This is a genomic window from Flavobacterium sp. WC2509 (genome assembly GCF_052683105.1).
This window is the reverse complement of record NZ_JBQZFG010000001.1, coordinates 3,460,287-3,690,972: the sequence shown is the minus strand read 5'-3', so window position 1 is coordinate 3,690,972 and position 230,686 is coordinate 3,460,287. Positions and strand designations below refer to the sequence as shown.

General features: G+C 32.3%; 210 protein-coding genes and 1 tRNA gene (2 of these 211 only partly in view). 134 read left to right on the top strand and 77 right to left on the bottom strand.

What is annotated here, in order from left to right:
- Both ACUN3A_RS15500 and rocD read right to left on the bottom strand, forming a co-directional pair.
- Positions 1–144 carry the 5' portion of a family 43 glycosylhydrolase gene (locus ACUN3A_RS15500; RefSeq protein ID WP_445552189.1) on the bottom strand. 852 nt of this gene lie to the left of the window's left edge, so only the first 144 of its 996 coding nucleotides appear in the window; the start codon lies at positions 142–144; its stop codon lies beyond the left edge, outside the window.
- A gap of 337 nt (positions 145–481) precedes the next feature.
- Positions 482–1,732 carry an ornithine--oxo-acid transaminase gene (gene rocD / locus ACUN3A_RS15495; RefSeq protein ID WP_445552188.1) on the bottom strand — a complete coding sequence of 417 codons (1,251 nt, stop codon included), beginning with the start codon at positions 1,730–1,732 and terminating at the stop codon, positions 482–484.
- A gap of 235 nt (positions 1,733–1,967) precedes the next feature.
- On the opposite strand from rocD, the gene ACUN3A_RS15490 reads away from it, so the two are divergent.
- The 4 genes from ACUN3A_RS15490 to ACUN3A_RS15475 all read left to right on the top strand — a co-directional run bounded on the left by ACUN3A_RS15490 (position 1,968) and on the right by ACUN3A_RS15475 (position 5,753).
- Positions 1,968–2,420 (top strand): Lrp/AsnC family transcriptional regulator, encoded by a 453-nt coding sequence (locus ACUN3A_RS15490; protein ID WP_445552187.1) that lies wholly within the window; start codon positions 1,968–1,970, stop codon positions 2,418–2,420.
- Between the two features lie 172 nt (positions 2,421–2,592).
- On the top strand, positions 2,593–3,366 hold the full coding sequence (locus ACUN3A_RS15485; RefSeq protein WP_445552186.1) for a dienelactone hydrolase family protein: 774 nt from the start codon (positions 2,593–2,595) through the stop codon (positions 3,364–3,366).
- 28 nt (positions 3,367–3,394) lie between these two features.
- Positions 3,395–4,411, top strand: coding sequence for a M28 family metallopeptidase (locus ACUN3A_RS15480; RefSeq protein WP_445552185.1), 1,017 nt, complete (start codon positions 3,395–3,397; stop codon positions 4,409–4,411).
- 247 nt (positions 4,412–4,658) lie between these two features.
- Positions 4,659–5,753, top strand: a complete 1,095-nt coding sequence (locus tag ACUN3A_RS15475; protein ID WP_445552184.1) for a PAS domain-containing sensor histidine kinase — start codon at positions 4,659–4,661, stop codon at positions 5,751–5,753.
- A 211-nt stretch (positions 5,754–5,964) separates the two neighbouring features.
- Here ACUN3A_RS15475 and ACUN3A_RS15470 read toward each other — a convergent pair whose 3' ends face one another.
- The 6 genes from ACUN3A_RS15470 to ACUN3A_RS15445 form a co-directional block, all read right to left on the bottom strand.
- Positions 5,965–6,294: a YegP family protein gene (locus tag ACUN3A_RS15470; RefSeq protein WP_445552183.1), complete on the bottom strand. Its 330-nt coding sequence runs from the start codon at positions 6,292–6,294 to the stop codon at positions 5,965–5,967.
- 136 nt (positions 6,295–6,430) lie between these two features.
- A complete protein-coding gene (locus ACUN3A_RS15465) occupies positions 6,431–7,792 on the bottom strand; it encodes a glycoside hydrolase family 27 protein (RefSeq protein WP_445552182.1) in 1,362 nt (453 codons plus the stop codon).
- Positions 7,793–7,931: 139 nt separating this feature from the next.
- A tRNA-His gene (locus tag ACUN3A_RS15460) sits at positions 7,932–8,005 on the bottom strand.
- Positions 8,006–8,078: 73 nt separating this feature from the next.
- Positions 8,079–8,795: a bacillithiol biosynthesis deacetylase BshB1 gene (gene bshB1 / locus ACUN3A_RS15455; RefSeq protein ID WP_445552181.1), complete on the bottom strand. Its 717-nt coding sequence runs from the start codon at positions 8,793–8,795 to the stop codon at positions 8,079–8,081.
- 144 nt (positions 8,796–8,939) lie between these two features.
- The gene (locus tag ACUN3A_RS15450; RefSeq protein ID WP_445552180.1) at positions 8,940–10,001 is read right to left on the bottom strand and encodes an isochorismate synthase; all 1,062 of its coding nucleotides are present in this window, start codon (positions 9,999–10,001) and stop codon (positions 8,940–8,942) included.
- Positions 10,002–10,424 (bottom strand): PaaI family thioesterase, encoded by a 423-nt coding sequence (locus ACUN3A_RS15445; RefSeq protein ID WP_445552179.1) that lies wholly within the window; start codon positions 10,422–10,424, stop codon positions 10,002–10,004.
- 219 nt (positions 10,425–10,643) lie between these two features.
- Here ACUN3A_RS15445 and ACUN3A_RS15440 point away from each other — a divergent pair, with 219 nt between their 5' ends.
- Together ACUN3A_RS15440 and purL are read left to right on the top strand one after the other, a co-directional pair.
- Positions 10,644–12,152: a hypothetical protein gene (locus ACUN3A_RS15440; RefSeq protein ID WP_445552178.1), complete on the top strand. Its 1,509-nt coding sequence runs from the start codon at positions 10,644–10,646 to the stop codon at positions 12,150–12,152.
- 209 nt (positions 12,153–12,361) lie between these two features.
- A complete protein-coding gene (gene purL / locus ACUN3A_RS15435; protein ID WP_445552177.1) occupies positions 12,362–16,018 on the top strand; it encodes a phosphoribosylformylglycinamidine synthase in 3,657 nt (1,218 codons plus the stop codon).
- 46 nt (positions 16,019–16,064) lie between these two features.
- Here the strand turns inward: purL and ACUN3A_RS15430 are convergent, their stop codons facing one another.
- Together ACUN3A_RS15430 and ACUN3A_RS15425 are read right to left on the bottom strand one after the other, a co-directional pair.
- Positions 16,065–16,688 carry a response regulator gene (locus tag ACUN3A_RS15430; protein ID WP_445552176.1) on the bottom strand — a complete coding sequence of 208 codons (624 nt, stop codon included), beginning with the start codon at positions 16,686–16,688 and terminating at the stop codon, positions 16,065–16,067.
- Positions 16,685–18,553, bottom strand: a complete 1,869-nt coding sequence (locus ACUN3A_RS15425) for a sensor histidine kinase (RefSeq protein ID WP_445552175.1) — start codon at positions 18,551–18,553, stop codon at positions 16,685–16,687. Before ACUN3A_RS15425 ends, ACUN3A_RS15430 begins: the two co-directional genes overlap by 4 nt.
- A 398-nt stretch (positions 18,554–18,951) precedes the next feature.
- Between ACUN3A_RS15425 and ACUN3A_RS15420 the strand changes: the two genes are divergently transcribed.
- The 7 genes from ACUN3A_RS15420 (at position 18,952) to ACUN3A_RS15390 (ending at position 28,288) form a co-directional block, all read left to right on the top strand.
- Positions 18,952–19,383, top strand: a complete 432-nt coding sequence (locus ACUN3A_RS15420; protein ID WP_445552174.1) for a hypothetical protein — start codon at positions 18,952–18,954, stop codon at positions 19,381–19,383.
- Between the two features lie 228 nt (positions 19,384–19,611).
- On the top strand, positions 19,612–21,390 hold the full coding sequence (locus ACUN3A_RS15415) for an AMP-dependent synthetase/ligase (protein WP_445552173.1): 1,779 nt from the start codon (positions 19,612–19,614) through the stop codon (positions 21,388–21,390).
- Between the two features lie 325 nt (positions 21,391–21,715).
- A complete protein-coding gene (locus ACUN3A_RS15410) occupies positions 21,716–22,195 on the top strand; it encodes a MarR family winged helix-turn-helix transcriptional regulator (protein ID WP_445552172.1) in 480 nt (159 codons plus the stop codon).
- Between the two features lie 106 nt (positions 22,196–22,301).
- A complete protein-coding gene (locus ACUN3A_RS15405; protein ID WP_445552171.1) occupies positions 22,302–24,692 on the top strand; it encodes a 3-hydroxyacyl-CoA dehydrogenase/enoyl-CoA hydratase family protein in 2,391 nt (796 codons plus the stop codon).
- A gap of 38 nt (positions 24,693–24,730) precedes the next feature.
- A complete protein-coding gene (locus tag ACUN3A_RS15400) occupies positions 24,731–25,111 on the top strand; it encodes a four helix bundle protein (RefSeq protein WP_445552170.1) in 381 nt (126 codons plus the stop codon).
- 32 nt (positions 25,112–25,143) lie between these two features.
- Positions 25,144–26,325: an acetyl-CoA C-acyltransferase gene (locus tag ACUN3A_RS15395; RefSeq protein WP_445552169.1), complete on the top strand. Its 1,182-nt coding sequence runs from the start codon at positions 25,144–25,146 to the stop codon at positions 26,323–26,325.
- 157 nt (positions 26,326–26,482) lie between these two features.
- Positions 26,483–28,288, top strand: coding sequence for an acyl-CoA dehydrogenase family protein (locus ACUN3A_RS15390; RefSeq protein WP_445552168.1), 1,806 nt, complete (start codon positions 26,483–26,485; stop codon positions 28,286–28,288).
- 165 nt (positions 28,289–28,453) lie between these two features.
- Here ACUN3A_RS15390 and ACUN3A_RS15385 read toward each other — a convergent pair whose 3' ends face one another.
- Positions 28,454–29,023 carry a dihydrofolate reductase family protein gene (locus tag ACUN3A_RS15385; RefSeq protein ID WP_445552167.1) on the bottom strand — a complete coding sequence of 190 codons (570 nt, stop codon included), beginning with the start codon at positions 29,021–29,023 and terminating at the stop codon, positions 28,454–28,456.
- A gap of 833 nt (positions 29,024–29,856) precedes the next feature.
- Between ACUN3A_RS15385 and ACUN3A_RS15380 the strand changes: the two genes are divergently transcribed.
- The 5 genes from ACUN3A_RS15380 to ACUN3A_RS15360 all read left to right on the top strand — a co-directional run bounded on the left by ACUN3A_RS15380 (position 29,857) and on the right by ACUN3A_RS15360 (position 32,796).
- Complete coding sequence (locus ACUN3A_RS15380; RefSeq protein ID WP_445552166.1) at positions 29,857–30,420, top strand: hypothetical protein; 564 nt, start codon at positions 29,857–29,859, stop codon at positions 30,418–30,420.
- A 162-nt stretch (positions 30,421–30,582) separates the two neighbouring features.
- Positions 30,583–31,107 (top strand): hypothetical protein, encoded by a 525-nt coding sequence (locus ACUN3A_RS15375; RefSeq protein ID WP_445552165.1) that lies wholly within the window; start codon positions 30,583–30,585, stop codon positions 31,105–31,107.
- Positions 31,108–31,291: 184 nt separating this feature from the next.
- Positions 31,292–31,498: a hypothetical protein gene (locus ACUN3A_RS15370; RefSeq protein ID WP_445552164.1), complete on the top strand. Its 207-nt coding sequence runs from the start codon at positions 31,292–31,294 to the stop codon at positions 31,496–31,498.
- A gap of 332 nt (positions 31,499–31,830) precedes the next feature.
- On the top strand, positions 31,831–32,430 hold the full coding sequence (locus ACUN3A_RS15365) for a Crp/Fnr family transcriptional regulator (RefSeq protein WP_445552163.1): 600 nt from the start codon (positions 31,831–31,833) through the stop codon (positions 32,428–32,430).
- Between the two features lie 90 nt (positions 32,431–32,520).
- The gene (locus tag ACUN3A_RS15360) at positions 32,521–32,796 is read left to right on the top strand and encodes a hypothetical protein (protein WP_445552162.1); all 276 of its coding nucleotides are present in this window, start codon (positions 32,521–32,523) and stop codon (positions 32,794–32,796) included.
- Between the two features lie 209 nt (positions 32,797–33,005).
- Here ACUN3A_RS15360 and ACUN3A_RS15355 read toward each other — a convergent pair whose 3' ends face one another.
- The 12 genes from ACUN3A_RS15355 to ACUN3A_RS15300 form a co-directional block, all read right to left on the bottom strand.
- Positions 33,006–34,085, bottom strand: a complete 1,080-nt coding sequence (locus ACUN3A_RS15355) for an AI-2E family transporter (protein ID WP_445552161.1) — start codon at positions 34,083–34,085, stop codon at positions 33,006–33,008.
- 40 nt (positions 34,086–34,125) lie between these two features.
- Complete coding sequence (locus tag ACUN3A_RS15350) at positions 34,126–34,830, bottom strand: ion channel (protein ID WP_445552160.1); 705 nt, start codon at positions 34,828–34,830, stop codon at positions 34,126–34,128.
- A gap of 173 nt (positions 34,831–35,003) precedes the next feature.
- Positions 35,004–35,735, bottom strand: coding sequence for a hypothetical protein (locus tag ACUN3A_RS15345; protein WP_445552159.1), 732 nt, complete (start codon positions 35,733–35,735; stop codon positions 35,004–35,006).
- Positions 35,732–36,571 (bottom strand): hypothetical protein, encoded by an 840-nt coding sequence (locus ACUN3A_RS15340; protein WP_445552158.1) that lies wholly within the window; start codon positions 36,569–36,571, stop codon positions 35,732–35,734. The genes ACUN3A_RS15345 and ACUN3A_RS15340 overlap by 4 nt, the downstream gene beginning before the upstream one ends.
- Positions 36,572–36,575: 4 nt before the next feature.
- The gene (locus ACUN3A_RS15335; RefSeq protein ID WP_445552157.1) at positions 36,576–37,640 is read right to left on the bottom strand and encodes an HlyD family secretion protein; all 1,065 of its coding nucleotides are present in this window, start codon (positions 37,638–37,640) and stop codon (positions 36,576–36,578) included.
- 5 nt (positions 37,641–37,645) lie between these two features.
- Entirely contained in the window at positions 37,646–38,929 is a 1,284-nt protein-coding gene (locus tag ACUN3A_RS15330; protein WP_445552156.1) for a TolC family protein, read from the bottom strand.
- Positions 38,930–39,081: 152 nt separating this feature from the next.
- Positions 39,082–39,954 (bottom strand): transporter, encoded by an 873-nt coding sequence (locus tag ACUN3A_RS15325; protein ID WP_445552155.1) that lies wholly within the window; start codon positions 39,952–39,954, stop codon positions 39,082–39,084.
- Between the two features lie 188 nt (positions 39,955–40,142).
- On the bottom strand, positions 40,143–40,904 hold the full coding sequence (locus tag ACUN3A_RS15320; protein ID WP_445552154.1) for a hypothetical protein: 762 nt from the start codon (positions 40,902–40,904) through the stop codon (positions 40,143–40,145).
- Between the two features lie 219 nt (positions 40,905–41,123).
- A complete protein-coding gene (locus ACUN3A_RS15315; protein ID WP_445552153.1) occupies positions 41,124–41,606 on the bottom strand; it encodes a hypothetical protein in 483 nt (160 codons plus the stop codon).
- Between the two features lie 117 nt (positions 41,607–41,723).
- Entirely contained in the window at positions 41,724–42,968 is a 1,245-nt protein-coding gene (locus ACUN3A_RS15310; protein WP_445552152.1) for a BamA/TamA family outer membrane protein, read from the bottom strand.
- A gap of 143 nt (positions 42,969–43,111) precedes the next feature.
- Positions 43,112–43,618 (bottom strand): DUF4251 domain-containing protein, encoded by a 507-nt coding sequence (locus ACUN3A_RS15305; protein WP_445552151.1) that lies wholly within the window; start codon positions 43,616–43,618, stop codon positions 43,112–43,114.
- A gap of 110 nt (positions 43,619–43,728) precedes the next feature.
- On the bottom strand, positions 43,729–44,160 hold the full coding sequence (locus ACUN3A_RS15300; protein WP_445552150.1) for an META domain-containing protein: 432 nt from the start codon (positions 44,158–44,160) through the stop codon (positions 43,729–43,731).
- A gap of 126 nt (positions 44,161–44,286) precedes the next feature.
- Between ACUN3A_RS15300 and ACUN3A_RS15295 the strand changes: the two genes are divergently transcribed.
- The 4 genes from ACUN3A_RS15295 (at position 44,287) to ACUN3A_RS15280 (ending at position 47,385) form a co-directional block, all read left to right on the top strand.
- On the top strand, positions 44,287–44,811 hold the full coding sequence (locus tag ACUN3A_RS15295; RefSeq protein ID WP_445552149.1) for a hypothetical protein: 525 nt from the start codon (positions 44,287–44,289) through the stop codon (positions 44,809–44,811).
- Positions 44,812–44,880: 69 nt separating this feature from the next.
- A complete protein-coding gene (locus ACUN3A_RS15290) occupies positions 44,881–45,408 on the top strand; it encodes a superoxide dismutase family protein (RefSeq protein ID WP_445552148.1) in 528 nt (175 codons plus the stop codon).
- A 9-nt stretch (positions 45,409–45,417) separates the two neighbouring features.
- Positions 45,418–45,987: a YdeI/OmpD-associated family protein gene (locus ACUN3A_RS15285; protein WP_445552147.1), complete on the top strand. Its 570-nt coding sequence runs from the start codon at positions 45,418–45,420 to the stop codon at positions 45,985–45,987.
- A 195-nt stretch (positions 45,988–46,182) separates the two neighbouring features.
- Positions 46,183–47,385 (top strand): LETM1-related biofilm-associated protein, encoded by a 1,203-nt coding sequence (locus ACUN3A_RS15280; protein ID WP_445552146.1) that lies wholly within the window; start codon positions 46,183–46,185, stop codon positions 47,383–47,385.
- A 78-nt stretch (positions 47,386–47,463) separates the two neighbouring features.
- Here ACUN3A_RS15280 and can read toward each other — a convergent pair whose 3' ends face one another.
- From can to ACUN3A_RS15260, 4 genes are all read right to left on the bottom strand, one after another.
- A complete protein-coding gene (gene can / locus ACUN3A_RS15275) occupies positions 47,464–48,105 on the bottom strand; it encodes a carbonate dehydratase (protein ID WP_445552145.1) in 642 nt (213 codons plus the stop codon).
- Positions 48,106–48,177: 72 nt separating this feature from the next.
- Entirely contained in the window at positions 48,178–49,839 is a 1,662-nt protein-coding gene (locus tag ACUN3A_RS15270; protein ID WP_445552144.1) for a SulP family inorganic anion transporter, read from the bottom strand.
- A 323-nt stretch (positions 49,840–50,162) separates the two neighbouring features.
- Positions 50,163–50,522, bottom strand: a complete 360-nt coding sequence (locus tag ACUN3A_RS15265) for a hypothetical protein (protein ID WP_445552143.1) — start codon at positions 50,520–50,522, stop codon at positions 50,163–50,165.
- Between the two features lie 56 nt (positions 50,523–50,578).
- A complete protein-coding gene (locus ACUN3A_RS15260; RefSeq protein ID WP_445552142.1) occupies positions 50,579–51,058 on the bottom strand; it encodes a Dps family protein in 480 nt (159 codons plus the stop codon).
- 141 nt (positions 51,059–51,199) lie between these two features.
- On the opposite strand from ACUN3A_RS15260, the gene ACUN3A_RS15255 reads away from it, so the two are divergent.
- A complete protein-coding gene (locus ACUN3A_RS15255) occupies positions 51,200–52,141 on the top strand; it encodes a LysR substrate-binding domain-containing protein (RefSeq protein WP_445552141.1) in 942 nt (313 codons plus the stop codon).
- Positions 52,142–52,176: 35 nt separating this feature from the next.
- Here ACUN3A_RS15255 and ACUN3A_RS15250 read toward each other — a convergent pair whose 3' ends face one another.
- The 3 genes from ACUN3A_RS15250 to mnmD form a co-directional block, all read right to left on the bottom strand.
- A complete protein-coding gene (locus ACUN3A_RS15250) occupies positions 52,177–52,377 on the bottom strand; it encodes a hypothetical protein (RefSeq protein WP_445552140.1) in 201 nt (66 codons plus the stop codon).
- A gap of 371 nt (positions 52,378–52,748) precedes the next feature.
- Positions 52,749–52,946, bottom strand: coding sequence for a hypothetical protein (locus ACUN3A_RS15245; RefSeq protein ID WP_445552139.1), 198 nt, complete (start codon positions 52,944–52,946; stop codon positions 52,749–52,751).
- A gap of 151 nt (positions 52,947–53,097) precedes the next feature.
- Positions 53,098–53,757: a tRNA (5-methylaminomethyl-2-thiouridine)(34)-methyltransferase MnmD gene (gene mnmD / locus ACUN3A_RS15240; protein ID WP_445552138.1), complete on the bottom strand. Its 660-nt coding sequence runs from the start codon at positions 53,755–53,757 to the stop codon at positions 53,098–53,100.
- A gap of 314 nt (positions 53,758–54,071) precedes the next feature.
- On the opposite strand from mnmD, the gene ACUN3A_RS15235 reads away from it, so the two are divergent.
- The gene (locus tag ACUN3A_RS15235; protein ID WP_445552137.1) at positions 54,072–55,139 is read left to right on the top strand and encodes a branched-chain amino acid aminotransferase; all 1,068 of its coding nucleotides are present in this window, start codon (positions 54,072–54,074) and stop codon (positions 55,137–55,139) included.
- Positions 55,140–55,207: 68 nt separating this feature from the next.
- Here the strand turns inward: ACUN3A_RS15235 and ACUN3A_RS15230 are convergent, their stop codons facing one another.
- Positions 55,208–55,591, bottom strand: a complete 384-nt coding sequence (locus ACUN3A_RS15230) for a hypothetical protein (protein WP_445552136.1) — start codon at positions 55,589–55,591, stop codon at positions 55,208–55,210.
- A gap of 83 nt (positions 55,592–55,674) precedes the next feature.
- On the opposite strand from ACUN3A_RS15230, the gene ACUN3A_RS15225 reads away from it, so the two are divergent.
- Positions 55,675–55,863, top strand: coding sequence for a hypothetical protein (locus tag ACUN3A_RS15225; RefSeq protein ID WP_445552135.1), 189 nt, complete (start codon positions 55,675–55,677; stop codon positions 55,861–55,863).
- A gap of 125 nt (positions 55,864–55,988) precedes the next feature.
- Here ACUN3A_RS15225 and ACUN3A_RS15220 read toward each other — a convergent pair whose 3' ends face one another.
- Positions 55,989–57,995, bottom strand: coding sequence for a dipeptidyl-peptidase 3 family protein (locus tag ACUN3A_RS15220; RefSeq protein WP_445552842.1), 2,007 nt, complete (start codon positions 57,993–57,995; stop codon positions 55,989–55,991).
- 505 nt (positions 57,996–58,500) lie between these two features.
- Between ACUN3A_RS15220 and ACUN3A_RS15215 the strand changes: the two genes are divergently transcribed.
- The 7 genes from ACUN3A_RS15215 (at position 58,501) to ACUN3A_RS15185 (ending at position 66,141) form a co-directional block, all read left to right on the top strand.
- Positions 58,501–59,613, top strand: coding sequence for an SRPBCC family protein (locus ACUN3A_RS15215; protein WP_445552134.1), 1,113 nt, complete (start codon positions 58,501–58,503; stop codon positions 59,611–59,613).
- A 63-nt stretch (positions 59,614–59,676) separates the two neighbouring features.
- Positions 59,677–60,219 carry an RNA polymerase sigma factor gene (locus tag ACUN3A_RS15210; protein WP_445552133.1) on the top strand — a complete coding sequence of 181 codons (543 nt, stop codon included), beginning with the start codon at positions 59,677–59,679 and terminating at the stop codon, positions 60,217–60,219.
- A gap of 106 nt (positions 60,220–60,325) precedes the next feature.
- Complete coding sequence (locus ACUN3A_RS15205) at positions 60,326–60,754, top strand: hypothetical protein (RefSeq protein ID WP_445552132.1); 429 nt, start codon at positions 60,326–60,328, stop codon at positions 60,752–60,754.
- 44 nt (positions 60,755–60,798) lie between these two features.
- Entirely contained in the window at positions 60,799–61,257 is a 459-nt protein-coding gene (locus ACUN3A_RS15200) for a sensor of ECF-type sigma factor (RefSeq protein WP_445552131.1), read from the top strand.
- A 245-nt stretch (positions 61,258–61,502) separates the two neighbouring features.
- Entirely contained in the window at positions 61,503–62,723 is a 1,221-nt protein-coding gene (locus tag ACUN3A_RS15195; RefSeq protein ID WP_445552130.1) for a hypothetical protein, read from the top strand.
- Between the two features lie 127 nt (positions 62,724–62,850).
- Entirely contained in the window at positions 62,851–64,821 is a 1,971-nt protein-coding gene (locus ACUN3A_RS15190) for a KUP/HAK/KT family potassium transporter (protein WP_445552129.1), read from the top strand.
- Between the two features lie 105 nt (positions 64,822–64,926).
- Positions 64,927–66,141, top strand: a complete 1,215-nt coding sequence (locus ACUN3A_RS15185; protein ID WP_445552128.1) for an RsmB/NOP family class I SAM-dependent RNA methyltransferase — start codon at positions 64,927–64,929, stop codon at positions 66,139–66,141.
- Between the two features lie 129 nt (positions 66,142–66,270).
- Here ACUN3A_RS15185 and rho read toward each other — a convergent pair whose 3' ends face one another.
- A complete protein-coding gene (rho, locus tag ACUN3A_RS15180; RefSeq protein ID WP_445552127.1) occupies positions 66,271–68,109 on the bottom strand; it encodes a transcription termination factor Rho in 1,839 nt (612 codons plus the stop codon).
- A gap of 182 nt (positions 68,110–68,291) precedes the next feature.
- Between rho and ACUN3A_RS15175 the strand changes: the two genes are divergently transcribed.
- From ACUN3A_RS15175 to ACUN3A_RS15165, 3 genes are all read left to right on the top strand, one after another.
- Entirely contained in the window at positions 68,292–68,705 is a 414-nt protein-coding gene (locus ACUN3A_RS15175) for a DUF4293 domain-containing protein (RefSeq protein ID WP_445552126.1), read from the top strand.
- Positions 68,706–68,854: 149 nt separating this feature from the next.
- The gene (locus ACUN3A_RS15170) at positions 68,855–69,517 is read left to right on the top strand and encodes a response regulator (RefSeq protein WP_445552125.1); all 663 of its coding nucleotides are present in this window, start codon (positions 68,855–68,857) and stop codon (positions 69,515–69,517) included.
- Positions 69,518–69,569: 52 nt separating this feature from the next.
- Complete coding sequence (locus ACUN3A_RS15165; protein ID WP_445552124.1) at positions 69,570–71,273, top strand: ATP-binding protein; 1,704 nt, start codon at positions 69,570–69,572, stop codon at positions 71,271–71,273.
- Here ACUN3A_RS15165 and ACUN3A_RS15160 read toward each other — a convergent pair.
- A complete protein-coding gene (locus ACUN3A_RS15160; protein WP_445552123.1) occupies positions 71,270–71,767 on the bottom strand; it encodes a metallophosphoesterase family protein in 498 nt (165 codons plus the stop codon). The genes ACUN3A_RS15165 and ACUN3A_RS15160 overlap by 4 nt on opposite strands.
- 352 nt (positions 71,768–72,119) lie before the next feature.
- Here ACUN3A_RS15160 and ACUN3A_RS15155 point away from each other — a divergent pair, with 352 nt between their 5' ends.
- From ACUN3A_RS15155 to ACUN3A_RS15115, 9 genes are all read left to right on the top strand, one after another.
- Entirely contained in the window at positions 72,120–74,336 is a 2,217-nt protein-coding gene (locus ACUN3A_RS15155; protein WP_445552122.1) for a beta-L-arabinofuranosidase domain-containing protein, read from the top strand.
- Positions 74,337–74,507: 171 nt separating this feature from the next.
- Positions 74,508–75,242 (top strand): tRNA pseudouridine(38-40) synthase TruA, encoded by a 735-nt coding sequence (truA, locus tag ACUN3A_RS15150; protein ID WP_445552121.1) that lies wholly within the window; start codon positions 74,508–74,510, stop codon positions 75,240–75,242.
- Positions 75,243–75,255: 13 nt separating this feature from the next.
- Positions 75,256–77,025: an ABC transporter ATP-binding protein gene (locus ACUN3A_RS15145; RefSeq protein WP_445552120.1), complete on the top strand. Its 1,770-nt coding sequence runs from the start codon at positions 75,256–75,258 to the stop codon at positions 77,023–77,025.
- A gap of 206 nt (positions 77,026–77,231) precedes the next feature.
- Positions 77,232–78,620, top strand: a complete 1,389-nt coding sequence (gene lpdA, locus ACUN3A_RS15140; protein WP_445552119.1) for a dihydrolipoyl dehydrogenase — start codon at positions 77,232–77,234, stop codon at positions 78,618–78,620.
- A 158-nt stretch (positions 78,621–78,778) separates the two neighbouring features.
- Positions 78,779–79,693, top strand: coding sequence for a cysteine synthase A (cysK, locus tag ACUN3A_RS15135; protein ID WP_445552118.1), 915 nt, complete (start codon positions 78,779–78,781; stop codon positions 79,691–79,693).
- Positions 79,694–80,009: 316 nt separating this feature from the next.
- Entirely contained in the window at positions 80,010–80,684 is a 675-nt protein-coding gene (locus ACUN3A_RS15130; protein ID WP_445552117.1) for an SGNH/GDSL hydrolase family protein, read from the top strand.
- A gap of 141 nt (positions 80,685–80,825) precedes the next feature.
- Positions 80,826–81,617: a serine O-acetyltransferase EpsC gene (epsC, locus tag ACUN3A_RS15125; RefSeq protein ID WP_445552116.1), complete on the top strand. Its 792-nt coding sequence runs from the start codon at positions 80,826–80,828 to the stop codon at positions 81,615–81,617.
- Between the two features lie 2 nt (positions 81,618–81,619).
- A complete protein-coding gene (gene cysM / locus ACUN3A_RS15120; protein ID WP_445552115.1) occupies positions 81,620–82,507 on the top strand; it encodes a cysteine synthase CysM in 888 nt (295 codons plus the stop codon).
- 91 nt (positions 82,508–82,598) lie between these two features.
- Positions 82,599–83,585, top strand: coding sequence for an aldo/keto reductase (locus ACUN3A_RS15115; RefSeq protein ID WP_445552114.1), 987 nt, complete (start codon positions 82,599–82,601; stop codon positions 83,583–83,585).
- 54 nt (positions 83,586–83,639) lie between these two features.
- Here ACUN3A_RS15115 and ACUN3A_RS15110 read toward each other — a convergent pair whose 3' ends face one another.
- Positions 83,640–84,509, bottom strand: coding sequence for a sensor histidine kinase (locus ACUN3A_RS15110; protein ID WP_445552113.1), 870 nt, complete (start codon positions 84,507–84,509; stop codon positions 83,640–83,642).
- Positions 84,510–84,943: 434 nt separating this feature from the next.
- Between ACUN3A_RS15110 and ACUN3A_RS15105 the strand changes: the two genes are divergently transcribed.
- Positions 84,944–85,402, top strand: a complete 459-nt coding sequence (locus tag ACUN3A_RS15105) for a hypothetical protein (RefSeq protein ID WP_445552112.1) — start codon at positions 84,944–84,946, stop codon at positions 85,400–85,402.
- 75 nt (positions 85,403–85,477) lie between these two features.
- Here the strand turns inward: ACUN3A_RS15105 and ACUN3A_RS15100 are convergent, their stop codons facing one another.
- On the bottom strand, positions 85,478–85,888 hold the full coding sequence (locus tag ACUN3A_RS15100) for an OsmC family peroxiredoxin (RefSeq protein ID WP_445552111.1): 411 nt from the start codon (positions 85,886–85,888) through the stop codon (positions 85,478–85,480).
- 401 nt (positions 85,889–86,289) lie between these two features.
- Here ACUN3A_RS15100 and ACUN3A_RS15095 point away from each other — a divergent pair, with 401 nt between their 5' ends.
- The 5 genes from ACUN3A_RS15095 to ACUN3A_RS15075 all read left to right on the top strand — a co-directional run bounded on the left by ACUN3A_RS15095 (position 86,290) and on the right by ACUN3A_RS15075 (position 91,390).
- Positions 86,290–86,754 carry a hypothetical protein gene (locus ACUN3A_RS15095; protein ID WP_445552110.1) on the top strand — a complete coding sequence of 155 codons (465 nt, stop codon included), beginning with the start codon at positions 86,290–86,292 and terminating at the stop codon, positions 86,752–86,754.
- Between the two features lie 111 nt (positions 86,755–86,865).
- Entirely contained in the window at positions 86,866–88,383 is a 1,518-nt protein-coding gene (locus ACUN3A_RS15090; protein ID WP_445552109.1) for a T9SS type A sorting domain-containing protein, read from the top strand.
- A gap of 244 nt (positions 88,384–88,627) precedes the next feature.
- On the top strand, positions 88,628–90,040 hold the full coding sequence (gene rlmD, locus ACUN3A_RS15085; RefSeq protein ID WP_445552108.1) for a 23S rRNA (uracil(1939)-C(5))-methyltransferase RlmD: 1,413 nt from the start codon (positions 88,628–88,630) through the stop codon (positions 90,038–90,040).
- A gap of 11 nt (positions 90,041–90,051) precedes the next feature.
- On the top strand, positions 90,052–90,591 hold the full coding sequence (locus tag ACUN3A_RS15080; protein WP_445552107.1) for a DUF6452 family protein: 540 nt from the start codon (positions 90,052–90,054) through the stop codon (positions 90,589–90,591).
- Positions 90,563–91,390: a DUF6048 family protein gene (locus ACUN3A_RS15075; protein ID WP_445552106.1), complete on the top strand. Its 828-nt coding sequence runs from the start codon at positions 90,563–90,565 to the stop codon at positions 91,388–91,390. The genes ACUN3A_RS15080 and ACUN3A_RS15075 overlap by 29 nt, the downstream gene beginning before the upstream one ends.
- Before the next feature lie 88 nt (positions 91,391–91,478).
- Here the strand turns inward: ACUN3A_RS15075 and ACUN3A_RS15070 are convergent, their stop codons facing one another.
- Positions 91,479–91,715: a hypothetical protein gene (locus ACUN3A_RS15070; protein ID WP_445552105.1), complete on the bottom strand. Its 237-nt coding sequence runs from the start codon at positions 91,713–91,715 to the stop codon at positions 91,479–91,481.
- A gap of 117 nt (positions 91,716–91,832) precedes the next feature.
- The gene (locus ACUN3A_RS15065; RefSeq protein WP_445552104.1) at positions 91,833–92,993 is read right to left on the bottom strand and encodes a THUMP domain-containing class I SAM-dependent RNA methyltransferase; all 1,161 of its coding nucleotides are present in this window, start codon (positions 92,991–92,993) and stop codon (positions 91,833–91,835) included.
- 192 nt (positions 92,994–93,185) lie between these two features.
- Between ACUN3A_RS15065 and ACUN3A_RS15060 the strand changes: the two genes are divergently transcribed.
- The 24 genes from ACUN3A_RS15060 (at position 93,186) to ACUN3A_RS14945 (ending at position 114,793) form a co-directional block, all read left to right on the top strand.
- Positions 93,186–93,950, top strand: coding sequence for a class I SAM-dependent methyltransferase (locus ACUN3A_RS15060; protein WP_445552103.1), 765 nt, complete (start codon positions 93,186–93,188; stop codon positions 93,948–93,950).
- A 58-nt stretch (positions 93,951–94,008) separates the two neighbouring features.
- A complete protein-coding gene (locus tag ACUN3A_RS15055; protein ID WP_445552102.1) occupies positions 94,009–94,677 on the top strand; it encodes a ZIP family metal transporter in 669 nt (222 codons plus the stop codon).
- A gap of 245 nt (positions 94,678–94,922) precedes the next feature.
- On the top strand, positions 94,923–95,387 hold the full coding sequence (locus ACUN3A_RS15050) for an OsmC family protein (protein ID WP_445552101.1): 465 nt from the start codon (positions 94,923–94,925) through the stop codon (positions 95,385–95,387).
- A gap of 161 nt (positions 95,388–95,548) precedes the next feature.
- Complete coding sequence (murQ, locus tag ACUN3A_RS15045) at positions 95,549–96,361, top strand: N-acetylmuramic acid 6-phosphate etherase (protein ID WP_445552100.1); 813 nt, start codon at positions 95,549–95,551, stop codon at positions 96,359–96,361.
- A gap of 16 nt (positions 96,362–96,377) precedes the next feature.
- On the top strand, positions 96,378–96,839 hold the full coding sequence (locus ACUN3A_RS15040) for a hypothetical protein (protein WP_445552099.1): 462 nt from the start codon (positions 96,378–96,380) through the stop codon (positions 96,837–96,839).
- A 6-nt stretch (positions 96,840–96,845) separates the two neighbouring features.
- Positions 96,846–97,064, top strand: coding sequence for a DUF6095 family protein (locus ACUN3A_RS15035; protein ID WP_445552098.1), 219 nt, complete (start codon positions 96,846–96,848; stop codon positions 97,062–97,064).
- Positions 97,065–97,090: 26 nt separating this feature from the next.
- Entirely contained in the window at positions 97,091–97,321 is a 231-nt protein-coding gene (locus ACUN3A_RS15030; RefSeq protein ID WP_445552097.1) for a hypothetical protein, read from the top strand.
- On the top strand, positions 97,306–97,620 hold the full coding sequence (locus ACUN3A_RS15025; RefSeq protein WP_445552096.1) for a type II toxin-antitoxin system RelE/ParE family toxin: 315 nt from the start codon (positions 97,306–97,308) through the stop codon (positions 97,618–97,620). Before ACUN3A_RS15030 ends, ACUN3A_RS15025 begins: the two co-directional genes overlap by 16 nt.
- Positions 97,608–98,180, top strand: a complete 573-nt coding sequence (locus ACUN3A_RS15020; protein WP_445552095.1) for a pentapeptide repeat-containing protein — start codon at positions 97,608–97,610, stop codon at positions 98,178–98,180. Before ACUN3A_RS15025 ends, ACUN3A_RS15020 begins: the two co-directional genes overlap by 13 nt.
- Positions 98,181–98,182: 2 nt before the next feature.
- Positions 98,183–98,758 carry a DUF1572 family protein gene (locus ACUN3A_RS15015; protein ID WP_445552094.1) on the top strand — a complete coding sequence of 192 codons (576 nt, stop codon included), beginning with the start codon at positions 98,183–98,185 and terminating at the stop codon, positions 98,756–98,758.
- Positions 98,759–98,986: 228 nt separating this feature from the next.
- Positions 98,987–99,361 (top strand): DNA topoisomerase IV, encoded by a 375-nt coding sequence (locus ACUN3A_RS15010; protein WP_445552093.1) that lies wholly within the window; start codon positions 98,987–98,989, stop codon positions 99,359–99,361.
- 57 nt (positions 99,362–99,418) lie between these two features.
- Positions 99,419–100,189: a TerC family protein gene (locus ACUN3A_RS15005; RefSeq protein WP_445552092.1), complete on the top strand. Its 771-nt coding sequence runs from the start codon at positions 99,419–99,421 to the stop codon at positions 100,187–100,189.
- 1 nt (position 100,190) lies between these two features.
- Complete coding sequence (nrtS, locus tag ACUN3A_RS15000) at positions 100,191–100,421, top strand: nitrate/nitrite transporter NrtS (protein WP_445552091.1); 231 nt, start codon at positions 100,191–100,193, stop codon at positions 100,419–100,421.
- Positions 100,422–100,472: 51 nt separating this feature from the next.
- Positions 100,473–102,392, top strand: a complete 1,920-nt coding sequence (locus ACUN3A_RS14995) for a DUF294 nucleotidyltransferase-like domain-containing protein (protein WP_445552090.1) — start codon at positions 100,473–100,475, stop codon at positions 102,390–102,392.
- Complete coding sequence (locus ACUN3A_RS14990; RefSeq protein WP_445552089.1) at positions 102,392–103,063, top strand: 3'-5' exonuclease; 672 nt, start codon at positions 102,392–102,394, stop codon at positions 103,061–103,063. The genes ACUN3A_RS14995 and ACUN3A_RS14990 overlap by 1 nt, the downstream gene beginning before the upstream one ends.
- Before the next feature lie 519 nt (positions 103,064–103,582).
- Positions 103,583–105,022, top strand: coding sequence for an MFS transporter (locus tag ACUN3A_RS14985; RefSeq protein WP_445552088.1), 1,440 nt, complete (start codon positions 103,583–103,585; stop codon positions 105,020–105,022).
- 41 nt (positions 105,023–105,063) lie between these two features.
- Positions 105,064–106,380: an MFS transporter gene (locus ACUN3A_RS14980; protein WP_445552087.1), complete on the top strand. Its 1,317-nt coding sequence runs from the start codon at positions 105,064–105,066 to the stop codon at positions 106,378–106,380.
- An 88-nt stretch (positions 106,381–106,468) separates the two neighbouring features.
- Complete coding sequence (gene kduI, locus ACUN3A_RS14975) at positions 106,469–107,305, top strand: 5-dehydro-4-deoxy-D-glucuronate isomerase (RefSeq protein WP_445552086.1); 837 nt, start codon at positions 106,469–106,471, stop codon at positions 107,303–107,305.
- 23 nt (positions 107,306–107,328) lie between these two features.
- A complete protein-coding gene (locus tag ACUN3A_RS14970; protein ID WP_445552085.1) occupies positions 107,329–108,123 on the top strand; it encodes a gluconate 5-dehydrogenase in 795 nt (264 codons plus the stop codon).
- A 21-nt stretch (positions 108,124–108,144) separates the two neighbouring features.
- Positions 108,145–109,545, top strand: a complete 1,401-nt coding sequence (uxaC, locus tag ACUN3A_RS14965) for a glucuronate isomerase (RefSeq protein WP_445552084.1) — start codon at positions 108,145–108,147, stop codon at positions 109,543–109,545.
- A gap of 232 nt (positions 109,546–109,777) precedes the next feature.
- Positions 109,778–110,800, top strand: a complete 1,023-nt coding sequence (locus tag ACUN3A_RS14960; RefSeq protein WP_445552083.1) for a PfkB family carbohydrate kinase — start codon at positions 109,778–109,780, stop codon at positions 110,798–110,800.
- Positions 110,801–110,816: 16 nt separating this feature from the next.
- Entirely contained in the window at positions 110,817–111,488 is a 672-nt protein-coding gene (locus ACUN3A_RS14955; protein ID WP_445552082.1) for a bifunctional 4-hydroxy-2-oxoglutarate aldolase/2-dehydro-3-deoxy-phosphogluconate aldolase, read from the top strand.
- Positions 111,489–111,711: 223 nt separating this feature from the next.
- Positions 111,712–113,154 (top strand): tagaturonate reductase, encoded by a 1,443-nt coding sequence (locus ACUN3A_RS14950; RefSeq protein WP_445552081.1) that lies wholly within the window; start codon positions 111,712–111,714, stop codon positions 113,152–113,154.
- A gap of 25 nt (positions 113,155–113,179) precedes the next feature.
- Complete coding sequence (locus ACUN3A_RS14945) at positions 113,180–114,793, top strand: UxaA family hydrolase (protein WP_445552080.1); 1,614 nt, start codon at positions 113,180–113,182, stop codon at positions 114,791–114,793.
- 93 nt (positions 114,794–114,886) lie between these two features.
- Here ACUN3A_RS14945 and ACUN3A_RS14940 read toward each other — a convergent pair whose 3' ends face one another.
- Complete coding sequence (locus tag ACUN3A_RS14940; RefSeq protein ID WP_445552079.1) at positions 114,887–115,918, bottom strand: LacI family DNA-binding transcriptional regulator; 1,032 nt, start codon at positions 115,916–115,918, stop codon at positions 114,887–114,889.
- Positions 115,919–116,216: 298 nt separating this feature from the next.
- Between ACUN3A_RS14940 and ACUN3A_RS14935 the strand changes: the two genes are divergently transcribed.
- The 12 genes from ACUN3A_RS14935 to fbp all read left to right on the top strand — a co-directional run bounded on the left by ACUN3A_RS14935 (position 116,217) and on the right by fbp (position 134,951).
- Entirely contained in the window at positions 116,217–117,665 is a 1,449-nt protein-coding gene (locus tag ACUN3A_RS14935; protein WP_445552078.1) for a glycoside hydrolase family 28 protein, read from the top strand.
- Positions 117,666–117,721: 56 nt separating this feature from the next.
- Positions 117,722–120,931: a SusC/RagA family TonB-linked outer membrane protein gene (locus ACUN3A_RS14930; RefSeq protein WP_445552077.1), complete on the top strand. Its 3,210-nt coding sequence runs from the start codon at positions 117,722–117,724 to the stop codon at positions 120,929–120,931.
- Positions 120,932–120,948: 17 nt separating this feature from the next.
- On the top strand, positions 120,949–122,733 hold the full coding sequence (locus ACUN3A_RS14925; RefSeq protein ID WP_445552076.1) for a RagB/SusD family nutrient uptake outer membrane protein: 1,785 nt from the start codon (positions 120,949–120,951) through the stop codon (positions 122,731–122,733).
- Positions 122,734–122,777: 44 nt separating this feature from the next.
- On the top strand, positions 122,778–124,355 hold the full coding sequence (locus ACUN3A_RS14920) for a DUF5123 domain-containing protein (protein ID WP_445552075.1): 1,578 nt from the start codon (positions 122,778–122,780) through the stop codon (positions 124,353–124,355).
- Between the two features lie 146 nt (positions 124,356–124,501).
- The gene (locus ACUN3A_RS14915) at positions 124,502–125,431 is read left to right on the top strand and encodes an alpha/beta hydrolase fold domain-containing protein (RefSeq protein WP_445552074.1); all 930 of its coding nucleotides are present in this window, start codon (positions 124,502–124,504) and stop codon (positions 125,429–125,431) included.
- Positions 125,432–125,455: 24 nt separating this feature from the next.
- A complete protein-coding gene (locus ACUN3A_RS14910) occupies positions 125,456–126,676 on the top strand; it encodes a glycoside hydrolase family 88/105 protein (protein WP_445552073.1) in 1,221 nt (406 codons plus the stop codon).
- A 27-nt stretch (positions 126,677–126,703) separates the two neighbouring features.
- A complete protein-coding gene (locus tag ACUN3A_RS14905; RefSeq protein WP_445552072.1) occupies positions 126,704–127,939 on the top strand; it encodes a glycoside hydrolase family 88/105 protein in 1,236 nt (411 codons plus the stop codon).
- Between the two features lie 21 nt (positions 127,940–127,960).
- Positions 127,961–129,592 carry a glycoside hydrolase family 43 protein gene (locus ACUN3A_RS14900; RefSeq protein WP_445552071.1) on the top strand — a complete coding sequence of 544 codons (1,632 nt, stop codon included), beginning with the start codon at positions 127,961–127,963 and terminating at the stop codon, positions 129,590–129,592.
- Between the two features lie 13 nt (positions 129,593–129,605).
- Positions 129,606–131,639 (top strand): pectate lyase, encoded by a 2,034-nt coding sequence (gene pelA / locus ACUN3A_RS14895; protein ID WP_445552070.1) that lies wholly within the window; start codon positions 129,606–129,608, stop codon positions 131,637–131,639.
- Positions 131,640–131,685: 46 nt separating this feature from the next.
- On the top strand, positions 131,686–133,035 hold the full coding sequence (locus ACUN3A_RS14890; protein ID WP_445552069.1) for a glycoside hydrolase family 28 protein: 1,350 nt from the start codon (positions 131,686–131,688) through the stop codon (positions 133,033–133,035).
- A 29-nt stretch (positions 133,036–133,064) separates the two neighbouring features.
- Positions 133,065–133,898: a rhamnogalacturonan acetylesterase gene (locus ACUN3A_RS14885; RefSeq protein ID WP_445552068.1), complete on the top strand. Its 834-nt coding sequence runs from the start codon at positions 133,065–133,067 to the stop codon at positions 133,896–133,898.
- Between the two features lie 33 nt (positions 133,899–133,931).
- The gene (gene fbp / locus ACUN3A_RS14880; protein WP_445552067.1) at positions 133,932–134,951 is read left to right on the top strand and encodes a class 1 fructose-bisphosphatase; all 1,020 of its coding nucleotides are present in this window, start codon (positions 133,932–133,934) and stop codon (positions 134,949–134,951) included.
- A 60-nt stretch (positions 134,952–135,011) separates the two neighbouring features.
- On the opposite strand, the gene ACUN3A_RS14875 is transcribed toward fbp, so the two are convergent.
- The 5 genes from ACUN3A_RS14875 to ychF all read right to left on the bottom strand — a co-directional run bounded on the left by ACUN3A_RS14875 (position 135,012) and on the right by ychF (position 143,029).
- On the bottom strand, positions 135,012–137,714 hold the full coding sequence (locus ACUN3A_RS14875) for a DNA gyrase/topoisomerase IV subunit A (RefSeq protein WP_445552066.1): 2,703 nt from the start codon (positions 137,712–137,714) through the stop codon (positions 135,012–135,014).
- Complete coding sequence (locus ACUN3A_RS14870; RefSeq protein ID WP_445552065.1) at positions 137,715–138,815, bottom strand: PDDEXK nuclease domain-containing protein; 1,101 nt, start codon at positions 138,813–138,815, stop codon at positions 137,715–137,717.
- 8 nt (positions 138,816–138,823) lie between these two features.
- Entirely contained in the window at positions 138,824–140,695 is a 1,872-nt protein-coding gene (locus ACUN3A_RS14865) for a DNA topoisomerase IV subunit B (protein WP_445552064.1), read from the bottom strand.
- 455 nt (positions 140,696–141,150) lie between these two features.
- Positions 141,151–141,672 carry an NADPH-dependent FMN reductase gene (locus ACUN3A_RS14860; protein ID WP_445552063.1) on the bottom strand — a complete coding sequence of 174 codons (522 nt, stop codon included), beginning with the start codon at positions 141,670–141,672 and terminating at the stop codon, positions 141,151–141,153.
- Positions 141,673–141,934: 262 nt separating this feature from the next.
- Positions 141,935–143,029 (bottom strand): redox-regulated ATPase YchF, encoded by a 1,095-nt coding sequence (gene ychF / locus ACUN3A_RS14855; RefSeq protein ID WP_445552062.1) that lies wholly within the window; start codon positions 143,027–143,029, stop codon positions 141,935–141,937.
- Between the two features lie 303 nt (positions 143,030–143,332).
- Between ychF and ACUN3A_RS14850 the strand changes: the two genes are divergently transcribed.
- Together ACUN3A_RS14850 and ACUN3A_RS14845 are read left to right on the top strand one after the other, a co-directional pair.
- Positions 143,333–146,035, top strand: coding sequence for a TonB-dependent receptor (locus ACUN3A_RS14850; RefSeq protein ID WP_445552061.1), 2,703 nt, complete (start codon positions 143,333–143,335; stop codon positions 146,033–146,035).
- A gap of 80 nt (positions 146,036–146,115) precedes the next feature.
- Positions 146,116–146,862 carry a class I SAM-dependent DNA methyltransferase gene (locus ACUN3A_RS14845; protein WP_445552060.1) on the top strand — a complete coding sequence of 249 codons (747 nt, stop codon included), beginning with the start codon at positions 146,116–146,118 and terminating at the stop codon, positions 146,860–146,862.
- Positions 146,863–146,874: 12 nt separating this feature from the next.
- Here the strand turns inward: ACUN3A_RS14845 and ACUN3A_RS14840 are convergent, their stop codons facing one another.
- Positions 146,875–148,038, bottom strand: coding sequence for a hypothetical protein (locus tag ACUN3A_RS14840; RefSeq protein WP_445552059.1), 1,164 nt, complete (start codon positions 148,036–148,038; stop codon positions 146,875–146,877).
- Positions 148,039–148,207: 169 nt separating this feature from the next.
- Entirely contained in the window at positions 148,208–148,558 is a 351-nt protein-coding gene (locus ACUN3A_RS14835) for a 4Fe-4S dicluster domain-containing protein (protein WP_417976312.1), read from the bottom strand.
- Positions 148,559–148,692: 134 nt separating this feature from the next.
- On the opposite strand from ACUN3A_RS14835, the gene ACUN3A_RS14830 reads away from it, so the two are divergent.
- The 6 genes from ACUN3A_RS14830 to ACUN3A_RS14805 all read left to right on the top strand — a co-directional run bounded on the left by ACUN3A_RS14830 (position 148,693) and on the right by ACUN3A_RS14805 (position 153,700).
- Positions 148,693–149,751, top strand: coding sequence for an acyl-CoA reductase (locus ACUN3A_RS14830; RefSeq protein WP_445552058.1), 1,059 nt, complete (start codon positions 148,693–148,695; stop codon positions 149,749–149,751).
- Positions 149,752–149,943: 192 nt separating this feature from the next.
- Positions 149,944–151,014 carry a 3-phosphoserine/phosphohydroxythreonine transaminase gene (gene serC / locus ACUN3A_RS14825; protein ID WP_445552057.1) on the top strand — a complete coding sequence of 357 codons (1,071 nt, stop codon included), beginning with the start codon at positions 149,944–149,946 and terminating at the stop codon, positions 151,012–151,014.
- 87 nt (positions 151,015–151,101) lie between these two features.
- Positions 151,102–152,052, top strand: coding sequence for a D-2-hydroxyacid dehydrogenase (locus tag ACUN3A_RS14820; RefSeq protein WP_445552056.1), 951 nt, complete (start codon positions 151,102–151,104; stop codon positions 152,050–152,052).
- Positions 152,053–152,154: 102 nt separating this feature from the next.
- Positions 152,155–152,709, top strand: coding sequence for a DUF937 domain-containing protein (locus tag ACUN3A_RS14815; RefSeq protein ID WP_445552055.1), 555 nt, complete (start codon positions 152,155–152,157; stop codon positions 152,707–152,709).
- A 125-nt stretch (positions 152,710–152,834) separates the two neighbouring features.
- Positions 152,835–153,269, top strand: coding sequence for a DUF6146 family protein (locus tag ACUN3A_RS14810; RefSeq protein ID WP_445552054.1), 435 nt, complete (start codon positions 152,835–152,837; stop codon positions 153,267–153,269).
- A 128-nt stretch (positions 153,270–153,397) separates the two neighbouring features.
- Positions 153,398–153,700 carry a DUF6787 family protein gene (locus ACUN3A_RS14805; protein WP_445552053.1) on the top strand — a complete coding sequence of 101 codons (303 nt, stop codon included), beginning with the start codon at positions 153,398–153,400 and terminating at the stop codon, positions 153,698–153,700.
- Between the two features lie 11 nt (positions 153,701–153,711).
- Here the strand turns inward: ACUN3A_RS14805 and ACUN3A_RS14800 are convergent, their stop codons facing one another.
- Entirely contained in the window at positions 153,712–154,023 is a 312-nt protein-coding gene (locus tag ACUN3A_RS14800; protein ID WP_445552052.1) for a hypothetical protein, read from the bottom strand.
- A gap of 135 nt (positions 154,024–154,158) precedes the next feature.
- Here ACUN3A_RS14800 and ACUN3A_RS14795 point away from each other — a divergent pair, with 135 nt between their 5' ends.
- The 3 genes from ACUN3A_RS14795 to ACUN3A_RS14785 all read left to right on the top strand — a co-directional run bounded on the left by ACUN3A_RS14795 (position 154,159) and on the right by ACUN3A_RS14785 (position 157,126).
- Complete coding sequence (locus tag ACUN3A_RS14795) at positions 154,159–154,839, top strand: ABC transporter ATP-binding protein (protein ID WP_445552051.1); 681 nt, start codon at positions 154,159–154,161, stop codon at positions 154,837–154,839.
- Positions 154,840–154,844: 5 nt separating this feature from the next.
- Complete coding sequence (locus tag ACUN3A_RS14790; RefSeq protein ID WP_445552050.1) at positions 154,845–155,609, top strand: TIGR02757 family protein; 765 nt, start codon at positions 154,845–154,847, stop codon at positions 155,607–155,609.
- A gap of 167 nt (positions 155,610–155,776) precedes the next feature.
- A complete protein-coding gene (locus tag ACUN3A_RS14785; protein ID WP_445552049.1) occupies positions 155,777–157,126 on the top strand; it encodes a DEAD/DEAH box helicase in 1,350 nt (449 codons plus the stop codon).
- A gap of 93 nt (positions 157,127–157,219) precedes the next feature.
- Here the strand turns inward: ACUN3A_RS14785 and ACUN3A_RS14780 are convergent, their stop codons facing one another.
- The gene (locus ACUN3A_RS14780; RefSeq protein ID WP_445552048.1) at positions 157,220–158,347 is read right to left on the bottom strand and encodes a lactonase family protein; all 1,128 of its coding nucleotides are present in this window, start codon (positions 158,345–158,347) and stop codon (positions 157,220–157,222) included.
- 269 nt (positions 158,348–158,616) lie between these two features.
- Between ACUN3A_RS14780 and ACUN3A_RS14775 the strand changes: the two genes are divergently transcribed.
- From ACUN3A_RS14775 to ACUN3A_RS14760, 4 genes are all read left to right on the top strand, one after another.
- On the top strand, positions 158,617–160,545 hold the full coding sequence (locus ACUN3A_RS14775) for a BatA domain-containing protein (RefSeq protein ID WP_445552047.1): 1,929 nt from the start codon (positions 158,617–158,619) through the stop codon (positions 160,543–160,545).
- 134 nt (positions 160,546–160,679) lie between these two features.
- Positions 160,680–161,933, top strand: a complete 1,254-nt coding sequence (locus ACUN3A_RS14770) for a dihydroorotase (RefSeq protein WP_445552046.1) — start codon at positions 160,680–160,682, stop codon at positions 161,931–161,933.
- An 8-nt stretch (positions 161,934–161,941) separates the two neighbouring features.
- A complete protein-coding gene (locus ACUN3A_RS14765; protein ID WP_445552045.1) occupies positions 161,942–162,268 on the top strand; it encodes a hypothetical protein in 327 nt (108 codons plus the stop codon).
- A gap of 71 nt (positions 162,269–162,339) precedes the next feature.
- On the top strand, positions 162,340–162,987 hold the full coding sequence (locus ACUN3A_RS14760; protein ID WP_445552044.1) for an alpha/beta hydrolase: 648 nt from the start codon (positions 162,340–162,342) through the stop codon (positions 162,985–162,987).
- A 114-nt stretch (positions 162,988–163,101) separates the two neighbouring features.
- Here the strand turns inward: ACUN3A_RS14760 and ACUN3A_RS14755 are convergent, their stop codons facing one another.
- Both ACUN3A_RS14755 and ACUN3A_RS14750 read right to left on the bottom strand, forming a co-directional pair.
- A complete protein-coding gene (locus tag ACUN3A_RS14755) occupies positions 163,102–163,602 on the bottom strand; it encodes a hypothetical protein (protein WP_445552043.1) in 501 nt (166 codons plus the stop codon).
- Between the two features lie 7 nt (positions 163,603–163,609).
- Entirely contained in the window at positions 163,610–164,374 is a 765-nt protein-coding gene (locus ACUN3A_RS14750; RefSeq protein WP_445552042.1) for an MBL fold metallo-hydrolase, read from the bottom strand.
- 97 nt (positions 164,375–164,471) lie between these two features.
- On the opposite strand from ACUN3A_RS14750, the gene ACUN3A_RS14745 reads away from it, so the two are divergent.
- Entirely contained in the window at positions 164,472–165,935 is a 1,464-nt protein-coding gene (locus ACUN3A_RS14745) for a TonB-dependent receptor (protein WP_445552041.1), read from the top strand.
- A gap of 93 nt (positions 165,936–166,028) precedes the next feature.
- On the opposite strand, the gene bcp is transcribed toward ACUN3A_RS14745, so the two are convergent.
- Positions 166,029–166,481 carry a thioredoxin-dependent thiol peroxidase gene (gene bcp, locus ACUN3A_RS14740; RefSeq protein ID WP_445552040.1) on the bottom strand — a complete coding sequence of 151 codons (453 nt, stop codon included), beginning with the start codon at positions 166,479–166,481 and terminating at the stop codon, positions 166,029–166,031.
- A 158-nt stretch (positions 166,482–166,639) separates the two neighbouring features.
- On the opposite strand from bcp, the gene ACUN3A_RS14735 reads away from it, so the two are divergent.
- Positions 166,640–167,290, top strand: coding sequence for an endonuclease III domain-containing protein (locus ACUN3A_RS14735; RefSeq protein ID WP_445552039.1), 651 nt, complete (start codon positions 166,640–166,642; stop codon positions 167,288–167,290).
- Positions 167,291–167,394: 104 nt separating this feature from the next.
- Here ACUN3A_RS14735 and ACUN3A_RS14730 read toward each other — a convergent pair whose 3' ends face one another.
- Both ACUN3A_RS14730 and ACUN3A_RS14725 read right to left on the bottom strand, forming a co-directional pair.
- Positions 167,395–167,538, bottom strand: coding sequence for a hypothetical protein (locus ACUN3A_RS14730; protein WP_445552038.1), 144 nt, complete (start codon positions 167,536–167,538; stop codon positions 167,395–167,397).
- A gap of 51 nt (positions 167,539–167,589) precedes the next feature.
- Positions 167,590–168,174 carry an RNA polymerase sigma factor gene (locus ACUN3A_RS14725; protein ID WP_445552037.1) on the bottom strand — a complete coding sequence of 195 codons (585 nt, stop codon included), beginning with the start codon at positions 168,172–168,174 and terminating at the stop codon, positions 167,590–167,592.
- A 316-nt stretch (positions 168,175–168,490) separates the two neighbouring features.
- Here ACUN3A_RS14725 and uvrA point away from each other — a divergent pair, with 316 nt between their 5' ends.
- On the top strand, positions 168,491–171,286 hold the full coding sequence (gene uvrA / locus ACUN3A_RS14720; protein WP_445552036.1) for an excinuclease ABC subunit UvrA: 2,796 nt from the start codon (positions 168,491–168,493) through the stop codon (positions 171,284–171,286).
- 133 nt (positions 171,287–171,419) lie between these two features.
- Here uvrA and ACUN3A_RS14715 read toward each other — a convergent pair whose 3' ends face one another.
- The 6 genes from ACUN3A_RS14715 to ACUN3A_RS14690 all read right to left on the bottom strand — a co-directional run bounded on the left by ACUN3A_RS14715 (position 171,420) and on the right by ACUN3A_RS14690 (position 179,589).
- Complete coding sequence (locus ACUN3A_RS14715; protein WP_445552035.1) at positions 171,420–171,716, bottom strand: hypothetical protein; 297 nt, start codon at positions 171,714–171,716, stop codon at positions 171,420–171,422.
- Between the two features lie 253 nt (positions 171,717–171,969).
- Complete coding sequence (locus tag ACUN3A_RS14710; RefSeq protein WP_445552034.1) at positions 171,970–173,652, bottom strand: mechanosensitive ion channel family protein; 1,683 nt, start codon at positions 173,650–173,652, stop codon at positions 171,970–171,972.
- Between the two features lie 130 nt (positions 173,653–173,782).
- Positions 173,783–175,285 (bottom strand): oligosaccharide flippase family protein, encoded by a 1,503-nt coding sequence (locus ACUN3A_RS14705; RefSeq protein WP_445552033.1) that lies wholly within the window; start codon positions 175,283–175,285, stop codon positions 173,783–173,785.
- Positions 175,286–175,322: 37 nt separating this feature from the next.
- Complete coding sequence (locus ACUN3A_RS14700; RefSeq protein WP_445552032.1) at positions 175,323–176,618, bottom strand: glycosyltransferase family 4 protein; 1,296 nt, start codon at positions 176,616–176,618, stop codon at positions 175,323–175,325.
- 45 nt (positions 176,619–176,663) lie between these two features.
- Positions 176,664–179,081: a YfhO family protein gene (locus tag ACUN3A_RS14695; RefSeq protein WP_445552031.1), complete on the bottom strand. Its 2,418-nt coding sequence runs from the start codon at positions 179,079–179,081 to the stop codon at positions 176,664–176,666.
- Positions 179,082–179,304: 223 nt separating this feature from the next.
- On the bottom strand, positions 179,305–179,589 hold the full coding sequence (locus ACUN3A_RS14690; RefSeq protein WP_445552030.1) for a DUF4834 family protein: 285 nt from the start codon (positions 179,587–179,589) through the stop codon (positions 179,305–179,307).
- 387 nt (positions 179,590–179,976) lie between these two features.
- Here ACUN3A_RS14690 and ACUN3A_RS14685 point away from each other — a divergent pair, with 387 nt between their 5' ends.
- Both ACUN3A_RS14685 and ACUN3A_RS14680 read left to right on the top strand, forming a co-directional pair.
- Entirely contained in the window at positions 179,977–181,878 is a 1,902-nt protein-coding gene (locus ACUN3A_RS14685) for a DEAD/DEAH box helicase (protein WP_445552029.1), read from the top strand.
- Between the two features lie 192 nt (positions 181,879–182,070).
- Entirely contained in the window at positions 182,071–182,838 is a 768-nt protein-coding gene (locus ACUN3A_RS14680; RefSeq protein WP_445552028.1) for a carboxypeptidase-like regulatory domain-containing protein, read from the top strand.
- 320 nt (positions 182,839–183,158) lie between these two features.
- Here the strand turns inward: ACUN3A_RS14680 and ACUN3A_RS14675 are convergent, their stop codons facing one another.
- Positions 183,159–183,824 carry a TrmH family RNA methyltransferase gene (locus ACUN3A_RS14675; protein WP_445552027.1) on the bottom strand — a complete coding sequence of 222 codons (666 nt, stop codon included), beginning with the start codon at positions 183,822–183,824 and terminating at the stop codon, positions 183,159–183,161.
- A 63-nt stretch (positions 183,825–183,887) separates the two neighbouring features.
- Between ACUN3A_RS14675 and ACUN3A_RS14670 the strand changes: the two genes are divergently transcribed.
- Positions 183,888–184,580, top strand: a complete 693-nt coding sequence (locus tag ACUN3A_RS14670; protein WP_445552026.1) for an SIR2 family NAD-dependent protein deacylase — start codon at positions 183,888–183,890, stop codon at positions 184,578–184,580.
- On the opposite strand, the gene ACUN3A_RS14665 is transcribed toward ACUN3A_RS14670, so the two are convergent.
- Positions 184,570–185,532: an ion channel gene (locus ACUN3A_RS14665; protein ID WP_445552025.1), complete on the bottom strand. Its 963-nt coding sequence runs from the start codon at positions 185,530–185,532 to the stop codon at positions 184,570–184,572. The two genes, ACUN3A_RS14670 and ACUN3A_RS14665, sit on opposite strands and share 11 nt — an antisense overlap.
- 178 nt (positions 185,533–185,710) lie before the next feature.
- Between ACUN3A_RS14665 and ACUN3A_RS14660 the strand changes: the two genes are divergently transcribed.
- The 5 genes from ACUN3A_RS14660 to ACUN3A_RS14640 all read left to right on the top strand — a co-directional run bounded on the left by ACUN3A_RS14660 (position 185,711) and on the right by ACUN3A_RS14640 (position 191,343).
- Complete coding sequence (locus ACUN3A_RS14660) at positions 185,711–187,627, top strand: SPFH domain-containing protein (protein ID WP_445552024.1); 1,917 nt, start codon at positions 185,711–185,713, stop codon at positions 187,625–187,627.
- 116 nt (positions 187,628–187,743) lie between these two features.
- Positions 187,744–188,493, top strand: coding sequence for a hypothetical protein (locus tag ACUN3A_RS14655; RefSeq protein WP_445552023.1), 750 nt, complete (start codon positions 187,744–187,746; stop codon positions 188,491–188,493).
- Between the two features lie 161 nt (positions 188,494–188,654).
- The gene (gene pepT / locus ACUN3A_RS14650; RefSeq protein ID WP_445552022.1) at positions 188,655–189,926 is read left to right on the top strand and encodes a peptidase T; all 1,272 of its coding nucleotides are present in this window, start codon (positions 188,655–188,657) and stop codon (positions 189,924–189,926) included.
- 21 nt (positions 189,927–189,947) lie between these two features.
- Positions 189,948–190,511, top strand: a complete 564-nt coding sequence (locus tag ACUN3A_RS14645) for a YdeI/OmpD-associated family protein (protein WP_445552021.1) — start codon at positions 189,948–189,950, stop codon at positions 190,509–190,511.
- A 208-nt stretch (positions 190,512–190,719) separates the two neighbouring features.
- Positions 190,720–191,343: a hypothetical protein gene (locus tag ACUN3A_RS14640; protein ID WP_445552020.1), complete on the top strand. Its 624-nt coding sequence runs from the start codon at positions 190,720–190,722 to the stop codon at positions 191,341–191,343.
- A 69-nt stretch (positions 191,344–191,412) separates the two neighbouring features.
- Here the strand turns inward: ACUN3A_RS14640 and yajC are convergent, their stop codons facing one another.
- From yajC to ACUN3A_RS14625, 3 genes are all read right to left on the bottom strand, one after another.
- Positions 191,413–191,688: a preprotein translocase subunit YajC gene (gene yajC / locus ACUN3A_RS14635; protein WP_445552019.1), complete on the bottom strand. Its 276-nt coding sequence runs from the start codon at positions 191,686–191,688 to the stop codon at positions 191,413–191,415.
- 72 nt (positions 191,689–191,760) lie between these two features.
- Positions 191,761–192,672, bottom strand: coding sequence for a transcription antitermination factor NusB (gene nusB, locus ACUN3A_RS14630; protein WP_445552841.1), 912 nt, complete (start codon positions 192,670–192,672; stop codon positions 191,761–191,763).
- Positions 192,673–192,947: 275 nt separating this feature from the next.
- Positions 192,948–194,051, bottom strand: coding sequence for a Glu/Leu/Phe/Val family dehydrogenase (locus ACUN3A_RS14625; protein ID WP_445552018.1), 1,104 nt, complete (start codon positions 194,049–194,051; stop codon positions 192,948–192,950).
- A 203-nt stretch (positions 194,052–194,254) separates the two neighbouring features.
- On the opposite strand from ACUN3A_RS14625, the gene ACUN3A_RS14620 reads away from it, so the two are divergent.
- The gene (locus tag ACUN3A_RS14620; RefSeq protein ID WP_445552017.1) at positions 194,255–196,015 is read left to right on the top strand and encodes an ABC transporter ATP-binding protein; all 1,761 of its coding nucleotides are present in this window, start codon (positions 194,255–194,257) and stop codon (positions 196,013–196,015) included.
- Positions 196,016–196,081: 66 nt separating this feature from the next.
- Positions 196,082–196,462 (top strand): PUR family DNA/RNA-binding protein, encoded by a 381-nt coding sequence (locus ACUN3A_RS14615; protein ID WP_445552016.1) that lies wholly within the window; start codon positions 196,082–196,084, stop codon positions 196,460–196,462.
- Between the two features lie 166 nt (positions 196,463–196,628).
- Here the strand turns inward: ACUN3A_RS14615 and ACUN3A_RS14610 are convergent, their stop codons facing one another.
- The 3 genes from ACUN3A_RS14610 to ACUN3A_RS14600 all read right to left on the bottom strand — a co-directional run bounded on the left by ACUN3A_RS14610 (position 196,629) and on the right by ACUN3A_RS14600 (position 199,418).
- Positions 196,629–197,747 carry a GTP cyclohydrolase gene (locus ACUN3A_RS14610; protein WP_445552015.1) on the bottom strand — a complete coding sequence of 373 codons (1,119 nt, stop codon included), beginning with the start codon at positions 197,745–197,747 and terminating at the stop codon, positions 196,629–196,631.
- 21 nt (positions 197,748–197,768) lie between these two features.
- Positions 197,769–198,719 (bottom strand): transporter, encoded by a 951-nt coding sequence (locus ACUN3A_RS14605; RefSeq protein WP_445552014.1) that lies wholly within the window; start codon positions 198,717–198,719, stop codon positions 197,769–197,771.
- A 117-nt stretch (positions 198,720–198,836) separates the two neighbouring features.
- Complete coding sequence (locus ACUN3A_RS14600) at positions 198,837–199,418, bottom strand: non-canonical purine NTP diphosphatase (RefSeq protein ID WP_445552013.1); 582 nt, start codon at positions 199,416–199,418, stop codon at positions 198,837–198,839.
- A 128-nt stretch (positions 199,419–199,546) separates the two neighbouring features.
- Between ACUN3A_RS14600 and ACUN3A_RS14595 the strand changes: the two genes are divergently transcribed.
- The 3 genes from ACUN3A_RS14595 (at position 199,547) to ACUN3A_RS14585 (ending at position 201,872) form a co-directional block, all read left to right on the top strand.
- Positions 199,547–199,993: a YhcH/YjgK/YiaL family protein gene (locus ACUN3A_RS14595; RefSeq protein ID WP_445552012.1), complete on the top strand. Its 447-nt coding sequence runs from the start codon at positions 199,547–199,549 to the stop codon at positions 199,991–199,993.
- A 405-nt stretch (positions 199,994–200,398) separates the two neighbouring features.
- Positions 200,399–200,842: a type ISP restriction/modification enzyme gene (locus ACUN3A_RS14590; protein WP_445552011.1), complete on the top strand. Its 444-nt coding sequence runs from the start codon at positions 200,399–200,401 to the stop codon at positions 200,840–200,842.
- 76 nt (positions 200,843–200,918) lie between these two features.
- Positions 200,919–201,872 (top strand): CorA family divalent cation transporter, encoded by a 954-nt coding sequence (locus ACUN3A_RS14585; RefSeq protein ID WP_445552010.1) that lies wholly within the window; start codon positions 200,919–200,921, stop codon positions 201,870–201,872.
- Between the two features lie 208 nt (positions 201,873–202,080).
- Here the strand turns inward: ACUN3A_RS14585 and ACUN3A_RS14580 are convergent, their stop codons facing one another.
- A complete protein-coding gene (locus ACUN3A_RS14580; RefSeq protein WP_445552009.1) occupies positions 202,081–203,589 on the bottom strand; it encodes an FMN-binding glutamate synthase family protein in 1,509 nt (502 codons plus the stop codon).
- A 44-nt stretch (positions 203,590–203,633) separates the two neighbouring features.
- Positions 203,634–204,437, bottom strand: a complete 804-nt coding sequence (locus tag ACUN3A_RS14575) for an NYN domain-containing protein (RefSeq protein ID WP_445552008.1) — start codon at positions 204,435–204,437, stop codon at positions 203,634–203,636.
- Between the two features lie 45 nt (positions 204,438–204,482).
- Between ACUN3A_RS14575 and ACUN3A_RS14570 the strand changes: the two genes are divergently transcribed.
- The 6 genes from ACUN3A_RS14570 to ACUN3A_RS14545 all read left to right on the top strand — a co-directional run bounded on the left by ACUN3A_RS14570 (position 204,483) and on the right by ACUN3A_RS14545 (position 208,362).
- A complete protein-coding gene (locus tag ACUN3A_RS14570; protein WP_445552007.1) occupies positions 204,483–204,671 on the top strand; it encodes a hypothetical protein in 189 nt (62 codons plus the stop codon).
- Between the two features lie 60 nt (positions 204,672–204,731).
- Positions 204,732–205,994 carry an aminotransferase class I/II-fold pyridoxal phosphate-dependent enzyme gene (locus tag ACUN3A_RS14565; protein WP_445552006.1) on the top strand — a complete coding sequence of 421 codons (1,263 nt, stop codon included), beginning with the start codon at positions 204,732–204,734 and terminating at the stop codon, positions 205,992–205,994.
- Between the two features lie 274 nt (positions 205,995–206,268).
- Complete coding sequence (locus ACUN3A_RS14560) at positions 206,269–206,817, top strand: RBBP9/YdeN family alpha/beta hydrolase (protein ID WP_445552005.1); 549 nt, start codon at positions 206,269–206,271, stop codon at positions 206,815–206,817.
- A gap of 2 nt (positions 206,818–206,819) precedes the next feature.
- A complete protein-coding gene (locus ACUN3A_RS14555) occupies positions 206,820–207,641 on the top strand; it encodes a sulfurtransferase (RefSeq protein WP_445552004.1) in 822 nt (273 codons plus the stop codon).
- Between the two features lie 93 nt (positions 207,642–207,734).
- Entirely contained in the window at positions 207,735–208,073 is a 339-nt protein-coding gene (locus tag ACUN3A_RS14550; RefSeq protein WP_445552003.1) for a type II toxin-antitoxin system RelE/ParE family toxin, read from the top strand.
- Complete coding sequence (locus ACUN3A_RS14545) at positions 208,057–208,362, top strand: helix-turn-helix domain-containing protein (RefSeq protein WP_445552002.1); 306 nt, start codon at positions 208,057–208,059, stop codon at positions 208,360–208,362. The genes ACUN3A_RS14550 and ACUN3A_RS14545 overlap by 17 nt, the downstream gene beginning before the upstream one ends.
- A gap of 24 nt (positions 208,363–208,386) precedes the next feature.
- Here the strand turns inward: ACUN3A_RS14545 and ACUN3A_RS14540 are convergent, their stop codons facing one another.
- The 7 genes from ACUN3A_RS14540 to ACUN3A_RS14510 all read right to left on the bottom strand — a co-directional run bounded on the left by ACUN3A_RS14540 (position 208,387) and on the right by ACUN3A_RS14510 (position 215,568).
- On the bottom strand, positions 208,387–208,722 hold the full coding sequence (locus tag ACUN3A_RS14540; RefSeq protein ID WP_445552001.1) for a tRNA-binding protein: 336 nt from the start codon (positions 208,720–208,722) through the stop codon (positions 208,387–208,389).
- A 138-nt stretch (positions 208,723–208,860) separates the two neighbouring features.
- Entirely contained in the window at positions 208,861–209,793 is a 933-nt protein-coding gene (locus tag ACUN3A_RS14535) for a peptidylprolyl isomerase (protein ID WP_445552000.1), read from the bottom strand.
- A 60-nt stretch (positions 209,794–209,853) separates the two neighbouring features.
- Complete coding sequence (locus ACUN3A_RS14530) at positions 209,854–210,990, bottom strand: MFS transporter (RefSeq protein WP_445551999.1); 1,137 nt, start codon at positions 210,988–210,990, stop codon at positions 209,854–209,856.
- A gap of 110 nt (positions 210,991–211,100) precedes the next feature.
- Entirely contained in the window at positions 211,101–211,460 is a 360-nt protein-coding gene (locus tag ACUN3A_RS14525; protein WP_445551998.1) for a cupin domain-containing protein, read from the bottom strand.
- A 67-nt stretch (positions 211,461–211,527) separates the two neighbouring features.
- Positions 211,528–211,971, bottom strand: a complete 444-nt coding sequence (locus ACUN3A_RS14520; RefSeq protein ID WP_445551997.1) for a hypothetical protein — start codon at positions 211,969–211,971, stop codon at positions 211,528–211,530.
- 181 nt (positions 211,972–212,152) lie between these two features.
- On the bottom strand, positions 212,153–213,223 hold the full coding sequence (locus ACUN3A_RS14515) for a type I restriction endonuclease (RefSeq protein ID WP_445551996.1): 1,071 nt from the start codon (positions 213,221–213,223) through the stop codon (positions 212,153–212,155).
- A 314-nt stretch (positions 213,224–213,537) separates the two neighbouring features.
- Entirely contained in the window at positions 213,538–215,568 is a 2,031-nt protein-coding gene (locus ACUN3A_RS14510) for a M3 family metallopeptidase (protein WP_445551995.1), read from the bottom strand.
- 279 nt (positions 215,569–215,847) lie between these two features.
- Between ACUN3A_RS14510 and ACUN3A_RS14505 the strand changes: the two genes are divergently transcribed.
- The 6 genes from ACUN3A_RS14505 (at position 215,848) to ACUN3A_RS14480 (ending at position 221,316) form a co-directional block, all read left to right on the top strand.
- On the top strand, positions 215,848–216,291 hold the full coding sequence (locus ACUN3A_RS14505) for a DUF1569 domain-containing protein (protein ID WP_445551994.1): 444 nt from the start codon (positions 215,848–215,850) through the stop codon (positions 216,289–216,291).
- A 30-nt stretch (positions 216,292–216,321) separates the two neighbouring features.
- Positions 216,322–216,969, top strand: coding sequence for a DNA/RNA non-specific endonuclease (locus ACUN3A_RS14500; protein WP_445551993.1), 648 nt, complete (start codon positions 216,322–216,324; stop codon positions 216,967–216,969).
- A gap of 142 nt (positions 216,970–217,111) precedes the next feature.
- On the top strand, positions 217,112–217,789 hold the full coding sequence (gene trmD, locus ACUN3A_RS14495) for a tRNA (guanosine(37)-N1)-methyltransferase TrmD (protein WP_445551992.1): 678 nt from the start codon (positions 217,112–217,114) through the stop codon (positions 217,787–217,789).
- A 70-nt stretch (positions 217,790–217,859) separates the two neighbouring features.
- A complete protein-coding gene (locus ACUN3A_RS14490; protein WP_445551991.1) occupies positions 217,860–218,231 on the top strand; it encodes a hypothetical protein in 372 nt (123 codons plus the stop codon).
- Between the two features lie 211 nt (positions 218,232–218,442).
- Entirely contained in the window at positions 218,443–218,793 is a 351-nt protein-coding gene (gene rplS / locus ACUN3A_RS14485; RefSeq protein WP_445551990.1) for a 50S ribosomal protein L19, read from the top strand.
- Between the two features lie 285 nt (positions 218,794–219,078).
- Positions 219,079–221,316 carry an NADP-dependent isocitrate dehydrogenase gene (locus ACUN3A_RS14480; protein ID WP_445551989.1) on the top strand — a complete coding sequence of 746 codons (2,238 nt, stop codon included), beginning with the start codon at positions 219,079–219,081 and terminating at the stop codon, positions 221,314–221,316.
- A gap of 144 nt (positions 221,317–221,460) precedes the next feature.
- On the opposite strand, the gene ACUN3A_RS14475 is transcribed toward ACUN3A_RS14480, so the two are convergent.
- The gene (locus ACUN3A_RS14475; protein WP_445551988.1) at positions 221,461–223,929 is read right to left on the bottom strand and encodes a glycoside hydrolase family 95 protein; all 2,469 of its coding nucleotides are present in this window, start codon (positions 223,927–223,929) and stop codon (positions 221,461–221,463) included.
- Positions 223,930–224,174: 245 nt separating this feature from the next.
- Between ACUN3A_RS14475 and ACUN3A_RS14470 the strand changes: the two genes are divergently transcribed.
- From ACUN3A_RS14470 to ACUN3A_RS14450, 5 genes are all read left to right on the top strand, one after another.
- Complete coding sequence (locus tag ACUN3A_RS14470; protein WP_445551987.1) at positions 224,175–224,765, top strand: TetR/AcrR family transcriptional regulator; 591 nt, start codon at positions 224,175–224,177, stop codon at positions 224,763–224,765.
- A gap of 248 nt (positions 224,766–225,013) precedes the next feature.
- Positions 225,014–226,288 carry an MFS transporter gene (locus tag ACUN3A_RS14465; protein WP_445551986.1) on the top strand — a complete coding sequence of 425 codons (1,275 nt, stop codon included), beginning with the start codon at positions 225,014–225,016 and terminating at the stop codon, positions 226,286–226,288.
- A 62-nt stretch (positions 226,289–226,350) separates the two neighbouring features.
- The gene (locus ACUN3A_RS14460; protein ID WP_445551985.1) at positions 226,351–227,460 is read left to right on the top strand and encodes a helix-turn-helix domain-containing protein; all 1,110 of its coding nucleotides are present in this window, start codon (positions 226,351–226,353) and stop codon (positions 227,458–227,460) included.
- A gap of 199 nt (positions 227,461–227,659) precedes the next feature.
- Entirely contained in the window at positions 227,660–230,062 is a 2,403-nt protein-coding gene (locus ACUN3A_RS14455; RefSeq protein WP_445551984.1) for a TonB-dependent receptor, read from the top strand.
- A gap of 4 nt (positions 230,063–230,066) precedes the next feature.
- Positions 230,067–230,686, top strand: partial view of a DUF4249 family protein gene (locus tag ACUN3A_RS14450; RefSeq protein ID WP_445551983.1) — the 5' portion only. Its footprint extends 214 nt past the window's final position; 620 of the gene's 834 nt are visible here — the first part of the coding sequence; it begins with the start codon at positions 230,067–230,069; its stop codon lies beyond the right edge, outside the window.

The window sequence follows — 230,686 nt, the reverse complement described above, 5'->3', positions numbered from 1 at the left end:
TAGAACTTCTGGATCTGCATAGTAACCAGCTAATATTGGGTTTTTATCCTTTTTTGGTGTATCCTTTTTTGATTTACATGAAAATAAAAAAACTAAGATTAGTAAAAAGGATAATGGAATGTAAAATGACTTTATTGGTTTCATAATTAAAATTTACTTGGTTTAGATAAAGTGCCTTATTACTTTGAATACAAAAAGGCAACTATATTAAATGTAAAAAATACACTTTTCAAATATAGTACTTTTATTTTATAAAATGGATTGTTAAATCATTTTTGCAGAAGTCGCAATTATCGCATAAAAAAAACAGCCTTAAAGTTAAATAAACTTTAAGGCTGTTTGTATTAAATTCGATTGTGAATTATTAATTCATCTCCCAACAAATCTGCCAAAGGCAAGTGCTCAACATTTTTTCTAGTTAGTAAGATCAAAAGAAAACTAAATAAACTCAGAATCTCAGTGACTTAGTAACTTAGCAAATTTATTTAAAATCATTTAAAGCTTTTTCAATAATAACAAGGCATTCTTGAATTTGAGTTTCGGTAATTACTAATGGCGGTGCAAAACGTATTTTGTTACCATGAGTTGGTTTTGCTAATAATCCGTAATGGCTGAAACGAAGACAAATATCCCAAGCCAAATCTGATTCTTCACCACAATTAATTACGATAGCATTAAGCAATCCTTTTCCTCGAACCAACTCTATTAATGGATTACGCCCGGCAATTTCATTCAGTCCTTTTCTTAAAAGCAATCCCAGTTTTTCTGCATTCTCAGATAAATTCTCCTCACGCACCACTTCAAGAGCCGCAACAGCAACAGCAGCTGCAATTGGATTCCCTCCAAAAGTAGAACCGTGTTGCCCAGGTTTGATGACATTCATAATTTCATTATTAGCCAAAACAGCCGATACTGGATAAACTCCACCCGAAATGGCTTTACCTAAAATCAAAATATCTGGTTGTACATTTTCATGATGCACCGCCAATAATTTACCCGTTCTGGCAATTCCTGTCTGAACCTCATCGGCAATAAACAAAACATTATGTGCTTCGCAAAGTGCTTTGGCTTTCGCCAAATATCCTTCGGTTGGAACATAAACTCCAGCCTCTCCTTGAATAGGTTCTACCAAAAATCCAGCAATATTATTTGATGATTTCAAGACATTTTCTAAAGCATCAATATCATCATAAGGTATTTTTATAAAACCTTCGGTAAAAGGTCCAAAACTTTTTCGTGCACTTTCATCATTTGAAAAAGAAATAATAGTAGTGGTTCTTCCATGAAAATTATTTTCACAAACAATAACCTGAGCTTGATTTTCAGGAATTCCTTTCACTTCATACGACCATTTTCTACATAATTTCAAAGCAGTTTCTACAGCTTCTGCCCCAGTATTCATTGGTAATACTTTATCAAAACCAAAATAATTGGTTATATATTCTTCATAAACTCCCAATTGATCATTATAAAAAGCACGCGAAGTCAATGTTAGTTTCTGTGCTTGTTCGATCATTGCTCCAACAATTTTTGGATGACAATGACCTTGATTTACGGCAGAATAAGCCGATAAAAAATCAAAATATCTTTTACCTTCAACATCCCATACAAAGACACCTTCTCCTTTTTCTAAAACAACGGGTAATGGATGATAATTATGAGCGCCGTATTTATTCTCTTTTTCAATTAAAATTTCAGATTTTAAAGAAAGGTTCTGTGCTGTACGTTCCATTATTTATAAATTTATTAAAATACTAATACAAAAGTACAAAATGTTTTTTATCAATCAAATAAAAAGCTAAATTTGACTTTTAAAATCATTTTTTTAAAAAATATAGATTTATTTATAACAAAAATAAGTCATGTTGTTATTTTAATAGTTCTTGAGATACTCAACAAGAAAAACAAATAAAAAACAGTTACTTTTATCCCAAAAAAAAGTGATTTTAACTTTAAAAAAGGAGAATATGGACATATTAGATGAATTTGACATCAATATCATAAAAGAATTGGAAAAAGACGGAAGAATGGCATTTTCTGCAATAGCCAATAATCTCAAGATTTCAAATACTATGGTGCACCAACGCATCAATAGATTGATAGAACAAGGAATCATATCAGGAATTAAACCCGTTTTAAACGAAAAAAAAATAGGATATGACTGGGCAACATTTACTGGAATTACCTTAAAAAAAGACCAGGATTCTGCCAAAGTTATCGAAGCACTTAAGGCAATCCCCGAAATAACTGAATGTTATTACATCACAGGTTCTTTTACCCTTTATATAAAAATGATTGCGAAAGACCATGAACACATGAGACGTTTGCTTTATGAAAAAATCGATTCTATTCCTGGAATTTCTAAGACCGAATCTTTAATAGAACTAGGCTGTGCTTTCAAAAGAAATATCAATTTATAAATATTTAATGAATAAATAAAAAGAAGTAAAAATATAAACCAAAGCTTACAGTCTTATGTTTTAAAAAATCATTTGATATAGCTGCTTCAAAAATACCAAAACCTCAAAATATTTTTTTTTGAGGTTTTTTTTATATCAATTAATTATTCAGATATTTGTAAAAAACAGAGCCATGAAAAACTTAAAATTTCTAATTTGGGGTGCATTATTTATTGCAATTCAATCATTTGCACAATTAAAACCTGTACAATACAAAGACGGAAATCAGATACTTAATGGTTTTGAAATCAGCCCTGTAAAAAAGAACAGTCAAAAACCTGGTATTTTAATTTTACCCGCTTGGAGAGGAATTGATAAACTATCCAAAGACACTGCCGAGAGTCTGTCAAAATTAGGTTACTATGCCTTTATCGCTGATATTTATGGTGAAGGAAATTACCCAAAAGATAATGGCGAAGCTGGAAAAATTGCAGGATTTTACAAAAAAAACTTTGAAGCCTATCAAAAACGAATTTCCTTGGCTTTAGAACAACTAATTGCCGCTGGAGCCCATCCTGATAATATTGTCGTTATTGGCTATTGTTTTGGAGGAACTGGTGCTCTTGAAGCTGCTCGTGGTCACTTGAATGTAAAAGGAGTAGTTTCTTTTCATGGCGGTTTAGGAAAAGATGTTTTGAGACCAACAGAACCCATTACAGCAAAAATATTAGTTTGTCATGGTGCTGACGATCCTTATGAACCAATTGAAGAAATCACAAGCTTTCAAAAAGAAATGCGGGATACAAAAGCCGATTGGCAAATGATATATTATGCTAATGCGGTTCATTCTTTTACCAATCCTGAGTCAGGCACAGACAATTCAAAAGGAGCTGCTTATAATGAATTAGCAGCCAAACGGTCTTTTGAACATTTAAAAATATTTTTAAACGAAGTATTAAAAAAATAAAACATTAATTAAACGCCACCATCTCTAAATGAAAAAAGCCTTAATCCTTCTTATAGGTATCACGACTCTTACAGGTTTTGCACAAAAAAAAGCTGTTAACAACGATGACCCTACAAAGTTCATGAATAGTATAACAGCCGAAAAATTAAAAACCAGACTCACAATCATTGCTTCAGACGAAATGGAAGGCCGCGATACTGGATCTAAAGGACAAAAAAAAGCTGGCGAATACCTTATTAATCAATACAAAAAAAGTAAAATATCCTATCCAAAAGGAGCAACTGATTATTACCAACCTATTCCTGCGGCTTATTTAAATGCCAAGCGCAATCAAAACCTACCCGATTCAGAGAATATTTGGGCGTATATCGAAGGTTCTGAAAAACCAGATGAAGTCCTTGTTATTTCGGCACATTACGACCATGTGGGTATAAAAAATGGAGAAGTTTATAATGGTGCTGATGATGATGGATCTGGAACAGTAGCGGTTCTACAAATTGCAGAAGCTTTCCAAAAAGCCAAAAAAGAAGGTCACGGACCAAAACGCTCCATACTTTTTCTTCATGTAACAGGAGAAGAACACGGTTTACACGGATCACGTTTTTACTCTGAACATCCATTATTTCCTATCGCTAATACAATAGCAGATATCAATATCGACATGATAGGTCGTCGTGATTTTGATCATCCTGACACTAATAATTATGTATATGTAATTGGTGCCGATAGATTATCTAGTGACTTACATAATATTACCGTTGCACAAAACAATAAATATACCAAACTAGACTTGGATTTCAAATTTAACGACCCAAAAGATCCTAATCATTTCTACGAGCGCTCTGATCATTACAATTTCGCCAAATATGGAATACCTGCTGTATTTTTGTTTAATGGAGTACATGCCGATTACCACAGAAAAACAGATGAAGTTGATAAAATAGAATTTGATGCCTTGGCCAAAAGAGCACAATTAGCATTTGTAATCGCTTGGGATTTGGCTAATAGACCCGAAAGAATTGTAGTCGATAAATTAACAAAATAACACTTAGTAAAAAGGAGCTTTGAAGAAATTCAAAGCTCCTTTTTTAACATCTATTCCCAAAAAACATTCATCAAATCAAAACTATGTAAATTTATTTGGAGTTCTGCTAAACGATATGTACATTAGTCTCAATCGTACTTTATATTGATTTAGCAACCCAATAATAAAACACAAGATTCTTCAATAATTCTTTTTCATATATTGGCACAAGCAAGAACTGAAAAATAAATAATTGCAATACATGACAATGACAAAAAATCATAATTCAATTCCAAATTCAGACAACAAATACATCTTTGAACATTTTTTCGAATTATCTGGTGATTTGTTATGTATTGCAGGATTCGATGGCTTTTTTAGAAAAATTAATCCAGCTGTTTCTAAATTATTAGGTTATACAAATGAAGAATTACTTTCGAAACCTATTAGTGAATTCCAGTTTATTGATGACCGGGAATACACCTCAAAATCAAGAGAAAAAGTACTCGAAAACCACCCGCTTTTCAATTTCGAAAATCGATACGTAACCAAAAGTGGTGAAATTGTATGGTTATCATGGACATCAATGCCTATACCTGACGAAAAATTAGTTTATGCAGTTGCTAAAAACGTCACACATCGCAAAAAACAGGAAGACGAGCGAAATCTTTTGCTCACAAAATTCACAAAAATTAACAACCACTTCAAGAAATTAAGCTATACCACCTCTCACGATTTAAGATCACCTGTAAATAATTTACTTGCTATTTTTACGCTTATAGATGATTCTAAAATTGAAGATCCTGAAACACTAAAGCTTATAGAAATGTTGAAATTGATAACCGAAAGTTTAAAACAATCGCTAAACGATTATGTAGATGTTTTAATTCAGGAAGATCACACAATAGCCCAGATTGAAGAAATAGATTTTACAGAATCTCTCAATACAGTTATTTTTTCGGTAAATTCATTGATTCAAACCTCCAATGCCGTCATCAATATTGACTTTTCTCAGCTAAAAAAAATTAATTTCAATAGAACTTATTTAGAAAGTATATTTTTAAATTTAATAACCAATTCGATTAAATACTCAAGGCCTGGCTGTTCACCGATTATTTCAATCTATTCCAGAAAAACTGATGGCATAAATCAATTGATTTTTTCTGATAACGGACTTGGTTTTGACATGAATATTGCAAAAGATAAAATTTTTGATTTGCACCAAAAATTCAACAATCACATTGACAGTAAAGGAATCGGTCTTTATTTAGTAAACAATCACATTACCAGCTTAGGAGGAAAAATTGATGTGGAGAGTAAAATTAACGAAGGAACAACATTTACTATTTCATTTAAAAAATAATATCATTTAGATATATACAGAAGTCTATTTCTTTTGTCAAATCAAGCGCAGTCGAGATTCAATAGTGGTTCTCGACTGCGCTTGATTTGACAATAAAACCATTTTTCATATCTAAATGATACAATTACCCCCATCACAATAAATAAAAACAAAAATTTACTACACAAAAAAAGCCTCAATCTCTTGAGGCTTTTATCATTTTATTATCGTTTTACAAATCTTCTTTCACATCAGCATCAGGTGCATTTTTCTTAACAGATTCAATTCCATTATCTCTTGCTGTTACTGATTCATATATTTCACTATTCCCAATAATTTGACCATTAGCCGCTTTTAAATTAAAATAGGGTTTTCCGTTTTTTGCTTCTAATTTTTCATATCGAGCATCATCTTGTGAATTTTTCCTAACCGATTCGATTCCGTTTTCACAAGCTGCTTTAGTAGTATAGCCCTCACTTGCCAAAATAACCTGACCATTTCCTGCCTTTAATACAAATTGAAATTCATCACTTTTTCTTTTACTAATCAAAAATGTCCCCATAGATTTTTAAGTATTGTTAATTTATAAATAGTTAAAATAGTCAAGAATTACATATCTCTAATAAAAATACAAAAAAATTAGTTCTGAATTCAAAAAAACAAACAGCCTAACCTTAAAATGATAAAAAAAGGATTTCTTATTTTTTACTTTTCAATTTATACAAAACCGAAGCATGTGCCTTTAACGATACCGACACTTCATTTGAAGTTGGAGCAATTTTCATCCCAGTCCACATATCTGTTATTTCTGCAGCCTTAATTCCTAAGTCTGCAAAAGATACTGACACTTTTTCAGCATCTATGTTAGATATATTAAACAATGCCAAGTAAATGCTACCGTCTTTTTTATTTCTCGAAGTAATCGCTACTTTTCCATCTTTTTGAAAAATCTGTTTTACATCAGTACTTTCACGGTGCATTTTCAAGACTTCTTTATTAGTCAATAATGATAATACAAAAGCATCATTACTTGGTAAATCTCCTCCAAAAAACAGTGGTGATTTAAAGATATTAAAAAAGGTCATCAAAGTATATTGTTCGTCTTTCGTTAAACGAGACATACGATCTTTTCCACGTTCTCCTCTTAACGAAATTCTCCCTAATGGAATCATATCGCAATCTGGCCATGTACCTGGAGCAATGTAAGGATACCATTTTTGAGCAACTTCCATCAAGTGTGTAATATGTGGCCAAGTATCCCAAACATCATCAACCATACGCCACATATTGGCATGTGTAGTTACGTGAGCAGCAGCCGAAATTGGAGTTTCACCAGGAGAAGTACTCAAAACAATTTTGCGCCCGCATTTATCAATTGCATTTCTAATCAAGTTGATTTCTGCTTCATGATAAGGTCTTGACAAATCATCAATTTTTATAAAATCTATCCCCCATTGAGCATACAATTCGAATAATGAATTATAATATTCTTGTGCGCCCGGTTTATCTGCTAAAATAGTGTAATTATCTTTTAACCATTCGCATTGCAAATCGGTAGTAAAAATTTGATCGGCTGTAACACCGTTAGCTCCTTTAATCGGTAATTTTTCTTGCACCGCTTTCTTAGGAACACCGCGCATGATGTGTATTCCAAATTTCAATCCTTTTTTATGAATATAATCTGCTAAAGGTTTAAATCCTTGTCCGTCTTTTGCAGAAGGGAATCTATTTAAGGCTGGCAAATATCTTCCATATTGATCCATTACATAACGTGGATCTTTCTGATTGTATCCTCCTGCTTTATCATTTTCTACAAACCATCTAATATCTACAACAATATATTCCCAACCAGAAGCTTTTAAGTTCTTAGCCATATAGTCAGCATTGGCTTTAACTTCATGTTCTTCAACAGTAGAACCGTAACAATCCCAACTGTTCCATCCCATTGGTGGCGTTTGAGCCCATTGCTTAAATTCTGATTTATTGAAAGTAGTTGTCTGAGCGACCGAACCAAGCGATATCAGAACTACTCCAATAGTTAGAGAAAAAAGGTTTTTCATTTTCATTGCTTTGGATTTAATTAGTGTGTATTTTACATTTAATTTCAAATATAGTCAATACTTCTTAAATACCAATTTTTGAAACGAAAGTTTATTCCACAAAAAAAGCCTCGAATTTCTTCGAAGCTTTTGCAATCTGGGTGGCTGACCGGGTTCGAACCGGCGACCCTCGGCACCACAAACCAATACTCTAACCAGCTGAGCTACAACCACCATTTTTGACGAGTGCAAAGATACGACTAAAAATCACTTTTGCAAATTAAAAATTAAAAAAAATTAAACAATTTTACTTCAAATCCCCTAAACTATTGACAACCAAATATCTTTCAACTGTAAAACCTTCGGCATGTTCTACACCAGTTAGCCTTCCTAAGTCTCTCGAACGGTAATTCAGGCTTTCTAAGAAGTTTTTACTTGATATTGGCGACTCTGGTTCTTTCGAATTTGGGTCATAAAATTGAGAACCATAGGCTAAAATCGCTTTTATCTTAGTCTCTGTAAATCCTGTTATATCCACAACAAAATCTGGTTCTATGTTTTTCCACTGCATATAATGATACACTAATTTAGGTCTCCATGCCTTTTGAATTTCACCTTCAAGGGTCGTTTCAATTCGCATCAAGCCAGATAAAAAACAAGCATCCGAAACTAATTTACTTCCTTTTGCATGATCAATATGTCTATCGTCTATCGCATTACACAAAACAATTTCGGGTTGGTATTTCCTAATCATTTTTATAATCTCCAATTGATGCTTTTCGTCATTTACAAAAAAACCATCTCGCATATTTAAATTTTCCCGAACAGAAACTCCCAAAATTTCGGCAGCAGCAGCAGCTTCTTGATCTCGAATCTCCGCAGAACCACGGGTTCCTAACTCTCCTCTTGTTAAATCAATAATCCCAACTGTTTTCCCCAGAGAAATCTCTTTCAAAATAGTTCCCGAACACCCTAACTCTACGTCATCTGGATGTGCTCCAAATGCTAATATATCTAATTTCATCTATGTGATAATTTTTATTTTTAATAATTTCAATGGCAAATTCAATAGCAATTTCAATGGTAATAGATAAATCTAAAATTAATCAAATCCTATATTTCTATTTTTTTTATTGCCATTGAAATTGCTATTGATATTGAATCTTTTCTATTCAAAAGCCCTCTTCATCGTCATCGACTTATTGACACTTTCTATCCATTCATTTTCTGGAATACTATCTTTGGTAATCCCACATCCCATATACAAATGTGCTTGCGAATCTCGAATCTGCATGCATCGCAAATTAACAAATAGACTTGAACTAACCGAATCGGTGGCAAAACTTGTATTCAATTCACCCAAAAATCCAGTATAAAAAGTTCTATCGTAATTTTCATTTTCTACAATAAAAGCTTTCGAAACTTCTTTTGGCAATCCACAAACTGCTGGAGTTGGATGTAATAAATCAACGACTTGTTTTAAACTGAAACCCGAATTTAAAACACCCCAAATATCCGTTTTTAAGTGCCAAACACTTCCCGCTTTAAGACTATAAGGTTCGGTAACTGAAACTTCCAAAGTAACTTCTCGCAATTGATCTACAATATAATCCGTCACAAATTGTTGCTCTTCCTTTTCTTTCTTTTCCCAAACAATTTCCTCCGAGCCATAATCTTTTTGCGTCCCCGCCAAAGCCATTGTTTCAAAAACATTGACATTGGCTTTTACCAATTGCTCAGGTGTAGCTCCTAACCAAATTCCAACTTTGGGATGATAATAACAATACACGAAAGTGTTGGGATACAATTGCACCAATTTTTCAAAAGTGGCAACCAAATCAAAATTTTCCAGTTCAATTATTTCTTTGCGGGAAAGAACGACTTTCTTGAATTCTTGATTTTCTATAGCTTGAATCCCTTTTTTAACTAATTTTTCAAAATTAATTCTATCCGACTCATTGTGAAGTTTCTCTTTTTTTTCAAAGACATCAGCTTCTCCTTTTTCTCTAATTATGCCTATTATTTCCGATTCCTTTTCGGGAATTAAATGAATCCTTTTTCCATCAAAAGAAGCAAATACAAATCCTTTTTCGGTAAAATCAACCACATTAAACAACGTATCATTTTGTTGAAACATTCCAATTATAGCATCCGAATGAGGTTTACAGTACAAAACAAAAGGCATTTCTTTCTGATATTGCTCACGCACTTTTTCAAAAAAATCACTCATTTATTTACTCTCTTTAGTCAAAACCATATTCGTTAATTTGCACAGCGAAACTAAATTTCCAGCTTCATCCGTTATTTTAATTTCCCAAAGATGAATACTTCGTCCCTTATGAATAATTCGGGCAGTTCCAAAAACAACACCTTCACGGATACTTTTTAAATGATTGGCCGAAATTTCAATACCTCTCACCTCTTGGTTTTTATTATCAATATAAAAATGAGAAGCAGCACTCCCTACACTTTCTGCCAAAGCAACCGAAGCACCGCCGTGTAATAATCCCATTGGTTGATGAACTGAAGAGTCAACAGGCATTTTGGCTGTCAAAAACCCTTCGCCTGCATCTATAAACTCAATTTTCAGGGTTTCCATCAGAGTATTTTTAGAAAACGCATTGCAATATTCGAGTATTTGGTCTTTATCCATTTTATAAATTAATTTTAAAGAATGTAAAAATACGCTAATTTGATAATTCAAAAAAAGAAATAAATCGAATTCAAAATAATATAAGTACTCCTAAAGTAAAGTTGGTAAAGATTAAAATGATTCTCAACGAATAAAACATTTTGACCATTTTAATCTGTAACTATTTTTTTAACCTAAAAATCTAATTTATTCCTATTTTTACAAAAAAAATAAAACCAAATGCCTCGTATCACCTTACTTTTTCTTACTGGAATACTACTTACAATTTGTTCATGTCGAAGCGATTTTGAGACGGTAGCCAGTACAGGTGAGTTAAGTTTTTCAAAAGATACCGTATATTTAGACACGGTTTTCACTAATCTAACTTCCAGCACTTTTAATCTAAAAGTCTATAATCATTCTAAAAACGATATTAATATTCCGCTTATTAAATTCAATAAAGGACTTAACTCAAAATACAGAATGTCTATTGATGGAGTTCAGGGAAATCAAGGGAAAATATTCGAAAACGTTACCTTATTAGCCAAAGATAGTTTGTATATTTTTATTGAAACAACCGTTGAAAGTGGTACTACACCATCTGAATTTCTATACACCGATCAAATAGAATTTGACAGCGGAGCCAACCTTCAAAAAGTGGAACTGGTAACTTTAGTTAAAGATGCTATTCTATTATATCCCAACCGAAATACCGATGGGACCACAGAAACATTACAGATTGGTGATGAAAAAGTAAATGGTTTTTATTTAGACAAAAACGACCCTATTCATGGTAACGAATTGCATTTTACGAACAAAAAATCGTATGTTATTTATGGCTACGCAGCCGTTCCCGAAGGAGAAACAGTAATTTTCGATCCGGGTTCCCGAGTTTATTTTCATGCCAATTCTGGCCTTATTGTATCCAAAAATGCTTCCATACAAGTTAACGGAACCACATCAACAACCGAAAAACTAGAAAATGAAGTTGTTTTTAGCAGCGATCGTTTGCAACCCGATTTCGCTTTTATTCCTGGACAATGGGGAACGATTTGGTTACAAAATGGAAGTACTAACAATAAAATTCAAAACCTTACTATAAAAAACGCTACAGTTGGACTATTAGTCGACGGCAATAATGGAACAACTGTCTCCCTAAAGAATACTCAAATTTACAATTGTACTCATTATGGAATCCAAGCCAAAAATGCGATGATTAACGGAGAAAATATAGTTATCAATTACACAGGACAAGCGAGTTTGGCTTGTACTTATGGCGGAAATTACAAATTTACCCACAGTACTTTTAATAATAATTGGTCGAGTCCAGAACAATTAGCAGTTTATATTAGCAATTATATTAGTGGAGCTACACCAGAAACAAAAAATTTAACGGAAGCTACATTCAACAATTGCATCGTTTATGGCTCATTTTCAAACGAAATGATTTTGGATAAAAAACCAGAAGCAATTTTTAACTACCAATTCAACAATTGCCTGCTGAAATCTAACAAAACTAACGATCCTCTTTACCTATTTGAAACAGATCCGACACACTATAATTCAATTATTCTGAATAAAGACCCAAAATTCTTTAATCCAAATATCAATAATTTTAATATTGATAATACTTCTTCCGCTTTCGCAAAAGGGAATTCGGCTTATTTGATCCCATTAGATATTTTAGGAAATACGAGAACATTACCCCCAGATTTAGGAGCTTACCAAAACAAAGCGTTTCCGAAATAAATTGACATTAAAATTAAATTAACCGCAAATTACTTCACCTATTCGCTATCGCTCGGGTCGCAGATTTTCATCAATTACGCTTAATATAATTTGCGAATTTGCGGTGTTTGTTTAATTATTTGATTTTACCAAATAGTTTGCTTTTCACATTTGCTCTTACTATATATTTAAACTAAATTTGCACCGTTAAATACAACAAACTACAAACGATGATTCATTTCTTTGAAAACCAAAGCAAAACTGTTTTTGCCGTACAAACGCAAAACGAAATTTCGGCTCAAGACATTTCAAAACTCAACTGGCTTTTTGCCGATGCAAATAAAATAGAAAAATCCGCATTGACGGATTTTTTTGTTGGTCCTCGCGCAGCTATGATTACGCCTTGGAGTACAAATGCCGTTGAGATTACTCAAAATATGGGGATTTCTGGCATTATTAGAATCGAAGAATTTCAAAAGGTAACAGAAGATTTCTCTGATTTTGACCCTATGCTTTCTCAAAAATATACGGAGTTAAATCAAGATATTTATACGATTGACATTCAGCCAGAAGCTATTTTAGAAATTGATGATATTGCTGCTTACAACAAATCGGAAGGTTTGGCTTTAAGTACGGAAGAAGAAGATTATTTGAATAATTTAGCTATTAAATTAGGACGAAAACTAACGGACTCTGAGATTTTTGCTTTCTCACAAGCCAATTCTGAGCACTGTCGTCACAAAATTTTCAACGGAACTTTTGTAATTGATGGTGTAGAAAAAGAGACTTCTTTATTCAAATTAATCAAAAAAACATCTCAGGAAAATCCTAACGATATTGTTTCGGCTTACAAAGACAACGTTGCTTTTGTAAAAGGACCTAGAGTAGAACAATTTGCTCCAAAATCAGCAGACAAACCTGATTTTTACGAAGTAAAAGAATTTGATTCTGTAATTTCATTAAAAGCAGAAACACACAATTTCCCAACAACTGTAGAACCTTTCAACGGAGCTGCAACAGGTGCTGGAGGAGAAATTCGTGACCGTTTAGCAGGTGGACAAGGGTCATTACCATTAGCAGGAACAGCTGTTTACATGACTTCATATTCTCGTTTAGAGGAAAACAGACCTTGGGAAGATGCTGTAGCCGAAAGAAAATGGTTGTACCAAACACCAATGGATATTTTGATAAAAGCATCCAACGGAGCTTCAGATTTTGGAAATAAATTTGGACAACCGCTTATTACTGGTTCTGTTCTAACTTTCGAACACCAAGAAAACAACCGTAAAATTGGTTACGATAAAGTAATCATGCAAGCAGGTGGAATTGGTTTTGGAAAATTAGATCAAGCAATAAAAAAGAAACCACAAGAAGGCGACAAAATCGTTATCCTTGGTGGAGAAAATTATAGAATTGGAATGGGTGGTGCTGCAGTTTCTTCTGCAGATACTGGTGCTTTCGGTTCAGGAATCGAGTTGAATGCTATTCAACGTTCGAATCCAGAAATGCAAAAACGTGCTGCCAATGCCATTCGTGGTTTGGTAGAAAGCGATAATAATCCAATTGTTTCTATTCACGATCACGGTGCTGGTGGACACTTAAACTGTCTTTCGGAATTAGTGGAAGAAACTGGAGGTTTAATTGATTTGGATAAATTACCTGTGGGTGATCCAACGCTTTCAGCAAAAGAAATTATCGGTAACGAATCTCAGGAAAGAATGGGATTAGTTATTGGTCAAAAAGACATCGATACTTTACAACGCATTGCAGACAGAGAACGTTCTCCAATGTACCAAGTTGGTGATGTAACTGGTGACCACCGTTTTACATTCGAATCAAAATCAACTGGTGCTAAGCCAATGGATTATGCTTTGGAAGATTTCTTCGGAAGTTCACCAAAAACAATAATGAACGATACAACTATTGATTACAACTATGGCGCTTTAAACTATGATGCAAAAAATATTGCTACTTATTTAGAAGCTGTATTGCAATTAGAGGCTGTGGCTTGTAAAGACTGGTTAACAAATAAAGTTGACCGTTGTGTAGGTGGAAAAGTTGCTAAACAACAGTGTGCTGGACCATTGCAATTGCCACTGAACAACGTTGGTGTAATGGCTTTAGATTATAATGGTAGAGAAGGAATTGCAACCTCTATTGGTCACTCTCCTATTGCCTCTTTGATTGACCCGGTTGCAGGAACAAGAACTGCTATTGCCGAATCATTATCAAATATTGTTTGGGCTCCAATTAAAGACGGAATGAAAGGAATTTCATTATCTGCTAACTGGATGTGGGCTTGTAAAAACGCAGGTGAAGACGCTCGTTTATACGCTGCTGTTGAAGCTTGTTCTGATTTTGCAATCGAATTGGGAATCAACATTCCAACTGGAAAAGATTCACTTTCGATGAAACAAAAATATCCAAATGACGAAGTAATCGCACCGGGAACGGTAATTATTTCAGCTGGTGGAAATTGTACTGATATTAGAAAAGTAGTAGAACCTGTTTTACAAAAAGATGGTGGTTCTATTTATTATATCAATTTGTCCCAAGACGAATTCAAATTAGGAGGTTCTTCTTTTGCACAAATTCTAAATGCTATTGGAAACGAAACAGCAACCATTAAAGATGCTGTTTTCTTTAAAAATGCTTTTAATACCATTCAGGAATTAATTGGTGAAAACCAAATTCTAGCGGGTCACGATATCGGAAGCGGTGGTTTAATCACTACTTTACTTGAAATGTGTTTTGCTGATGTGAATTTGGGAGCTAAAATTGATTTCTCTGTTTTTGAAGAAAAAGACATTATCAAATATCTTTTTGCTGAAAACATAGCGGTAGTTTTCCAAGCTAATTCTGATGAAGCGGTTGAAGCTAAATTGAACGCTAACAATGTATCTTTCTTCAAATTAGGAAACGCAACAACTGAAGCTACTTTAGACTTTGGTCCTTGCAAATTAGACATTGCCAAATACAGAGACATTTGGTTTAAAACGTCTTTCTTATTAGACCAAAAACAATCTAAAAACGGAACAGCTCAAGCTCGTTTTGACAATTATAAAAATCAAGTTTTAAACTATACTTTCCCAACTCATTTTACAGGGAAAAAACCTGAAATTGACAATTCAAAACCAAGACCAAAAGCAGCAATTATCCGTGAAAAAGGAAGTAATTCTGAGCGTGAAATGGCGAATGCAATGTACTTAGCAGGTTTTGATGTAAAAGACGTTCACATGACCGATTTAATTTCTGGTCGTGAAACTTTAGAAGATATTCAGTTCATTGGAGCTGTTGGAGGTTTCTCTAACTCTGATGTTTTAGGTTCTGCAAAAGGTTGGGCTGGAGCATTCAAATACAACGAAAAAGCAAACACAGCTTTGAAAAATTTCTTCAAAAGAGAAGATACTTTATCTGTTGGAATTTGTAATGGTTGCCAATTGTTTATGGAATTGGAAGTAATCAATCCTGAGCATAAAGTTCACGGAAAAATGCTTCATAACGAAAGCCACAAACACGAAAGTATTTTTACATCGGTAACCATTCAAGAAAACAAATCGGTGATGTTGTCGACTTTGGCGGGAAGTACTCTTGGAGTTTGGGTTTCTCACGGTGAAGGAAAATTTAATTTACCAGAAGCTGAAGCAAACTACAACATCGTTGGAAAATACGGTTATGATAGTTATCCTGCAAATCCTAATGGTTCTGACTATAATACCGCTATGATGTGCGATACAACTGGTCGTCACTTGGTAATGATGCCTCACATTGAGCGTTCTACTTTCCAATGGAACTGGGCTAATTATCCAAAAGATAGAAATGACGAGGTTACGCCTTGGCATGAAGCTTTTGTAAATGCCAGAAAATGGATTGACAAAACTAAATAAGCTAAAAAATGCTTCCAGAAATGGAAGCATTTTTTTTATAATATTGTCAAAAAATATAACCTAATTCTTTTGCTCTATTGAGAAGAGGAATAATAGAGTTGACTTCTAATTTTCGCATACAATTTCTTCGATGAGTTTCTATAGTATATTCACTCAAAAAAAGTTCACCAGCAATTTCTTTTGATGTTTTCCCTTCAGCAATAAGGGAAATGATTTCAATTTCTCTTGTAGTCAAGTGAGATTTGTCGTTTTTTATAATCCCTATATCTGCATCTAACGATGGAAAGAAAAAACCATCTTCTTTTATCGTCTTAATTCCTTCTATCAATTCAGTAACTTCGAAATTTTTAGACAGATACCCTTTTACACCAATGCATTTTAATTTTTTTATTAATTCAATATTTTCATACTGACTGAGCATCAAAATTGAAATAGTAGGATACAAGTCGATAATTTTTTTTGCAGCTTCTATTCCATTCAATTCAGGCATATTTATATCGATTATAGCTAAATCTACCTTATTATTTTGCAAAAACTGAAGTAGTTCTACCCCATCATAAACTTCACTAATTATTTCACCTAAATTATTAGAGGAGATAATATAATTAATACCCGAAATGATCAACTTATGATCATCTGCAATAACAATATTATAATTCAATGTCGTCATACTAATGGAATTTCTATAATTATTGAAGTCCCTTTTTTATTACTTTCCAAAGTAATTATCCCTCTTAAAAATGCAACTCTAGACTTCATGTTTTCCAAGCCAAAGCTCTTAAACTCATTTCCAGTATCAAAACCTATGCCGTTATCTTCAATCATCAACAAAAGCAAGTCGTTTTCAGAAATTAATTGTATTGAAATCTTTGAAGCCAACGAATGTTTTAATGCATTTGTACAGGCTTCTTTAATGATTCTAGTCAACTGAGATTGAATTTCAGGCAGAAAAACATCAGATTCTTTCAGATTTGTAAACAACTCGAATTCGACATTTTTTACATTTTTTCTATAGAAAGAAACCTGATCTTCAATTGTAGCAATAAAATTAGTATTAAATTCCATTGGGTTCATAAAGTAACTTAAGTCCCTCACTTTTTCATATAATGTTTTTACATTTTCAAGTATAGATTCTTGTTGTTCTGAAGACAGATTACTTTCCAACAAATGACTCTCCAACTGTAATCGAAGCCCTGTTATATCGCTACCAATCTCATCATGAATGTTTCGTGCCAATCTTTCCTGCTCATTCGATTCAATCGTAAGCATCTTTTTAGACAAATCATCGTTTTTTCTAATTTCAGTAATTATTTTTAAAGCCGCTTTTTCTTTATCTAATTTAAATTTGTAAACAAAGAAAATAGTAAGCAATACAACTTCTATAACCGAGCCGTTAATCAAATTTCCCGGTCTGAATATTGGCAAATTAGCAATGTTTAAAGTATTCAATAAATACCCTAAAAAACCATAAAACAGAAATACAAACGACAATCCAAACAACATGAAAAAACCAATTTTAAATCGAATTCCAATAACAATTATAACCAGTATAAAACCGATTATAACATAAATCATAACATTGATTAAACCGTTAACAAAGTGGCTAAAATAGTTGCTTTGATGGAATAAAATACTACTCACAAAAATTAAGACTGCACTCAATAATAAGATGTAATTCAAATAGTTTAAAATCGAATTTAATTTTGGAAAATGTTTGGGTAACTCAACAAAAATTTGAAAAACCCTGACATAAAAAAATATCGATAATGCGATATAAAAATCTTTGTTAATGTAGCTCCAAAAATGGAAAAAAGCATTTGGAATTTCTAAAGAATCAAAATGAAAGTCTGAAAATTGAAATAAAACAATAAAGAAAATATAAAAAATATTGTACCAATAAATTTTCTTTTTCAATATTACAAATAGGCAAAGATTGATAAATATTGTCAACAATAAGATTCCAAAATACTTACCCATCAAATAACTAAACTCTAATTCGTCAGTCAAATATTCCTCTACAGTTTTAATGGTGGTAGGGAAATAAATGTTTTTATTGACTGTTGGGGTAACTTTGACAAACAAAATTTTACTTTGATTATTATCTAAATAAAATGGAAACGAAATACTTCTTACTGGAAAAGAACGCTCATCAAGGCGCTCATGCATAGACGATTGATCTATAAATACGAGTTTATTATTTTTGAATTCATAGAGTGAAAAAGACAAACCATTATTAAAAAAACTCCAAAGCATTTTTTGGTTTTTACCTGAGCCGTTTTTAACATCAAGGGCTAACCAATAACTACAAGTTGAAATTCCAGAACTAAACGCTTTATCAGGCGTAGGATGCTGAAATTTTCCCGCCTTAAAATTTTGAATTACTTCTTGAGTCGAAAAAGAATTACAATCTTCTAAATACTCATAATAAAAAGATAAATGATGAAAATCATTGTTGTATACATACGTTTTCAATGGAGCGGCCTGAACAGTTCCAATAATAAAAAGGATGAAATACAAAAGAAATTTTCTAGCCATAAACAAATTTAACATTTTTTTTAATAAAAAAAATACCCCTAAATGAGTATTGTAGTTATAATATTTACAGGCATATTTTATCAAAAAGTCTAAATAAATTTCAAGGTTTAAGAACAATTTAAACAACACTACAAATGCACTAGTAAGGCGATTTCCTCCTATAAACCTGACTCTAAACGAAATGCAATTGATAAAATTTTTATTCTCCAAAAGGAAACAATGAACGCAATTTATATGTTTATAATTACCGCTATTTATAGTTTTTTATCTAAAACCCAGTTTGTATCTTAGCCTGAAATTCAACAATAATAAGTAACCAATTTAATACCATTGAAGCTTAGATAGTTTAAAAAGTAATGCCCTCTACTCTTTGCTATTGCTACAATTAACCTACATCCATGAAAAATTTTACATTATTGCTTACTGCTCTTGTACTGAGTGCCTCCCATTCTTTTGCCCAAATTAAAGTGACTAAAATTAAGAGTGATAATAAAAATCACTATATCGCTAACGTTATTGGCTACCCAATTTCAGGTTTATACACCTATGTAAATCAAACTTCACCTACCACATTTCTAAACTCCGATGGAACTGGAATTATGCAAAATGAAGACCTCATCAAAGAAAATATTATCTGGGGAATCGAATGTACTCAATTGGGAGTTCCAATTTTCAAAGAAGGATTCAATAGTGCAAAATACTCTTTTTGGTATAAAATAAATAGTAAATCTGAGAATGAAGACGAATGGAAATTACAGCCATTTTCTATTCATTTTGACAAAAAGAAAATGTTCATTTCTGGAGAGCGTGTAAAAGAATATATCGAATAATTATTTTTAAAATCAAGTAATGCAAATAGCTCAGCTTCTTTTACTTTAACAAATTATAAACAGTCTTAAAAATAATTTTATCAATACAATTCATTCAAATTTAACCAATTAAGAAAACGATTTCGTTGATTACCAATATTGTAATTATATAAACAATAATTAATCTTTGGAAAATAAAAATAATTATTAAATTTTATTTAATTTGCAGTATAATTTAACAATCTCATAATGACAACTATCAATCGCCTCTTTGATTTTCCATACTATCAGCTAGAAAAATACAACAAACCAGATGCTTTAGTAACAAAGCAAAATGGCGTTTGGGTAAAAACATCAACTCAAGAATATATTGACAAAGCCAATGCTATTTCTAGGGCATTGCTACGAATGGGTATTCAAAAAAATGATAAGGTCGCCATCATTTCTAGCAATAATAGAACGGAGTGGCATATCATGGATGTTGGTATTTTGCAAACTGGTGCACAAAACGTACCAATTTATCCAACCATCACCGAAGAAGATTATGAGTATATCCTAAATCATTCAGAAGCGATGTATGTGTTCGTTTCAGATGCTGAATTATTTAAAAAAATCAATGCTATAAAAGCCAACGTTTCATCTTTGAAAGAAGTTTTTTCTTTTGATGAAATTGAAGGTTGCAAAAACTGGAATAAACTATTAAAACTAGGTGAAGATACTAGCAATCAAAATGAAGTTGAAGAGCGAAAAAAGAATGTAGATCCAGAAGATTTAGCTACAATTATTTATACCTCAGGAACAACAGGAAGACCAAAGGGAGTTATGTTATCTCATAAAAATATTGTTTCTAATGTTTTGAATAGTGCCGACAGAATTCCGTTTGAAGAAGGTGTAAGTCGTGCGTTGAGCTTCTTACCTATTTGCCACATTTATGAGCGAATGGTAACTTATATTTATCAATTTTATGGTTGTTCCATTTATTTTGGAGAATCTATTGAAAAAATTTCTGACAACATCAAAGAAATTAGTCCATCAGTAATGACTGGTGTTCCAAGACTTATCGAAAAAGTTTACGAAAAAATTATTGCCAAAGGTTCTGATCTTACAGGAATTAAAAAGAAACTTTTCTTCTGGGCTGTTGAAATAGGTTTAAAATACGAACCTTATGGCGTTAATGGTTTTTGGTATGAATTGCAATTAAAAATAGCTCGGAAATTAATTTTCAGTAAATGGAAAGCTGGTTTGGGCGGAAAATTAGATTTAATTGTAAACGGAAGTGCCGCACTTCAACCAAGATTAGCCAGAATTTTTGCAGCAGCAGAAATATACATTATGGAAGGCTACGGATTATCTGAAACTTCTCCTGTAATCTCCGTAAATGATTTTAGAAACAAAGGATTTAAAATAGGAACTGCTGGAAAAATCATCAATAATGTAGAAGTGAAAATTGCCGAAGATGGTGAAATTCTTTGCAAAGGCCCAAATGTGATGATGGGGTATTACAAAGATCCTGAAAAAACTGCTGAGGCCATAATTGATGGTTATTTTCATACGGGAGATATTGGTAATATTGATAAAGATGGTTTTTTATCAATTACCGACAGAAAGAAAGAAATGTTCAAAACGTCTGGCGGAAAATATATTGCACCTCAGCTTATCGAAAACACTATGAAACAATCTCGTTTTATCGAGCAGATTATGGTGATTGGTGATGGAGAAAAAATGCCAGCTGCATTCATTCAGCCAAGTTTTGAATTCGTCAAAGAATGGGCTAAAATACATAAAATAGAATTAGGAAAAACCAATGAAGAAATTATTGATAATCCAAAGGTAGTTGCTCGTATTAAGGAAGAGGTTGATCAATTGAACACCAAATTTGGACATTGGGAACAAATCAAACGTTTTGAATTAACTCCAGATGTTTGGTCAATAAATGGCGGGCAGCTTACTCCTACCCTAAAACTAAAACGTAAAATCATCAAAGAAATCTATAAAGATCTTTATGATAAAATTTATGGTCAGCCGTAATAATCCTATTTAGCTTTTAAATTCAAAGAGATTGTCCTCAAAAGGACAGTCTCTTTTTTATTTATTATAAAGAATAACTTCAAGTTAATATAAAAATCTAAGCACTTTTTTGACTTCAAAAATGTTTTTTATCTCTTTCGATAAAAATCTTCAAAAAACTTCCTTTTCGTTCGAAGTAGCATATACCGCGCATGCATAATATTTTCATAAACCCTTTATTTAAAAGGAGTTTTTTAATTATATTTATAAAAAAATTAAAAAAAAATACATTTATTATGCATGCATAGTATTTTTTTTATTACATTTGAAATCGATATAGTAGCTTATGAAAAACAAAACACTAGATTATATCCTAAGAGCAACCTGGCAAGCCGTTTCCAGAATGTATAATGAGGAAGCAAATAAATATGATGCAACAATGGCAACTGGATTTGCATTATTAAGCATGGACAGAGAAGAAGGAACACCGTCGACAGCATTAGGACCTAGAATGGGAATGGAAGCTACAAGTTTGACCAGAACCTTGAAATCAATGGAAGAAAAAGGTTTAATTACCAGAAAGAAAAATCCAGATGACGGAAGAGGCGTTTTGATTTATCTAACCGATTTTGGAAGAGAAAAAAGAGAGCTTTCTAAGAATACCGTTTTGAAATTTAATGAATCTGTAAGGCAACATATCTCGGAAGAAAAAATCAACAACTTCATTGAAGTCGCTGAAATTATCAACGAACTAATTCAAAATAAGCACATATTTAAATCTGAAGACGGAGACGAAAACGCCACAATTCAAAATTCTAAAAATTAACGAGTGAGGCGTTTTTAAATCCAAACAAAACTGTAATTCTTTTAGCATCAAAATAAAAAAATTACACTAAAAATCATGACTAATAAAAAGCAATAAACATCAAAATATGAAACGCACCATTAAAAAAGTTGCAGTAATTGGATCTGGAATTATGGGTTCAGGTATTGCCTGTCATTTTGCCAATATTGGAGTTGAAGTCTTATTGTTAGATATCATTCCAAGAGAATTGACTGATGCAGAAGCCAAAAAAGGGCTTACTCTTGAAAGCAAAGCTGTTCGCAACCGAGTGGTAAACGAACATTTAACCAACTCATTAAAATCGAAACCCTCTCCTATTTACAGCCAAAAATTTGCTAGCCAAATCACAACTGGAAATACGACTGATGATATGGCAAAAATTGCCAATGTTGACTGGATTATTGAAGTTGTTGTAGAGCGTTTGGATATCAAAAAATTAGTTTTTGAGCAAATCGAGAAATTCCGTACTCCGGGAACTTTGGTTACATCAAACACTTCTGGTATTCCAATTCATTTTATGAGCGAAGGAAGAAGTGAAGACTTTCAAAAACATTTCTGCGGAACTCACTTTTTTAACCCTGCGCGTTACTTAAAATTATTTGAAATTATTCCTGGTCCTAAAACTTCAACTGAAGTATTGGATTTCTTAAACGAATACGGATCTAAATTCTTAGGAAAAACTTCGGTTGTTGCTAAAGATACTCCGGCGTTTATTGGAAATAGAATTGGTATTTACGGGATTCAGAGCTTATTCCACTTGGTAAAAGAAATGGGATTAACAATTGAAGAAGTGGATAAATTGACTGGCCCGGTAATTGGTCGTCCAAAATCGGCTACTTTCCGTACGGTTGACGTTGTTGGTTTGGATACATTGGTACACGTTGCCAACGGTATCTACGAAAACTGCCCTAACGACGAACAACATGAATTGTTTAAACTTCCTGATTTCGTCAACAAAATGATGGAAAATAAATGGTTAGGAAGCAAAACTGGTCAGGGTTTTTACAAAAAAGTAGACAAAGACATTTTGTCTTTAGACTTAGATACATTAGAATACCGTGCCGCTAAAAAAGCAAATTTTGCTACGCTTGAACTAACAAAAACTATTGATAAACCAATCAATCGCTTTAAAGTTTTAGTAAAAGGAAAAGACAAAGCGGGAGAATTCTACCGTAAGAGTTTCGCCGGAATGTTTGCCTACGTGTCAAATAGAATTCCTGAAATCTCAGACGAATTATACAAAATTGATGATGCGATGAAAGCCGGTTTTGGATGGGAAAACGGTCCATTCGAAATTTGGGACGCGATTGGTGTTGCCAACGGAATCGAAATCATGAAAGCAGAAGGTTTAGAGCCAGCTACATGGGTTACTGAAATGTTGGCTTCCGGAAGTGAGAGTTTCTACTCTGTAAAAGAAGGAGCGACATATTTCTACAACATTCCAACAAAATCTCAAGTTAAAGTTCCGGGACAAGATGCATTTATTATTCTGAACAACATTCGCGAAAGCAAAAAAGTTTGGAGCAATAGCGGTGCAATCATTCAGGATTTAGGAGATGGAATCTTGAACTTAGAATTCCAATCTAAAATGAATACTATTGGTGGCGATGTACTTCAGGCTATCAATAAAGCAATCGACTTATCTGAAAAAGAATATCAAGGTTTAGTTATTGGTAACCAGGCAGCAAATTTCTCTGTTGGAGCTAATATCGGAATGATTTTCATGATGGCAGTTGAGCAGGAATATGACGAATTGAACATGGCGATCAAATTGTTCCAAGACACTATGATGCGCGTTCGTTACTCTTCAATTCCAGTTGTAGTAGCGCCTCACGGAATGACTTTTGGTGGTGGATGCGAAATGAGCTTACACGCTGATAAAGTGGTTGCTGCTGCAGAAACGTACATGGGATTAGTTGAATTTGGTGTGGGTGTACTTCCTGGTGGTGGTGGATCTAAAGAAATGGCTTTAAGAGCGTCTGATTTATTCCGTAAAAACGATGTGGAATTGAACGTTCTTCAGGAGTATTTCTTAACGATCGCTATGGCAAAAGTATCAACTTCAGGTTACGAAGCTTTTGATACAGGTCTTCTTCAACATGGAAAAGATGTTATCGTAGTAAACAAAGATCGTCAGATCGCTGAAGCTAAGAAACATGCTTTGTTAATGGCTGAAGCAGGTTATACACAACCGATCAGAAGAACTGATGTTAAGGTTTTAGGTAAACAAGCACTTGGAATGTTCTTAGTTGGAACGGATCAAATGGAAGCTGGAAAATACATTTCGGAACACGATAAAAAAATCGCTAATAAACTGGCTTATGTTATGGCTGGTGGAGATTTATCTGAAGCGACTTTAGTATCTGAACAATATTTATTAGATATCGAACGTGAAGCTTTCCTGAGTTTATGTACTGAGAGAAAGACTTTAGAGAGAATTCAATATATGTTAACTAAAGGAAAACCTTTGAGAAATTAGATTGAAGTATCAAGAATTAAGTATTAAGACTCAGAAATATGCATCAATTTGAAAAATTAAAGATTTGGCAAAAAGCAATGGACATTGCTGTTCATGTTTATGAAATTTCTTCATTATTACCCAATGATGAAAAATTCAATTTAAATCATCAAATAAAAAAATGTGCCGTTTCTATACCTTCAAATATTGCTGAAGGTTCTGGAAGAAATTCAGACAAAGAATTCATGCATTTTCTAGGAATTGCAAATGGTTCTACTTTTGAATTAATAACTCAATTAATACTTGCTAAAAGACTTAAACTTGTTAATGAAGATATAATTCAACCAACTATTAATCAATTAGTGGAGGTTTCAAATATGAATTTTTCATTTCAAAGATCACTAAAAGATAAAATCAACGCAAACATTGGAAAATCTTAATACTTAATTCTCCAATCTTAATACAATCATTTATGAAAACAGCATATATCGTAAAAGCTTACCGTACTGCGGTAGGAAAAGCACCAAAAGGGGTTTTTAGATTTAAAAGACCTGACGAATTAGCAGCAGAAACCATTCAGTTTATGATGGATGAACTGCCTGATTTCGACAAAAAACGTATCGATGACGTGATGGTAGGAAATGCCATGCCGGAAGCAGAACAAGGACTTAACGTTGGACGTTTGATCTCATTAATGGGATTAAAAGTTGAAGATGTTCCTGGTGTTACGGTTAACCGTTATTGTGCATCCGGATTAGAAACTATCGGAATGGCAACTGCTAAAATCCAATCAGGAATGGCAGATTGTATCATCGCTGGTGGAGCAGAAAGTATGAGTTTTATTCCGATGGGAGGTTACAAACCAACTCCGGATTATAAAGTTGCCGTTGCAGGTCACGAAGATTATTACTGGGGAATGGGTTTAACTGCTGAAGCGGTTGCCAATCAATACAAAATCTCAAGAGAAGATCAGGATGAGTTTGCTTACAATTCTCATATGAAAGCTTTGAAAGCGCAAGCTGAAGGTAAATTCGACAAACAAATCGTTCCGATTACTGTTGAACAGACTTTCATCAATGAAAACGGAAAAAAAGAAACTAAATCATACGTTGTAAAACAAGACGAAGGTCCAAGAGCCGGAACATCAGTTGCTGCTTTAGCTGGATTGAGACCTGTTTTTGCTGCTGACGGAAGCGTTACAGCAGGTAACTCATCACAAATGAGTGATGGTGCTGCTTTTGTTTTAATCATGAGTGAGGACATGGTTAAAGAATTAAACCTTGAGCCAATTGCCAGATTAGTAAATTTTGCTTCATCTGGCGTTGAGCCAAGAATTATGGGTATCGGTCCTGTAAAAGCAATTCCGAAAGCATTGAAACAAGCTGGTTTAGAATTAAAAGATATTGACTTAGTTGAATTAAACGAGGCTTTTGCTTCTCAGTCTCTGGCTGTAATTCGAGAGTTAGGTTTAAATCCGGATATCGTAAACGTAAACGGTGGAGCAATTGCCTTGGGTCATCCACTTGGTTGCACAGGTGCTAAACTTTCTGTTCAATTATTCGACGAAATGAAACGCAGAGGAAACAAGTATGGAATTGTTTCTATGTGTGTGGGGACTGGACAAGGTTCTGCGGGGATTTACGAGGTACTATAGATAAAGTTATTCGTTCAGTTTGTCATTGCGAGGAACGAAGCAACCTCACTAACAATTACGCAAAGTTTTATTTTGCAAATGTGGTTGCTTCGTTCCTCGCAATGACAAGATTGAGGAATAAAATCATAAATAAAAATACATACAAAAAACAAAAGCAATGGCAGATACAATCGAAAAAAACGTAACCCGTGGTGGTCAATTCATCGTAAAAGAAACAAAATGTGAAGATATTTTCACACCAGAGGATTTCAACGAAGAGCAGTTAATGATGCGTGACTCTGTTAGAGAGTTCGTTGATAAAGAATTGTGGGCACACAAAGATCGTTTTGAGAAAAAAGATTACGGGTATACACAAGAATGTATGAAAAAAGCGGGAGATCTTGGTTTCTTAAGCGTAGCAGTACCCGAAGCTTATGGCGGAATGGGAATGGGATTTGTTAATACCGTTTTGGTATGTGATTATATTTCGGGAGCAACGGGTTCGTTCTCGACTGCTTTTGGAGCTCATACTGGAATTGGTACAATGCCAATAACATTATACGGAACAGAAGAACAAAAACAAAAATATGTGCCAAAACTAGCTTCTGGTGAATGGTTTGGCGCTTATTGCTTAACTGAACCTGGTGCTGGATCGGATGCAAATTCTGGAAAAACGAAAGCTGTTTTATCTGAAGATGGTACACATTATAAAATCACTGGACAAAAAATGTGGATTTCGAATGCAGGATTTTGTTCTTTATTTATCGTATTTGCAAGAATTGAAGATGATAAAAACATTACTGGATTTATTCTTGAAAATACAGCCGATAACGGAATTTCATTTGGAGAAGAAGAACACAAATTAGGAATTCGTGCCTCCTCTACTCGTCAGGTTTTCTTTAATGATACTAAAGTTCCTGTTGAAAATATGTTGTCTGAAAGAGGAAACGGTTTCAAAATTGCTATGAATGCTTTAAACGTAGGTCGTATCAAATTGGCAGCTGCTTGTTTGGACGCACAACGTAGAGTAATCACAGGAGCAGTTCACTATGCTAATGAAAGAATTCAATTTAATACTGCTATTTCTCAGTTTGGTGCTATCCGTTCTAAATTGGCCGAAATGGCGACTTCTTGCTACGCAGGAGAAAGTGCTTCTTACCGTGCTGCAAAAGACATTGAAGATAGAATTACCGCTCGTGAAGCTGAAGGTGTTTCGCATCAAGAATCAGAATTAAAAGGAGTTGAAGAATATGCTATCGAGTGTTCTATCTTGAAAGTAGCGGTTTCTGAAGATGTTCAAAACTGTGCAGATGAAGGAATCCAAATCTTTGGTGGAATGGGATTCTCAGAGGACACGCCTATGGAAAGTGCTTGGAGAGATGCCCGTATTGCCCGCATCTACGAAGGAACAAATGAAATCAACAGAATGCTTTCGGTTGGAATGCTAATCAAAAAAGCAATGAAAGGGCACGTAGATTTACTAGGACCTGCTTCTAAAGTACAAGAAGAATTAATGGGAATTCCATCTTTTGACACTCCTGATTATTCTGAATTGTTTACTGAAGAAAAAGAAATGATTGGTAAATTGAAAAAAGCATTCCTAATGGTTGCCGGTGGAGCTGTTCAAAAATATGGACCTGATTTAGATTCTCACCAACAGTTATTAATGGCCGCCTCTGATATCTTAATTGAAATCTATATGGCAGAAAGTACCATCTTGAGAACTGAAAAATTAGCCAAAACAAATGGTGTCGACAAAATCAAGGAACAAATAGCAATGGCTCAATTGTACTTATACCAAGCGGTTGATATCATTACTCAAAAAGGAAAAGAAAGTATTATTTCATTCGCCGAAGGTGATGAACAACGCATGATGTTAATGGGTTTACGCCGTTTTACAAAATACACCAATATGCCAAATGTTGTTGGTTTGAGGGAAACAATCACCTCAAAATTGGTTGCAGAAAATGCTTACTGTTTCTAAATATTGATAATCTTTTTTAGTTTTTATTTGTTTAAAAAGCCACTATTGTCCCTGAATGACAAAGTGGCTTTTTTAATTTAGAATCTTACATAAAAAACTAGATTCCTTTTTAATTAATACTATCACGTTCAATATTTTAATCACAAAGTATTATATATTAGAATTTTATTTATCATTAGTTATTATTTCGATTGTAGGTTGATAGTAAAGTAATACCGCACCACCAGTAAAAGTTTTGGTTTTGATTAGTTTAAAAACAGTCCTTTCGTTTAAATTTTCAAATAATGGCAAACCGATGCCTGCGATAACAGGGTGAACACAAAGTTGTAATTCGTCAATCAAATTAAGTTTTATTAACTGTATAATCAAACTTCGACAACCAACTAAAATAGTGCTACCTGATTGTTGTTTGAGTTCTAAAACCTCTTCTTTTAAATCACGTTTTGCAATTCTGGCGCTTTCCCATTCAACAGTATTCAGTGTGTGGGAAAAAACAATTTTTGGAATTTTGTCTATTACCATAGCAAAGTCATCCATTGATTTTTCACCAGAAGGATTTTTTACTAGACTCTGCCAAAATTCCATAAGCTGATAGGTTATTCGCCCATATAAAATGGCGTCTCCGCTACTTAATAGGTCTGTGTAATGCTGATGTATTTCTTCATCAGGAGTTATTGCTGTATGATCGCAAAAACCATCCAGTGTCATGTTGATTGCTGCAATAATCTTTCTCATATCTTGTCGTTAATTGTTATTTACTTTAAAATACCTTTCAATTACTACTAATAGTTCTAGTTTGAATGTCGTTTAATTTATTACTTGCCATACTTTTACATTATCAACTCCCCTACTAGAATTAACACCTAAATCTATTTCTATAAAAACTGAATTTCTTGTATTATTGTAAATGTTTCTTTCAGCAATCCCAAAAAAGCTGTATTGTAATTAGCTAGTGTTTTTAAATTTTTCAGTTGAATACTGTCATTTGGCTCGTTAACTTTTTCTTCAAGTTTTGAAATTCTCCTATTCAATCCACAAGAGGAAATCAAAACTCTTACTACACATAAAAAAATAGCCTCATTAATATAAATTTTATTTTCTAGTCATTTTTCATTTGCTACCCAACGTTCGGATACTAAAGCAGATTTAAGACTAAATTAAACCCATTATTCGGATTTGCCAAATCATCGGTACAAAACCAACTTTTCATTAAGTCGATTACCCAAAACTATTGTAGAAGCTGTTAGGTATTGCTGTTCTATATCAGCGGTAAAATGTAACTATTCAACCAATAAGACAGATAGGTCTGTCTAACCATTTTGAAACCGTACATGAAAAAGCTCTCAAGGAGCAATTGGTAGAGAAAGAAGATCTAATCAAAAAATAAGGAAGTACTATTAGAGTCTTTTTTAGAGAAATCATTTACAAGTAATAAAAAGCCCACAAATAACATACGTCACGTTTAATTTGACAAATAAACATTATGTTTGTCATACCTATCTAGCAGAAATCGGGTAAAGATGAGTCATTTTATCAGACCTATATACTAGTTGTACCCAATTTAACAAATGAAAGAACGAAAGAAGATTAAATACGGAATATTATCAATTTTACTGTTATTGACTTTATGTTTAAACATTCACTTTGGTGATTTCTGCGAAGGAATGGCCAAAGGTTTATTATTTGCCTTTTTAAGTATAATTTTTATCCTCGGTTTTATAATAATTGAAATTCGAGATTTGTTTAAATTGGTTGACAAAGGAGAAAAATTTGATTTTATTCCTTTATATCTCTTTATTTTATTTGTTGTCTTTAATAGTTTTTTATTTGTTGCTAATGAAAATAAATTCTGGAGGGAAATTAAATATGAAGGAATTATTGAAGACGAATACGAGAGAGCTTGGATAGTATTGTATGAAAACAATTCCTTTGAAATAACAAGATCGTATATTGAAAATCGTTGCACTTTTATTGGGAAATATCATATTGAAAAGAATATAATAAATCTTGATGATGAAAACATAGAAAGTAAAACAGACAAAAAAATCACTAAAAGATATTTGATAATTTCGGATAGTATTTTGCAACCCTTAGACAAAAAGTATAGAAAAATTAAACTGAATCGTAAATAAAAACTGGGTACAACACACGCAACAAGCAATTTGGGCATTTGGCTTAATGGAAAAATTGGTTTGTATTTGTAAGATTTGGCAAATCCGAAGAATAGGCTTAATTTAATCCCAAACTGCTTGTAGCGCGAGAACGTTGACAGTAATAAACCACAAAAATGAGAAATGAAGAAATTTAAAATTATCTCTATAATACTTATACTTTTTAGTATTTACAGTTTTAATAAAAGTACACCGAAATCATTTTTGGTAAATTCTCAAGTTGAAGATTCACTCCCTAATGACTTTTATTTTATAATTAATAGCGGAGGAAATGATAGCTACAATTCGAAAAATAGCACTTTCAGTAGAAAATATTTAGAAGATGATAAAACAGTAAAAATTGAATTAACGAAAGAAGAAAAAGAGAAAATTTACTCTTTTATGGAAGAAGTTCAATTTTTAAAAATGCCGAATAAATTTGAACCTAAAGAAAGTGTTATATTAATAACTGATCCAGGTCATATTAAAAGTATTCTAATTTATTCTAATGGAAAGCAAAAAGTTGTAAGTTATGATACGGGATACACAAGTGAAAAAAATAAAAAAAGAGCAGAAAATTTTTTCCGCCTTTATGATATGATTTGGAATATTTTGCGAAATAAAAATGAAGTAATTAATTTCCCTGAATCCGACTTCCACTATAAATAAATTTACTACTACCAACAGCTACAACAACGGATTTGGGCAATAAGCTTAATGGAAAGTTGGTTTTGTATTTGGGATGATTTGGCAAATCCGAGGAATGGTCTTAATTTAATCCCAAACCCGCTGGAGTACCAAGACGTTATGTGTAATTGCTAAAAAAAATCTGAAACATAAACGAAATAAAAAAATGAAACCTATAACAAAAACAATGATAAAAACCTTTTTATTCACAGGGTTAATTTATGCAGGATTAATGGCTGGTTATGATTATTCAGAAGGAAATGGATTTCAATTATGGAAATTTATTTTTCATGCTTCATTTTTCGGTTTATTTATGGCTCTAATGGCTAGATACAGTTATAAAAAAAATGAAAGTTCTAAAAATAATAAATAGAAATTAGAAAATTGAAAAACTGAAACGTGGCAAGTTTTACTTTTGTAGTTTGAAAATTGATTTTAGAAACTGGAAAACCTAACTTTTGAAAAGCAGAAATTAACAGAAAATATTTAACCTAAATGTTGTGAAAAACTAAACTAGCCCACTTTGCGTGTCGCAACTTCACATAACAGCTACAATGGATTTGGGCAATAGGCTTAATGGAAAGTTAGTTTTGTATTTGGGATGATTTGTAAAATCCTGAGAATGAGTTTAACTTAGTCCCAAACCCTCTTCTACTACCAAAATGCAGTAGTCAATATAAAGCGCTACTCATACAAATATAACAGATGACAGAAATTAAAATATACCATAGAACTCTATTTTTGGAAGAACTTCAAAAGAGAGTTGCTATACCTGAAGGGGAATTTGAACAATTTCTTGCATTGTGGGAATTCAAGAAATTTAACCGAAATGAATTTATTTTGAAAGCTGGCGAAATTCCAAAGTTCTCCATTTTTGTTTTGAAAGGCTGTTTGCGACAATATATTGTAAATGGAAAGGGCGAAGAATCAATTGTATATTTTGCCGAAGAAAGACATTTTGTAGGCGATTTATCGGCCATAAGAAACAAAATCATTTCCAATTATAATTTTCAAGCAATAGAGGAATGTGAATTGCTTACTATTACTGCTGATAATTGGGAAAAGGCATTTATTCAATTTCCCTGGTGGACAGAAGGTCATTTAAAAGGCTATCAAAAATGGACAGCTCTATTGCAGCAACAGCTTGCTGATATGCAAACCAAAAATGGTGAAGAAAGATACTTAAATCTGCTAAAAGCAAAACCCAAATTATTTCAAAGAGTACCTCAACACTATATCGCATCTTATTTAGGTTTAAGTGCCGAAACATTAAGCCGTATTCGTAAAAAAATATTCAATACTTAAATTTCTTGACAAAAGTCAACGTTTTGTAATTACCACCAACCGTAGTTTTGTTCCATAAATTTTTTATTAATCATTTAAAAAACAAAAAAAATGGCAACAACAATTATCAATTCACACAAAGTAGAAAACTTTACTAAATGGAAACAAGGTTTTGAAGCAGGAGCAACTATGCGTGAACAGGCTGGAATCAAGATTAAAGGTGTTTATCAATCGGTAGATGACGAAAATTCAATAACCGTTATTTCCGAAGTTCCGAATGCGGATGTAGCAAAGGCGATATTTTTGGCTCCGGCAATGAGAGAGGCAATGGAAAAAAACGGTGTTATTTCTACTCCAGAAATTAGAATTTTAAATCAAACTTTTTAATCTATTAAAAAGTAGAAAATTTAAACACAAAAATTGTTGTGACGTGTCGTCTGAGTTCAGTAAACTTCGTTTGAAGCAAGCTACCAAAGTAGTCCGTATAGCCCACAGCATAAAAAAAATTAGCCTACTCACCAGCATAGATGAGTAGGCTACTTTTCTTTATGGTGGCACGCCCAGAAGAGCTTTTGCACACTAATGAAGTAAATTATTTATAAATCGCTTTGAACAATTACAGTTTCCGGTTTGTCATCCATCCAAGCGGCAAATAATTTGTAACCGATAGAAAAGATGATTGGTCCCACAAATAAACCTACGAAACCAGACATCATGAATCCACCGATTACGCCAAGGAAAATAACTAGCATAGGTACTAGAGCTCCTTTTCCTAATAACAATGGTTTTAAGACGTTGTCTGATAGCCCGCTTAGGATAAAAAATACAGACCATAAAGCCGCTGCAGTGGTGTTATCCAATGAAAACAGATAAGCAATTACCCCAAGATTGATAATAATCGGTCCAACTTGGATAATGGACAACATCAAACACAATAGCGTTAATACTCCCGCGAATGGAACACCACAACCAAAGAGTCCCACGGCTTGGATCAGGGTTTGGATAATAGCCACACCCAATATTCCTTTGACCACCTGATATACGGTCGATACTGAAATATTTAGGAACTCGTCACCAGAATCACCTGCAATTCTTTTGATGAAATTGGTAGCCAGATTTTGAGCACTTGTTGAAACCATCAATACTCCTGCTATAATTACCGACAGAATTACCTGCAATAAAGCAACTGTAGAACTTAGGACGCTTCCTAATAACTTTTTGGATAATTCAACGATTTGTTCTTTGTATTCGAGTACTCCTGCTTTTAAATCTGTAGATAACGAATATAGAAAATCATAGGCTTTCTCCCCTATCAAAGGCCAATCTTTGATGTTTTGACCTGGTGTCGCCACTTTCAAAGTGCCGCTCTCTACTCCTGCTTTTAGTTCGACAATGCTTGCTGTAACCGAATTTACAAATAATACGGTTGGTGCAATAATGATTATCAGCAATAATGCAACAATTATGAATGAAGCAAGACTTTTGCGTCCTTTCAATTTCTTTTGAAGGAAATCGAATCCTGGATAAAATACTATCGCCAAAATAATCGCCCAAAGAATTGGCATCATAAATGGCAATAAAAGTTTAATGCAAAATCCTAAAATTAGGAAAATGAGTCCGAGCTGTAAAATGACTTCAAAAATCTGTTTGCTTTTGTATGGGTTTGAATTTTCCATAATAGTTGATTTAAAGATTAGTTAAAAATTGTGAATATGATTATTGCTTTTGTTTCTTTTTGGCATTGTTTTCATTCGCGTCTGAGACGAGACGACCAATTAAAATTACTGGATACAGTACTCCAATTATGGCTTCGATTTGCACCATTGCTCTTGCAAAAGGATGCAAAGGAAAAATATCTCCATAACCAGTAGTTGTAATTGTTATATAGCTAAAATACAAAAAGTTAGCCTGTAAAGTATTACATTCAAAGGGAGGCAACGTAATTTGGAATGCACCAGGAATGTGTTCATAGATAAACTGATAAATCACAGACCATAAATTGGCCAAAATCATATAGACCACTATCGAACCTATCACTCTATATCCCGTGATTGGTCCTGGTTCTAAAACTTTTTTCAAAACCAAAAAAATCAACAATCCAAAAGTAGCGATGGTAAAAATAATATCCGCCAATAAAACAAATGGAGTCTGCCTGAAAACCGAAATCCATCCGAACAGGACAAAAAAGAACGGAATGATCGTGAACATGATTGTTTGTTTTTTGGATTTAGACAACGAAAAAATCCCTGCAATCAGAAATAGCATCCAAAATACATTAATAATAACCATAAAGGAAGAATAGCTTCCAAATATTGGAATCAAAACAAAATGCATGATAAAAAGCAAGACGAACATACCGCTAAGTCCGCTTTCTTTATCCCACAAATGGTTTAAGAAAAGAAATTGTTTATTTTTTGCCATAATGTTTTTTTTTGAGATGCTAAGTGGCTAAGAATCTGAGATTCTGAGTTTTAAAAAAAACTACTTAAAAACATCTTTTATAATTTTTACTTACGATATAATCCTTTTATCCTTTTTTTTTAATTACCTCACCAATCTTAGAAACTTAACAACTCAGATTCTTAACAACTATATCAAAACGGAATTGGCTCTACATCAACTCTTCCAATTGGCCGTCGTCCTAATCGAAACAATAGGAGAACCAGAATCGGGAAGAAACACAACGCCGCCATTACCAGATAAATATCTTTATAAGCCAGCATCATCGCTGACTGTGATGTTTGGTTAGAAAGGCTTTTTTCGGCCTTTTTTTGCGCTTCCCAGGCCGATAATCCTTGAAGCATATAGTAATTTTTGTTTTTGTTTAATTGTGCTTTGGCCATCGGGTTTAGTTCCGTTAATTGCTGGCTAAGCCCTGTTTTATGCTGTACATTCAGATTAGATATAAACGTTCCTAAAAAAGCACCTCCCAATAATGATGCAAAAACAGCTCGTGAAATCACTCCGCTCATCATTCGGGAATCGCCTAATGGTTTAGGCACATTTTCGGAAATATAAAGTGATGCCGCAGGATACAAAAAGCCAATAGCCAACCCTTTGAAAATAAATGGTCCAAAAAAATCAGCCGAATCAATTTCCGGATAAAATCTAAAATAAAGAATGGCGTGATACATTCCGTAGCAAGCAAAACCTACAACCCAAATAGTAGCCAGATAAATTCTCTTAAACAAAAGATAAGTTGATAATGGAATGGCTATGAAAAGACCTATCAGAATAGCCAAATGTGTTCTTGCTACATAAATACTGTCAAAACCTAAAATATTGGTCATAAAACCTGTTACTATCCCTCCTGTTCCATTCATCATTCCTGTATAAAAAAAAGAAGAGAGCCTAACACTACATTCTTGTATTTGTAAACATCAGTATTGATTATCGGAGCTTGTGTAAATCGAACATGAATCAGATATATTCCAACAATAATCATTAAAAAAGCAAATGCCATAGCCACTTTTGGATCACTCAGCCAGTTTCGCGTTTGTCCTTCGGCACAAAGAAAAAGCACAACAGTAAAAAATAACAGTATAATAAGCCAGCCTCTCCAATCAAATTGAAAAGGAGTTTTCATTGGAGCAAAATCTTTTTTATAAAATATCCACGCCAAAAGTATCGCTATCAAAAAATTAATATTCAAAAAATAAACTCCAAAAGTCCAATTATGAATACTAGTCATTTGTGTACCAAAATATTGATATAACTGCTTACTTCCCTGCATAATAAACTGAACAATTCCATATAGAATAGGCATATTAAAAACAGGATTGTATTTTAAAATAATTGGAATCAGCGAAGCAAAAATTCCAATGATCGATAAAATAGCCAACAAAGATCGCCAAACAGTAAACCATTCGATAGTCGTCGCATACAAAGAAGCTGTATTACAAATGAGGGACAAGAAACTGACTGACAAAATCATTGTTTTTAATGGAATCTGTTTTCCAATTTTCAATCCTAATGGCAAAAATCCGAGCATCGCAAAAAAAGGAATATAGGTAGAATATGTAAAAGTGGTAGTTGAAGCCCCGAAATGCCCTAATATTTGTGAATTATCATAAGAGGTTACATTCAACGCATTAAAAAAAGGAATTGTAAGGATATACAATCCTACAAGAGTAAACACACTTCCTTTTTTGATAGAAATCATAGTATTATTTTTTTACCTCTACAGATACATTCATACCAGGCTTAACAGCTGCTAAGTCTTTTTCGGAAGCTTCAAAATCAATTTTCACGGGAATTCGCTGCGTAATTTTGACAAAATTTCCTGTGGAATTATCCGGTTCAACCATAGAGAACTTAGCTCCTGTTGCTGGAGAAAAACCAACTACTTTTCCCTTAAATTCTTTATCACCAAGCGCATCAATTGTTATAGTTACTTCCTGCCCTTGCTTAATTTTTTCGATTTGGGTTTCTTTAAAATTCGCAGTAACCCAAACCTTTTGATTTAAAACTAGTGTTGCTACCACTTGATTAGCATTGATCAATTCGCCCACAGAAATGGTTCTCTCACCTACATACCCATCGGCTAATGCCATAATCCGAGTATAAGAAAGCTGTAATTTTGCATTATCTAAATCTGCTCTTTTTCGGGCAACTGAGGCTCTGGCAGCTTCCAGATTTGTAACACTTTGTTCTGCTACTGATCCACTAGCCAACAACTCCTTTTCAGCAGCTTTGAGATACGATTTAGTCGATTGCAGTTTTGAGATTACCTGCTCATATTGATTTAGCGTTACAGCAGAATCCGCATACATATTTTTGAATCGGTGATAATCTTTTTCGGCTTTATCAAGATTAGCCCTATCTCCTTCTAACTTATCTTTGACAGCTCCTTCATTCGAAGTTGCCGTAACAATAGATTGTTCCAATGAATGTAGGTTTCCTTCGGCTACAGCCAAGTCGGCTTCGGCTTGTTTTACTTTTATTCTAAATTCTTCATCATCGAGAATTACCAAAGTATCTCCTTTATGAACAAACTGATTGGCTTCGAAACGGATTTCTACAATATGTCCCGTCGCTCTAGCAGTTACACTATTGATATAAGATTCAACTTGGGCATTATTAGTCGTTTCATATCGATGAAAATCAAAGAATAAACTCAATATCCAAATACTTCCTATTATTATAAAAACAAAAGATAAGACAGTTAATATTGTATTTCTCCTTTTCTCGCTATTAGCAACGGTTTCGGTGTTTTTGTTTTCTTCGCTCATAAAAATTAAATTTTCCCCATTGCGTATTGCAAGAAATAATATTGAATAATAGAATCTATGTTGGCATTGTTTAATGATATTTTGGCCTCATTCAATTGTAATTCAGCATCGACAATATCACTGATTAAGGCAAAATCATTATCATAACGGCTTTTGACAATCTTATAATTGCTCAATGCCAAATCAACATCTTTTTTGAAAGTTGAAATATTCTTCACACTTTCAGTAAAGCGAACAAAGGCGGACTTCACATCTTGATTAATTACATCTTTGGTTGCATCAAGGGCAATATTACTTTTGTCAATTTGTAGTTGATCACTATTAATACGATGTTTTAAATTATAAAAACTTGAAATATCCCAATTAAGTGAAACCCCAGCTGCCCAATAATTTAAAATATTCGGATAATTTGGCCATTGAGCCGGATATTGGGTATTCAATAATAAATTAGCATTAATATTTGGTTTAAAACCACTCTTGGTAATATCCAAAGAGGATTCAGCTATCTTAACATTGATTTCCGAACGTTTAATTTCGTATCTATTTTGATAGGCTTCAGACAAGCTTTCTTGCAAACTCGAATCTATTTTTGGAATTAAAATACCATCCAGTACAGGTTTCAATATAGTATTGGTAGGCAGTCCTGTCAGTATATCCAAATAATTGCTAATCAACTCAATTGAATTGGTGCTACGAAAAACAGCCACTTCAAAATTAGATTGCTGTAATTCTGTTCTTAACAAATCACTTTTTAAGTTTTGCCCGTTGGCAACCCTTGATTTCAATTGCTTGATTCGCAACTCAGTGTTAATTATATTTTGCTTGGTTACCTCTATTTGCTTGTATAATTTTTCGAGAGTAAAAAATTGTGAAGTAATCGTTTGCTTGATTTCTGTTTCGGTCATTTTTACAACCGATTCCTGCATACTAACTATTAATTTTTGTTTGTCAATTTGATTATTGATTACGCCTCCATAATACAAAGGCATCGTAGCCAAAACACCCGCATTAGCCTGATGATCAAAATAATCTACCTCAACATTCCTTTCATAAAAACCCTCATAAATTTTGGGATTTCCAATATAATTATAGCCCATATTCAAACCTACCATTGGTGCTTTGGAAATTTTTGTCTGACTTAAATTTTCATTAGCAATAGAAACATCTGAATTGGCTAATTTAATCTGATTGTTATTTTTAATTCCTAACTGAATTGCTTCATCCAATTTAATAATTCTGACCGTTTCATCATTTTGAGAATATCCAGTTCCCCCGATAAAACAGCTCATTATTAAAATGAAAAAATCACTTTTTATTTTTTTTAAAATCAAATAATTCATTCAGCCTTTTATTTTAAAAATTTAATTGGAGAAAATATAATTATCAAAATCATTTTGATATTCTTTGGTATAAACGATGAAATAAATTTCAATTATAACCTTTAAAAGAAAACATATTGGTACGAAAAAGTGATCGAATCGTAGTTCAAGCCAATGTCTTTAAAAACCCCTGTATTAAGCTGTAATTTAACAGATTGACTTCTTGATAATGGCATTGATACTGTTGCTCCTATTCTGGAACTATTAATAACACTACCCGCAGGTAACTCATCTACTTCTGTTTTCCCACCACTAAACCAATTTGCATTAACCCCTACCCACATTTGGTTTTTAAAGTAATAACAAGCATGCCCTTGAAAAGAAAGGACAGGGTCTTGTTTCAAAACATTATCCCCAAGATACTGGTCATTTTTAGTATAAAACCAAACTCCAGAATACAATTCAGCATAAACATGCTCAAACCGTTTAGATATTCCAGCCTCTGGCTTAAATCCCCAACGATTAGTACCAATATTAATCCTTTTATCAGGATAATAGACACCTGTAGGAACAGAAGTTACCAAACTTACCCCAAATATTGTTTTTTGTTGATACTTGCTAAAATCCTTTCTGTCTAATGCTGGAGAACCTAATAAATTAATTCCTAATCTAATACGCATATCACCAAAACCAGTTCTGTTTCCAGTGATTTTTTCTCCATTTACAGTAGCATGACCATCCATAAGAACATAAGGAATAGCGACTTGAACTCTTGCTAATTTATCCCCTAAACCAAATGTATGCAGATAACCCAAGCCGAAATTATTACTGTTAATAATAAAATCTTCAATTGGTAAAGTTGCTTCCGAGACCACATCCCCTTTCATAAAACCATAACTCCCTACTATAACATTTCCTCCTTTTGGCATATTTGCATACGCTCTGGGTTCTAAATCTTGTGCTTTTGATAAATTGCAAATAAAAAAAAGACTCATGAATAAAAAAGCTCTTTTTTCAATACAAGTAAAATCAATTAAAACCATATTTTGAATAGTGTAAGAAATTAAAAAATCAATTAAAATTATTGCATCACCTTTCAAGCAACACTAAACCCAAATGAAGTTTACAATTAAAATTAAAAAACCTCAAAAAATTGAGGCTTAATTTATAGTTATTTCCTGTTTTAGAATCTGTATCCAATACTAATGTTGTATCTAAAACCTACAGCGGTAACGGATTGTACTCCTTTTTTCTCTATGCCTTCATCTCCTGTAATTCCTTCAATTCCAGGAAACTTGTCTTTTATTGCTTGAATTACTTTTTGATAGACTTCATTATCTTCTAATCCTGGTACGTTTCCATCCAATTTCGTATTGAATTTATATCGAGTAATAGAAGGTCCAAACAGTACACAATCAATAACAAATCTGTCCCATAATACAAATTGATACCCCAATTCACCACCAAAATTGGTTAAATTAAATTTTGAAGAAAGGTTGATATTACTTTGAACATTTGTATTTGGATCAGTATGAATTATTTCTCTATCAGTACTAAATTGAAAAAAACTAACAAATGGCGCTAAATAAACACCTCTTGGTCCCTTAAATTTATTGATACTTCCCAAATAAAACCTATAATCAGCTCCTACTGAAAATCCAGTTCTACTATGATTTTTAGAAAAAGCGTCATTTGAGCTCAAATCTACGGTTATCAAAGGAAACTCTTGGTAACCAACAAAAACATTCAAACTTTGATCTTCTTTTATTATTCTTTCGTACGAGAACTGATAAGAGTTATCATAAAGCAGTGTATTTGTAACATTGAACTTTACAGAGTTCTTAAAATCTCCAGTTGTCCCTTGAGAAAATAATGCATTTGGAAAAATTAACAGCATTGACATTAAAATGAAAGCAGTTCTAAGGGGCGTAGTTAAAATTTTCATTATTTAATTTTTAGTTAGTAAATCTCTGAAAAGCTTATTCAAATTTAACTTTTTTTTCTATAATAATAAAAGAAAATTTAACACTTATTATTATAAATAAACTTATAATTAAAATCAGTAGAAAGATTATTCAGACTAAAAAGAAATTAATTCTTGTAGTCACAAAAAAAGAGCGTAATCTTGAAGACTACGCTCTTTTTAAATCCTTGAGAGAACTTCTTATTTAACTTTTGTCAAATCTAGCTCTCCAACAAAAGGTATTGCATTTTGCAGGCTACTTCTAATCTCAGTCTGCAAATAAATTTCAAGTTGAATAAATTTAGTTGCATTTACAGCCCCAATCACTTTTTTAGCTTTATCATAATACGTAACATACAATTTATCGTAGGCAACATTATTTTTCAAAACTCCTTTTGTGATTACATCAGCTTTATCATCACTTAGAGTTGTATAATCAATTGCATACTGATTTATTAATTGAATTTTTTCTTGTCCCAATTTTTTTCTTTCTACTTCATAAGCCTCATAGACTTTTGCAAAATCTGTAGCTTGAGTTCCTGTTAATGCCATATATTGGCCTACTAAGTCTGATTTAGATTTCCCATAAACAGACTGTACAATATCTACATCATCTTTTAGAGTAGATTGAGCAAAAATTGTTGTCGAAAAAACCACTGCTAATAATAAAAATACTTTTTTCATGTTTGTCTTTGTTTTATTTAGTTAAAGTGTATCAAATATAAGAATTCATTGCCAAAAAAACATCAAAATAGTCTTTTTTTGATTTCAATTTAAATAATTTTTATCAATCACAAAAAATTAAAAAGTTTCACCAGCATTTAAATAAAATCCTTTGAAGCGATTTCCAACTGCATAATCAAAAACTAAATTGGTGCGGGTTGCTTTATCAATCAAAAGCCTTAATCCAACCCCAAATGCAGGCTGAACATATTCAAGAAGATTAATCTTTTCATAATTATTACTGGCAGTTGTAAAATTAGCAAAAGTAGTTCCAGTAAGAACCTGATTACAGGTAATTGGAAATCGCAACTCAGCTTGAAAATACATCAAATTGTTGCCACGAAACAATCCTTGTGTATAGCCTTCGCCGCTTCGACTGCGCTGATCCCATCCTATTGCCGGCAAATTTAAGTAAGGTACCACTCCCTTTGTCACAAACTGTCCAAAAGTCCAAAAACCTAGAATAAAATGTTCTTTTTTGGGATCCAAAGGCAAAAAATACCTGAATTCTGTATACAATACATTACTTCCTTTTTGTTCATTAAAAAAAGCACAATTGAATCTATAATTTACATTTGCAAACCAACCTTTTCTGGTATTAATTTGATTATCTCTAGAATCGAAAATAGCATTAAGACTTAACCCATTTACAAAATATTCTTTATCATTAAAGCCATTATCAATACTATAATTATAATGATGAGTAAATATTCCGTTATCAACATCCAGATTTTTATCAACGATAGAAGAATACCAATCAATATGTATGCCTCCACCTATGTAGAAATTATCACGCACTTCCCAAGAAGCTGTTTGATGCATTTTAAAATAATTATAATCCATTGGCTCTTCTATGGATTCAACACTAAAGTCCGGATCCGTTCTGTGGCTTGGAATAATATTAGTTCCTAAACCATAATTAGGCTGAGTAAAAACATACATCCGAGAATCTCCACTTAAGTAAATTTTATTATTTTTTAAAAGAATAGTATTTTTGAGATTAACCATCAACTGCTTTTTAGTTGTAAAAACAACTCCAATATTTGCTGACGAATATTTATCCAACAAATCTTTCCCTTTAAAAGTATATTGAGCAGTTGCTCCATAACTAAATCCTGTAGCTGGTTGAATACCAATTATGGGGATGATAAGAAAAAAATTATTCTTAGTTGGTTTTACAACAATGAGAGAATCTTTCTTTTTAAATATCTCGAAAATGGTTTTAGGTGGGCACGATGAATCGCTATCTGAATTAATTTGGGCAGTAACAAAACTTTGATTACAAAAGAAACAAATTACAAAAAGAGCTAAAAATTTAAACATATTAATTTTTCATTTTAGAAAATTTGTAAACTATTTGATTCATTTAAAGGTATACAAAAACTATTGGTCTGAATAATTCTAAAGAAGTATCAAAAATACAACTTATATCCTATATTTTTCTTTTTCAATAAATGTTTCGCTCTTTATTTTACTGAAATTTTATGAATTTCTCCATTATAGCTTATCGAGCTGCGATGAGTGGAATTAATATTTAAATAGGCAGTCCCTTCAAAATATATATCTAGGACGATATTATAAGAATCTGCCGCATCCTTAACATTAGCCTTAATGGTGTAACTCTTCTTCCCTTTTTTAATAGAAAAATCATTAACAACACCTTTAAAATCTAAGCCTCCCCCACTTCCGTAGCCAATACCACTATATCCACGCCCAAAAAAAGGCATTTCACTATGAATACTATCCTTTTTTAAACGCAAAAAATTATCATTTGTTGTCATATCTATACTTCTAACCCCTTGAGGATTGGCTCTGTTGGCAACAAATTCAAATACTTTAGATTCAATTAGAGAATCGATTTCTTTCTGCTTCGCTAATTCTTTTTCTTCTTTTAACTGCTTTTTAGTTTTTTCTTGAGCAAAACCAATCAAGACAAAAAACGAAAGAAAAAAAGTTGTTATTATTGTTTTCATAACGGTAAAATTTATTTGTTGCAAATCATATTTAGAATATCATCTTTATTATACAGTAATTATTAAGAATAAATTGATAGTAATTATAATTTTAAATGTATAAAATAGAATTATTTATGATGAGTAAATCGCATCATCACAACATTCCCTATCAAAAAATTTAAAGTTTTACCTTCATCGGTAATAGTATACGATTCTATTTTTTTCAAAGTTTCTATATAAAAGGCATCACCAGTTCCTTGACAGGCCATCATAGTCATTCCAATTTTGGCATCTTTAAAATTGATTTTTTGTCCATCTAAAATCAACGCTCCAAAATATTGATTACAACTGTTATTACCCGAAAATTTATTGTTTACAAGATCAAATACAATTGTTGGTTTTTTATTAGGATACAAACCATCAAAAGCAATTCTTGGTCCTGTTATATAATTTAACTCCCAAGCACCCTCAAGTGTAGTAGTTTTTACAGTTGCCTTTTTGGTAGTGCAAGAGGTAAAATTTATGCAAAAAATCACCACTAATAAAATTACTTTCTTCATAAATCTTAATTTAAAATTTGAGATTCTCTCTTGTAAATATAAAAAAAATAAAGCAAAAATAAAGATGTTCACCTTTCGAACTTGCTTTTTAAAAAAGGTATAATTATTTTCGTAAAAAGAAAAATCATGACATTATTAGGTATAGGATCTAGGATTGAACATCCCGAATACGGAAAAGGAGTAATAACCAATGTATCCTCCAAAGAATATTGGGTTACATTCATAGAAAATGGTCTTGAAACCATTGCATTAAACGAAGAATTTAAAGTTATTGAAGCTACTGTTGATGAAGTTGATACTGTAAGTTTTTCGGAGGTTGAAGAGTCATTAAGGAATCTTCTTAAGAAATGGTCTGATGTTTCTGAAATTGTGCCCATTGCCGACAAATGGAAGGGCGGTAAACTTATTTTGGAACCAGGACAAGCTGGATTGGCTTCAAAAGAAATTCCTATTGATGCCTTTTTTCATAAAATAATTATGGTTCGAGATCGTTTACGTGTAATGGAGCAAAAAATAAATAGCAGTAAAATTGAAGAAATAGAAAAAATTGAATTGCAACAATACATTACTCGAATTTATGGAAGTTTAACTTCATTCAACATATTATTTAAATCACCTACAAACCATTTTGTTGGGGAAAAATCAAAATAGATTTAAACATCAATTAATTTTAATACGCTTTTTTATACGTAATTTTATACTCTAATTAAATTTCACATTATGAAAAAAATAATCTTATCCATCGTACTAATTATTTCTGTAATCATTGGATGTAAAACAAAAAACAACTCAGCCGATACCAAAAGTTTAAATTTAACCTTTGAAGCTAAAAGCAATAGTAAAGTAACCGGTACTGCCACATTTGTAGAAAAAAAGGGCAAAGTAACATTCGTAGCCAAAATTTCCGGACTTCAGCCTGGAGTTCATGCTATTCATATTCATGAAAAATCAGATTGTTCTGCCGCTGATGGAAGTTCTGCTGGTGGGCACTGGAATCCTACTTTCAAAAAACATGGAAAATGGGGTGACGCTGAACATCACAAAGGTGATATTGGTAATTTTACAGCTGATGAAAAAGGAAATGGCACTATCACTTTGACCACAGACGAATGGTGTATTGGTTGTGGAGATGCTTCAAAGGATATATTAGGAAAAGGAATTATTGTTCACCAAGGTGCTGATGATTTTGTAACTCAACCAACAGGAAATGCTGGTGGTAGAGTAGCTTGTACTGCAATAATCAAGTAAAAAATAATCTTGAAAGAAAAAGAAATTCATTATTTTAAAAACACAACAGCTTGGCGGGAATGGTTACATCATAATCATGACTCGTCAGCTGGTGTGTATTTAACTTTCTATAAGGTGAATAGCCCTTTCGAAAGTATGCGTTGGGAAGAGGCTGTTCAAGTTGCTATTTGCTATGGGTGGATTGATTCTACAGTTAAAAATATTGATGAACACAGTCGCAAACAACTATTTACTCCGAGAAAAATCAAAAGTGTTTGGAGCAAACTCAATAAAACATATATTGAAAAACTCATTGCCGATAATTTGATGCATGAAAGTGGATTAACCAAAATTGAAATTGCCAAGCAAAATGGTTCTTGGAATTCTTTAGATGCAGTCGAAGATTTAATAATTCCTGAAGATTTGGCATTAGCATTTGAACAAAATAAAATCGCATACGAAAACTACCAAAATTTTAGCCCATCGTATCGAAAAAGTTATCTTTATTGGCTTAATCAAGCCAAAAGAGCCGAAACAAGAAATAGCCGAATTACCTCAATAATTGCCCTTTGCAATCAAAATAAAAAATCAAGAGATTAATTTAATTCAAAAATATTGCCCAAAAAAGTCTGTATTAAAACATCCCAATATCTTTAAATCTAAAAATTAAATTCACATTGTAAACTAATACAATTGAATAATTTCATAAAAACACAAGAGAAAGTATTTTTATAACTCTTAGAATTAGGCATACATCCAGAAAAAGACATAGTTTTGTATATTCAAAATAAAGCAATGATTAACCCTTCGGCATCAGGTTGGATAGATAAATTTTTCACAAAATTAAAGTTGTCAGAACTTAGCGTATCTGAGACTGAAGCCAACTTTTATCATAAATTAAGAGAAACTGGTTTTATCTACGGTCACATCATTTCATTTGATACTACTTTTAAAATAGAAACTAAAGGTTGGTTTAAAGAAGAAATTTCTAAAGTAGCATTACTGAATGCTTTATATAGTATTTTTTTGTTGAACAATAAACAAAAAGAGCCTGCTGTTTTTATTGAGCAAGCCAATCTTTTTTACAAACAAATGCATCCTGAAGGATTCAATTTATTCAAAATAATTGTTCCGAAAAATTCACCAGCATTAACTTTAGAAAAAATAATTGACGAACGCGTACAAACCAATGACAATATAATCAACAAAAATTTTTCACATTTAGTGACCAATGCTTTGCTGTTTATAGATGTTTTAGCTTTTCGCCAATATTTGATTGAAGGTCAGATTCCTGAAAAATACTTGAAAAAAATTGAAGAAACTATTGTCAACATTGTCATTTTAGCTTTTAAAATAAAAACTAACAAATCACAATACGATGATTTACTTATTAAATTATTTGAAGCTTCAATCAGGTATAGTAAATTTTCAAAAAAGGAAAATATCACATTAGATACTTTAGAATTAGATTACTTCACTGCCGAACTAGAAAAAAAATATTTAATTGACATTGCAGGAATGGCATTATGGAGCGATGGTGTTATCGAAAATAATGAAGCTTACTTTTTACATACCCTAGCAAGAACAATTGGTATTGATGATGAATTTAGTTCTCTGAGCATTATCAAAACAGATGGATTCATAAATAAGTATAAAAAAGAAATCCCCTATTTTAATTATTCTAATCCTGTAAAACATTTTTACGACCAAACCACAAAGAGTGTTATAACGCTGATATCACGCAATAAAACCAGACTAGTCAAAGAAATAATTGAAAGCAAAGAATTGATGTTGCTTTTGGCACATTCGACTCATAGAGACTTGAATGAAAAAGAAAAGAAAAAAGTAAAAAAACAGCTTTTAGAAATTTGCAAAACAATACCTTCCTTAACTATATTTTTACTTCCTGGAGGTAGTTTATTATTGCCGATCTTGATTAAGTTTATTCCAAAACTTTTACCAACGGCTTTCAACGAAAATTTAGAAGTTGATGATTAAATAAAAAATGCTGTCTAAATTAGACAGCATTTTTAGCATTTTTTAAAACAGTTTCATTCGAACAAACTATTTCACTTATTATTTATTTATGTTAAGTTGATAAACTTCATCCAAATCATCATTTGAACTAAAATTAACTCCTAAATCGGTTACAAAACCTGAATTCAAACCGTAAACCCATCCGTGAACAGTCACTTCTTGCCCGTTTTTCCAAGCTGCTTGCAAAATAGATGTTTTAGCCAAATCAAATACTTGTTCTTTAACATTGATTTCTACAAAAGCATTAAAACGCTCTGTTTCATCAGTTATAGAATCTAAATATTTATCATGTAAACGGTACACATCTTTTATATGGCGAATCCAATTATCAATAATTCCAATTGAAGCATTACCCATAGCTGCTTTAACGCCTCCACAACCATAATGACCACAAACTATAACATGTTTTACTTTTAATACGTTTACAGAATAATCCAAAACACTTAACATATTCATGTCTGTATGAATTACCATGTTAGCAATGTTTCTATGAACAAAAACTTCCCCTGGTTTTGCTCCTATTATCTCGTTTGCAGGTACACGACTATCAGAACATCCGATCCATAATAATGGTGGTTGCTGGCCTTTCGCTAAATCTTTAAAAAATTCCGGGTCTAAATTCAATTGCTCTTCAACCCATTTTTTATTATTATCTAATATTTTTTTATAAAAATCACTCATTTTATTTTATTTTAAGTCAGTTAAAAATTAATTAAACCAATACATAATATGTTTTGATTTATGTTTCTAAAATTACAAATTATCTTTAAAATCTTCGCTAATCACTTTCTTATCTACCATTTCTCTTTTTGCAAAATCATAATGGCGCTCAATAGTAACATGGTTTCTAGATTCATCAGTATTCTCTAAAGCATATTCTTTTTTAAATCCTTTTAGTTTCACTTGAATATTGTCATCTATAGCCCTTGTTGTTTTAAATTCATGGATTAAATCCAAAATATCATGAGCAATGTAAACCGTATCCTGAGCATCTATAACAACCTTACTGTTTTCTGGAATTTTAGACAAAGTCATTTTGATAGCAGCCTTATTCAGGAAGGAAACCTCTTGAGCTAAATCGATATGAATAATATCACCATCTACGTATTCTTTCTTTCTAAAACTATACGCTCTTTTAAGATTTCCTCTCAATATAAATACAATACAAATCACAATTCCTAGAACAACTCCTTTTAACAAATCTGTAAATACAACTCCTAAAAAGGTAGCGATAAAAGGCAAAAACTGGTATTTTCCATAACTCCAAAAATGTTTAAACGTTGCAGGTTTTGCTAATTTATATCCAACTAAAATCAAAACCGCAGCAAGTGTAGCTAAAGGAATTTTATTCAAAATAAAAGGAATTGACAAAGCACATACCAATAATAAAACACCATGAATTATAGCAGACAATTTTGATTTGGCACCAGCTTCATTATTCGCAGATGTACGAACCACAACTGATGTTAATGGTAATCCACCAATCAATGAGCATATAATATTCCCAATTCCTTGCGCTCTTAATTCTACATTCGTATTAGTAAATCGCTTATGTACATCCATTCTATCAGCAGCTTCAATACACAATAAAGTCTCTATAGAAGCAACAATTGCAATAGTAACACCAACCACCCAAACTTGTGGATTCATAAATCCTGCAATATTTGGTGTTACAATAATCGATTTAAAATCATCAAATGAATTTGGCACTGGCAACGAAACTAAATGTTCTTTCTCAATAGCCAATGTACTTCCTGAGGTAATAAAAAATTCATTTAATAAAATTCCAACAATTACAGCAACCAATGCACCTGGGACTAATTTTAATTTCTTTAAAGCTGGAATTTTATCCCAAGAAATCAGAATAGCCATTGAAACTAATGTTATCACTATAGCTCCTAATTGCAAGTGATTAAAAACATCAAAGAGAGCAGAAAAAGTATTATCTCCATTTGCTTCCGAAAAAGATTGATCTCCTTCAAAATCAGCATCGTAACCAAAAGCATGTGGCAATTGTTTCATAATAATTATGACTCCAATACCTGCTAACATCCCTTCAATCACATTAGTTGGAAAATAATTAGATATACTCCCGGCTCTTAATAAACCCAGAGCCAATTGAATAATTCCTGCAATAAAAACAGCAGTCAAAAAGGTATCAAACCCACCCAAACTGGTAATTGCAGTAAGTATTATAGCTGTCAAACCTGCAGCCGGTCCTGAAACACTTATTTGAGATTGGCTTAAAAATCCAACAACTATTCCACCAATTATTCCTGTTATAATTCCAGAAAACAAAGGAGCACCAGAAGCCATTGCAATTCCCAAACAAAGTGGCAAGGCAACTAAAAAAACGACTAAACCAGATGCGAAATCTGATTTAAAATGAGTAAAAAGATTTGTATTCTTTGACATAATACTAAGTTATTATTTTGATTGATATTTAGATCCACTACAACATATTATTGCAATGGAAGACACATGCCTATTAAAAACATTGGTATCTAAGGCGGTTTCATCATTTCATTTGCATTTACAATAGTAACACTAGGCAATTAATCAGATTTGCAAATCTATAACGACATACACTAATAACATTCGTACATAATATTAATCTCCATTATATAAATAAAAAAAACGGACAATACTATTACAATGCTAATGTACTACTTATTTACAAATTTATATTTGCATAATACAATAGAAATCAACTATGAATGATGATAAAAAGAGGGGAATTATAATTTGTTTGGAGGAGGAATGAATATAGAAGCACTAATTATTTCATGTTTCGATAAATTTTCAAAAATGATAAGACTAGAAACTTTTTTTAAACCTAAAAAAGAAATTTCCAAAAAAGAATTAAAAGTATAATACTTTATATCATGTTTTAATTCTTCAAATGAAGAGTTGTTAGTATTTCCGCAAAGGCTAGTATTATCACTGTCTTTTTCTAAGCATGCCACTATTGTTGGCGCCGCTAGAAATAAAACAAAAAACAATAATACAATGCTTGCAAAAATTTTCATGAGGACAAAAATAGCAGATAGAACTTGAACAAAAAAATTAGTTTTAAAAAAATAATCAATTTTTAACATAAAAACAGCCTAAATAAATTAAAAAATATAAATAGGCTGTTTATTATTGTAAATATTTACAAAGTCTCTTCCAGCCAAGCCTTCATCATCCAAATGGTTTTTTCTTGCTCTACAATAAAATCACTCATCATCGAATTTGTCCCTTCATCATTAATTTCCGAAACTTTACTTAGAATTTCTCTTTCTATTTTCAATAATTGAGATAGTGAAGTTACAATTAGCTGAATACTAGTTTCGTCATTAGAAATATTTTTCCCAATTGGCAATTGATTGAACTTGATATAATCCTCAAAAGTATGTAATGGTCTGCCGCCAAGGGTCAGAACTCTTTCGGCAATCAAATCAATTTTTAATTGAGAATCATTATATAACTCTTCAAATTTTAAATGTAAATCAAAGAAACGTCTTCCCCTGATATTCCAATGTAAACCTCTCAAACTTTGATAATAAATTTGATAATTAGACAATAATACATTCAATTCTACTATAATAACTTCTGACTCTTCTACTGGCAATCCTAAAACATTTGTTTTCATATATTTATTTATTTTTAGCTCTCGATAAATTTGGTGAACATTATTTTTATTTTATTTATTATCAAATCTATGCAATAAACTCAAAAAACAACTATAAATTAAATTGATTGTTTTTATATTTGCATAAAAAAACACTATACAATGACCATCACACAACTCAAATATGTATTAGCAGTAGCTGAGCACAAAAATTTCACTTTAGCCGCCGAAAAATGTTTTGTAACACAGCCTACTCTGAGTATGCAAATTCAAAAAATTGAAGATGAGCTTAATATTCAAATTTTTGACAGAACCAAAAAACCAATACAACTTACTGATATTGGTCAAAAAATTGTAAATCAAGCTAAAAATATTGTCAATGAAGCCGATAGGATTCAAGATATTGTTGAACAACAAAAAGGTTTTATAGGAGGCGAATTCAGACTTGGAATCATCCCAACTATCATGCCTACTTTACTACCGATGTTCTTAAATAATTTCATTAAGAAATATCCAAAAGTAAAATTAATCATTGAGGAATTAAACACTGATGAAATTATAGTAAAATTAAAAAATGGAAATCTAGATGCAGCTATTGCCGCAACACCACTAGAAGATGAAAAAATAAAAGAAATTGTGCTTTATTTTGAACCATTTGTAGCCTATATTCCTGAAAACAATGCTATTTTTCAAAAACAAGAAATTGAAATAGATGATTTGAATATCAATGATATTTTGCTTCTTCAAGATGGTCATTGTTTTAGAGACGGGATTTTAAATTTATGCAAAAACAGAAATGAAATAGGTCTTAAAACTTTCCAAATAGAAAGTGGCAGTTTTGAAACATTAATAAAACTAGCTGATGAGGGATTGGGAACTACACTACTTCCTTATTTACATACATTGGATTTAAAAGATTCAGATAAATTAAAACTGAGACATTTTAAAGAACCTAAACCCGCTCGTGAGGTTAGTTTAATTTATCCGAAAAGTGAATTAAAAATTCAAATTATTGATGCCTTAAGAAGCACTATTTCTGGAGTTGTGAAAGGTGCTATCGTTTTCCAAAATGTACAAATTGTGAGTCCGCTCTTAAAGAAATAATACAAATAAAAAAGGAACCAAAATGGTTCCTTTTTTTACCTCTGACCTAAGTGTATTAAACAACTTTTTAATTCTGGTTTTTCGTCTGTAAAAAACATCAACCAGTCATACAATTGTTCAATTTCATCAGGCATTAAGTCGTTTATTGCTTTTTTTAATTCCTTTTCAAAAAGTATAGGATCAAAGCTCACTCTTACGAGAATCGATTTTGTATAATCATAAATAACTCGTGACATAACAAAAAAGAATTAAAAATTTGAATTAGTAAACAGTTGCAAAAGTATTAAAATAATTCATTTACTCGCGCAGTAATAATCCATAAAAAACAAAATAAGTCGACAAATTACTCGTTTTATGATTTTATTGTAAGATATTTATTTCTTAAAGTTAAAACATTATAAATTACAAATCCATAGGTTTTATTTAGAAATCTATAAATCTGCAAAAGTTTAACTTTGAAAATTATCATAGATTCAGATTTTTTAAATTTATGGGTAAAAAGGGCGATGCGCTAAAAAACACATAATTTTAAATACCGTTTATAACCAATAAGAAATAAAATGAATTCATAAAAAAAGAGGAACCAAATTAATGATTCCTCTTTATATTATCCATTTACAATAATCAAACATTGTTTCAATTCAGGCTTCTCAATTGTGAAGTTTAAAAGCCATTCTCTTAATTGATCCAATTCGAAAGGTAACAACGTTTTTATTGCTTTTTCTAATTCCTTACAAAAAAGTGCTGGGTCAAAACTCACTCTTTCCAACACAGACTTTGTGTAATCAAACATTATTTTAGACATAATAAATTATGATTTTCGGGGTTATATCTTGATTTTAACTGGAAGTAAATGTACATTTTTTTTCAAATACAAATCTTTTTTTTAACACAGATTTTTTAAAATTATAACGTTTTCGTAAACAGTCTCAATCCCCAAAAGGATTCATTAAAAATTATTTTCTAGCTCTAAACATTTCTCTTTTCCCAGGAGGTCCAGCCAATTTCTCAACAGTAAATCCTACTTCCAACATATTTCGTTTAATAACTCCTCTTGCGGCATAAGTAACTAATACAGAGTTATTTTTAAGAGATTTAAACATTCTTTCAAACACCGAAACCGTCCATAATTCAGGCTGAACTCTATATCCGAAAGCATCAAAATAAATTAAATCAAACTTTTCAATATCATCAATTTGTTCAAAAAATTGTTTTCTTTTTGTTAGCGAAAAATTTTCAGTTAACTTATTTTTTTCTTCCCAATTACAGTCGTGCATTTTATCAAAAATCACTTTCGAATCCAAAGCATTTAATTCTTCTGGGTAATTCATAGATTGCAATTCTTCTGCTGAAATTGGAAATGCTTCCACTCCAACATAATCAATCGCCTGCCCTAATTCTTTTGCTTCCAAATATGTTATAAAAGCATTTAAACCAGTACCAAAACCAATTTCCAGGATAGAAACTTTTTGATTAGGAAATAAAGCCAATCCGTTTTTAATAAACACATGTTTAGCTTCTTGTATCGCTCCATGTTTAGAATGGTAACATTCATCCCATTCTTTAATATGAATTGTTGTGGAACCATCGGATGTGCGTATAATTTCTCTTTCCAAAATATTTTTTTTGTAGTAATAGTGTATCTCAATGCATTATAATGCTTCCAAAATTAAATAAAAGAATTTCTTATCACTATTTAAAAACCATATTTTTTATAAAATCCATAGTATTTGATGCCATTTCCTAAATAAAATTACACAATAAATAAATGACATATAAACACCATAATTAATGCTTTTTTGACAACTTTTTATTTGATTTTTATTTAAATTTGCAATCATAATATTTAGGTAACAGAAAATTGCATTTACTGGAGCTTTTTATTAATTCAACAATTTCATATTTCAAAAAACAACATAAGTATTAATTTATGAGTACCACTCAAACCAACAAAATAGAAACAATAAAAGCTACTACTACAAAAATAAATGATGTTGATTTTGATCATTTAAGCTTTGGAGCTGTATTTACAGATCATTTATTAGAATGTGATTTTATCAATGGAGAATGGCAACAGCCAGTCATTAAGCCTTATGCTCCTCTTTTGCTTGATCCATCTGCAAAAGTGTTTCATTATGGTCAGGCTATTTTTGAAGGAATGAAAGCTTACAAAGATGACAATCATGATATCTGGCTTTTTAGACCAGATGAAAACTACAAACGCTTTAATTCTTCTGCGGTAAGAATGGCTATGCCAGAAGTACCTGAATTTGTTTTCATCGAAGGATTGAAACAATTATTAAAATTAGACGAAGCTTGGGTAAAAAATGGAAACGGAAGTACTATGTACATAAGACCTTTCATGATTGCTACTGGAGCTGGAGTTGTTGCTAATCCATCTGACGAATATAAATTCATGATATTATTATCTCCTGCCAAAGCATATTATTCTGGAGAAGTAAAAGTATTAATCGCAGAACATTTTAGTAGAGCTGCAAATGGTGGTATTGGTGCTGCAAAAGCTGCTGGTAACTATGCTGCGCAATTCTATCCTACTAATTTAGCTAACAAAGAAGGATTCCAACAAGTAATTTGGACTGACGATGCAACACATACCAAACTTGAAGAAGCAGGTACAATGAATGTATTCTTTAGAATAAATGACACTTTATTGACTGCACCTGTGAGCGAAAGAATTCTAGATGGTATTACTAGAAAAAGTCTTATCGAAATGGCTGAAAAAGAAGGAATCAAAGTAGAGGTTCGTCCTGTATTGGTTTCTGAATTGGTAGAAGCTTCTAAAAATGGAACTTTAAAAGAAATTTTTGGAGCTGGTACTGCTGCAGTAGTAAATCCTATTGCTGGATATTCATACAAAGAGGTTTATTATGAATTACCTAAAACCGAAAATTCTTTTGCTTCCTTATTAAAAGAAAAACTAACAAATCTTCAAAACAAGCTAACCGAAGATACATTTGGTTGGACTGTTAAAGTATAATCATAATTTACATTTACAAAAAATCCCAATTGCCTAAAACAATTGGGATTTTTTTTACAATTACAATTCTATAAAAGTATTTTAGAAAAATCTGGTTTAAAATAATTTGGTCCTTTCATCACTTTTCCATCTTCTCTATAAATTGGATTTCCATCGTCATCTAATTTACTCATATTAGAACGTTGAATTTCATCAAAAACTTCTTCAATTTTATGCTGTAATCCATGTTCTATAATTGTACCACATAAAATATACATCATATCTCCCAAAGCATCGGCAATTTCTACCAAGTCATTATTTTTGACTGCCTCAAGATATTCTTCATTTTCCTCTTTCATTAAATTATAACGAAGTTCTTTTTTACTATCTCCCAAATCTGCGATTGGAGTTTCGCTATGTCCTATTCTAAATGCTGTATGAAATTCCTTCACAGCGTTGATTTGTTTTTGCATCCTTTATAATTATTGATTTGAAACGGAAAATTAACAACTATTTCTAAACTATTACCTAAATTTGCCAAAAAAAATATTCAAACATGTTCAGCCAAGGTCAATTAGTATTTGCACTCTGTTTTTTTATAGCTTTTGTTATCGCAATGATCTTTGCTTATCGAAAAGATGCTAACCTACACCAAATTTTCTACAAAGGAAACTATAAAATTTTAATTGCTTTTTTGGTATTTATCGGACTTCTATTCGTTATCAAAATATATTTTAAGCATTAATTCGAAAAAGATTCTAAGACTCTGAGTAACTAAGTTTCTAAGATTTTTTAAATTGAATTTTCATGCTTTCACAAAAAAAACGCCCAACATTACTGTGTGGGCGTTTTCATATTCTTTAAAATTAGTTAATTTTCTAAAGGCAGAAAACTATAGTTTTTAGAATATTGCAACATTTGCTCAGCAAAAGTTTTTGGTTGTTTCACTTCTATTCCGATTATTTCACCTTTGGCGTTCAATTTAGGAACCAAAACTGGATTTACAAAACCGCTATATGGAGCGTCTGGAAACTGTTTGTTACGTTCTAAAATTTCGGCATGCAGTTTTTGATCCACTTTTACACCATAGTTTTCTACCAATGCTTTACCAGCTTCAAAATCACCTTCTGATTTAATTCGCTGCACTTCTTTCAATAATTGTCCAAATAAATCATGTAGTTTCTCATAATCGGTAATATTAAAATATGTTTTCCCATTACGAGTAATCTTTTCGATAACATTATCTTTTTTACCTTTTTCATAAACCCAAGCACTCACCCACTGACGGTTTCTCATGTGAGCTTCCTCTATATTTGTACCTAATTGTAAACGCACTAATTGCGTCATTAATCCATTTCGGATATAACTATCATAACATTGCATTCCTAATTCTTTCCAATTATCTACCAATCCAATTTCCTGAATTTTTGGGTTGTATAAATAATACAATCCTACTAAATCAGCTCTACCTTCTTCTAGTGTTGAAGCATAATTTTTTAAAGTTTCTTTTGGAGTTCCAACGCCTGGATTTATTTGTCCTGATGCATGTCCTACAACTTCATGCAAAGAAGTATGTAATTTACTCCCTAGTTCACCATATTTCTCAGCCAATCTAATTTCTTCTGGATCATTTGCAAATTCTTGCAATCTACCTTTTCCGCTAGCTTTTGAGTAAGAATCAATAATATTCCCTAGTGAAACCGATTTAGAACCATGCTCAGCACGAATCCAGTCTGCATTTGGTAAATTTACCCCAATTGGCGTACTTGGTGACGAATCCCCAGATTCTCCAGCAACAACAACAGTTTTATAAGAAACACCAACTACGTTTTTCTTTTTATGTTCTGGTGCCAATGGAGAATTATCTTCAAACCATTGTGCATTTTTAGAAACCACTTCCATTTTTTTAGACATATCAAAATCCTTAATCTGAACTACACCTTCATAAGAACCTCTGTATCCTAATGGATCATTATACACCTCAATAAAACTGTTGATATAATCAATATTTCCTTCTGTAGCTTGCAACCAAGCAATATTATAATCATCCCAAGTTTTAAGATCTCCTGTTTTATAATATTGAATCAAAAGTCCAATTGCATCACCTTGCTTTTTATTTTCAGCAACTTTTTGAGCTTTTTCCAACCAGAAAATAATTTTATCAATTGCAGCTCCGTACATACCACCGCTTTTCCAAACTTTCTCTTCTAATTGTCCATTAGCATTGCGAACCAATTTTGAATTCAAACCAAAAGAATATGGCTTCTTAGGATCAGGACTCTTTTTATTGGCATAAAAAGCTTCAACCTCTTTTTGAGTGATTCCTTTATCATAAAAATTAATAGCAGAACCTTCAAGCAAACCTTTTGCAGTATCAAGATTTACTTTTTTTGAATCTACATCATTAAATAAAATAGCAACGATCTCAGTAGATAAATTAGTTTTAGTAGTTTTTAGCAAAGTATTAAAATAAGCTATCGAAAAATCTGGCTTAATTTTATCCGAAGAATAATGATGATGAATACCATTTGAGAACCAAACTCTTTTTAAATAAATTTCAAAATTCTTCCAATCGGCATTATTTTTATCCCCTTTATAATTTTGATAAATATTCTCTAATGCTTTTCGGATTTTTAAATTGTATCTATAATTTTGATCCCACATTATATCACGTCCTGAAGTCCCCGCCTGCGTTAGATAATAAACCAACTCTTGCTCTTTTAAGCTAAGATTTTCCCAACCTGTAATTTGGTATCTCAAAACTTTTATATCCGAAAACTGTTCAACAAAAAAGGAAAAAGACACATTCTCATTCTTTTTTGCTATAACTTTTTTATCATTTTGCGCATTACAAACTGCTGAAATTGCAAAAGTCATAAAAAGACCTACTATTTTAACTAATTTCATTTTTTATAATTTTAGATGTTAAACAAATAAATACGCAACAAATATATTCATTCTTTAAACAAATAATAAAAATTCATCAAATAATAATTACCAATTTAAACATTCCTCATCTCTGAAAAATTAATTTTCTAAATAAATCACAATATATATGTCCAATTTTAGTTTTAAAATAAGGTTAGATTATTGTGGTAAATACAGGTAAAAACTGAAAAAACTTTCTTTAGACTCAATAACAACAATATCTTTTTCTTTTTTTATCTTTAAAAAAACAAAGATTTGATAATCGACAAGTTCATGTTTTCAAAAAATGCTATTCGTTCTTATTGCTAACATAAACAACAAACTTTTGCGTTAAATTAATAACAAAACTACTATTTATACATGCGAACAGAATTCTGAGATTTTATGAATTGATGTTGTAGTAATACTTAATTAAATTTTTAACTTTACAACAGAAAAAATCATCGACCCAATTATGAGAATCATTAAATATCTTCTTCTTTTATTACTATTAAGCTTTGTAGCACTTACGATATATATTGCAACACAAAAGGGAAATTTCACAGTAGAAAGCAGTAAAGTAATCAATTCTCCAAAGGCTACGGTTTTTAACTATGTTAATGATTTAAAAAACTGGCCAAAATTCAGTTCATGGAGTTCCTCAGATGCATCAATGAAATCATCATTTTCGCCATCAACTATAGGAAATGGAAGCTCATTTACTTGGGAAGGAAGTAATGATGTTGGTACTATTCAAACTTCATATACTAAAGGAAACGATAGTATTGTTCAGAAAATGAGATTTAACGAAACTTCTTCTGATGTTTATTGGAGTTTTAAAGATACTATAGGTGGAACAAAAGTAACATGGAAATCTGTTGGGAAAATGGATTTTATGTTGAAAGTAAGTTCTTTTTTTAATGTCGGTGCAAAAAACACTTTGACTAAGGTCTATGATAAATCTTTAATAAATCTTGGCAAAACACTTGATTTTGAAAACAATTCTTATGCTGTAAAAATAAATGGAATTGTACAAAAACTAGAAACGTATTACTTAAGACAATCATTCACCAGTAAAATATCAGATATTACAAGAAATGCAAATGCAGTTTTTCCAAAAATTATTGCTTTTTGCAAACAAAATAACATAGTTGAAAATGGGAGACCATTTATAATTTACCATACTTATGATTCTATCAAAGATTTGACAAAAGTTTCATTTTGTATTCCTATAAAAGAGCAAATTTTCACTAGTGAAGGAAGTGATATATTAGCTGGGAAATTAGTTGCTTTTAATGCATTAAAAACAAGTTTAACTGGTAATTACACTTATAAAAACAAAGCTTTAGCTGAAACTGCCGCATATAAAACCGCTAAGAATATTCAAACTGGCTCTACTTTTTCTTATCTAGAAATTTTTACAAAAGGAAAAAACGAAAACCTAAGCCCTTCAAAATGGCTAACAGAAATATACTTTCCGATTACACCTAAAGTGGTTCCTGTCCCTAAAGTATACAAGAAAATTGTAAAAGATAGTCTTGCGCCCCATCCTGCCCCTGTTAAACATGAAAATGAATTTGATTTTTAAATAAATTAAATTCAGATTAAACCTTTTATAATTATCACCGTCAAAGTTTAAAAGTAAAGCAAATTGCAGGACGAAAAGGAATTTATTTTTAGTCTATTGAATCCTCAAACGCAAAATCAAGCGTTTCAGCGACTCATGCAAGATTATCAAAAACCATTATATGTTCATGTTCGAAACATCGTTTTGAATCATGACGATGCTAATGATGTTTTACAGAACACTTTTGTAAAAGTATTTCAAAATTTAAAAAACTTTAAAGGGGAAAGCAAATTATTTACTTGGATGTATCGCATTGCAACCAATGAAGCATTGACTTTTTTAAATCAAAAAGCAAAAAAAAGTGGCATTTCATCGGCTGAATTACAAAGCAAAGCAATTGACAATTTGAAAGCCGATATTTATTTTGATGGAGACGAAATTCAAATCAAATTACAAAAAGCTATTGCTCAATTACCCGAAAAACAACAGTTAGTATTTAAAATGAAATATTTTGAAGATTTAAAATACGAAGAAATATCAGAGATAGTTGGCACATCTGTAGGAGCTTTGAAAGCATCCTATCATCATGCCGTAAAAAAAATAGAAGCTTTTGTAACAACCAATTAAACCTTTTAAACACAATTAAGTCCAATACATATTATGAAATAACAATAACAAATATTTGATAACAAAACGATTATCATTTATCTATTTCATTAAAAAAAATTACATCATGACACCATTTAAATTAGACAACACGCCAAAAATAGAATTAGGCTTTAAAACTCCTGATAACTACTTTGAAAATTTCGAAGCAACTTTTATAGAAAAATTATCAAAAGAACCAATTGCTAAAGAAACTAAAGTTGTATCTATTTTTAGAAAAAGAAAAACAGTCCTTTTAGCTATTGCTGCAGTCTTAACACTTGCGCTAATGATTCCGATTGCATACCAATCCTACTCAAAAAGTAAAGAACTCGACTCGGCTACTCTTGAAAATTATTTAACAGAAGAAACTCATCTGAATCAAGATGAAATAATAAATGAAATTGATCCTGAAAGTAATATCATTATTCTAGACACAAAAGAAGTTGAAACTCAAACATTAGAAGACATGTTAGCTTCAAACCCAAATATCGAAAATCTTGTAATTGAAAATTAAACTCAAAATACCACAAAAACAATACACTCAAAAACATAAAAAATATGAACTTTAAAAAACTATTCCCCATACTTTTTCTTTTTTTATCTTTTAATTTTTATGCTCAAAACGATAGCTCTAAAGATAAAAAAGAACAAATTAGAGCTATGAAAGTTGCCTTTTTTACAACTGAACTTGATCTTACTTCTAGCGAAGCAGAAAAATTTTGGCCTTTATACAACACTTATGATGATAAGCAATTTGAATTAAGGCATCAAAAAATGAAAGGCTATTTTAAAAGAATGCAAGGTGATAATCTTGACAAATTATCTGAGAAAGAAGCTAGTGCTCTTTTGGGACAAATTCAAGATAATGAAGAAGATTTATTCAATTTAAGAAAAAGATTCATAGCTAACATCAAAGAAGTTCTTCCTTCGATTAAAATATTAAAATTAAAAAAAGCAGAAGAAGATTTCAACAGAAAACTATTGCAACAATATAAAGATAAAGGTTCCAATAAATAATTGGTTATTAATTCAAAAAATCCCGTTTTATAAAAATTTTTATAAAACGGGATTTTTTTTATTTCAATATTTCGCTTATGCAAAATCCAACCTATTAAAAAACAGGAAAATAAAAATATTTTATTCATCAAAAACTGATATTTAAAATCAAATATATAATTTTATTTAAAAACCATTACCAATAATACATATTTCTGGCACAGTTGTTGTATAGATGACAATACAACAATTTAATTTAAAAAGCCATGAAAACCAAATTACAATTAGCCGCAATTACCGCTATTTTTTTTGCCTTTCAAACGAACGCACAAAATAGAACTACAATAAGCGCTACGAACTCAGATATAAGCGATAATCTTGATTTGACTGCAGTATCATCTATTTTTGGTGAATCTCAAAACTTAAATGATTTTGAAAGACGCTTAAATGATCCTAAGCTTCAAATTTCAAATTTAGACTTAAATAATGATAATCAAGTAGACTATTTAAGAGTAATAGAATCTGTAGAAAGTAATACACACGTAGTTGTAATTCAATCGATACTTGGTCGTGATTTATACCAAGATGTAGCAACAATAGAAATTGAAAAAGACAGAAGCAATAAAATATCCATTCAAATTGTTGGGAACGCATTTATTTATGGGCAAAATTATATTTACGAACCACAATATTGCTTAACTCCACAAATTTATGCTTCTTTTTGGACTAGTTATTACCGTCCCTATTATTCAACTTGGTCATGGAATATTTATCCAAATTTCTATGTTGCATGGAACCCATATCCAGTTTACAGATACAGACAAAATGTTTATGGATGTGTAAATTACCGTAATACTTACAATTATGTAAATTATAGAAGATGCTACCGTGCTCCTGCAATTTACACATCATATAGTTGCAATAGCTACGAAAGAAGACACCCTGAATATGCTTTCTCAAAAAGAAATAGTAGCTATTCAAACAGATATGAATTGGATCAAAGAAGATACAACAATACAAATGGTAATAGAAATGAAGTTACTTATTCAAGAAACAGCACTAATTATAACAATTCTCAAAGAGAGTATTCTCAAAACAGAACAAATTCTTCTAGAGTAGCAAACAAGCCAACGATTGAATATCAAAAGGATTATACTCAAAACAGAACTAGTTCTCCACGAGTAGTAACCGTACAAAAAAATGAACCTCAAAGAGATTACAACCAAAATAGAGGGAATTCTTCTAGAGAAAATTATACTCAAAAAGATTATTCACAAAATACGACTAGCCCTTCAAGAGAAAACAATGTTCAAAGAGCACAACCTCAAAGAGACTATTCTCAAAATAGAAACGAAATTTCAAGAGAAAATAATTCTCAAAGAACACAATCTCAAAGAAATAATTCCTCTAGAGAGAATAACACTCAGAGAGCTGAATCACACTCAAATAATGAATATGCAGTAAGAAGCAACAACCGAAGAATTTAAAATAAATATAAAAACTATAAAAGAGGCTTAATATTAACATATTAGGCCTCTTTTATTATTTTAATAAATAAGTCCCTTTTTTTTATTGAAAAATAGTAAATTTGACCAGTTTTTATAAAAATATTAGATGAGCGCAACGCACAAAGACCTCCATAGTAAATTAACTTTAGGTGGTTTATTAATTTCTTTAGGAATTATTTATGGAGATATTGGTACTTCTCCATTATATGTAATGAAAGCCATACTTGGCGAATATGTAATTAATGCTGATGTCGTTTTGGGAGGTGTATCCTGTGTATTTTGGACACTAACACTACAAACAACAATCAAGTACGTACTCATAACACTAAGTGCAGATAATCATGGAGAAGGTGGGATTTTTGCCTTATATGCCCTGGTTAAAAAAACTAAAATTAAATGGCTCATTGTCCCCGCTATTATAGGTGGTAGTGCCTTACTTGCAGACGGAATCATTACCCCTCCCATCTCGGTATCTTCGGCTGTCGAAGGTATGAGAAGTTATTTCCCGCAGATTAATACTGTACCTATCGTTATTGGAATTCTAGTTGTATTATTTACCATTCAACAATTTGGAACCAAGTTAGTTGGAAAGTTTTTCGCTCCAATGATGCTAATCTGGTTTCTAATGCTTGCAATATTGGGTATCAGTCAAATCTCATTACATCCAGAGGTTTTCAAAGCAATAAATCCATATTATGCTTACCATTTATTATCCATTCACCCAGAAGGTTTCTTTGTATTAGGATTTGTTTTCTTATGTACCACAGGAGCTGAGGCACTATATTCTGATATGGGGCATTGTGGAAGAAAAAACATTAGAATAAGTTGGATTTTTGTAAAATCAGCATTGGTTTTAAATTATTTTGGACAGGCTGCTTATTTAATACACCACGAAGGAACAACTTTACAAGCACTTGGTGGTGATTTTGCCAATCCTTTTTATTTAATAATGCCATTGTGGTTTAAGCCTTTTGGAATCGTTATAGCAACTGTTGCTGCTGTAATTGCGTCACAAGCCCTTATCTCAGGCTCGTTTACTTTAATAAATGAAGCAATGCGATTGAGTTTTTGGCCAAAAGTTAAAATCAAATATCCTACAGAATTAAAAGGTCAGTTATATATTCCTTCAATAAACTGGTTGCTTCTTATTGGATGTATCGGAATTGTATTACATTTTGAAGAATCCAGCAACATGGAACATGCTTATGGTTTAGCCATTATTTTATGCATGATAATGACTACCATATTATTGAACTTCTATTTAATAATGAAACGAGTAAAATGGTACTTTTTTGTTCCATTAATCACTATTTACCTTAGCATTGAATTAAGTTTCCTTGCTGCAAATATCACAAAATTTGCAGAGGGTGGTTACGTAACTCTCTTTATAGCAATGATGCTAATTGGTGTAATGACCATTTGGTATAGAGCCAAACAAATTAACAAAAGCTATACAAAATTTGTAAAATTTGATGATTATAAAAAAGTACTAAGCGAACTAAGTGCAGATTTATCAATCCCAAAATACGCAACTCACTTGGTTTACATGACTAATGCCAATCGCAGTGATGAAATAGAAGAAAAAGTAATGTATTCTATCTTGCAAAAAAGACCTAAAAGAGCGGATATATATTGGTTTGTTCACGTAAATATTTTATCAGAGCCTTATAAAACAGAATACAAAGTAAGAGAAATTCTTAAAGATGATTTATATAGAGTAGATTTCAATCTAGGATTTAGAGAACCTACCAAAATAAACTTAATGTTTAGAGAAGTAATCAAAGACATGGTTAAGAATGGTGAAGTAGATATTACCAGTAGATATGAATCTCTAAACAAAAACAACATTATTGGAGATTTCAAATTCGTATTATCTGAGAAATTCCTATCCAATGACAGTGATTTATTGTGGCATGAAAAACTGATAATGAACTCTTATTTCTTTATCAAGAAACTAAGTTTGTCGGAAGAAAGTGCTTTTGGTCTGGACAGTAGTTCTGTAAAAATAGAAAAATTCCCAATGGTACTTCATCCGCCAGAGAAAATTGAACTAACGAGAGTTTTCGTTAAAAACTAAATAAATACTAAAAACACTGTTTCTAAACAGTGTTTTTTTTTTGATTACAATATAAAACATAGTTTTTGACCAATAAATAGTACCTTTGCATTTCAATTATTCAAAATGAGATTACACAGAAATTTAGTTTATACAACTATCGACGCCCTGAATGCTATATTTAACGAAGGAGAATATGCTGATAAAGTAGTAGCAAGATCCCTAAAAAAAGACAAACGCTGGGGAAGTTCCGATAGAAAATTTGTTGCAGAAACCATCTACGAAATCGTACGTTGGAAAAGATTATACGGAGAAATTGCAGAGGTAAAAGAACCTTATGATAGAGATAATCTTTGGAGAATGTTCTCTGTTTGGGCAGTGTTAAGAGGTTATCCAATTCCAGATTGGAGACAATTAGAAGGAACTCCTGAAAGAAAAATAAAAGGACGTTTTGACGAACTTTCAAAAACAAGAGCACTAAAAGAGTCTATTCCGGACTGGATGGATGAATTAGGTGTAAAAGAATTAGGAGAAAAAGTTTGGGCTACCGAAATTTCGGCTCAAAACCAACCTGCTAAAGTAATTTTAAGAGTTAACACCCTTAAAACTACCAAAGAAAATCTTAGAGCTATTTTGATGGATTTAAACATCGAAACGGAATTTCTAAAAGATCAACCAGACGCTTTAGTTTTAAAAGAAAGAGCCAATGTTTTCTTAACTGATGCTTTCAAACAAGGTTTCTTTGAAGTTCAAGATGCTAATTCGCAATTAGTAGCACATTTTCTGGATGTAAAACCTGGTATGCGTGTTGTTGATACTTGTGCTGGTGCTGGAGGAAAAACTTTGCATATCGCTTCTTTGATGGAAAACAAAGGACAATTAATTGCAATGGATTTATACGAAAGTAAGCTAAAACAATTAAAGCTTAGAGCAAAAAGAGATGGTGCTTTCAATATTGAATATCGTATCATTGACTCTACAAAAGTGATCAAAAAACTTCACGAAAGAGCTGATAGAGTTTTAATTGATGCCCCATGCAGCGGATTAGGAGTTCTTAAAAGAAATCCCGATTCAAAATGGAAGTTAAAACCAGAATTCATCGATAACATTCGAAAAGTTCAATCGGAAGTTTTAGAAAGCTACTCTAAAATTGTAAAGCCAGGCGGTAAATTAGTTTATGCAACCTGCTCTATTTTACCTTCTGAAAATCAAGAACAAATCGCTCGTTTCCTGACAACAGATATTGGAAAACAATTTAACTTCATAACTGACAGAAAAATATTAGCCTCAGAATCAGGTTTTGATGGTTTTTACATGGCTTTGTTGGAACGTAAAGAGTAAAATTTCAATATCAATTACAAAATTCAATTACAAAAAAACTCCAATTTTCAATATAAAAATTGGAGTTTTTTTATTCTATTAAACCAAATTAAAAAAATTGATTTTTGAAATTGTTATTGCTATTTCTTCTTAATCATTCATAGAGATTAAGAACTCATCGTTAGTCCTAGTTTGTTTGAATCGATCATTGATCAAAGTCATCGCTTCAACTGGATTCATATCCGAAAGCATTTTTCTCATAATCCACATTCTTTGCAATGTTTTAGGATCCAATAATAAATCATCACGTCTAGTACTTGAAGAAGTTAAATCAATAGCTGGAAATATACGTTTATTAGCAATTTTACGATCCAATTGCAATTCCATGTTTCCAGTTCCTTTAAACTCCTCAAAGATCACCTCATCCATTTTTGAACCAGTTTCAGTCAAAGCAGTGGCTATGATACTCAAAGATCCACCATTTTCTACATTCCGGGCTGCTCCAAAGAAACGCTTCGGTTTTTGTAAAGCATTGGCATCAACACCTCCACTTAAAACCTTACCAGAAGCTGGTTGTACTGTATTGTATGCTCTAGCTAAACGCGTAATAGAATCTAAAAGAATTACAACATCATGACCACATTCTACCAAACGTTTTGCTTTTTCCAAAACAATATTAGCAATCTTAACATGTTCTTGTGGCTCTCTATCAAATGTAGAAGCTATAACTTCACCACGCACACTACGTTGCATATCTGTAACCTCCTCCGGACGTTCATCTATCAATAAAACAATCAAATATACTTCAGGATGATTGGCTGCAATTGCATTAGCAATATCCTTTAATAACATCGTTTTACCCGTTTTTGGCTGTGCCACAATCATACCACGCTGTCCTTTTCCAATTGGAGAAAACAAATCGATAATTCGTGTAGAAATAGTACTTTGTTTTTCCGCTAATTTAAATTTTTCAGAAGGAAAAACAGGAGTTAAATGCTCAAAAGAAACTCTATCACGAACTACTTGTGGGTCATGTCCATTAATTTTTAAAACGCGAACAAGAGGAAAAAATTTCTCTCCTTCTTTTGGCGGTCGTACTACACCTTTTACAGTATCTCCAGTTTTTAAACCAAATAATCGAACTTGTGAAGTAGATAAATAAATATCATCTGGTGAAGCCAGATAATTATAATCTGAAGAACGTAAAAAACCATATCCATCAGGCATCATCTCAAGAACGCCTTCACTTTCTATAATTCCGTCGAATTCAAAATCAGCATCTTTAAAATTGCTTTTTTTGTTCTTAAAATTAGGATTTTGGTTTTGGTTTTGACTTGGATTAGAATTTCCGTTAGGATTTGGATTCTGATTAGAATTTCCGTTTTGATTGGAATTTCCGTTTGGATTTGGGTTAATCTTATTATTTGGATTTTGCCCTTTTTTATTTAGTTGATTCGGATTTATTTTTTTCTCCGGAATCGTATTTTCTGTTTTTTCAACTACTACTTCTGGATTAGAATCCGGAATTGTTTCTTCAATAGTTGTAGCTTCTTTCAAAGCTTCTTTTTCTCTTTGCAAAGCCATCTTTTTCTCATAAGCTGACTTACTGAACTTTACAACTTTAACCTCCTCTTTAGTAACAACTTTATCTTCCTTAATAGGAGTAACTACAGTTTCAGCAACTTTGCTTTTTTTCTCTGGCGCAGGTATTGCTTCTGTATTTTCCTTTATTTCTTCATTTTCAAATAAAACAGGAGCTACATTTTTTTGGATTGCCACTTTTTTTTCTGAAACAATTCGAACTCTTTTCGGTTTCTCTTCTTCTGATTTTCCCTCTTGAGTAGATTCAACAGCAACAGCTTGATGTTCCAAAATAAGACTAATTAAAGTATCTTTTTTTACACCGTTAAATTTAATTGTTTTAGCCTTTTTAGCTATATCTTGAAGCTCAGCAAGCTTCAATTCTTTTAATACAGAAATATCAAACATGAATGTTCTATTTGTTTAATTAATTTGGAAAATAATGCAAAAGATTTTTTAGGTAGTATCTTATTTTAATAACCCGCAGTATGAAGTGCTTACGGTATTGTCTTGCAATAATACAAATAAAATTTATCATACAATAGTATTTATTAAAAAGAAAATATATTTTTGTAAAACAATACAAAGACATGATACAACGAATTCAAACCATTTATTTAATTCTTACCTTTTTATTATTAGGTATTTTACCATTTATATTTCCTCTTTGGACATTGAGTGATGGCAAGGATTATTTTTTTATGCAAAATCAAATTTACGCTATACTACTTGGTCTAAGTACAGCAATAACAGTTTATAGCATCATATCATTTAAAAAAAGACAAACTCAATTTGTAGCCAACAGATTGAATATCGTATTAAATTTGATTTTATTAGGATTGTTTGTATATCATTCACTAAATTTATCTGGAGAAGCAGTTACTGTTTCTGAGAAAGGTATTGGGATGTTTCTACCTATCTTGGCAATCATTTTATTAGTTTTAGCTAATAAAGCCATCAAGAAGGATGAAGATCTTGTAAAATCTGTGGATCGGTTGAGATAAACCTATAAAATTTAATTTATTAATGTGCGAAGAAATCCCGAATGTAACAATTCGGGTTTTTTTTATTTAACATTTTTCTAATATAATTATATTAAAAAAAGCTTCAATAATAATCTTTATTTATAAATTTGGATACAGTTATTAAAACTATGGCAAAGAATGTTAAAATTCATCTTGCAGATGATCACCAAATAATTATTCACGGAATTCAAACTTTACTCGATACAGTTCCAAATTTTCAAGTTGTTGGCTTTTCACTCAATGGGACTACTGTTTACCAAGATGTTGTCAACAATAAGGCTGATGTTCTTGTTCTAGACATTAGCATGCCTGAAAAAGACGGAATTGAAGTTGTTAAGGAGTTTGCCGTTAAAGGTTTTCCATGCAGAGTAATAATCCTTTCAAGCTATGATGATTTAAAGTTAATTAAAGAAATCATGGATATGGGAGTAACTGGCTATTTGACTAAACAATGTGCTGGTGATAGTATTATTGAAGCAGTGCAGGCTGTTGCTAATGGTGAAGAATATTTTTGTGAAACCATTAGAGAAAAAATATTTAGTCATGCTACCAAAAACAATCCAAAACTAAATACGTACAAGCCAAATGTAAATCCATTATTAACGGAACGAGAAATAGAAATCATCATTTTGATTGCCCTGGAATATAGTGGTAAAGAAATAAGCGAACAACTATTTATTAGCACTAATACAGTTGAAACGCATCGAAAAAACATCATGAAGAAACTAAAAGCAAAAAACACTATTGGTATCGTTAAGTATGCCATGAACAATCATTTGGTCATATATTAATTCAACATTTTAAAAATTGTAATTTCTTTTATTTATCGCTTCAATAAAAAATATGTTTCAAATTAGGTTTCGACTATTAATTTCTTTTTTACTTCTAATACTTTTTAGTCAAACTTCACTTGCTCAAAACAAAGTACTTTCCAATATAGAAATAACTACTTTGTTAAATGATGCAAGAACCAACAGAATTGATGGTGATTATTACGAATCATTATTAAAATCGAGAGTTGCTTTAGAACAGGCTATCAAAAACAAAAACAATGATTTAATTGCCAATTCTTATTTAATAATAGCCTCTAATTTTGATGAACTGACTGAGCCTTTAAAGGCTTTAGAATATTACAATTTGGGATTATACTATGTAAAAAAGACCAACAATTACAGTCTGAAAAATCAATTATACAACAATTTGGGAAACATTTATTGTTTTGACAAAAAACAATATGATAAAGGAATTTATTATTATAAAAAGTCACTACAACAAAGTCAAAAAGTTTTAAATAAAAAACAAGTATTTTTCACAAAACTAAATATTACCTGGGCCTATTTTGACATTGGAAATTTTCAAGAAGGACTCCCCTATTTAGAATATATTAATAAATACCAATCCATTTTTGGCAGCGAATCAACTATCGTTGCTTTAAACATGTTAAACGGTATGTATTATAATTTTGTAAATGAAAATGAAAAAGCAGATGCTTATTTCCAGAAAGCAATAGACTTCGGAAATACCGGAAATGAGAAGTCTGATTTGTCCTTTACTTATTTAGAATATTCGAAATTTTTAAACAAAATTCACGAACCTCAGAAAGCGTATGAAAATCTTTGTTTATTTAATAAAATAAGTGAGGATCTAAACATTAAAGAAAAATTAAGCAAAGCCAATATTGTAGGTATTAATCTTGAAATTGATCGCTACAAAAGAGAAATTGACAAAATAGAAACAGTTTACAAAAACAAACAATGCATCTTAATTGAACAGCAGTCTCAGAATAAAAAAATTGTAATTATTGTTCTTTTTATTTTAATCTGCAGTATTATTCTTTTTTATTATTTTTTTCAGAACATACATTTGAAACAAAAAAACAAACTCAAAGATATTCAAAGTAAAGTTCAGGAAAACATTATCAATGCCTCTATTGATGGTCAAGAATTAGAACGAAAAAAAATCTCTACCTTTTTACATGATAATATAAGCTCCTTACTTTCCTCAGCCGGTCTGCATCTGAATGTTTTTACCGCGCAATATAAAATACATCCTGAAGAAATCAACAAAACGAAAGGAATCCTAGAAGAAGCTCACAAACAAATCCGAAATTTATCGCATGAGTTAATGCCTTCTTTATTAGTTAGATTTGGGCTTTTATACGCATTGGAAGACTTATGTGAAAAAACATCAAATTCAAGAATTAAGATTGTTTTTAATTCGTTGATTAAAATAAAAAAGAGGTATAATGAAGAATTTGAGATGAAACTGTATTTTATCATTGCCGAATTAATCAATAATATCATAAAACACAGTAGTGCCAACAATGCAATTATCAATATTGAAGAAGTCACATGTTATTTAATTATTCAAGTAACAGATGATGGAACTGGTTTTAAAAACAATCAATTTGAATTTATTGAAGGTTTTGGAATTAACCAAATTCGAGCACGAATAAACAATATGAAAGGCGAATTTACTATTAATTCAAAGCCAAAAAAAGGAACTTCAATTTATCTAAAAGTTCCCATTGTCAATTATAGAGCTTAAACTTTCTTATCAATCTCTATAATTTCTAAATCTTTAATAGCATCACCATCAATAACAAAACGAAGCATCGTTCTGACTTGATGAAAACCACTTTTCCCAGCTGCCCCAGGATTCATGTGCAACAAATTATTTTTTTTATCAAAAATCACTTTTAATATATGTGAGTGCCCGCAAATAAACAATTTTGGTGGATTTGTCGCCATTTCATTCTTCAAAGCTGGATTGTATTTTCCAGGATAACCACCAATATGCGTTATCCAAACATCAACACTTTCACATAAAAAACGATTATGCAATGGAAACTCCAAACGTGCTTTGGCATCATCAATATTACCATACACACAACGCAGAGGTTTTAATGCTTTTATAGTATCTGTCACCAACAAATCGCCAATATCACCAGCATGCCATACCTCGTCGGCTAAGGCAACATATTTTAAAATAGTATCATCAATATGACTATGGGTATCGGAAAGAAGGAGAATTTTTTTCATTATTTTTATGGTGAGGAGTAACGAAGAATATCGCAAAGCAATTATACCTCCTATTTTTTACTAAGTCACAAAGTTATAATTTAAGATTGAAGATTATCGTTTTTAGATTTGGTAAATTTTTAAAAAACACATCAAATAACGGTCGGAAAACTACATCAACATTTATAAATTTATTTTTATCCGTAGTTTCGAATTCTTTATATGTATATTTGTTTTATAAATGTATTATTAACACTTAATATTTTAAAGCATTTTTTTTATGAAAACGAATTTTAAAAAAATAGTCGCAAAAAATAAAAAATCATATTGCTTATTTATAGCACTATTAATTACGTTCTCTTCAATAGCTCAAATGCAAGAATTTAAATTGCAAGAGGTAAGATTAACTAATGGTCCTTTCAAAAAGGCTCAAGAAGCTGATCTTAAATACATATTAGATCTTAATCCAGACAGACTATTAGCTCCTTATCTAATAGCTGCAGGTCTCCCAACTAAAGCCGACCGATATGGCAACTGGGAAAACATCGGTCTTGATGGACATATAGGCGGTCATTATTTATCGGCTTTATCAATGATGTATGCCTCTACAGGAAATAAGGAAATCAAAACCCGATTAGATTATATGATTTCTGAATTGGCCCGTTGTCAAGATAAAGATGGAAATGGTTATGTAGGCGGAATTCCTCAAGGAAAAGTTTTTTGGGATCGAATCCATAAGGGAGATATAGACGGTAGTGGTTTTGGATTAAATAATACTTGGGTACCTATCTATAACATTCATAAACTTTTTGCGGGCTTAATAGATACTTATAATTATACCGGTAATGAAAAAGCAAAGGAGATTGTAATAAAACTGGGCGATTGGTTTATTGAATTGATTCGACCACTTTCAAATGAGCAAATTCAAAAAATTTTAAAAACCGAACATGGTGGCATAAATGAATCCTTTGCCGATTTATACATTATTACAAAAGACAAGAAATATCTTGAAACTGCTGAAAAAATTTCGCAAAAAGCCTTTCTTAATCCATTGATTAAAAAAGAAGACAAACTAACTGGTTTACATGCCAATACCCAAATACCAAAAGTTATTGGTTTTGAGAAAATTTCAAAACTATCAGGTAATAAAGAATGGTCTGATGCAGCACAGTTTTTTTGGAAAAATGTTACCGAAAAAAGAAGTGTAGCTTTTGGAGGAAATAGTGTTGCCGAACATTTCAATCCTACAGATAATTTTAGTGGTATGCTAAAATCAAACGAAGGTCCAGAAACTTGCAACTCCTACAATATGGAACGTTTAAGTAAAGCTTTATTTTTAGACAAAAATGATGTGAGTTATCTTGATTTTTATGAGCGCACACTTTACAATCATATTCTTTCAAGCCAAGATCCTGATAAAGGAGGTTTTGTATACTTCACTCCTATTCGACCTAATCATTATCGTGTATATTCGCAGCCGGAGACCAGTATGTGGTGCTGTGTGGGTACAGGAATCGAAAATCATTCTAAATATGGTGAATTAATTTATAGTCATTCGGATGCTGATATTTTTGTAAATCTTTTTATTCCTTCCACTTTAAACTGGAAAGAAAAAGGAATAGAATTGGAACAGAAAACAAAATTTCCTTATGAAAATAATTCAGAGTTGATTTTGAAACTTAAAAATTCTAAAACATTTGTTTTAAATATTCGTTACCCAAAATGGGCCGAAAACTTTGAAGTTTTTATCAACGGAAAAGTTCAAAAAATTGAAAACAAACCATCTCAATATGTTAGTCTCACACAAAAATGGAAATCAGGAGATAAAATAACCGTTAAATTCCAGACTTCAACACATTTAGAAAATTTGCCCGACGGTTCTAATTGGGTAGCCTTTGTAAATGGTCCTATTGTTTTAGCAGCCAAAACTTCTACGGAAAATTTAGATGGGTTATTTGCTGATGCTAGCCGAATGGGACATGTTGCTAAAGGAAAATATATTCCTTTGGATAAAGCGTACGCATTGGTAGGTGAAAAGGAAAGTTATGTTTCAAAACTTAAAAATTTAGGCAATATGCGTTTTAAGTTAGATTCATTAGAACTACAACCATTTTTTGAAATACACGAAGCTCGCTATCAAATGTATTTTCAAACCTATACAAAAGAAAATTACAAAGAGAAACAAGCATTATTGAAACAACAAGAAATAGATGCTCTGGCTATTGAAGCAAAAACTGTCGATAAAATAAATTGTGGAGAACAACAACCTGAAGTAGATCATCTTTATAAAGGAGAAAAAAGTGATTCGGGTTATGACGATGCTAAATTTTGGAGAGATACCCGTTCTTATATTTCTTACCAAATGTCAAATAAAAAACTAGAAGGTAAAACTCTTGAAATTAGTTTTTTAGGCGAATTTAAAGTTAATAATCTAGAAGTTTTCATTAATGATAAACCCGTTGAAATTATTTCAAAAAACGACAAATCAATTCAGTTCAGAGTAGATACTTTTGAATTGATTAATTTAAAAATCAAGTCGAAAGATGGCAGCCGAACTTCTAAACTTAATCAAATAAGAATTTTAAAGTAGAAAATCGCAAAATCAAAAAACTCAAGCAAACAAATACAGTTCATTTTACAAATAAGGGAAAAATCAATTCAAAACTTTGTAAATTTGCCGATATTAATTCTTTCAATGAACGCTTTCTCAGTCTCAATATCTGAAATCTGAATGACGAACACTGAAAATTGAACATCACTCTTGAGGTATTTTATAAAACTAGCCTACAACGGCACTCCCTATCATGGTTGGCAAATCCAACCCAATGCAGCCTCTGTTCAAGAAACTATGAACAAAGCCTTTTCGGTTATTCTCAATACAGAGATTAGCCTAATGGGAGCTGGAAGAACTGATACTGGAGTTCACGCCAAAGAAATGTATGCTCATTTTGATTTTGAAAATCCGATTGATACCAAAAACATAATTCACAAACTCAACTCTTTTTTACCAAAAGATATTGTCATCTACGATGTTTTTCAAGTTGCTGATGACGCTCACACTCGTTTTGATGCCACCAAAAGAACATATGAATATCATATCAATACTTTTAAAGATGCATTTCTTCAAGAACAAAGCTGGTACTTTCATCAAAAATTAGATTTAGAGTTAATGAATGAAGCGGCAAGCTTATTATTAAAACACACCGATTTTCAATGTTTTTCTAAAGTCAATACAGATGTAAATACCTTTGATTGTAGTATATTTGAAGCTAGTTGGGAACAAAAAAATGAAAAATTAATTTTCACTATTTCAGCCAATCGTTTTCTGAGAAATATGGTTCGATCAATCGTAGGTACTTTAATAAATATTGGCTTACACAAAATCACTTTAGACGATTTTGAAATGATTATAAAAAGTAAAAGAAGAGACAAAGCAGGTTTTTCGGTTCCGGCACATGGATTATATTTAACTAAAATAGAATACGATTTTTTATAGCATTAAATAAAAAATGAAAGCAAAAGCATTTGATACTCGATTATTTAAAAGAATATTAAAATATACCAAACCCTATCAATGGCGTTTTAATGGTGTAATTATTTTTGCTATTTCACTCTCGGTTTTTGCAGCACTACGCCCTTATTTACTAAAACAAACTGTTGACAGCTACATTCAGCCTAAAGACCAAACAGGTTTATTGATTTACATCACCTTAATGGGAGTTGTCCTTTTGCTTGAGGTTTTAGCACAATTTTTCTTTGTGTATTGGGCCAATTGGCTCGGTCAAGATATTGTAAAAGACATTCGGGTAAAATTATTCAAGCACATTTTGAGTTTTAGAATGAAATATTTTGATCTTGTTCCAGTAGGTCAATTGGTAACTCGTTCTGTATCCGATATTGAAGCTATTGCTCGAATTTTCAGTCAGGGATTATTCATGATTATTAGTGATCTGATGAAAATGCTGGTAGTCCTTCTTTTTATGTTTTACATGAACTGGAAACTAACTTGGATCGTAATTGTTGCAATGCCTATTTTGGTTTTTATCACTCGTATTTTTCAAAAAAAGATGCAAGTTGCCTTTGAAGAAGTACGAACTCAAATTGCCAATATGAACTCGTTTGTACAAGAAAGAGTTACAGGTATGAAGATTGTTCAACTGTTTCATCGCGAAGATATCGAAGCCGAAAAATTCAGAATAATCAATGACAAACACAACAGAGCTTGGATAAAAACGATTTTGTACAACTCAATCTTCTTCCCTATTGCCGATATTATTTCATCATTAACACTTGGTTTTATTGTCCTGTACGGAGGTTTTCATATTTTGGATGGAGATTCATCGACTACATTTGGAGATTTATTTTCGTACACGATGTTCATCGGAATGTTGTTTAATCCTCTTCGTCAAATTGCAGATAAATTCAATGAGATGCAACTGGGAATGATTGCTGCGAATCGTGTTTTTGACATTTTGGATACCCAAGACCAAATACAGGATACAGGAACTATTGAAGCACCAATATTTGACGGAGACATTCGATTTGAAAATATTCATTTTGGTTATATTCCAAACGAAGAAGTGATAAAAGGAATTAATCTTGAAGTAAAAGCGAGTCAAACTATTGCGATTGTTGGTTCTACAGGAGCAGGAAAATCTACCATCATTAATTTACTGAATCGTTTTTATGAGATTAATAGCGGTTCAATTTTTATCGATAATCATAATATTGAGAATTATACTTTGAGTTCGTTACGAAAGCAAATTGCAGTGGTATTACAAGACGTTTTTCTTTTTGCTGATACCATTTATAATAACATAACACTTAACAATCCTGAAATTACGAGGGAGCAGGTTTTGGATGCTGCTAAAAAAATTGGTGTGCACGACTTCATAATGAGTTTGCCTGATAATTATGATTTTGATGTAAAAGAGCGAGGTGTAATGTTATCTTCCGGACAACGCCAACTGATTGCGTTTCTAAGAGCTTATGTGAGTAACCCGAGTATCCTTATTTTGGATGAAGCTACATCTTCAATTGACACCTATTCGGAAGAATTAATTCAACGCGCAACTGAAACCATCACTAAAGGCAGAACATCGATTGTTATAGCCCACCGTTTGGCTACGATCGTCAATGCCGATAAAATTGTGGTTATGGACAAAGGTCTTATTGTAGAACAAGGAACACATCAAGAATTAATAAACCAAGAGAAAGGATATTATAAAAACTTGTATGATTCACAATTTAGTACTTCCAATTCGAACACTTTTTTATAACAAAATGCCAAAAAACTTGTTCCTGCTAAATTTTTTCATAATTAAATAAATCCTTAAATTCGCAATCTCAATTTATTACATTAATCATAAAAATAACGATGAGTTTTCAAAAATTCATTTTTACAATAATTTAAATAAAACACAGAAAATGACACGAGGCCTTGCCGACTGCATTTTGTACAAATAACAAATAAAACAAGCACAAAATGAAATACGATATTATAGTTTTAGGAAGTGGACCTGGAGGATATGTTACAGCAATTAGAGCCTCTCAATTAGGATTTAAAGTAGCTGTAGTTGAAAAAGAAAACCTTGGTGGTATATGCTTAAATTGGGGATGTATTCCAACTAAAGCGTTACTAAAATCGGCTCAGGTTTTTGATTATTTAAAACATGCTTCAGATTACGGATTAACTGTAAATGAATTTGATAAAGATTTTTCGGCTGTTGTACAACGTAGCCGTAGTGTTGCTGAAGGAATGAGCAAAGGTGTTCAATTCTTGATGAAAAAAAATAAAATTGACGTAATTGATGGTTTTGGAAAGCTAAAAGCTGGTAAAAAATTAGACGTTACCGATAAAGACGGAAAAGTTACTGAATATAGTGCTGATCATATTATTATTGCTACTGGAGCTCGTTCTCGTGAGTTACCAAACTTACCACAAGACGGTGTAAAAGTGATTGGATACCGTCAGGCAATGACATTACCAACACAACCAAAATCTATGATTGTTGTAGGTTCTGGAGCAATTGGAGTTGAATTTGCACATTTTTACAACTCAATGGGAACTGATGTGACTATTGTTGAATTTATGCCAAATGTAGTTCCTGTAGAAGATGAAGATATCTCAAAACAATTTGAGCGTTCTTTGAAAAAAGCGGGTATCAAAATTATGACTAACTCTTCTGTAGAGCGCATTGACACTACTGGAAATGGAGTAAAAGCATTTGTTAAAACTGCAAAAGGAGAAGAAGTTCTTGAAGCTGACATCTTATTGTCTGCAGTTGGAATCAAAACTAACATTGAAAACATCGGATTAGAAGAAGTTGGAATCGCTGTTGATAGAGATAAAATCTTAGTTAACGCTTACAATGCAACTAACATCCCAGGATATTACGCAATTGGAGATGTTACTCCAGGACAAGCATTAGCTCACGTAGCTTCTGCTGAAGGAATTAACTGTGTTGAGAAAATTGCAGGATTACATGTTGAACCAATCGATTACGGAAACGTTCCTGGATGTACGTATGCAACTCCAGAAATCGCTTCTGTAGGATTAACTGAAAAACAAGCTAAAGAAAAAGGATACGAATTAAAAATTGGTAAATTCCCATTCTCTGCTTCAGGAAAAGCTAAAGCTGCTGGAACTCCTGACGGTTTTGTAAAAGTAATTTTTGATGCAAAATATGGCGAATGGTTAGGATGTCACATGATTGGTGCTGGTGTTACGGATATGATTGCAGAAGCAGTTGTAGCTCGTAAACTAGAAACTACTGGACATGAAATCTTAAAATCGATTCACCCTCACCCAACAATGAGTGAAGCAGTTATGGAAGCGGTTGCTGATGCTTATGGCGAAGTGATTCACTTGTAATACACTTAAAAACACATACACAAAACCCCGATTTGAAATATTTCAAATCGGGGTTTTTATTTAAAAACTATCTCTATAATTCTTATAGAATTAATCTGCATATATTTTGAAAATAGCATTTTCTATCTTATATTTACTCAAATAAATCTATAACTATCATGATACACAATAATATATTAGAGACCATTGGCAATACGCCACACGTAAAAATCAATAAGCTATTTGGTGCAGATGCCAATGTTTGGGTAAAACTGGAAAAAACAAATCCTGGCGCCAGTATTAAAGACAGAATTGCTTTGTCTATGATTGAAGATGCTGAACAAAAAGGATTAATCCAAAAAGGAAGCACCATAATCGAGGCAACTTCAGGAAATACAGGTATTGGACTAGCGATGGTAGCAGCTGTAAAAGGATATAAATTAATCTTGGTGATGCCAGACTCTATGTCTGTAGAAAGACGCCGTTTAATGAGTATTTATGGAGCCGAATTTGTTCTTACTCCTCGTGAAAAAGGAATGAAAGGTTCTCTAGAAAAAGCACAGGAATTAATCGCCGAAATCCCAAACTCTTGGTCTCCTCTACAGTTTGATAATCAAGCAAATATTGACATTCACAAAACCACTACAGCTCAGGAAATCTTAAATGCCTTTCCAAATGGCCTAGATTACTTAATTACTGGTGTTGGAACTGGAGGACACATCACAGGTTGTGCCGAAATATTAAAACAACATTTTCCTAATATCAAAGTTTTTGCAGTAGAACCCGAAGTTTCAGCGGTTATTAGTGGTGGCGCACCTTCTCCCCACCCTATTCAAGGAATTGGAGCCGGTTTTATTCCAAACAATTTACATACCGAAATCCTTGACGGAACGATTCAGGTAACCAAAGATGAAGCTTATGAATATGCTCAAAGAGCAGCTAAAGAAGAAGGTATTCTTCTTGGAGTTTCATCAGGAGCTTCATTAGCTGCTGTTGCCAAAAAATTAAAAGAGATTCCAGCTGGTTCCAAAGTACTTACTTTTTGCTACGACACTGGAGAACGCTATTTAAGCATCGAAGGCTTATTCGAATAAAAATAAATCCTCTTAATAACCCAACCGATTTGTGAAAGCAAGTCGGTTTTTTTATTTGGGTGTGTCCTTGTTGCAAAAATTTTCAGTAAAACCGAAACATCAGAATAGCAACAAGGTCAGGCTATCCACTGTATTCCCGATTAACAAAAACTACGGCTAAAAAGCCTTGTTTTTCTAAATCGGGAGATGCCGTTCCTATCCTTCACACAAAAAATATTTCGGAAAAAAAACAGATTGAAAATTTAAAAACAGATTGAAAATTTAAAAACAAATCTAAATCTAAAGACAAAACAACAAATTAGTTTTATTTTTGAATATGGCTTTCAACAAATCAAAAATAAAATCTCTTTTGACGCACCTTATGGATGAAAAAATCAAAAACCCTGATTGGGCATACTTAAACAGATTCAAAGATAAAAACAGCCAAATTACAACTCTTCCTTTCGAAGAAAAAAGAATAGTCTTTTTTGGCGATTCTATAATAGCAGGTTGGGAAACAAATGACCTCGAATTCTTTGCTAATAAAAAACATATCAATAGAGGTATAAATGGTCAAACTACCTCACAAATGCTGATACGTTTTAGACCTGATGTAATTGAACTAAAACCAGAAACAGTCATTATTTTGGCAGGAACCAATGATATAGCAGGAAATACAGGTCCTACAACACTCGAAAACATTCTTGGGAATTTAAAATCAATGTGTGAATTAGCCAAAGCAAATAACATTAAACCAATATTGTGTTCCATCCTACCCGCCTTTGATTATCCTTGGCGAAAAGGAATAAAACCCGCAGAAAAAATTGAAACCTTAAATACCCTGATACTACAATTTTGCGAAGCAAATGATATTCTGTATATTGATTATTATTCCGCAATGGTAGATAACAAAAAAGGATTACAATCAATTTATTCTAAGGATGGAGTTCATCCAAACAAAGTGGGCTATTTCATTATGAAATCAATAATAAAATCCGCTATTTTGATGTGATATAATCCATAAAAAGAAGCGATTACGTTATATCTCTTAAAACCTTTTTGCTCCAGTTAATTCTTTATACAATCATTGTTATTTTTTCTAAAAAACGCCTTACTTTTACCTCTTCATAAATAACAATACAATTTCATAATCATGACCAAAGATCTGATTGTTCAAAATATTAGTGATTTAAAAAGTGATTTCACTATAAATTACAGCATAAAGACTAAAACTGAAGCCTTTACCGAAAAATTATTTTATACTTTATTTGATTCTAATGCTCCATTAAATGAAAGCATTGATGAATTAGAAAAACAATTTAAAGAAATTGCTTTAATTGCCTGCAAAAAACCACAACAATCCTGCGAACATGCTTGGGATAAATTTTTAGAAAAACTACCTTCAGTACTTGAAAATTTAAATAAAGATGCTTCTTACATCTTAGAAAATGACCCCGCTTCAAATGGAATTGAAGAAATTTATTTAGCATATCCAGGATTTTATGCGATTGCCATTTACAGATTGAGCCATGAGTTGTATTTACTTGATTTATTACTTTTTTCTAGATTAATGAGTGAATACGCCCATCGAATTACCGGAACCGACATTCATGCTGGAGCCAACATTGATTCGCCATTCTTCATTGATCATGCAACTGGAATTGTAATTGGAGAAACAACCGTCATCGAAAAGAATGTAAAAATATATCAAGGGGTAACTTTGGGAGCATTAAGCGTGAGTAAAGACATGAAAAATGCAAAAAGACATCCAACAGTAGAAAAAAATGTATGCATTTATGCCAATGCAACCATTTTGGGAGGCAATACAGTTATAGGCAAAAATAGTATCGTTGGTGGAAATTCATGGGTTACCAAATCGATTCCTCATGATTCAATTGTTTTGAATACCACCACAACCGAAGTTAAAATAAAAGAAAAGAAATAACAATGAAGACCTATAAATTAGTTGAATTAATTGGGAACACTCCGTTAGTCGAAACCACCAGTTTAATTACAAACAAAAACGTAAAACTTTTATTAAAACTTGAAGGAGACAATCCTGGAGGAAGCGTAAAAGACCGAGCCGCTTACAACATGATTGCATCGGCCATTGAAAGAGGAGATATCAAAAAAGGAGATAAATTAATTGAGGCAACTAGTGGTAATACTGGAATTGCTTTGGCTATGATTGCTCAATTATTCAATATAGAAATCGAATTGGTATTACCTGAAGATTCCACTATCGAGCGTACACAAACCATGCTAGCTTATGGCGCTACAGTTATTCAAACTCCTGCAAGTGAAGGAATCATCGGCTCTAGAGATTATGCCGATAAAAAAGTAGCCGAAGGCGGTTATGTAATGCTCAATCAGTTTGCAAATGATGACAATTGGAAAGCACACTACAAAACCACAGGACCCGAAATTTGGAATGATACTGACGGAACGGTAACTCATTTTGTATCTGCGATGGGAACTACAGGAACCATTATAGGAACTTCAATTTATTTGAAAGAAAAAAATCCAAATATCCAAATTATTGGAGCACAACCTAGTGAAGGCTCTCAAATTCCTGGTATTAGAAAGTGGCCTCAAGAATATTTACCTAAAATTTATGATGCTTCAAAAGTAGATGTAACCGTAGATATTAGCGAACAAGAAGCACGCGAAATGACCAAAAGATTAGCAAAAGAAGAAGGTGTTTTTGCAGGAATGAGTAGTGGAGGTTCTGTTGCTGTGGCCGTAAAAATTGCCAATCAATTAGAATCAGGTCTGGTGGTAGCAATTATCTGTGACCGTGGAGATCGTTATTTATCTTCAGATTTATTTGATTAGAAAGTGGCTAAGTTTAAATCTTAGCAACACAGTATTTCAAAATCTTAGCATCTTAGAAACTTAGTATCTCAGAAACTTAAAAAATAAAAAAATGAATTATCGTAAACTAGGAAAGACCAATTTTAATATTTCGGAAATAGCACTTGGTACGTGGCAAGTAGGTGGAAAATGGGGTTCGCCATTTAATGACAAAACTGCTGACGAGTTAATCAATACTGCTATTGATAATGGAGTGAATTTTATTGATACTGCCGATGTTTATGAAAATGGTTTAAGCGAAACTGCTGTCGGAAGAGTGGTTCGTTCCCGTTCTGAACGTATTTATATTGCAACAAAATGCGGCAGACATATCAATCCACATGTAAATGAAGGCTACCAGCCAAAGGTTTTACAACAATATATAGAAGACAGTTTGAAAAGAATGAAATTGGAAACAATAGATCTTATTCAGCTGCATTGTCCTCCCAACCAAGTATTTTATCGTCCCGAAATTTTCGAAATGTTTGATCGTTTAAAAGATCAAGGAAAGATTCAAAATTTAGGTGTAAGTGTAGAAAAAGTTGAAGAAGCCCTAAAAGCTATTGAATATTCTAATGTTACCACGATTCAAATCATATTTAATCTTTTTCGTCAGCGACCAAGCGAATTATTCTTCCAAGAAGCTCAAAAGAAAGACATCGGAATTATTGCCAGAGTGCCATTAGCCAGCGGATTATTAACTGGTAAATTTGATGCTAAAACTACTTTTGACGCACAAGATCACCGAAACTTCAATCGAGATGGAGCTGCTTTTGATAAAGGCGAAACATTTTCTGGTATTGATTATGAATTGGGTCTAAAAGCTGTTGATGCTTTGAAAGCTCTTTTCCCAGAAACTACTAATTTAGCTCCAATTGCCTTACAATGGATTTTGAGTTTTAATGAAGTAAGCTGTATCATTCCTGGGGCTTCAAAAGAAAGCCACGTTTTGTCTAATCTATCCTTATATGATTTACCAAAACTGACTCCAGAGAAAATCAATGCAATGAATGCTATTTATGAGCAATACATCAAGCCACAAGTACATCAACTTTGGTAAATCTAGCTCAGTTTATTTCCTTTTACCGACTCTTAAAGAAACACTATTTTTAAACTAAAAGCTTATTAAAAATAGTGCGCCTTTATTTATACCCTCACTTTGAGCAATTAATTTTCCATGATGTTTTTCAATAGTCTTTTTACATAAATACAAACCAATACCTGTCGATGGCTCATTTAGAGTTCCTGGTTTACCCTTTTTTGAAAATTTTTCAAACAACATCTCACTATGTTTTTGTTCAAATCCAATACCATTATCCGATACCATAATATTTAATTTTGCATTTTCTAAATAAATTCTAACATGAATTTGACTGCCCGAAAATGAAAATTTAATAGCATTATCGATTAAATTCACTAAAACTCGAACTAATAAATCCCCACTTATTGTTAGTAAAACTTCTTTCACCTCAATAGATGAAATAAGCTCAATATTTTTCAAATTTAATTTTTGAGAAACTTGTTTTTCTACAACCGAAAACAAAGACTCTATTTTTATTATTTTGAGTTCCAAATTACTATTTGCAATTTCATCTTGCTCTTTTAACAGATTTATAATGCTTTCTATAAACAGATTTTGCTGACACATTAAATCATTAATTAACTCTGCATAATCTTTTACAGGATCAAAAATATTTTCGTCAAGAATAAGTTTTGATAGAGTTTCGGCAGTCCCACCAAAAGTTCTAAGATCGTGAGAAAGCATGTATATTAAGTCTTGTTTCTCGTTGATAAAAATTTCATTTTCTTCTATTGATTCTTGAATATTACGCATTAACAAACCTGCTTCATCATAAAAATCTGTAGGTAAATCAGATATAATTCGATTATTTCTATATCCACTTAAAGCTTTTGATGCAACTTCAATAGGCTTTATTAGTTTTTTTAAAATTAACAATGTACTTGCAGTAGCTGCTAAAGTCATTAATAATGCAAACAATAAAATTGAAACTGTAGAAACCGAATCACTACTATACAGCACAAATAATAACAACCCAATTAGTGGAATATGAATACCAATGAAAGCAACAAATAGAAATTTGTAAGTATAACTTTTTTTCAGAAAACTGATTTGGGACAATTTTTGATACAACTTCATAAGGTCTATTTTTTTTCAATGTATCACTTGATACAAATAACGAGATTAAGTTATTGATTAAAAATTATTTTAGAAAGAAAATACATGTAAAAATTCTTTAATCATGCAAAATAATTTAGAACAAAATTCTATAAATATCTTTAAAATATTAAATAGTATATTCACATTAATTTATTTAAATATTTATATCTTTTGTTTATCCAAATGAATCATTTAAAAAATTTAAAACTTAAATATCACTCTAATAAAAGCTTTTTAAATTGAATTCAAATTTATTTTTCAAAAAAATGTTGCAAAAATCTAATTTTAAAGAATGGTTTAATCGATATAAATATTCGGAGTTGGCAGCTACGAGTGCGGCATTGATTCCTTCACAATTCAGTCGTATTTTTAATGGATTAGCAACTGCTTATCTTATTACGTTTGCCGAATATTTTGCTTTTTACGGTGTGATGATTTATATTTCTTACAAAAAGCAAAAACTTCAACATAAAAAAAATACTTCAAAGGAAATATTATACTTAATTCGGAATTTATTTCTCGAGTTTGGTTATCCTGCCGTTTTGGATTTCTTTTTTATTCGGCCATCGAGTATGTATTGGATGCCAATAATAACTGGGAATTATTTCGTTGGAATTATTTTAGGTAAAATTACTGCCGATTGCTTTTTTTACTTTTTTTCAATTATAAACTATGAATTGATAAAGAAGAAAACTTAGTTTCTTAAAAGATTTAACCGCAAAGTGCGCAAGGATTACGCAATGAACGCAAAGCTTTGCGGTTAAACAAAGTTTTTAAACCAAAATTGCTGTTGTAGTTATTTCTGTATTGAATAATTTTGAAATCGGGCAATTTTTTTCGGCTTTGGTAACTAATTCCTGAAACGTCTCGTTTGAGATACCTTCAATTTTTGCATTGACAGTTAAATGAGAACTATTAATTGCTCCATCTACTAAACTGATATCACATTTAGTTTCTATACTTTCGATAACTGCACTTGTTTCACCAATAAAAGCAGTAAGCTGCATGGTAAAACATCCTGCATGCGCTGCCGCAACAAGTTCTTCGGGATTGGTTCCTATTCCTTCATCAAATCGGGATTTGAATGAATATTGAGTATTATCAAGGGTCTTACTTTGGGTTGTTAATTTTCCAGCTCCTTCTTTTAAGGAACCATTCCAGACTGCGGTTGCATTTCTTTTCATAATTATTGTTTTTTATTAGTTCTCTCAAATTTAAGTTTTTAGTAAAGTAACTGTTTTCGGAATTGATTTATTTAACTAAAATTTAATATTCTTACTTATAACTGAAAATCAAATTATTACATTTTAAAACAACTAAAAAATATTCTCTTTTTTAATAAATCTTTTACTCCTCTCTACTTCCCTGCCCCCGATTGTAGTGAAAAACCCGGAGTTCTAGAAGCTAAAATGACACTTGCCCGTAAAGAGCAACCAACGGAAGCTCCTTTACGGGCTTAGTGGAATTGCTTCTAGAACGAGGATTTGTAGCGGAAAGCGGGATTAGGCTCTAATAATAAGAATCATTTTTGATACTTTACAGCTAAAAATTTCGTTATTTTATAGAACCATCTAATTTATTGAATATGAAAAAATATATTATAATAAGCTGTATACTAATCTTTTTTGGCTGTAAAACTAAAAATGTGAATGGAAAATTGATTGGTAAAAGTGTTACTACTACTGAATTGAATGCTGAACAAGAAGTACAAAAAAACAAGGCTTATGAACTTGGAAAAAGACTTTTGATGACCTGCAATACATCTAAATTTAAAGCTTTCAATAAAAGTGAAGCCACAGACAAAGTTATTGCCAACTCTACTGAAAAAAAAGTCAAAGAAATTGGAGCAAAATACAGCCTAAAATACGGTGCTTTTAAGGATCTTGAATTTACAGAAATGATTCCTAATAAGACTGATAAAACTAATATTTACAGATTCAAAGCTCTATTTAATTATGCTAAAGCCAACAAGGAACTTCGGGTGACGATGAACTCCGAAAATAAAATTTCGGCCATTACGACCAAAGATTGGAAGGATAATTTTCAGTAACTTATAGCAAAAAAAGATATCTATCAAAAAAATTATTAAATAGTAACGAGTATTTTTGTTAAATAAAATCTGATAATAATTAAATTATTATATTTGAAAAAAATATAATAAATGAAAAAAACACTACTATTCGGACTACTAATCTTTTTATTTACTTACACAAAAGTAATTTCACAAACAAATGTCAGCGGACCATACTTTACAAATACAACTTGGAGTTTATCTGGCAGTCCATACAATTTAACTGGTGACGTTCAAATTCCAAATGGCGTATCATTAACAATCGAACCTGGTGTACAAATTAATTTCAACTCAGATTATGAAATTTTAATAAAAGGTATATTGGTTGCTAATGGAACGAAGGATCTTCCTATAATATTTAATGGTAATATTGCAGGTAAAGCAATGCTTATTTTTAAAAGCACTAATTTAAGCAATAGCCAATTATTTCATGTGAAGTTTTTTGGTCCGAAAAATGCATTGCAACTAGCAAACGAATCTGAATTCAGTCAAGATTTAATTAAAAACACAGGTATCTTGCAGCTTTCAGATATTGTATTGACAAATACCTATGTTCAAACTAAAGGTTATTCTAGTACGGCTAGTTTAGTCATTGATAATGCAACAATTTCGGGAACAATAATCAAGGGTTTATATCCAAGAACTGAAACAATTGAGATAAAAAATAGCACTATTAAAAACAGTACAATAATTTCGGATTCATATAATTATGGAATAAAAGTAAACAAATGCGTAGTAGACAAAACATCATTAAGTATAGGTTGTTGTGGTGCAAATATCGCGATTACAAATTCAGAATTAACTGATTCACAAATAATTGAAGGAAGTGAAAACCCAAAAGACGGACCGGTTATAATAAAAACCAGCAAAATAAACAATAGTCCACTAAATCTACCTGCAGCAAGGGTAGAAATTACACAAAGTGAATTTAATTACAACACTTCAAATGGTTTAATATTCGGTAATGGAAAATTTGAATGTTCACAAATAACAGGTAATAATAGTGGTACCGCAATTAAAATAACCGGGTATAATGGATATAATATTGGAGGTAGTGTCGCATTTACAAATTCAACCATTAAGAATAATTCTGTAGGCTTAGAAATAGCTAATGCTAACATAATAACCATAGACAACTCCAATTTCTATAACAATACAACTTATAATATTCAAAATAATTCAAGCAAAAATATAACCGCAAATAATAATTGGTGGGGAACTACTAACGTAACCACTATTAGCAATTCTATTTATGATTATTATAAAAATATAAATTTAGGGCAAGTGAATTACACTAATTATCTTCTTTCAATTAAGGACATTTCAAATTGTTTTTCTTCACTTAATACAAACAACTTAGAAACTAACACTTTTTTTGATCGAGTTACTATTTTTCCTAATCCAAACCTAGGAACGGTAAATATTGCTTTGGGCGACTTAAAAGATATAACCATTAAAGTATTTAGTGTAAGTGGGCAAATAATATACCATAAAGAAAACATCAATACTTTAACTCATCAATTCAAACTAAATGAACAAGCAGGATTATATATAGTTGAATTAAGCTCACAAGGCCAAAGACAATATTATAAACTTATGAAAATGTAATCGAAATAATGAAACAATCAAAAACAACCTCGTTTAATTTCTTTTAAACGAGGTTTTGTTTTTAATATCATTTTTAATATTACTGAAACAGCAAATAACATTTGACAATTGCTGTCTTATAAAAACACATCCATTCAGTAAAATTATTTATTCCCTCAAATTCATTCAAAAGAAAAAATACTCCCTTTTCAAAAAAAAATAGAATTTAAATCTAAAAATAAATTCAAAGGCTTATTTTTGCGCCATGGCAAAGAAAAATACAGACAAAGTTGTCTTTCATCAAATAAAAGTCCTTGATGCAGGTGCAAAAGGCGTTTCGGTAGCAAAAGCTCCCGATGGTAAAGTAGTTTTTATCCCAAATGTAGTTCCTGGAGATGTTGTTGACGTACAAACTTTTAAGAAGCGTAAGGCTTATTACGAAGGAAAAGCCGTTCATTTTCATGAATTTTCAGAGCATCGTGTAGATCCAATTTGCGAACATTTTGGTGTTTGTGGTGGATGTAAATGGCAAAATATGAACTACGGCCAACAGTTGTTTTTTAAACAAAATGAGGTAAAAAACCATTTACAACGCATTGGTAAAATCGAACTTCCTGAATTTGAGCCGATTTTAGGTTCAGAAAAAAAGTTTTTCTATAGAAATAAAATGGAGTTTTCGTTTTCGAACAGCCGTTGGTTAACTGAGGCTGAAATTGGAAGTGAAGAAGACTTAGGTAACAGAAATGCACTTGGTTTCCATATTCCAAAAATGTGGGACAAAATTCTAGACATTAATAAATGTCACCTACAAGAAGATCCTTCGAATGCCATCCGAAATGAAGTTCGCGCTTTTGCAAACGAACATGGCTTGACTTTCTTTAATCCAAGAGCTCATGAAGGTTTATTGAGAACATTGATGCTGAGAACGGCTTCGACTGGAGAAATCATGGTTTTGATTCAGTTTTTTGAAAACGATAAAAAGAATCGTGAATTGATTTTGGATCACTTATACGAGAAATTTCCTCAAATTACTTCATTACAATATGTGGTTAATAATAAAGCGAACGACACTTTGTATGACACCGATATCAAATTATATAAAGGACGAGATTATATCCTTGAAGAAATGGAAGGTTTGAAATTTAGTATCAATGCTAAATCTTTTTACCAAACCAACTCGGATCAGGCTTATGAATTATACAAAATAACCAGAGATTTTGCAGGTTTAACTGGAAACGAAGTGGTTTATGATTTATACACAGGAACTGGAACCATTGCCCAATTTGTCTCTAAAAAAGCAAAAAAAGTTATTGGTGTAGAAAGCGTTCCAGATGCTATTAAAGATGCAAAAGCCAATGCGGAACGCAATAATATTGATAATTGTGAATTCTATGTTGGAGATATGAAAGTAGTTTTTAACGACGCTTTTATTGCACAACACGGGCAACCAGATGTCATTATCACCGATCCACCTCGTGACGGAATGCACAAAGATGTAGTAGAACAAATCATGAAAATTGGACCTCAAAAAGTAGTTTATGTGAGTTGTAATTCGGCTACACAAGCTAGGGATTTGGCTTTAATGGACGAAAAATACAAAGTGACTCGAGTGCGTCCAGTGGATATGTTTCCGCAAACGCATCACGTTGAAAATGTTGTACTTTTGGAAAGACGATAAGCCTCTATTACATGAAAAAAATAATTGCTTTTTTAATGATTCTTGGTTTTGCTTCCTCTAGTTGCGAACCAGATGATATTTGCGATCCCAATACTCCCACCACACCAAGGATGCTAATTCAGTTTTTCGATTACAGTAATGCATCGGTAAAGAAAAGTGTTACTAATCTAAAAGTAATTGGAGAAGGCATGACCGAAGGGGTTGTTTTGAGTCCAACTGCTATAGGTGATGAACGATATGTAACAAGTGCAGATAGTATATTACTTCCATTGAATACTGCCGCAGATCTTGTGAAATATAAATTCATAAACAATTACGGCAATAGAAATCCATTAATCGTAAACGAAGATAATTTAGAGTTTAAATATAGTCGTGAAAATTTTTACGTTTCAAGAGCTTGTGGCTTTAAAACCCTTTTTGATTTGGACAATACCAATCCTTTTACATTAACTGATGCGACACCCGCAGATCAAATGTGGATTAAATATGTGATAGTAGAAAAAGATAACATAACAAACGAAAATGAAACAATCATTAAAATATTCTTTTAGTTTTTTCTTTTTATTGTCGTTGTTTTTTGTTCAGGCACAAGAAAAAAATACTACTACAACTATCCCTCCGGAAATAATAGTTAAGGGTTCTAATGGAAGTACAACAACAGAAAAAAATCCAGAAAAAAAACTAGAGACTACAACAGATACTATAAAACCAAAAACAGACCGTTATGGTTTGATTATCGGTACTGATGTATTTAAAATTGTACGCTCTTTTTATGATTCCAACTATAAAGGATTAGCGTTTGTTGCTGACTATCGATTAACGAAAAAATATTATGCCTATGGCGAAATAGGAAGTGAAGATGTTACTGTTGAAGATCCTTTATTGAATACTACTACCAAAGGAGCATATCTAAAAGTGGGATTTGATTATAACGCTTACACCAATTGGCTAGATATGGAAAACCTAATAACAGTAGGAGTTCGATATGGTTTTAGCACTTTTAATGAGAGTCTAAACAATTATTCCATCTATAATCCGCATCCTTATTTTGATCAATCAACAAGCATCGAATCAGACAAGTCTTATAATGGTTTGACAGCAAATTGGCTTGAAGTAGCTGCTGGAATCAATGTAAAAGTCCTTAACAATATCTATGTTGGTTTTACTTTGCAATTGAAGGCATTAGTTACTAGTTCTGAACCAAACAATTTTGAAAGCCTTTATATTCCTGGATTTAACAGAACGTATGATGGTAATTTTGGAGCAGGATTTAATTATACCGTTTCGTATTTTATTCCACTTTACAAAAAGAAAGTGGTACCTGTAAAGTCCTCAACTAAGAAGAAATAGCTACGCTATAAAAAATAAAAACCATAAAAAAGAGTACAATTGATCTATAAAATTCAATTGTACTCTTTTTTTAAAATCTAAATAATATTTATCCTATTTCTTTAAGCCCCTTTACAAATAACCAAGACATGAATAACTTTTCTCCGTCTTTAGTTTTGGCAGCTTGGAATTTTGGAGCTAAAAGTGTTCCTGCTATAAATGCTGTCATAGAAATCCATATACCAGACAAATTAGTATATTGTTCAACCAAATATCTAAATGAAATAAACAATATAGCAAAACAGCCTAGATTATATAGAAACGCTCTTACTTGTAATTTTGTCATTTTTTTTGAGGTGCTAAGGTTCTGAGACTCTAAGATTTTGATGTTTTTTATCTTAGTAACTAGTTTTATCAAACCTTAAATTATTTGTTATTAAATCAGTTTCTGTTTTTTTTTAACTTATTCAGCAACCTGAAATTTAGTTCTCTTACTACCCTCATACATTTCGTATTTCACTAAACGAGCTTCAATGCTAGCATTGAACAGTTTAATTTTTCTAGAAGGTTTTAATCCAACAAATTTTAAGGCTTCCAAATTTCCTGTAATAAACCAAGCATTAGTCCCAGGATAATTTTTCTTCAACGTATCTCCAATATTTTTATAGAATTCTTCCATGTGAATATCCAAACGCTCATCATAAGGCGGATTGAAAACCACGTGCAATTTCCCTTCTGAAGTTTTTTCTGTATCAAAAAAGTTTTGTTCTTCTATTTTTACATATTCATCCAAATTGGCATTCTTCACATTATCCTTTGCTTTTTGAACTGCAGATGGTGCTTTATCATATCCTTTTATCGTGTAATGAAACTCACGAACTTTCTTCATCAAAGAATCCATAATTGAATCAAACAAATCATTATCCCAATCATTCCATTTTTCGAAAGCAAACTCTTTACGATTAATGTTTGCAGGGATATTACAAGCAATCATAGCTGCTTCTGCCAAAAAAGTCCCCGAACCGCACATAGGATCCAAGAAATCACTTTGGCCATCCCAACCTGAAAGCAGCAAAATTCCTGCTGCCAAAACCTCGTTTATAGGAGCAATATTAGTAGCAGTTCTATAACCACGTTGATGTAAAGAATTCCCAGAAGTATCTAACGATACCGAAACTTGGTCTTTATCAATATGAATGTTAATTCTTAAATCTGGAAAAGCTTTATCAATACTTGGACGTTGCCCCGTTCTTTCTCTAAACTGATCAACGATTGCATCTTTACACTTTTGAGACACAAACTCAGAGTGATTAAAATATTCCGAATGCATCGTTGTATCAATTACAAAAGTTTGATTAGCATTGATATATTTAGACCAATTCGTCCCACGAATCCCTTTATATAAAGATTGTTCGTCTTTTGCTTTAAAAAAATAAATTGGTTTTAAAATCTTCAAAGCAGTACGCAAAGACAAATTTGCTTTATACATAAAACCTTTATCCCCTTTAAAACTCACCATTCTCACCCCCTGCTCCACATCTTGAGCCCCCAGCATTGTCAACTCTTTTGCTAGTATTTCTTCAAAACCAAAAAAGGTTTTGGCAATCATCTTAAAATTCTCCATCTTTTTTTATAAGGTACTAAGTTTTAAAGATTCTGAGTTACTAATATTTGATAATTACATCAAATATTACTTAAGTCCCCTAGAACCTAAGTAACTCAGAACCATAGCAACTTTTATTATCGCTATAAACTACATAATTTTCTGCAAAAATACACTAAATTTGCGGGACTTAAATTAATTGAAAAAGAATAAATGTCCGATTCTACAAATAACAAAACACAAATCCACAACTGCGACCCAGAGAATTGGTTTGCTTCTTGGTTCGATAGTCCGTATTATCATATCCTTTACAAAGAAAGAAACTATAGAGAGGCCCAATTGTTTATGGATAATCTAACCCATTATCTCAATCTTCCAGAAAAAGCAAAAGTGTTGGATTTAGCTTGTGGCAAAGGTCGACATGCTATTTATTTGAACCAATTAGGTTTTGATGTTATTGGTGCCGATTTATCCGAAAATAGTATTGCTGAAGCTAATAAAAACCAAAATAAAAACTTGCATTTTCAGGTTCATGATATGCGTGAAAAGTTTGAAGATAAATTTGATGCCATTTTCAATTTGTTTACCAGTTTTGGTTATTTTGAAAATGATGAAGACAATTTTGTCACCTTAAAAGCCATGAAAGAAAGTTTAACAGAACATGGTTTTGCCGTAATTGATTTCATGAATGTTAATCAAGTAATTGCAAATTTAGTTCCTGAAGAAGTTAAAACAGTAGATGGTATTGATTTTAATATTAAACGTCATTTAACTGATGGACATATTTACAAGGTAATAGATTTTCATGATCAAGGACAACATTATCATTTTACAGAAAAAGTAAAAGCCTTAACACTAAACGATTTTGAAGTAATGATGGAAGAGGCTGGAATTTATCTCTTGGATATTTTTGGTGATTATAAATTAAAGAAATTCCATAAAACCGAAAGCGAACGATTAATTATGATTTTCAAATAGTTAAATTGTTTAACCGATTAAACGAATAAACAATTCAACAAATAAACGGCTAAAAAAAATGAATTACCTTTTACCCTTATTTTCCGTATTGATAGGTTATATTTTGGCTTTGTTCTTGAAACCAAAAAGCAAAACTAATCTTAAATTATTGTTAGCTTTTAGTGGTTCCTTTTTACTTTCGTTAACTGTGATGCATTTACTCCCAGAAGTTTATGAAAGTCACGACCACAACATTGGACTTTTCATTATGATTGGAATTTTATTTCAAATTATATTGGAATTTTTCTCAAAAGGAGCCGAACACGGACACGTTCACGGACATGATAAAATGTATCACATACCTTGGTTATTATTCATCAGTCTTTGTATTCATGCTTTTTTAGAAGGTTTTCCAGTAGGGCACCATCATGATTTAGCATTGGGGATTGCAATTCATCATTTTCCGATTGCTATAATTCTGACTATGTTTTTCATCAATTCTAAATTGAATAAAATAGCCATTTTTGTCTTTATGACCACCTTTGCTCTAATGACTCCAATGGGAACTTTAGTCTCTGATTTTTTTCCGCTGTTGAATAATTATTATCCTCAAATTACTGCTGTGGTTATTGGTATTTTATTTCACATTTCATCCACAATTATTTTTGAAAGTAGCGAAGGACACAAATTCAATATCGTTAAAGTTTCAATGATTGTAATAGGGATTGTGCTGGCTTATTTTTTATAAATTATTTCTTTAAAAAAATATTTTTCCGAACTATAAATTATCCGTTTGGATTTACTTCATTAGTTTATAAAGCTTATTTGGGCGTGACCCTTCGTAAAAACTACGGGTCGGGCTTTCCGTTCCCGCTTTTTTCTTTTTCAATTGCCTCGGGTTTAAACCCGAGGCAATTGAAAAAGAAAAAGAGCTCCACTTTAATCCCTCACGCAGCATAGTGCATAAAACAACTTTACATAAACATAAAAAACATGGGATTTAAGCATTTATTCAAAGTAAAATTAAATTGGGATTCAGTTAGTAAAGAAGCGATTTCAACCTCAAAACAATACCTCAAAACTCATCAAATTACCATTGAAGGAAAAGAAATTTTAAATATTTCGGCTGCTAAAGCATTCAAAGGTGATCCTAGTTTATATAATCCAGAAGATTTATTATTAAGCAGTGTCGTTTCTTGTCACATGATGTCGTATTTGTATGTTTGTTCTCAAAACGAAATTGATGTACTCTCTTATCAAGATGATGCAGAGGCAACACTAGAAGTTTTGGAAAATGGTTCGGGACGTTTTATTGAAGTGCGTTTATACCCAAAAGTTGTGATTCGGCAACAAGAAAAAATAGCCCAAGCCTTAACCTTGCATACTAAAGCAAACGAACTTTGTTTTATAGCTAATTCGTGTAATTTCAAAATTCTTCATTATCCGAGTTGCACATAATCAAAAACAAATAATAGATAAACAAATTAATAAAGTTTGACAGGGAATAAAAATTCAGTTTCCTAAAATTCATTTATAACTCGGTTGCTACTATTAATTTTTTTAAGTTTGTAAACACAAATAAACCGTAATTCTTTTGCGTGTTTGAACTTCAAATAACAATGACTTTTACCAAAACCACCGAGCAATCCTCCAAATACGAACATCTCGAAAAAATGTCGGTTCGAGAATTAATAACCAACATTAATCAGGAAGATCAAACTGTACCTCTTGCAGTAGAAAAAGCTTTGCCTCAGATAGAAACAGTAGTAACCGAAATTGTTTCCAAAATGAAATTGGGCGGACGATTATTCTACATTGGCGCAGGAACTTCTGGCCGTTTAGGAATATTAGACGCTTCTGAATGTCCTCCTACATTTGGTGTACCTTTTGATTTAGTTGTTGGTATCATTGCTGGTGGAGACACTGCTATTCGCAAAGCTGTAGAAAATGCCGAAGACAATGCAACTCAAGCTTGGCTAGATTTACAGGCATTTAATGTAAACGAAAACGACGTTGTGATAGGTATCGCCGCATCGGGAACCACACCTTATGTTATTGGCGGTTTAAAAGCCTGCAACGATAACAACATTAGCACTGGAAGTATTTCCTGTAACGCTGGAAGTCCGCTTTCGCAAACAGCAAAATTCCCTATCGAAGTCATTGTAGGACCAGAATTTGTAACTGGAAGCTCTCGAATGAAAGCCGGAACCGCCCAAAAATTAGTTCTGAACATGATTACCACTGCTACTATGATTCAGCTTGGAAAAGTAAAAGGAAACAAAATGGTGGATATGCAGTTAAGTAACAGCAAACTGGTTGATCGTGGCGTAAAAATGATCATGGGAGAAATTCCTGTAACTTATGAAGAAGGAGCTGAATTGCTTGCAAAATATGGCAGTGTTAGGAAAGCTGTTGACAATTGGAAAAAATAACTCATTTCAAAAAATAATGAAAAAAATAATTACTCTATTTACCATTTTTCTTTCAGCAATAGCTTTTTCACAAGAAATAACAATTGAAAAAAATCATTTTCTTCTAGAAGGGAAACAAATTTCCCCAAAGGAAGTCAAAACTTTATTAGCATCTAATACCGAAGCTTTGAACCTTTACAAATCGTCAAGAACCAAAGGGGCTATAGGAGGCTTTTTACTTGGATTTGGTAGTGGCTTAATCATTGCTGACCTAGTTTCTGGAGCATTGACAGATGTAAAATATCCAACTGGTGCTACTTATCTTGGAATAGCCTCATTAATTACTTCAATTCCTGTTTTATCAGGTAGAACAAAAAAATTAAATGACGCTCTTGCACTTTATAATGAAAGTTTAAAAAAGTCAGCTACTAACGATTCAAATTTTGAATTAAATATAATTGCCAATCAAAGCGGTTACGGCCTACAATTTCAATTTTAAAAAAAAATGGCAAACAAAGAATTATTAGCAAAGGGAATTAAATATTTAACTGGAGCCTTACCTCTAATGTTTATTGGCCCAACCGTGATTTATAATGCGTTTATGAACCAACACACCGATTGGCATTATTTGGTTTTAGCCATAGGAATTATTGCTTGTTTAGCTTCTATGTATTTAATGTTTGTGGGATTAAAAACAATAATGAAAGGCATATTTAACGACTAATTTGTATCTTTACAAAAATTGCAATTATGGACATTAAAGCGGAAATAAATTGGATTCATCAAGAAATCGACAAAGTAAAAGACCCTTCTTTTATTGAAAAGATGAAACATCTATTGCAGTCTATCAATTCAACATCAGAAACTACAATTGCTGAATACAATATCGATATTGAAAATGCATTAGAAAGTATTAAAAAAGGAAATTTTCATACAGAAGAAGAAGCAAAATCGATATCAAAAAAATGGGGAAGAAAATAATCTGGTCCAATGATGCTTTATTACAACTGGAAGATATTCACTTTTTTATTTTTTTCGAAAGTAAATCACTTCATATTGCCGATAAAGTAATTCACACCATTTTTGAAAGCACTGAAATCCTAAAAACCAGTCCAGAAATTTATAAGCTTGACGTTCAAAAATTCAATAATGACGGTAGCTTTAGAGTTTATAATATATACAACTATAGTATTTCTTATCGAATTACAGTTAGTTCTATTCAAATACTCCGTGTGAGACATAATGCACGTAAATCCAAAAAACTCCCATGGAAGACCTGATACACATTCAAAAAACATTTGAAAAAGTAACCTATATCGGTAAGAAGATTAACAATCGTGAATTTGAAGATTGCGTTTTTAAGAACTGCGATTTTTCGAATAGTGATTTTTCGAATAATAGTTTTATGGATTGTGAATTCATAGAATGTAATTTATCGATGACACAACTAGGCGGAACTAGCCTGAAGACTGTTCTCTTCAAAAACTGCAAACTAATGGGAATTCAATTTCAATCGTGTCAGGATTTTTTGTTCAATGTGCAATTTCAAGACTGCATTTTGGACTATAGTTCTTTTGCGAATAAAAAAATGCCAAAGACCAAATTCAATTCGTGTTCGATGAAAGAAGTTACTTTTATAGGAACTAATTTGACCCAATCAGTATTTGGGAACTGTAATCTGGATAATGCCATTTTTAACGATACACTTTTGGCAGGCGTTGATTTTACAACAGCTTACAATTACAAAATAGATCCCGAATTCAACCCAATGAAAAAAGCAAAATTTTCCAGTCAGGGAATCTCAGGGCTTTTGGATAAATACGACATAAAAATTGAGTAATCATGAACGCAACAACATCCTACCTTGAAAGCGTAAAAAAGCAATTTCTCTACTATAAAATGTTGGGAGAAAAAGCAATGGAGCAACTGGAACCAGAACAGCTTTTTGTATCTATCAACGAAGACACCAACAGCATTGCCGTGATCGTAAAACACCTTTCAGGGAATATGCTGTCGCGCTGGACAGATTTCCTTACTACAGATGGAGAGAAAGAAACGAGAAATCGGGATGGTGAATTTGAAAATAACTTGGCAACAAAAGACCAAGTATTGGCTACTTGGAATGAAGGGTGGAATTGTTTTTTGGAAGCTTTAGAGAGTTTACAACCAGAACAACTTTCTGAGATTATTTATATCAGGAATGAAGGTCATACGGTTATCGAAGCCATTAACAGACAACTGGCGCATTATCCATATCATGTTGGGCAAATTGTTTTTTATGCCAAACAATTAAAAAAGAACGATTGGAATAGTTTATCAATTCCTAAAAATAAATCGACTAACTATAATGCTGATAAATTTGCACAGGAGAAATCAATTAAAAATTTCACAGAAGAAGAATTTAGAAGATTGAAATAAAGGCAAAATTCAATGGTAATTACAATGACAATAAGTAATATCAATCTTAATGAATACTACTTGCCCCAGATGGAAGTGAAAACCCCACAGGGCTAAACCTTATTTTTTCTTGCCACAAAAGAGCGACCAAAGGAAGCTCCTTTTGTGGCATTAGAAAAAAAAGGGATAGACCGAGGAGTTGCAACGAAAAGCTGGATTAGGCACTAATAAAAATATAAAACCAAAAAAATGAAAAAAATAATCGTACTCCTCCCACTACTATCGCTATTATCTTGCTATGATGTCGAACGCAATTGTAAAGATTTCAAAACTGGAAAATTTAAATTTGAATATGAAATTGATGGCGTAAAAAAAACAACTGTATTTGAGCGCAATGACAGTATTGAAATTGAGACTTTTGAAGGCAAAACTGATACTTCAACGGTTCGTTGGGTAAATGACTGCGAATACGTTTTGCAGAAAAAACACCCGAAAAATAAGGCGGAAGAGAAGGCAATCGACATGAAAATCTTGACAACTTCAAAAAATTCCTATACCTTTGAATTTGGGATGGTAGGCAACGATTCGAAGCAAAAAGGAACGGTAACGAAAATTTCAGATTAAACAATAAAGATTTCAGATTACATAAACTCATAATTTTAAACCCCATAATAATATAAAATGGAAGTATTTTTGAACCCAGATGCGTGGATTGCCTTATTAACATTGACTTTTTTAGAAATTGTTTTAGGGATTGACAACATCATTTTTATCTCTATCGCAACTGGAAAATTAGCTATTGAAGACCGCAAAAAGGCCACCAAATTAGGTATGTTTTTAGCGATGTTCATGCGAATAGCGTTATTGTTTGGGATTAATTTTTTGACTCAAATGAAGAAACCTTGGTTCACCATTGATTGGAGTTGGTTGCAAGCTGGAGTTACAGGACAAAGTATAATTTTATTATTAGGTGGATTGTTCTTGATTTACAAAAGCACCAATGAAATTCGGGAGAAAGTAGACGAAAAAGGCCATGAGGAAAAGGAATTGGGTAAAGCAGCAGCAAAATCTTTCCAGAGTGTTATTCTTCAAATTATAATGATTGACTTGGTTTTCTCTTTTGATAGTATTTTGACCGCAGTAGGAATGACTAACGGGGTTGAAGGTGCTTTGGTTATCATGATTACAGCTGTGATAATTTCGGTTTTAATTATGATGCAGTTTGCTGTTCCTGTTGGGAATTTTGTAAATAAACACCCTTCTATTCAAATATTAGGATTATCCTTTTTGATTTTAATTGGATTCATGTTATTGACAGAAAGTGCACATTTGGCAAACGCTCTTATTTTTGGAAGTCATGTAACTCCTGTTCCAAAAGGATATTTATATTTTGCAATTTCGTTCTCTTTATTTGTAGAAATAATAAACATGAGAGTGACTAAAAAGAAATAATATGCTTTCAAAAAACATAAAAAACGCATTGATTATTGCTGTTGTAGTGGGAACTATTTTGAATACAATTAACAGTTATGACGTGATATGGGAAAGCAATTTTACGTTTAGAAATGTTTTAAGAATCGTATTGACGTACATAACTCCGTTTTGTGTTTCTTTATATTCTTCTACATTAGCATCAAAAGCATTTGAAAAAACAATTACTAAAGACACAGTTACCGAAAAGTAGCTGTGTTTTTTTTATAATATATTTTAGTTCTAAAAACATTATCCTCACCAGATGAAAAATACTATCTCACATAGAGTTGCTGATTTCCTGAAGAACTTCCCTCCTTTTACTTTTTTAAATCAAAATGACATTGAAGTACTTTCGGAACAAATTTCTATAATTTACAAAGAAAAAGACAGTGTTATTTTTGCCGAAAATGAAGAAACTCATGACTCCTTTTACGTAGTACATAAAGGTGCCGTTGTACTTAGAAAAGGCCTAAAAAACGACACTATTGATATGTGCGATGAAGGTGATATCTTCGGATTAAGACCTCTTCTAGCTAATGAAAATTACAAAATGGAAGCTCGAGCTTATGAAGAAACCATTCTTTATGCGATACCTATAGCTATTTTCAAGCCATACGCTTTAGTAAATAAAAATGTTGGGGGGTTTTTAATTCAAAGTTTTGCTTCCAATACGAATAACCCCTATTCTGAAAGCTATAGAGGAAAATTGTATGGCGAAACCTTAGCTGGTGATCTTTTGGAAAATGATACTCAAATATTGGATATTCATCCTGTAAAATATTCTAAAAAAATCATTACCTGTTCATCAACAACCACTGCCAAAGAGATTGCTCAAATGATGACAAAAAAAAATGTAGGCGCCATACTTGTCGTTGAAGATAAACTTCCTATTGGCATTATTACCGATAAAGATCTACGGGATAAAATTGTTACCGGCGAATATCCCATTACTTCTGCGGCATCCGCAATCATGACTAGTCCAGTTATTACTTATCCTAAAAAATTAACTACTACACAAGCGCAAATGGCGATGATGAAAAGTAACATCAGCCATATATGCCTTACTAAAGACGGTACACCAAATACCAAAGCCGTTGGTATTCTTTCTAAACATGACGTGATGGTATCGCTAGGTAACAATCCAGCGGTATTGATAAAAGCAGTTAAAAGAGCCAAAAAGTACAAGGATATAAAACCAATACGAGCTAGCATCATGCAGTTACTGCAAGGCTATTTGGACCAAAACATACCAATAACACTAACATCAAAAATTATTACCGAGTTAAATGATGTCTGCATTCAGCAGGTTATTTCTATAGCGCTGAAAAAAATGAGTACTCCACCGCCAGTAAAATTTGGCTGGCTAGCCATGGGAAGTCAAGGCAGAAGCGAACAGTTATTGCAGACCGATCAAGACAATGCTTTGGTCTATGAAGATGTTGCCGAAGAATTAAAAGAAAAGACTAAAAAATACTTCTTAGAATTGGCTACTCATGTCAACAAAGGATTATTTGAAATTGGATACGAATATTGCCCTGCCGAAATGATGGCATCAAACCCAAAATGGTGTTTGAGTCTGGACGAATGGAAAAAATTAGTACACCATTGGATCACAAATACAGGAAAAGATGAAGTACTATTGTCTTTTATATTTTTTGATCATAGCCTCTCTTATGGCGATAGCGAACTTGTCAACAAACTTTCAGATTTTATTTTAGAAGACATAAAAGCAAATCCCGTATTTTACCTTCATTTAGTGAGCGGTGCTTTGCAAAGCCCTTCCCCTACTGGATTTTTTAGACAATTTTTATTAGAACAAGATGGCGCAAATAAAGATTTTTTCGATATAAAAAGAAGAGCTTTAATGCCATTGAGTGATGCTGCTAGGGTTTTAATTTTATCCCATGCGGTAAAATCAATCAGCAACACTCCTGAACGTTTTGAGAAATTAGCCGAACTGGAACCTCAAAATAAAGAATTGTATTTATCCTGTGCCTATTCCTATAAAGCGCTTTTAAAATTCAGAACCAAACAAGGACTTCTGCATAATGATTCCGGACAATATATCGCCTTAGAGCATCTTACCAAATTAGAAAAAATCAAATTAAAAAGTACTTTTAAAACCATTAAAGAACTACAAGAAATTATCTCTATTCGATTTAATCCATCAAATATATTGTAATGACGAACTTTTTTGAAAAATGGAAAACCGAACTATTTGATTTTTTAAAAATATCTAAAAAACCAATTGACGAAGCACTCCTTTACAGTGTTGAAAGCACACGTTTTGTAGTTTTAGACACCGAAACCACTGGTTTTGATTATGACAATGATCGAATGCTTTGCATAGGCGCGATTACTTTGCAAAATGGTATCATTTCCATCTCTGAAAGTTTTGAAATGTACATACATCAGGAACACTACGATAAAAAAAGTGTTCAAATACATGGAATCTTAAGAGACTTGGTTATGAGCAAACCCAGCGAATTAGAAGTTTTGCAACAGTTTTTAATTTTTCTTGGTGATTCAATCATAATTGCCCATCATACCATATTTGATATAACCATGATTAATCGTGCGTTGGAGCGAAATGGACTTCCGTTATTAACTAACAAAACATTGGATACGGCATTTCTTTATAAAAAAACATTGATTAGATCTAATTTATTGGAATATAAAGATCATTACGCACTAGATGATCTTGCTGATAAATTTGATATTTCCAAAAAAGACCGGCATACCGCAATGGGGGATGCTTATATTACTGCTATTGCCTTTTTGAAAATTGTAAAAAAATTAAAAGAGAAAAAAACAAAAGGCGAGTTTCTTTTAAAAGATTTATATCATTTTTAAACTCAATTCTATATTTTTTTTTAGAAGCATTATAATCAACTTACACATCTGTCTTCCCAATATCTTTGACTTTTTTTTAAAGAAAAAAAGCAAACGATGCCGTTACAATCATGTTGAATTAACATTTAATATTTTTTAATTTTTTCATCATTATAAGCAACTTAGCCGTTAATTATGTGATTTTAATTTCAACAAAATGGCCTCATCAAATTTTAATTTTGCTGTAAAAATCGCTTCCATGACTAATCTGTTCAACGAGTTAATTTCAAAAATAGGAAATCATAAAAAAAAAACAAAATTTTACTTTTTTGTGTAATTGATTATATTTACAAACTAAATAACCACATACAATCAAGCAAATTATATCTTTGCGACAAAAAAAGGCATTCTTTATTATTATATTAAAAAAAAACGAGTTAATAAATTGTATATACAAAAATTAAAGTTATTTTTGTGTAATCGATTGCATTAATAATTACAATTAAATTAAACCTATAAAATTTTAAACAGAAACAATAAATGGACAATAAAAGCATAGGAAAATACAGATGGTCAATTTGCGGATTACTTTTTTTTGCAACAACAATTAACTACTTAGACAGACAGGTACTTTCGTTAACATGGAATGATTTTATTGCTCCAGAATTTCACTGGACTAATAATGATTACGGAAATATTACCGCTTTATTTTCAATTTTTTATGCAGTTTCTTTATTGTTTGCAGGTAAATTTGTAGACTGGATGGATACCAAAAAGGGCTTTCTATGGGCAATTGGAATATGGTCTATAGGAGCATGTTTACATGCTTTTGCAGGAATCGCAACATCAGGAGTAATTACAGGCAATTGGTTTGTTGGTTTTGAAGGAGCTAAAGAAGCAATTCACACTGTAAATGATACTGCCTTGGTAATTAACGTAAGTGTTACTTTGTTTATCTTTGCTCGTTTCGTACTAGCTGTGGGTGAGGCTGGAAACTTTCCTGCTGCTATTAAAACTACAGCTGAATATTTCCCTAAAAAGGACAGAGCGTTTGCAACAAGTATTTTTAATGCAGGAGCTACAGTTGGAGCATTAGCTGCACCAATAACTATTCCATTTATTGCAAAAGCATTTGGATGGGAAATGGCTTTTATTATCATTGGTGCCCTTGGTTTTGTTTGGATGGGATTCTGGACATTTATGTATGACAAACCTGAAAGACATCCAAAAGTAAATGCTGCTGAATTAGAATATATACGCCAAGATGATGTTGCTGATAGTAAATTAGCAGGTTATGTTGCAGAAACTACTACTAAGGTATCACTGATTGATTGTTTTAAATACAAACAAACATGGGCTTTTGCTTTTGGAAAATTTATGACAGATGGTGTGTGGTGGTTCTTCTTGTTCTGGACACCTGCCTATCTAAGTTCAGTTTACGAAATGGACTCTACAGAAGCTGCCTTCCCTTTATTTGTATTATATGCAATTACTTTACTTTCAATAATTGGAGGTTGGTTACCAACTTACTTTGTGGATAAAAAAGGAATGAATCCTTATGAAGGTCGAATGAAATCAATGTTGATTTTTGCATTTTTCCCTTTATTAGCATTAGTTGCACAACCGTTAGGACACATTTCTTATTGGTTACCAGTTATAATAATTGGTATTGCAGGAGCTGCACACCAAGCTTGGTCAGCAAATATTTTCACTACAGTTGGTGATATGTTTCCTAAAAAAGCAATCGCTACTATTACAGGTATTGGTGGATTAGCTGGAGGTATTGGATCTACAATAATCAATAAAGGTTCCGGAATGTTATTTGACTATAGCAAAGAAAGCGAAATGGTTTTTATGGGCTTTAAAGGAATTGAAGCCGGCTATTTTATCATTTTTTCTATCTGTGCTGTTTGTTATTTAATAGGATGGGTTGTAATGAAATCATTAGTACCTAAATATAGCCCTATTACAGATCTATAAAAAAACCTACATAATTACTAACCTAACCAAATTTGTAATTTATGAACCAAACCAATGCTGCGATAGGAAAATATCGTTGGACAATATGCAGTTTAGTTTTTTTTGCTACGACAGTAAATTATTTAGACAGAAATGTAATAAGTTACTTAAGACCATTTTTAGCGGAAGCTTTTCATTGGTCACCTGAACAAGAAGTAATAGATTATTCGAATATTGAATTAGCTTTTAAAATTGCTTATGCATTAGGAATGCTAATGGCAGGAGGATTCATAGATAAATTAGGTACTAAATTAGGTTATGCAATTGCGACAGGTTTATGGAGTTTAGCAGCCATAGGACATGCTTTTGCAACTGGTACTGGAGGTTTTTTAATTGCGCGTGTATTTTTGGGAATTACTGAAGCTGGAAATTTCCCAGCAGCAATCAAAGCTACAGCCGAATGGTTTCCACAAAAAGAACGAGCATTGGCGACTGGAATTTTTAACTCTGGAAGTAATATTGGAGCAATAATCGTTCCTTTATCTGTACCTTTTATTGCTGAAAACTATGGTTGGCAATGGGCATTTATAGCAACTGGAATTATTGGTTTTATATGGCTATTTTTGTGGTTTATATATTATGAAGTACCCCAAAAACAAAAACGTTTATCGCAGGCTGAACTCGATTATATTAATTCTGATAAAATTGAAGTAGCAAAAAATGAGAATACTGAAAAAGTATCTTGGTTCAAATTACTTTCTTTTCGTCAAACTTGGGCATTTGCTATTGGTAAATTTTTAACCGATCCTGTCTGGTGGTTTTATTTATTCTGGTTGCCAGATTTCTTAATGAAACAATACAAACTTACTGCAACTGGAATTATTTGGCCATGCGCATTGGTTTATGTTATTGGAAGTATAGGAAGTATTGGTGGAGGATGGTTACCATTAAAATTAATTAATAAAAATTGGCCAGCTTACAAAGCTCGTAAAACAAGTATGTTAATTTATGCATTTGCCGTTTTACCAGTTTTATTTTCTCAACACTTAGGAGCAATCAACATGTGGTGGGCAATTTTAGTTATTGGTTTAGCAGTTTCTGCACATCAAGCTTGGAGTGCAAACATCTTTACAACAGTATCTGATATGTTTCCAAAAAATACGACAGCATCAGTGACAGGAATTGGCGGAATGTTCGGTGCATTTGGCGGAATTTTGTTAACTTTGCTCGTCCAAAAAAATATGTTTGTTTACTATACTAAAATTGGAAAAATAGAAACTGGTTATTTTATTATGTTTTGTATTTGCGGAGCTGCTTATTTATCAGCTTGGCTCATCATGCATATTTTGGTCCCGAAAATGAAAAAAGTAGAATTATAATTTATAAACAAATAAAATTTGATTTGAATTATGTTTTCTAAATTTAAAAATATAATTTTGTGCAATCGATTACATTAAACTTTATACCATGACTAAATACAGTTCTAGATACGCATCTAGCCCAGAAGCAGTAAAACAATATGACACTAAACAATTAAGAGATGAATTCTTAATTGATGATTTAATGAAAGAAGATGAGATCAATTTAACGTATTCTCATTATGACCGTTATATTGCGGGTTCGGCTGTTCCTGTTAAAGATTTAACATTAGAAACAATAGATCCATTAAAAGCTGGTTATTTCCTAGAACGTAGAGAAATGGGAATTATAAATGTTGGAGGAAACGGTTCTGTAGTTGTTGAAGGAACAACTTATGAATTAGGTTTTAAAGATGCTCTATATATTGGAAGTGGAAATAAAGAAGTAATTTTCAAAAGTGCAGATAGCAAAAATCCTGCAAAATTTTACATCAATTCTGCTCCAGCTCATACAACATATCCAACTAAAAAAGTAAGTTTAGCTGAAGCTAAAAAACTGGAATTAGGGACAATGGAAACAGCAAATCACCGTACCGTAAATCAAATGATTATTGGTGGTGTTGTTACTACTTGCCAATTGCAAATGGGTATGACTGAATTAAGACCAGGAAGTGTTTGGAACACTATGCCTGCACACGTTCATGATCGTAGAATGGAAGTTTATTTCTATTTAGATATTCCAGAAAATCAAGCAGTTTGTCACTTTATGGGACAACCACAAGAAACAAGACATATTTGGATGAACAATCATCAAGCTGTTATCTCTCCACCGTGGTCAATACACTCTGGCTCTGGAACAAGTAACTATACCTTTATTTGGGGAATGGCGGGTGAAAACTTAGACTATGGAGATATGGATGTTTGTAAAATAACAGATTTAAGATAATTAATAACTATTAAATAAAAAATATGTCAATCAACCTTTTTGATTTAACTGGAAAAACAGCATTAGTAACTGGTGCAGTTCATGGACTTGGAATGGCAATGGCAAAAGGACTTGGTCATGCTGGTGCAAAAATTGTAATAAACGATCGTTCTTCAAGAGAAACAGTAGATAATGCCGTTGCTGAATACAAATCAGTAGGAATTGATGCTTACGGATATATATTTGATGTAACCGATGAAGCTGCTGTAATTGAAAACATTAAAAAAATAGAAGCAGAAGTTGGTCCAATCGATATTTTAATTAATAACGCTGGTATCATCAAAAGAACTCCTATCGTTGAAATGGAAGTGAAAGATTTCGCAGAAGTTATCAATGTAGATTTAATTAGTCCTTTTATCATGTCAAAAGCTGTTGCTAAAGGAATGATTGCTCGTGGAACTGGAGGAAAAATTATCAACATTTGTTCAATGATGAGCGAATTAGGTAGAGATACTGTAAGTGCTTATGCTTCTGCAAAAGGTGGTTTGAAAATGTTAACTAAAAGCATGGCAACAGAATGGGCTAAATTTAACATTCAAACAAATGGAATTGGACCTGGATACTTTGCTACAACTCAAACAGCTCCTATTAGAGTAGATGGACATCCATTTAATGATTTTATCATTAGCAGAACTCCAGCAAATCGTTGGGGAGATCCAGAAGATTTACAAGGTGCTGCTGTATTCTTGTCTTCAAAAGCAAGTGATTTTGTAAATGGACACATCCTTTACGTAGATGGTGGTATTCTTGCAACTATTGGAAAACCATCAAACGAATAATAATATTTTAAGAAGTTTATAATGAGCACAAGTTTCATACACGATAATTTTTTATTAGAGAATAAATTTGCAGAAGAACTGTATCACGGTTATTCTAAAAACCAACCTATTATTGATTATCACAATCACTTAAATCCTCAATTCATTGCCGAAGATAAAATTTTTGACAATATTACTAATGTTTGGATAAACGGAGATCACTACAAATGGCGTGCAATGCGTACTTTGGGAATCAACGAAAAATTTATTACAGGTGACGGTTCTGATAAAGATAAATTTTTAAATTGGGCTAAAACTGTTCCATATACAATGCGTAATCCTTTGTACCACTGGACGCATTTAGAATTAGCTCGTTATTTTGATATTACTGAGTTATTAAACGAAAAATCAGCGGAAAGAATTTACGAACAAGCTTCTGCAAAAATAAATTCTCCAGAATACAGTACACGAAACTTGCTTACAAAAGTAAATGCAGAATTCGTTTGTACTACTGAAGATCCAATTGACACATTAGAATGGCACCAAAAATTAGCGGTGAGCGATTGTAAAACTAAAGTAAGTACTGCATTCAGACCTGATAAAGCGATTTTAATTTCGAATGATGGTTACAACGAATATATTGACACTTTAGGTCAAGTAACGGGTATTACAATCAACACTTATACTGATTTATGTGATGCTTTAAGAAATAGAATTGAGTATTTCACTAAAAACGGTTCAAAACTTTCTGATCACGGTCTAGATCAAATTTATTTTGAAGCTTATACAGAAAGTGAAGTAAATGCTATTTTCAAAAAGAAAAGAGAAAAAGCTACATTGACTAATGAAGAAGCTTTGAAATTCCAAAGTGCTATCTTAGTTTACTTATGTGAAACCTACCATGAATTTGGATGGGTACAACAATTTCACTTAGGAGCATTAAGAAATAATAATGCTCGTATGCATAGTATTTTAGGCCCTGACACTGGATGGGATTCTATTGGAGATTATCCACAAGCTCAAAAACTATCTGGTTTCTTGAACTCTTTAGATAGTAAAGACAAATTAACCAAAACGATTATTTATAACTTAAATCCTGCTGATAACGAAGTAATGGCCACCATGATTGGTAACTTTAACGACGGAAGTGTTAGAGGAAAAGTTCAATTTGGTTCAGGTTGGTGGTTTTTAGATCAGAAAGATGGAATGACTAAACAATTAAATGCTCTTTCAAATATGAGTTTAATTAGCTGTTTCATCGGAATGTTAACTGATTCAAGAAGCTTCTTATCTTTCCCAAGACATGAATATTTCAGACGTATTCTTTGTAATCTTTTAGGAGATGAAATCAAAAGAGGTGAACTTCCTAATGACATGGAATGGATTGGAAAAATGGTTTCGGATATTAGTTATAATAATGCTAAAGAATATTTTAAATTTTAATTTTCTTTGAACCATTAAGACATTAAGGTTCATTAAGCTAAAATTTAAAAAAGATAGCGAGAAGATTAAGCAGATTTATTTTTAAGAAAATAAAAAATCATTATAATCTTTTAATCTTTGGCTAAATAAAAAATAAACCATTAAGATATTAGGTTTCATTAAGCTCAAAACTTTATTCCCTTAATCTCTTAATGGTGAAAAGAAAAATTTTTACTGGTAAAAAAATAAAAAAATGAATAAAGTAGTTTCATTCGGAGAAATAATGTTACGCCTTTCAACAGAAGGAAATTTACGTTTTGGTCAAGCCACAGCATTTGGGGCAACTTACGGAGGTGGCGAATTTAATGTTGCCGTTTCTTTAGCAAATTATGGTGTAAACGCTGAGTTTGTAACACGATTACCAGAAAATGAGATTGGAACATGCGCATTAAGAGAAATGCGAAAAATGAACGTTGATTGCAACAACATCGTTTATGGTGGAGACCGTTTAGGTATTTATTTTCTTGAAACAGGAGCTGGAACACGAGGAAGTAACGTAGTATACGACCGAGCAAATAGTTCTATGGCAACAATAGAAAAAGGTACTATTGATTGGGAAAAAGTCCTAGAAGGTGCTAACTGGTTCCATTGGAGTGGTATTACTACCGCTATATCTGAGAGTTCAGCCCAAGCTTGTTTAGAAGCTGTTAAAATAGCTCATAAATTAGGGTTAACTATATCATGTGACTTAAATTACAGATCTAAATTATGGCAATATGGAAAAACCCCAAGTGAGGTTATGCCTGAATTATTGCAATACTGCAACGTAATTTTAGGAGATATTGATACTGCTTATTTCATGTTAGGAAAAGCTAAAGTAAATCCAAACTACCAAGACGAGAAATCACTTCCAGTTTTATATACAGCCTTATTTGATTTGCTTCCAAATTTAAAAACAGTTGCCACTACATTACGTTATTCCGTAAGTGCTTCGCATCAAAGAATTGGTGGGATATTATTTGACGGAAAAGCAATATATCAAGGAGCTGTAAAAGAAGTTACACCTGTAATTGATCGAGTTGGAAGTGGTGATGCCTTTATGGGAGGATTAATTTACGGTTTGTTAGAATATCCGACTAATAGTCAAAAAGCATTAAACTTTGCAGTTGCCGCTTGTTGTTTAAAACATACCATCGCAGGAGATTACAATTTGGCAACATTAAAAGAAGTACAAAACATGGCAGATGGTGATTCTTCGGGATTAGTATCTAGATAAAAAATATAAAATAATTATGGCAAAATATACAAGAATTGAAGTTGCAGCAGTAATGAAAGAAACAGGATTAGTTCCTTTATTTTATCATACTGATGTTTCATTAGCAAAAAAAGTACTTAAAGCATGTTATGATGGTGGAGCCCGATTAATGGAATTTACCAGTAGAGGAGATTTTGCTTTTGAAATTTTTGGTGAACTTAATAAATATGCAATAGCTGAATTACCTGGAATGATTCTAGGAGTAGGATCTATTACTGATGCAGCAGCAGCTTCTCTTTATATGCAATTAGGAGCAAATTTTATTGTTACTCCTGTTTTTAGAGAAGACATCGCTATTGCTTGTAATCGCAGAAAAGTATTATGGTCACCTGGTTGTGCATCACTTACAGAAATTGCAAGAGCAGAAGAATTAGGTTGTGAAATTGTAAAACTTTTCCCTGGTGAAATCTATGGACCTCAATTCATAAAAGGTGTAAAAGGACCTTGCCCTTGGACAAGTATCATGCCTACAGGAGGAGTTACAACTGCCAAAGATAATCTAACAAGTTGGTTTGATGCTGGTGCAGTATGTGTCGGTATGGGTTCACAACTAATTACAAACGAAATATTGAAAAACCAAGATTTAGATCTATTGGAAACTCAAGTTAGAAACACATTAGCTACAATTAAAGAAATTAGACAAAAATAAAATATTTTAGTTTAATTGATTAAAGATAGAATCTGAAGATTTCAGAAATTTTGAAATCCAAAAAAGCTAAATAAGCGATTGAATACTGGAAGGAAAGATTTGATCCCCAATCCTCATTAAAGGATTAAAACTGATATTCCAGGACATTAGTCGCTTATTATTGTAAAAAACAATTAACGGTTTAAAATAAAAAAAGGCCGGAAAATAAATAGTAAAGGAAAAAATGAAAAATTTAAATAGAAAAAATTTAGGATTAGAGAAATTACAACCTATTAAAGTAATTCAATTTGGAGAAGGGAATTTCCTAAGAGCTTTCGTTGATTACGCTTTTCACAAACTAAATAAAGAATTAGATTTCAAAGCCGGAATTGCAATTGTTCAACCATTGAAAGACGGTATGGTAAACATGATTAATGATCAGGATGGTCTTTACACTTTGTTTATGAATGGGATCAAAAAAGGTGAAAAAATACAAGATATTGAACTAATTTCTAATATTGTAAAAGGTATAAATCCATATACTCAATTTGCAGATTATTTAGCTTTAGCCAAAGAAGAAGAACTTCAATTTATTGTTTCAAATACTACAGAAGCTGGAATTGAATTCATTGAAACTGATACTCCGGATATGCAGCCACCAGCTTCATTTCCTGCAAAGTTGACTGTTTTGTTATACGAAAGATTCAAACATTTCAATGGAGATGCTGCTAAAGGTTTAACAATCATTCCTTGCGAATTAATTGATTATAACTCTGAAACTCTGAAAAAAATTATTTTACAATATGTTGATTTATGGAAATTAGAAGATGCATTTAAAACTTGGGTTTCAGATGCATGTTCATACCATAGTACTTTGGTTGACAGAATTGTTCCTGGATATCCAAGAGCTGAAATCGAAGACTACAATAACAAATTAGACTATCAAGATAATCTAATTGTTGCTGCTGAGCCATTCTTTCTTTGGGCTATCGAAGGTGGTGATGCTTTAAAAGAAAAGTTACCATTCCACAAAACGGATTTGAATGTAAAAATTGTTGACGATATCCGTCCTTTTAAAATGATAAAAGTTCGTATTCTAAACGGTGCACATACAGCAATGGTTCCTTTTTCACTTTTGCACGGTAACAAATTAGTAATGGAAACTGTTAACGGAGATTTTACTGGACCATTCGTAAACAACGTTATTGGAGAAATTAGCGAAACCCTTGCAATGGACAAAAACGAAATCACTGCCTATGCCGAAGAAGTAATGGATCGTTTTAAAAATCCATTTATCAAGCATGCATTGGCTGATATTGCTTTAAATTCTATCTCAAAATTCAAAGTAAGAGTTTTACCAAGTTTATTAGGATATTATAATGCAAACAAAAAATTACCTACTAATTTGACTTTTTCATTAGCTTGTTTAATCCAATTTTACAAAGGAACATGGAATAACGAAGCATTACCTGTAAAAGATACACCTGAGTTAGTTGAAGCATTTCAAAATGCTTGGCAACTAGGATCTTTAGATTTAGTTGTTGCTAAAGTTTTAACTAACACAGAATTCTGGGGTGAAGATTTAACAAAAATTAACGGTTTATCTGAGGCATTAGTAGTAGCTTTAACTGAAATTGAAGCTAATGGAGTTGAAAAAGGTTATGCAAATTTCAGTTCAAAATACTAATTAGAATTTTCTAAAATTAATTATCATGCAAAAAAAATTAATAAAAGTAAACCCAGCAGATAACGTAATTGTCGCTTTAACCGATTTGGTACAAAACGAACAAATTGCGTTTGAAGGAACTACAGTCATACCAACAACTGATGTTAAAGCAAAACATAAAATCACAGAGAAAGATTTTGCAGTTGGTGATGAGATTATAATGTATGGCGTTTTGGTAGGAAAAGCTGTAGAACCTATAAAAAAAGGAGAAGTAATTACCACAGAAAATGTAAAACATCAAAGTGAAAAAGTTTTTGGTAAAACGGGAAATTTAGGCTGGACTCCACCAAATGTAGATCGTTGGAAAGACAAAACTTTCAACGGATATCACCGTACTGATGGACAAGTTGGAACCAAAAATGTTTGGTTATTTATTCCATTGGTTTTTTGTGAAAACAAAAATATAGAAAAACTGAAAGATATTTTTGAAAATGAATTACTGCCAAAAAAAGAAGTTTCTTATAAAAATTTATTACGATCTTTAATTGAAGAAAAAAGCATAGAAGAAGTTTCTGAGAAACAATCAAATGAAAATCTTTTAGATAATATTGAAGTAAAATTCATCAACCATCAAGGTGGTTGTGGTGGTATTCGACAAGATTCGGAATTGTTGGCAAAACTGCTTGCAGGATATGTGAACAATCCAAATGTTGCTGGTGCAACTATTTTAAGTTTGGGCTGCCAAAATTTGCAAGTAAATATTTTTAAAGATGCATTGAAAACAATTAGTCCGAATAATGATAAAGAAATTTTGATCTATGAGCAGCAACAAATTGGAACTACCGATCAAATGTTCCAAATGGTGATTAAAGATTCTTATGAAGCTATTAAAAGAGCCAACAAAATTGAACGTAAACCTGCTCCTCTTTCAAAACTAAGTATTGGTCTCGAATGTGGTGGGTCTGACGGGTTTTCAGGAATTTCTGCTAATCCAGCATTAGGAGTTGTTTCAGATATTTTTGCAGCTTTGGGAGCGAAATCCATTTTGGCAGAGTTCCCGGAATTATGCGGCGTTGAGCAAGAATTGATGAACCGATGTGTGGATGAAGAAAAAGCAGATAAGTTTTTAACTTTGATGAAAGCTTTTGAAAAATCAGTTGTAGATGCAGGTTCAGGGTTTGATATGAACCCTTCTCCAGGAAATATTAAAGACGGATTAATTACTGACGCCATGAAATCTGCTGGGGCTTCTAAAAAAGGTGGAACTGCACCTATCGTAGACGTTTTGGATTACGGAGAATACATTTCAAAACCAGGTCTAAATCTCCTAAATACACCAGGAAATGACGCCGAATGTACCACAGGATTAGTTGGATCAGGAGCAACAGTTGTTTTATTTACCACAGGTTTAGGGAATCCGATGGGGAATCCAGTTGCACCTGTTGTGAAAATTGCTTCAAACACGGCATTAACTAATAGAATGTCTGATATTATCGATTTCAATGCTGGAACTGTGATTACTGGTGAAAAAAACATAACCGAAGTTGGAGCAGAACTCGTAGATTACATTATAGAATTGGCAAGCGGAAACGTAGAAACAAAAGCAGATCAATTGAAACAAGATGTATTTATTCCTTGGAAAAGAGGAGTTTCATTATAATAGCATAACAAAATTTTTAGATTATTTGTTTAAAAAAAAGCTGTTAGAAAATAAATTCTAACAGCTTTTTGCTTTTTAAAAATTTTCCAAAAATTAGGAATTTATTATTCTTGTAGAAGATTTTCGGATATGTAATGTAGGGTTAAGAACTACTTTCTTTTCAATTTTAACATTAGTAGTATTATTGATTTGTTCCAAAAAGACTTTAGCAGCCATTTTTCCCATCTCTAAAGGTGACTGGTCAACTGATGAAATTGATAATTCCATAAATCGGGTAAAAGGCTCATTTCCAAAACCAAAAACACAAAACTCATCAGGAATTGATATACCTCTTTCTTTAAGCTCTTGAATAGCCCCTAAAGCCGCAAAATCACTCGAAGAAAAGATACCGTCAGGAGGAGGATTCAACCCTAATAATTTTTCGACAGCAAGTCTTCCTGCTTCTACATTACTCTTGGTTTGAAAAACGTAGTCTTCATTACATACTAATCCAAAGTCTTGTAAAGCTTGATGGTATCCTTTGTTTCTATTAAAAAATATTTCTAGTGATTGATCTCCTGTTAAATGAGCAATCCTTTTACAACCTTGCTCTATAAGATTCTTTGTAGCTAAATAACCTCCTTCAAAATCATCAATAGTTACAGAACTCACACCATCCATATTTTTCTTTCTATCAAAAAAGATTAAAGGCACATTCTTATCAACAACATTCTTTATCACATGATCATTTTCTTTTGAAACATTTGATATAGACATTAAAATTCCATCAACTTGAGCATCTAATAATGTAGTTATGTTTTCAATTTGTCTCTTTTCCTCTTCATGAGTTTGACAAATAATAACATGATACCCTTCTGGGTTCAATTCTTCTTCAATTCCACGAATTACTGAAGCAAAAAAGTTACTATCAATACGTGGCACAATAACACCAACATTATTACTTTTTCCAGAGCGAAGAGATTGCGCTAATCTATTTTGTTTGTAATTCATTTTGGTAGCCGTTTCCAATACCAATTTCCGAGTAACCTCGCTGATTTTAGGATTATTATTTAAAGCTCTGGAAACAGTCGCTGCTGTAATATCGAGTGCTTTGGCAATATCGTAGATAGTCGTTTTTTGATCCATTCTGGAATTTAAAATATTCAATTATATCGGTAAAAATAAATAAAAAAAAAACAATAAAACTGTTTAAATGTTATCGATTGCACAAAAATTAATTTATTAGATATTTTTCGCTTCAAAACACAACATAAATATCAAAAATCGCTCAAAAAAACTCATATACTAACAATATCGTAAAAATATCAACTTTTAATTTTATTTCTATTTTTTTAACTGCACTTTTTTTTGTTTATATTAATTTTATATGTACGTTTGTGCAATCGATTACATGGTTTTAATTATACATTCAAAATAAAACTCAATGAAATTATTTAAAACATATACAATTTTCAAAACCTTCTCTAGTAAAACAGTATTTTTTCTTATTTTTACTTTATTTGTCGGGTTTTCAGTTTTTTCACAAAAAGACAATCAATCGAAAGAACAATGGAAAAAAATGGAATCAATTGTAAATTCAATAAAATACCCAAGTTTTCCAAATAAAACATACAATATACTTCAATATGGAGCACAATCTAATACAACATTTGACAATACTGAAGCAATAACAAAAGCCATTCAAGAATGCAGTAAAAACGGAGGTGGTATAGTATTAATTCCAAAAGGAAAATATTTATCACATGCAATTCATTTAGAAAACAATGTGAACTTTCATTTAGACAAAGATGCTGAAATTCTTTTCAGCACAAATCCAAAAGATTATTATCCATTGGTACATACTTCTTTCGAGGGAACAGAATTAATGAATTATTCACCTTTAGTCTATGCGTATCAAAAAACAAATGTAGCAATTACAGGGGAAGGAACATTAAACGGTCAAGCTAGCAGTGAAAACTGGTGGCCTTGGTGTAGCAGCGAACAGTACGGTTGGAAAAAAGGAACTCCTTCTCAGGCTGACCCTCTCAATCGATTAAGTTTAGTAGAAATGGCAGAAAATAACGTGCCTGTTTCCAAAAGAATATTTGGAGAAGGACATTATCTAAGACCAAATTTTATAGAATTTTTTGAATGTAAAAACATTCTTATTCAAAATATCAATATCATTAATACGCCATTTTGGGTTATTCATCCAATGAAATCAGAGAACTTAATCGTAGATGGTGTTAATATTAATAGTCATGGACCAAACAATGATGGATGTGATCCTGAATATTCTAAAAATGTAATCATTAAAAATTGTACTTTTAATACTGGAGACGATTGTATTGCAATAAAATCAGGTCGTGATGCTGATGGAAGAAGAGTCGCTATGAAAAGTGAAAATATTATTGTTCAAAACTGTACCATGTTTGATGGACATGGTGGAGTCACTATCGGAAGTGAAATATCTGGAGGAGTAAGCAATGTATATGTCGAAAATTGCAAAATGAACAGTCCAAATCTTGATATTGCTATTCGATTAAAAACCAATTCTAAAAGAGGTGGATTAATAGAAAACTTTTATGTTCGAAATATAGAAATAGGTCAGGTTAAAGAAGCCGTATTAAAAGTGGATATGTTTTATAATGTCCATGGTAATCAAAACGGAACATTTATACCTCGTATAGAAAACATCTATTTAGAAAATGTACAAGTAGAAAATGGTGGAAAGTATAGCATATTAGCAAAAGGTTATAAAGAATCACCTATCAAAAATATAACATTTGAAAATGTAACAATTAAAAAAGTAAAAGAACCTTATTCAATCGAAAACGTAAACAATTTAAATTTTATAAACACTTATATCAATGGAACAATAATGAAAAACTAAAATTACAGATCAACAAAAACAAAAAAACCAATAATTAATTCATAAAAAACAAATTTATGCACAATAACCATTTATTTAAAAAAAGAGCAAAAAACTATTTTGCCTTTATTCTTTTTCTGGTATTTTTCATGAGCAATAAAACATTTGCGCAAGTAACCATAGAAGGAACTGTTAAAGATGCTGCGGGCTTAACTTTACCCGGGGTAAACATTATAGAAAAAGGAACAAAAAATAGTACATCTTCAGATTTTGATGGTAAATACAAATTAAAACTTACAAATTCTAAAGCTACGTTAGCTTTTTCTTTCATTGGTTTTAAAACCAAAGAAGTTGAAACAGCTGGAAGAACTAAACTTGATGTTTCTTTAGCTGACGAATCAAACGCATTAAACGAAGTTGTAGTTATTGGGTATGGAACAGCCAAAAAATCTGATTTAACAGGTGCTGTTGCAACGCTTTCTGGTGCTGAACTTAGACGAAATCCAGTAGCTAACGTTGCAGAAGCTTTGACTGGACGTATTGCTGGAGTTTCAGTAACTTCTTCAGAAGGTTCTCCAGATTCAGAAATTCAGATCAGAGTTCGTGGAGGAGGTTCTTTAACACAAGATGCTTCACCATTACTAATTGTTGATGGATTTCCAGTAAACAGTTTAAATGACATTTCTCCTTCTGATATTGAATCTCAAACCGTTTTGAAAGATGCATCGGCTACTGCAATTTATGGTTCAAGAGGAGCAAATGGAGTTATCCTTTTTACAACCAAAAAAGGTAAAAACGGTAAAATTACTGCCAATTTCAATATGTACTATGGTATGAAAAAAATGGCAAATGATATTGATGTTCTTGAATCTGGCGATTTTACAAAGTGGCAATATGAATATGCTTTACTTAAAAATGCTGGTGACCCTAGCTCCTATCAAAAATATTTCGGAGCATGGCAAGATCACGATTTATACGATGGTGTAAAAGGAGATGATTGGCAAAAACAAATTTACGGTCGTACAGGAGAAGTTAAAAGTCGTGATTTAGGTATCCGTGGAGGTTCTGACAAAATTAATTACAACTTTAACTATGCTCATTATGATGAAAAAGCTATCATGATTGGCTCTGATTATAATAGAAACAACTTATCGTTAGCATTAAACAGTAAGGCTAGTGATAAAATCGATCTTTCATTTACTATGCGTTATTCCAATACTGAAATAAATGGTGGTGGAGCTAATGAACAAAAAGAGGCTTCATCAAACGATTCACGTTTACGTCATGCTGTTGGATATTCTCCTATACCATTACCAGGATTAACAACAGATAACACTGATGAAGCGGTTTCAAGTTATCTTGTAAATCCTTTTGTAGCAACTGCAGATAATGATCGTCAACAACTACGAAAAAATTTCAATATGCTTGGTAGTTTTTCTTGGAAATTAATCGATAATCTAACATTTAAATCAGAATTCGGATTAGATAACCGTAATAATCAAGATTATCGATTTTATGGCCGTTCTACCTATTATGTAGCTAACATTCCTTCTGCAACAAACCAAGGTATGCCAGCACTTGTAATCACTGATCAAAAAAATACAACCTTTAGAAATGCGAACACACTGAATTATGATTTCAAAAAAATATTAGGTTCTGATCATCACTTAAATCTACTTGCTGGAGAAGAGATGATAAACACAACTTCAAATACTATGACATCTACTATTCATGCCTTCCCTAAAGATTTTGATTTCGATAAAGCACAGAAACTTACTTCACAAGGTATAGCTCAATCAGTTGATAATTTTTATAGTCCAGATGATAAATTACTTTCATTTTTTGGACGTGCACAATATGACTATAAAAGTAGATATTTATTAAGCGCTACCTTTCGTGCAGATGGATCTAGTAAATTTTCAGATGGAAATAAATGGGGCTATTTTCCAGCAGCAGCAGCAGCATGGAAAATTTCTGAAGAAAGTTTCCTTAAAGATGTAAATTGGATAAGCTCACTTAAAATAAGAGCTAGTTATGGAGAGGCGGGGAATAATAATATTCCGACTGGACAAACAGCTACAGTTTTTCAATCAGGAACTTCTACTTGGATAAATGCAAGTTCTAACCAATTGGCACCACCAAAAACTATGGCAAATTCAGACTTAAAATGGGAAACTACTGTAACACAAAACTTAGGTTTAGATTTTGATTTTTTCAAAAGTCGTATCAACGGATCTTTAGAAATGTATAAAAATAAAACACAAGATTTATTAATATTATTTCCAGTAGGTGGAGCAGGATATAATAATCAATATCGTAATATGGGAGAAACCCAAAATACGGGTTACGAAGCTACTTTAAACATAGCAGCTATACAACAAGAAAAATATGGTTTGAATTTTTCTTTTAACATTGGTATCAATGAAAATCGCATCAACTCTCTTGGAGTTATGAGTGATTTTTACCAATCTAGTGATTGGAATTCACAAATTAAAAATGAATATTCTGTAAAAGTAGGTTCATCAATTGGTACAATGTATGGCTATAAAAATGATGGTCGCTATGAAGTATCTGATTTTGATTATGTTGGAGGTAAATATATCCTAAAAACAGGAGTTGCTAACTCTGAGTCAATTGTAGGTGCAGCACAACCAGGGTACATGAAATTAAAAGACCTTGATGGAGATGGAGTCATAACGACCGCAGACCAAACTGTTATAGGAAACGCTAATCCAAAGAATACTGGAGGTTTTATAATTAATGCTAATGCTTATGGATTTGACCTTTCGGCTGCATTCAACTGGAGCTATGGTAATGATATTTATAATGCCAATAAAATTGAATTTACTACCTCAAATCTAAATGGACAATATAGAAATTTACAAACAGAAATGGCAGATGGACAAAGATGGACGAATCTAGATACTGCTACAGGTACCTTAGTTACAGACCCTACAGCATTAGCGGCATTAAATGCTAACACTACAATGTGGTCACCATATATGAAACAGTTTGTTTTTAATGACTGGGCTGTAGAAGATGGTTCTTTTTTAAGACTTAACACTCTTACACTTGGCTATACTGCTCCAGAATTCTTTAATTCTAAATTAGGAATTACTAAATTGAGATTTTACGGTACAGTTTCTAACGTTTTTGTATGGACAAATTATTCAGGACCAGATCCAGAAGTTTCTACAAGAAGAGCCACACCTCTAACACCAGGTGTTGATTCTTCAGCATATCCACGTAGCAGACAATTTATTTTTGGTCTAAACCTTAATTTCTAATTAAAAACTATCAAAAGATGAAACATACAATAATAATAGCAGGAATAGTTTTAGCTAGTCTCTTTACATCTTGTCAAGAGGATTACTTAGATGCACCAGCACAATCCACTCTAGACGAGTCAGTAATTTTTTCTTCTCCAGCACTAGCTAAAGCAGCTATAGATGGAATCAAAGTCCCTTTTGGAGAAACCAATTCTTACAGAGGTAGATTCCTTCCATATTATGGTTTAAATACAGATATCGAATGGAATAACACTTCAACAACTGTAGGTGATGGGGCTGATTTACAAAACTATAGTACCCTTTCAACAAATACAATAATGAATACAACTGACAATGCTTGGTCACAAATGTATTCTGGAATTGAACGTGCCAATCTTTGCATACGCGGACTTCGTCAATACGGTAATCCTGAACCTGGTACTGAATTAGGATATCTATTAGGAGAAGCTTTAACACTACGTGCCATTTATTATGCTGATTTAGTGAAAGCTTGGGGGGATGTACCTTTCCGATTTGAACCTGTAAGCAATCCGACTATATATATAGCAAAATCAAGTCGTGACCAAGTTTACAAACAACTTCTTAAAGATTTAGGAGAAGCAGCAACATTAGTACCATGGCCTAATGAGACAACAGCTACAAAAAGTGTTGAAAGAATTAACAAAGCTTTTGTTAAAAGTTTTCGCGCTCGTTTAGCGATGGCTGCCAGTGGTTTTCAGCAGTACCCTGATGGAATCCACAGAAGTACTGACCCTGAACTTTCTGTTCCTACAATGTACAAACTAGCTTTAGATGAATCTCGTGCTGTAATTGCAAGTGGAAAAGCTCATTTAGAATCATCATTTGAAACATTCTGGAGAAATTACAATAAAGAAGTTATTACAGCTGGTGGAGAATCACTTTGGGAAATTCCTTTTGGCGATGGTAGAGGTAGAATGCTATTTTCGTTTGCAGTACGTCACACTAGTGTTGACCAATTTCAAGCTAATGGAGCTAATAAAGGTGGAATTGCAGGTCCTCTTCCTTTTGTGTTTTACGATTACGACCAAAAAGATACTCGTAGAGATGTAACTTGCGTTCCATACAAATATGGTACAGCTGTAGATAATGTTGCAAAACAGGAACTAGGATCATTAAATACATGGTATTTTGGAAAATACCGTTATGAATGGATGACTCGTCGTGTTACTTCAACAAATGACGACGGTGTTAATAAAATTTATATGCGTTATGCTGAAGTTCTTTTAATTGCTGCTGAAGCAGCTAATGAATTGGAAGGAGTTGCAGCAGCTAAACCCTATTTAAAAGAAATACGCAAAAGAGCATTTGCTTCAGCGGATCAAGCTCTAAAAGTTGATGCTTATGTTGATGCAATTACCAGTAAGGAAGATATGTTTAACAAAATTGTAGACGAAAATCAGTTCGAATTCACAGGAGAAATGGAACGTAAACAAGCCCTTATTCGTTGGAATTTACTTAAAACAAATTTAGATCTTGCTAAGTCTAAAATGAAGGATTTACAACAACATACTGGTAAATACGCTGATGTACCAAGTACTTTATATTTCAAATATAAACTTGACGATCCTACAACACTTATCATTTACGGATTAAACCGCGGAGAAACCGTAAGTCCTGGAGTAGATTATACTGCAATGACATGGGCTGCCCTTGATGACACCAAAATTAATTCTCTTTACAAAACTGGTGCAAATCCAGATAACAAACAATTTTGGCCAATATGGCAAGTATTCATTGATTCAAGTAATGGTCTATTGTTTAATGATTACGGTTATTAAAAATCTTACAAAAAAATAATAATAAATTATAAATTTTTATGTCTATGAATATAAAATATATATTAAAAGGATTAATAGCCTCATTAATACTAATTCTAGCTATTACTAGCTGTGAAAGTTACAATGAGCCACTATTAGATAGTCTTGGTAATACAAGAGAATTTTCTCCATTAGGTCTTAAAGCAGCTGTAAGAGCTCAGACAAATGTTGAATTAAATTGGACAGTAGATACTGGTGTTGATCATTATGTAATAGAATTCAGTGCTGACGATCCAAATTTTACAACTATTTACAAAACGGTTGAAGTTACTGCTTCGCAATTACCTGTATTAGTTAAGTTAGAAGGTGAAACAAATTATTCTATCAGAGTAAAAGCTGTAACACCTGGATTAGAAGATTCTAAATATGCTGTTACAACTGCTAGCACATTATCAGAACAACTTTTCCTTCCAATTGTTAACGGAGATATACAAGCTAAACAGGCGACTCTTAGATGGGTACCAAATAGTAATGTAACTAATATATTTATTTCTCCAGGAAGTATTTCTCATTTAATTACACCAGCAGAAAAAGCTAATGGTATTGCTACAATAACAGGGTTAAGTAGTGAAACAAATTATACAGCCACTTTATATAACAGCTCTAAAGTAAGAGGTAAACAAACTTTTACAACAGAGGTAGATCCTTCAACTGGTATTGTGATTACCCCAGCAGATGATTTAATTGCTACAATTAATAATGCTGCATCAGGAGCAAAACTGTATTTAGAATCTGGTGATTACACAGCACAAAGTGGATTAATAACTTTGGCTAAGACAATAACCATAAGAGCTCTTAAAAGTTATGATAAACCGAAAGTGAAACTTAATTTTTTACTTAATTCTGGTGTTGTTAATTTCACTTTAATAGATTTAGATTTAACAGGATCAGGTTTTACAAATCCAAGTGTAATAACAATTTCTTCAGCTGCAACTTTTAATGATCTTTTAATAAGTGGTTGTTATATTCATGACTATAGTCGATCATTATTCGCCAATACTGCTACTACTGCTACTTCTACAATAAATTCATTAACAATAGACAATAGCATTATTAGAAATGTAAATACTAATGGTGGCGCAGAATTTATAGATGTCAGATTTTCTTACATTAAAAGTATTGTTCTTCAAAATAGCACATTTGATACTTGTTCTGACTCTCGCGAATTTATTCGTTTAGATGCTGTTGCTGCTTTTACTGGAACTTCGAATGTATCGATTAATAGCTGTACATTATATAAAGTATGCACAACGGTTGCGGCAAAAAGAATATTATATCTCCGTTTTGCATCAAATACATCTACTGTAAAAAATACATTGATTGCTGAGACACCAACTGCACTATATTCGAACCAAAATGGTACATCTACCCCAACTACACCTCCTACGTTTATAGCAAATAATTATTTTAATGCAAATGCGTTATTTACACCTGCAGTACCTGTAGTTAATACAACAACACTTGATAAATCATCATTTACTACATTAGATCCAAAATTTGTAGATGCTGCAACTGGGAATTTGAAAGTTCAAAATCAAACTATAATTGACAATAAAACTGGAGACCCACGTTGGTTAAAATAAAATTATTTAAGAGGTTTGCAATTATTGCAAACCTCTTAATATATAATTTAAAATTAAAAAATACTTATTTATAAGTTAGTAAAATAGGAGTTTGAGACAAAAATCAAACTCCTATTTTAAATTAAAAAAGTCTTGCAATAGTAAAAATGAAAAAATTACTAACACTATTATTTTTAACTTCAATTGTACTTCAAGCACAAACTAACTATAGTATAGACACTACTTATACTCCAAAAAGTGTTTATAAAAAAGAACTAAAAAATCATCCATTTATTAGTTTGGTCCAGCCAAAACATTACACTAATGTATTGGAGAAAAAAGAGATAACTTATACAAAAATAAAAGATAGAGAATTGCATTTAGACGCCTACTGCACTAAGGCAAATCGCAAGAATCCAGCAATTGTAATCATACACGGTGGAGGATGGAAATCTGGAAATAAATCTCAAATGGAAACCTTTGCACAAGAAATGGCATCAAAAGGTTTTTCAAGTTTTACAATCGAATATCGATTATCGCTAGAAGCGAAATATCCCGCCGCTATTCTTGATGTTAAAAAAGCCATTCAGTTTATCAAAACAAATGCTAAAAAATTTAATGTAGATACTACTAAAATTGCTATATTGGGTTACTCTTCGGGCGGACAAATGGCAGCTTTAATAGGATCAACAAATAATAATAGCCTTTTTGAAAACAAAAACACAAAAGCAACTGCCAATGTACAAGCAATTGTAGATATAGATGGCATTTTGGCTTTCAAACACCCTGAGTCTAAAGAAGGAACCGTTGCTGCATTATGGCTTGGAGGCACTTATGATGAAAAACCAGAGATATGGGAACAAGCATCGGCATTATCACACACCGATAATAACACTCCTCCTACTCTATTTATAAACAGTAGTATCGATAGATTTCATGCAGGAAGAGATGATATGATTGCCATTTTAAACAAAAACGGAATATATAGTGAAGTCAAAACCATACCAAATTCGCCACATTCCTTTTGGTTTTTGAATCCTTGGTTTGACGAAACTGTAACATATACTGCTCAATTTTTAAATAAAATCTTTAAGTAATAAAAACAACAAATTGTAATCTAAATGAGACCTAGTATTAAAAGCTTAATTATTTGTTTAATTCTGTTGATTTTCAACAGTTCTAAAATTATTGCACAAACCGAAGCAAAAACAGAAACAAAAGCAACAATCGCAATTCCGACAACTTTAAAATGGTCGGAACGAATGGCATTGTCAATAATGAAAACATATCCTGAAGCTTGGCAGATAGATAATCACCCTGTTCCTAAATGGGATTATAAAATTGGACTGATTTTAACTGGGTATGAAAAGTTATACAATCAAACTAAAAATCAGCAATATTTCGATTATATCAAAGCATATGCTGATAAATTGATTGATAAAAATGGAGCTTTTCAAAATTATGACCCAAAAGATCACAATATTGATTTTATCAATGCTGGAAAAATATTATTTAATCTTTATGACACCACTAAAGAACAAAAATATCTTACTGCATTACAAACATTAAGAAGACAGTTTGAAGATCATCCAAGAACACCTTCTGGAGGTTTTTGGCATAAAAAAATATACCCTAACCAAATGTGGCTAGATGGATTATACATGGGAGAACCTTTTTACGCTCGTTACACTACTACATTTGAAGGAGGAGAAAAATTAAAAGATGTTGCACTTCAATTCGAATTGCTACACGATCATACTTTTGATAAAAAAACTGGATTGTATTTTCATGCTTGGGATGAAAGCAAAAAAATGCCTTGGGCAAATTCAAAAACAGGAACTGCACCCAATATTTGGTTAAGAGCTGTTGGTTGGTATGGAATGGCATTAGTCGATGCATTGGATTATTTTCCAAAAGATCATCCAAAACAAAAAGAACTCGTGCAATATCTAAACGAATTGGCGACAGCGGTAAGCAAATACCAAGACAAATCAGGTTTATGGTATCAAGTTCCAAATTTGGCAACAAAAAAAGGGAACTATTTAGAAGCTTCGGGTTCATCGATGTTAGTTTATTTCCTTGCAAAAGGAGCGCATAAAAAATATTTACCTTCAAAATTTGAGACAGTTGCCAATAATGGTTTTAAAGGTTTAATTACCAAATTAATAAAAGTAGATCAAGATGGAACGATCCACATAACCCAAGTTTGCGCGAGTGCAGGATTAGGTGGAAATCCTTATAGAGACGGCTCTTTTGACTATTACTTTAATGAAAAAACAACAACAGACAATTCTCATGGATTAGGTGCTTTCCTTTTAGCAGTAATCGAATTAGATAAATAAAAACATTAAATATTAAAATAAATAATCATGGTAAACGGAAAAACAAACGCTTTGAAAGCAGTTACGCTTTTTATTTCATTTGCATTTCTTAGCTGTAAAACTACAGCTCAAGAACCTGCAAAAAAAACCGATACACAAAGTCAAATAACTATTTCTAAAGACTTAAAATGGTCTGATAAAATGGCTTTGACACTAATGAAACGTCATCCTGAAAGTTATATGATTGACGATTCGAAAGCACCAAAATGGGATTATGTTCATGGATTGGTTTTATATGCTTTCCAAGAATTAAATAAAATAAATCCTAATCCAAAATACGCTTCTTATATAAAAAGCTATGTAGATAATTTTATTCAAGAAGATGGTACTATCAAAACATATGAAATCGACAAATACAACATTGATATGGTTGTTGCTGGACGATTACTTTTTAATGTTTATGCTTCTACAAAAGAAGAAAAATATTTAAAAGCAATGCAATTGTTACGCAAACAACTTGATCAACAACCAAGAACTCAAGGCGGTGGATTTTGGCATAAAAAAATCTATCCAAACCAAATGTGGTTAGATGGTTTATACATGGGAGAACCATTTTACGCTCAATATACGGCAACTTTTGAAAATGGAAAAAACCTAGACGACGTAGCCAAACAATTCGAACAAATTCAAATGCATGCAACAGATCCAAAAACTGGATTATTATATCACGCTTGGGATGAGAGTAAACAAATGCCTTGGGCTAATAAAGAAACTGGAAACTCCCCAAATTATTGGTCAAGAGCTTTAGGATGGTACGTAATGGCATTAGTTGATGTTTTAGATTACTTCCCAAAAGACCATCCAAAACAAAAAGAATTAGTAAAGTATTTAAATAGCGTTTCTGTAAGTTTAGCAAAATACCAAGACAAAAAAACAGGTCTTTGGTATCAAGTGACAGACAAAGGGAATGCAAAAGGAAACTATTTAGAAGCTTCAGGCTCTTCAATGTTCGCTTATGCATTTGCAAAAGGAGCAAACAAAGGATACTTACCTGCTGAATATAAAAAACTAGCTAATAAAGCATTTGATGGTTTAACCAAACAATTAATAAAAGTAGATGCTGATGGAACAATTACTTTGACTCAAGCTTGTCAAGTGGCTGGTCTTGGAGGTACTCCATATAGAGATGGTTCGTATGAATATTATGTGAATGAAAAGAAAAAAGACAACGATCCTAAAGCTACTGGTCCATTTATTTTAGCCGCTTTAGAATTGAATAGATAAAAATCATATTCCACGATTAAAATGAAGTTTACAAAAATCACAGCTGTTTTTTTATATTGTATTGCTATTCAAACAGCAATAGGACAAGAAAAAAATGAAAAGCAATATTCTCAAGTTTGGGTATCTGATAACGGTGACGGTACATATAAAAATCCTATTTTGTACGCCGATTATTCTGACCCGGATGCTATACGCGTTGGAGATGATTATTATATGACTGCTTCCTCTTTTAATTGTATTCCTGGCTTACCTATACTCCATTCTAAAGATTTGGTAAACTGGAAATTAATTGGATATGCACTTTCAAAACAAAAGCCTTTAGAAGTTTTTGACAAAGTTCAACACGGAAATGGTGTTTGGGCTCCATGTATTCGCTATCATAATAACGAATTTTATATTTATTACCCAGACCCTGATTATGGAATTTATCAAATAAAAGCCAAAAAACCAGAAGGACCATGGAGTGAACCTGTCATGGTAAAAGAAGGTAAAGGACTTATTGATCCAACTCCATTATGGGATGAAGATGGAAAAACGTATTTAACATATGCCTTTGCAGGAAGTCGTGCTGGTATCAAAAGTCAATTGGTAATTTGCACAATGAATTCAGAAGGAACAATTGCCAATTCAGATGAAGTTATGATTATTGACGGTCATGCTGAAGAATCGACAATTGAAGGACCAAAGTTCTACAAACGCAATGGCTATTATTACATTTTTGCTCCTGCAGGCGGAGTAGCAACTGGTTGGCAAACGGTTATGAGATCTAAAAACGTATTTGGCCCTTATGAAAAAAAGAAAGTTATGGATCAGGGAAAATCTACTATAAATGGACCTCATCAAGGAGCTTGGATTCAAACTCAAACTGGTGAAGATTGGTTTATTCATTTTCAAGATCAATTTGCTTATGGTAGAGTCGTTCATTTACAACCAATGAAATGGGTAAACGATTGGCCAGTTATTGGGATTGATAACGATAAAGACGGTATCGGAGAACCTGTTACTATTTATAAAAAACCAAACGTAGGCAAAAAAACATTTCCAATTGAAACACCGCCCGATAGTGATGAATTCAATTCAACTAAACTTGGATTACAATGGCAATGGCATGCTAATCCTCAAATAACTTGGGGGTTTCCAACGAGCATGGGATATTATAGTTTGAATTGTATTCCAGCACCAACAGAAGCAACAACGCTTTATCAAATACCTAATTTACTATTACAAAAAATGCCATCGAATGAATTTACTGCTACTGCAAAAGTAAAATTCAATTCACGATTTGATGGCGAAAGTATGGGATTGGTCGTTATGGGATTGGATTATAGCTATGTCTGTTTCAAACAAGAAGCAGGTAAATTATACCTCTCTCAAAAAACAGCTAAAAATATTGATAAAAAAGGAACAGAGAAAGAAAGCAAACCAATTCTGATTAGTAACCAAAGCCTTTATTTACAAGTCAAAGTGAAATCAGGTGGAATTTGCACTTTTTATTATAGCGAAAATGGAAAAGACTTCACTCCTATTGGCGAAGCTTTTACAGCTAGAGAAGGCCGATGGATTGGAGCCAAAATTGGTTTTGTTGCACTAAGACAAGGCATTATAAATGATGCTGGAAATGTTGAAATCGATTGGTTTAGAATAACAAAATAATATATTATTTAAAATGAAAAGTATAAAAACAAGCATTATAATAGCATTACTGATAGTATTCAATACCAATGCACAAGTGCAAAAAGAGCAAAAATGGGTTTCTATTATTCGTAATAATGAAAGTAGCTGGTTTGCCACCAATGAAGCCAAAGCAATTGCTGAAAATGTATTATTGTACCAACGCAATATTGGAGGTTGGCCAAAAAACATTCAAATGCAAAATCCACTGACTGCTGATCAAAAAAAACAATTGATTGCACAAAAATCAGATACTAAAGAAATAACTACCGACAATGGAGCTACCACACAAGAAATGTTATTTCTTTCAAAAATATATGCTCAAATACCAGATGAAAGATATAAAAATGCATTTCTTTCTGGTTTGAATTATTTACTCGAAGCCCAATATGAAAACGGAGGCTGGCCTCAATTTTATCCACTAAAAAAAGGATATTACACACACATAACCTACAATGATGACTCGATGGCTAATATTCTAAACATCTTGAAACAAATTATAGACAAAACAGGTTATTACAGCATCACTCCTGATGACGCTACAATCAAAAAAACACAAATCGCTTTTAATAAAGGAATCGATTGTATCTTAAAAACGCAATACAAACAAAATGGAGTTCTCACTGCTTGGTGTGCACAGCATGATGAAATTACGTTGCTTCCTGCAAATGCAAGAGCTTTTGAATTAGCCTCTTTAAGTGGTCAAGAATCAGCAAAAATTGTATTGCTTTTAATGTCACTAAAAAATCCATCCACAGAAGTAATAACTGCAGTAAATAGCGCTGTAGTTTGGTTTGAAAAAACAAAAATTACAGGTATCAAAATAGAATCTGTAATTGGAGAAGATGGTAAACCAAACAGAGTGGTTGTAAAAGATTCGAATGCCGAACCTTTGTGGGCTCGTTTTATGGAACTAAATGATAACACTCCTTTTTTCTGTGATAGAGATGGAATAAAAAAAGCAACATTAGCCGAGATTGGTTATGAAAGAAGAAATGGCTATGCTTGGTACACCAATGGACCAAAAGAAGTTTTAAAAAAATACGAAGACTGGAAAAAAAAAATTGAATCTGAAACAGTAGCCTCTCCCAAAAAAAATCAAGTCACTTTAAAAGATGAATTCAATATTGTGGTAGATCAAAAGGGAAATGGCGATTTTAAAACAATTCAAGAAGCCATAAATGCTGCAAAAGCTTACACAAGTAAAAGAATTAATATCTTTATAAAAGACGGAACATATTATGAAAAGGTAAAAATTCATGCTTGGAATCCAAATATTTCTCTCATTGGCGAAAGCCGAGAAAAAACAATCATAACGTATGATGATAATTTTAATAAAATAGCTCTTGGTCGAAACAGCACTTTTTATACCTACACCGTTTTGGTAGAAGGGGATGATTTTTTCTGTAAAAACCTAACCATTAAAAACACTTCAGGACCAATTGGGCAGGCAGTTGCATTGAATGTAAATGCTAATAGAGCACTATTTACTAATTGTGCTTTTTTAGGACATCAGGATACACTTTATACTTCGGGAGAAGCCAGTAAAAATTATTTTAAAGATTGTTATATCGAAGGTACTACTGATTTTATATTTGGAGATGCTACAGTCCTGTTCGAAAACTGTGTTATTAATAGCAAAAGTGACTCGTATATTACAGCAGCTTCAACACCAAAAGACAATACTTATGGTTATGTTTTTAAAAACTGTAAACTCACAGCAGATGCAAATGCAACCAAAGTATATCTTGGACGTCCTTGGAGACCTTATGCTAAAACCGTTTTTATAAATTGTGAAATGGGTAAACAAATTTTGGCAGAAGGCTGGTCCGTTTGGTCAAAATCAGACACTGAAATGAGCTCATTTTATGCTGAATACAAATGTACTGGTGAAGGTTTTCAACCGAAAACAAGAGTTAACTGGTCACATCAATTAACAGATGCTGAAGCCAAAAACTATACTATCGAAAATATACTAGATTCGAACGTTACCTCTTCAACAAAACAATGGTATTTGAAATCAATGTAATTATTTTAAAGATTACCTAACAACCGAATTTTCCAAACATGACATTATGAACTATAAACTTCTAATTCTATTTCTTTTTTCGGCACATTGTTTTGCTCAAAAAAATGATTTCCCATCAGATAAAGTGGATGAAATTATCAAGCGTATTCAGCTACCGACTATTCCTTCCTATAAAATTGAAGTCACAAAATTAGGAGCAAAAGGGGATTCTGTTAGCAATTCAAAACCTGCCTTTGATAAAGCCATGGCACTCTGTAAAAAAAATAATGGAGGTACAATTGTCGTTCCCAAAGGAGTTTACACCATAAACGGTCCTATTCATTTTGTTAGTAATGTGAAATTGCATTTAGAAGATGGTGCAAAAATTAGATTTGGTTCTAATCCAAAAGATTATCCTCTAACACTAACCAGCTGGGAAGGAACAATGCTTTACAATTATAGCCCACTTATTTATGGAAACAATGTAGAAAACATCGCTATTACTGGAAACGGAATAATCGATGGAGAAGCCAAAAATACTTGGATAAAATGGAAGCCTCTTGAAGAAAAAGACAAACTATTAAGTAGAGAGATGAATCACAAAAATACACCTATCAAAGAACGTGTTTTTGGAGAAGGCCATTATTTAAGACCACAATTGATTCAATTTATCAACTCAAAAAACATTCTGATAGAAAATGTCAAAATAGAAGATTCTCCTTTTTGGTGTATTCATTTATTGAAAAGTAAAAGCATAACACTCCGCGGATTAAAATACGATGCACAAAACAATAATAATGATGGGGTAGATCCTGAATATTCCAGTGATATTTTAATTGAAAACGTTCTTTTTAATAATGCAGACGACAACGTTGCCATAAAAGCAGGAAGAGATGATGAAGGTCGAAGCAATTCAAATACTCCTTCTGAAAATATTGTTATTAGAAATTGTGAATTCAAAGGCTTACACGCAATTGTTATTGGAAGTGAAATGTCAGCAGGAGTTCGAAATGTATATATTGAAAATAGTAAATTTAGAGGCTATTTGAAAAGAGGTGTATTCATCAAAACAAATTCCGACCGAGGTGGTTCTGTCAAAGATATTTATTTCAACAACCTAGCATTTGGAAAAGTAGAAGACTGTCTCTATATCACCGCTAATTATCATGGAGAAGGCAGTGGACTATATCCTTCTAAAGTTTCAGATATTTCTTTTTCAAACATTAGTTGTGTTGAAGCCACAAATACTGGTATTGTCATAGAAGGATTTCCTGATAAAAAAGTATCAAATATAAAACTAGACAACATCAACATACAAACCGCAAAAAATGGAATGACAGTTACCAACTCAGAAAATGTAAACATAAATGAAGTCGTAATTGGTCAAAAAGCAACAACACCAACTGCAATTAAATAGACAAAATACAATAAAAAATAATGCTAATTATGAAATCGCAATTAACAACAAGTTTGAGTATGCAAACACCAATAAATAAAAACGCGATACCATATATGACTACTAACAAATTAAAGTCTTTATATATGAAATGGACTATTGTACTTTTTATGCTACTATCTCTAAATTGTTTAGCACAAAAACCAACAATTTACGGCATCGGCGATTCTACAATGGCCAATAAAGTAAAACCAGAAGAAAACCCTGAACGTGGTTGGGGACAACTGTTTCCTATGTTTCTTACTGATAATATTAAATTCGATAATAGAGCTGTAAATGGAAGAAGCACAAGAAGCTTTATAAACGAAAAATTTTGGGAATCTGTTTACAAATCCTTAAAAAAAGGGGATTATGTTTTTATACAATTTGGACATAATGACCAAAAAGAGAAAGATTCTACCCGTTACACCAATCCGCATACAGCTTATCGCCATAATCTAATTCGATTTATAAACGAAACTAGGGAAAAAGGAGCGACACCAATACTTTTTTCTTCAATATGCCGAAGAAATTTTAACGAAAATGGCGTTCTAATTCCTACTCATGGAGACTATACTCTAGAAACTCGTTTGGTAGCTCAAGAATATAATGTTCCTTTTATTGATATGGAATATTACACCGAATTATTGGAGCAAAAATATGGACCAGAAAAATCAAAAAAAATCCATTTACATTTTGCAGCTGGTGAAATCCCTTATTATAAAAACGAAAAACATGAAGATGACACCCATCTTTCTGTAGAAGGAGCTACAGCCATTGCAAAAATTGCAGCAGAAGAATTAAAAAAAACAAAGCTAGATTTAGTTCAATATATAAAAAAATAGCCTAAATTTAAAAAACTCAAAAAGTTATACAACATGGCAGAGAAAAACAAAACATTAGGCGAATTCATTATTGAGAATCAAAAAGATTTCCCCTATTCATCAGGTGAATTATCTAGTCTTTTTAATTCTATAAAATTAGCAGCAAAAGTAATTAGCTATAAAGTAAACAAAGCAGGATTAGTAGATATCATTGGTGGAGTTGGTGAGAAAAACATACAGGGAGAGGACCAACAAAAACTAGATATATATGCCAATGAAGTTTTTATTCAAACACTAACAAATAGACAAATTGTGTGCGGCATAGCCTCTGAAGAAAATGATGATTTCATTACTATTCAAGGAAGTGACAAAGGTAATAATAGTAAATACGTTATTTTGATGGATCCCTTGGATGGTTCTTCCAACATAGATGTAAATGTATCAGTTGGAACTATTTTTTCGGTTTACAGAAGAATAACTCCAGTGGGAACTCCAGTACAATTAGAAGATTTTTTACAACCAGGAACAGCTCAAGTAGCGGCTGGTTATGTGATTTACGGAACCTCAACCATGCTTGTCTATACAACTGGACAAGGTGTAAATGGATTCACATTAAATCCTGCCATAGGAACTTTCTATTTGTCACACCCAAAAATGAAATTTCCTGAAAATGGTGCAATCTACTCTGTAAACGAAGGAAACTATATCCATTTCCCACAAGGAGTAAAAGATTATATCAAATATTGCCAATTAGAAGAAGAAGATCGTCCTTACAGTTCCAGGTATATTGGAAGTTTAGCTTCCGATATTCATAGAAACATGATTAAAGGTGGAGTCTATTTATATCCTTCAAGTTCTAAAGCCATCAAAGGAAAATTAAGACTTCTATATGAATGCAATCCAATGGCTTTTATCGCCGAACAAGCAGGCGGAAAAGCATCAGATGGTGTAAACCGTGTCATGGAAATCGAGCCAACTTCCTTACACGAACGAACTGCTTTCTTTTGCGGAAGCTATAACATGGTAGAAAAAATTGAAGATTGTATTCACAAGGCTTCGTTGAGTAAATACTAAAATTCATTTAGAAGATAAAAAAAACAGTTTAGAAATTTTCTAAACTGTTTTTTTTTGTTGCTAAAACAAAGTAACCTGTCCATCGTCATCCAACTGAACATCTATATCACCATCGGTTTGTTCGTCCTTCTCAATTGGTTCAGGAATAATTTCTACTGGCTCTTCATAAGGCAATGATTCCAACAAATTAACCTGTTTCAACTTATCAGTAGTTAATTGATTTCCGAGTGCTTTAAATCCTTTTACAGCGATAAAAGACTCAATATCTACTGTCATATTCTCTTTCTGTACCCCTTTAATTTTTGTAAAAATCAATTCGGCTACTGGACGATAGTCTGTCGCTACGATTTCCAATCTCGAATTCGGATGCTCGGTGATAAAACAATCTTCTTTATTTTCAGTTTCCACCAAGAAGCGTTTGATATAATAACGTTCTTTTTCACCATCATAATAAATGGCCGAAATAGGTTTTTTAGGAATCCATTTCTCCAAAACAATCATATCTTCATCAAAATGAGTAGTCAACTCAGGTGTAATAACCTTAAGTTTCCCTGATTGCTGGATAATTAGAATTTTATCACTAGGTCTAAATTCACCCAGCAATTCCCCTCTTGCATCAACATTCAATCGTTGAACGGTATCATCAAACCAAACCTTTCTTGGTAATAGTGTCGAAATACCTTTTTCCTTTAATTCAATTTTTTTGATAGGATATTTAGAAACTAAATTACCCTTAGAAGCACGTCCTTTAATCGCTAAAGAAGCAAAATCAATATCGAATTTCAGCTTTTTGATACTTCCCACCTGACGCAATAAAATAGTAATAACTTCAGCCTCACCATTTGGATTACAAGAAAAATACAAGGTTTGTGAACCCGCAGTTTCATTGGTTAAATCATACGGTTTATCGCGGGTAACACCCGTAACATTGAAACGTTTAATATACGATGGTCCCGATTTACCATCACGATAAATCATGTTGTAAATCGTACGTTTATCACTTTTATCAAAAATAGCAATATGAATAATGTCTTTACCAACAAAAGTTTTAGCATCGACTTTGGTAATCATCATTTTTCCGTCACGTAAAAAAATAATTACGTCATCAATATCCGAACAATCAGTAACATATTCATCTTTTTTCAAACTGGTTCCCACGAAACCCTCTACTCTATTTACATATAATTTAGTATTTCGAAGTACGACTTTGGTCGCTTCGATATCATCAAAAATACGCAACTCAGTTTGACGCTCTCTGCCTTTTCCATATTTCTCTTTTAACTTCGTAAAATAAGCTATCGCAAAATCTGTCAGATTAGCTAAATGATGTTCCACTTCCTTCATTTCGTCTTCTAACTTAGCTATAAAATCATCAGCTTTATCAGAATCGAAACGAGTAATACGAATCATTGGAATTTGTGTCAATCGATGTAAATCATCATCATGAATATCTCTAACGAATGATTTCTTGAAAGGCTCAAAACGGTCATACAAATAGACATAAAGTGATTCTCTATCTCCATATAATTTGAAATCAATGTACATTTCTTCACGAATGAAGATTTTCTCTAAAGTAGAAAAATGCCATTTATTTTTTAATTCTTCTAATTGAATTTCCAACTCTTGTCGAAGTAAATCAACCGTTCTTTGTGTTGAAATTTTCAACATATGAGAAACACCAATAAACAATGGTTTATTATCTTCAATCACACAACCTAAAGGTGCTACAGAAGTTTCACAAGCGGTAAAAGCAAATAAAGCATCTATGGTTTTATCTGGAGAAACTCCTGGAAAAAGGTGAATTAATATTTCAACCTCAGCAGCGGTATTATCTTCAATTTTCTTGATTTTGATTTTACCTTTATCATTGGCTTTCAAAATACTATCAATCAAAGTCGTAGTATTTGTTGAAAACGGAATTTGCGTAATCACCAATGTATTTTTATCGAGTTGACCAATTTTGGCACGAACACGAACACGTCCGCCACGCATTCCATCATTATAATTAGACACATCGGCAATACCCTGCGTCATAAAATCCGGATAAAGCGTAAACGGTTTTCCTTTTAAAATTTTAATCGAAGCATCAATTAATTCATTAAAGTTGTGTGGCAGTACTTTAGTCGAAAGACCAACGGCAATACCCTCTGCTCCTTGTGCCAAAAGCAATGGAAACTTTACAGGAAGATTATTCGGTTCAGCACGACGACCATCGTACGAAACTCCCCAATCGGTAATTTTTGGAGAGTATAAAACCTCTAAAGCAAATTTTGATAAACGTGCCTCAATATAACGAGAAGCAGCAGCGCCATCTCCTGTTAAGATATTACCCCAGTTTCCCTGACAATCAATTAATAATTCTTTCTGACCAATTTGCACCATTGCATCACCAATACTCTGATCTCCGTGAGGATGATACTGCATGGTGTGACCAACAACATTAGCAACTTTATTGTAACGACCATCATCCAACTCTTTCAAAGAGTGCATAATTCTTCGTTGCACCGGTTTAAAACCATCCTCGATAGCAGGAACAGCACGCTCTAAAATTACATAGGAAGCATAATCCAAAAACCAATCTTTGTACATTCCTGTAACTTTGGTAATGGTATCATTTTCATCCTCATTATTTTCGTAAAAATGGTGTCCGCCTGAAACAACTAAGTCATCAAAACCTTCATCAATAGATTCGTCTGAATCATTAATGTCGTTTTGCGAATCGTCTTCGTTTGGAATGATGTTATCGTCTTCTTCGTCTTTCATTTATTTTGATTCCGAAATTAATTGTATTAAATCTTCTCTGCTTGGTAAAATTGTTTTGTATTTACTGGCAAAAATTTGCTCGTTATTTTCTGGTAAAGTGTATTCTACAACCAAATCACTTTTGTTTTGGCAAAGAACAATTCCTATAGTTTTGTTTTCATCTTCTAGACGCATTTCTCTGTCGTAATAATTGACATACATTTGCATTTGTCCTAAATCTTGATGTTTTAATTCTCCTATTTTTAAATCAATCAGAACAAAACACTTCAATACTCGATTATAAAAAACCAAATCAATCCTGAAATGTTTATCATCAAAAGTAATTCTGTTTTGTCTGGCTACAAAAGTAAAACCGTGACCTAACTCTAATAAAAAATGCTCTAATTTATTGATAATCTCTTCTTCCAGTTCCGATTCAGAATATTGATGCAATTCTGGTAATCCTAGAAACTCCAATATATAAGGATCTTTGATAATGTCTTTTGGTTTCTCTATAATCTGACCTTTTTCCGAGAGTTTTAAAATGCCTTCTTTATCTCGGCTCAAAGCTAATCGTGTATAAAGTGCTGAATCGTATTGTCGTTTTAATTCGCGAACACTCCAATTGTATTTTTCGGATTCAATTTCATAGAAACGTCTTTCTTTTTCATCCTCAATCCGCATTAAGAACGTATAATGTGACCAAGTTAGTTTGAAAATCCGCGACACTGTCTCGGATTTCTCAGAAAACGCAGACGGTGACTGCGTATTCTTATGGATCAATTCCGCAGACACTGTCTGCGTTTTTTGAATATTCAAATTCGTCATCAGTGTCGACGAAATTGAATATGTTAAATAAAATTTTCTTATCTGCTCTAAATTCCTCAAAGAATATCCTTTCCCAAACTCATTGGTCAACTGTTCAGAAAGTCCTTTTAACAATTGCTTTCCATATTCTGCTCTGTCCTTTCCGTTTTGTTCTTCTTCCACAATCATCCGTCCTATCTCAAAATAGGTATAAACCATTGTTGAATTTACAGTACGTAAAACGTGTTGTCGAGCATTTTGCAACATTTCGACAACTTGAGAAAATAAAGCTTTATTTTGAAGGTTTCCTGACACTATCTATATTATTTCACCTCTTCCAAAACATCCAACTCCACCTTCAAATTCTTGATAATAAACTCTTGTCGGTCTGGAGTATTTTTCCCCATATAAAATGACAACAACTGTTCTATCGACGTATTCTTGTCCATCATAATTGGATCTAAACGAATCGTATCTCCAATAAAATTCTTAAACTCATCTGGAGAAATCTCTCCTAAACCTTTAAATCGGGTGATTTCTGGTTTTGGTTTTAGTTTTTCGATAGCATCTTTTCGTTCTTCTTCCGAATAACAATAAATGGTTTCTTTTTTATTTCGAACCCTGAAAAGCGGTGTCTGCAAAATGTATAAATGTCCTTCCTTTATTAATTCTGGAAAAAATTGCAGAAAGAATGTAATCAACAGCAAACGGATGTGCATTCCATCGACATCGGCATCGGTTGCGATTACAATATTGTTGTAACGCAATTTTTCTAATCCGTCTTCAATATCGAGAGCGGCCTGCAATAAATTGAATTCTTCATTTTCATATACAATTTTTTTGCTCATTCCGTACGAATTCAAAGGCTTACCTCGCAAACTAAAAACAGCCTGAGTATTCACATCACGAGATTTGGTAATCGATCCAGAAGCCGAATCTCCCTCAGTAATAAAAAGTGTGCTTTCTAAACTTCTTGGATTTTTGGTGTCAGGAAGATGCGCACGGCAATCCCTTAATTTTTTATTGTGAAGATTCGCTTTCTTGGCACGATCCGTAGCTAGTTTTCTAATTCCTGATAATTCTTTTCTTTCGCGTTCAGCCTGAAGAATTTTACGTAATAAAGCTTCCGCCGTTGCGGGGTTTTTATGTAAATAATTATCTAATTTATTTTTGATAAAATCATTAACGAAAGTACGGACTGAAACCGGCGGTGTGCCGTCATCCGAACCCATATCCATCGAACCTAATTTGGTTTTTGTCTGCGATTCAAAAACAGGTTCCATTACTTTTATGCTAATGGCACTCACTATCGATTTACGCACATCTGACGCTTCAAAACTTTTGTTGTAAAACTCACGAATAGTTTTTACGATTGCCTCTCTATAAGCCGCTAAATGCGTTCCTCCCTGTGTAGTATTCTGACCATTTACAAACGAGTGGTATTCCTCGCTGTATTGTGTTTTACTGTGTGTTAAAGCAATCTCAATATCATGTTCCTTCAAATGGATAATTGGATATTCTAAATCTTCTTCGCTGATTGTTTCTTCCAATAAATCTCTAAGACCATTCTCCGAAATATATTTTTCTCCATTGAATATAATCGTCAAACCATTGTTCAAATAACAATAGTTTTTGACCATTTTGATAACATATTCTAAACGGAATTTGTAGTTTTTAAAAATGGTTTCATCAGGCGTAAAAGTAACTTTCGTACCTTTTCGTTTTGTTGTGTCAATTACATCTTCTTCAAGAACCAAATTTCCACCTGAGAATTCTGCTGCTTTTTGCTTTTCTTCACGAACAGATTCTACACGAAAAGCACTTGAAAGTGCATTAACCGCTTTTGTTCCGACACCATTCAAACCAACAGATTTCTGAAAAGCTTTGGAATCGTACTTTCCTCCAGTATTCATTTTCGAAACTACATCAACCACTTTCCCTAATGGAATCCCACGTCCATAATCTCGAACCGAAACCGTTTTATCTTTGATTGTTACCTCAATAGTTTTTCCAGAGCCCATCACGAACTCATCGATACAGTTATCGAGAACTTCTTTTAACAAAATATAAATACCATCATCTGGCGAAGAACCATCTCCTAGTTTCCCAATATACATTCCGGGACGCATACGAATGTGTTCTTTCCAGTCGAGAGAACGGATATTATCTTCGGTGTATTGATTTTGATCTGACATTTTGGGATTTTAGCGAATTTAACTGCGTTTTTTTCGGTCTTTGCTTTCCATAAAAACCTCGAATGTGCTAATGTAGTGTAATTCGATAAAATTTAAAAGAAGTACCCCGCAAAGTTATCAAGAATGATATTGACAGAAAATTGCAGATTTTAGATTTTAGATTTCAGCCCGAACACTATTAATTAATTTTTGGAGCAGAAAGATTAGGCATTTTAGCATGCATTGGTCCCGCTCCGCTTCAAACGAAGTTCACTGAACTCCTATGAAAATAAATGTATAATGAAGTAATCTTGTGAGCCGAACTCCGGCTCACAAGGATTTTCACTTCACACGAGCGAAAGCGAACTGGCGAAGCAATCGGGGCTAAAGAGAGAGATTTCGCTTTTTTGCAATTATGTTAGAAAAAAACATCAGATTTTAAAATTTAAAATTGACATTGATATTGACATTGCCATTTAAAAACTCTTCACAATTCCTTTCAACTGATTATCCAATTCCGCATTGGAAATCTCACCTTTTTCAACATCAAAATTATCATTGAAACTTGGTAAAGAAAATATCGCTTTTATGTCTGCAGTAAAACGAGGAAAATTATTTTTAGCAATTTCAAGAACACTTGCTCCGCCTCTTGCACCGGGCGAAGTAGCCATTAACAACATTTGTTTTTCCTGAAATATTTTTCCGTTTATTCTCGAACACCAATCCACAGTGTTTTTAAAAGCGGCACTGTAATTACCATTATTTTCAGCTAGTGAAACCACCAAAAGATCAGCAGTTGTAATTTTTTCCAAAAAGGCTTTCGCCAAAGGATGCTGACCAATAACAGCTTCCTTATCTACACTGAATAATGGCATTTCGTAATCATTTAAATCCAACACCTCAACTTGGGCATTTTCAAACAGACCTGCTGCATAAATGGCTAATTTTTTATTGATGGATTTTTTGCTTGGACTTCCTGCAAAGGCTATAATTTTCATAGTATTTAAATTTTCTTAAAAGTAATAAAAATTAAAATATGACAATTCAACTTTTACCCCAGATTATAGTGGAAATCATTTTCCTAAAACGCTAATTTTTTCTTGACCAAAAAGAGCGACCAAAGGAAGCTCCTTTATGGTTTTAGAAAAAACTGAGTTTTAGGAAAATATTGAAACGAAAAGCTGGATTAGGTCCATAAAAAAAACCTGCAAAATAACTCTTGCAGGCTTCTATCTATTTTCTTTATTCTATTTTCTAAAACTACACGTTAAAACGGAAATGCATAACGTCTCCATCTTTTACAATATATTCTTTTCCTTCAACTTTGAATTTACCAGCTTCTTTTGCTTTTGCTTCTGAACCGTATTGAACGTAATCTTCGTATGAAATCACTTCGGCACGAATGAATCCTTTTTCGAAATCGGTATGGATAACTCCAGCCGCTTGTGGTGCAGTTGATCCAATATTGATTGTCCAAGCACGAACTTCTTTAACTCCTGCAGTGAAATACGTTTGTTGCTTCAATAATTTGTAAGCAGCACGAATTAAAACTGATGCTCCAGGCTCAGTCAACCCCATATCTTCTAGAAAAACCTGACGCTCTTCGTAGCTTTCTAATTCGGTAATATCAGCCTCTGCTCCTACTGAAAGAATAATTACTTCAGCTTCTTCATCTTTAACTAACTCACGAACCTGATCAACATATTTATTTCCGTTTACTGCCGAATTTTCGTCAACATTACAAACATACAATACTGGTTTTGCAGTAATCAATTGAAATGATTCCATTAGAACTTCTTCATCATTTCCTTGAGGAATGATTGTTCTTGCTGATTTAGCCTGTAATAAATTTTCTCTGATTCGGTCTAAAAGTCCTTTTTCAGTTTGCGCTTCTTTATTTCCAGTTTTGGCTGCACGATTTACTTTTTCTAAACGTTTCTCAACTGTTTCTAAGTCTTTTAATTGCAACTCAATATCGATAGTTTCTTTATCACGAATTGGGTTTACATTTCCATCTACGTGAACGATATTGTCATTGTCAAAACAACGCAATACGTGAATAATAGCATTACACTCTCTGATATTTCCAAGAAATTGATTTCCTAAACCTTCTCCTTTACTTGCTCCTTTTACTAAACCTGCAATATCTACAATATCTACAGTTGCCATTTGCACACGCTCTGGTTTAACTAATTCTTCCAACTTATTAATTCTTGGATCTGGAACGTTTACAACTCCAATATTAGGTTCGATAGTACAAAACGGAAAATTGGCACTTTGCGCTTTTGCATTCGATAAACAATTGAATAATGTTGATTTTCCAACATTCGGTAATCCTACAATTCCTGCTTTCATGTGTAGTTAATTTGTTTTTTTATGAAACATGATATCGCCGTTCTTCATACTATTTTCATTTGAATCTTGGCGATTTCATACTATGTATTTCTACAAATAACAATATGCTGCTACTTGTATTTTAGCAATTCCTTTTTTAAAGTTTGCAAATATAAGATTTAAAAATGCTTGTTAAACAATTTTTTAAGATTAATACTTTTTGACCGTTTTGATTAATTTTTTTAAACATTTTTAAGTTATTTTGTTAAAATATAACTATATTTAAACCTAAATTTAACTAACAACCAACTTATCCTACCAATTATGAAAAAAATCATGCAAATATTCTTTTTGCTGAACATTACATTTGTATTAGCACAAAAAGAAGTATCAGGAGTCGTAAAAGACAAAACAGGCAATCCTATTCCAGGAGTTAACATCGTTGAAAAAGGAACATCAAATAGTGTTGCTACAGATTTTAGCGGTAATTACAAATTAAGTGTAAAGGAAGGAGCTACTTTGATTTTTAGCTACATTGGCTACAAAAGTGTTACAATACTAGCCGATAAAAACATAATTGATGTAGATCTATTTGAAGAGGGTGGAGAAACATTAAAAGAAGTACAGATTGTGGGTTCTAGAAATACAAAAAGAACTGTGGTTAATTCGGCAGTTCCTATTGATATTATTAGTGTAAAAGATGTGACCACACAAAGCGGAAAAATTGAAATCAATGAACTCTTGCAATATGTTGCTCCATCTTTTAATGCTAACAAACAATCGGGTTCTGATGGTGCCGATCACGTAGATCCTGCTTCATTAAGAGGTATGGGACCAGATCAAACCCTTGTTTTGATTAATGGAAAAAGAAGACATCAATCCTCTTTAATTAATCTTTTTGGAACCCGAGGCCGAGGAAATACAGGAACTGATTTAAATGCAATTCCGGCTTCTTCCATCAAAAGAATTGAAATTTTGAGAGATGGTGCCGCCGCACAATACGGTTCTGATGCTATTGCCGGAGTAATCAATATCGTTACTAATGATAATATTGATGAATTTACAGGCGCTGTAACTTATGGTGCTTATAACACTGATGCAAGAGGTGATTTTTCTCTAGGAACTGCAAATACAAAAGACTATAGATTAGATAAAAATGGAAACGGAAATTCTTTCGGAAAAAACCAATCATTCGATGGTGGATCTGTAAAAATAGGTGCTAATTATGGTACTTCAATTGGAACTAAAGGAGGTTTTGTGAATGTTACTGGAGAATTTTTGAATAAAGAGAAAACTTTACGACCTGGTTTTGATTTTAGAAAAGGTTTTGGTGAAGCTGAAATTCTAGGTGTCAATTTATTTGTAAATCTTGCTGTTCCAATCTCGGATAAAACAGAATTTTATGCTTTCGGAGGAAGTAATTTCAGAGATACTGATGCTTATGCTTTTACCCGAAATGATGGAGAAAGAGTTGTAGAATCAATATATCCTGGAGGATATACTCCAAGAATTACGTCACAAATAAATGACAATTCGATTGCAGCTGGAATTAAAACTGAAACCACTGGTGGCTGGAAATGGGATCTTAGTAATACTTTAGGAGAAAATAAATTTAATTATGACATAAAAGGAACTATCAACGCTTCACTTGAAGAGAATTCACCAAAAGAATTTAATGCCGGTGGACACAGTTTACTTCAAAATACGACAAATTTAGACGTTTCAAAAAATTACAGTGATGTTCTTAGCGGGTTAAACATAGCGTTTGGAACTGAATTTAGAGTTGAGCAATTCAAAATTTTTGCAGGAGAAGAAGGTTCTTATGCTACTTATGACACTAACGGAAAACCAATTATAGACCCTACAACTCAAAGTGCCCCAATTGACCCAATTTCTGGAGAACCTAGACCTGGAGGCTCGCAAGGTTTCCCAGGATACAGCCCTTTAAATGAAGTAAATAAAAGCCGTACCAATTTCTCTTTATATTCAGACGCTGAGTTAGATGTTACCGAAGCCTGGATGGTTAGTGGAGCTGTTCGTTATGAAAATTATAGTGATTTTGGAAGCACTTTAAATGGCAAATTAGCATCAAGACTGAAAATCAATGATCATATCAATTTAAGAGGTTCGGTAAGTACAGGTTTCCGTGCGCCCTCATTAGCTCAGATATATTACAATTTGCGTTTTACAAACTTTAGCTCAGCTGGAGCAACCGAAGTTTTGCTTTCATCAAATGACAGTCCTGTAACAAAAGCTTTTGGGATTGATAATTTAAATGAAGAAAAAGCAATAAATGCATCTTTAGGTTTTACAGCTAATTTTGGTGATTTTACTGCCACAGTTGATGGATATCTGATTAATGTAAAAGATAGGATTGTATTAACTGGTTATTTTGATGCAACACAATATAATCTTGGCGTTGATAAAGCTCAATTTTTCGTGAATGGTGTAGACACAAAAACATTAGGGCTTGACGTCGTTTTATCTTGGAAAAAAACTATTAATGAAAATAGATTTAGCGCCACTCTTGTTGGAAACATCAACGACATGAAAATTGACAAAGTAAAAAATGGAGATTTAGATGAAAAAACATTCTTTGGAGAACGTGATAAAGCCTTTTTATTAGCTTCTGCTCCACCAAGCAAATTTGGTCTAAACCTTAATTATGGAAGAAAATGGTTTGATGCTGGTTTAGCTTTTACAAGATTTAGCGAAGTAAAACTTTTAGATTATCAAATGGATGAAGATCCTGAAGATTACAGAACTTCCCCAAGTGAAACTGATGCACAAGTATTTGCTAATCAAAAAACAGCTGCAACAGATACTTACGGAGCAAAAATTGTAACCGATTTGACTTTAGGATTTAAGCTATGTAAATCTCTTAAATTAAGCGTTGGAGCAAATAACTTGCTAAATATTTATCCTGATCAACAAGATGATTGGGTTGAAGCTGGAGGATACTGGGATGCCGTACAAATGGGATTCAGCGGTGCCTATTATTATACTCGATTAGGTTTTACATTCTAAAAAAGAAGCAAAAAATAAAGGACAATCGAAAGAGAGTCCTTTATTTTTTTGATTAAATTTATATTATATAAACTACAATCATGGCAAATTTATTTTCTGGAAAAATGGCAACAATTTTTGACGCCATGTACCAAACTTTCATCGACTATGATGAAGAATATGAGTTTTTCAATGGATTACTACAAGAAAAAGAATGTAATTCTGTTCTTGAAATAGGAAGTGGAACCGGAAATCTTGCCAAACGGTTTCGAGACAATAACCAAAACTACAAGGGACTTGATTCTAGCCTAAGTATGATTGCAATTGCTCAACAAAGAAACAAAGATTGTACTTTTATACATGGTGATATGCGTAATTTTGAACTCCAAACCCCTGTAGACGCTATTATTATAACCGGTAGATCAACAAGCTATTTAATAAACAATGAAGATGTTAATGATACTTTTGAATCTGTTCATAAAAACTTAAATTCAAACGGCATTTTTATTTTTGATATAATTGATGCAAATCGTTTTATTCCTTTTATTAAGACAAACAAAACCATTGCACATGAAGCGTCGTATGAAGGAATAAATTATGTTCGTGAAAGTGAATGGGAAACCACTCCATTTGAAAATTTCTTATTAGCATGGAATGCCAAATATTTTCAAATCACTGTTGATGAAAAAGAACTTTTATCTGAAGATTTTTCTACTGTTCGAGTTTTTACCTTAAATGAAATAGAACTTTTTTTATATCTAAACAATTTTGAAGTATTAAAAATAATTGACCGAAAAACATACGCTTATGATACTTATGTAATTATGGCTATGAAAAAAGATAAGTAGATACTAAAGATATTAATTACTAATTTTATTTATAATCTCTAATTCTTTAGCGGTAGGAGTTAAACCAGAAACATTCCAATAATCGGTTAAGATGGAATTTTTAGCATTAAATAGAGTCTTGTCTTTAAAAACCTGACTATCATTGTACGTAAAGTTCTGAACATTAAAATTGGTTGTCACCAGATTATTCTGTATTTCTATATTTTTAATTTCATTCCCAGCGTTATAACTATAATTAATTTCCTCATTCGAACTCACTAGATAATAATTCCCAGCATCTACTCTATAACGCGTTTTAAAAACAGATTTAATTAAGTTTTTATACCCTTTTGTTGTATTTTCCTCAACTGACACCAAAAGTTCAGGAGAAACAACAGCAGTAACTTCTACTATTAGTTTTCTTTTAACATCGTAAACAATTTTATAATCATCTAATAAATCTGTCGTTTTTTCGGTAGGGATTGGAGTAGCTATTATATTATTACAGTCTTGATTTAAAGGATTTACCTTAACAATAAAATTGTATTTTTTTCTTATTTTATCATCTGTTAATGGTCTCAAAACAGAGAAAATATAATATTTCTCCATCATAGAATTTAAATTATATCCCAATAAATCCGAAGAAATCAAATCATCAACTAAACCAAAAGAACGGTTTTGCTCTAACAATAAAATTGATTTTACCTTTTTTTGTTCTTTGTATAATTGAAAATTAATAAGCCCATCGTTAAAATAAGCATATTCTCCATTTAACTTAAAAAACTCTCTGGAATATACTTTCAACCTAGCGGGTACATTGAGCGTTTTAATAGAATTAGCAACTAAAGCTTTAATGATTTCACTAGGATCTTTACTGGTTATTACAATGTCGTCAAGTGTATTAGTTTTACTTGTTAAATAAAAAATATTTTCTGATTGATTTAATGAAGCCCATTTTATTATGATTGGTAAATAAGATGAATGCGAAACTTTTAAATTAGAACCTCCTTTAAGTTCAAATACAAAAGTCCCTTCAGAATTAGACCATAAAATCTGTTTTGTTTTTAACACTAAAATTTCAGCGCCTTCAATTGGTTGATTGGTATCTATATCCAATAATATCACTTTTTTTTCATTGACTTGTGAAAAAGAAGAAAAGCACGAAATAAACAAAAACAAAACAAATATTTTTCTCATATTTTAGAATATAGACAAATTATTCATAAAAAAAAGCTTTTAAAAATATAAAAAAAACAATTACCATAATCTTTTTCAGAAAGAAAAATAAATTTTATTTTAAAACTAAAGTATAAAAAAACCTGCATTAAAGAAGTGCAGGTTTTAACATATATAATTAAGACAAATACTATTCGTTATGTAAGAAAGCTTGTCTATTTAATAAAGTCTCTTCTGACTCTACATGATTATCATCTGGAATACAGCAATCTACAGGACATACAGCAGCACATTGAGGTTCGTCATGAAAACCTTTACATTCTGTACATTTTCCTGGAACGATATAATAGATTTCGTCAGAGATTGGCGTTTGAGCCTCATCTGAATCTACTTCGCTACCATCTGGCAAAATTACTTTTCCTTTTAATTTTGTTCCATCTTTATATCTCCAATCATCAGCTCCTTCATATATAGCTGTGTTTGGGCATTCTGGTTCACAAGCACCGCAATTAATGCATTCGTCGGTTATTATAATTGCCATTTTCTGTTTAGTTTTTAAAATTTAAAGTTCAAAGCTAAAGTAGTAATTAATACTCAAAACAACTTTTGCCTAGAGCTTATAAAAAGCTTATTTTTGTGCAAAATTACAATCAAAACTTTTCATAAACAAACATTATGACATTAGATACAAAAAAAAATGCATTTATTAAACTAGGTAAATTCTTAAGCCAATTTAAAGAAGGAAATTGTAGTAAGGACGAAACCGTATTTGGTAATGATTTGTTTTTTGAAAAATTCATCGATTTAATTCAACTTTCTCAATCTCATAATGGCTGGTACACCCCAGAACAAGTGTATTTTTCAATTGATTCCTGGGCGAAAGCATTGACAGAAGAAAATTTAACCAAATGGCTTTCAGAATATGATTTTAGTGCTGTAAAACCTAAAAACATAGCACTAATTTTAGCTGGTAATATTCCATTGGTTGGTTTTCATGATTTCTTATCTGTTTTACTATCTGGACATAATGTTTTGGTAAAAACATCATCAAATGACCAACATTTATTGCCTTTTTTGGCTAATTATCTAATTGCCGCAGAATCTGATTTAAAAAATAAAATCACTTTTGTCGAAGGAAAATTAGAAAACTTTGATGCCGTAATTGCTACGGGAAGTAATAATACTGCTCGATATTTTGAATATTATTTTAAAGATAAACCTTCTATCATACGGAAAAACAGAAATTCAATTGCTGTATTAAACGGAGAGGAAACCAAAGAACAATTGCTTGCATTAGGCGAAGATATTTTTAGATATTTCGGATTGGGATGCCGCAATGTTTCTAAACTTTTTGTTCCAAAAGGCTATTCTTTTGACTCATTTTTTGAGGGTATTTTTGAATATCAAGATGTCATTCATTATGAAAAATACGCAAATAATTACGATTATAACAAAGCCGTTTTCCTAATGAGTAATTTCAAATTATTAGACAACGGATTCTTGACTATAAAAGAAGATTCGAGTTATAGCTCCCCGATTACAAGCGTATTTTATGAATACTATGAAACTATTGAGGATTTGCAAAAACGTTTAAATGATGAAAGTCAACAAATTCAATGTATTGTAAGTAATAATCTTGTAAAAAACAGTATAGAATTTGGAACTACTCAAAAACCAAATTTGTGGGATTATGCAGATAACATTGATACAGTATCCTTTTTATTAACGGTATAATTCAATCTTTTTATATAATTATGAATAATTTAATGGTTATTCATGTCATATTCCCGAAATTTGCATTTTTAAAAAATTAACCTTTAACTATAACTTGAAATTATTTTATTTCAAAGATCTAAAAGAAGGATAAAAATTGATAATTTCTTTTGATAGTTAATCGAAACAAATAAAACAAACAGTAACTACACCATGAAAAAACACAACTACAGCGCAGGACCTTGTATTTTACCACAAGAAGTTTTTGAAAAATCAGCACAAGCTATTTTGAATTTTAATGATTCTGGTTTATCTCTATTAGAAATTTCGCATCGTAGTAAAGATTTTGTTGCCGTAATGGAAGAAGCGAGAGCTTTAGTTTTAGAACTTTTGGATTTAAAAGACAAAGGATATCAAGCCATATTTCTTGGAGGTGGAGCCAGTTTAGAATTCTTAATGGTTCCTTACAACTTGATGAAAGAAAATGGAAAAGCAGCCTATTTGAATACTGGAACATGGGCTTCTGGAGCAATAAAAGAGGCTCGCTTTTTTGGCGAAACTACAGTTGTTGCTTCTTCAGAAGATCAAAATTTCAATCATATCCCAAAAGGATACACGATACCTACTGATGCAGATTATTTTCACTGTACAAGTAACAACACTATTTTTGGAACTCAAATGAAGGAATTTCCAGAAACTAATATTCCACTTGTTTGTGATATGAGTTCTGATATATTTTCTAGAAAAATTGATTTTTCAAAATTTGATATTATTTACGCTGGAGCTCAAAAAAACATGGGACCAGCAGGAACAACTTTGGTTGTTATCAAAGAAGAAATTCTTGGTAAAACTGGACGAACAATTCCAAGCATGTTAGATTATGCAAAACATATCAAAGCAGACAGTATGTACAATACACCGCCTGTTTTTCCTGTTTATGCGTCATTATTGACTCTACAATGGTTAAAAAAAATAGGAGGAATTGAGGCTATCGAAAAAATAAATGATGCTAAAGCTGCTTTGCTTTATGCTGAAATAGACAGAAATCCATTATTTAGAGGATCGGCTGCTGTAGAAGACCGTTCTAATATGAATGCGACTTTCTTATTAAACGACGAATCTCACGCTGCTAAATTTGACGAAATGTGGAAAGCAGCAGGAATTTCTGGATTGCCAGGACACCGTTCTGTTGGTGGTTATAGAGCATCTATGTACAATGCATTGCCATTAGAAAGCGTTCAGGTTCTTGTGGATGTAATGAAAGCACTGGAAGGTAACGTTTAATCGGTAAGTCGTTTATTTGTTGAATCGTTGAATCGAATAAACGATTAAACAAATAAACGATTAAATAATTTTAAATTAAAAAATTAAATGAAGATATTAGCAAACGACGGAATTTCAAATAGTGGTATTACTGCTTTAGAAAAATCTGGTTTTGAAGTTATTACCACAAAAGTAGCACAAGAACAAGTTGCTAATTTTATAAACAAAAATAATATTGCCGTTCTATTAGTTCGTAGTGCTACAAAGGTCCGCAAAGATATTATTGATGCTTGCCCTAGTCTTAAAATCATTGGACGTGGTGGTGTTGGAATGGATAATATTGATGTGGAATATGCTATAAACAAAGGAATTCATGTTATAAATACACCTGCTTCTTCATCGGAATCGGTGGCGGAGTTGGTTTTTGCGCATTTATTTACTGGTGTTCGATTTTTGCATGATTCCAATAGAAATATGCCTCTTGAAGGTGATACTAATTTTAATGAATTGAAAAAAGCGTATGCCAAGGGTATTGAACTCAAAGGTAAAACACTTGGAATCATTGGAATGGGGCGTATCGGTAAAGCTACTGCAAAAATGGCTATTGGACTTGGAATGAAAGTTATTTATAGCGACATGGATGTACCCAATAAAGACTTGAATATTCATTTCTTTGACGGACAAACTATAACCATTTCTCTCGTTTCTCAATCTTTAGAATCTCTATTTGCTGCATCTGATTTTATTACTTTGCACGTTCCAGAACAAGATGATTACGTGATTGGAGAGAAAGATTTTGAGCTGATGAAAGACGGAGTTGGAATTATTAACTGCGCTCGAGGAGGCGCTATAGACGAAGTAGCATTAATAGAAGCATTAGATAGTGGTAAAGTATTTTTTGCTGGTTTGGATGTTTATGAAAGTGAACCGAATCCAGAAATTACTATTTTAATGAATCCGAAAATATCTTTGACACCACATATTGGAGCTGCAACCGAAGAAGCACAAGATAGAATCGGTACTGAACTAGCACATCAAATCATTCATTTACTAAACTAAGTAATTGATTTAAAACACAATAGTTAGGAATTATTAGCTTCGGTTATTAATTTCTAACTTTTTTTTTGATTATATTTGATATCAACCTTTAATCAAAAAACGATGTTCGAACAATTATCACAATTAGTACAAGAATTTGGACAAGAAGCAGTTGTAAAAAATAATGCTGTTCCAAATGAACATAACGAAGCTGTCTTGCAAGAAACTGGAAGCTCTATTTTTTCGAGTTTACAAAAAATGGCTTCAGAAGGTGGAATTGAACAACTTGCTGGATTGTTGCAAGGGAATAATGCTCAAAATGCTTCTAATCCTGCCGTACAGCAAATTACACAACAGCTTACTGGAAGCTTGGGAGAAAAATTCGGCTTGGATAATACTGCTGCAGCTGGAGTTGCCGGAAGTATAATTCCTAAAATACTAAATGGCCTAGTAAACAAAACGAATGACCCAAATGATAGTTTTCAAATTACTGATTTAATTGGAGCAATTTCTGGAGGTGGCACACAAACTTCTGGAATAATGGACGCTATTTCAAAATACGGAACTCAATTTGGTTTAGACCAAAATGCCGATGGTAAAGTAGATATTAGTGATGCTCTTGCAATGTCTAAGTCTAAAGATGGTATAGGAGGAATTATCGGAAAACTTTTTGGATAATAGCATTCCATTTAAAACATGTTTAACCTTTGTTATACGCTTTTCATTTTTGCCTTTTAAAACTTAAATGTTACCTATTTTTCATCAAGCAAAACAGACAAGGTGATTTCGGCAAATTCTTTATTATGAAAAATTCAATTTGCATATTGCTTATTCTCTGTGTGATTATTGCGTGCAATACTTCCAAACCGAATATTTCGAATACAGAAAAACCAAAAACTACTACTAGCAATGATACTATAAAAATTGTAAATGAAGAATTGCAATATGAAGTCATTATTATTGAACCTGGTTTTGATTTTTGGCTACAATCAACTGCTTTTCCAAGAGGCTATTATTCGCAAAGTTATATGGAAACTAAAAACCATATGTATGTTATAGAATGGAACAACCGTGTCCGACAACCACAAAATTACAATCCCAATCTCTACGAAATGACTATCGATTATCAGCCAACGATTAATTATGGTTATGAAGTAAACTATCTTATTTATAATTACATGATTTATTTCCAGAATAAATACAATCAGCGATTATACGGCCGTGTGCCTCCTAGATAGCAAGTTATATTGCTTTAAATCTATCTCAAAATATAAAATATCTCCTAAATTTTGATTTTGTTTTTCATCTTACAGTAATGATTTAAATATCAAAACCATTATATTTGTAAAAAGGAAATTCATTATTAATGAAAGGATTGAAACAACGTTGGGGACTCACATCCAATTGGCAATTGGCAATAATTTTTGTAGTTTTTGCCATTACAGGATCAGCATCTGCGTGGTTATCTAAGCCTTTTTGTGTTTGGTTAGGAATTGCCAAAGAAGATCTCGGTCATTGGTACACTCCTATTCGATTACTCCTCATTTTTCCTATCTATCAGGTTTTATTAGTTGCAATAGGTTTACTTTTTGGGCAATTTAAATTCTTTTGGGCTTTTGAAAAGAAAATGCTCAGAAGTATGGGATTAGGATTTATTTTTAAAGAATAAAAAAAATCACACTATTTCAGTTTATTATCTGCATTGCCTTTAACCCAATAGGTATATATCCAAGTAATAGTAAAAGATGGAATCACATCGGTAAATGGAATTATTTCTTCTACAAAAGTCAAAATACCAGCCACCTTACCTACTCGACCTTCGTACATTTTGGTCATTAAAAAACCTGCCAATGGCGCCCAAACAATATCTGCAAATTCCCCAACTCCTGGAATCGTAAACGAAAGCATTCCAATAGCATCAAATAAGATCCCTAATAAAAATTTGGTCGTTTTTTGTTTATGAAAAGCCTCTTCTGTTTTTAAATTATTCATTTGGAAAAAATTAATTCAACTATAAATTTACAAAATCCAAACTGCATTACAAGTAAACATATAAGTTAAAAATTGTCGAAGCCATTATAATATCGACAGAAACTTTTGTTTCTTTGTGAAAACAGTTTTAAAACAATGATACACGCAAAAAACATACATAAATTTTACGATCAACTTGAAGTATTAAAAGGAGTAGATTTACATATAAAAAAGGGTGAAATTGTTTCAATTGTTGGTGCTTCTGGTGCTGGTAAAACAACACTTCTGCAAATATTAGGAACACTAGACAAACCTAATATTGCAAAAAAAGAGAGTGAAAATGACACTTCTTTAGTGATCAATAATGAAGATATATTAAAAATGAACGATAAATCTTTATCCAAATTTAGAAATGCTAATTTGGGTTTTATTTTTCAGTTTCATCAATTATTACCAGAATTTACTGCTTTGGAAAATGTTTGTATTCCTGCTTATATCGCAAACAAATCTAAAGAAGAAACCGAAAAAGAAGCCAAAAAACTATTAGACTATTTGGGACTATCCCACCGAATAAATCATAAACCAAACGAGCTTTCGGGTGGTGAACAACAACGTGTTGCTGTTGCAAGAGCGTTAATCAACAAACCCGATGTTATTTTTGCAGATGAACCTTCTGGAAATTTAGACACTCATTCTGCTGAAAATTTACATCAATTATTTTTTCAGCTTCGAGAGGAATTTGGTCAAACTTTTGTGATTGTAACTCATAATGAAGAATTAGCCAACATGGCTGATAGAAAATTAATTATGGTTGATGGTCAAATTAGTAATCCATAATTGACATGAATCAAACCGAGCTCAAAGATTTCCTTGACGAAAAAGTACTTCAGTACAATACTCTCGATTTTATTGAAAGTGATCCTGTTCAAATTCCGCATTTGTTTTCGCTAAAAGAAGATATTGAAATTGCAGGATTTTTGAGTGCTACTATCGCTTGGGGGAATCGAAAAATGATTATCAAAAATTCCCATAAAATGATGGATTTGATGGGTAATGCTCCTTATGATTTTGTGATGTCACATAACGAAAATAATTTGGAACAATTAGAATCCTTTGTCCACAGAACCTTTAACGGGCAAGATTTCGTTAGTTTTATAAAAGGCCTGCAACACATTTATAAAAATCATGGTGGTCTTGAAGCTGTTTTTACTAAACATCAGGAAACCGATTCGATGCAAAAAAGCATTTCTGAATTCAAAAAAACATTTTTCGAAATTCAAATTCAAAATAGAGCTCAAAAACACATCTCGGATCCTATGAATGGTTCTGCAGCAAAGCGTATTAATATGTACTTGAGATGGCTATGCCGCCAAGACAATAAAGGTGTAGATTTAGGCATTTGGAAAAACATTTCACCTTCACTCCTATCCTGTCCGCTCGATGTACATTCAGGAAATGTAGCTCGAAAACTAGGTTTGCTTACCAGAAAACAAAACGACGGAAAGGCATTAGCTGAACTGGACATAAAACTCCGCCAATTAGACCCAAATGATCCTGTAAAATATGATTTTGCTTTATTTGGATTGGGAGTATTTGAGAAATTTTAAAATTGCTTTACTTCAATTTTCATTTTCAACACTATTTATTTTATTTCTAAAAAATTTCTAGTTTTATTGTTTTTTTTATGCTTCTTATTTCAAAATAAAGCCAAAATCAAACAGTGTTTCAATGGTTAGTTGCAAAAAACCTATCTTTGCACAAAATTAAAACACAAATGAGTACTTTCGAACAATTCAATCTCCCAAAATCTGTACAAAAAGCAATAACCGATTTGGGTTTTACCTCTCCTACTCCTATTCAGGAAAAAACTTTTTCTGTGATAATGTCAGGTCGTGATATGATGGGAATTGCACAAACGGGTACTGGTAAAACATTTGCCTATTTATTACCGCTTTTAAAACTATATAAATTCACCCCAGGCCATACTCCAAAAATAGTAATTCTTGTACCAACCAGAGAACTTGTTGTTCAGGTTGTAGAAGAAGTCGAAAAATTGACCAAATACATGTCGGTTCGTACTATTGGGATTTTTGGTGGTGTTAATATCAATACTCAAAAAACTACTGTTTATCAAGGATGCGATATCTTGGTGGGAACACCTGGAAGAATCATGGATTTGACATTAGATAATGTGATTCGTTTTGAAGAGATGCAAAAATTGGTCATCGATGAATTTGATGAAATGCTAAACTTAGGTTTCCGCACGCAATTGACTGCTATCTTGGCGATGATGCCTAAAAAGCGTCAAAATATTCTTTTTTCGGCTACGATGACAGATGAAGTTGATACTATTTTGAATGACTATTTTGATTATCCAGAAGAAGTAACGCTTTCGGCATCAGGAACTCCTTTAGAAAAAATCACACAAATCGCTTATCAAGTTCCAAATTTCAATACCAAAATTAACTTGTTGAAACACTTATTAGAAACCAATGAAGACATGAGTCGTGTTTTGGTTTTTGTAAACAACAAGAAGATTTCGGATATGGTTCACACTCGTATTGAAGAGGATTTTGAGGGACAATTTGGTGTGATTCACTCGAATAAATCACAAAATTATCGTTTGAGTACGATGGCTGAATTTCAAGAAGGAAATCTTCGTGGATTAATCACGACAGATATTATGGCGAGAGGTTTGGATATTTCCAATATTACGCACGTTATCAACTTTGAAATGCCAGAATTACCAGAATTGTATATGCACCGTATTGGTAGAACTGGGCGCGCCGATGCTACTGGTACCGCTATCAGTTTCATTGCACCAAGAGAAGAAGAATTTAAATTTGCCATTGAATTATTAATGGATATGGAATTAGGTTTTGAACTTTTTCCTGAGACTGTTGAAGTTTCATCCAAACTAATCGAACCAGAAAAAGACCGTCAACCCATTAAGTTTTTAATGAAAAAGACAAAACTCGAAGGTGATGGTGCATTTCACGAAAAAAGTAAAAAGAATAAAAAAGTCAACTTGGGAGGCCCTGGTGTAACCAAGAAAAAAACACATGGTTCTGTAAATAGAAACATGTTGAAAAACCAAGCCAAAAAACGTAAGGACAAAAAATAAAAGTAGGCAGTGTTCAGTTTTTCAGTATTCAGTTAAATAAACAGCCCATAGTCGAAACTATGGGCTGTTTGTTTATAATAAAATTTATCTTTTTTACTTTTTAACTTCAGATCCTTCACCAAAAATCAAACATACAGGAGAACACAAATCGAAGCTTTTTCCTGAATCTGTTAATGTTCCTTTTCTTTTATGAATCTTAAAAATGACAATATTGTTGGTATATTGATGTCCTACCAATAGAAATTTTCCTGTAGGATCAATTACAAAACTTCTTGGTCCTTTACCCAAAGTACTCGTTTGACCTTTAAAAGCTAATTTTCCTTTTTTCAAAATTTTAAAAACCGAAATGTTATTAGCTTCTCCTCTATTAGAAGCGTATAAAAATTTACCATTTGGAGAAATCTCAATATCAGCAGCGCTAAATGTACCTTTAAAGTCTTTTGCCAAAATACTTGTTTCAAACACCTTACTTAATTTCCCATCCAAATAACTAAAAGAAGTTATCGAGCCGTCTAACTCTTGTAACAGATACACAAATTTCCCATTTTTGCTAAACTTTAAATGTCTAGGACCACTTCCAGCTGTTACCGAAACACTATCTTTTAATGTTAAAACATCAGTAGTAGCAGTGGGATTATAGTTATAAACATATATTTTGTCAGTTCCTAAATCAGTGCTCAAAACATACTTTTTATCTGGTGAAAAATAAACCATGTGTACATGTGCTTTTTCTTGTCTCTCCGGATTGGCTCCTTTTCCATAATGCTGAACTACTTGCTTTGCTTCGGTTAAACTACCATCGGCATTTTTACCAAAAACAGCAATATTGCCTCCTGAATAATTAGCCACAATCACATTGCTATCATCATTAATAAGATAACAAGGATCTGCTCCTTTAGAATCAACTTTATTTATAGAACTTGGTTTTCCGCTAACTGGATCAAAACTAAAAGAACTTACCGTGCTTTCATTTCCGTTTTCATTCACAGCATACATATATTTTCCATCCTTAGAAAGCGATACATAACTAGGACTCGAAATACTATCGGAACTCTTTTTTAATCTAATTTGAGCTTTTTGAGTATTAAATTCATATACATAAATTCCTCTACTACTGCATGAATTGGTATAGGTTCCAACAATAAGATTAAGAAGATTTTTTTGTGCCTGTATTGAAGTAACAGAAAAAATTAAGAGAAGGAATAGATAGATTTGTTTCATTTGTTGATATATAGTTTTAATTGAGTATACATAATTTGCATCTCAATATTGGTGATTTTGACTAATTTACAGTTATGCTGATTAAATATATAAATAGATTACAGAAAAGCTAAAATACTTATAATCTTTCAGAATTACCCCTATTTCATTTCACTTTTGAAAAATAAGAGCAACATTCTAATAAACTGTCTACAAATTTGTATTTTTGACACACAAATGGCAATGCGCTCCATTGTTATTAAACCTAAGAAGCAAACAAAAAACGTAGAATGCACTTTAAACAACCCGAAATTCTATACTTTCTATTCTTATTGATTGTTCCAATTTTGGTTCATTTATTTCAATTAAGACGTTTCAAAAAAGAATATTTTACCAATGTTCGTTTCCTAAAAGCCCTTTCAATACAAACACGAAAAAGTTCCAAAATCAAAAAATGGTTGCTTTTGGCATGTCGCCTTCTTTTATTAGCATTTATAATTCTTGCTTTTGCTCAGCCCTTTTTCGAATCTAAAGACAGCAAAAATGTTAGCAATAAAATGTATATAATTCTAGACAATTCGTTTAGTATGCAAGCCAAAGGAAAAAAAGGGGAATTATTAAAACGTGCTATTCAAGAACTATTGGAAGAAACTCCTGAGAACGTTAATTTTTCTTTACTTACCAATACAGATACTTACTGGGATACCGATATAAAAACCATTCGAAATGAATTGCAAAATCTAAAATACAGTGCAACTCCTTTTCAATTAGGCAATATTTTAGCAAAAGTAAAAGCACATAAATCGGTTTTCAAAAAAGACATTGTTGTCATTACTGATGCTGTAGGTTTAACCTCAAATCAGTTAAAAAACATAGAAACGGATAATATTCCGTATTTTATTATTCCAAAGGCAGAACAAAAAAACAATGTAGCAATAGACAGTGTTTTTATACGTCAAACCCTTGATGATTTCTATGAATTAAGCATTAACACTACCAATTACAGTGAAGATTTCAAACCTGTTTCAATGGCTTTATACAATCAAAACAAATTGATTGCTAAAACCATTATTAACTTTAAAAACAAAAAACAAACCATCAATTTTACAATTCCAAAACAAGCTTTTCACGGTTATGTTTCCATAGAAGACAATGATTTGGCTTATGATAATAAATTGTTTTTCAGCATTTCGGAAATCAAAAAGAACAACATTCTTAGTATTGGAACACCCGAGAAAAATAATTTCCTGAGTCGAATTTACACCAATGATGAATTCAATTATAGTTCTTTCACATTAAACTCTTTAGACTACAACAGTATCGACAAGCAAGATGCCATTGTACTAAATGAGCTAGAAGAAATTCCTCAAGCCTTGCAAACCACTTTGAAATCTTTTGTCAAAAAAGGCGGAAACTTAATTGTAATTCCGTCAGAAACAAGTGATGTTTCCAATTTAAATGCAGTACTGCAACAATTTGACAACACTCAATTTAAATCATTAGAATCGAAAGAAAAACTGATTACTAAAATTAACTTTAGCCATCCATTATTTGCTGGTGTTTTCGAGAATAAAACCAATAATTTTCAATATCCAAAAATTAAAAAAGAGTTTACTGTTGCTTCAACAAGCCCAGCCGTTTTAAATTGTGATGATCAATCCCCATTTTTGACAGCAATTAAAACTGCAGCATCATCTGTTTATGTGTTTTCTGCTCCAATTAATATTAATAATTCTAATTTTCAGCAATCGCCTTTGATTGTTCCTGTTTTTTACAAAATGGCTTTAACCAAACTAAATAACGGAATTAATGCTAACACCATTGGAAATAATACCACCTATTTAGTTTCTGCTACTTTAGCAAAAGACGAAATTCTTACAGTAAAAAATCAAGAAGAACAATTTACACCTGTACAACAATTATTGAATAATAAAGTGCAATTATTTTTTAATGATTATCCTGAAAAAGCAGGTAATTACACGATTTATGACTCTACAAAACCAATAGAAAATATTAGTTTTAATTACGCCAGAACCGAAAGTAATCTAGATCAAATCAACGAAAGTTTATTATCTGATTATAAAACAAGTGATTCCATTACCACCATTTTTGATACACTACAAAGCAATCGAAGTGACAATCAAATTTGGAAATGGTTTATTATCTTTGCACTGCTTTTTCTATTATTGGAAATGGCAATTATCAAATTTGTGAAATAATTTTTTCACCATTAAGACATTAAGAATATTAAGTTTTTCCTTTATTAACTTAATTACTTAATGGTTCAAGAAAATTAAGTTTTAATTTTCTAAACATAAATTTTATTGTTTCAACTAAAGTAAATTATCTATACATGAAAATAATCATCCGAAGCGCCAAAATTATCGATTCGAAAAGTCCTTTTAATAACCAGACTGTTGATCTTTTAATTGTTGATGGTTTTATAAAAAAAATTGGAACGGCACTTCCAAATACAGATAACATCGAAGAATTAAAACTAGATAATCTTCACCTTTCTCAAGGATGGTTCGACAGTAGTGTTTCTCTAGGAGAGCCTGGTTTTGAAGACCGAGAAACTATTGCAAATGGACTTGATGTTGCTGCCAAAAGTGGTTTTACAGCCATCGCATTACAACCTAACTCCTATCCTATTATAGACAATCAAGCTCAAGTAAATTTTGTAAAAAGCAAAGCCAATGGTTCTGCAACACAGCTTTTTCCAATTGGCGCACTAACCAAAGAAAGTGAAGGTAAAGATATGGCTGAATTGTATGATATGAAAAATTCAGGAGCCGTAGCCTTTGGAGATTATACGAAAAGTCTAGAAAACACTAATTTGCTTAAAATTGCATTGCAATATGTACAAGATTTTGATGGATTGGTTATCGCTTTCGCTCAGGATGAAAAAATAAAAGGAAATGGTGTCGCTAACGAAGGTATTGTTTCTACCAGATTGGGACTTAAAGGTATTCCCGATTTAGCTGAAGAATTACAAATTGCACGAAACTTATTTTTATTAGAATATACTGGTGGAAAATTGCACATCCCAACCATATCATCAGTAAAATCAGTTCAATTAATTAAAGAAGCTAAAGCAAAAGGACTGAATGTTACTTGTAGCGTAACTGTTCATCATTTGGTATTAACCGATGAAAAACTAGAAGGATTTGACACACGCTTTAAAGTAAATCCACCATTAAAAACAGAAAGCGACAGACAAGCATTACTTAATGGAATACTTGATGGTACAATTGACATAATCACTTCGGATCATAATCCAATTGACATTGAACATAAAAAAATGGAATTTGATTTGGCTAAAAATGGAACAATCGGATTGGAAAGTGCTTTTGGAGCTTTGATGACCGTATTACCATTAGAAACTATCATCGAAAAATTCACCGAAGGGAAATCTATTTTCAGCATTCCCACCAACAACATTAACGAAGGTGAAATAGCCAATATTACTTTATTCAATCCCGAAGGTGCTAGTATATTCACTAAAGAAAACATACTTTCAAAATCTAAAAATTCTGCCTTTTTAGGAACAAGTCTGACTGGAAAAGCCTATGGAATTTTGAACCAAGGAAAATTAATCTTAGGATAACAAAAAACATGAATAACAACATCGAAGCTGGAAAAACAGCAGCTATTACCAGTTATATTTTAGGCATTGGCGTATTTATTGCCATGTCAATGAATGCCGAAGACAAAAACGGATTTGCTTCGTTTCATATCCGTCAAGGATTAGGACTTACAATTACCTTTTTTTCGTTAGGATTAATCATTGGCAATTTTGATAGTTTAATGATTTCTGCACCAATGTGGGTTTTCATTTCAATATTATGGACTTATGGAATTTTTAGTGCTATAAAAGGCGAAACAAAACCTGTTCCGTTACTTGGAGAATACTTTCAGAAATGGCTTAAAAGCATCTCGTAAAATAAATCTCAAAAATTTAAATTACAAATTCCAAAATTGAACACTAAAAATTGAACACTGAATACTAGAAAATGAATCTATCACTAGAATATAAAATAAGAGAACCAAAAGTTATTCTTAACAAAAATCCGTTATTGCTTTTACTACACGGATATGGCAGCAACGAAGCCGATTTATTTTCGTTTGCAACAGAATTACCAGACAACTATTATATCATTTCAGCTCGTGCTCCTTATGATCTTCAATATGGAAGTTATGCTTGGTATGCCATCAATTTTGATGCTGATCAAAATAAATTTTCGGATAATGATCAAGCCCGAATTTCAAGAGATGTAATTGCTGGTTTCATTGATGAATTGGTAGCTAATTATCCTATTGATGCTAATGATGTAAACCTAATTGGTTTTAGTCAAGGTTCTATTTTGAGTTATGCAGTAGCACTTTCATACCCTGAAAAAGTAAACAAAGTTGTTGCTATGAGTGGTTATATCAATTTGGAAATCGCAGCCGAAGATTACTTAAAAAATAACCTAAGCAAACTAAAAATATTCGCATCCCATGGAACTGTAGACCAAGTAATTCCTTTGGATTGGGCTAGAAAAACATCTCCAATTTTAGAAAAATTAGGCGTAGCAACTACCTATAAAGAATACCCTGTAGGACACGGAGTAGCGCCTCAGAATTTTTATGATTTCAAGAATTGGCTGATTGAAAACTAGTGATCAGTGGGCAGTTTTGTAGTGATCAGTTTTGTATAGACTTATAAAAAAGTGTTCAATTTTTTAGTTTTCAAAATTAACTGAACACTAAAAACTGAACACTGAATACTGATTCTACTTTTGGTATATAAAAGATTGGTTTACTTCAAAAGAAACGCTTTCGTCATCGTTGATAAAATATTTCAACAATACTTCGCCCCAATATTCACCATCATTATAATCTGCAATTATCCAACGGTGATTTAGAACTTTTACTTTATTAATTATAAATTTATTGGTTCCCAATTGCTCTTGTCCTGTATAAGGATTCCCTTTTGGATTAGTATTCAAATCCAATAATTTCCCCGTAACATAAGGTACTAAAGTTGCAAAATTTCTGATTTTTTCGGATTTAGCCGATTCGAAATAATTTTGCGCATTTTCATTTTTTTCCAATGAAAAATAATCTGCATCAGACCATTTATTAGTCATGGATTTCAAACTGTCCTTTAACTTGGTAGTTGATTTTTTATATTTATCCTGTTCAAAAGTTACTTCTTTGCTTAAATACATATACGTATAAACATTAAAAACTAAAGATAAAATTAAAGCGTAAAGGAGTAATGATTTTTTCATTTGTATATTAAATTGTAATTTCTAAGTTATCATAAGCCAGAAAAACGTTATCTGGCAGTTTTTTTTGAACTTCTTCATGAAAACCAAGCATGTGGCTAATGTGAGTTAGATAGGCTTTTTCAGGTTTCAGCAAAGCTATAAAATCAAGTGCTTCCTTCAAATTAAAATGTGTATTATGAGGCTCTTCCCGCAATGCATTAACGACCAGAACCTTGAGGTTTTTTAGTTTATCGATTTCAACTTCATCAATCGTTTTTACATCAGTTAAATAAGCAAAATCATCAATTCTAAATCCAAAAACCTGCAAATCTCCATGCCAAACACTTACTGGAATAGCTATTTTATTACCAATAGAAAAAGACTCATTATTTTCGATTTCGATAGTCCTCACCGAAGGAGCTCCAGGATATCTATTAACTTTTTCGAATATATAATCAAATCGTTTTTCGATATTCTCAAGTACTCTTTTATGAGCATATATTGGGATTTCTCCCTGCCTGAAATTAAAAGGACGAATGTCATCCAAACCAGCAGTATGGTCAGCATGTTCATGAGTAAATAGCACTCCGTCTAGTTTTCTACAATTAGACGATAACATTTGTTGTCTAAAATCCGGTCCACAATCAATCACGTACGAATGATCTTCCCATGAAATCCAAACCGAAACCCGGAGTCTTTTATCCTTAAAATCAGTGCTTTTACAAACTTCATGATCAACTCCAATAATTGGAATTCCCTGAGATGTACCTGTACCTAAAAAATATATTTTCAACTGTGTTTCTTTTTTTACAAAAATAGAATTAATTCTCTTTCATAAGAAGCCTAATTCGTTAACTTTGTAATATAATCTCCGAATTTAAACAAAACAAATGGAAGCCAAAAAGATAAAACTAAAAGGAGACAAAGTTATTGAGCAAATTCCTTCTTTAAAAGACAAAGCACTTCGTATAAATTTAAATGAAAACATATACGGAACTTTTGCTGAAATTGGGGCTGGTCAAGAAACTGTCAGACATTTTTTTAGATCAGGTGGATCTTCAGGAACAATTGCAAAAGCAATGTCAGCCTATGATAAGGACTTTAGTGATGCTGTTTATGGAATTGAGGAAGACGGTCGTTATGTAACCGAAAGCCGTTTAAAAAAGATGCTGAATTTTGAAGGCGAATTAATTGAAGAACGATTGAGCCGAACAAAGCATCCTAACAAAATGTTTTTCAGTTATGCCAATACTGTTGCCACTATTGACTTTGCAAAACAATTTAAAGGTCATGGTTGGGTTGGTATTCGATATCAATTAGATCCAGCTGAAGCTTATAATGAAATAATTATCCATATTCGTTTCAAAGAAACAGATTCTAGATTACAACAAGAAACTTTAGGAACCTTAGGGGTTAATTTAATTTATGGTGCTTTTTATAAGTACAATGACCCAAAAAAACTACTCCGTTACTTATACGATCATCTTGACAAAGACCAATTAGAAATTGATACCATCAATTTTTCGGGACCTCGTTTTGCAGATGTAGACAATCGTCTAATGAGTTTGCAATTAGTCAAAAATGGTATGACCGATGCGGTAATGTTTAATCCAAAAGGAAAAAACATTTTACCAGCTGCCATTTTATACAAAAAAAACATACTTGCTTTTAGAGGAAGTTTCCGTCCAGTTACCAAAGTAAATATGGACATGTATGAGAAATCTTTGAAAATGTTTTTGGAAGAAAACAAAGTAGAGAAAGAAAACACATTGGTTATTTTCGAAATTACTTTATCGAATCTTAGATCTGACGGTGAAATCGACGAAAGAGATTTTATGGATCGTGCCGAATTGTTATGTTCTTTAGGACAAACTGTAATGATATCCAATTTTCAGGAATATTACAAAGTAGTAGAATATTTCTCTAATTATACTAAAGCCAGAATGGGACTTGCCATGGGGGTAAACAATTTAGTAGATATTTTTGACGAAAAATACTATCGCCATTTGAGTGGAGGAATACTAGAAGCCTTTGGAAAACTTTTCTATAGAGATATGAAAGTATTTTTATACCCGATGCTTGGCGACGAAGGAGAAACGATCACTTCTAAAAACTTGAAAGTACATCCAAGAATGAAAGAATTATACAAATTCTTTAAATTCAACGGAAAAGTATTGGATATAGAAAATTATAATCCAGAAATATTAGAAGTATTCTCTCGTGAAGTAATGAAAATGATTAGTTCTGGAAAACCTGGTTGGGAACAAATGTTACCTCCTGGAGTAGCTGAAATCATTAAAGATAAAGGTCTTTTTGGTTACCAAGCTAATTCACTTTTAGAAGCAAATAATTAAGATATATTCTTTTTTAAAAACAAAAAATCCAAGAAAACAATTTGTCTTTCTTGGATTTTTTGTTTTAAAATCAAAATTAGCTCAAAACATCTTTTACTTTAAAATTTGATCAGCGTGCGCTTTGGTTTTAACATCGGAAATAACATCAGATATGATTCCATTTTCATCAATTACAAAAGTGGTTCTGTGAATTCCATCATATTCTCTTCCCATAAACTTTTTCGGACCCCATACTCCAAAAGCATTAATTACTGATTTGTCTTCATCCGCTAATAAAGGAAAAGGAAATTCATATTTATCTTTGAACTTGGCTTGTGCTTTGGCACTATCTGCACTTACTCCCAAAAGCGCATAATTATTGGCTTGAAAACGTTCAAAATTATCTCTTAAATCACAAGCTTCAGTCGTACAACCCGGTGTAGAAGCCTTTGGATAAAAGAAAACTACAAGTTTTTTTCCTTTATAATCAGCTAATTGATGTGATTTTCCATCTTGATCTACTCCTGAAAATTGTGGTGCCTGATCTCCTATTTTTAATGTAGTCATGTTTTTTCTTTAGATACTAAGTTACTAAGAAGCTAAGATACTAAGTTTTAGAAAAATTGGCATTCAAAATTCAATTCAAAAACTAAATAATACTATTTTTACATTCCAAAAAGAGTCTCAGAAACTTAGATTCTTAGTAACTCAGCAACTCAAATAAAATGACAAAACAGGAACGCGTAACATTTGTTATAGACACGTTAAACGAATTATATCCTACTATTCCAATCCCGTTAGACCATAAAGATCCCTATACATTATTGATTGCTGTTTTACTTTCGGCTCAATGTACCGATGTTCGAGTAAATCAAATAACACCGTTACTTTTTGCGAAAGCAGACAACCCTTATGATATGATTAAAATGTCTGTCGAAGAAATCAAAGAAATTATTCGCCCTTGCGGTTTATCTCCAATGAAATCGAAGGGTATTCATGGCCTATCACATATATTAATAGACAAACACAATGGACAAGTACCTCAAAGTTTTGAATATTTAGAAGAATTACCAGCCGTTGGACATAAAACAGCTAGTGTAGTAATGTCACAAGCTTTTGGAGTTCCTGCATTTCCTGTAGACACTCACATTCATAGATTAATGTATCGATGGAATTTAACGAACGGTAAAAATGTAGTTCAAACCGAAAAAGACGCCAAACGCATTTTCCCTGAAGAATTATGGAATGATTTGCACTTACAGATTATTTGGTATGGTCGTGAATATTCTCCAGCAAGAGGATGGAATTTAGAAAAAGATATCATAACCAAAACTATTGGACGAAAATCTGTATTGAACGAATTAGAAAAAAAATAAATAGGGTATAAAAAACAAATTTCACTAATCTTATAAAAAATTAGTGAAATTTATTTTTAGTATGACCAAACTATAGATTTAAAATCTCTTTGAATCTATAAGAATTAATTAGATATAATTTCAAAAACCTTCTCCTCTATTTTAACCATTTTTAATGCTTTAGAGTAGTTTAATAAAAAAGATACAACTTCTTTATCTGGCTTCATTTTTTTAGTCTTTTTCAATTCTTTAGAGTAATTATTTTCCATATCAATATAAAATTTATTTTATATTAGAACGTGAGAATCATACTCTTATTGTTAGTTGGTCAAAACAATTTGATGTTTATCTATAATTTTTCTCAAATTCATGATCGCATATCTCATTCTACCCAATGCTGTATTAATACTAACCCCTGTAGTTTCAGAAATTTCCTTAAAACTCATATCTTGATACATACGCATGATTAAAACTTCTTTTTGGTCTAAAGGGAGCTCTTCTACCAATCTACGAATATTATCCTCTACTTGGTCTGCAATAATTTGATTTTCGATAGTAAGGGAATCATCAGACATTATAGAAAAAATTGAAAATTCCTCTGTTTCTCTGAACATTGGCATTTTTTTTGATTTTCTAAAATGATCAATGATTAAATTATGCGCAATTCGCATAACCCAAGGCAAAAATTTACCTTCTTCGTTATAGGAATTTAATTTTAAGGTTTTGATTACTTTGATAAAAGTGTCTTGAAAAATATCATTGGATACCTCTTTGTCTAAAACTTTAGAATAGATGAATCCATATATTTTAGATTCATGTCTTCTGACTAATATTGATAATGCATTTTCATCACCACCTATATAATCTTTTACCAAGAAGGCATCTGATTTTTGTATACTTGCCATAGCAATTCCTTTTTAGATTTGTTAGTTATTTGGGAATATTTTCTAAAAAGTATTTTTTTTACTATAGGCTCTGAAGAGTTAATTAAGATTAAACATTTTCCAAATTTAACAAATTATTATCAAAAGAAACAAGAAAAATGAGTAGAAAAATTAATTAAAAAAAATAACCTATAAATTTCAACCCATTTCGTTACAGTTGCAAATAACAATATAAGATTTTACACAGCAAAACCAAATTAAATAAGTAAGCTTGATTATAATTGTTTAGAGATTCTCATATTAAAATTGAGTACTTTTGTGAAAATTCATTTTTAGTATGCCAGTTGATATTTCCAAACTCGATCCAAAGAAGAACATCATAATAAAAGGAGCACAAGTACATAACTTAAAAAATGTAGATGTCGCAATTCCTAGAAACAAACTCGTAGTTATTACAGGACTTTCTGGTTCTGGAAAATCCAGTTTAGCATTCGATACTTTATATGCCGAAGGGCAACGTCGTTATGTCGAAAGTTTATCTTCATATGCCAGACAATTCTTAGGGCGTTTAGACAAACCAAAAGTAGAATATATTAAAGGAATTGCTCCTGCTATTGCCATAGAACAAAAGGTTAACACAACCAATGCGCGTTCTACGGTAGGAACATCAACCGAAATTTACGATTATATCAAATTATTGTTTGCAAGAATTGGTAGAACCTATTCTCCAATTTCGGGGCAAGAAGTCAAAAAAAACACGGTTACTGATGTCGTTACAGCTGTCAAAAATCTTGAACTTGACAGCAAATGGTTACTCCTCGCTCCTATTCATCTCGAAGAAGGTAGACAATTAGAAGAAAAACTAAAAGTATTACTCCAACAAGGTTTTGCTAGGATTTTGGTAAATAATGAAATGGTTCGTTTGGATGATTTCACGACAACAGAACAACATTCATTAGATCATAAAGATATCTTACTCATTATTGACCGAATTATAGTTAAAGACGAAGAAGAATTCTATAACCGATTATCTGATGCGGTACAAACGGCTTTTTTTGAAGGAAAAGGAATTTGTTATTTACAAGAATTAAATTCAGATAAAAGGCTTTCATTTTCGAATAATTTTGAATTAGATAATATTACTTTCCTAGAACCTAATGTACATTTATTTAGTTTTAATAATCCTTATGGAGCTTGCCCTGCTTGTGAAGGATACGGAAATATTATAGGAATTGATAGTGATTTAGTTGTTCCAAACACTTCTCTTTCGGTATTTGAAAATGCTATATTTCCTTGGCGTGGAGAAAGTATGAGTTGGTTTCGGGACGAATTAGTAAATCATGCTTATAAATTTGATTTCCCAATTCACAAACCTTTCTTTCAACTTACAGAAGAACAAAAAGACATAATTTGGACAGGAAATAAATATTTCCAAGGATTGAATGACTTTTTTAAAGAACTTGAAGAGAAAAATTATAAAATTCAAAACCGAGTAATGCTTTCGCGTTATAGAGGAAAAACCAAATGTCATGTCTGCAAAGGAAAACGCTTAAGAGTTGAAGCTTCTTACGTAAAAATAAATGGAAAGACGGTTTCTGATTTAGTTGATTTACCTATTAAACATTTGGTTGAATTTTTCAAAAACATCAGTCTAGATGAATATGAAAAACAAATTGCTAAACGATTATTGATTGAAATCAACAATCGTCTATCTTTTTTATCTGAAGTTGGATTGAATTATTTGACTTTAAATAGAAACTCATCAACACTTTCCGGAGGAGAATCCCAGCGTATCAATTTGGCTACCTCACTAGGAAGTAGTCTTGTAGGATCTATGTATATTCTGGATGAGCCGAGTATTGGTTTACACCCAAAAGACACAGAGCGCTTGATAAAAGTTTTATTATCCTTACGTGATTTAGGCAATACAGTAATTGTTGTCGAACATGATGAAGATATTATGAAAGCTGCTGATATGATTATTGATATTGGTCCAGAAGCAGGAACTCAAGGTGGTAATCTTGTAGCTCAAGGCACGTATGAAGAAATCTTGAAGTCAAGCTCGTTAACCGCCAAATATCTGAATGGAGAACTAGAAATTAGTGTTCCAAAGAAAAGACGAACCTCTAAAAATTTCATTGAAATAAAAGGAGCCAGAGAGAATAATTTACAAAATATAGATGTAAAAATTCCTCTTGATGTTTTAACTGTAATTACGGGAGTTTCAGGTAGTGGAAAAAGTACACTTGTCAAAAAAATTCTTTTTCCAGCCATGCAAAAAAAGCTAGACAATGCGGGAGAGAAAGCAGGACAATTTAGCGAATTATCAGGTTCATTTTCACATATTAAACATATAGAATACGTAGATCAAAATCCGATAGGTAGAAGTTCAAGATCTAATCCTGTTACTTATATCAAAGCCTATGATGATATTCGAGAATTATATGCCAAAGAAAAACTTTCAAAAGTAAGAGGATACCAAGCCAAACATTTCTCTTTTAATGTGGATGGTGGAAGATGTGAAACATGTAAAGGTGAAGGTTCGATAAACGTAGAAATGGTTTTCATGGCCGATGTCCAATTGCCTTGTGAAACCTGTAACGGAAAACGTTTCAAAAAAGAAGTTTTAGAAGTAGCATTTGACGGTAAAAACATTCACGATATTTTAACGATGACAATTGATGATTCTATTGTTTTCTTTGAAAGAAATAAACAAACAAAAATCACACAAAAGCTGCAGCCTTTAAAAGATGTTGGTTTAGGTTATGTACAATTGGGACAATCGTCATCTACACTTTCAGGTGGTGAAGCGCAACGTATCAAACTCGCTTCTTTTTTGGTCAAAGGGACGATAAAAGAAAAAGCGCTGTTTGTCTTTGATGAACCAACAACTGGATTGCATTTTCATGATATTAAAAAACTAATGGCTTCTTTTGATGCTTTAATAGAAAAAGGACATTCTATTCTGGTAATAGAACATAATCTTGATTTAATTAAATGTGCCGATTGGGTAATTGATCTTGGTCCTGAAGGAGGAGAAAACGGTGGATTGTTATTAGCCAAAGGAACTCCCGAAGAAATCGTAAAAGACAAAAAATCAATTACAGCGAAATATTTAAAAGAAAAACTTTGAGAAAAGCTCAACAGATTCTTTTATAACTAAAAAGCCATGACATAATAACAGTCATGGCTTTTTCATTATCCCTTTTATATTGAATTAAATTTATGTTATGCTAATCAAAAAATAACTTATATTTTTAAAGAAATTAACCTAAATAACATTTTTGTTCAAAAATGACTCCTTCTTCATCTATTGCAATCAAAACCTTTTTATCTTTTGCCCTTACACGTGCCAAATACAACCAAGGTAACGACCACATCCCTAACGTTGCACAACAAATCAAAAAATTTAGACCATGGTCAATTTTTTTACCCTCTTTATAGAGGACCGTAAAAGGCGTTTTTTCATCTCGCTCAATTACAACAAAACCATTTTGAATTTTATTCGCAATAACCTTTGTAAATAAATTTAACTTATCTGGTTTAATAAAATAATTTTCCATTTCTAAATATTTAAATTAATAAAACATTAATTCTGACATTGAATTCCGCAAATTTAAACCTCTTTAAAGAACCACGCAATACCAACATTTAGTGATGCCTTTAACAAACATCTAACTACCAGTTACTTATAAAATAAATAATTCAAAATATGCTTAAAAAAACGTTAAATTTACAAAAATCAAATAATACTTAAAACTTTACTTACATTTAATTGAACAAATATTCAAATATTAACAAGTAATACATCATTAATTATGATTCCTTCGTAACATTAAAAGATGGGGAAGTATAATTTTTGTCAAGATAATCATTCGGAATAGTAGTTCTGTTTCCATCACGAAGAGAAGTATAATGTGACGACATAATTTCTAATCCTGCTTCATTGAAACAATCTTGAATGTTTTGATGAAGTTTTGAGTAAATAGACGGTTGTTGATTCGGATGTTTGGTATAAGCATTAATTTCATAAGAAACATAAAAGTCATTCAAACTAGTTTGCAAAACAAATGGAGCTGGCATTTTTTCAAGCGAATCCGTTCTCATAGCGGCAGCAATAAGAGCTTTATGGACATCAACCCAGGGCGTATCATAACCAATAGTAATTGTAGTGTGAATTAATAATCCATTAGAATTATCATTTGTATTTGCAGAATAATTAATCGAAGAACTTGACAAAACAGTAGCATTTGGAATTGTAATATCCTCTTGTTTTGGAGTTCGGACTCTAGTTACCAAAGGGCTCTTTTCTATAACGGTTCCAGTTACATCACCAATTTTTATAAAATCACCAATCTTAAATGGACGCATATATGTAATTACTAATCCTGCCACCATATTAGCAATCGCATTCGAAGAACCTAATGAAAATAAAACCCCAACAAATACAGACACACCCTGAAAAATTGGAGAATTGGATCCTGGCAAATACGGAAAAATTATTACTACCATAAAAGCATATACCAATACTTTCACAATATTAAAAGTTGGCATAGCCCAATCACTATAAAATCCATCAATTTTTATTTGACCTTTCTGAATTTCATCCACAAAAAATTTAATGATTTTTAAGATAAATCTAAATAAAACAACGATTACAGTTATTGAAAATAAATTAGGTAAGAAATGAACAAAACCCATTAAAGCTGCTTTGGCTGGGGAAAATATCCAATTTAAAAGAACTGATGCATAATTCTCAGTCTCAGGAAAAATACTAAAAATAGCAGGTAGTGATATGTAAAATATAAAAATTAGAAAAACTATATATATCACTTTAACTATCTTCAAAACAAACTCTAATTGTCTATCAGGCGATAAAACATTAGATTCTTTAATTTTAAATCCAGAAAAATAACGCTCTTTATTTTCGATGATTAAAAACCGCAACCATCTAAATAATTTATTAATTGTAAATACGATTAAAACGACAAAAGTAAGTAGTAAAAAAACAAGTCCGATTCGTTTTGCCCAATCTATAGTATCATTATTTTCTTTTTGAAAAAGTACTGCTTTTTGAATAATAGCAAGATTTTTTTGTGCCAAAGCAAAATCACTACTTCCCATTGTTCTTCCATCTAAATCAGTGACAGACATGACTAAAAAGTCTTTTTTGTATAAAACATCAACACTAATTTCAGATCTCGATAAATTCAATGAATCCTTACTAAAAAAAGGGTCTTTATACAATACTTCTATTCTGCTCGTTATCGCATTGGCACGATTTTGGGCATCAAATGAACCAATTTTATTGTAAATAAAAAACAAAGTATCTCTAAAAGGTGTTACAGGATACCCTTTTAAATTAGATTTTCCTTGAGGAAGAATATTTCTTTCTTTTTCAATATTATTTAAGCTTTTTTCAGATTGCTTTGTTTGTGAAGAAACAAGTATAGAACATCCAAAAAATAAATAAAGGAAAACTAATTTTAATTTTATCATGACTTATTTTTTTAGATTATCTATAAAACTTCTATTAATAAGAAACATTACTTACAAATATAAAAAAACTAAACGATAAATATCAATATTTAAAATAGTAAAACAATATCAATCAACAAAGTAACAAAAATTATTTATTTCTTTTAAATTTAAAAAATACCTTATCTAAAGTCTGATTTATTTCTGGCGAAACAACAAATTTATAGTTCATGTATGTGTATACAAAAGTTACCAAAAGAGATTTTAAACCTATCGCAACAAGTACTAAGATCGATCTTAAACCATTAGAAACAGACGAATTTACTGGAAACTCCCAAAAATAAAAGAGTAAAAAAACAATAAATGTTATTCCAATAGAGTGTAGCGTTTGTTTTGTAAATGGATACAAATGCATTCGTTTTACAACAAAAAGTAATTTAGCCAAACTATAACAGGTAATCGATAATAAAGTAGCAAATGCAGACCCTATAATTCCATATAAAGGAATAAAAATCATATTTAACACTACAGTTAAAATCACCAATCCAACTCCTAGAAACAATACGGCACGATAATACTTTGAATTAAAAATTATAGCATTATTATTACCTAAAATCAAATCAAAATATTTAGAAAGTCCAATCATAAAGACCACTATAATTCCGCCGCTATAATCTTTGGGAACCATTTCATACAACTGTTCGATATTAACAAAAATACAAAGCATTACAAATCCACCAACAATTTGGAGATTTATAGATGTCTTTTTATATAAATCATTCAGCTCATCATGTTTATTCTCGTGCATTAATTTAGCAGTAATTGGATATACAATTTGATGCATCGCACGACTTGGAACAGAAATTACCAAAGCTATATAAGTAGCAACCGAATAATAGGCGATATTTTCAATCTTCATATATTGGTTTAGCATTATTTTATCCCCATCCAAAAGCAAATTAGCTACACTTCCTGACAAAATAATATAGAAAGTATAAACCAAAATATCTTTTACATTCGCTGGTATAACAAATTGAAAAACAGGCTTTTTTATATAAAAAGCATAAAACATGGTAACAACCAAAGCCAATAAATAAATTCCTGCTGTAACATAAACGAATTGAACCACTGTAATCCAATTATAATAAACTCCGATTAAAGTAAATAATGAAAACAAGCGCAAACCTACTTCTTTAATAAAATTACCAAAAACGGAATGCATGTGAACTCTTGCCCAAGCATAAAATATTTCGAAATAGGCCATACATATACCAATGAATGGAATAAGTAAAATAAATGTTTTAACAACTGGATTTTTCTTTGAAACAAATGTCAAAATATCATCAAAGAAGAAAATACCAATTATTGCCAATGGTATACACATCAATAACGGGAATAAAACCGTAAATGATAAAAACTGTGAGCGCTCTTTTTCAGTTTGATATTGAGCATAAAATTTAACTAAAGTATTTTGCATTCCAATAGCAAATAAAGGCATAATTACATTGGCCGCAGAAAGAATATAATTAGTTAATGCATAATAGGTTGCTCCAAGAAAAATGGGATACAAATACAGCGTATTTACAGCTCCAATTCCAAAACCGATATAAGTTATTATAGTATTTTTTAAAGACTGTTTTAATACGATGCCCATTAATAGGAAGTTTGATGTTTAAAGTAGGAATTCCTTATTATTTTGAATTAATCAATTGAACCAATTCTTTGGTCAAATTTTTTCTAGAATATTTTTGCAAACCTACACCATAGGATTGTAATTTCCCTTCTAAAAATTGATTATAATACAATATGATAGTGCTTTTTAATTTTTCTTTCTCCGTATAATCAAAAAAAACACCTGTATTTGTTTCTGTAATAATTTCGGCAAAATCAGAATCTTTTGGCCCAATAGCCATAATAGGTCTATTGGAAACCATATATTCAAATAATTTTCCTGGGATAATACTTTTAGTTTCTTCCGAATTTATTTCGATAAGTAATAAAACTTGAGAGTTTCTTTGATGCTCTACTGCCTCTGAATGGGAAACATAACCCAGATTATTCAGATATGAATCCAACTTAAATTGCGAAATAGTATCTAATACTTCTTGACTAACAGCGCCTATTAATTTCAATTCCAGGTGCGTTTTAAAATCTGGAATTTCTTGAATTAATTCAATTAAAGACTCCCATAAAATAACAGGATTTCGTTCTGACAGAAACGAACCAATATGTGCCAAACTAAACTTAGCATCAAGTGCTACTTTTGTTACTGGTTCATTATCATACCCATTAGTAATGACAGTTATCGGTTTATTAGTAATAGCTGTAAATTCAGTTTTTGTGGTCTTGCTGGTAACAATAACATTATCGGCAGTATTTAGCACTCTAAATTCTAATGCTTTGTGTCTTCTTTCGGCCCTAGTAGATAAACGTAATGATTTATGATATCCGATAGTCGTCCAAGGATCACGAAAATCGGCAAACCAAGTTAGTTTTAATTTTTGCTTCAAAACCAATCCAATCAAATGTAAACTATGTGGAGGCCCAGAAGTAATAACAATATCAATTTTATTTTCGATAATGTATTTCTCCAAATATTCAACAGATGGTTTTACCCAAAAAACACGTGCGTCCGGAATAAAGAGATTACCACGTATCCATAATAAACACTTATCCAAGAAAGTCTGTTTCTTCTTATTAGGAATAATTCCAGAGCTGATTTTTTTTGTTTTGTTTTTGGAAAAAAAAGAAGCTAATTGGTAAGGTTCAAATATTTTATTTTTTAAAATAATTACCTTCTCCGAAACTTCCTTTTCCAGATTGACATCAACTATTGGATAAGTTGGATTTTCTGGAATATAAACAACAGGCTGAATATCAAAATCAGGTAAATATTTAGCAAATTTAAGCCAACGCTGTACTCCTGGTCCTCCTGCTGGCGGCCAATAATACGTTATAATGAGTATTTTTTTTGATTCAGGTTTCAATTTTTTATTTTGTTGATTATACTAAAAACACACAGTAGTGCATCTTTACAATGCTTCTTTCCTTTTCTTTCTATCAACATATATTCCACCTCCCAAAAGCAGTAGCATTCCGATACAACTAATTAAAGTAATTGTACCTCCCGTTTTCACAACTTGAGGATCAAACTTAAACTCAATACTATGCTTTCCTGCTGGAACAACAACCGCTCTTAAAGTATAATCGGCTCTCATAATAGGAGTTTCTTTACCATCTATAAGTGCTTTCCACCCTTTTTCATAATACATCTCAGAGAAAACTGCTAAGCCTTCACTAGAATTATTAGAGGTATATTTTAAATTATTAGATTGATATGAATCTAAGGTAATTGTTGCAGTACTATCTTTAGCGAAAGCTCTATTTTTAATAGATTGAAATTCATTTTCATTAACAATTGCTACTTGTTTTGAATCAATTTTATCTAAAGCTTTCATCTCTTCATCCGCATTTTTTACCATTTCTACTTTGCTCACAAACCAAGCATTTCCATTGGCATCTGGATTTATAATTGGAGATTCTTTTCCTTCCTTATCTGTTTGAATAACATATTTCACATTCAACATATTAAGGATTTCCATATTGTTTTTAGCAATTTGATAATCAAATAATTGTTGAATTCGTTTTGGTCGAACAGCACTATATCCTCCTATAGCTTTATGAAAATATGAAGTTCTTGCTTGCATCAAACCCTGAACATCGAACACACGATAATTAGTAGGGTCTTCTAGAATCTTAGCATCTGTTGGCGTTTCTTGGAAAGGAACTTCTACATCTCTAGCATTTACAAAGTCTTTGTTTGATACATAATTTTTATCCACAAAGAATAAATCAGAAACCATAAATAAACCTACCAAAATAATAGCTGTATTTTGGGCTATTTTGTTTTTAATAAATAACCACAGAACACCCGCAGAAATTAAAATAAAAAATCCTGATCGCAATAAATCGGCACTATACAATGATTTTCTATCTGCAACTAAAGCGTCTACAAAACTTGGTCCGTAATTTTGAAGAAAATAACTATCATTAGCAGTTGAAAAACTAAATAACGATTTAGATAAAAATAAAACTATAACCAGCCCTAAACCAATAGCTCCTGATTGCAATAATGGTTTTAATTGTTTTTCTTTCTCTAATTTAAAAAAAGATTGCAATCCCATAATGGCCAATACAGGAAAACACAATTCCAAAACCACCTGAATAGACGAAACTGCTCTAAACTTATCATACATTGGAATATAATCAATGCAAAAATTTGTAAGTGCAGGGAAATTTTTACCCCAAGAAAGCATTAATGATATAAATGCTCCACCTAAGAAAGCATATTTAATTTTTCTTTCATCAGTAAATAAAGCCAAAATTCCTAAAAAGAAAACTACTGCTCCAATATAAGCTGGTGCTGATACTATAGGCTGATCTCCCCAATAAGTAGGCATACTATTTGTAAAATCGGTAGCTTGCGACTCAGGAACACCTTGCGAAATCATAAACTCAAACATACTACTATCTGTTCCTAACTTTTCGTTGTTAGAACCTCCAAATAATCTTGGTGCAATCAAATTAAAACTTTCAGCAATACCATAACTATATTCAGTAATATAATCACGAGTCATGGCTAAATCTGTAGTACTTTTAGAACCATCAGGATTAAAACTTAAATCGCTTTTTCCTCGAATACTAAAATTGGCATATTCGGCTGTCGCCAATAAATTACCTGCATTAGCACCAATGGCAAATATTCCTGCAACAAGAAGTGTCCCAAAAGAGATTAGTAGCGATTTATATTCTTTTGATTTAATTCCCTCATAAATAAAATAACCTGCAAGAATCAACAATAATATCAATAAATAAAAGGTCATCTGAAAGTGATTTGCATTCAATTCCAATGCTCCTGCAAACATTATAAGCAAACCACCCCAAATATATTTTCGTTGAAAAACCATTATAAAACCAGCAACTACCATTGGCATATAAGCAATTGCATGCGCTTTGGCATTATGACCAACTCCTAATATAATGATTAAATAAGTAGAAAACCCAAAAGCGACTGCTCCAAAAAAAGCTTTTAAAGGATCCGCTTTTAAAACTAACATCAAAATGTAGAAACTCAAAAAGTATAAAAATAAATAATCAGCTGGTCTAGGTAAAAAACGTAAAACGTCATCAATAGCTCCTACATAATCATGAGGATATTTAGCACCCAATTGATAAGTTGGCATTCCTCCAAAAGCTGAGTTTGTCCAATATGGCTCTTCGTGATAAGTAGCTCTAAAGTCATTTTGTTCTTTGGCCATTCCCGTATATTGGGCTATGTCCGATTGAAAAATTTGTTTTCCTTGTAATACTGGGAAAAAATAAAGAGTAGAAACGAGAACAAAACCAAGAATGGCAAGTGCGTGCGGAAAGAACTTTTGAAGTTGCTTCATTATATAAGTTTAGATTTTAGATTGAGGATTAACGATTTTTGATTTCAGATTTTAGTCCCGAAATTTCGAGAGAAATTTTTAGATTAACAATATTAAGTATAAATGATTTTAGATTACGCGATGAAAACTAAATTATTTTCTTTAAGAGGTTCAAGACTTCTAAAATGCTTCGCCAATTCGCTATCGCTCGGGTCAAAAATCGTTAATCAAAAATCTCAATTCATCAATCGATTTCTTCATAATCAACATAATCCCCTACTTTTTTGGTTTCGCGAGGATTTTTACTATTGGCTGTATCAATTATAATTTCATTATTATTAGACGTTTTTCGCCAAGAAGATTGCTGTTGGTATTGTTGGTGCTGTTGCTGAAAATTTTGCCCCGCTTTTTCCACTACCTTTTTTACTGCTAAAGGCAAAAACAATCGAAATAAGAATTTAAATATATAATAGAACGCTATAAAGAAAAATATCGTTTCTATAACTCCCGAAAAAGAGGCTGTTTGCATAATCAAATAATTTTTATGCAAAATTAATAAATCAATATTGAAACTTTGAAGCAATTTAAAAATATCATTCTTAAAGAAATGATAAAAAACAGTCATAGTCTCAAAAAAATCAATAAAACACACATTACCAACAGTCCTGAATTTTATTTTATCAGAAAATTCAAAAAACACCATACAACTTAAAAACAGTTTTTAGCTTTATTTTTTTAACAAAAACACCCGAATCAAGACGTAATTTCACATCGAAAACGAATTTTTAAATTCAAAAAGTTAAATTAAAATCATAACAAATTGATTTTCAAAACATAATAAAAAGCCAATTCTTAAAATTGCATTAGTTTTTATGAATAATAAACAGTAATTTTGCACCCTATTTTAAAAATACATATGAATAAATTTGAACAATTAGGATTGAGCGAATCGTTACTGAAGGCGATTTTAGATCTAGGATTTGAGAATCCGACCGAAGTACAGGAGAAAGCGATTCCCCTATTATTGGAAAAAGACACAGATTTAGTTGCGTTGGCTCAGACAGGGACAGGGAAAACGGCAGCATTTGGTTTTCCAGTTATTCAGAAAATTGATGCCAACAATAGAAATACGCAAGCATTGATTTTATCTCCAACACGTGAATTGTGTTTGCAGATTACCAACGAACTTAAAAACTACTCTAAATACGAAAAAGGTATTAATGTGGTAGCAGTTTACGGTGGGGCTAGCATTACAGAACAAGCGAGAGACATTAAAAGAGGCGCACAAATTATAGTAGCGACTCCAGGCAGAATGCAAGATATGATTAACAGAGGATTGGTAAACATCTCTCAGATTAACTATTGCATCCTTGACGAAGCAGACGAAATGTTAAACATGGGTTTCTACGAAGATATCGTAAACATCCTTTCTACTACGCCTGACGAAAAAAGCACATGGTTGTTTTCTGCAACTATGCCTGCTGAAGTAGCACGAATTGGAAAACAATTCATGACTGACCCAATTGAAATTACTGTAGGTGCAAAAAACTCTGGTTCAGCTACTGTATCACACGAATTTTACTTAGTAAATGCTCGTGACCGTTACGAAGCTTTGAAAAGATTAGCTGATGCTAATCCAGACATTTTCTCAGTAGTTTTCTGTAGAACAAAACGTGACACACAAGCTGTTGCCGAGAAATTGATCGAAGACGGATACAGCGCTGCTGCATTGCACGGAGATTTATCTCAAGCGCAACGTGATGGTGTAATGAAATCTTTTAGAGGAAGACAAATCCAAATGCTTGTTGCGACTGACGTTGCTGCTCGTGGAATTGACGTTGACAACGTAACTCACGTAGTAAACTATCAATTACCTGACGAAATCGAAACTTACAATCACCGTTCAGGTCGTACTGGTCGTGCTGGTAAATTAGGTACTTCTATCGTAATTGTTACTAAAAGTGAATTACGCAAGATTTCTTCTATCGAAAGAATCATCAAACAAAAATTCGAAGAAAAAACAATCCCTTCTGGAATTGAAATCTGCGAAATTCAATTGTTACACTTAGCTACTAAAATTAAAGATACTGAAGTTGATCACGAAATTGACAACTACTTACCAGCTATCAATGATGTTTTAGAAGGTTTATCAAAAGAAGAATTAATCAAGAAAATGGTTTCTGTTGAATTTAACCGTTTTATTGCTTATTACAAGAAAAACAGAGATATCTCTAACCAATCTTCAGACAGACGTGAGCGTGATGATAGAGATGGTGCTCCAAGAGAAAACAATAATGGTGGTGCTACAAGATACTTTGTAAATATTGGATCTAGAGACAACTTCGATTGGATGTCATTAAAAGATTACTTGAAAGAAACATTAGACTTAGGTCGTGATGACGTATTCAAAGTTGATGTAAAAGAAGGTTTCTCTTTCTTTAACACTGACCCAGAACACACTGACAAAGTAATGGAAATATTGAACAACGTACAATTAGAAGGACGTCGTATCAATGTTGAAATCTCTAAAAATGACGGTGGTGGAAGACGCGATCACAACGGAAGAAATTCTGGTGGTGGATTTGGCGGAAGAAGCTCAGCTCCAAGAAGAGAAGGAAGTTTTGCTCCAAGAAGAGAAGGTTCTGGTGGCGGCGGATTTAGAAGCGATAGAAATTCTGCTCCTAGAGAAGGTGGTTTCAGATCTGAAAGAAGTTCATCTGCTCCAAGAAGAGAAGGTGGTTCTTCAGAAAGACCAGCAAGACGTTCTGAAAGTTTTGGTGGTGATTCATCAAGACCAAGAAGACCAAGAAGAGACTAATACAATTAGTATTTCTAAATATAAATCTCCCTTAATCGGGAGATTTTTTTTTTGACATAACATCAATAATTAACTATAAAAACATAAATTCGTTTGCGTAAATAATCTCAGATTGTTAATTTTCTTATAATTCTAATCGAACCATATAATATTTAATACCGTTTTATTACTTTTAAACCTTTAAACCGATTTATGAAATATTTTATACTTTTTTTATTTTTAATTACCTCTTTAAATTCAGTAGCCCAAAAAGCTGAAGCGCCTATAAAAATATCTGGTACGATTATCAGTGACAATACTGGCGTTCCATTAGTTGGAGTTAACATTATCAATATCAACCAAGTAACAGGAACCACAACAGATAGTAATGGTAATTTCGAACTTCCAGTTACTCAAAGTGATACACTACATATTACTCTTCTTGGCTACGAATCACTACGCGTTCGTGTAACTAATGACTGGATTAAAAACAAAAAAACGACAATTCAGTTAACACAAAAAGCAATTGAACTAGACGAAGTAGTAATCAACAAATACTACCTAACCGGTTATCTAGAAATTGACTCCAAATTAATCCCTACAAAAAAAGATTATCGTTATAGTATTTCAGGCTTAGGCCAAGGTTATGAAGCAGGACAATACGCTCCAGAGGCCTTTGGAAAAGTATTAGGTTCCATCTTTAACCCTGCAGATATGCTTTATAATTTCTTCGGAAAAAGACCCCAGCAACTCAAAAAACTTCGAGAATTACGAAAAGATGATACCGTGAGAAACTTATTGGAAACCAAATACGATCGAGAAACCATCTCCTTACTACTAGGAGTCTCACAAGATGAAATTGGTGAAATCTTAGAACGCTGCAGTTATTCCGAAGCTTTCGTTAAAACTGCCACCGACCTTCAAATCATGGATGCCATAAGCAGTTGTTATGAACAATATAAAATATTGAAGAAAAAATAAAATCACTGTCCATTATATAACTTTTAGTAGTTTACAAATTATTTGGGCGTGCCACCATAAAGAAAAGAGACCAATTCATCGCAACGGTGAATCGGTCTCTTTTCTTTATGGTGGCGGGCTATACGCGTTACTTCGGTAACTTGCTTCTATCCCTCACGCATCACAACATTATAAATATAATATCAATGACAATTTCAATGGCAATGACAATAAAAAAATTAGAAATATTTATAAATAACAAACTCCTATCTAAATTTTGAAATTTGTTTATTTTAAATTGAAATTTGCTATTGCAATTGTATTGTCATTGCCATTGAAATTTATTTCTGAGCATTTTCCTCAAAATACCTTGCTTCAATTCTTTTAATATCCTTGATAGATTTCTTAGCCCAATCCAATCTTTTCACCAGAATTTCTTCTTCTGTCAATTGCCAATTGATTTCCGAATTACGCAAACGATTCGTTAGATTCTGAATAATAATCGCCGCCGAAACCGAAATATTCAAACTCTCGGTAAAACCCACCATTGGAATTTTAAGAAAACCATCTGCTTTACTAATAATCTCCTCTGACAAACCATCCCTTTCAGTACCAAAAAATAAGGCACTTGGCTTCGAAATATCAAAATCCTCTAACAAACAATCATTCTCATGCGGGGTAGTTGCAATAATCTGATATCCTTTACCTTTCAAAGTATCAATACAATTTGTAACACTATCGTAAGTACTAATATCAACCCATTTTTGAGCTCCCATCGCAATTTCTTTATCGATTCGTTTTCCGTAACGTTCCTCAATCACATGTAATTCCTGAATTCCAAAAACCTCACAACTACGCATCACAGCACTTGCATTATGCATTTGAAAAACGTCTTCCACAGCAATTGTAAAATGTTTAGTACGGGTTTTAAGAACATTCAAAAATCTTTCTTTTCGATTATCCGTTAATATATTTTCAAGAAATTCGAGGTAATCTAAATCAATCATTGCAGTATTTTTTTTTTGCTAAAATACTAAAAAAGACTAGTTTTATAATCTAATCATTTACAGATGAAAAAAAAATTAGTAGTTCTTACTGGCGCGGGAATTAGTGCCGAAAGCGGTATCAAAACATTTCGAGACAGCGATGGATTATGGGAAGGCCATAATGTAGTGGACGTTGCAACTCCTGAAGGATGGCACAAAAATCAAGCATTAGTACTTGATTTTTACAATCAAAGACGCAAACAATTAAAAGAAGTACAAACTAATCTTGGACACCAAATTTTGGCCGAACTAGAAAATGACTTTGAAGTTTACATCATCACCCAAAATGTAGATGATTTACACGAAAGAGCTGGAAGTACAAATGTTATTCATTTACATGGGGAACTTCTAAAAGTTAGAAGCTCTAAAAATGAAGATTTTATATTAGATTGGCAAGATGACTTAAATATTGGTGATAATGACGAGCAAGGATATCAACTTAGACCACATATCGTTTGGTTTGGAGAACAAGTTCCAGCTTTAGAACACGCAATTACGCTTGCCGAACAAGCTGATTATTTTCTTGTAATTGGAACTTCACTACAAGTTTATCCAGCTGCGGGTTTAATTAATTATACCCCAAAAACAACTCCTATATATTATATTGACCCCAAACCTATAAAAATCCCAAATCTTAGAAATCCTCTTGAAGTTATTCCAAATATAGCGTCCGAAGGCATGCTTATATTAAAAGAAAAACTCCTTACTAATCGATAACAACAGTATCAAAAGTATTCAATAATCTCATATCAAGAACTGTACTTTGGTTATCTTCACTTTTAGTATACATTGGTCTAAATTTTACACCATAAACAATTTCTTCAAAAGTGTACGAAGTTCGGGTGGCAACTGTAGTACTAAACATATCGTCAAAAGTTTTTATAATCACTATAATTTCACCCGAAATCGATTCGTAATCTCCTGCTACAAATCCATACAAAGGACTTTCACTTGTTATAGGATGAACCAATGTCCAAGTTAACGCAAGTGAATTTATTTTTTGATATTCCAAATCCAACGTAAAAAATTTATTAGCCATCACACCATTCTCTTCCATTCTCATTCCAAGAGTTACGCTTACTTCCGCATCAATGTAATTTGTGTTTTTGTAGGGAGCTAACCTAAACATCAATGCTTTTCCATTATTAAAAGGAGCAATAATGGCATTATGAGAAAATTTTAAATAAATAGCAGGTTTGCTAAACCGTCCAAAAAACAAACCTGTGGCGATAGCAAAACTCAGTAGTCCCATTAAAGCTTCGGCTGAAGACAAAGCACTAGTATAAAATCCCGTCGGGCTAATATGTCCATAACCAACTGTTGTAAATGTCTGGGCACTAAAAAAATAAGCTTCCCCAAACTGAACCCATACACTATCATTAGTCCCAATCCCGTTGAGATGCTCAATTCCAATTCCAAAATAAAGCAACGCAAACACAAAATTAATTGAGATATAAAACAATAACAAAATCGAAAGAAATTTCCAGGAAGACATATCCAACATAGTATGATACCAACTAATTCTGTCTAGAATACCAATACCTTTTTTGCTTGCATTTACAGATCCGTCCTTATTAATAAATCGTCCACCTGTATTGGATGCACTGCTACCAAATCCAGTATTAATCAGTGATTTTGCTTTACTATTAAATCGGTGAAATAATGCCATATTTTATTTATTAAATAGACTGCAAATTAGGTAATAAAATCAATCAAATAAAAAATAAAAACGTCATTCAAATAAATTCAAACAATTAAAAATAAAAAAGAAAATTTCAACAAAATAAGTTTAAATCGACATTACAAATACATACAAATAAATTATGTTTGTAATCTAAAACTTAATCATGATGGAATTTTTTATTGACTTTTGGTGGATATTATTAATTGTATTATCACTTCTTTTTTACAAATTTGTTTTACGCGTTTTCTTTGGAATGGTAATCGTTCCAGAAAATAAAATTGGACTTGTCACTAAAAAATTCGTACTCTTTGGAGCCGAAAAATCATTACCTGATGGCAGAATTATTGCCACTAAAGGAGAAGCTGGATATCAAGCTAAAACACTTGCTCCAGGACTTTATTGGACAATGTGGCCATGGCAATTTGCGATAGACATGACCTCTTTTACAATCATTCCCGAAGGAAACATCGGATTGGTACTCAGTAAAGATGGGGCCGAAATCCCAACAGGTCGCATTCTTGCACAAAAAGTAAATTCAGATAATTTTCAGGATGCTACTTTATTTCTTGACAATGGAGGTCAAAAAGGAAGACAATCCGCTTTTATCACAACAGGATCTTACCGTATTAACACACATCTATTTGAAGTAGTTATAGCTCCACAAGTAGTTATTTCCGAAAATATGGTTGGAGTTGTTACTGCTATGGATGGAGAACCTATTCCTATCGGGCAAATTGCCGGTAAATTTGTAGATGGACATAATAACTTTCAAGATATTGATCAATTCTTAAAAAACGGAGGAAATCGTGGATTACAACCTCACGTTATGTTAGCTGGATCTTATTATATTAATCCATGGGCAGTTCAAATAGAACAAACTCCTATGACTGATGTCCCAATTGGATATGTTGGCGTTGTTATTTCATATATAGGTGAAGACGGAAAAGATGTAACTGGAGACACTTTCAAACATGGAAATATTGTTTCCAAAGGGCAACGTGGTGTATGGATGGAGCCTTTTGGCCCAGGGAAATATGCTCTTAATAAATATACAACAAAACTAGAACCAGTTCCGACCACAAACTTAGTACTGAATTGGGCTGATGCCAGAAGTGAATCTCATAATTTAGACAAAAACCTTTCGACTATAACCGTTCGTTCTAAAGATGGTTTCCCTTTTAATTTAGATGTTTCCCAAATCATCCATGTTCCTGCTAATGAAGCACCAAAAGTTATTGCCCGTTTTGGAAGTATGAACAATTTAGTTTCTCAAGTTTTAGAACCAACAATTGGAAACTATTTTAGAAACTCAGCTCAGGAAAGTGACGTAATCTCCTTTTTATCAACCAGAAAAGAACGCCAAGAATCTGCGAAAAATCACATTAAAATAGTTTTAGACGAATATAACGTAAATGCTGTTGATACTTTAATAGGAGATATTGTTCCACCCGAATCGTTAATGAAGACTCTAACAGATAGAAAAATTGCAGAGGAAGAGCAAAAAACCTATCAGACACAAAAAATGGCACAGGAACAGCGTCAAGGAATGGAAAAAGAAACTGCCATTGCCGATATGCAAAAAGAAATTGTAAAAGCTTCTCAAAGTGTTGAAATCGCACAACGAACTGCTGATGCCACCGTTAAAAAAGCAGAAGGTGATGCTACTAGTTTAAAACTAAATGTAAATGCCGAAGCTGAAGCCACCAAAATGAGAGCCAATGCGGAAGCTGAAGCTACAAAAGCCAGAGCAGGAGCTCAAGCCGAAGCTACAAAACTTACTGCTAGTGCCGAAGCCGAAAGAATCTCTAAAACTGGTTTAGCTGAAGCTGAAAAAATCATGGCTATTGGTAAATCAACTGCGGAGGCTTATCAACTTCAGGTTTCTGCCATGGGTGATGATAACTTTACAAAATACAAAATCACCGAAGAAATAGGGAAAGGCAAAATTAAAGTTATACCTGATGTTCTTATTTCTGGAAGCAATGGAACCGACGGATCGATGAGTGGTTTGCTAGGGCTAAAACTAATGGAAATGATGGATGCTGATAAAAGTAAAACAAATTTAAAAAAAGGAGAATAGTCCTTAATTGTTTTACTTTTAACAAAATACAAAACTTGTCAAAGTAAATTTATTTTTTAAAAAATAAAAAAAAACTATATTTGTTTTTTTACTAAATCATTCAAAAAACCAGAATTATGAATCTAAAATTACCTCTCGTTATTGTATTAATAGTGTTTTCACAAACTTTTTTTGCTCAAGAAACCGCAAGTACAGAATCTACTTCAACAAACACTACAACTAACGCTGCCGCCGCTCCAATTGATTATAAAAAACAAATACAAGAATTAAAAGAACAGGAAAAAGCTTATTTAGCTAAACTAGAAGTTGACAAAAAAAATGCTAAAATAAAAGCTGAAGCTGATAAAAAAGCAGCAGATGAAGCACAAAAAGCTGCAGAAAAAAATGCGGCTGAAGCAAAAATAGCTGAAGCAAAATATGCTGCCGAAGTAAAAGAAGCTGAAGCAAAAGCTGCAAAAGACAAAGCTACTGCTGAAAAAGCGCAAGCTGAAGCTGATAAAAAAGCTGCTGAAGCCGCCAAAGATGCAGCAAACAAATCAGCAAAAGAAGCAGCTGTAGCCGCAAAATTACAAGCCGAAGCTGATAAAAAAGCTGCCGATGAAGCTGAAAAAATTTCTAAAGAAAAAATAGCTACCTATAAAAAAGAAGCTGCAGCTGCTAAAGATGCTGAAGAGAAATTAGCAAAAGAAGTTGAAAAACTAAAAAAGGAAAAAGAAGAAGCTGACAAACAATTAGCTGAATCAGCAAGATTGTCTTTGCAAAAATCAACAAAATTAGAAGAACAAATTGCTAAAGCTGAAGCCGAAGCTCAAAAAGCAGCCGCCGCTCAAGCTAAAATAGCTGCCGAAAAATCAGCAGTAAAATAATTACTTCACGACTAAAACAAAACTTAAACTTAACCCGTTTAAATTAAAAATCCGTTTTTCAACGGATTTTTTTTATTCTCAAATTCAACAAAATTAAGCACTACAAACACAATGGTATTCACTTTTTAAAAATGTCTATCTTTACCCAAAAAAACAATACCATGCAACATATAATTGACCGTTTTGTAAGTTACGTAACAATAGATACTGAATCAGATGCTAATTCAGACACAACCCCAAGTACTGCAAAACAATGGGATTTAGCCAATAAATTAGTCGAAGAATTAAAACAAATTGGACTAGAAGAGGTAACTATCGACGACAAAGCATATATTATGGCGACACTTCCTAGCAATGTTACTCATGAAGTCCCTACAATTGGGTTTATCTCCCATTTTGATACTTCTCCAGATTTTTCAGGAGCGAATATAAAGCCACAAATTATTCCAAATTATGATGGTAAAGACATTGTATTAAATGCTGATAAAAACATCATTTTATCTCCATCTTATTTCAAGGATTTACTACAATATAAAGGACAAACATTAATTACAACAGACGGTACAACATTGTTAGGTGCAGATGACAAAGCAGGAATTACTGAAATTGTAACTGCTATGGAATTCCTAATCAACAATCCCGAAATCAAACACGGAAAAATCAGAATTGGATTCACTCCAGACGAAGAAATTGGCCGTGGAGCGCATTATTTTGATGTTGATAAATTTGGAGCAGAATGGGCTTATACCATGGATGGAAGCCAAGTAGGAGAATTGGAATTTGAAAATTTCAACGCTGCTGGTGCCAAAATTACTTTCAAAGGAAAAAGTGTTCATCCTGGTTATGCTAAAGGGAAAATGATTAATTCAATGCTTATCGCAAATGATTTTATCAACGAATTACCTAAAAAAGAAACACCACAAGAAACCAGAGGATATCAAGGTTTTTTCCATGTTCATCATTTATCAGGAAGTATCGAAGAAACTGTTTTAGAACTAATTATTCGAGATCATAACAAATTGAAATTTGAAAAACGAAAAGAATTAATCCATAAAATAACTAGAAAATTCAACAAACAGTTTGCTAAACAATTTGGAGAAGATATTGTTATTGCTGATGTCAAAGATCAATATTACAATATGAAAGAAAAGGTCGTTCCTGTAAAACATATTGTCAACATCGCCGAAACAGCCATGAAAGAACTTGGAATTAAACCAATCATCAAACCAATTAGAGGCGGAACGGATGGCTGCCAATTATCGTATAAAGGATTACCATGTCCAAACATATTTGCTGGTGGTCATAACTTTCATGGAAAATACGAATATGTACCTGTAGAAAGTATGCAAAAAGCAGTGAACGTAATTGTAAGAATAGCCGAATTGACTGCTAAAGGTGATTATCTAAAAAAAGAAACCACAGCAAAAAAATAACAAAAACTAAATCACTACAGCATGGATATGATTAATCATTGGGAAGCTGAATTGGATATTTTAAAAACAATTATAGCAAAAACAACTTTGGTTGAAACCAATAAATGGGGAGGTTGCATCTATGTACTTAACAACAAAAATGTTATAGGTATTGGAGGTTTTAAAAACTTTTTCTCTATTTGGTTTTTCAATGGTGCTTATCTCAAAGATGACAAAAAACATTTGATTAATGCTAATGAAGGAGTTACCAAATCATTGCGTCAATGGAGATTTACAACTAAAGAAGAAATCATCGAAGACGAAATTCTAAGCTATATTAAAGAAGCTATAGAAAACGAAGAACAAGGCAAAATCATTAAACCTGTCAAAACAAAAGAAGCAATTGTAATTCCAGAGCTTTTACAAAAAGAACTTGATGATAACATGCAATTGAATGATTCTTTTTTACAATTCAGCCCTTATAAGCAAAAGGAATTTATAGAATACATAGAAACTGCCAAACGGGAAGAAACTAAACGCTCGAGAATAGAAAAAATAAAACCAATGATCCTAGAAAATATTGGTCTAAATGACAAATATCGATAGTTTAAAATCTCTTTTTACAAAATGCCTCATCACAGATTAGATTTGTAATGAGGCATTTTTGTTTTAAAAAACATCAACAAAAAATTAACATCAAGACATCTAAACATTCGTTATATTTGTTAATACACATAAAAACAATTCAATAAAACAAAAAAACCACATCTTTTCCTGCTTCAATAAAACATAACTCATTTTTAATTATACCATTATGATAGAAAAAAAAGAAGAACCAGAAGTGAAGATTACTCCGGAAAAAGAAAGTCCTCTAGAGTCTACAAAAAGTGAAAATTCTGAAACTACAGAAACAACGGCTGCAAAACCAATTGCAAGACCGAGAACTGCCAGAACTACTGCCCCAAAACCAACTATTGCAAAACCTGCCGCTACAAGAAGAAGTACTGCTGCTAAAACTGTTGCTACAAAACCAACAGCTATAAAATCAACTGTTGCAAAACCCGCAGTTGCAAAACCCGCAGTTGCAAAACCTGCTGTAGTAAAGCCTGCCGTTGCAAAAACAACTACAGTGAGACCAAGCAGAGCCAAAGTTACACCTACACCAACTGAAGTTGCAAAAATAGTAATTGAAGAAATCGAAATAGAAGAAGTAAAAGCTGAGAAAACGCCAGCAAAAGAAAAAAAGAAGAAAAAGAAGAAAAAAAACAAAGGGAAATCAAAAAAGAACGACAAAAAAGCCAAAGCTAAGAAACAAGGAAAAAAAGCTAAGAAAAAGAAAAAAGATAAAGCTAAAAAAGCAAAACTGAAAGCCAAAGGCAAAAAGAAAAAAGCGAAAGCTAAAAAATCAAAAAAGAATAAGAAGAATAAAAAGAAATAAGTTCAAAAAAAAAATCCCAAATTCCAATTAGTAAATCGGAATTTGGGATTTTAAATTTATATTTTTTAACTATGCTTTTTTGTTCAAAGTAGCGCTCAATTCCAAAGAAATTGAAGAACGTTCCATTTTCAATTTTCCTGACATAGTTTCAATAATTACAGTTGTTTCAGCAAGTTCAACAACTTTACCGTGAATTCCACTTTTTGTAATTATTTTATCTCCTACTTTTAAGCCGCTTTCAAATTCTTTTTCGTTTTTAGCTCTTTTTTGTTGTGGACGAATCATGAAGAAATAAATAACCACGAACATCAATAAAAACGGTAAAAACTGTTGTATTTGTCCCATAATTTAAAATTTAATATTTGTTAATTTTGTTTATATTTAATAGAAATGAAGTTGCCTTTTAAAGAAACACTATTACATCAAACCTCTCCCGATTTTTACGATTCTTTTATTTCCCTCAAGCTCTTTAACCAAATTATCCAAAATTCCATTAATGAAAATACTACTTTTTGGAGTTGAATATTCTTTGGCTAACTCTAAATATTCATTCAAAGTTACTTTTACAGGAATAGATGGAAATTTCAAAAATTCACAAATTGCCATTTTAAGGATAATCGTATCAATTTCGGCAATACGTTCACTGTCCCAGTTTGGAGTTTTATCAACGTATTCTTTAGCTAATTCAGACTCGTTCAAGACTGTTCTTCTAAACAAATCTTTTACATAATCTCTGTCCTCATTGTCTTTGTATAATTTTGGAACTCTAAAATTATCATCCTCACCTTGCTTAATCGCTTTCAATTGTTTGATGATATGCGTATTTACCAAAGGAATATCATCGATCCAAGTTAATTTATCATCTTCAAGATAATCGTATAATTTTTCATTTGGAACAATAACTTCTGAAAAAATATCCACTATAAAAGCTTTATCTTCCTCAAATGTATTCACGCTATTACTCATGTATTTTGCATACACTTCACTTTCTTTAATAGCATTAAGCAACAAAATTATGTAATCATCATTTTGAGCCCAGTTATTAATCGAACGGTTTTCTAAAGCAATACTAAGGGAATTGTTCTCTGCAAGGATTTGAAAAACGCTGTTTTTAATGAATTTTTCATTAGGATTACGTTCTTCTTTGGTAGCCAAATGCTTTTGACTTGAAAGATGTAAAAAAATGGTTTCTTTTTTGCAAATTTCTATTAACGAAGAAAGCATAATAAGGTATAAATCTTGAATTGCGTCAATACTGTAAAAAAGGAATTTCTCTTCTTTTTCCAAATTATCAGAACCATTTTGATGCATTGCATAAATGGATTGCATGACTTTAACTCGAATGTGTCTTCTATTTACCACCTTGTAAGAACTTTTTAAATTAGCCTGCAAAATTAATACTTTCATCTCTTAAATGAAAATTTATAGTCGCTTTATTTGAAAAAAGTAATCAGTATGCAGTGATCAGTATTCAGGAAGCAGTGTTCCGTATTTTGGACATAAAAAAAAGTGTTCAGCATTTTTAAAATAAAAACACTGAACACTCTTTAAAACGGAATACTCAGACTTTCAAAACTGAATACTCAAAAACTGACCACTGATCACTACTTATTGTTCTCTATTTTTCTCAAATCGATACGATTTTGAGCAATAGTCAACGCTGCTTGGTGAGTAGTAATACCTTTTGCAACAGCATAATCAAAAATTTCCAATGTAGTATTGTAAATATTTTCGGTTCGACGCATTGCCTCATTTTTATCATAATGCTCAATTTCAGCATACACATTGATAATACCACCAGCGTTAATTAAGAAATCAGGAGCATAAAGAATCCCTCTTTCCTGCAAGATTAAACCATGCGTATTCTCATTTGCCAATTGATTATTCGCTGCACCAGCAATCACTTTTGCTTTTATTTTGTTTACAGTCTCATCATTGATAGTGGCTCCCATCGCACAAGGCGCATAAATATCAACATCTGCACTATACAAATCATCTCCTGTAAATACTTGCGCATTATACTTAGAGGCTACTTGATATAATCTTTCTTCATTGATATCAGTAATAAATACTTGCGCCCCTTCTTTAGTCAAATACTCCACTAAAGTTTCTCCTACGTGACCAATACCTTGAACTAATACTTTTTTACCTTCTAATTTCTCTGAACCAAATTGCTGTTTCGCAGCAGCTTTCATCCCCATATACACACCGTAAGCTGTAACTGGCGATGGATTACCTGACCCGCCTCTTTCCTCAGAAATACCAGCAACATAAGGAGTCACATCTCTTACTAAATCCATATCAGATGTTTCCATTCCAACATCTTCTGCAGTAATATATCTTCCGCTTAGTGAATGAACAAATTCACCAAATTTAAGCATCAATTCAGGCGTTTTTTGAGTTTTGGCATCACCTATAATAACTGCTTTACCTCCACCAATATTCAATCCCGTGATAGCTGCTTTATACGTCATCCCTCTCGAAAGACGCAAAACATCATTCAAAGCCTCCCATTCGTTAGCATAATTAAACATACGAGTACCCCCTAATGCTGGCCCCATAGTCGAATTATGAATACCAATAATTGCTTTTAATCCTGTATCTTTGTCATTGCAAAAAACAATTTGCTCATGATCATTAAAAGACAATTGTCCAAAAACAGGATCCATTTTTTGAAGTTCTTTTACAGTTGTAACATTAGCATCCATAGTACTATTTTTATTTAGTTAAAAAATACGAATTCGTTAAAAATACACTTCAAACATACATAAAAAATAAACATACAATAATTAATTTACTTAAAAATAAATATTTAATAATAAAACCCAAAATATTTATTTCAATGCAAATGTTAAAACTTAAACATTAAGTTAAAGAATAAAAACAATTCAATATCGAATCCCTCATAATTATGAAAGAATTACGCTATTTAAATAAATATTTCATCAAATATAAATTCAGCTTTTCTCTTGGTATTATTATCACTATAATCGCACAAATTTTTTCTTTATTTACTCCGAAGCTCATTAGCAAATCTTTTAATGAAATAGAAGCCTTTTCCAAAAGCAATTCTGTTGACCATAGTATTATAAGCCAGCAATTGATTTCGAATATTTTATTAATTATTGCAACTACGATTATTGCAGGATTTTTGACTTTCCTCATGAGACAAACACTTATTGTAATGTCTCGTCATATCGAATTTGATTTAAAAAACGAAGTCTTTCATCAATACGAAAAACTATCTCAGAACTTTTACAAACAAAACAGAACAGGCGATTTAATGAATCGTATTAGCGAAGATGTATCAAAAGTTCGTATGTATGTTGGACCCGCGGTGATGTATACTATAAACACTTTTATACGTTTTGCTATCGTAATTGGATATATGTACAATGTTTCTCCAACACTAACTTTATACACCATACTACCCTTACCCCTACTGTCCTTTTGTATATTCAAATTAAGCTCTGAAATCAATAAAAAATCCACGACTTTTCAGCAGTATTTATCAAAAGTATCCAGTTATACTCAAGAAGTTTTCTCTGGAATTAGAGTGATAAAAGCCTATTCTTTAGAAGATCAGCATCAAGACAACATTACTGATTTAGCCAATGAAAGTAAAAGCAAAAGTTTGAGCCTTGCCAAAGTGCAGTCACTTTTTGGCCCTTTAATGATTGCTTTAATTGGCGTAAGTAACTTAGTAGTTATTTATTTTGGAGGTTTAATGTACATAGATGGCACCATCAAAAGCATAGGAACTATTGCAGAGTTTATTCTATATGTCAACATGTTAACTTGGCCTGTTGCCTCATTGGGATGGGTTTCGTCTATGGTTCAAGAAGCTGAAGCTTCGCAAAAAAGACTCAATGAATTTTTGAAAATAGTTCCCGAAATTCAAAATAAAAATCCAAATCGATTCAAAATAGAAGGTACTATTACATTCAACAATGTAAGTTTTACTTACGAAGACACTCAAATAAAAGCACTTCAAAACGTAACTTTCACAGTACACAAAGGAGAAACTCTCGCAATTTTAGGAAAAACTGGATCTGGAAAATCTACCATTTTAGCACTACTCTCTCGATTATACGATGTTACCAATGGAGAAATTTTGATTGATAATAATGAAATCAGTCAGGTTAATTTATTTGATTTACGAAACAGTATTGGGGTTGTTCCTCAGGATGCTTTCTTATTCTCTGACACCATCAAAAACAACATAAAATTTGGCAAAGAAAATGCTACCGATGAAGAAGTCGAAAACGCAGCAAAAAGCGCCGTTGTACATGAAAATATTATTGGTTTCAATAATGGATATGATACGATATTAGGTGAAAGAGGAATTACATTATCTGGTGGTCAAAAGCAACGTGTTTCTATTGCAAGAGCCATTATAAAAAACCCTGCCATTTTACTTTTTGATGATTGCTTATCTGCCGTCGATACTGAGACCGAAGAAGCAATTCTAAACAACCTTTACGAGATATGTAAAGATAAAACTACTATAATTGTTAGTCACAGAGTATCTTCTGCCAAAAATGCCGATAAAATTATCATTTTAGAAGATGGCAAGATAATTGAACAAGGTTCTCATAATCAATTAATAAACCAAGAAGGTCATTATGCAGCGCTGTATTTAAAGCAACTTTCGGAAAAAGAATTGCTGTAATTGTTGTATAATACATATATTTTTATGATTTTTGATTGCTATTAAATAAAAAATGACGAAAAGATTATGAGAGAAAATGATATGTTAGAAAAAGAAGAAATATTCTCAAAAGTTTTAAGAGCTGGAAGAAGAACGTATTTCTTTGATGTTAGAGCTACTAAAGCTGATGATTATTATATTACAATAACTGAAAGCAAAAAATTCACAGAAGAGGATGGTTCTTTCCACTTCAAAAAACATAAAATCTACTTATACAAAGAAGATTTTACTGCATTTTCAGAGATTTTAGAAGATATGACCTCTTATGTTTTAAACCATAAAGGCGAAGAAGTAATATCTGAAAGACACCAAAAAGATTTCAAAAAAGAATATGCTTTAGACAAAACTGACGAAGAAGGCGTACCTAGCACTTCTAGTTTTACTGATATCGAATTTGACGATATTTAAAAAATAAAACAAAAACATAAAAGAGGTTGCCTAATTTTTTTAGACAACCTCTTTTTTTTGTGTTTAATTTAACCGCAAAGTTCGCAAGAAAAAGGAAAACTCAAAGTCCGCAAAGCTTTGCGTACCTAGCGTAAAAACCTTGCGAACTTTGCGGTAAATTAAAAACTTACAATTCTTTTCTAAAAGTCTTTCTTCTACAATGAATCACAGGATTAAAATTTTTCCATATCAATTGAATAGCGATATTATCTGCTAATTCAGGTGTTCTATAACAATTTTCTACTCCGTTTTCGGTGAAAGTCTTATGATATTCATTAAAAATAACTGCTGTTACTCCTTTGTTTTGGTAATCCGGATGCACTCCAATAAGATAAAACAAAACATCTTTACTACTGCGTTTGGCTTTTAATAAATGTAAAAAACCGAAAGGAAATAATTTTCCATTCGCTTTTTGAAGTGCTTTAGAAAAACTTGGCATTACAATTGCAAAAGCGACAAGTTTACCGTCTTTATCCTCTACATACTTTATATATTCGGGATTGATAAAACTGATGTATTTATTCTTGAAATATTCTTTTTGAACATCTGAAATAGCAACAAATGAAGATAATTTTGCATATGATTCATTAAACAAATCAAACATTTTATCTACATAAGGCATTACAGCTTTAGTCGATTTAAAATTAATTGGCGTAAGTTGGTATCTTTTTTTAACTAACTCATTAATTTTTTCAAAAAACTCGGGTTTGGCATTCGCAAAAGGAAATTTATTTTCGACATATTCTTTTTCTGTCACGTATCCTAATTCTTCAAAATGTGCAGCGTAATAAGGATGATTGTACCAGGTAATCATGGTTCCTAATTCATCGAAACCTTCCGTTAGAACTCCAACTTTATCCAGATTAGAAAATCCCATCGGACCTTCTACATATTCCAGATTATTATTACGACCCAATTCATATACTTTTTCAAGCAATGCTTTTGTTACTTCAATATCATCGATAACGTCAAACCAACCAAAACGAACTTTCTTTTTTTGTTGGTGATTCACCTCATCCCAATTGATAATCGCTGCGATTCTACCAACAATCACATTGTCTTTGTACGCTAAATAAAAAGTAGCCTCAGCACTCTGAAAAGCAGGATTTTTGGTTTTATCAAAAGTAGCTAACTCATCCAAAATTATTGGTGGAACCCAATACGGATTGTCTTTGTATAAAGAAAAAGGAAATTTTATATATTCAATTAACTCGTTTTTAGTCTTTGCTTCTTGTATGGTAATCATTATTTTTTACGCTAATTTATTTTATTTCTTCGAACTTTTAAATTCATTTTGAGTATTCGTTTTTTTAGCCATTTTTTTAGCCGTTTCTTCTTCTTTAGTCAAAAGACGTACTTCTTTGTAGCTTCCATCATAACGCCACGAAACCCCTACACCTCCATAAAGCATGGAAGGAGTATCTTTAAAATTGGTACTTATGGAGGCATCAACTTGAAGATTTTTATTAATTAAATAAGCGGCACCACCACGAACAATAGCATCACTATAAAAATCACTGTCTATTCCCTGATTTTCAATAAAAGCAGACCAATTTTTGTTAAATCCTTTTGTCAAAGTTAAAATATAACTCAAGCTAGGATAATCTGTGCCAATATAATTGTAAATAACATTAGTAACAAAAACCCACGAACCATCACCTAAATGGTTTTGTAAAATCAAAGCCGCTTTCGGAGAAATACTCGATTCTGGTGTAAAATAATAAGGATTATCAGCTGGTGTAAAATTAGCTCCACCAAAAACGGCTACAGCAGGAATAAGCTGGTGCCAATTGAATGAATGATTTTTTTTCCAACTGTAAATGTTTGGTTCTCTTTTATACCCTTTATTTGGATCATAAATTAAATATTTTGCCCCGAGAACTGATTGCTTAAAATCTGATTTATCAACAACATTCATTGGATAATTAAACGTTTCAATTACATACTGCGCATCTGCAATAAATTCTAGATTTTCTAAAAAAGCACCATAACGCACTTCAAAATCCATACCAAATCCATTGGCATTATATCTCAACAAACTATGATCTTCTGTAATTCCAAAAACACCAGTTTCTACTTGCAATACCGTTTTCCCTACAGCAAAAGCCGACATAGATTCGCCTGGTCTATTGGAATTAATCTGATCTGTATATTGTCCGTAATGAGCTATTGGAAATAAAAAAAGAGAAGCTAAAAGTACTTTTTTGATATTAAACATATTAATTTATTTGAATGAAAAACTATAACGCATTCCAAATGTACTATATTTTATTGTAACTATCATTTGGTTAAAATTCCTTTAAAAAGTTTACAAAAAAAGCAGACACACCAATCCCTAGTTCGAATTCTGATTTAAAAAAGAAATCAACTTTTGAGTTGCTTTCCCTCGATGACTTATCGTGTTTTTAGTTGCTAATGAAAGTTGTGCAAACGTTTCTTTGTATCCTTCGGGTCTAAAAATAGGATCATAGCCAAAACCTTCATCTCCAATTTTTTCTAAAGTGATTACACCACGAGCAATTCCGGTAAACAAGTACTGCTCCCCTTTTAGATTTAAAGTAATAACTGTCTTAAATTGAGCCTCTCTATTTGCTTCATTTTTCAAATTCAAAAGTAATTTTTCCATATTATCTTCAGCCAATTTTTGTTCACCAGCATATCGCGCCGAAAAAACTCCAGGTTCCCCATTTAAGGCATCTACCTCTAGCCCTGTATCATCAGCAAAACAATCAAAACCATATTTTTCAGTTACATAATTGGCTTTCATGATAGCATTCCCTTCAATAGTATCAGCAGTTTCGGGAATTTCTTCATGACAACCAATGCTTTCCAAGCTGATAATTTCAATACTTGGAGGCAACATACTTTGTATTTCTTTTATTTTATTTTTGTTATTGGTAGCAAAAACGATTTTCATATTAGTAGCATTAAATAAGAAGTCAAAAATACGTTTTTTGCAACCAATAATTAAAGAAAACACTAATTTGTATAATCCCTGATTCTGCCTTAATTTTACATTTCAATTAATTCAATCCAACAGAAATTATGATTATAGATTTTATAGAAAATTCAGCTCAATACGAAACATTACATCCTTCCTTTAAAATTGCTTTTGACTATTTAAAACAAACTGACAAAGAAGCTTTAGACGGTTTGGTAGATGAAAATGCGGGCGTAAAAATGTTTGCTTACAAAGGAGAAGGGAAAAGTAAAGAGAAAAGCTTAGAAACATTTGAATGCCATGACAAAAACATCGACATTCAGTTTTGCGTTAGCGGAAGTGAAGGCTTTTTATGGAAACCAAGAGTAAAATGCCTTACTCCAAACGGAGATTATAATACAGAAAAAGATGTTCGCTTTTTTAGCGATGCGCCTGACACTTATTTTGAATTGCAAGCCAATCAATTTGTGATATTTTTCCCAGAAGATGTTCACGCTCCAATGATTAGCGAGAACGATTTGGATAAAATTGTAGTGAAAGTATTGATTTAGTTTACATTTTAATCTTATTCTTTTTACTAATAAAACTATAGCAAATATCAGCAAAACACACCACGTTAAAATACAGTTAAAATACTTATTTTAAATGTTTTAACCAAAATAAATCGTAAATTTGATTGTGGTTTTGATTAATTACTTGAGATATAATATCACAAATATTTAAGTATTAGAAAAAGTATCTCAATAGTCAGCTATACCGAGTTTAGAGTATAAGTTAGATAATGATAAATCAGAACGTACAAAGGGAAAGAGGGCTTTTTTAGCCCTCTTTTTCATTTTTAAAACTTTCAAAACAACACTTTCAATGTTGAAACTCAAAAAAGTGTTTAAAATAAAAATTCTTATATTTATTACATTTAATAGACGCTTTTTTATTAGCTACCATAAATCTTCACCATGAAACCAATTCCTTTCAATATATTTTTAGAAACAGCTGAAAAGTTTTCTCTCTTAAATAAGGAAATGGCGCAAAAAATAGCCGGTAGTTTAGGCTTACTTTTTATTAATCAACAAGAAGCTGAAGAAAACGTTTGTTTTGCAAATAGCAATGATGTACGACCTGAATTTAAAGAAAGCTTTACTCAGCAAGACTTACTCAAATATAACTATGCAGTTTTCCATTCATCAACGTATCGTGAAAAATACGAGGAATTTCAAAAAACAGATTCCCTAAATATTCCTATTCAAACTGATAGAATCAAATTTTGGAAATTAGTTCAATTAGGTGATGAACTACGTAAAATTCATTTATTAGAAAATGATACTATCGAGCAAAACAAAATACAATATCTAGAAGATGGCGATATTATTGTTAAAGAAATTGATACCATAATAATTTAGTAAAACAAAAAACGTTATTTTTAACTCAACCCTTTAGCTTTTAAAGAAAGTAGAATTATTAATCCCAAACATAATTATGATAGAAATTTTATTAAAAAATAAAAGATTTCATAAAGTGCAAAGTGTCGACGAACTTCCACTTTCAGATTTGGATTTTCATGTTATGCAATTTCTTGATTATGGAGATTCAGAAATAAATTGGCTGGAGAAAAATTACGGCCTTGATTTTACTATCATGAAGCATTTTGAAGATATTGAGATAAGTTCGCACTTTTTAGAAAATCAAAATCAGGCTGCTTTTCATTTTTCATTTCCATGTTATAATGGAGACAAAAAAATAATTGAAGAGCCAATATTTATCATAATATCTCAGTCAGGATTGTTTTTGTTTTCCAGTTCTAATCTCGATAATTTTTTGAATAAAATGTATTTAAACAAATTCAAATCTTTGCGAGAATTAGACGAATCAAAAGATATTTTAGAATTTCAGTTCAGTTTTATATCAGATTATTTTGCTGATACTACTGAAAATTTAGCTCGAAAGATTAAAATACTTGCCAATACCATTCTAATCGAGAAGCAATTCTCTAATAATGAAATGGATAGTATCACTGAATACAACTTCAGTAATATGCTCGTAAAAGAGTTACTTATAGAAACCACAAGAGTTTTCAGATTGTATATTAAAAGCAATTGGGCACAAAAAATGGGATTAAAAGAAAACATTAGATTGGACTTAAACGATCTTACTGTAGTTTCCGATTATATCCAATTTAATTTTGATCGTCTGGATGATTTGAAAGAAAACATTTCAAACAAAATTGATTTAGAGCAAAACCATATTTTTAAAATGCTTACGGTTGTAACGGTGTGCATTTCACTACCAACGCTCATAGCTGGAGTCTACGGAATGAATTTTGAAAAAATGCCAGAACTCGAAACTTCTTATGGCTATCCGATAGCGTTGATTGCCATGTTGTGCTCTTCTATTCTTCCTTTTATTTATTTTAAAAGAAAGAAGTGGTTATAAATAAGTCGAAAGTTTAAAAGTCGTAAAGTCAAAAGCATAAATATTGTTGTAAATTATTGAAATTCAAAATATTGACATTTCATACAATTTTAAAACACGACATTAAACGGTATCAATTACTTAGTTGTTCAATCTATTATTTAAAAGACCTCTTTCAAAATTTAGAATTCTGAAAGAGGTCTTTTTAAAAACCCAATTTTATTCGATTTTAATGTTTAGTCACATTCGTTAAATTATCTGGAAAATACGCATCTGATAGATGTGCAAATTCATCACCACGCATAAAGATATTGATATCTACTTCACCAAAACTGTTTTTTCCGGCAGCTGCCAAAAGTTCGTTTGCAGCGTGTAACGTATTTTTATGAAAATGATACACTCTTTCGGATTTATCGGTTACAACTAATCCTTTCATCAACATTTTGTTTTGGGTAGCAACTCCTGTTGGACATTCATTATTATTACAACGCAAAGCCTGAATACAACCCAACGAGAACATAAATCCACGAGCCGAATTACACATATCGGCACCCAATGCAATCGCACGTAGAATAGAATAACCCGAAATAATTTTTCCACTACAAATCACTCTTATTTTATCTCTGATTCCCAAGCGAACTAATGTTTTGTTTACAAAAATAAGTGCTGGCTCAAAAGGCATTCCAACACCATCTGCAAATTCTAGCGGTGCAGCTCCAGTTCCTCCTTCGGCACCATCGACTGTGATAAAATCGGGATAACAATTATGATGAATCATTTCGTTACAAAGGTCTTCAAATTCAGAAGTTTCTCCGATACATAATTTAAAACCAATTGGTTTCCCATTTGACAATTCACGCAAGTGAGCAATGAATTCTACCAACTCCCTAGCATTTTGAAAAGCACTGTGACTTGGCGGAGAAAGAATGGTAGTGTGTGGTTCAACTCCTCTTATTTTGGCAATTTGCTCCGTGTTTTTTTGAGCAGGAAGAACTCCCCCATGACCTGGTTTTGCCCCTTGTGACAATTTAATCTCAATCATTTTTACGGCTGGAAGATTCGCTTTTTCAGCAAATTTATCAGCATCAAAACCACCTTCGCTATTGCGGCAACCAAAATAACCTGTTCCTATTTGCCAAGTAATATCGGCACCGTTTTGATGAAATTCGGTTAAGCCTCCTTCTCCTGTGTTGTGATAAAAATTTCCTTTTTGTGCGCCTTTATTGAGTGCTACAATTGCATTTTCGCTCAAAGAGCCAAAACTCATCGCCGAAATATTCAGTAAAGAAGCGGAATACGGTTGTGCACAATCTGGTCCTCCAACGAGAACTCGAGGCAATTCATGATTGACAGACGCTGGAAACATAGAATGCTTGATTCCTTCGTAACTCGATTGATTTAAAACTAATTGGGTTCCAAACGGAGATGTCGCATCAATATTTTTGGCTCTTTGATACACTAAGGAGCGTTGATTTCTTGAAAATGGTTTCCCATCAGTAGTACGCTCTATAAAGTATTGCTGAATTTCGGGAGCAATCATTTCGAATAAATAACGAAAATATCCCAAAACAGGAAAATTTCTAAGGATAGTATGCTTTTTTTGAATGGTATTGTAATATCCAACAATGATTAGAATTACCATTATTGTCGAAAAGACAAATCCTGTTTTCAAAAAATAATTGAAACCAAGGGAAATTAGTAATAAAGTGAAGCTTATTGCGAATAATTGTTTTCTCATAGCTATAAATAGTTTATAAGTTTTATGATTTGTTTTCTTAATTCTTATGCGAAGCGCAAACGTACATAGACATGTTTGATTCCTTTTTTATCCGATTCTCTTTCGTCGATTTCGAGAATGTCGGTAAGGGATTTCAACATGGGTGTTAGTTTTGAAAAGCCATAATTTCTTGGGTCGAATTCGGGTTTTTTCTTTACGATAAGGTTTCCCACATCACCAAGAAAAGCCCAGCCATCTTCATCGCCAATTGCATCAAGAGTATCTTCAATAAGTTCGATAGTTTGGTTGTCGATTTTGCTAGGAGCTTCTTTCTCTACAGTTTTTTTAGATTCAGCTACAGGAGTTACAGTTGGTTTTAGGGATTTATTTTGAACGTTAGCTATTTTTCGAGTTTTTTTGATGGCTCCATCCAAAACTTCGATAAAGATAAATCGATCACAAGCGCTGATAAAAGGTTTTGGAGTTTTTTGCTCCCCGATTCCTATCACTTTCATACCCGATTCTCTTAATCGAATTGCTAATCTGGTAAAATCACTATCACTGGAAACGATACAAAAACCATCCAATTTTCCAGAATATAATAAATCCATCGCATCAATAATTAAAGCTGAATCTGAGGAATTTTTGCCAACGGTATAGCTGTATTGCTGTATTGGAGTAATAGCGTGTTCTAATAAAACGTTTTTCCAGCCGTTAGCATTTGGTTTGGTCCAATCGGCATAAATACGTTTGGTGGTTGGAGTACCAAATTTGGCTATTTCTTCCATCATTCCTTTGACATTGCTGTAAGGAACGTTGTCGGCATCAATAAGTACAGCGAGTTTTAATTCTTTTATGGTTTGTGACATGAATTTAAAATAACAGGTTTTATATCCAAAGATACAAAGTTTATTATGAAAACTACTGCCCTAGCCCTGATGGAAATGGAAAGCCTCGATGGAATAAACCTATTTTTTCTTGTGGTGCAAGAGCGACTGGAGGAAGCTCCTTGCGGCACAATAGAAAAAAAGGTTTATGACGGAGAGCTTGTAATGTACAGCAGGAATTGCTCCCGAAAAATAAATTTGCTTTCGATATGGTAATACATTATAAATAATTATTTTTGCAACTTCTTAAAATTAATAGTAGTACAGATATATATTATGGTAAAAGATTTATTCGAAAGAATTCAGAACAATAAAGGGCCTTTAGGAAAATGGGCTTCACAAGCAGAAGGTTATTTTGTTTTCCCAAAATTAGAAGGAGATTTAGGACCAAGAATGAAGTTTCAAGGAAAAGAGGTTTTGAACTGGAGTTTGAACGATTATTTAGGTTTGGCTAACCATCCTGAAGTGCGTAAAGCAGATGCGGATGCGGCTATCGAATATGGTGCTGCTGCCCCAATGGGTGCGCGTATGATGAGCGGACACACTAAATATCACGAACAATTAGAGAATGAATTGGCTGCTTTCGTTATGAAAGAATCGGCTTATTTATTGAATTTTGGTTACCAAGGAATGGTGTCTATTATTGATGCATTGGTAACTAGAAATGATGTGATTGTATATGATGTTGATGGTCACGCTTGTATTATTGACGGAGTTCGTTTGCATAGCGGAAAACGTTTTACATACAAGCACAACGACATCGAAAGTATGGAGAAAAACCTGCAGCGTGCTACAAAATTAGCTACTGAACAAGGAGGAGGAATTCTTTTTATTACCGAAGGTGTTTTTGGAATGCGCGGGCAACAAGGAAAACTGAAAGAGATTGTGGCAATGAAAGAAAAGTACAATTTCCGTTTGCTAGTTGACGATGCGCACGGTTTTGGAACACTTGGAAAAACAGGAGCCGGAGCAGGTGAAGAGCAAAATTGCCAAGACGGAATCGATGTTTACTTCTCTACGTTTGCAAAATCAATGGCAAACATCGGTGCTTTTGTGGCTGCCGACAAAGACATTATCGACTACTTAAAATACAACTTGCGTTCTCAAATGTTTGCAAAAGCATTACCGATGATTCAAACTATCGGTTCATTGAAACGTCTGCAATTGTTGCGTGATAACCCAGGATTGAAAGACAAATTATGGGAAAACGTAAACACTTTACAAAACGGTTTGAGAAGCAAAGGATTTAATATTGGAGACACAAACACTTGTGTTACGCCAGTTTATCTTGAAGGAAGTGTACCAGAAGCAATGGTAATGGTAAATGACTTAAGAGAAAACTACGGTATTTTCTTGTCAATCGTAATTTATCCGGTTATTCCAAAAGGAATGATTTTATTGCGTGTTATCCCAACCGCTTCTCACACATTTGATGATATTGCTCAAACACTTACTGCTTTTGAAGCGATCCGTGAGAAATTAGTAAACGGCACTTACAAAGAAATTGCTTCTAGAACTAAAGTAGATTTGGACGCATAATTTTTAGTAGTACATTCAAATATAGAAAATCCATCAGCTCAGTGTTGATGGATTTTTTTTTTGGAGCAAAACTATACTGCATTTCATTAAATTCAGTCCCGCTATCCGTTACAATCTCCCGAAAAAAAAATCGGGAGGATTTTCACTTCTATCGGGGCTATTCTACAACTTTACTTTTTCATAAGAACCAATACTAGGAACGTATAAAAAAATCTGTATTTTTATGGCTTTAAATTATAAACCAAAAAAACAAATACAATAAAAATCCACGGCAATGGACACACAACTATTAATTTTACCCGGACTTGGAAATTCAGGAGAGAAACACTGGCAAACTTTTTGGCACGAGAAATTCAAAAATTCTATTCGTCTAGTTCAAGACAATTGGGACGAACCAATTCGCGAAGAATGGATTAACCGGTTAAACGAAGAGATTTCAAAACTCACTAATCCGACAATCCTAGTAGCACATAGTCTGGCTGTTTCATTAGTATTGCATTGGGCGAAGACAAATTCAAATAAAAATATTATTGGCGCTTTATTAGTCGCTCCAGCCGATGTTGACTCACCGGATCATACACCCGAATGTGTTAGGAATTTTTCACCAATGCCCATCTACGAATTACCATTTCCATCCATAGTTGTTGCCAGCGAAAATGATCCTTACGCTTCATTTGAAAGAAAAAAATATTTTGCAAAAAATTGGGGAAGTGATTTTGTAAGCGTCGGGCAACAAGGACACATCAATTCTGATTCTGATCTAGAATATTGGGAAGATGGCCAAATAATATTACAACAATTAATCACAAAAACAAACCTTTAAAAATGGTAAATCCAATAGTTTCTGCATCTTGGTTACAAGAACATTTAAATGATTCAAATTTAATTATACTTGAAGCAAGACTAGAACAAAACCAATCTAATCTGGAAAATCAAAACCCTGATTTGCAAATAAAAGGAGCTCGTCTATTTGACATTAAAAATAATTTTAGCGACACTAGTAATCCTTTACCAAATACTTTTCCTTCGGAAGAGCAATTCACTGCCGAATCCCAAAAATTAGGTATCAACTCGAACAGCACTATTGTAGTTTATGACACTTTAGGAATTTATTCCAGCCCAAGAGCCTGGTGGATGTTTAAAGCGATGGGACATACTGAAGTTTATGTTTTGGATGGTGGACTTCCAGAATGGATTAAAGAAGGATTTCCAACGGAAAAGCAACAGCAAACAACTATCTACCCAAAAGGGGATTTTGAAGCCAAATTTCAGCCTGAATTAATTAAAAACAAAGAACAGATTCTGGAGAATATCACAACCAAAGAAGCTGTTCTTATGGATGCCAGATCTGCCGATAGATTCCATGCTATTCACGAAGAACCGAGAGCGGGAATGAGAAGCGGACATATTCCTGGATCCGTAAACACTCCTTTCACCGAACTACAACAAGACGGAAAATTCAAATCAAACGAAGAATTAAAAGACATCCTAAACCTTAACGATCAACCTTTATTGTTTACCTGCGGTTCTGGTATTACAGCCTGCATTGTTTTATTGGCAACTGAATTGATTTCCGATAATCCAAAAGCGGTTTATGATGGTTCCTGGACGGAATGGGGTCCGAGTGATTTGCCTATTGAGAGATAAACTATTATCGCCTAAATTTTCAACACGAATTAAACAATAAAAAAAGTTTAACAAGTAAGTTTCACTTTAGAGCAACTTATATATCTTTGTATTATGACAAAACAGCGTACAATATTTTTTTACAAAGACTATTTTGAGGAATTCTTCGTAAAACAGCGTGAGAAAGTCAAGGCAAAAATTATTTGGACGTTAGAATTGATAGAAGAATTAGATCGAATACCCGAAATTTATCTTAAACACATAGAAAACACAAACGGACTATTTGAAATTAGAATTCAGCAAGGAAGCGACATTTTTAGAATATTTTGTTTTTTCGATGATGGAAAATTGGTGATTCTGGCTAATGGGTTTCAAAAGAAAACGCAAAAGACTCCAAAAAACGAAATTGAAAAAGCTATTAAAATTAAAAACGAATATGAAAGCGACAAATAAAAATATCAATACACTAGACCAATTTAAAGATAAACATTACGGGAAAGTTGGAACAGAAAAACGTGATGAATTGGATGCAGGTTATGAGAATTTCAAAATAGGTGCGATGATTCACGAGGCAAGACTTCAAAAAGGATTAACTCAAGAAGAACTCGCAGTAAAATCTGGAACAACAAAATCTTATATTTCAAAAATTGAAAACAATGTGAAAGAAGCAAGATTCTCAACGCTTCAAAAAATAGTTGAACTTGGCTTGGGAGGACATTTGGAGTTGTCTATAAAATTATAAATTGATAGCTATATTTTCATAATACTACCCAATTCTCAATCCATTTTCTATTTTGAAATCGGGAGCTAATAAAATCACGTCTCCCTCCTCGCCTACTGCGCCAAGTACCAAACACTCACTCATAAACTTTCCAATTTGCTTTTTGGGAAAATTGACTACGGCTACGATTTGCCTTCCTAATAAAGTTTCTTCGGTATATCGTTTTGTTATTTGTGCCGATGTTTTTCGGATACCGATAACGGCTCCAAAATCAATTGTGAGTTGAAAAGCGGGCTTTTTGGCTTCGGGAAAATCATTGACTTTGAGTATCGTTCCCACTCGCATTTCTACTCTTTCAAATTCTGACCAAGTTAAATCCATATTTTATTAAGCTACTAAAATTCTAAGTGACTAAGATACTAAGTTAAAAACAAAAAAATCCCAAAACGTTACCGTTTTGGGATTTCCTATTTATATTCCTGTAAAGACGTTGCAATGCAACGTCTGTACCAAATATTATTATTTTACGTCCATCAATTCAACGTCGAAAATCAAGATAGCATTTGGTGGAATAACTCCGCCTGCACCTGCTGGTCCGTATCCTAAATCAGATGGAATCACAAAACGAGCTTTATCTCCAACTTGCAACAAAGCAATACCTTCGTCCCAACCTTCGATTACCTGTCCTTGACCTAATCTAAATTCGATTGGTTTTTTTCTTGGATAAGAAGAATCAAAAACTTTACCGCTTTCTAATGAACCTTCATAATGAACAGCAACTGTTTTTCCGCTTTCTGCTTTTTTACCAGAACCTCTTTGGATGAATTGGTAACGCAAACCGCTTTCTGTTTTTTCAAAACCAGCAGCTAATGTTTCCATTTTTGCTTCTGATTCAGCTTTTGCAGCAGCTTCTTTTTTCATACGAGCTCCTTTTAAACTAATAAAAGCTTCAATAGCATTCCATTTTTGAGCTTCTTCACCAACTCTGATGATTTCTAATGTATCCAATGAATCCCCTTGAGCAACAGCATCAACTACATCTTGTCCTTCAACTACATGTCCAAAAACAGTATGTTTGTTATCTAACCAAGAAGTTGGTACGTGTGTAATATAAAATTGAGAACCGTTTGAACCAGGTCCTGAATTAGCCATTGCTAAAACTCCTGGTTTATCATGTTTTAAAGAAGGGTGAAACTCATCATCAAATTTATAACCTGGATCTCCAGTACCAGTTCCTTTTGGACAACCTCCTTGAATCATAAAATCAGGAATAACTCTGTGAAAATTAAGACCATCATAGAATTTTTGCCCTTGAGGTTTCACTTTGTTTTCCATGTTCCCTTCTGCAAGAGCTACAAAGTTACCTACAGTTCCAGGAGTTAAATCGTGTGTTAATTTTACTAAAATCGACCCTTTTGCGGTATTGAATTTAGCGTATATTCCGTTTTCCATTTTATTTCTTTTTTATTGAAGCGCAAATTTACAAATTAATTCTATATCAATTTGCACTTTCTATTTTTTAGACTTTGATTTATAAGTAAGCCCGTAAACTACTAATGCCAATATTGCTAAAACAATACAGCCAATAGTAACTGCATGCCAACCGCCCAACTTCCACAATAATAAGCCATATGCAGATCCGCCAGCAGTTCCTAAAAAGCTAAATGACATAAAAACTGTATTTAATCGGTTTCTGGCTTCTGGCAAAAGTGAATACACCCGAGTTTGATTTGAAATATGAATACTCTGAATTCCAACATCCATAAGAACAATTCCAATAATAATTCCAATTACGCTTGCTGCCGAAAAGTAATAAACCACAAAACTGATTAAAAGCAATAAACAACCATAACCTACAGCAATTCTAGAACCTCCTTTATCTCCTAATCTTCCCACTAATGGCGCCGCCAAAGCTCCGGAAGCTCCTACCACACCAAACAATCCTATTGTAGCACTATTGAAATGAAACGGCGCATCAGAAAGTAATAAAACCATTGTGGTCCAAAAAGCACCAAATTGTGCAAATGAAAACACATTGATTAAAGTCGCTTCTCTCAAAACAGGTTGTGTTTTTATCAGCGTAAAAAGTGATTGAATTAATTGTCCATAAGAACCTTTAAATTGAGGTCGGTTTTGTGGAAATGTGTTCTGAATGACAAAGAATATCAAAAGACAAATTCCCGCAGCAATCCAAAACATAGATCTCCATCCAAAAAGCTGACCAATAAAGCCGCTTAAAGTTCTGGAAAGTAAAATACCTAAAAGCAATCCACTCATAATAGTTCCTACCACTTTCCCACGTTGCTCAGGCGCGCTTAAAGAAGCTGCCAAAGGCAAAATAAGTTGTGGCACTATGGATGTGATTCCGATAAGCAGTGAGGCGATTTGTAGAATAAAAAAACTTTTGGCAGTAGCTGCAATAATTAAAGCAATCACCGAAGCAAAAGTAGTCATCAAAATTTGTTTCTTACGCTCTATTTTATCGCCAAGTGGTACCATAAAAAACAAACCAATGGCATATCCCGCTTGAGTTAAATAAGTTATTGTTCCTGCAGAGGCTTCTGGAATTTTAAATTCTTTAGCAATTAAAACAATCAATGGCTGGCAGTAATACAGATTGGCAACTATAAGCCCAGTACAGGCTGCCATAAATAGGACATTTGTTTTGGATAAATTCATGCTGCAAAAATACTATTCTAATCCAAATTTTATTTTTTGAACACCTTAAAACATCGTTAAAATTACAATGAAAGGTTCTTTTAGTATGTTTTTTTCTGCATAAAATCTTCTCGAATAGGACTAAAAACATCAATTAACAAACCGTCTTCTAGACAAAGTACACCGTGAATTACATGAGGCGGAATGTAAAAACAATCCCCTGCTGTCATCACTTTTGTTACATTATTGATTGTTACTTCAAATGATCCTTTGGCAACATTGGTCACTTGCGAATGGTAATGTTCATGCAGTGTCCCAATAGCACCTTTTTCAAAAAGAACATTCACCATCATGATCGTATCATCATAACCCATTATTTTTCTCTTAATCCCATCGCCCACTACTTCCCATTCGAATTCATCGTCTTTTATAAATTCTTTGCTTGCTCCAAAACTTTGCATTGTATTTTTATTTTATATGATTATTATTTGATTTTTTATTTTCTTTAAATCCTCTTTGTTTACCATTTTATTCAAAAAGAGATTTGACTTTTGGAGATTCTTCTCCTTTTTCAGTAAGATATAAAGCAGCGCTGTCGGCATTTAAAAAGTTCAAAATTACCGTCAAAACTGTTCCGCCTTTTTTATCATACATAATTGTAAAAAGACCAATCTCTGATTTATCGACTGAATACTTAGCGTTCTTTTTAAAATCAGTTTTGTATTCTACAAAATAAAAATTATTATTTTCATCGTAATATTCTTTTTTGAACTCTATGTAATATTTGTTTTCAACATTATCCTTAGTGTTATTTTTAAACAGAATTCCTTCTTTTATGTCAAAAACAAAATCATTTTTTTCTAACGAAAACTCTTGTGGCGGAACACTTTTATACAATGTCTGTACAGAAATTTTCTGTGAATACAATTGATTAAAGAACAATACTATAAATATGTAAAATGGGAATTTCATGCGGTTTTATTAGGATTGGGGCATGTTTAGAAAACTATAACTTTCTGAAACTACAGCAAATTTAAGAATAAATCAGTCTATTTGTCGCATTTACTAAATCTCCAAATACAAAACCAACTTTCCATTAAAGCTTAATGCTTAAATCTGTTGTAGTAGCAGTTAGCTATAACTATTTTATGTTTTATTCGTAGTTTTTTATTGTTGTCAACAATTCAGCTTTATAATTATAAATTTCATCTAAAGAAGATATTAGTTTCTTTTCGCCATTATCTTTTCCATTGTTGAAAAGTTCAATATATTTATTTGATGAATTAAAGTGTAAACGACAAATAGGTTTTCGATTATTATCATCTAATAAAACACCAAAATATGATTGAGTATCTCTAAATGCAATTCTTGAAGCTGGCAAAATTTCTCTTAAAATTGCTTTAATTATTTGAGAACCTTCAATTTCTTCTTCCGTTGTGATGAATTTTGGAGTTTCAACATTTTCGTCAATTGCTGTAATTTGTTCAGTTGTTTTTGAAGGAACAATTTCAGTTATATTTAAAGCATTTTTTAATCTGAAGTTTATAGAATCATTTATTGAATTGGAAAATGCTTTTTTAGTATATTCTTTAAATGCAACTAATCTTGGAGCTGTCAAAGGTTTATTAAAAAATCTGTTTACTAAAATGCGAACTATTTCGTCCGAAGGCTCTTGTATTTCTTTTTCAAATTCATTTCTAATTGCTTTTATATATTTCAATCCTTCTGCAGAATCTAAAATTTCTTCAAGATTATATCCATTCTTAGAAAAATTTTCTAAAATTTTTAAACTTGTATCTTTCAAGTTTGATATATCTAGAGTAAAAAATGGCTTTTCATCCATTATATTTGGTTTCTCTAAATCTGCATAAAAATTATAAATATGTCCGTTTGTTAAAACACCAAAACGTGATTTTGATACGTGATAATATCTATGAAGTTGAGAATTATGAGCATCAACATTTTCTTTCCAATTTTTACATTCTATTATTAAAATTGGTTCACCATCTCTTTTTATTACATAATCTATTTTCTCTCCTTTTTTAGTTCCAATATCACAAACAAATTCAGGAATTACTTCTGTAGGATTGAAAATATCGTAACCAAGAATTTGAATAAAAGGCATCACAAAAGCATTTTTTGTAGCTTCCTCTGTATTTATTTGATCTTTTAAAGAGTCAACTCTTTGATGTAATTGTTGCAATTTTAATTTTAAATCTTCCATAGATGTTAATATTTATTTTGTGAATTTATTTTTTAGCAATATTTTTTAGTGTGGTCATAGCTAACATTTCATTTTGCGCTATTATTCTCAAACTCCTAGTTTGTAAATATATCGAAATTTCTCATATATTACTTTTAAAACGAAAATAGCTTTTAAAACTCGTAATTCCACTGATGCCTAGCCCTGATAGTAGTGAAAATCCTTTTTTGAGGCTTTTTTTGCCTCAAAAAAGATTGTAACGGATAGCAGGAAATAGCTCCAAAAAAAAATGACATCCTTTCGAATGTCATTTCTTTATATTGAATTTTATAAAATTACTTTGTTAATAGTCCCGCGTTTTTTAAATACGGTTCGATTTGCATATCGTGACCTATGAATTCTTTGAAAGCCTGATTTAAATCGACACTGTTCCCAACAGATAAAATGTATTTCTTGAATCGCTCACAATTTTCTCTGGTCATACCACCATGAGCCTGCATCCAGTCGTAGGCATTGTAATCTAATGTTTTGGACCAAGTATATGCGTAATAACCTGCTGAATATCCACCTCCCCAAATATGGGCAAAATAAGGTGTGTGGTAGCGAGGAGGCACTTCATTTACCAATAATCCGTATTTTTCTAAAGCTTCTTTTTCGAAAATCAAAGTAGGTTTGAAATCAGATTCTTTTTCAACACTGTGCCAAGCCATATCAAGCGTTGATGCAGCCAAAATTTCGGTCACATCATATCCTTTATTGAAAGTTTCGGCTTTCTTAATTTTATCGATTAATGTTTGTGGAATTGGCTCTTTAGTTTGGTAATGAATTGCATAATTTTTTAGAACCACAGGATCTAATGCCGCATGCTCATTGATTTGAGATGGAAATTCTACGAAATCCCTTGGCACAGCTGTACCAGATAATGACGTATAGTCCTGATTAGCAAACAATCCGTGTAAAGTATGTCCGAATTCATGGAACATGGTCCTTACATCATCAAAACTAATTAAAGAAGGGTTTCCTTCTACTGGTTTAGAGAAATTGTAAACATTTACAATTACTGGTTTTTGCTTTAAATAATGTGATTGACGAACAAAAGAATTCATCCAGGCACCTCCCTTTTTATTATCACGTGTGTAAAAATCCAAATAGTAAATAGCGATAGAAGTCCCTTTTTCGTCAAAAACTTCATAGACCTTAACATCTGGATTGTACACAGGCAAATCTTTTCTTACCTTGAAAGTGATACCGTACATTTGCTTAGCGGCAAAGAACACTCCTTTTTCTAATACGGTAATCAATTCGAAATAAGGCTTAATTTGACTTTCGTCCAAATCGTATTTAGCTTTGCGTACTTGTTCGGAATAAAAATTCCAGTCCCAAGCTTCTAATTTAAAGCCAGCATTTTGGGAATCAATTAAATCTTGAATTTCTTTAGCTTCTACTTTGGCTTTAGCAACAGCTGGAGCTGCAATTTTGGCTAATAAATCCATAGCTGGTTCTGGAGTTTTTGCCATTTGATCTTGTAGTTTCCATTCAGCAAAACTTTTCTTGCCCATCAAATTTGCTTTTTGCAAACGTAGTTTTGCTGTTCTCTCCAAAGTCTCACGAGTATCACCATCATCATTCTTTTCGGCACGATACCATGATGCTTTGTATATTTTTTCTCTTGTAGCACGGTTTTTTAAACTAACCAACAAAGGTTGTTGGGTTGTGTTCAATAAACCGATTAAATATTTATTTTCATATCCTGCTTCTTTGGCTTTTTGTTTGGCAGCTTCAATTTCGCCAGCACTCAATCCATCTAAATCAGTAACATTATCAAATAAAACAGCTCCATTTTTTCGAGCTAACAATAGTTTGTTTCCAAAAAGAGTACTTAAGCTGGCTAACTCTTTATTGATACTTTTCATTTTTTCTTTATCCGCTTCAGATAAATTAGCTCCTGCCAATTCAAATTTTTGCAAATAATATTGTGTCAGTTTTTTGTCTTCACTTTTCAATTTATCTAAATCGATTGCTTTAAAACGATTATACAGTTTACTGTTTAAATAAATTTTATCATTGTGACCTGATAATATAGGAGCATATTCTACTTCAATAGCCTGCAAGGTCGGATTAGTATTAGAACCCGTCATATTATAAAAAATACCTGTGGCTCTGTTCAAATCTACTCCAGCGGTTTCTAATGCTAAAACAGTATTTTGAAAAGTAGGTTTAGCAGAATTGTTAGCAATGGCTTCAACCTCCTGATCGTGAATTTTTAAACCGTACTCAAAAGCGGGTTTAAAATGTTCGTCTTTAATAATACTAAAATCTGGTGCCTGATACTGTAAAGTACTTCTTTGTAATAGTGGGTTTTTCATTTTTACATCATTGTTTTGAGCGTTTATAGTTTGCGCCTGCAGCGAAAAAACAAAACACAATGAATTAATTAAAAGCAGTTTGGGAAAAATTTGCATAATAATGAATCATTTATTAGTGAATGATAAAAATAACAAAAAAAATCATTTAACGCATTAAAATCACAAACAATCTAAATCCTACGATTATTTTAAAAACAACACCATACATCTACAAATAATTAAAAACAATTTGAAAAAAATAAATTTATATTTGTTACACTACTTCAAACCAAAAAAACGATGAGTTCTATATTCGACAAAGATGACAATCAATCTATAATAATCCGAATCAATACACTTACACCTGAAGCAAAAGCATTATGGGGCAAAATGTCTGTGGATCAAATGCTGAAACATGCCAATGAAACTATTATTGTCGCTTTTGGTGAAACCCAAGTAAAAGTCAATTTTGTTTTAAGACTTTTAGGCAGAATATTAAAAAAGAACGCCTTTAATTCTGGGTTTGGAAAAAACAGTCCAACTGCCAAAGAGTTTATTTTTACAGGACAATATGATTTTGATGAAAGTAAAACAGAATTGATAAAAAACTTTAACCGTTTTACCGAAGGAACTCAATCAATCACTGTAATGAATCATCCTTTTTGGGGAAAAATGACTTATGAAGATTGGAACAAATTAATGTGGATTCACATCGATCATCATTTGAAACAATTTGGAGTTTAGTATTCAAACCATAAAATAAAAGCCCCTTAAATGAGTATAATTAGACATAAACATTACTTTTTATCCTATTCTGAAGAACACGAACAAGCAGAATGGGCAGCCTACTATTTAACTGGTAAATCACGATACGAACACCATTACGAGCGACCTTATTTTAAACAAGATCCATTGATTGATACCGAATCGGCACATTGGAGAAACTACAAAGACACGGGCTACGACAAAGGGCATCTGGTGCCTGCAGCTGATATGAAATTTTCGGAAGAAGCGTATAGAGAGACTTTCCTTACCTCGAATGTAGCACCACAAAATAGAGATTTTAATGCTGGTGTATGGAATCGATTGGAACAGAAAATCAGGTATTGGGCGGATAAATACGAAGCTCTTTTTATAGTTACTGGAAGTATTTTACATGATAATTTAGTAACTATTGGCGACGAAGAAGTTTCGATACCCGATTATTTTTTTAAAATTGTAGTCAGAGTTGAAAATGACATGTTGGTCATGATTCCGTTTTTGGTTCCCAATGCAAAATCTGATGCTCCACTATATACTTTTGCAAAAACCATCGAAGCAATCGAACAAATTACTGGTATTGATTTCAATGAGAAACTATCTGAAAAAATAGAAGAAAAAATTCAAAAAGAGTTAAGTTATAAGGAATGGAGTTTTAGTTAAACTTCTTTTTAACCGCAAAGTTCACAAAGTATTATGCAAAGTTCGCTAAGCTTTGCATCATTGCGCTTTTAAAAGGTAAATTATAATTATCATTGCGAACCTTGCTGTTAAACGCTATATTTGCGCTTCTTAAAAAAACAACATGAGAATTGATATTATAACTGTATTACCTGAATTATTACGAAGCCCTTTTGAAGCTTCGATAATGAAACGCGCCATAGACAAAGGAATTGTAGAAGTTCATTTTCATAATTTAAGAGATTATACAACCAATAAACAAAAAAGTGTTGATGATTATCCTTTTGGTGGCGGTGCAGGAATGGTTATGACTGTTCAGCCCATTGATGCTTGCATCACCCACTTGAAAAGCGAAAGAACATACGATGAAATCATTTATATGTCTCCCGATGGTGAAACGCTAAATCAAAAAATGGCCAACACCATGTCGATGTATGAAAACATTATCATCTTATGTGGACATTATAAAGGGGTAGATCAACGCGTTCGCGATCATTTTATTACCAAAGAAATCTCAATAGGTGATTACGTGCTTTCTGGAGGAGAATTAGGAGCACTTGTGTTATCTGATGCTTTAATCCGATTGATTCCAGGGGTATTAAGTGATGAAACATCTGCTTTGACAGATAGTTTTCAAGATGGATTACTCTCAGGCCCTATTTACACTCGCCCAGCCGATTACAAAGGATGGAAAGTTCCCGATGTATTATTGAGTGGCCATTTTGCTAAAATTGACAAATGGAGAGAAGATACTGCCTACGAACACACAAAAACCAGAAGACCTGACTTATTAAACGAATAATTTTCTTATATTTATACTTTAAACGTAAGGAGTAGTTTCACTACTTGATAACCATAAAAAGTATAAAATCATGAAAGAATTAATCCTAAAAGTAGCTTTAATTGTTACGCTTTTAATTTCGAGCGTTTCTTTTGCCCAAGGAATAAATAGAAAATCCTTATTGAATGAACTTAATAAAACGTATGGTGTTGCATTAAGTACAGACGAAAAAACATACTACGAAAATGCTAACAACAAATTAGTATTGGACTTATTTGGTTTGGATGAAAAAAAATTATCCAAAGAAGATCGCGATAAGGAGATTGATAAATTATTTGACATAAGAGACAAAACGTTGACTTCGTCTCTAGGTATAAACAAATACAGTGATATTAAATCTACTACAAACAACAAAATCGCTCAAATCACTCAAAAAGTAAAACTGTCAAAAATGACTCCTTAATTTTTTTTACAATACAAATTACAAAAGAGCTTTTCATAGATAAAAGCTCTTTTTTTTTGCTACTATTAGCCAAGGAATTACCCCTTTAAAATATTTTATAATTCATAATCGAGAATTCATAATTATTTTTTACATTTGCACCCTCATTAGACCAACCTCTGGCGAAATCCGTGAATGTTGCTCTTTTTAAAAACCATAATAAAAAAACATCATGGCAGATTTATTGAAATTCGTTCAAGACGAATTCGTAACAAGAAAAGAATTCCCTGTATTCGGAGCTGGAGACACAATCACAGTTTACTACGAAATTAAAGAGGGTGAAAAAACAAGAACACAGTTTTTTAAAGGTGTTGTAATTCAAAGAAGAGGTTCTGCTAACACAGAAACTTTTACAATTCGTAAAATGTCTGGAGCAATTGGAGTAGAGCGTATCTTCCCAGTTAACTTACCAGCTTTACAAAAAATTGAAATCAACAAGAAAGGTGCTGTACGTAGAGCTAGAATTTTCTACTTCAGACAACTTACTGGTAAAAAAGCTAAGATTAGAGATAAAAGAAGATAGTTTACTACTTTCTTTAAAAATTAAAGTCCCATTTCGATACTCATCGAATTTGGGACTTTTTTTTTGATAATTTTAAGGCCTTAAAAATCATAATTCAAGAATCAAACACTACTAAAAATATCAAATTCAAAATATCACAGAATATGTGTTTAAAATTATTTTTTTATATTAAATTTAAAACACTTTTACATCATCATTTCTTATCTTTGCCCGCCTTATCTCAATCGTTTTCATTGCTAGTAAGGCCTTTTATAAACTTATGATTTAGATCAAAAAAATAAAAAAATGACATCAAAAGCTAAAATTTTTTACACACTTACAGACGAGGCTCCTTTATTAGCAACCTACTCTTTCTTACCAATTGTTCAAGCATTTACTGCTACTTCTAATATCGAAATTGAAACTAGAGATATTTCTCTTGCGGGAAGAATCTTAGCTAACTTTTCATCGTTTTTGAAAGAAGACCAAAGAATTGAAGATTCTTTATCTGAACTTGGGAAATTAGCAACTACTCCAGAAGCTAATATCATAAAATTACCAAACGTTTCTGCATCTGTACCGCAATTGAAAGCAGCTATCGCTGAATTACAATCACACGGTTATGCAATTCCAAATTTCCCTGAAACTCCACAAAACGATGCTGAAAAGGAAATTAAAGCAAAATATTCTAAAGTATTAGGTTCTGCTGTAAATCCAGTTTTACGTGAAGGTAACTCAGATCGTAGAGCACCAAGAGCTGTTAAGAATTTCGCAAAAGCGAATCCACACTCTATGGGAGCTTGGTCAAGTGATTCTAAAACAAAAGTAGCTTCGATGTCAACTGGTGACTTTTACGGAAGTGAAAAATCAGTTACACTTACTGAAGCAAATGATGCTAAAATCGAATTCGTTGCAAAAGATGGTACAACTACTGTTTTAAAAGCAAGTACTCCTTTGAAAGCTGGTGAAATCATTGACAGTTCTGTATTAAACATTACTGCTTTAAAAGCTTTTGTAACTGAAACTATCGCTGAAGCTAAAAAAGAAGGTGTATTACTTTCAGTTCACTTGAAAGCAACAATGATGAAAGTTTCTGACCCAATCATTTTTGGTGCTATCGTTGAAGTGTTCTTCGCAGCTGTTTTTGAAAAATACGCTGAATTATTCAAAAAATTAAATATCGATACTCGTAATGGTTTAGGTGACGTTTATGCAAAAATCGCAGGACAACCAGAACAAGCAGAAGTTGAAGCTGCACTTACACAAGCTATCGAAAACGGACCAGCTTTGGCAATGGTAAATTCTGATAAAGGAATTACTAACCTACACGTTCCATCTGATGTAATTGTAGATGCTTCTATGCCAGCTATGATCCGTACTTCTGGTCAAATGTGGAATAAAGAAGGAAAAGCACAAGATACTATTGCGATTATTCCAGACCGTTCTTACGCTGGAGTTTATACAGCTACTATCGATTTTTGTAAAAAACATGGTGCTTTTGACCCAACTACAATGGGAAGTGTTCCTAACGTAGGTTTGATGGCTCAAAAAGCAGAAGAATACGGATCTCATGACAAAACTTTCCAAATAAAAGCTGACGGAGTTGTTCGTGTAGTAGATCAAAACGGAACTGTTTTAATGGAACAAGTAGTTGAAGCTAATGACATTTTCAGAATGTGTCAAGCTAAAGATGCTCCTATTCAGGACTGGGTTAAACTAGCCGTAAACAGAGCACGTTTATCTGCTACTCCTGCTGTATTCTGGTTGGACGAAAACAGAGCTCACGATAGAGAATTAATCGTTAAAGTTCAAAAATACCTTAAAGATTATGACACATCAGCTTTAGATATTCGTATTTTGAATCCAGTTGCTGCAACTGAATTTACTTTAGAAAGAATCATCAAAGGTTTAGATACTATTTCGGTTACTGGTAACGTATTACGTGATTATTTAACTGATTTGTTCCCAATTCTTGAAGTTGGAACTTCAGCAAAAATGTTATCTATCGTTCCATTAATGAATGGTGGTGGTTTGTTCGAAACTGGTGCAGGTGGATCAGCTCCAAAACACGTTGAGCAATTCATTGAAGAAGGTTATTTACGTTGGGATTCTCTTGGAGAGTTCTTAGCTTTGGGAGCTTCTTTAGAGCATTTAGGACAAACATTAGACAATGCTAAAGCAATTATTTTATCAGAAACTTTAGATGAAGCTAATGATAAATTCTTGGCTACTGATAAATCTCCTGCTCGTAAAGTGGGACAAATTGACAATAGAGGTTCTCACTTTTATTTAGCTTTCTACTGGGCTCAAGCTTTGGCTGCTCAAACAAAAGATGCTGAATTAAAAGCCATCTTCGCTCCTATTGCTGCTGAATTTGAAGCTAACGAAGCAAAAATCAATAGTGAATTAATTGGTGCACAAGGAAAAGCACAAACAATTGGTGGTTACTACCAACCAACACCTGAATTGGTTAGCAAAGCGATGCGTCCAAGCACAACTTTCAATACTATTTTAGATAAAATTACAGCATTGAAAACTGCTTAATTTATCTTAGTTTATATATTTCAAAAGACAACTCGAAAGGGTTGTCTTTTTTTTTATACAATCATTTAAGCATTCAACAAAAGTCATTTTAAATTAATAAATCACAAGAAACAATCTATTATATCAACTGTTGCTTTTTAAAAATTATTTTGATTTAAAAACATACGTTTTTCCAGCTTCAGTATTGAAATCATACAGTTGGGTATTAGGAAGTTTAAAACCATTTAAAACTGCTTTTTGAGCAATTAAAGGCTCTTTGATAGTTTCTACTTGGTAAAAAGAATTTGTATTTTCTCCTTTGGCAATATTTAATTCTGCCTCTCCTTTTAATTTCACATCTGATGCGATACGCAGTCTACAGTTTCCTCCTAAAGTCGATTTTATAGTTAGTTGTTTTGCCTTACCATTTTCCCATTCAATAGCAACTTCAAAACCTCCTCTAGCTTTTAGACCTGTGACTTTACCATTTTTAAAATCATCTGGCAAGGCAGGAAGAAGATAAATAGCGCCATCATAACTTTGCAGCAACATTTCGGTAATTCCTGCTGTACAACCAAAATTACCATCAATTTGAAAAGGTGGATGAGCATCTAAAAGATTTGGATATGTTCCTCCAGATTGTCCTTTTATTTCTAAAGGAGCTGGACTTAATTGATCTTTTATTAATTTAAAAGCTCTATTGCCATCCAATAATCGAGCCCACCAATTTACTTTCCAACCCATAGACCATCCTGTTGAAACATCTCCTCTTGAAATCAATGTGTTTTTGGCTGCTTCAATAAGTTGTGGTGTTCTAAATGGTGAAATTTGTCCAGACGGAAACAATCCATATAAATGGGAAATATGACGGTGGTGGTCATTAGGCTTATCCCAATCATGAAGCCATTCCTGCAATTGAGAATACTGCCCTATTTGCATTGGAGGCAATCTTTTTAACGCAACCGATACTGAATCAGCAAAAGATTTATCTGTTTCTAAAATTTTAGAAGCATTAACAATATTATTAAAAGTATCAAAAACCAACTGATTATCCATTGTTGTTCCTGCTGAAACGCCCACACTTTTCTCATACGTATTTTCTGGAGACATTGACGGAGCTACAACTAGCCATTTATGCTCAGGTTCTTCCTGAAGTACATCAAGATAAAATTGAGCAGCACCTTTAAGAACAGGATAATATTCCTTTAAAAATTTACGATCACCTGTAAAAAGATAATGTTGCCACAAATGTTGTGTAAGCCATGCACCACCCATTGGCCAAAGTCCATAAAATCCACCATCTACAACTCCTGTCATGCGCCATAAATCGGTATTATGATGCATATTCCAACCTCGGGCATGATACATTTCTGATGCGCTTTCTTTTCCAGTTACTGACAAATCTTTCAGCATACTAAATAAAGGCTGATGCAATTCACTCAAATTCGTAATCTCAGCTGGCCAATAATTCATTTCGGTATTAATATTTACCGTATACTTACTATCCCACGAAGGATTTAATTTATGATTCCAAATTCCCTGAAGATTGGCTGGCTGATTTCCTGGCTGTGAACTCGAAATCAATAAATACCTTCCGAATTGAAAATAAAGCCCAACCAATTGTGGATCATAAGAAGTAGCAAATTCCTTAATCCTCACATCGGTTGTTTTATTAGACTGAGGGGAATCACCTAAATACAATGATACTCGATTAAAGTATTTTTGGTAAGCCTTTATATGACTTTGAAAAGATTCCGCATATTTTTTTTTAGATGCTTTCGCTAAAACAGCAGTAGTTATTTGGGTTGGATCAGCAGAAAGATCTTTGTAATTTTTAAAATTGGTAGCTATAGCGATACGAATAATGACCTCATCAGCATTTTTGATTATTAGCTTATCAGCGGTAGCGGTTAAGTTTCCACCTTTTAATGTACATACTGCTTCTCCAACAAATTTTACTTTGCCTGTTTTATTATCCACACTTGCTGTTGTACCTTCAAAAAAAAGTTTCTTATTTTGAGTTCTAAAATTACTCAACACCTGCGGACTTGTTGCTGATAAAGAAAAACTAATACTTTTTTTCTTATCAGCAGTTAACTTCACCAAAACAATATCATCAGAAAAAGAAGTTAACAGCGTTCTTTTATAAGTAACTCCATCTACTTTATAACTTACAGAAGAAACTGCATTTTCTATATCCAAATCTCTCTTATATTCTGAATAATTCTCATGACCAGGAAATTCAATCCATAAACTTCCAACAGTTTGGTAAGGCATTCCATAGTTTAAATCTTTGGGAGCCACTCTAGGAAATGTAGTGTTTGCCAAATCTTGAGCTTCTTTATTTTTTCCCTCAAAAAGCAATTTTCTAATTTCTTCTATATTTAAAAATACATTTTTAGGAACATTATTACCTGGTTCCCCAGCCCAAACGGTTTCTTCATTTAGCTGAAGTTCTTCTTTTTGAGGATTACCAAAAACCATAGCTCCCAAACGACCATTACCAAGCGGTAAAGCTTCATTCCAATTTGTAGCGGGTTTATCGTATTCAAGTTTTAATTTTTGCTGTGCAATTCCTTGAAAGATACTTGTAGAAATCAATAAACAACTTGCTATAATTTTAATTTTATTCATTTTCTAGTAATATAAATTTGAATGTATTATTTTTTTTTAAACAACTAATTACTAGTAATTAACTAAACCATTATTAACACATTAGGCTTAACAAACACTAAAAATCTTCATAGTTGGATTGCAATTTAATTCTTAATAACGAAACTATCAATCTCCTTTTCATTTGATTTGTGATTAAAAAAACATTCATAACTAAGCGAACATTCATTTATATTTAATACTTTTGCTTCATTAAAAAATAAAAAATGAGAACTAGAGATTCCAATAAAGAAGAAATTGTCAAACAAAAAGCCATTGAATTGCTTGTAGAAAAAGGAATTGAAGGTTTTAGCATGAATCGATTGGCAAAAGAATCAGGGGTTTCAGTTGCTACTTTATACATCTATTATTCGGACAAAGACGATTTAATAAAGAAAATTGGAATCGAAATTGGACACAGTTTCTTTAGTGAAATGGGCAAAGATTTTTCACCAACGATGCCTTTCAAAGAAGGTTTACGAAAACAATGGGAAAACAGATCTCGATTTGCGCTAAAACATCCGTTGAATGTTGCTTGTTGGGAATTGTTAAGCCATTCCAGTTACAGAGATTTTATCTTAGAAGAAAGTCTATCCGATTTCAAAATCATAATGGGAAGTTTTTTCAAAAATGCTATAGATAAAAAAGAATTAATTCCAGTTTCTGTAGAAGTATTTTGGAGCATTGCCTACGGACCTCTATATTCTTTATTACGCTTCGAGAACGAAGGCAAAAATTTTGGAGGAGGGCCTTTTAAACTCACTCAAGAAATAAGTGAAGAAGCATTTGAATTAGTTATAAAAGCATTGACCCCCTAAAATAATGAACCATGGAAAACCATTTAGAAAATGTATTGGTTTTTGCAACCAATATAAAAACCGAAAATGATAAGCAAAAATAATAAATACTCTGGACAAACATTCCGAAATCCATCAATGGAATATTGACCAAGAAGATATTGACTGTGTTTTGCGAATTGTAAGCAAAACATTATCCGAAGAACAAATAATTGACCTTATTGATAAACACAATTTTGAATGTGTTGCATTAGAATAAACAAAAGAAAATGAAAGAAAAAAATACTCCGTCAATCCCTTTTACATCGTATCAAAAACTAGCCGTTTTTTTACTGGCAATTACACAATTTACCGTAATTCTAGATTTTATGGTTATGTCTCCTATGGGAGATATTCTGATGAAATCGCTGGACTTAAAACCTGCCAGTTTTGGTTTAGTAGTTTCTGCATATGCCTTTAGCGCAGGAATTTCAGGTTTACTAACAGCTGGTTTTGCTGATAAATTTGACCGAAAAAAATTATTATTATTTTTCTACATTGGTTTTATTGCAGGAACCATTTTATGCGGAATAGTGACTTCCTATTATTGGTTGGTAGCCGCAAGAATCATCACTGGTTTATTTGGAGGCGTTATTGGTTCCATCTCTATGGCTATTGTTGCCGATTTATTTAGCCTTCAGCAACGAGGAAGAGTGATGGGATTTATACAAATGGGATTTGGCGCCAGTCAGATTTTAGGTATTCCGATTGGTTTGTATATTGCTAATGCTTGGGGTTGGCATGCTCCATTTCTATGGGTTGCCACAATGGCTGGCATTATTGCTTTGATTATAGCCGTTAAATTACAACCAATTACAAAACACTTAGAGATACAATCAGACAAATCAGCATTTAAACACTTAATACACACCATTGCAAAAAAAGATTACCGAGTTGGTTTTACAGCCACGGCTTTGCTTTCCATTGGAGGTTTTATGTTGATGCCATTTGGTAGTGCTTTTGCCATAAATAATTTAAAAATAACCGAAAATGAATTACCAATGTTATTCATGATTTCGGGTTTGTCTACATTAATAGTAATGCCGTTAATTGGGAAATTGAGTGATCGAATAGACAAATACAAAATATTTGCATTTGGTTCTTTATGGACCATTGTAACGATTGCAATCTACACAAATCTGGGAGCTACTCCTTTTGTAATAGTTGCATTGGTAAATGTACTAATGATGATGGGAGTTATGGGGCGTATGGTACCTTCAACAGCATTGGTAACAGCAATTCCAGAAATGCAAGACCGAGGTGCTTTTATGAGTATCAATTCGTCTTTGCAACAAATAGCAGGTGGAATCGCAGCAGCTTTTGCAGGAACAGTCGTTATTCAAAAAGATAAATTTAGTCCATTAGAACATTACAATACTTTAGGAATTATAATTATTTCAATTTCTCTTATTTCTATACTATTGATGTATCGTGTAAACAAACTTGGGAAAAAAAGAGCCAAAGAAAAAGTTGAAGATCTTCCTTTAGCAATTCAGGAAATATAGAGAGTTTTATAAAAAGCATTTTTAAACCTTTTAGAATCCTTAAAAAACTCTTTTAAAATAGTATGGATAACATATTAGCCATTATAATTCCAGGAGCTTGTTTGATGTTAGTATTTATGTTATTTATTAATATACATAAAGCGAACATCAATGCCAATAAATGGCTAACACTATTTGTTCTTTGTTTATTTATACAAAATAGCAACAGTGTTTTATTTCAACTGAAAAATAATTCGCTTTATAAGATTATTGAAATCTCGAGTTTCTTTATTTCACCACTATTCTATTTAAGTGTTTCTTCTTTTATAAACCCAACAAAAAAATGGAGACCAAAATGTTTTTTACATTTTGGTTTAGCATTTCTCTTTATAGTTTTCACTTTTTTTCTAAAACCTTCTAGTACTATTACCTCAAATATATTGGGATTAATTTCTCTAATTTTCAATTGTCTTATTGGTATTCAAGTTATTGGCTATTGTTATTTATGCTTTAAAAAAATAACAAAACACCAAAAAGACATAAAACTTTTTTCTTCAGCCATAGAAAGTGTTGATTTAAAATGGCTCAAAAACATAACATTGGCGGTAATCTTTCTAGCACTATATTGGGCAACTGGTATTATATTTCAAGTTAAAAACGAAAATGAATATTACTATCTCTTTTTAGAAATCATAAACCTTTTTATCATTTTTTATATCGCGTACTATTCTTTAAAACAAAAAGAAATTTACCCTTATTCTAAAAAAGATAAAAAAGAATTAAAAGAGATTATCATCGAATCTTTAATTCCAGAAGAAAATAGAAAAAAGATAATTGAAGATGAAAAATTAGAATTCATCAAGTCCGAATTACTACAATTAATGCAAACAGAAAAGCCTTTTTTAGATTGTGAATTGAGTTTAATTAAACTTGCCTCGAAATTAAATATTACTTCCCATCAGCTTTCGTATGCAATCAACTCTGGATTTCATGAAAATTTTTATCAATTTGTCAATCGCTATCGCATTGAAGAAGCTAAAAAATTATTGTCTACTCCAGAAATGAATTACCTGAACTTACTTGGAATTGCCTTTGAAGTTGGTTTTAATTCAAAGACCGTTTTTAATACTACATTCAAAAAAGTTACAGGAAAAACACCTTCTGAATTTAAAAAAAGTTGTTCCGATTTATAATTAAGAACACTCAACCCACTATTATTATTGATTTTTGCCTAATAACATCAAACCTTTAACAATGAAAACATTAGCAAAACTCATTCTCTTTCAATTCAACAGCCCTAGTACAATAAGCTGTTTATTAACAATAAATTAACTTCCACTATGTAATAAATAGTACAAAAGCACGTCTAATTTACAACTCAAAACCCTTATAATGATTTTTAAGAAATTTATTCACACAACCCTCTTCTTATTGAGTGCATTAACTGTTTTTTCGCAAGAAACGAACAATGCCGACACTAACAAACAAAAACTCACCATTAGCGGAACCATTACGGATGCCAAAAGCAACGAAACCTTGATTGGTGTAAACGTTTATTTTCCTGAATTAAAAATAGGAGCTTCTACCAATGAATATGGCTTTTATTCCCTCACTTTACCCAAAGGCGATTATGATGTTATAATTAGTTATGTAGGTTTTCAAAATATTACCGAAAAAATTTCATTGACCAAAAGCGTTAAAAGAAACTTTTCACTTAAAGAATCGGGAAATGAATTAAAAGAAGTAGTAATTAATTCCGAAAAAAATACTGCTAACATTCGGAAACCTGAAATGAGTGTCAACAAATTATCCATTGCCACTATCAAAAAAATGCCCGTTGTTATGGGAGAAGTCGATGTTATCAAATCGATTTTATTTCTGCCCGGAGTTACCAACGCCGGTGAAGGACAATCAGGTTTTAACGTTCGTGGTGGTGGTGCCGATCAGAATTTGATACTTTTAGACGAAGCAATGATTTTTAACTCTTCGCACGTTTTTGGTTTTTTCTCTGTTTTTAATCCAGATGCTATCAAAGATTTAAAATTATACAAAGGCGGAATTCCTGCTAAATATGGAGGACGAGCTTCCTCAGTATTAGATGTTTATCAAAAAGACGGAAACAGTAATGAATTTCATGCAAATGGTGGTATTGGTCTAATTACTAGCCGAATCCTTGCGGAAGGTCCTATTGTAAAAGATAAAGGCTCTTTCTTAATTGGAGGTCGTGCTTCTTATGCTCACCTATTTTTAAAATTAGCCAACAATGACAATTCAGCCTATTTTTATGATTTAAATACAAAGCTGAATTATAAATTCAACCCAAATAATAGCATGTATCTTTCTGGATATTTTGGGAGAGATGTCTTTTCTTTAAATGAAACTTTTGCAAATACATACGGAAATGCAACTTTAAACTTGAGATGGAATCATCTTTTCAGTGAGAAATTATTCTCTAATCTATCGTTTATCTACAGCAATTACTATTATGGATTAACGCTTGATTTCCTTGGATTTAATTGGGATTCCGGAATTAAGAATTACAATTTAAAATATGATTTCAAACATTATATAAGTAATAATATCAAACTAAATTACGGAGTTAACTCTACCTATTACGACTTCAATCCTGGTACTATTGACCCAAGCGGTTCTAATTCTACAATCAACTATAAACAATTAGAAAAAAAATACGCTTCTGAAAACGGTATCTACATAGAAGCCGAACAAATCTTAACGGATAAATTAGCTGTCAATTATGGTGTACGCTATAGTTCATTCAGGAGATTGGGAAGTTCAACAGTCAACCTATACACAAATAATCAACCTGTAGCTTACGATTCTGATTTGAAAATTTACGAAAAAGCAACACCTATCGGAACAGTTTCGTACAAAAAAAACGAAAGCATCGCTGATTATGGCTACTTTGAACCTCGTCTTTCAGTAGCTTACGAACTGAATAAAAATCAATCCGTAAAAGCTAGTTACAACCGCATGGTGCAATACCTGCAATTAATTACCAATACTGCTTCCCCAACTCCTCTTGATGTTTGGACGCCAAGTGATAATTATTTAAAACCACAAATTGCAGATCAAGTAGCGGTTGGGTATTTCAATAATTTTAAAGACAATAAATACACTTTAGAATTAGAAAGCTTTTATAAAAAAATCCAAAACAGAATGGATTACATTGATGGCGCAGATTTAATTGCCAATGAAGCCATTGAACAGGTAGTTCTTAACGGAGAAATGCGATCTTATGGTCTAGAAGTATTGCTTCGAAAAAACAGTGGCAAATTGAACGGATGGATTGCTTACACCATTTCCAAATCGCAACAAAGAACACCTGGAAGAACACCAGACGAAGTCGGAATCAATAACGGCGAATGGTACCGTTCTGCTTATGACAAATTACACAACTTAGCTGTTACCGCAAATTATACCTTAAGCGAAAAATGGAATTTTGGAGGTAATTTTACCTTACAATCAGGACAACCCACAAACTTTCCTAACGGACAATATGTTTACCAAGGAATTACTGTGCCAAACTATGGAGTACGAAATGCAAGTAGCTTACCCATCTATAACCATTTAGATGTTTCAGCAACTTACACTCCTAAACCATATAAAAATAAAGGTTGGCAGGGCGAATGGGTTTTTAGCATTTACAACATCTATAACCGAAAAAATGCCGCTTCAATCAGCTTTAGAGAAAATGCAGATACTGGCGCAAACGAAGCTGTGAGACTATCTATTTTTGGAGCCGTGCCTTCAGTTTCTTATAATTTTAAATTTTAATACAATGAAAAACATAAAACTATTCATAACCCTTCTAATCACTTCTTTCACTGTTATCAGTTGTGAAGATGTAGTCAATGTCGATTTGGAAAATGCTGCTCCAAAACTAGTTATAGACGCCTCTATAAAATGGGAAAAAGAATCAAAAGGAAACTTTCAACAAATCATATTAACCACAACTACCGACTATTATTCTAACACAATTCCAGTTGCCACAGGAGCTGTCGTGACTGTTACCAACGTTTCTTTGAGCACTCCAGTCACCTATAAATTTATCGAGGACGAACAAACAGGAGAATATAACTGTAACGACTTTGTTCCTATTATTGGCAATAATTACACCCTTAACATAACCTACAAAGGGCAAAATTACACCTCTACTTCTACTTTTATGCCCACTCCAGATATCCTAAGAATAGAGCAATCTATAAAACCGGGGATTGAAGGCAAAGATGTATATGAGATCAAATACTACTTTCAAGATAATGGAGCCGAAGATAATTTTTATTTCATAGGAGTAAAGAATAAAAACATCGCTTATGCTGAATATAACGTTCTTACTGATGAATTTTCCCAAGGTAATGAAATGTTTGCCTTCTATCGTAGTGACGATATCAAAAAAGG

Bases quoted from the DNA above. Each gene is read 5' to 3' on its own strand.
- ACUN3A_RS14925 (WP_445552076.1), top strand. From the start codon at position 120,949: ATGAAACATACAATAATAATAGCAGGAATAGTTTTAGCTAGTCTCTTT.
- ACUN3A_RS15165 (WP_445552124.1), top strand. From the start codon at position 69,570: ATGTTTCAAATTAGGTTTCGACTATTAATTTCTTTTTTACTTCTAATA.
- ACUN3A_RS15255 (WP_445552141.1), top strand. From the start codon at position 51,200: ATGACCATCACACAACTCAAATATGTATTAGCAGTAGCTGAGCACAAA.
- ACUN3A_RS15320 (WP_445552154.1), bottom strand. From the start codon at position 40,904: ATGAAAATTTTAACTACGCCCCTTAGAACTGCTTTCATTTTAATGTCA.
- bcp (WP_445552040.1), bottom strand. From the start codon at position 166,481: ATGACTACATTAAAAATAGGAGATCAGGCACCACAATTTTCAGGAGTA.
- ACUN3A_RS14490 (WP_445551991.1), top strand. From the start codon at position 217,860: ATGAAAGAATTAATCCTAAAAGTAGCTTTAATTGTTACGCTTTTAATT.
- uvrA (WP_445552036.1), top strand. From the start codon at position 168,491: ATGCCAGTTGATATTTCCAAACTCGATCCAAAGAAGAACATCATAATA.
- uxaC (WP_445552084.1), top strand. From the start codon at position 108,145: ATGAGCACAAGTTTCATACACGATAATTTTTTATTAGAGAATAAATTT.
- ychF (WP_445552062.1), bottom strand. From the start codon at position 143,029: ATGAAAGCAGGAATTGTAGGATTACCGAATGTTGGAAAATCAACATTA.
- ACUN3A_RS14905 (WP_445552072.1), top strand. From the start codon at position 126,704: ATGGTAAACGGAAAAACAAACGCTTTGAAAGCAGTTACGCTTTTTATT.
- ACUN3A_RS15440 (WP_445552178.1), top strand. From the start codon at position 10,644: ATGCCTCGTATCACCTTACTTTTTCTTACTGGAATACTACTTACAATT.
- ACUN3A_RS15110 (WP_445552113.1), bottom strand. From the start codon at position 84,509: ATGACTTTAGCAGCTACTGCAAGTACATTGTTAATTTTAAAAAAACTA.
- ACUN3A_RS15065 (WP_445552104.1), bottom strand. From the start codon at position 92,993: ATGGAGAATTTTAAGATGATTGCCAAAACCTTTTTTGGTTTTGAAGAA.
- ACUN3A_RS14555 (WP_445552004.1), top strand. From the start codon at position 206,820: ATGGTAAATCCAATAGTTTCTGCATCTTGGTTACAAGAACATTTAAAT.
- ACUN3A_RS14645 (WP_445552021.1), top strand. From the start codon at position 189,948: ATGGATATGATTAATCATTGGGAAGCTGAATTGGATATTTTAAAAACA.
- nrtS (WP_445552091.1), top strand. From the start codon at position 100,191: ATGCTTTCAAAAAACATAAAAAACGCATTGATTATTGCTGTTGTAGTG.
- cysM (WP_445552115.1), top strand. From the start codon at position 81,620: ATGAAGACCTATAAATTAGTTGAATTAATTGGGAACACTCCGTTAGTC.
- ACUN3A_RS15215 (WP_445552134.1), top strand. From the start codon at position 58,501: ATGAGAATCATTAAATATCTTCTTCTTTTATTACTATTAAGCTTTGTA.
- ACUN3A_RS14910 (WP_445552073.1), top strand. From the start codon at position 125,456: ATGAGACCTAGTATTAAAAGCTTAATTATTTGTTTAATTCTGTTGATT.
- ACUN3A_RS15295 (WP_445552149.1), top strand. From the start codon at position 44,287: ATGACATTATTAGGTATAGGATCTAGGATTGAACATCCCGAATACGGA.
- ACUN3A_RS14625 (WP_445552018.1), bottom strand. From the start codon at position 194,051: ATGGATGCTAATGTTACAACTGTAAAAGAACTTCAAAAAATGGATCCT.
- ACUN3A_RS15090 (WP_445552109.1), top strand. From the start codon at position 86,866: ATGAAAAAAACACTACTATTCGGACTACTAATCTTTTTATTTACTTAC.
- ACUN3A_RS15260 (WP_445552142.1), bottom strand. From the start codon at position 51,058: ATGAAAACAAATGTTTTAGGATTGCCAGTAGAAGAGTCAGAAGTTATT.
- ACUN3A_RS14505 (WP_445551994.1), top strand. From the start codon at position 215,848: ATGAGTTCTATATTCGACAAAGATGACAATCAATCTATAATAATCCGA.
- ACUN3A_RS14795 (WP_445552051.1), top strand. From the start codon at position 154,159: ATGATACACGCAAAAAACATACATAAATTTTACGATCAACTTGAAGTA.
- ACUN3A_RS14935 (WP_445552078.1), top strand. From the start codon at position 116,217: ATGAAATTATTTAAAACATATACAATTTTCAAAACCTTCTCTAGTAAA.
- ACUN3A_RS14500 (WP_445551993.1), top strand. From the start codon at position 216,322: ATGAGTATAATTAGACATAAACATTACTTTTTATCCTATTCTGAAGAA.
- ACUN3A_RS15380 (WP_445552166.1), top strand. From the start codon at position 29,857: ATGAAAGAACGAAAGAAGATTAAATACGGAATATTATCAATTTTACTG.
- ACUN3A_RS15130 (WP_445552117.1), top strand. From the start codon at position 80,010: ATGGCTTTCAACAAATCAAAAATAAAATCTCTTTTGACGCACCTTATG.
- ACUN3A_RS14830 (WP_445552058.1), top strand. From the start codon at position 148,693: ATGACATTAGATACAAAAAAAAATGCATTTATTAAACTAGGTAAATTC.
- ACUN3A_RS15385 (WP_445552167.1), bottom strand. From the start codon at position 29,023: ATGAGAAAGATTATTGCAGCAATCAACATGACACTGGATGGTTTTTGC.
- ACUN3A_RS14560 (WP_445552005.1), top strand. From the start codon at position 206,269: ATGGACACACAACTATTAATTTTACCCGGACTTGGAAATTCAGGAGAG.
- ACUN3A_RS15030 (WP_445552097.1), top strand. From the start codon at position 97,091: ATGGACATTAAAGCGGAAATAAATTGGATTCATCAAGAAATCGACAAA.
- ACUN3A_RS15160 (WP_445552123.1), bottom strand. From the start codon at position 71,767: ATGAAAAAAATTCTCCTTCTTTCCGATACCCATAGTCATATTGATGAT.
- bshB1 (WP_445552181.1), bottom strand. From the start codon at position 8,795: ATGAAATTAGATATATTAGCATTTGGAGCACATCCAGATGACGTAGAG.
- ACUN3A_RS15400 (WP_445552170.1), top strand. From the start codon at position 24,731: ATGCATCAATTTGAAAAATTAAAGATTTGGCAAAAAGCAATGGACATT.
- ACUN3A_RS15425 (WP_445552175.1), bottom strand. From the start codon at position 18,553: ATGGCTAGAAAATTTCTTTTGTATTTCATCCTTTTTATTATTGGAACT.
- ACUN3A_RS15225 (WP_445552135.1), top strand. From the start codon at position 55,675: ATGTTCAGCCAAGGTCAATTAGTATTTGCACTCTGTTTTTTTATAGCT.
- lpdA (WP_445552119.1), top strand. From the start codon at position 77,232: ATGAAATACGATATTATAGTTTTAGGAAGTGGACCTGGAGGATATGTT.
- ACUN3A_RS14530 (WP_445551999.1), bottom strand. From the start codon at position 210,990: ATGGCAGCCTGTACTGGGCTTATAGTTGCCAATCTGTATTACTGCCAG.
- ACUN3A_RS14790 (WP_445552050.1), top strand. From the start codon at position 154,845: ATGAATCAAACCGAGCTCAAAGATTTCCTTGACGAAAAAGTACTTCAG.
- ACUN3A_RS14640 (WP_445552020.1), top strand. From the start codon at position 190,720: ATGATAGAAAAAAAAGAAGAACCAGAAGTGAAGATTACTCCGGAAAAA.
- ACUN3A_RS14860 (WP_445552063.1), bottom strand. From the start codon at position 141,672: ATGAAAATTATAGCCTTTGCAGGAAGTCCAAGCAAAAAATCCATCAAT.
- rplS (WP_445551990.1), top strand. From the start codon at position 218,443: ATGGCAGATTTATTGAAATTCGTTCAAGACGAATTCGTAACAAGAAAA.
- ACUN3A_RS14810 (WP_445552054.1), top strand. From the start codon at position 152,835: ATGAAAAATTCAATTTGCATATTGCTTATTCTCTGTGTGATTATTGCG.
- ACUN3A_RS14465 (WP_445551986.1), top strand. From the start codon at position 225,014: ATGAAAGAAAAAAATACTCCGTCAATCCCTTTTACATCGTATCAAAAA.
- ACUN3A_RS14960 (WP_445552083.1), top strand. From the start codon at position 109,778: ATGAATAAAGTAGTTTCATTCGGAGAAATAATGTTACGCCTTTCAACA.
- ACUN3A_RS14930 (WP_445552077.1), top strand. From the start codon at position 117,722: ATGCACAATAACCATTTATTTAAAAAAAGAGCAAAAAACTATTTTGCC.
- ACUN3A_RS14995 (WP_445552090.1), top strand. From the start codon at position 100,473: ATGAAAAATACTATCTCACATAGAGTTGCTGATTTCCTGAAGAACTTC.
- ACUN3A_RS14585 (WP_445552010.1), top strand. From the start codon at position 200,919: ATGATAGAAATTTTATTAAAAAATAAAAGATTTCATAAAGTGCAAAGT.
- ACUN3A_RS14920 (WP_445552075.1), top strand. From the start codon at position 122,778: ATGAATATAAAATATATATTAAAAGGATTAATAGCCTCATTAATACTA.
- ACUN3A_RS14820 (WP_445552056.1), top strand. From the start codon at position 151,102: ATGAAGATATTAGCAAACGACGGAATTTCAAATAGTGGTATTACTGCT.
- ACUN3A_RS14890 (WP_445552069.1), top strand. From the start codon at position 131,686: ATGAACTATAAACTTCTAATTCTATTTCTTTTTTCGGCACATTGTTTT.
- ACUN3A_RS14570 (WP_445552007.1), top strand. From the start codon at position 204,483: ATGAAAACTACTGCCCTAGCCCTGATGGAAATGGAAAGCCTCGATGGA.
- ACUN3A_RS14775 (WP_445552047.1), top strand. From the start codon at position 158,617: ATGCACTTTAAACAACCCGAAATTCTATACTTTCTATTCTTATTGATT.
- ACUN3A_RS15470 (WP_445552183.1), bottom strand. From the start codon at position 6,294: ATGGGGACATTTTTGATTAGTAAAAGAAAAAGTGATGAATTTCAATTT.
- ACUN3A_RS15005 (WP_445552092.1), top strand. From the start codon at position 99,419: ATGGAAGTATTTTTGAACCCAGATGCGTGGATTGCCTTATTAACATTG.
- cysK (WP_445552118.1), top strand. From the start codon at position 78,779: ATGATACACAATAATATATTAGAGACCATTGGCAATACGCCACACGTA.
- ACUN3A_RS15155 (WP_445552122.1), top strand. From the start codon at position 72,120: ATGCAAGAATTTAAATTGCAAGAGGTAAGATTAACTAATGGTCCTTTC.
- ACUN3A_RS14955 (WP_445552082.1), top strand. From the start codon at position 110,817: ATGGCAAAATATACAAGAATTGAAGTTGCAGCAGTAATGAAAGAAACA.
- ACUN3A_RS15365 (WP_445552163.1), top strand. From the start codon at position 31,831: ATGACAGAAATTAAAATATACCATAGAACTCTATTTTTGGAAGAACTT.
- ACUN3A_RS14745 (WP_445552041.1), top strand. From the start codon at position 164,472: ATGGAAGCCAAAAAGATAAAACTAAAAGGAGACAAAGTTATTGAGCAA.
- ACUN3A_RS14540 (WP_445552001.1), bottom strand. From the start codon at position 208,722: ATGGATTTAACTTGGTCAGAATTTGAAAGAGTAGAAATGCGAGTGGGA.
- nusB (WP_445552841.1), bottom strand. From the start codon at position 192,672: ATGCAATCCATTTATGCAATGCATCAAAATGGTTCTGATAATTTGGAA.
- ACUN3A_RS14715 (WP_445552035.1), bottom strand. From the start codon at position 171,716: ATGGAAAATTATTTTATTAAACCAGATAAGTTAAATTTATTTACAAAG.
- ACUN3A_RS14755 (WP_445552043.1), bottom strand. From the start codon at position 163,602: ATGAAAAAATCATTACTCCTTTACGCTTTAATTTTATCTTTAGTTTTT.
- ACUN3A_RS14580 (WP_445552009.1), bottom strand. From the start codon at position 203,589: ATGAGAAAACAATTATTCGCAATAAGCTTCACTTTATTACTAATTTCC.
- ACUN3A_RS14535 (WP_445552000.1), bottom strand. From the start codon at position 209,793: ATGGAAAACGGAATATACGCTAAATTCAATACCGCAAAAGGGTCGATT.
- ACUN3A_RS14705 (WP_445552033.1), bottom strand. From the start codon at position 175,285: ATGGGCATCGTATTAAAACAGTCTTTAAAAAATACTATAATAACTTAT.
- ACUN3A_RS15175 (WP_445552126.1), top strand. From the start codon at position 68,292: ATGATACAACGAATTCAAACCATTTATTTAATTCTTACCTTTTTATTA.
- ACUN3A_RS15080 (WP_445552107.1), top strand. From the start codon at position 90,052: ATGAAAAAAATAATTGCTTTTTTAATGATTCTTGGTTTTGCTTCCTCT.
- ACUN3A_RS15115 (WP_445552114.1), top strand. From the start codon at position 82,599: ATGAATTATCGTAAACTAGGAAAGACCAATTTTAATATTTCGGAAATA.
- ACUN3A_RS14660 (WP_445552024.1), top strand. From the start codon at position 185,711: ATGATGGAATTTTTTATTGACTTTTGGTGGATATTATTAATTGTATTA.
- ACUN3A_RS14780 (WP_445552048.1), bottom strand. From the start codon at position 158,347: ATGAAACAAATCTATCTATTCCTTCTCTTAATTTTTTCTGTTACTTCA.
- purL (WP_445552177.1), top strand. From the start codon at position 12,362: ATGATTCATTTCTTTGAAAACCAAAGCAAAACTGTTTTTGCCGTACAA.
- ACUN3A_RS14595 (WP_445552012.1), top strand. From the start codon at position 199,547: ATGATTATAGATTTTATAGAAAATTCAGCTCAATACGAAACATTACAT.
- ACUN3A_RS15100 (WP_445552111.1), bottom strand. From the start codon at position 85,888: ATGAAAAGAAATGCAACCGCAGTCTGGAATGGTTCCTTAAAAGAAGGA.
- ACUN3A_RS15205 (WP_445552132.1), top strand. From the start codon at position 60,326: ATGACACCATTTAAATTAGACAACACGCCAAAAATAGAATTAGGCTTT.
- ACUN3A_RS15050 (WP_445552101.1), top strand. From the start codon at position 94,923: ATGGGATTTAAGCATTTATTCAAAGTAAAATTAAATTGGGATTCAGTT.
- ACUN3A_RS15235 (WP_445552137.1), top strand. From the start codon at position 54,072: ATGAGTACCACTCAAACCAACAAAATAGAAACAATAAAAGCTACTACT.
- ACUN3A_RS15270 (WP_445552144.1), bottom strand. From the start codon at position 49,839: ATGTCAAAGAATACAAATCTTTTTACTCATTTTAAATCAGATTTCGCA.
- ACUN3A_RS15095 (WP_445552110.1), top strand. From the start codon at position 86,290: ATGAAAAAATATATTATAATAAGCTGTATACTAATCTTTTTTGGCTGT.
- ACUN3A_RS15230 (WP_445552136.1), bottom strand. From the start codon at position 55,591: ATGCAAAAACAAATCAACGCTGTGAAGGAATTTCATACAGCATTTAGA.
- ACUN3A_RS15145 (WP_445552120.1), top strand. From the start codon at position 75,256: ATGAAAGCAAAAGCATTTGATACTCGATTATTTAAAAGAATATTAAAA.
- ACUN3A_RS15395 (WP_445552169.1), top strand. From the start codon at position 25,144: ATGAAAACAGCATATATCGTAAAAGCTTACCGTACTGCGGTAGGAAAA.
- ACUN3A_RS15040 (WP_445552099.1), top strand. From the start codon at position 96,378: ATGAAAAAAATAATTACTCTATTTACCATTTTTCTTTCAGCAATAGCT.
- ACUN3A_RS14515 (WP_445551996.1), bottom strand. From the start codon at position 213,223: ATGGAAGATTTAAAATTAAAATTGCAACAATTACATCAAAGAGTTGAC.
- rlmD (WP_445552108.1), top strand. From the start codon at position 88,628: ATGGCAAAGAAAAATACAGACAAAGTTGTCTTTCATCAAATAAAAGTC.
- ACUN3A_RS14525 (WP_445551998.1), bottom strand. From the start codon at position 211,460: ATGCAAAGTTTTGGAGCAAGCAAAGAATTTATAAAAGACGATGAATTC.
- ACUN3A_RS14565 (WP_445552006.1), top strand. From the start codon at position 204,732: ATGGTAAAAGATTTATTCGAAAGAATTCAGAACAATAAAGGGCCTTTA.
- epsC (WP_445552116.1), top strand. From the start codon at position 80,826: ATGACCAAAGATCTGATTGTTCAAAATATTAGTGATTTAAAAAGTGAT.
- ACUN3A_RS14785 (WP_445552049.1), top strand. From the start codon at position 155,777: ATGAGTACTTTCGAACAATTCAATCTCCCAAAATCTGTACAAAAAGCA.
- ACUN3A_RS15070 (WP_445552105.1), bottom strand. From the start codon at position 91,715: ATGACAAAATTACAAGTAAGAGCGTTTCTATATAATCTAGGCTGTTTT.
- ACUN3A_RS14900 (WP_445552071.1), top strand. From the start codon at position 127,961: ATGAAGTTTACAAAAATCACAGCTGTTTTTTTATATTGTATTGCTATT.
- ACUN3A_RS15060 (WP_445552103.1), top strand. From the start codon at position 93,186: ATGTCCGATTCTACAAATAACAAAACACAAATCCACAACTGCGACCCA.
- ACUN3A_RS14945 (WP_445552080.1), top strand. From the start codon at position 113,180: ATGCAAAAAAAATTAATAAAAGTAAACCCAGCAGATAACGTAATTGTC.
- ACUN3A_RS14675 (WP_445552027.1), bottom strand. From the start codon at position 183,824: ATGATTGATTTAGATTACCTCGAATTTCTTGAAAATATATTAACGGAT.
- trmD (WP_445551992.1), top strand. From the start codon at position 217,112: ATGAGAATTGATATTATAACTGTATTACCTGAATTATTACGAAGCCCT.
- ACUN3A_RS14915 (WP_445552074.1), top strand. From the start codon at position 124,502: ATGAAAAAATTACTAACACTATTATTTTTAACTTCAATTGTACTTCAA.
- ACUN3A_RS15480 (WP_445552185.1), top strand. From the start codon at position 3,395: ATGAAAAAAGCCTTAATCCTTCTTATAGGTATCACGACTCTTACAGGT.
- ACUN3A_RS15390 (WP_445552168.1), top strand. From the start codon at position 26,483: ATGGCAGATACAATCGAAAAAAACGTAACCCGTGGTGGTCAATTCATC.
- ACUN3A_RS15190 (WP_445552129.1), top strand. From the start codon at position 62,851: ATGAGCGCAACGCACAAAGACCTCCATAGTAAATTAACTTTAGGTGGT.
- ACUN3A_RS14970 (WP_445552085.1), top strand. From the start codon at position 107,329: ATGTCAATCAACCTTTTTGATTTAACTGGAAAAACAGCATTAGTAACT.
- ACUN3A_RS15485 (WP_445552186.1), top strand. From the start codon at position 2,593: ATGAAAAACTTAAAATTTCTAATTTGGGGTGCATTATTTATTGCAATT.
- ACUN3A_RS14710 (WP_445552034.1), bottom strand. From the start codon at position 173,652: ATGATAAAATTAAAATTAGTTTTCCTTTATTTATTTTTTGGATGTTCT.
- ACUN3A_RS15325 (WP_445552155.1), bottom strand. From the start codon at position 39,954: ATGAGTCTTTTTTTTATTTGCAATTTATCAAAAGCACAAGATTTAGAA.
- ACUN3A_RS15350 (WP_445552160.1), bottom strand. From the start codon at position 34,830: ATGGCAAAAAATAAACAATTTCTTTTCTTAAACCATTTGTGGGATAAA.
- yajC (WP_445552019.1), bottom strand. From the start codon at position 191,688: ATGGGACAAATACAACAGTTTTTACCGTTTTTATTGATGTTCGTGGTT.
- ACUN3A_RS15355 (WP_445552161.1), bottom strand. From the start codon at position 34,085: ATGGAAAATTCAAACCCATACAAAAGCAAACAGATTTTTGAAGTCATT.
- ACUN3A_RS14735 (WP_445552039.1), top strand. From the start codon at position 166,640: ATGACAAAACAGGAACGCGTAACATTTGTTATAGACACGTTAAACGAA.
- ACUN3A_RS14655 (WP_445552023.1), top strand. From the start codon at position 187,744: ATGAATCTAAAATTACCTCTCGTTATTGTATTAATAGTGTTTTCACAA.
- ACUN3A_RS15405 (WP_445552171.1), top strand. From the start codon at position 22,302: ATGAAACGCACCATTAAAAAAGTTGCAGTAATTGGATCTGGAATTATG.
- ACUN3A_RS14850 (WP_445552061.1), top strand. From the start codon at position 143,333: ATGAAAAAAATCATGCAAATATTCTTTTTGCTGAACATTACATTTGTA.
- ACUN3A_RS14770 (WP_445552046.1), top strand. From the start codon at position 160,680: ATGAAAATAATCATCCGAAGCGCCAAAATTATCGATTCGAAAAGTCCT.
- rho (WP_445552127.1), bottom strand. From the start codon at position 68,109: ATGTTTGATATTTCTGTATTAAAAGAATTGAAGCTTGCTGAGCTTCAA.
- ACUN3A_RS15035 (WP_445552098.1), top strand. From the start codon at position 96,846: ATGGCAAACAAAGAATTATTAGCAAAGGGAATTAAATATTTAACTGGA.
- ACUN3A_RS15015 (WP_445552094.1), top strand. From the start codon at position 98,183: ATGAACGCAACAACATCCTACCTTGAAAGCGTAAAAAAGCAATTTCTC.
- ACUN3A_RS15340 (WP_445552158.1), bottom strand. From the start codon at position 36,571: ATGATTTCTATCAAAAAAGGAAGTGTGTTTACTCTTGTAGGATTGTAT.
- ACUN3A_RS14985 (WP_445552088.1), top strand. From the start codon at position 103,583: ATGGACAATAAAAGCATAGGAAAATACAGATGGTCAATTTGCGGATTA.
- ACUN3A_RS15075 (WP_445552106.1), top strand. From the start codon at position 90,563: ATGAAACAATCATTAAAATATTCTTTTAGTTTTTTCTTTTTATTGTCG.
- ACUN3A_RS14685 (WP_445552029.1), top strand. From the start codon at position 179,977: ATGAATAAATTTGAACAATTAGGATTGAGCGAATCGTTACTGAAGGCG.
- ACUN3A_RS14875 (WP_445552066.1), bottom strand. From the start codon at position 137,714: ATGAAAGACGAAGAAGACGATAACATCATTCCAAACGAAGACGATTCG.
- ACUN3A_RS14950 (WP_445552081.1), top strand. From the start codon at position 111,712: ATGAAAAATTTAAATAGAAAAAATTTAGGATTAGAGAAATTACAACCT.
- ACUN3A_RS14885 (WP_445552068.1), top strand. From the start codon at position 133,065: ATGAAATCGCAATTAACAACAAGTTTGAGTATGCAAACACCAATAAAT.
- ACUN3A_RS14460 (WP_445551985.1), top strand. From the start codon at position 226,351: ATGGATAACATATTAGCCATTATAATTCCAGGAGCTTGTTTGATGTTA.
- rocD (WP_445552188.1), bottom strand. From the start codon at position 1,732: ATGGAACGTACAGCACAGAACCTTTCTTTAAAATCTGAAATTTTAATT.
- ACUN3A_RS14840 (WP_445552059.1), bottom strand. From the start codon at position 148,038: ATGAGAAAAATATTTGTTTTGTTTTTGTTTATTTCGTGCTTTTCTTCT.
- ACUN3A_RS14765 (WP_445552045.1), top strand. From the start codon at position 161,942: ATGAATAACAACATCGAAGCTGGAAAAACAGCAGCTATTACCAGTTAT.
- ACUN3A_RS15330 (WP_445552156.1), bottom strand. From the start codon at position 38,929: ATGAGCTGTTTTATCGGGGGAACTGGATATTCTCAAAATGATGAAACG.
- ACUN3A_RS14590 (WP_445552011.1), top strand. From the start codon at position 200,399: ATGAAACCAATTCCTTTCAATATATTTTTAGAAACAGCTGAAAAGTTT.
- kduI (WP_445552086.1), top strand. From the start codon at position 106,469: ATGACTAAATACAGTTCTAGATACGCATCTAGCCCAGAAGCAGTAAAA.
- ACUN3A_RS15305 (WP_445552151.1), bottom strand. From the start codon at position 43,618: ATGAAAACAATAATAACAACTTTTTTTCTTTCGTTTTTTGTCTTGATT.
- ACUN3A_RS15170 (WP_445552125.1), top strand. From the start codon at position 68,855: ATGGCAAAGAATGTTAAAATTCATCTTGCAGATGATCACCAAATAATT.
- ACUN3A_RS15300 (WP_445552150.1), bottom strand. From the start codon at position 44,160: ATGAAGAAAGTAATTTTATTAGTGGTGATTTTTTGCATAAATTTTACC.
- ACUN3A_RS15025 (WP_445552096.1), top strand. From the start codon at position 97,306: ATGGGGAAGAAAATAATCTGGTCCAATGATGCTTTATTACAACTGGAA.
- ACUN3A_RS15375 (WP_445552165.1), top strand. From the start codon at position 30,583: ATGAAGAAATTTAAAATTATCTCTATAATACTTATACTTTTTAGTATT.
- ACUN3A_RS15055 (WP_445552102.1), top strand. From the start codon at position 94,009: ATGAATTACCTTTTACCCTTATTTTCCGTATTGATAGGTTATATTTTG.
- ACUN3A_RS15370 (WP_445552164.1), top strand. From the start codon at position 31,292: ATGAAACCTATAACAAAAACAATGATAAAAACCTTTTTATTCACAGGG.
- ACUN3A_RS15450 (WP_445552180.1), bottom strand. From the start codon at position 10,001: ATGAGTGATTTTTTTGAAAAAGTGCGTGAGCAATATCAGAAAGAAATG.
- ACUN3A_RS14680 (WP_445552028.1), top strand. From the start codon at position 182,071: ATGAAATATTTTATACTTTTTTTATTTTTAATTACCTCTTTAAATTCA.
- ACUN3A_RS14760 (WP_445552044.1), top strand. From the start codon at position 162,340: ATGAATCTATCACTAGAATATAAAATAAGAGAACCAAAAGTTATTCTT.
- ACUN3A_RS15220 (WP_445552842.1), bottom strand. From the start codon at position 57,995: ATGACTTTTGCAATTTCAGCAGTTTGTAATGCGCAAAATGATAAAAAA.
- ACUN3A_RS15490 (WP_445552187.1), top strand. From the start codon at position 1,968: ATGGACATATTAGATGAATTTGACATCAATATCATAAAAGAATTGGAA.
- ACUN3A_RS15315 (WP_445552153.1), bottom strand. From the start codon at position 41,606: ATGAAAAAAGTATTTTTATTATTAGCAGTGGTTTTTTCGACAACAATT.
- ACUN3A_RS14605 (WP_445552014.1), bottom strand. From the start codon at position 198,719: ATGTTTAATATCAAAAAAGTACTTTTAGCTTCTCTTTTTTTATTTCCA.
- ACUN3A_RS15310 (WP_445552152.1), bottom strand. From the start codon at position 42,968: ATGTTTAAATTTTTAGCTCTTTTTGTAATTTGTTTCTTTTGTAATCAA.
- ACUN3A_RS14615 (WP_445552016.1), top strand. From the start codon at position 196,082: ATGAGAGAAAATGATATGTTAGAAAAAGAAGAAATATTCTCAAAAGTT.
- ACUN3A_RS14835 (WP_417976312.1), bottom strand. From the start codon at position 148,558: ATGGCAATTATAATAACCGACGAATGCATTAATTGCGGTGCTTGTGAA.
- ACUN3A_RS15475 (WP_445552184.1), top strand. From the start codon at position 4,659: ATGACAAAAAATCATAATTCAATTCCAAATTCAGACAACAAATACATC.
- ACUN3A_RS14480 (WP_445551989.1), top strand. From the start codon at position 219,079: ATGACATCAAAAGCTAAAATTTTTTACACACTTACAGACGAGGCTCCT.
- ACUN3A_RS14455 (WP_445551984.1), top strand. From the start codon at position 227,660: ATGATTTTTAAGAAATTTATTCACACAACCCTCTTCTTATTGAGTGCA.
- ACUN3A_RS14730 (WP_445552038.1), bottom strand. From the start codon at position 167,538: ATGGAAAATAATTACTCTAAAGAATTGAAAAAGACTAAAAAAATGAAG.
- ACUN3A_RS15345 (WP_445552159.1), bottom strand. From the start codon at position 35,735: ATGATGAATGGAACAGGAGGGATAGTAACAGGTTTTATGACCAATATT.
- ACUN3A_RS14470 (WP_445551987.1), top strand. From the start codon at position 224,175: ATGAGAACTAGAGATTCCAATAAAGAAGAAATTGTCAAACAAAAAGCC.
- ACUN3A_RS14550 (WP_445552003.1), top strand. From the start codon at position 207,735: ATGACAAAACAGCGTACAATATTTTTTTACAAAGACTATTTTGAGGAA.
- ACUN3A_RS14475 (WP_445551988.1), bottom strand. From the start codon at position 223,929: ATGAATAAAATTAAAATTATAGCAAGTTGTTTATTGATTTCTACAAGT.
- ACUN3A_RS15245 (WP_445552139.1), bottom strand. From the start codon at position 52,946: ATGTCTAAAATAATGTTTGATTACACAAAGTCTGTGTTGGAAAGAGTG.
- ACUN3A_RS14575 (WP_445552008.1), bottom strand. From the start codon at position 204,437: ATGTCACAAACCATAAAAGAATTAAAACTCGCTGTACTTATTGATGCC.
- serC (WP_445552057.1), top strand. From the start codon at position 149,944: ATGAAAAAACACAACTACAGCGCAGGACCTTGTATTTTACCACAAGAA.
- ACUN3A_RS15010 (WP_445552093.1), top strand. From the start codon at position 98,987: ATGAAAAAAATAATCGTACTCCTCCCACTACTATCGCTATTATCTTGC.
- ACUN3A_RS15415 (WP_445552173.1), top strand. From the start codon at position 19,612: ATGACAACTATCAATCGCCTCTTTGATTTTCCATACTATCAGCTAGAA.
- ACUN3A_RS14805 (WP_445552053.1), top strand. From the start codon at position 153,398: ATGAAAGGATTGAAACAACGTTGGGGACTCACATCCAATTGGCAATTG.
- ACUN3A_RS14940 (WP_445552079.1), bottom strand. From the start codon at position 115,918: ATGGATCAAAAAACGACTATCTACGATATTGCCAAAGCACTCGATATT.
- ACUN3A_RS14545 (WP_445552002.1), top strand. From the start codon at position 208,057: ATGAAAGCGACAAATAAAAATATCAATACACTAGACCAATTTAAAGAT.
- ACUN3A_RS15410 (WP_445552172.1), top strand. From the start codon at position 21,716: ATGAAAAACAAAACACTAGATTATATCCTAAGAGCAACCTGGCAAGCC.
- ACUN3A_RS15430 (WP_445552176.1), bottom strand. From the start codon at position 16,688: ATGACGACATTGAATTATAATATTGTTATTGCAGATGATCATAAGTTG.
- ACUN3A_RS15290 (WP_445552148.1), top strand. From the start codon at position 44,881: ATGAAAAAAATAATCTTATCCATCGTACTAATTATTTCTGTAATCATT.
- ACUN3A_RS14695 (WP_445552031.1), bottom strand. From the start codon at position 179,081: ATGAAGCAACTTCAAAAGTTCTTTCCGCACGCACTTGCCATTCTTGGT.
- ACUN3A_RS15250 (WP_445552140.1), bottom strand. From the start codon at position 52,377: ATGTCACGAGTTATTTATGATTATACAAAATCGATTCTCGTAAGAGTG.
- ACUN3A_RS14800 (WP_445552052.1), bottom strand. From the start codon at position 154,023: ATGAATAATTTAAAAACAGAAGAGGCTTTTCATAAACAAAAAACGACC.
- ACUN3A_RS15265 (WP_445552143.1), bottom strand. From the start codon at position 50,522: ATGTTAAAAATTGATTATTTTTTTAAAACTAATTTTTTTGTTCAAGTT.
- ACUN3A_RS14610 (WP_445552015.1), bottom strand. From the start codon at position 197,747: ATGATTACCATACAAGAAGCAAAGACTAAAAACGAGTTAATTGAATAT.
- ACUN3A_RS14620 (WP_445552017.1), top strand. From the start codon at position 194,255: ATGAAAGAATTACGCTATTTAAATAAATATTTCATCAAATATAAATTC.
- ACUN3A_RS14690 (WP_445552030.1), bottom strand. From the start codon at position 179,589: ATGCAAACAGCCTCTTTTTCGGGAGTTATAGAAACGATATTTTTCTTT.
- ACUN3A_RS14725 (WP_445552037.1), bottom strand. From the start codon at position 168,174: ATGGCAAGTATACAAAAATCAGATGCCTTCTTGGTAAAAGATTATATA.
- ACUN3A_RS14600 (WP_445552013.1), bottom strand. From the start codon at position 199,418: ATGAAAATCGTTTTTGCTACCAATAACAAAAATAAAATAAAAGAAATA.
- ACUN3A_RS14990 (WP_445552089.1), top strand. From the start codon at position 102,392: ATGACGAACTTTTTTGAAAAATGGAAAACCGAACTATTTGATTTTTTA.
- fbp (WP_445552067.1), top strand. From the start codon at position 133,932: ATGGCAGAGAAAAACAAAACATTAGGCGAATTCATTATTGAGAATCAA.
- ACUN3A_RS14510 (WP_445551995.1), bottom strand. From the start codon at position 215,568: ATGAAAAACCCACTATTACAAAGAAGTACTTTACAGTATCAGGCACCA.
- ACUN3A_RS14865 (WP_445552064.1), bottom strand. From the start codon at position 140,695: ATGTCAGATCAAAATCAATACACCGAAGATAATATCCGTTCTCTCGAC.
- can (WP_445552145.1), bottom strand. From the start codon at position 48,105: ATGAGTGATTTTTATAAAAAAATATTAGATAATAATAAAAAATGGGTT.
- murQ (WP_445552100.1), top strand. From the start codon at position 95,549: ATGACTTTTACCAAAACCACCGAGCAATCCTCCAAATACGAACATCTC.
- ACUN3A_RS14520 (WP_445551997.1), bottom strand. From the start codon at position 211,971: ATGAAATTCCCATTTTACATATTTATAGTATTGTTCTTTAATCAATTG.
- ACUN3A_RS14670 (WP_445552026.1), top strand. From the start codon at position 183,888: ATGAAAAAAAAATTAGTAGTTCTTACTGGCGCGGGAATTAGTGCCGAA.
- ACUN3A_RS14845 (WP_445552060.1), top strand. From the start codon at position 146,116: ATGGCAAATTTATTTTCTGGAAAAATGGCAACAATTTTTGACGCCATG.
- ACUN3A_RS15185 (WP_445552128.1), top strand. From the start codon at position 64,927: ATGAGATTACACAGAAATTTAGTTTATACAACTATCGACGCCCTGAAT.
- ACUN3A_RS15420 (WP_445552174.1), top strand. From the start codon at position 18,952: ATGAAAAATTTTACATTATTGCTTACTGCTCTTGTACTGAGTGCCTCC.
- ACUN3A_RS15280 (WP_445552146.1), top strand. From the start codon at position 46,183: ATGATTAACCCTTCGGCATCAGGTTGGATAGATAAATTTTTCACAAAA.
- pepT (WP_445552022.1), top strand. From the start codon at position 188,655: ATGCAACATATAATTGACCGTTTTGTAAGTTACGTAACAATAGATACT.
- pelA (WP_445552070.1), top strand. From the start codon at position 129,606: ATGAAAAGTATAAAAACAAGCATTATAATAGCATTACTGATAGTATTC.
- ACUN3A_RS15335 (WP_445552157.1), bottom strand. From the start codon at position 37,640: ATGAGCGAAGAAAACAAAAACACCGAAACCGTTGCTAATAGCGAGAAA.
- ACUN3A_RS15445 (WP_445552179.1), bottom strand. From the start codon at position 10,424: ATGGATAAAGACCAAATACTCGAATATTGCAATGCGTTTTCTAAAAAT.
- ACUN3A_RS15200 (WP_445552131.1), top strand. From the start codon at position 60,799: ATGAACTTTAAAAAACTATTCCCCATACTTTTTCTTTTTTTATCTTTT.
- ACUN3A_RS15465 (WP_445552182.1), bottom strand. From the start codon at position 7,792: ATGAAAAACCTTTTTTCTCTAACTATTGGAGTAGTTCTGATATCGCTT.
- ACUN3A_RS14665 (WP_445552025.1), bottom strand. From the start codon at position 185,532: ATGGCATTATTTCACCGATTTAATAGTAAAGCAAAATCACTGATTAAT.
- ACUN3A_RS15360 (WP_445552162.1), top strand. From the start codon at position 32,521: ATGGCAACAACAATTATCAATTCACACAAAGTAGAAAACTTTACTAAA.
- ACUN3A_RS14980 (WP_445552087.1), top strand. From the start codon at position 105,064: ATGAACCAAACCAATGCTGCGATAGGAAAATATCGTTGGACAATATGC.
- ACUN3A_RS15195 (WP_445552130.1), top strand. From the start codon at position 61,503: ATGAAAACCAAATTACAATTAGCCGCAATTACCGCTATTTTTTTTGCC.
- ACUN3A_RS14815 (WP_445552055.1), top strand. From the start codon at position 152,155: ATGTTCGAACAATTATCACAATTAGTACAAGAATTTGGACAAGAAGCA.
- ACUN3A_RS15020 (WP_445552095.1), top strand. From the start codon at position 97,608: ATGGAAGACCTGATACACATTCAAAAAACATTTGAAAAAGTAACCTAT.